Consider the following 176,806-nt stretch of genomic DNA (forward strand, 5'->3'; position numbering starts at 1 on the left):
GGCCAACGGTCAAGGCTGAGCCTCTATTCCTCTTCCGGACACGCATCCATGGACACGATCGAGTCAATCGCCCAAGCCGCTTTCACCCTGGAACACTTCCGTCGCCAGCCGCCCCGTGTGCTGGATAGCAATCTCTGGTTGGAGCGCCAGTCGCAGCGCGAGTCTTCGGCGCGCTCCTACCCGCGTCGTATTCCGCTGGCGCTGGTGGAGGCCCATGGCCTGTACGTGCGGGACAGCCAGGGCCAGTTCTTCATGGACTGCCTGGGCGGTGCCGGCACCTTGGCGTTGGGCCATAACCACCCGGTGGCCGTTGCCGCCATGCGTCAGACCCTGGACTCGGGGCTGCCGTTGCACACCCTGGACCTGACGACGCCGGTCAAGGAGGCATTCGTCGATGAGTTGTTCGACTGCCTGCCACCCACGTTCGCCAGCCAGGCCCGGGTGCAGTTCTGCGGCCCGACCGGCGCCGATGCCATCGAAGCCGCACTCAAGCTGGCCAAGATCGCCACCGGGCGCAAGGGCGTGTTCACCTTCTCCGGCGGCTACCATGGCATGACCCATGGGGCACTGAGCCTGATGGGCAACCTGGGGCCGAAGAACCTGCCGGGCTCGTTGATGGCCGATGTGCAGGTACTGCCATACCCCTACGACTACCGCTGCCCGTTCGGGCTTGGCGGTGAGGCGGGCATCGATGCCGGCCTGAGCCACATCGAGCAGCTGCTCAGCGATCCCGAGTCCGGCGTGCTGCCACCGGCGGCACTGGTAGTGGAGGTGATCCAAGGTGAGGGTGGCGTGATTCCTGCTCCGGCCCGCTGGCTGCAAGGGCTGCGTCGCCTGACCCGCGAGCACGGCGTGGTGCTGGTGATCGACGAAGTACAGACGGGCTTCGCTCGCACGGGTGATCTGTTCGCCTTCGAGCACGCTGGCATCGAGCCGGATGTACTGGTGCTGTCCAAGGCGCTGGGCGGCGGCTTGCCGCTGTCGGTGATCGTCTACCGGGAGGCGCTCGACCAGTGGAAGCCCGGCGCCCATGCCGGCACTTTCCGTGGCAACCAGATGGCGATGGCGGCCGGCACTGCGACCCTGCGTTACCTGCGCCAACAAGGCTTGGCTGCCCACGCGCGCGCCATGGGCGAGCGGCTGATGGCCCATTTTCGCGAGTTGCAAGGACAGTACCCATGCATTGGCCAGGTACGTGGCCGAGGGTTGATGGTCGGGGTGGAGATCGTCGCGCCGTCGACCCTTGGAAAAAAAGCGCCGGCAGCCGACGGCGCCTTGGCGAAGGCGATTCAACAGCAATGCTTGCGCGAAGGGGTGATCCTTGAACTGGGCGGGCGCCATGGTGCGGTGGTGCGGTTCCTGCCACCGTTGATCATCGAGGCGGCGGAAGTCGATGTGCTGGTAGAGAAGTTCCAGCGCGCGTTGTCCGGTGCCGTTCAACGGGAGAGCCAGTCGGCGTAGACCTCCGCTGTAGCAGGTAAGAACGCCCAGCGTGTACCGCACGCTGGGCTTTTTTGTGCCCGCGATACAACGCCTTCGTACAGCGACACCACGCTCAGTCGTGATTTTCCCAACGATGACGCTCATCACATTCGATAAGCCGTGATTATTCACGCTGAGTAGACGATTGAAATTGGGTTTCGATGCAGGCAGAATCCGTACGTAATTACATAGTACGTAATACAGTACGCAATAATAGGAGCGATCATGGCCCGTGGCGGTATCAACAAGGCATTGGTGCAGCAGGCACGACAAACCCTGATCGCCAGGGGCGAACACCCGAGCATCGATGCCGTACGTATCGAGCTGGGCAATACGGGCTCCAAGACGACCATTCATCGCTACCTCAAGGAATTGGAAAGCCAGCCACCCATGGCGCCACAGGGCCTGACCATGCTGAACGAACCCTTGGCCCGACTGGTCGAGCAGCTGTCAGCGCAGCTGCAGGATGACGCCCAGTTACGCATCGATGCTGCCGAAGCGGCTTTCGCCGAACAGCGCGAACAGCTCGAGGCGCAATTGCAGTTGGTGCAGCAAGCGTTGGCGGCAGCTCATCAACAGCAGCAGGTCCAGGCCGCCGCCTTGGCCGCCGAATCGGAGCGGCTTGCTGCCACCCAGCACAGCTTGCAGGCTGAGCAGTTGCGCAATGCCAGCCTCAACCAGGCGCTCGGGGAATTGCAGGTGCGTCTGAACGACAAGGACGAGCAGATCCGTTCACTGGAGGACAAACACCGGCATGCCCGCGACGCGCTGGAGCACTACCGCAGCGCCAGCCGTGAACAGCGCGAGCAGGAGCAACGTCGCCACGAAGCGCAGGTGCAACAATTGCAGGTGGAGTTGCGCCAGTTGCAGCAAGGCATGGTCGTGCGCCAGGACGAAGCCACCCGCCTGCACCGCGACAATGAACGCTTGCAGGCCGAGCAGCGCCAGGGCGCGGCGCAGTGCAAGGTGCTGGAGGAGCAACTCGAGCAACGTGACGCCCAGGTACAAGGATTGCGGTCGATCCTGGCCCAGGCGCAAGGGGCTAGCGAGGAAATGCGCCGGCAACTCCAGGCCCAGACCCAGGCGCTGGAAAGCAAGCGGGAAGCGTGCCTCGAGCAAGCCCGCCAGCTCGAACGCCTGCAAGCGCGCCTGGCCGCGCGACACGAACTGGAGCAGCAGGAAGGCCGCGCCACAGGTGACTGACGCGATGCGCGGCAGGGAAGGGCTTGCAAGTAAATTGTTATAACGTAACATTTACCAGCTCACCCTTTCCCAGGAATGTTCCCGTGATTCGCAGAAATCCCTCTGGCCACCTCCCCGAAATCGCCGAGTCGGCCTACATCGACAAGACCGCCATCATCTGCGGCAAGGTCGTCATCAAGGACAATGTGTTCGTCGGCCCCTATGCAGTCATCCGGGCCGACGAAGTGGACGCCAGCGGTGACATGCAAGCCATCGTCATCGGTGCCAATTCCAATATCCAGGATGGCGTGGTGATCCATTCCAAGTCTGGCGCTGCCGTGACCATCGGCGAATACACCTCCATCGCCCATCGCTCGATCGTGCACGGTCCCTGCGTGGTAGGCGACCGGGTGTTCATCGGCTTCAACAGCGTACTGTTCAATTGCCGCGTGGGTGACGGCAGCGTGGTGCGGCACAACTCGGTGGTCGACGGGCGCGACCTGCCCGAACGCTTCTATGTGCCGCCAACCGAGCACATCGGCCCGCACACCGACCTGGACCGTTACCCACCCGTGAGCGTGTCGGCGTCCGAGTTTTCCGAGGATGTGGCGCGTACCAACATCGACCTGGTCCAGGGCTACAAAGCCTTGCAGAACGAGTTCTGAGCATGGCCGAGCTTTTGGTGCGCAATGCCCGGTTGGTCAATGAGGGGCGGCAGTTCGACGCCGACCTGTTGGTGCGCAATGGGCGGATCGACAAGATCGCCAGCAGCATCGAAGGGGTGCGGGCCCGTCTCGAAATCGATGCGGCAGGGCAGTGGCTGGTGCCGGGCATGATCGACGACCAGGTGCATTTTCGAGACCCCGGCGCGCCTCACAAAGGCACCATGGCCAGCGAATCGCGGGCTGCGGTGGCGGGCGGCATCACCAGTTTCATGGACATGCCCAACACCGACCCCGCCACCTTGACCCTCGAGGCGCTCGCCGACAAGCAACGCCGCGCGGCAGCGGTGTCGCGAGCCAACTACGGCTTTCACTTCGGTGTCAGCAACGACAATCTGGACACCGTCGCCGACCTCGACCCCTCGCAGGTCGCAGGCGTGAAAGTGTTCATGGGGGCTTCGACCGGCAACATGCTGGTGGACGACCCCAAGGTGCTGGAGCGCCTGTTCAACTGCTGCCCAACGCTGCTGTTGGCCCATTGCGAACACACCCCGAGCATCCTGGCCAACGAGGCTCGCTGGCGTGATCGCCATGGCGAGTTCATCCCTGCCAATGCGCACCCACGCATTCGTGACGCCGAGGCCTGTTATCGTTCCTCGTCGCTGGCCGTGGACCTGGCCCGGCGCTTCGGCACGCGTCTGCACGTGCTGCACCTGACCACCGCCCGCGAACTTGCGCTGTTCGCGCCAGGGCCGGTGGCGGCGAAACGCATCACCGCCGAAGCCTGCCTGCACCACCTGCTGTTCGACGACAGTGACTACGTGCGCCTGGGGCACCTGATCAAATGCAACCCCGCGATCAAGTCGCGCAGCGACCGCGACGCCCTGCGCCAGGCCCTGGCCGACGATGTGATCGATGTGATCGGCACCGACCACGCGCCGCACACCCTGGAGGAAAAACGCCGCGTGTATGCCCGCGCACCGTCCGGCTTGCCCTTGGTGCAGCATGCCTTGCCAGCCGCGCTTGAGCTGGTCAGCGAAGGCGTGCTGAGCCTGGCCCAGGTGGTGCGCAAGACCAGCCATGGGGTCGCCGAGCTGTTCGGCATCCGCGAGCGCGGCTTTCTGCGCGAGGGCTATTGGGCTGATTTCGCCCTGGTCGAGCGCCTGTTGCAGCCGCGTCCGGTGGCCTCTGAACCGGTGCTCGCCCATTGCGGATGGACGCCATTCCAGCACCGCAGCTTCCACCACGCAGTGCGCAGTACCGTGGTGTCGGGCCAACTGGCCTGGCATCAAGGCCAGGTGCAGGACCGCTGCCAGGGCCTGCCGTTGTTGTTCGACCGTTGAAACCTCCTTATGTACGAGTGGTGCCCATGACTGAAGAAGACCTGCTCCGCCAGCCTCCCGAGGCCTACATGAACGAACCCCAGCGTCAGTTCTTCCGCAACTTGTTGCTGGCCCAGCGTATTGCCTTGCAGACGCGCATCGACGAAGAGTTCCAGGCCCTGCGTCAACAGGAGGTGCACAGCGATGCCGCCGACCAGGGCAGCGCCGAGGAAGAGCGGCATTGGCAGCTGCGCAGCCTGGAGCGCGAGAAACGCCTGCTGGACAAGATCGACCAGGCGCTGGAGCGCCTGGCGCGGGGAAATTACGGCTGGTGCGAGGAAACCGGCGAGCCGATCGGCCTGCGCCGGTTGTTGCTACGCCCAACGACCACCCTGAGCATCGAGGCCAAGGAGCGTCAGGAACTGCGCGAGCGTCATCTGCGCGCCGAGTGACGGCTCAGTCGTGGGCCAGCGGGTGCGCTTGCAACTGCCAGCGCACGGCGCTGACACCTTTCTCCAGGCTGACCCGGCTGACCATGCGCTCCAGCTGGCTGGGTGCCTGCGGCGTGCCCACCAGCTCGGCGCGCACTTCCAGCCGGCTCGGGTCGGGCAGGTCCTCGCTGTGCAGCGATTGCAGGCGCAGGCTGGGGTCACCCAGGGTATGCAACAGCAGGCTACGCACCTGGATCTCGTCCTCGGCGCGGCAAACGATGGACACCTCGAAGCGTTGCTCAACCTCACTGGCCGGCAGTACGTCCTGGCGGTCCAAGCGCTGGGAGAGCTCGCGCAGCAGGATATTCGCGCACAGCACCATCGACGTGCCCAGCGCGGCCTCCAGCAGCAGACCCAGGCTGCACAGCACGCCGATGGCGGCGGTGCACCAGAGGGTCGCTGCGGTGTTGAGCCCGCGCACATTGAAACCATCGCGCATGATCACGCCGCCTCCGAGAAAGCCGATGCCGGAGACCACGTAGGCAGCGATGCGCGAAGCATCGCTGGGTGCCATGCCCGGCACGGCCTCGGTGATCAGCATGAACAGGCAGGCACCGGTGCTGACCAGCGCATTGGTACGCAGGCCGGTCAGGCGCTGGCGCAGTTGGCGTTCGGCACCGATCAGGGCGCCGAGCAGCAGGGCTACGCCGACACGCAGCAGAAAAATGTTCCAATCCATAGCAAACCTCTATCCGCGGGCGGTGCCCGCATAGATCACGAAAATAAAGAGAATGCGCAGGACCACGGGCCCGACCGCGCCGGGGCGCTGGGGCAGGGGAAGAAGGGGAAGGACCACCGTCTACCGGGTTCGGCGAGACCGTGGCAGAAACGCTGCCGGACTAGCTCGCCGTGTGGGCCTGTCGCAATCGACTGGGGCTACTGTCCAATTCAGGGTTCCTGTGGGGGATGCGAAATTGCGTCGCGGACCTTACGCCCAGGCTCCATGAGGGTCAAGGGCGGTTTGATGACAATTGCTTCATCGCCCCGGTCTTCGGCGCGATTTCATCCTGTTCCTACGCAATGCTACCCTTGCGGCCTTCGTAGACTGATGCCGGACCCTCACATGCTGTTCAACCTCGCCATCCTGCTAGGCACCTTAGTGGCCATGGAAGGTGTCGGCACCCTGGCCCACAAGTACGTCATGCACGGCTGGGGCTGGTGGCTGCACCGCTCGCACCACGAGCCGCAGCTGGGCATGCTCGAGACCAACGACTTCTATCTGCTGGCCCTGGCCCTGATCGCGGCGGCGCTGGTGGCCCTGGGCAAGGCCGGGTATGCGCCACTGCAATGGGTCGGTGCGGGTGTGGCTGGGTATGGCGTGTTGTACGTACTGGCCCATGACGGCTTCTTCCACCGTCACTGGCCTGAAAAGCCGCGCCCGGTACAGCGCTACCTCAAGCGCTTGTACCGGGCGCATCGGCTGCACCATGCGGTGAAAGGGCGGGACGGCAGCGTGTCGTTCGGCTTTTTCTATGCGCCGCCCTTGAAGGTGCTCAAGCGCCAGTTGCGCGAGCGGCGCCAACGCTGATCAGCCCGCGGTTTCCCGCGCGCCGGCCGACGCCTCGCGGCCACGGCTGACACACCAGCCGAACACCGCGGCGGTAAAGAACATGATCAAGCTGTAGATTGCCGCAGGCACCGCCATGGTGGGGTTGTTCAGAAGGCCCGGGCTCAGCGCCAGGGCGATGGCCAGGGTGCCGTTGTGGATACCGATCTCCATGCCGATGGCTATGGCCTGGCGCTTGGGAATCTTCAGCAGGCGCGGCACCCAATAGCCCACGCCGAGGCTCAGCAGGTTGAACAGCAGGGCGGCCAGACCCACCAGCGGGGCGTACTCGACTACCGTCTGCCAGTCCTTGGCCAACGCCAGCACGATGGTGAACGCCAGGAACAATGCGGCCACCAGCTTCATGGGCTTTTCCATGCGCGAGGCGAAGCCGGGGGCATAGCGGCGAATCAGCATGCCCAGGGCCACCGGCAGCAACACGATGGCGAATACCTGCATCACCTTGGCAAATTGCAGCGGGATGGCTTGGTCCGACTCCATGAACCACATCAGCGACAGGTTCACCAGCAGCGGCATGGTGAGGATGGCGATCAGCGAGTTCACCGCAGTCAGGGTGATGTTCAGCGCCACGTCACCATGGGCCAGGTGGCTGAACAGGTTAGCGGTGGTGCCGCCAGGTGAGGCGGCCAGCAGCATCAAGCCCACGGCCAGTGCTGCCTCCAGGCCGAAGCCGTTGGCGATCAGGAAGCATGCGAACGGCAGCAGGAGGATCTGGCAGGCCAGGCCGATCAGTACCGGCTTCGGGTATTTCACTACCCGCGCGAAGTCGGCCAGGGTCAGCGACAGGCCAAGGCCCAGCATGATGATGCCCAAAGCAATGGGCAGGATGGCGGTGAGCAGGGGTGAGGCGGTCATCGGCAACGTCTCGGGCGAGGGATTCGAAGCAGTGTAGGCGCACGTGTCAAGGTCGCTAATCGCAAAGTGCCAGGTCTTGGTAACCTTTTGTTACTGGCTTTTCCGGAATGTCGGCTCGCCAGCGTCGACACGCCGCGTTGCGGCGGGCTGTCGAGCGCAGTAGCATTCGCGCTTTTGCCAAGGATTTCGCCCGTCATGACGTTCCAGCAAGGCCTGCTTGCCACCCCGGTACCTGCCCACGCCCGCCACCTGTTCTTCGCCTTGCACTCGCCCGAGGCGCTGCCCGCAGTGCTGGACGCGCTGTTGCCGCAGGTCGACGGCCAGCAGCTGGTGCTCGCCGTCGGCACACCGCTGGCAAAGGCGCTGGGCCGTGAAGTGCCAGGCCTGCGCGCGTTTGCGCAGCTGGACGGGGTCGTCGAGAACCCCAGCACCCAGCACGCGCTGTGGCTGTGGTTGCGGGGCGGGGAACGCGGGGAGTTGTTCCTGCGAGCCCAGGCCCTGGAAGCGCAGCTGGCGCCGGCGTTGCGCCTGGTCGACAGCGTCGAGGGCTTCCTGCACCGCGGCGGCCACGACCTGACCGGCTACGAGGACGGCACCGAGAACCCGGTCGAGCAGGCCGCGATCGACGCTGCCATTACTGGCGGCGACGTACCGGGGCTGGCAGGCTCGAGTTTCGCAGCGTTCCAGCTGTGGAAACACGACCTGGGTTACTTCAAGGCTCTGCCCCAGGCCGAGCAGGACGCCATCATGGGTCGTCGCCTGAGCGACAACGAAGAGCTCGACGATGCGCCCGAGTCGGCACACGTCAAGCGCACCGCGCAGGAGAGCTTCGCACCCGAGGCTTTCATGGTGCGCCGTTCGCTGGCCTGGGCCGATGAGCGTGGCGCGGGCCTGGCCTTCGTGGCCCTGGGGCATTCGCTGGATGCCTTCGAGGTGCAGCTGCGGCGCATGAGCGGCCTGGAAGACGGCATTGCCGATGCCTTGTACCGCTTCAGCCGCCCGCTGAGCGGCGGCTACTACTGGTGCCCGCCCATGGGTGAGCATGGCCTGGATCTGCGCCTGTTGCTGGGCTGAGCCTAAATATCTAGATACAGAATCGCCAAGCGCTGTAGGACATTGCGACTAGCCTTGAAAGTTTCCGATTGATGACGGTGGTGCAGTTTCCTAGGAAGCGGCACCGACACCCACGGGAGCTTTCTTATGATGTACGCACGTCGCGATGTCCTGCTCGCCAGCGCCGCCCTGGGCCTGCTGGCCGCCAGCCCGATGCTGCGGGCCCAGAGCACTGCGGGAATGCTCACCCGCACGGTGCCCTCCACCGGCGAAGCGTTGCCGGTGATCGGTGCAGGTACTTCCGGCAGCTTCGAGGTGTCGGCGGGGTCCGCCCACTACCAGCAGCTCAAGGAAGTGCTCAAGGCCTTCTTCCAGGGCGGTGGCAAGATCATCGACACCTCGCCCAACTATGGCGGCGCCGATGCCATTCTCGGGCAGTTGCTGGAGGAGGGCGGCTGGCACCGCCAGTGCTTCCTCGCCACCAAGATCGCTGCCGACAGCCCCGAGGCGGCGCGTCAGCAGTGGGCCGAGACTCTGCGCAGCCTGCGCACCGACAAGGTCGATCTGTTGCAGATCCACAACCTGCGCGACTGGAAGACCCAGCTGCCCTACGCCCGCGAGCTCAAGCAGCAGGGCAAGACCCGCTACATCGGCATCACCCATTACCTGGCCAGCGGCCACGAGGCGGTCGCCGAGATCGTGCGCAGCGAGCCGTTGGACTTCGTGCAGATCAACTATTCGGTCAATGCCCCGCAAGCCGCCCGCGAGCTCTTGCCGCTGTGCCGCGACAAGGGCGTGGCGGTGCTGATCAACCGTGCCTTCGACGATGGCCGCTTGTTTGCCAAGGTCAAGGACCAGGCCTTGCCTGGCTGGGCTGCAGAAGCCGGCATCAGCAGTTGGGCGCAACTGTTCCTCAAGTTCGCCATCAGCCACCCGGCCGTCACCGCAGTGATTCCCGCCACCGGCCGCCCGGACCGTCAGCTCGACCAGCTCAAGGCAGGCGTTGGCCCGTTGTTGAGCGAGGCGCAGCAGCAGGCGCTGGTCAAGCAGTTTGCGTGAGGCCATGAACGGCTGGCGCCGCCGCCTGGACCAAAGCTTCAACATCCAGCCCGGTGAGAGCCCCGCGGTGGTCGCCGGGCTGCTGCTGTTCTATTTGTTGTTCACCGGTTATTTCATGCTGCGCCCGGTGCGCGAGACCATGGGCGTGGCCGGCGGCGTGGACAACCTGCAATGGCTGTTCACCGGCACCTTTGTCGCCACCCTGGTGTGCCTGCCGTTGTTTGGCTGGCTGGCCTCTCGGGTTCCGCGGCGGCGCATCCTGCCGTGGGCCTATGGGTTCTTCATCAGCAACCTTTTGTTGTTCGCTGTGCTCTTTGCCCGCGACCCAGATGAACTCTGGAATGCGCGGGCTTTTTATATCTGGTTGTCGGTGTTCAACCTTCTGGCCATTTCCCTGGCCTGGAGCGTGTTCGCCGACTTGTTCTCCAGCGAGCAGGGCAAGCGCCTGTTCGGCCTGCTCGCGGCGGGTGCCAGCCTGGGTGGCTTGAGCGGGCCGATCCTCGGCACCTTGCTGGTGGAGCCCCTGGGCCATGCCGGGCTGCTGGTGCTGGCCGGGCTGTTCCTGCTGGGCAGCGTAGCGGCGGCGTTGTACCTGCAGGCCTGGCGTCAACGCAACCCGCTGCCGACGACGACCGAACACCCGGCCTCACGCCCATTGGGTGGCAACCCGTTCGCCGGCGCCATGGCGGTGGTGCGCTCGCCTTACTTGCTGGGCATCGCGCTGTTCGTGGTGCTGCTGGCCAGCGTCAGCACCTTCCTGTACTTCGAGCAGGCCCGTATTGTCAGCGAGACCTTCACCGACCGTACCCGCCAGACCCAGGTGTTCGGCATCATCGACACCGTGGTGCAGGCGTTGGCGATCCTTACCCAGGTGTTCCTGACCGGTCGCCTGGCCCGGCACCTGGGGGTTGGCGTGCTGCTGGTGGGGGTGCCACTGGTGATGGCTGCCGGGTTCCTGTGGCTGGCGTTGGCACCCGTTTTCGCGGTGTTCGTCGTGGTGATGGTGGTACGCCGCGCGGGTGAGTACGCCCTGGTGCGCCCGGGCCGGGAGATGCTGTTCACGGTGTTGCCGGCCGAGCACAAATACAAAGCCAAGAACTTTATCGACACCGTGGTCTACCGAGGTGGCGACGCGCTGAGCGGCTGGGTCAAGCGAGGCCTGGACTTGATGGGCGAGCATCCGCAGTTGGCAATGCTGATCGGCGCTTTGATCGCCCTTGGCTGGGGTATCACTGGCGGCTGGCTGGGGCGGCAACAGCGGCGCCTGGAAGAACAATGATGCGTGGGCCTGCAGGGGAGACGCTTCCTTACAATATTTAACAAGATCAAATGAGACTAAATTGACTCACCCGCGTGCCATGAGTACCATCCGACCGGTTTTCCCAAGGCTCGGTGAGCGAAAAAATGAGCAATCTGCGTGCAACAGGCATGGCCAGCCTCCTGGCCGTAGCCGTGGCCCTGGCGGGCTGTGGCGACGAGGGTGGCCAGCAGGCCGCCGCGCCTTCCCCCCTTCCGGTACAAACCGTCACAGTCGCCAACGAAGTCCTGAACCTGGCCTCAACCCTGCCTGGCCGCGTCGAGCCCATGCGCGTGGCCGAGGTGCGTGCACGGGTGGCCGGTATCGTGCTGAACAAGCGTTTCGAGGAAGGCGCCGACGTCAAGGCCGGCGATGTGCTGTTCCAGATCGACCCGGCGCCGTTCAAGGCCGCTTTGTCACGTGCCGAGGGCGACCTGGCGCGGGCCGAGGCGGTGCGCCAGGAGGCCCAGGCACGGGTACGTCGCTACGCACCGCTGGTGCAGATCGAGGCCGTCAGTCAGCAGGACTTCGACACTGCCAGCGCCGACCTGCGCAGCGCCGAAGCAGCCATCCGCTCGGCCCAGGCCGATGTCGAGACCGCCCGCCTGAACCTTGGCTACGCCACGGTCAAGGCGCCCATTTCCGGGCGTATTGGTCGTGCCCTGATCACCGAGGGCGCATTGGTAGGGCAGGGCGACGCCACGCTGATGGCGCGCATCCAGCAGCTCAACCCCATCTACATCGACTTCACCCAGTCCGCCGCCGACGCCCTGCGCTTGCGCCAGGCGCTCAAGGATGGCGCCCTGGCCCGCGACGACCAGGTGCTGACGGCGCGGGTAGAGGGTACCGACTACGAGCGCCAGGGCCAGCTGATGTTCACCGATGTGGCGGTCGACCCGGGCACCGGCCAAGTCACCCTGCGGGGGCGCTTCGACAATGCCGACGGCATTCTGCTGCCTGGCATGTATGTGCGTGTGCGCACCCCGCAAGGCACCGACAACCGCGCCATCCTGGTACCGCAACGCGCGGTGCAGCGCAGTGCCGACGGCCAGGCGCGGGTAATGCTGGTGGGGGCCGACGGCATGGCCGAGGCCCGCGAGGTGCGCACCGGGGCCATGCAGGGCGCGCGCTGGCAGATCCTCGAAGGGCTGCAGCCGGGTGACCAGGTCATCGTCGGTAGTCCGGCAGGGCTCGCACCAGGGTCGCCGGTAGCGCCGAGCGCGGCGCAACAGGCCGCGACGCGCTGATACAGGGAGAGTCCAATGTCCAAGTTCTTCATCGCCCGGCCCAATCTTGCCTGGGTCGTGGCCCTGTTCATCTCCCTGGCAGGCCTGCTGGCCATCCCGATGTTGCCGGTGGCCCAGTACCCCAGCGTGGCGCCGCCACAGATCACCATCACCGCCACCTACCCAGGGGCCTCGGCCAAGGTGCTGGTGGAGTCGGTGACCAGCGTCATCGAGGAGTCGCTCAACGGCGCCAAGAACCTGCTGTACTTCGAGTCGACCAACAACTCCAACGGCATCGCCGAGATCGTCGTTACCTTCGAACCGGGCACCGAGCCGGAGCTGGCCCAGGTCGACGTGCAGAACCGCCTCAAGAAGGCCGAGGCCCGGCTGCCGGGCGCGGTGACCACCCAGGGCATCGAAGTCGAGCAGACCAGCGCGGGCTTTTTGCTGATCTACGCCTTGAACTACAAGGACTCCAGCGCCAGCGGCGACACTACCCAGCTGGGCGATTACGCCGCACGCAACATCAACAACGAGCTGCGCCGCCTGCCCGGGGTGGGGAAGTTGCAGTTCTTCTCCTCGGAAGCAGCCATGCGTGTATGGATCGACCCGCAGAAGCTGGTGGGCTACGGCTTGTCGATCGATGACGTGGGCAACGCCATTCGCGGGCAGAACGTGCAGGTACCGGCGGGGGCCTTCGGCAGCGCGCCGGGCAACAGCCAGCAGGAGCTGACCGCGACCCTGGCGGTGCACGGCACCTTGGACGACCCGCAGGCCTTCGGCCGCGTGGTATTGCGCGCCAACCCGGATGGCTCGATGGTGCGCCTGGCCGATGTGGCGCGTCTTGAGGTGGGCAGCGAAAGCTACAACTTCTCTTCGCGCCTGGATGGCAAGCCGGCCGTGGCCGGGGCGATCCAGCTGGCGCCGGGGGCCAATGCCCTGAAGACCGCGGCGTTGGTCAAGGAGCGCCTGGACGAGCTGTCCGAATTCTTCCCCGAAGGGGTCGAGTATTCGATTCCCTACGACACCTCGCGCTTTGTCGACGTGGCCATCGGCAAGGTAATCGCCACCCTGGTCGAGGCGATGGTGCTGGTGTTCCTGGTGATGTTCCTGTTCCTGCAGAACATTCGCTACACCCTGATCCCCTCGATCGTGGTGCCGGTTTGCCTGCTTGGTACGCTGGTGATCATGAAGCTGCTGGGCTTTTCGGTGAACATGATGACCATGTTCGGCATGGTGCTGGCGATCGGCATCCTGGTCGACGACGCCATCGTGGTGGTGGAGAACGTCGAGCGGATCATGGCCGAGGAAGGCCTGCCGCCGACCCAGGCGACGATCAAGGCGATGGGGCAGGTGTCGGGGGCGATCATCGGTATCACCCTTGTGCTGTCGGCAGTGTTCCTGCCGCTGGCGTTCATGTCCGGATCGGTGGGGGTGATCTACCAGCAGTTCTCGCTGTCGCTGGCGGTGTCGATCCTGTTCTCCGGCTTCCTGGCCCTGACCTTCACCCCTGCATTGTGCGCCACGCTGCTCAAGCCGGTGCCTCAGGGGCATCATGAAAAGCGCGGGTTCTTCGGCGCTTTCAACCGCGGCTTCACCCGTCTGACCGACCGCTACTCGGCGCTCAACGGTGCCCTGGTAGCCCGCGCCGGGCGTTTCATGCTGGTGTACGCCGGGATCCTCGTGGTGCTGGGCTACTTCTACCTGCGTTTGCCCGAATCGTTCGTGCCGGTCGAAGACCAAGGGTATGCCATCGTCGACATCCAGTTGCCGCCGGGCGCCAGCCGCCTGCGTACCGACGCCACCGGCCAGGCCCTGGAACAGTTCATGATGACCCGCGAGGCGCTGGCTTCGGTGTTCGTGGTCAGCGGCTTCAGCTTTTCGGGTATGGGCGAGAACGCCGCGCTGGCCTTCCCGACGTTCAAGGACTGGTCCGAGCGCAGCGCCGAGCAATCGGTGGAAGCCGAAACCGCTGCGGTCAACGCACGTTTCGCCAGCCACGGCGATGGCAGCATCATGGCGGTCAACCCGCCGCCGATCGATGGCTTGGGCAACTCCGGTGGTTTCGCCTTGCGTCTGTTGGACCGTGGCAACCTTGGCCGCGAGGCGTTGCTGGCAGCCCGCGACAAATTGCTCCAGGAGGCCAACGGCAACCCGGCGATCCTCTACGCGATGATGGAGGGCCTGGCCGAGGCACCGCAGCTTCGGGTCGACGTGGACCGCGAGAAGGCTCGCGCCCTGGGCGTGACCTTCGAAACCATCAGCAACACCTTGTCCACGGCATTCGGCTCGCAGGTGATCAACGACTTCACCAACGCCGGCCGCCAGCAACGCGTCGTGGTGCAGGCCGAGCAGGGCGAGCGGATGACCCCGGAGAGCGTGCTGCGCCTGTATGCGCCCAACGCTTCAGGGCAGCAGGTGCCGTTCAGCGCCTTCGTTTCCACGCGCTGGGAAGAAGGGCCGGTGCAGATCGTGCGCTACAACGGCTACCCCTCGATCCGCATCGCCGGCGACGCCGCGCCAGGCCACAGTACTGGCCAGGCCATGGCCGAGATGGAGCGCCTGGCCGCCGACCTGCCGCCAGGCATCGGCTACGCCTGGACGGGGCTTTCGTACCAGGAAAAGGTCTCCAGCGGCCAGGCCAGCAGCCTGTTTGCACTGGCCATTCTGGTGGTGTTCCTGCTCTTGGTGGCGCTGTACGAGAGCTGGGCCATTCCGTTGACCGTGCTGCTGATCGTGCCGATCGGTGCCTTGGGCGCGGTGCTGGCGGTGATGGCCGCAGGCATGCCCAACGATGTGTATTTCAAGGTCGGCTTGATCACCATCATTGGCCTGGCGGCGAAGAACGCGATCCTGATCGTCGAGTTCGCCAAGGAACTCTGGGAGAAGGGCTACAGCTTGCGCGATGCCGCCCTGGAAGCTGCGCGCCTGCGCTTCAGGCCGATCGTGATGACCTCCATGGCGTTCATCCTCGGCGTGGTGCCCCTGGCCATCGCCAGCGGCGCAGGTGCCGCGAGCCAGCGAGCAATTGGTACCGGGGTGATTGGCGGCATGCTCAGCGCGACCTTGCTTGGGGTAGTGTTCGTGCCGATCTGCTTCGTCTGGGTGCTATCGGTGCTCAAGCGCCAGGCGAAGAAGAAGGCAGAGGCTGCGGAACTCGCAGAGGGCTGATATGCAGGAGCGGGCTTGCCCGCGAAGATACCACTGCGGTGTATGGCCAGGGCTGCGCCCTGGTTCGCGGGCAAGCCCGCTCCTACAGGTTAAGCCTGGACCCGCGCGCCGTGCAGGAACAACTGCTCCAGCGCCTGCGCCGAATAAGCACGGGCCGCTCGGCCGCGGCGTTCGGCGTCGGCCATGCCGAAGATCATGGTCAGGAACATTTCGGTGAACACCGCCGCGCTGATATCGATGCGCAGCACGCCCATCTGCTGGGCCCGCAGGAAGAACACATCCATGGCCTGGTTGTAGGCTTTCCAGCGGCGGTCGTCGCCGTCACCCAGCAAGGTGTCGGGACGGTACTGGAACATCAGGAACAGCAGCATCTCGTGGTGCTTGAGGTGCTCGGTGATCAACTGGCGTAGCGCCGACAGCGGTTCGGCGTTGCCAAGGTCGGCGTCTTCGATGACCTGGTTGAGTACCCGCTCGCCATGTTGTTCAAGCATGTCCACGAGGTTGTCGCGGGTGCCGCAGAAGCGGTGCAGGGTGGCCTTGCTGATACCGGCAGCCTCGGCCAGTTCCTTCAGGGTCGCGCGGGGGTGGAGGACGATGGCATGGGCGAGCGCCTTGAGCAGGCGTTCGTCTTGGGATGGGGGTTGCATCGAGGCTCCTCGCATAGGTCGCATGGCAACCATTGTGCAGGAAAATGGAGTGCTTTCAACTCAAGCGAGATGCTGGAGTCTTGTTTGAGACCTGTTTGCTTCGAATACGGGGACCATGACGGGTCCCCGTCATGCTCAATGCGGCGCGCGCACGATGGTCTTGAGCAGGTCTTCCGGGCTGATATGCCCGACTACCTGACCCACCGCGCTGCCGGGCGTGGGCAGGTCGATGATGTGGCTCTTCATCTTGCCGACCACATGCATTTCGCAGGGCTTGCAGTCGAACTTCAGGGTCAGCACCTCGTCGCCATGCACCAGCTGCATCGGCGCGACCTTGGTGCGCACGCCGGTCACGCCCTTGGCCTGCTTGGGGCACAGGTTGAAGGAGAAACGCAGGCAGTGCTTGGTGATCATCACCGGCACCTCGCCGTGCTCCTCATGGGCTTCGTACGCGGCGTCGATCAGCTTCACCCCATGACGGTGGTAGAAGTCGCGAGCCTTCTGGTTGTAGACGTTGGCCAGGAACGACAAATGCGCCTCGGGGTAGACCGGTGGCGGATTGGTCTCGGCCTTGCGCCGGCCGCGGGGGTGGGCCTTGACCCGCGCCTCGGTCAGTGCCTCGACCGCCTCGCGGCGCAGGGCCTTGAGCTGCGAATTGGGGATGAAGTAGGCCTGCGGGGCGTCCAGCACGATGGCATTGGCGTGGTACTGGGTGGTGCCCAGTTGGCCCAGCAGGTCGTGCAGTTGATCCAGCGCCTGCTGCGGCTTGTTGGCCGCACCGAACGGACCGTCCAGCGCCACCTGCACACTCACACCTTCCTCGCTGCCGGCTGTCAGCATCAGGCGCTGCTCGGTCAGCACGGCATGCCACTCGATGCCCACCCGGCGCTCGGCGGAAGTGCGCTGCAGGGCCTGCTGCCAGTTATGGTCGAGGTTGCGCGACAGCGGGTGGTTGGGACGCAGCTTGTACAGGCCCTCGGGCATTTCGTTGGGCTCGACCCGGTAGCGGTAGCGCTTCTGGCCGTCTTCCTCGGACTCGCTTTTCAGTTCGGCGATATTGGCGCGGAAACCCACCACCTCGCGCTTGACCAGCACGTTCAGGCCATCACCGTTGGTCAACGGCACCTCGGTGGCCACCAGCAGGTCACGCTTGCCGACCTTTTCCACCACGCCCACCGGCAGGCCGGTGAAGGTTGGCGAGTCGAAGGCGCCGATGTCGATCTTGCGCTCGCTGACGAAGTAGTCGGTGCTGCCGCGGTGGAAGGTCTTGTCCGGGTCGGGCACGAAGAAGTGTTCGGTGCGCCCGCTGGAGGCGCGGGCCAGGGCGGGGCGGTCCTCGAGGATGGCGTCAAGCTCCTTGCGGTAGTGGGCGGTGATGTTCTTCACGTAGCCCATGTCCTTGTAGCGGCCTTCGATCTTGAACGAGCGCACGCCGGCATCCACCAGGTCGCGCAGATTGGCGGTCTGGTTGTTGTCCTTCATCGACAGCAGGTGCTTCTCGAACGCCACCACGCGGCCCTGGTCGTCCTTGAGGGTGTACGGCAGGCGGCAGGCCTGGGAGCAGTCGCCGCGGTTGGCGCTGCGCCCGGTCTGGGCGTGGGAGATGTTGCACTGGCCGGAGAAGGCCACGCACAGCGCACCGTGAATGAAGAATTCGACGGCTGCTTCGGTTTCAGCGGCGATGGCGCGGATCTCTTGCAGGTTCAGCTCTCGGGCCAATACCAGCTGCGAGAAACCGGCCTGGTCGAGGAACTTGGCCCGCGCCAGGGTGCGGATGTCGGTTTGCGTGCTGGCATGCAGCTCGATCGGTGGGATGTCCAGTTCCATCACCCCCAGGTCCTGCACGATCAGCGCGTCGACACCGGCGTCGTACAACTGGTGGATCAGCTGGCGAGCGGGCTCCAGTTCGTTGTCGTGAAGAATGGTGTTGAGGGTGGTGAAGACCCGCGCATGGTAGCGGTGGGCGAATTCGACCAGCCCGGCGATGTCGCTGACATCGTTGCAGGCGTTGTGGCGGGCGCCGAAGCTCGGGCCACCGATGTAGATGGCATCGGCACCGTGCAGGATCGCCTCGCGGGCGATGGCAACGTCACGGGCAGGGCTGAGCAGTTCCAGGTGGTTCTTTGGAAGGGACATGTCGTTATGGTTTTGGCTGGTCACGGTCAAGGTGCGCATTGTAGCGGCGAAATGCTGCGGGAGCATCCTTGGGGTGACGAAGCCCCCGTGGGAACGGGTTTACCCGCGAAGATGGCGCCGCGATGTATGGCACCGGCTGCGCCGGCATGCGCGGCCGAGCCCGTTCCTACAGGGTGTGTGCAGACCTTGTCAGGTAGCTCAGCCCTTGGCGGCCATGGCCGTGACTTCCACGCGCATGCCCTCGAATGCCAAGGCCGACACGCCGACGGCAGCGCGTACGGGCCATGGCTTGGCGAAGAAACGCTTGTAGACCTCGTTGAAGGCGGCGCGGTCGGCCATGTCGGTGAGGTAGATGGTCAGGTGCAGCACGCGGTCCATGGAGCTGCCGGCACGCTCCAGGGACTCCTTCAGAAGCTGCAACGTGCGCTCGCTCTGGGTCTGGATATCGCCCAGCTCCAGCTCACCATCGGTGCGCAGCGGAATCTGCGTGGTTACCAGCAGGCCGTTGTATTCGGCCACATCCGAGGAAATGGAGTCGGCGTCCGGGTCGGGGGTGAAGCGGATGTCTGCGTGTGCCATGAAAAATGCTGCCTTGCTACGGAAGGAAAGGCGCAAGCCTACGCGAGCCATGGCCGAGGGTCGAGCCGCGCACCCGTCAGCCGCACATTGAAATGCCGGGGCTGCGCGGTCAGAATCGCCGCCGTTTGCCATGCAAGGGGTTTGAGTTGAACGAACACACACTGTCGATGCGCCTGGAACGGGTGGCAGCGCATATTCCTCCGGGCGCGCGCCTGGCCGACATCGGCTCGGACCACGGCTACCTGCCGGTAGCGCTGATGCTGCGTGGCGCGCTCGAGGCGGCGGTGGCTGGCGAGACGGCGCAAACCCCGTTCGAGTCGGCGCGGCGCAATGTGCTGCGCAATGGCCTGCAAGCGCGTATCACCGTGCGCCTGGCCAATGGTCTGGCGGCCATCGAGCCCACTGACCGGGTCAGCGCCATCAGCCTGTGTGGCATGGGCGGGGAAACCATTCGCGACATTCTCGCGCAAGGCAAGCAGCGCCTGGCCGGCAGCGAGCGCCTGGTGCTGCAACCCAATGGCGGCGAGCGTGAGCTGCGCCAATGGTTGATGGAAAACGGCTACTGCATCGTGCATGAGGAAGTGCTGCGCGAAAACCGCTTCGACTACGAGATCATCGTCGCCGAGCCGGGGCAGGCGGTGGCCTACAGCGCCGAGCAGCTGTACTTCGGGCCGTTGCTGATGGAGGAGAAAAGCCCGGCGTTCCTAGTCAAGTGGCGGCGCATGCTGCGTCAGAAGCAGCAAACCCTGGCGCACTTCGAGCGGGCTCGAGAAGTGCCGCAGGACAAGGCAGCGGCTTTCGCCACTCAAGTAGCCTGGATTCACCAGATACTGGCCTGAAGCCTTACAACGAGCAGTCACCCATTTGCCGGAAGGCAATTTCGTGGGTCTGGCCTTTATGGTCGACATACACCATGTGCGCGATACCCACTTCGCAGCGGTCGGCATTGCTGGCTGGCGTGAGCGAGATCACCTTGGCGATGTCCAGCGGCGTATCGTAGGTGTAGTTCGCCACGTTGGCAGGTTGCTCGGCGGCAAAGGCGCTAAAGCAGGCGAGGGCGCCGCAGAGGGCGATCAGGGGCAGGGAAGTGTTCATGGCAGTCTCCAAGTGAGGATGTATCTAATGATGTATTCATCAGCCATCCACAATAAATGGGGTAAACCGTGATAGATTCCTGCCTTTAGCGTACGAATATAAGGTGATCCTACATGGACATGCTGCATGCCATGCGTACCTTTACCCGCGTGGTTGAGTGCGGCAGCTTCGCCGCAGCGGCCAACGCCCTGGATATTTCTGCGGCGCAGGTATCGCGGATCATCGCCGAGCTGGAAAACCAGCTGCAGACCCGCCTGCTGCACCGCACGACACGACGCCTGCGCATGAGCGAGGCGGGAGAGCGCTTCCTTGAGCGTTCCCGGCAAATCCTGCTGATGACCGACGAAGCCATGGACGAAGCCCGTGGCGCTCATCTCACACCCCGTGGCCACCTGCGCTTCCACTGTCCTTATGGACTGGGCCTGTTGTTGATGCCGCTGGTAGCGCGCTACAACGCCAGTTGCCCGGAAGTGGTGATGGAACTGACCTTGTCGCAACGCAACCCCGACCCCTTGGCCGAGGGGCACGACGTAGTAATCACCGTTGGCCAGGCCTTGCCGGACTCGCAACTGATCGCCATTCCCCTGGGCAGTCTCTACAGCATTTTCTGCGCCTCGCCCGAATACCTGGAACGTCAGGGTGTGCCCACCTGCCCGCAAGACCTGCAACAGCACACCTGTCTGCGCTTGGCCGACCCGATGTTCGAGGAGCACTGGACATTCGGCGATGGGCCGGAGGCATTCAGCATGGTGCCCAAGGACACCTTCCTGACCAACGTCGCCGACGCCATGTTGCGTGCTACCGAGCTGGGAATGGGGGTTGGCCTGGTGCCGTTCTACTCGGCCAGCCAGGCGCTTGCCGAAGGGAGGTTGTGCCGCGTGCTGGGCGAGCACCGCCTGCGTGAGCGCGCGGTCTATGCGCTATACCCGTCGCGACACTACCTAGATGCCAAGGTACGTACTTGGCTGGACTTGATCCGCGAACAGCTGTCGCTGCTGTTCGCGGTGCACGAGCAGGTCGTGGACGACCGCCGCTACTGGCGCTGATCAGCGCGCATCCTGGTCTTCGGCCTTGCCGCCGCTGGCACCTGCACCGCTACCGGTGGCCTCGCCGGTGCTGTTCGAGCCACCCGTGGCGCCGTCGGCGGCATCGGAATTGGTGCCGGTGTCGCTGGCGTCATTGTCCTTGGTGCCGCCAGGGGTGTTGACGCTGCTGCCTTCGCCAGCGGTCTTGCCCTTGGTGGGGGCGTCGCTGGTGTGCCCGGCGTGCGGACGGTTATCGGTGCCGTTCATGTCGGTGGCTGCAAAGGCGGCGCCGCAGGTGAGGCTCAGGGCAAGGGCGAGGGGAAGTGGACGAATGCGCATCATGAGTAATCTCCGGGGGAGGTGATGGTCATTCGTTAGGCCACCAGCCATCGCCAAGGGTGCCCGATACCCGACGGACGGCTAGGTTCAGGCCGCCTCGGTGCGCACTGGCGGTCGCTCGCCGGTCAGCGCATCGACGATCGGCGGGTGCTCCTGCGCCGCCTGCATCAACGCCTCGGTCACCCGCAACTCGGCGCCGGTAGGGGAGAACGTCGCGCTCGCCACGAACGGTGCCGGGTGCTGCGCCGCCGGGCGCTTGCCACGTCGCCACAGGAAGCAGCTCACCATCGCCAGGTTGACCACGGCGAACGCCCAGAACAGCCCGGCCTCGCCATAGGAGGTCATCACCGGCGAGATCGCCAGCGGGCTCAGCGCCGACCCCAGGGAGTTGATCAGCAGCAAGCCTTGGATCATCGGCACCAGGGCGTCGGCCGGGGCGCGGTCGGCGGCGTGGCTGACCGCCACCGGGTACACCGCGAACACGCCACCGCCCAGCAGGAACAGCACCAGTGGCAACCAACCCGAGGCCGGTGGCAGCATCAGGATCACCAGCGACAGCAGGACGCACAGCGCCCCCAGGGTAATCAGCACGTCCTGGCGGTCCTTGCGGTCCGACCAGCGCCCCACCGGGTACTGCAGCAGCATCGCGCCAAGGATCACCCAGGCCATCATGCTGCCGACTTCCCCCACGTCCAGGCCGATACGTTGCAGGTACAGCGGCAGCAGCGCATACACGGCGGCAATCGCTACCCCGGAGCCGAAGCAACCGACCAGGCCGCTGGGGGTCACGCCCAGCAATTGCCGGGGCTTGAGCGGCTCGACCTGCTCGAGCAGCGGCGAAACCTGCGGCAGGATCACGATCGGCAGCACCGACAACGCCGCCAGCATGCCCGCCACCATGAACGGCGCGGTGTCGCCCATTCCCACCAGGCTGCCGAGCATCGCCTGGCCCAGCACCCCCGCGCCGTACAGGGCGATCATGTACAACGCCAGCAGGCGCCCGCGCACCTTGGCGTCACCGGCCAGCAGCAACCAGCTCTCGATGACCAGAAACACCCCGACCGTGGCCCAGCCGTTGACCAACCGCAGGACGAACCAGCCCCAGGTATCGACGAACAGCCCTTGCAGCAAAATGGTCGCGGCGATCAGCGAGGCGAAGCTGCTGTAGGCGCGAATATGGCCGATGCGCAGGATCAGCCGGTCGTTGAACAGCGCACCCAGGGTCAGGCCGATGAAGAAAGCGGCCGAGACGACGCCGATCATCGTCGCCGACTCGCCGGCAGCGCCCAGGCGCAGGGTGGTCAGGGAGTACAGCAGGCCGTTGCCCAGGGCAACGATGAACAACCCGAGCAATGGCGCCAGTGCCATGCCCAGCAAACGCGAAGACATACAGACCTCAAGAGCTGGAGTAGAACGCAGATGCCTTTCGCGGGTGCACGCCGAACCTGGCCACAAGGGGCCGGTGCTGCACGAAAATGCGGGGGATGGGGCGAAAGGGCGCGGCATTCTACGCGTTGGCCCGTGGTTACCAAAGCCCCCTTGTTGCGACAATCGGTCGCACAGGGTGTGGCTCGGCCATATCCGCACTCATATTCAGACTATTCCCACAAGAGATGGGCATTTCTCGCATAATGCTCGCCCAACTGCCCCAAGGAGCGCACATGCTGTCTTCACTGTTCGCCGTCCTGGCTCCGGTGTTCTTCGTGGCGGGTATCGGCTATGCCTGGGCGCGCAACGGCATGGACTACCCGACCGAATTCATCGCGCGTCTGGTGATGAGCGTCGGCACCCCGTCACTGGTGCTTTCCACCCTCAGCCGCACGAGCCTGGAGCCGACCGCGTTCGCCAGCATGGCGCTGGCCTGCGTGCTGTGCCTGCTCGGCATGGCGCTTTGCGGAGGGTTGGTGTGCTTGGCCTCGGGTCAACACTGGCGGGTATTGATGCCCGCGTTCATGTTTCCCAATACCGGCAACATGGGCCTGCCGATCAGCCTGTACGCCTTCGGCGAGCACGGTCTGGCCCTGGCGGTGGCGTTCTTCCTCACCCTGGCGATCTTCCAGTTCACCCTTGGCCTGGCCATGTCCGGCAGCAGCGCCTCGTTCAAGGCGCTGCTGCGCAACCCCATTGTCATCAGCCTGTGCGCCGCGTTACCGCTGATCTTCTTCGACCTCACGCTGCCGGCCTGGCTGGCCAACACCGTCAACCTGCTGGGCGGCATGACCATCCCGCTGATGCTGCTGACCCTGGGCGTGTCCCTGGCCAGCATCCGCCCCCAGCACGTGGGCGGCGGCATCCTGCTCGGCGGCTTGCGTATCGTTCTGGGTGGCGCGGTGGGCTGGGCCGTCGGCGCGCTGCTGGGGCTCGACCCACTGGCCCACGCGGTGCTGGTGACCCAGTCGTCGATGCCGGTGGCGGTGTTCAACTACCTGATGGCCGTGCGCGCCAAACAGGCGCCAGAACAAGTGGCCAACCTGGTGATGTGCTCCACGGTGTTGTCGCTGGCTTGGTTGCCGGTCGTACTGGCGCTGTGGCTGTAGCGGCTCGTCATTCTTTTGTAATGACGGCGTCATGCCGTCGTTTCCCCCGGCTTTCTACAGTGGCTCCAACCCCTCAGCCAAGCCGGGAGAACCCCATGAAACTCCGCTCGCTCGTCCTCGCCCTGTCCCTTGCCGCCGGTGCCACCGGCAGGTCGTCGGCCTGGGCCGCCAATGCTTCCAGCGCCCCCCAGGAGGTGAAGAACATCGTGCTGGTGCACGGCCTGTTCGCCGATGCCTCGAGTTGGGCCAAGGTGATTCCCTTGTTGCAAGCCAAGGGCTTGCACGTGACCGCCGTACAGAACCCCACCACGTCGCTGGACGACGATGTCGCTGCGGTGAACCGCGCGCTGGCCCACCAGGACGGCCCGGTGATCCTGGTCGGCCACTCCTATGGCGGCATGGTGATAAGCCAGGCCGGTACCGCGCCTGAGGTCAAAGGCCTGGTGTATATCGCCGCCCGCGCCCCCGAGGCGGGGGAGGACTACCCAGCATTGACCAAGCGCTTCCCCGCGGCACCGGCCTCGGCTGGCCTGCAATGGTCTGCCGACGGCTATGGCCAGCTGAGCGAATCGGCCTTCGTCAACGATTTCGCCGGTGACCTGCCCAAGGCCGAGGCACAGATGTACTACGCCGTGCAACAGCCGGTCGGCGAAGGCATCAAGACGGCCCGCACCAGCATTGCCGCCTGGAAGGACAAACCGACCTGGTACGCCGTCTCTACCCAGGACCGCACCATCGACACCCAGCTACAGCGCTTCATGGCCAAGCGCATGAATGCCCAGACCGTGGAGTTGCAAGCCAGCCATGTGTCGCTGCTGTCCCAGCCGGAGGCTGTGGCCAAACTGATCCTGCAAGCGGCCCATGTACCCGGCCAATAAAGGCCCGAGGCTATACTGCGGCGTGAATCACGAGAGGCGGGGGGCGCTGTGAAGATCCTCATCATCGAAGACGAAGCCAAGACCGCCGCCTACCTGGCCAATGGCCTGACCGAGGCGGGCTACAGCGTCGACTGCGCAGGTAACGGCGTGGACGGCCTGTACATGGCTCGCGAAACCGCCTACGACCTGGTCTTGCTGGATGTGATGCTGCCGGAAATGGACGGTTGGGCGGTGATGCAGCGCCTGCGCAGCCACAGCCGCACCCCGGTGTTGTTCCTCAGCGCCCGCGGGACACTGGAGGACCGTCTGCGCGGTCTGGGGCTAGGGGCGGACGAATACCTGGTCAAGCCGTTTTCGTTCGCCGAGCTGCTCGCACGCATCCGCATCATCCTGCGCCGCGAACAGCTTCAGCCCGACACGCAGTCGTTGTGCCTGGGTGACTTGCGGGTGGATGTCGACAAGCATCGCTGTGAGCGCGACGGTGTGCGCATTGCGTTGACCAACCAGGAATTCAGGCTGTTGGTGTGCTTCCTGCAACACCCCGAGCAAGTGTTGTCGCGCACCTTCCTGGCATCACGGGTGTGGGACATGAACTTCGACAGCGATACCAATGTGGTCGACGTGGCCGTGCGCAGGTTACGCCAGAAGATCGACGACCCGTTCCCGGTGCGCTTGATCCACACCGTGCATGGCGTGGGCTACCGCTGCGAGCTGGAGGCATGAGGCGCCTGTCGTTGACCGCGCGCCTGGCGCTGCTGCTGGCAACGTTTTCCTTCGTGGCCCTGGCCGTGCTCGGTAGCGCTTTGTACGTGGCCTTGGCGCGCCAGCTGGCCCTGCGCGACGACGGTGCGTTGCTTGCGCGGGTGGAGCAGATCCGCACTTTGCTGCGCGACCTGGATGCCCGCCAGCTGATCGCCGAAAAGCCGCAGTTGTTCGGCAACATGCTGGGCAACACCGAGTCACTGCTGGTCATTCGCTATGTCGGTGGGCCGGCGCTGCTGGAGGTGAACCCCGGCAAACGCAAGATTCCCAGGGTCGCGCCGTTGCCCGATGGGCAACCCCTGGCGTTGAAGGATGTACGGCGCAGCTTCATGGCCGACGGCACCTCGTTCATCTATACGGCGGTCATCAGCGAGGGTCGTGCGGGCCAGCCGCCTCTGGAGATCCTCTCGGGCCGGCTGCTCAGCGAACGCACGCGCATTCTCGCCGCGTACCGCGACAACATCGTGCTGTTCGCTTCGTTGATGGCGGTGCTGGCCGCTGCCCTGGCCTATGTGCTGGCCAGGCGCGGGATGTCGCCGCTACGGCGCCTGGCCCGGCAGACCGCCTCGATCGGGGTCGGGACCTTGTCTACCCGCCTGCACGCAGACCTGGCGCCAGCTGAACTAGGGGCGTTGATCGAGCAGTTCAACGCCATGCTCGAGCGCCTGGAACGCGGCTTCGAGCAGCTCAAGCAAGTGAGCGCCGACATGGCACACGACCTGCGAACGCCCATCAACAATTTGCTCGGGCAGACCGAAGTCGGCCTGGGGCAGCCGCGGGAGATGGCCTACTACCAACACCTGCTGGGCTCGAACTTCGAGGAACTGCAACGGCTGTCGCGGATGATCGACAACATGTTGTTTCTCGCCCGCGCCGAGCATGCGGACACTGCGATCCAGCGCACCGGGCTGGATGTGGCGCAGGAGCTGGCGCGGCTTTGCGAGTACTTTGAGGGCTTGGCTGGCGAGCGTGGCGTGCACCTGGTCTGGGCAGGCGAGGGGGCGCTATGGGCGGATGCCGCACTGTTGCGCCGAGCGCTGGCCAACGTGCTGGCCAATGCCGTGCGCTTTGCCCAGACGGGCAGCACGGTAACGGTGAGGGCACAGCGGCAGGCGGGAGGCGTGAATATCGAGGTCGTCAACCACGGCCCGCAGATCGCGCAAGACGACCTGCAGCGGGTGTTCGAGCGCTTCTACCGAGTGGACGCAGCGCGCCAGGGTTCGGAACGTTCCAGCGGGCTCGGCTTGTCGATCGTGCGTTCGATCATGCAACTGCACCAGGGCCGCTGCTGGGCAACCAGCGAGCAGGGTCAGACCTGCTTCGGGCTGTGGTTTCCCGGGCAGCCGGTATAAGTCCGCCTGGTCTCAATCGCGACGGCGCAACGCCCGCGCCAGGGCCACGGTCAGCAACACCGCCAGGGCCACGGCCAGGATGAAGGTAGCCGCGACACCCAACGGCGCCAGCAGATGGGCAAGCGCCAAGTAGAAGGCGATCACGCCGACTGCGCCGATGGCGTTGCCGCGGATCATCGCGGCCATGCTCGGGCGCCCACCTTGCAGGTGCGAAAACACCACCAGCGGCCAGGCGATCACCGGGATCGGCGCGAGCATGCCGCTGGCCGCCGGGCCCAGCCAGCTGGCGCAACCGGTGATGACCATCAGCAGGGTAGTAGCGGCGACCATGCGCAGCGGGATCTCCCAGATGCGATGGCGCAACCTGGCCGGTGTACCTGCACTTTGTTCGCGCGCCGTCACGCGCACCAACAGCGCCACGATGGACAGCGCAGCGGCGATCGACACCACCAGGTTGCCCCCGTGGGTGAAGGCATAGGCCACCGCTGCGTAGAACAGCAACGACAGCAGCACGCTCGCACCCACCCCGAGCTTGCGCGACACCAGCAAATAACAGGCGTAGGTGGCCTGCACCGCGGCCAGCCCGCCCAGTGCGCCCGGTACCGCACTCAGGGCGAACGCCGGGCCTTGTTCCAGGCAAAGAAACAGCATCACCAGCGCCGAGGTGATCGGCAGGCCTGAAAGCAAGCCCCCCAACAGCCCGCCCCAACGCCGCGATGCCAGGGACACGGCCCACATCAACAGCGGGGTGACGAGCAGTTTCAGGTACAAGAGCGTCATGGAGGGCGCAAGCTCCGGGCTTTGGAACGATGAACGGCCGAGCATTCTCGCGCAAAGGGCGACATTTTCAAGCGCGTGGCGAATCTGTTATCGCGCCGCACCGCTGTTTGGCCCGGCAACACGCGGCAAAACTACGGCAAATTCATTGGAGCCGTCGCCATGTCAGACCCTGCCAAGCCAACCCCGCTGGTATCCATCGCCGTGCTCAAGGCCCGCCTGGGCCGTGAGCAGGATCTCAAGAAAGCCTTGCTGGCTTTGATCGAGCCCACCCGCGCCGAACCCGGCAACCTCGATTACGTACTGTTCGAAGGGCGGGATGAGCCGGGGACGTTTTACATGCGCGAGGCGTTCGTCGACCAGGCGGCGCTCGACGCGCATTGCACCACTGCGCACTTTCGGGCTTTCGTTGCTATCAGTGGGGCATTGCTGGCTGAACCACTGCGTCTGATCTTCCTCGAGCCTGTGTCATAGTCGCAGGGAAATGCCTCTAAATGGCCATTACTCGAGGGGCTAAAAGCATCGTTTCAATCGAGATCCATTTATAAAAAGCTATTTATTTCATATAGATACAAATAGTTTTTAATAAATTTATTAATCTTTTACCTGTATAGACTTGTCTGTCGGGCATTTCCTACAAAACTCGTTACTTTTTGTTGCGTCGGCCTCGATCTTCATGCTTATCATCCGACCGCGCTGGGCCAAGAACCCGGCGCCAATGGATCGCCGTTGACCCACAGGTCAGCGGTGTCACAGCCGAAGGGACCACCCAGGCTCAATGCTCGTGGTCCGCTTGCGCCCCCCATAAGGATGGTGAGGTTTCAATTGGTCACGCAGTTTGAAATCGCTGAAGTCACGGGCCATGTACCCGTCGTCACCACGACTCCCCGCGCGCGCTCCCTTGCCGCGCCTTCCTCCTCGCCGCCTTCCTGAACCATACCGGCCCGGCTTGCGCCGGGCCTGACAGGCAGGGCAGCCGACGCCCTGCGTATACAAGAATAAGCAGACACGGACGGTAGCCCTGATGTTCGACCACACCCGCTCTTCGCGCGGCACGGCTTGCGCGCAGCCCGATGCTTTAGCTAAAAACTGGCACCATGCCACACCCTTTGACGCCACCCAGTGCGTGCATGAGCTGTTCGAGGCCCAGGTACGCCTGGCGCCGCATGCCATTGCGGCACGTTTTGGCCAGCAGCAACTGAGCTACGGCGACCTCAATACCCAGGCCAACCGCCTGGCCCATTACCTGCGCAGCCTGGGTGTCGGGCCTGACATACGGGTTGGCCTGTGCCTGACGCGTTCGCTGGACATGCTGGTCGGTGTGCTCGCCGTGCTCAAGGCCGGTGGTGCCTACGTGCCCCTGGACCCGAACTACCCCACGGCGCGCCTGGCGCACATGCTCGGCGACAGCGTCCCGGCAGTGTTGCTGGCCAACGCAGCGGCTTTGCCAGCATTGGACACGGCGCTCAGCGGCATGAGCGAAGCTCCCCCTGTGCTCGAGCTGGACGCGCCCGGCGCCTGGGCGATGCAACCCAGCCACGACCCGGACCGCCATGGGCTTACTTCCCGTCACCTGGCCTACGTGATCTATACCTCCGGCTCTACCGGCACCCCCAAGGGCGTAATGGTCGAACACCGTGGCCTGCTGGCGCTGAGTGCCGCCTGGGCGCAGTTGTACCCGCTGCAAGCGCCGCTCATCCACCTGCAAATGGCCGGTTTCTCGTTCGATGTGTTCAGCGCCGACCTGATCCGCGCGCTGGGCTTCGGCGGCACGCTGCTGCTGTGCCCACGCGACACGCTGATGGACCCGCCTGCGCTGTACCGCCTGATGCGCGACGCCCAGGTAGGCTTCGGCGATTTCGTGCCGGCCGTGCTCAACCCGCTGATGGCCTGGGTCCAGGCCAACGGCCACGACCTTTCGTTCCTGCGTACCGTGGTGTGCGGCTCCGACGTCTGGACCGCCCACAGCGCCCGCCAGTTGCGCAGCCTGTGCGGCGAGCAGGTGCAGATCGTGCAGGCCTACGGGGTGACCGAGGCGAGCATCGACAGCATTTGCTTCGAAGTGCCGAGCCAAGGCGTGGAAGATAGCGTGCTGCCGATCGGCCAACCCTTGGCCAATTGCCGCGCCTACCTGCTCAACGCCCAGGGCCAAGCGGTCGCGCCGGGCGAGGAGGGCGAGCTGTACCTGGGCGGCGTCGGCGTCGCGCGTGGCTACCTGAACCTGCCGCAACTGACCGCCGAACGCTTCCTCGACAGCCCCTTCGAAACCGGTGAGCGGCTGTACCGCACCGGCGACCGGGCGCGGCTGCGCACCGACGGACAATTGCAGTTCCTGGGTCGCAACGACCAGCAGGCCAAGCTGCGCGGCCTGCGCCTGGAGCTGGGTGAAATCGAGGCGCGCCTGGCCGAGGTCGCCGGTGTGCGCGAAAGCCTGGTGCAACTGCGCGAGGACACCCCAGGCGAAGCGCGCCTGGTGGCCTACTACGCGCAACAGCCAGGCGCTGAGCTGAAGGCTGCCGATCTGCGCGAACAACTGCGTACCCACCTGCCGGACTACATGCTGCCGAGCGCGTTCGTGCAGCTACCGGCCTTGCCGCTGACCGCCAATGGCAAGTTCGACCGTAACCAGCTGCCCGCGCCGCAAGCGCAAGATATCGAGCAACACGCTTTCGTGGCGCCGCAAGGGCCAACGGAAATCGCGCTGGCAGCGATCTGGGCCGAGGTACTGGGCGTAGCGCGCATCGGCCGCTTCGATCACTTCTTCGCCCTAGGCGGCCATTCGTTGTTGGTGATGCGCGTGCTGGCCCAGGTACGCCAGGCCGCGATGGGCGATGTAGCGCCGGCAGCCTTGTTCGAACATCCCACCCTCGAAGCCTTCGCCCAACGCTTGCAGGCCAGCCAGGGCCAAGTGCGCACGGCGATCGGCATCATCGAACGGACGGCCACGCACACGTTATCGTCGGCCCAGCAGCGGCTATGGTTCCTGGCACAACTGGAGGGCGGCAATGCGGCCTACCACATGCCGCTGAACCTGCGCCTGCGCGGTGCCCTGGACGTGACGGCCCTGGCCTCGAGCCTCGACCGCCTGGTAGCGCGCCACGAAGCCCTGCGCACCACGTTCGTCAGCATCGAGGGCGAGGGCCGGGCGCGCATCGCCGAGCCAGGTCAGGGCATGGCCTTGACCCAGGTGGACCTGCACGGCCAGCCCGACGCCCAGGCGCAACTGCAGGCGCTGGTCGAAGTGCAGGGCGCGCAACCGTTCGACCTGGCCCACGGCCCGCTGATTCGCGCCTGCCTGGTGCGCCTGGCGGCGGATGAGCACGTACTCCTGCTGACCCAGCACCACATCATCTCCGACGGTTGGTCGGTAGGTGTGCTCACCCGTGACCTTGAAGCGCTCTACAGCGCCGCCGTACAAGGCCGTGAGGCGCTGCTACCGAGCTTACCGGTTCAGTACGTCGACTATGCCGCCTGGCACCGGCAGTGGCTGGCCGGCGGCCTGCTCGACAGCCAACGCCGCTATTGGTCCCAGGCCCTGGAAGGCGCCCCGGTGCTGCTGACGTTGCCCACCGACCACAAGCGTCCGCCCGTACAGGATTTTCGTGGGGGGTTCGTGCCGCTGACGCTGGACCCTGCGCTCACCGCCCGGCTCAAGACGCTGTGTGCCGCCCAGGGCTGCACACTGTTCATGGCCTTGCTGGCCGCCTGGTCGCAGGTATTGATGCGCCTGTCCAACCAGGACGATGTGGTCATCGGCGTACCCTCGGCGAACCGCCCGGACCCGGCCCTGGACGGTTTGCTGGGTTTCTTCGTCAACACCCTGGCACTGCGCATGACCCGCCAGGGCACGCCGTCGCTGAAGCAATGGTTGCACCAGGCCCGCGAGGTGGCATTGCAGGCTCAGGCCCACCAGGACCTGCCGTTCGAGCAGGTGGTGGAACTGCTCAACCCTCCGCGTAGCCTGGCTCACAGCCCGCTGTTCCAGGTGCTGTTTGCATGGGAACAGGATCAGGGCGCGACCTTGGCCTTGCCGGGCTTGCATGCGAGCCCGCTGGCGGCCAGCCAGCACGTGGCCAAGTTCGACCTGCAACTCGCCCTGAGCGAGCGCGACGGGCAGATCGTCGGCGGCTTGGAATACGCGTCGGGGCTGTTCGAACCCGGCACCGTGGCGCGCATTGGCGAGTACCTGCGCCGCGCCTTGCAGGGCATGGTCGGCAACCCTTCGCAATCGTTTGCGATGTTCGAGTTGATGGACGTCGACGCACGTCGACAGGTGCTCCACGACTGGAACGCTACGGCTCGGGCTGTCGATGGGCTGCCCGACTGCATGGCGCGCCTGCAAGCCGTCGTTCAGCGCACGCCGGATGCCGTTGCCCTGATCGCCGAGGGGCGAACCCTCGGCTACGCCGAGCTGGATCGCCAGGCCAACCGCCTGGCCCATTACCTGATCGAGCTCGGTGTAGGCCCCGAGCAACGCGTGGGGCTGTGCCTGGAGCGTTCGGCGCATATGGTCGTCGGCCTGCTGGCGACCCTGAAGGCCGGCGCGGCCTATGTACCGTTCGACCCTGCCTACCCAGCCGAGCGCCTGGCCTTCATGCTCGAAGACGCGGCGCCTGCACTGCTGCTGACCCAGACCTCGCTGCGCCACGGCTTGCCCCAAGCTGCCGGCAACCTGACGCTGTGCTGCCTGGACAGCCACGCCGAGCGTTGGGCCGACTACCCGGAGTACGCCCCGCGAATCGCCGCGAGCCCGCAGAACCTCGGCTACGTGCTTTACACCTCCGGCTCCACCGGCCGCCCCAAGGGTGTCGCCCACAGCCGCCGCGCGCTGGACAACCTGATTGCCTGGCAGCTTGAGCAAACGCCTGAGCCACAACGGGTATTGCAGTTCGCCTCGCTGAACTTCGATGTGTCGTTCCAGGAAATCTGCAGCACCCTGTGCCAGGGCGGCAGCCTGCTGCTGCTCAGCGAAGCCGAACGCAGGGAGCTTGCCTGGTTGCGTCCGACCCTGGTGGCCCAGGGCGTGCAGCGCGTGTTCCTGCCGTTTGCCGTGTTGCAGCAGCTCACTGCCCTGTGCGAAGCCGATGCGCCGATGCCCCCAGGCGGTTGCCAGGTCATCACCGCAGGCGAGGCCTTGCAGGTCAACGACGCGCTGCGCAGCTTCGTCCGCGGCCTTGGCGGCGAACACCTGTACAACCAGTACGGCCCAACCGAGAGCCATGTGGTCAGCCAGTACCGCCTGGCGTGCAGCGAGGCGCAGCAGTGGCCGGAGTTCCCTCCGATCGGCAAGCCGATTGCCAACGCACGCCTGTATGTACTCGACGGTGACCTCAATCCGGTGCCGGTGGGCGTCACCGGCGAGTTGTACATCGCCGGCGCCTGCCTGGCCCGGGGCTACCTCAACCGCGCATCGCTGAGCGCCGAGCGTTTCCTGCCCGACCCGTTCAGTGCCGAGGCAGGCGCACGCATGTACCGCAGTGGCGACCTGGCGCGTTGGCAGCCCGACGGCAATGTGCACTACCTGGGACGCGCCGACCAGCAGGTGAAGCTGCGTGGTTTGCGCGTTGAACTGGGTGAGATCGACAGCCTGCTGCGCCAGCAACCGGGCGTGCAGGACGCCGCCGTGCTGCTGCGCGATGACGGGCTGGTGGCCTATGTGGTCGGGGATGCCAGCCCCGAAGCACTGCGCATGGCGCTGCAACGACAACTGCCCGAGCACATGCTGCCCAGCGCCTGGGTGAGCCTTGGGCAACTGCCGCTGACCCGTAACGGCAAGCTCGACCGCCAGGCGCTGCCTGCGCCACAGCGCGGCGCTGCAGCGCGCTACGAGGCGCCGCGCAATACAATCGAGAGGCTGCTGGCCGAAGTCTGGGCCGAGCTGCTCAAGTGCGAGCGAGTGGGTATCCACGACAACTTCTTCGACCTGGGCGGGCATTCGCTGCTGGCCACGCGCATGGTCTATGCAATCAACCAGCGCCTGGGCACCCAGTTGTCGTTGAGCGGCCTGTTCCAGTCGCCGGTACTGATAGACCTGGCTGCCCATCTACAGGCCACGGCAGGCGAGCCGCTTGAGGCCGAATCCGTCCTTGAGAGCGACCCGGCCGCACGTCATGCGCCGTTCCCCCTGACCGATATCCAGCAAGCCTACTGGTTCGGCCGCGAAGCCAGCGTCAGCCTGGGCGGGGTCAGTGCCCATGGCTACGAGGAACTGCGCGTGCCTGGCCTGGACGTGGCGCGCCTGGAAGCCGCGCTGAACCGCATGATCCAGCGTCACGACATGCTGCGGGTGGTGTTCCTCGATGACGGCACCCAACGGGTGCTGGCCCAGGTACCCCGCTACCAGATCGCTCGCAGCAACCTGCGCGGCCTGGCTGCCGAGGACGCCCAACGCACCCTGGTTGCCACTCGTGAACGCCAGTCGCACCAGGTGCTGGATGCCAGCCAGTGGCCGTTGTTCGACTTCAAGGTGTCATTGCTCGACGATGACATCAGCCACCTGCATATCAGCCTCGATGCCCTGGTGGTGGATGCCGCCAGCACGCAGATCCTCGCTCGCGAGCTGATGGCGTTCTACAAGGATCCAACGCTGGAACTGGCCGACCTTGGCGTGACCTTCCGCGACTACGTGCTCGCCGAGCGCCACCTGCGTGACGGTGCACGCTACGCGCGGGCCCTGGATTACTGGCGCGAGCGGGTGCAAAGCCTGGCGCCGGCACCGGACCTGCCCAGGGTGTGCCAACCGGAAAGCATCGCCGACCCGCATTTCACCCGGCGTGATCGCGACATGCCGGCCAGCCAGTGGAGCCAGCTCAAGGCCATGGCCCGGCAATTCGGCGTCACGCCTTCGGTCATGCTGCTGACCGCATTCAGCGAAGTGCTCGCGCTGTGGAGCCGCCTGCCACGCTTCACCCTGAGCCTGCCGCTGTTCAACCGCATGCCGCTGCACCCACAGGTCGATGGCATCATCGGCGACTTCACCTCCCTGGTGCTGCTGGAGGTGGCCATCGACGGTAACGCCAGCTTCGTCGACAAGGCCCGTGCCGTGCAGGCCCGCCTGTGGCAGGACATCGACCACTCGGTGGTCAGCGGCGTGCGTGTATTGCGCGAACTGTCCCAGGCCCGCGGCGTACAACAGAGCGCGATGCCGATCGTGTTCAACAGTACGCTCTCGGAAGCTGCTCCTGAACTGGCCGAGTTCAACCTTGCCGACGCCCTGGGCGCCACCCTCGAGCACAGCATCACCCAGACTCCGCACGTGTGGCTGGACCACACCCTGCTGGAGCTCGAAGGCCGCTTGCTGTTCAACTGGGACAGTATCGACGCGCTGTTCCCCGAGGGCATGATCGAGCGCATGTTCGCTGCCTACAACAGCGTGCTCGATAGCCTCCTGGCGCCCGATGCCTGGGCCGCCAACACCCCGCAGTTGCTGCCTCTGGCGCGCTTGCCAAAGGCGCCGCCCGCGCCCCGCGAGCTGCCGTTGATGCACGCCTTGTTCGAACGCCAGGCCCTGGCCACCCCCGGGGCCTGCGCAGTGCTCGGCAGCCGTGAACTGAGCTATGGCCAGTTACGCCAGGAGGCCCGCCACTTGGCCGCGCACCTGCAAGCCCAGGGCGTGCAGCCCAACCGGTTGGTGGCAGTGGTGATGGAGCGCGGTTGGGAGCAGGTGGTGGCGACCCTGGCCATCCTCTATGCCGGTGGCGCCTACCTGCCGATCGACCCCAGCCTGCCCGCCGCGCGGCTGCGGCATATCCTCGACCGGGCCGAGACCACCCTGGCGCTGACCCAGCCAGGCCTGCTGGAGCGCCTGGCTTGGCCAGCACAGGTCACCGCGCTGGCGGTCACCGAGCACTTCGCGCCTGGCCCCGAACCCTTGCGCGAGGTGCAATTGCAGCCCAGCGACCTGGCCTACGTGATCTACACCTCCGGTTCTACCGGCACGCCCAAGGGCGTGGTGATCGACCACCAGGGCGCGGTCAACACCTTGCTCGACATCAACCGGCGCTTCGCCGTCGGCCCCCGCGACCGGGTGCTGGCGATTTCTTCGCTGAGCTTCGACCTGTCGGTATACGACTTCTTCGGCACCCTGGCGGCGGGCGCGGCGGTGGTGATGCTCGAGCCGCAACAGAGCCTGGACCCGGCCCACTGGTCCGAGCTGATCGAGCGCCACCGCGTCAGCCTGTGGAACTCGGTGCCTGCGCTACTGGGCATGTGGGTGGAATACCTGGAGGGCGAGGGCAGGGCGCTGCCAGGCAGCCTGCGCCTGGCGATGCTGTCCGGCGACTGGATTCCCCTGAACCTGCCGACCCGCGCCTGGGCGCTGAACCCCAACCTGCAACTGATGAGCCTGGGCGGCGCCACCGAGGCTTCGATCTGGTCGATCGGCTACCCCATCACCCAAGTCGACCCGGCTTGGCGCAGCATTCCCTACGGCAAGGCCCTCGACCACCAGCGTTTCCATGTGCTCGACGAGGCCTTGCAGGTACGCCCGACCTGGGCCACCGGCCACCTCTACATTGGCGGCATCGGCTTGGCCAAGGGCTACTGGCGCGACGAGGCATTGAGCGCGCGCAGCTTCTTCGACCACCCGATGACCGGCGAACGCCTTTACCGTACCGGTGACGTTGGGCGTCTGCTGCCCGACGGCAACATCGAGTTCCTCGGCCGCGACGACAACCAGGTCAAGGTGCAGGGCTACCGCATCGAACTGGGCGAGATCGAAGCGGTGCTCAATCGTCACCCCGGTGTGCACAGTGCCGTGGCGCGCATCCTTGGCCAGGCCCAGGAGCACAAGCGCCTGGCGGCCTATGTACTCAAGGCGGACGAGCAGTTGCAGGGCGCGGACCTGGCGCGCTACCTGGCCGACAAGCTGCCGGCGTACATGCTGCCGTCGTCGTTCACCTTCCTCGACAGCTGGCCGCTGTCGGGCAATGGCAAGGTCGACAAGAGCCGCTTGCCCGAACCCGAACAGGCCGTGTCCAGTGGGCCGACGCTGGAGCTCGAAGGGCCCGAGGAGCAACGCTTGGTGGCGATCGTCCAGGAGGTACTGGGCCTGCCCGCCATTGCTGCAGACGCCAACCTGCTGAGCCTCGGCGCGACGTCCATCGACATCGTGCGCATCAGCAATGCGCTGGCCAGGGAGCTGCAACTGCGCCCCCACGTGGCGCAGTTGCTGGGCCAGCCGACCTTGCTCAACCTGCTGGACATGTACCGCCAGCGCCCCCAGGCCGTCGATCCTGCACCCGTCAGCGAGGAGGTTCTGGAAGACAGTGCGCAACGCGAGCGCTTCAAGGCCGAGCAACATGGCCGGCGCACCTTCGCAGGCGACGCCCCCCAGGTGGCCCTGGCGCTGCCCAGCACCCCGGCCTTCGCCCGGCGCTACCGCGACTACCGCTCGGTACGCCAGTACCTGGAACAGCCGATCGAGGCGCAGGCGTTCGCCGAGCTGCTGGCGGTACTTGCCCAGGGCCAGCTAGATGGCCAGGGCAAGTACCTGTTCCCCTCGGCAGGCGGTGCCTACCCGATGCAGACCTACCTCTACGTCAAGCCCGCCAGGGTGCAGGGTGTGCCAGGCGGAGCCTACTACCACGACCCCGTGCAGCACCGGCTGGTAGCCACCGCCAGCGAGGCACTCGACCCGGACAGCTACGACTATTTCGTCAACCGCCCGGTGTACGAGCACGCCGCCTTCGCACTGTTCTTCATCGCCGACCTGGCAGCGATCCGCCCGCTGTACGGCGAGCAGAGCCTGGGCTTCTGCCAGATCGAGGCGGGCGCCATGGCGCAACTGCTGACCATGGCCGCCGCCGACCTGGCGCTGGGCCTGTGCGGCGTCGGCGCGCTGGAAGCAGGGCAACTGGCACGGCTGTTCGCCCTCGGGAGCAGCCACCGGCTGGTGTATTCGATGGTCGGTGGCCTGCGCGCGGCCCATGAGCTGCCGCACGCACCCGTAGAGGCCTTTACCGGCATGGACGATGACATGGAGGAGATCGAAGTATGAACGCCCCTGAACTGCTGGCGTTGTTCGACCGCCATGGCGTGGCGCTCGAAGTGGATGGCGACAAGCTGCGCTGCAAGGCACCCAAGGGCTGGCTCGACGAAGCCAAGCTAGAGGCGCTGAAAACCCACAAGCAGGCGCTGATCGCCTTGCTCGGCCAACGTGCCGACAACGCGCCGATCCCGCAGCGTGGACCTGAGCAGGCAAGCTGCCCGCTGTCGTTCTCGCAGCAGCAGCTGTGGTTCCTCGACCAGCTCGACCCTGGCAACCCGTTCTACAACGTGCCCACGGCGGTGAACCTCAAGGGCCAACTGCACGTGCAGGTGCTGGAGCAGGCGCTGAATGCGCTGGTGCAGCGCCACGCCATGCTGCGCACCACCTTTGAAAGCCGCGATGGCGAACCGCGCCAGGTCGTGCACCCGGCCATGCCCCTGCGCCTGACACTGCTGGACCTGAGCACACTGCCCGAAGCCGAGCGCCAGGCTGGCCTGGCCAAGGCCGTGCACGCCGATGCCCGAGCGCCGTTCGACCTGGCCCGGGGTCCCTTGCTGCGCGCCTCGGTGGTGCGCCTGGCAGCCGACGAGCATGTGTGGTTGTACAGCGTGCACCACATCGTCGCCGACGGCTGGTCGATGGGGGTTATTCTGCACGAGGTGGCCAGCCTGTATGACGACTTGCTGCATGCCCGACCCTCGCGCCTGGCACCGCTGCCGGTGCAATACGCCGACTACGCCTGCTGGCAACGCCAGCGCCTGGGCGGTGGGGCCCTGGAGGGTCAGCTCGACTACTGGCGGCATGCCTTGGCCGATGCCCCCGTCTTGCTGAGCCTGCCCAGCGACCGCCCACGTCCGCCGGTACAGCGCTTCGTCGGTGCGACCTACAGTGCGACAGTAGACGGCGACACCCTGGCCGAACTCCAGGCCCTTGCCCGAAACACCCAAGGCACGTTGTTCAACGTGTTGCTCGCCGCCCTCGACGTCTTGCTGTGGCGCTACAGCGGCCAGCGCGACCTGTGCGTGGGTACGCCGTTCGCCAACCGAGGCCGCGAGGAACTCGAGCCGCTGATCGGGCACTTCGTCAATACCCTGGTGGTGCGCCAGCAACTGGACCCGGCGCAAACCTTCGCCGAGCTGCTGCGCGAGGTGCGCGCCCGCATGCTGGAAGTCCACGCCCACCACGACGTGCCGTTCGACCGGGTGGTGGAGGCCGTCAACCCGCCCAGGGACACCGGCCATTCGCCGCTGTTCCAAGTGATGATGGTGCTGCAGAACACCCCCGGGGCCGAGGTACGCATGCCGCACCTGGAGCTCTCGCCCTATGGCACCAGCAGCGCCACCGCCAAGTTCGACCTGGCGTTCGAATGGGTGGAGCGTGATGGCGGGCTGCACCTGCTGGTTGAGTACAGCACCGACCTGTTCGAGCACTCGACCATCGAGCGCATCAGCCGCCACTACCGCCACCTGCTGGCCCAGGTGGCGGCCGACGCCAAGCAACCGCTGCACGCGTTGTCGCTGCTCGATACCCGCGAACGCGAACAGGTGCTGTACGCCTGGAACCACGCCGCACCGTTGCCGACCCCGGCAGGCTGCGTACATCACCTGGTGCAGGCGCAGGTTGCGCGCAGCCCGCACGCCCGCGCCGTGGCGTTCGAAGGCCAGGCGCTGGGCTATGCCGAGCTCGATGCCCAGGCCAACCGCCTGGCCCGCTACCTGCGTAGCCTGGGCGTCGGCCCGCAGGTACTGGTAGCGGTGTGCGTGGAGCGCTCGCTGGCCTTGCCGGTGGCACTGCTGGCCGTGCTCAAGGCCGGCGGCGCCTACGTGCCGCTGGACCCGGATTACCCGGTCGGCCGTCTCGGCCACATGCTCGGCGACAGCGCCCCGGGGGTCGCGCTGACCCTGGGCAAGGCCCAGGCGACCCTGCACCAGGCCATCCAGGCATGTGGCTGGCAAGGCCCGGTGCTCGACCTGGAAGCCGACGCGGCGCGCTGGGCCGAGCTCAGCGCCGCCGAATTGCCCGCCAATGAAATTGGCGTAACCCCCGACCACCTGGCCTATGTCATCTACACCTCCGGCACCACCGGGCTGCCCAAGGGCGTGATGGTCGCGCACCGTGGCCTGGCCAACCTGCTGCTGTGGTGCCTGGAAGTCTGTGGCGAGGCGGGGGCGATGCTGCACAAGATCCCGTTCGGCTTCGACGCCTCGGCCTGGGAAACCTTCTGGCCGCTGGCCACCGGCGGTACGCTGGTCATCGCCAGGCCCGGCGGGCATTTCGAGCCAGGCTACCTGGCCCGAGTGGTGCGCGAGCAGCAAGTCACGGCAATGGTTTTCGTGCCAGCGATGCTGCAACTGTTCCTGGAGGTAGAAGAAGTCGGCCAGTGCCACAGCCTGGCCGACGTGTTCTGTGGCGGCGGCGAGCTGCCCCCGGCGCTGGCCCGGCTATTCCGGGCGCGCCTGCCGCACGCCAAGCTGCACAACGTCTACGGCCCCACCGAAACCACGGTGATCAATAGCGTGTGGACCTTGGCACCGGGCGATGAGGTCCCCGCGCTGCAATTGCCGATCGGCCGTCCCATCGCCAACAACCGTTTCCACGTGCTCGACGACTGGGATGCCCCGGTACCGCCAGGCGTCGCCGGCCATCTGCACATCGGTGGCGTGGGCGTGGCACGCGGCTACCTGGGGTTGCCCGAGCTGAGCGCCGAACGCTTCATCGACAGCCCATTCGTGGCCGGCGACCGCCTGTACCGCAGCGGCGACCTGGCGCGCTACCGCGCCGACGGGCAGTTGGAGTTTCTTGGGCGCAACGACTTTCAGGTCAAGCTGCGTGGCGTGCGCCTGGAGCTCGGCGAAATCGAAGCCCGGCTGCAAGCCTTCCCCGGCGTTCGTGCCAGCGTGGTACTGATGCTGGGCGACGATGCCCAGCACCAGCGCCTGGTGGCCTGCTGTGCCGCGGCCGCAACGGTCGACGAGCAAGCGGTGCGCGAGCACCTGGCTCAGACCCTGCCCAGCGCCGTGCTGCCCAGCGCGTATCTGTGGCTGGACGCGATGCCGCTGACTGCCAACGGCAAGGTCGACCGCGACGCACTGGCCAAGCGCGCCGACCAGGACCTGGCCCAGCGCCAGGTCAACCTGAGCAGCCCGCGCGACCATACCGAGCTGACCCTTTACCAGATCTGGAAAAGCCTGCTGCTGGCCCCACAGATCGGCATTCGCGACAACTTCTTCGCCGTCGGCGGCACCTCCATCGCGGCGATCAAGATGGCCTACCAGATCAGCCAGGCTTTCGAGGTCGAAGTGCCTGCGCGGGTGGTGCTGGGCCACCCGACCATCGAGGCCCTGGGCGGCTGGCTGCGCGCCGGGGCCAAGTCCCAGGCGGCCAATGGCAACTTGATCGAATTTCGCCCAGGCGATGGCCAGCGCAACGTGGTGTGCATCCACCCGGCCGGCGGCACCGCGTTCTGCTACCTGTCGCTGGCCAAAGTGCTGCCCGAGGCAGTAGGCGTACATGGCTTGCAGTCGCCGGGGCTCAACCCGGGGGAGGCGACGGAGCCTACTGTCGAAGCCATGGCCGAAGCCTATCTGCGCCAGATCGCGCCGCTGCTGGACAAGCCGTTGGTGCTGACCGGTCTATCGTTCGGCGGCCTGGTGGCCTACGAAATGGCCCGGCGCCTGGGCAACCGCCAGGTCAGCGTGGTGCTGCTCGACACCCAGGGCTCGGACGACCCGGCCTTCCGCGAGCAGATCGGCACCGTCGACATGGCTGAGTTCCGCGACAAGCTGGTGCGTTTCAACGGCATGTACCCCGGCATCGAAGACGCCCAGGTCGAGCGTTACTTCAACCTGTACAACCACAACCGCCTGGCCATGGCCGCCTACCCATGCCCGCCGCAGGCCAGGCGGGTGGTGCTGGTGCAGGCCAAGGAAGGTTTCCAGCGCCCAGCGTTGCGCGGCCTGCGCGCCTTCTGGCGCCGTCGTGCCGGGAGCTACCAGGCCACGCTGGTACACGGCGGGCATTGGGACATGCTCGAAAGCGCCGAAGTACACCGGGTTTCCCGAACCCTCATGCGTGAGCTGCAACGCTTCGACCGCCAGGAGGGCAAATGATGAGTTCACACACTGAAGCCAACACCGTGCTCGCCAGGTTTGCCGCCCAGGTACGGCGCGACCCCGATGCCCTGGCGGTGATCGACCAGCAGGTACGCTTGAGCTATGCGCAACTGGCCAGCGCCAGCGAACGCGTCGCCCGTGGGCTGCAAGCCCTTGGCGTACAGCCGGGCCAAGCCTTGGCGCTGTGCCTGCCACGCAGTTGGCAGTGGCTGGTGGGGCTGCTGGGTGCCGTGAAGGCCGGCGCCGTGGTGGTGCCACTGGACAGCACCAGCCCGGCCGAACGCCGCGCCCTCATGCTCGCCGACGCCGGGTGCGTGGGTGTCTTGACCGTGGACGATACACCCTTGGGCTTGCCTGGGCCCTGGCAGGCCCGGGTCGAGGCGTTGCTGGAAAACCCTGACACCCCCACCCAGCCTTTGCCCGAAGCCTTCGCCGACGTGATGTGTCTGTTCTATACCTCAGGCACTACCGGCGTGCCCAAGGGCGTGGAGGTCGGTGAGCGTGGCTTGCTGCGCCTGGCCCAACCCGGCAGCTATATCGACATCCAGCCGGGGCAGCGCTTCGCCTGTATCTCCAATACCGCCTTCGATGCGTGCAGCTTCGAACTGTGGGCGCCCTTGCTCAATGGCGGTTGCTGCGTGATCGTCGCCGACCACGACCTGTTCGAAGCCCGGCGCCTGGCTCAAGTACTGGAGGTGCAGAGGGTCGACAGCCTGTTCATCACGGTGTCGCTGTTCAATACCTTGAGTGCCGAGCACCCAGCGTGTTTCGCCAGCCTGCGCCAGGTACTGATCGGCGGCGAGCAGCTCAGCGCCCAGGCGATACGCGCCTGGTACCAGGCCAACCCGCATAGCCGCTGCCAGCTGTACAACGCCTATGGCCCTACCGAATGCACCACATTCGCCCTGAGCCACCCCATCGCCCGGGACTTTGTCGGCGACAGCATACCCATCGGCCTGCCCTTGCCAGATACCGGCATGCAAGTGCTCGACGCCCAGCAAAGGCCAGTGGCGGTGGGGGAGATCGGTGAGCTGTACCTCAGCGGCAGCGGCGTGGCCCGTGGCTACCGCAACCGGCCCGAGGAAACCGCACGAAGCTTCGTGCGCCTGGCAAACGCGCAGCTGCACTACCGCACGGGCGATTTGGCTCGGGTCAACGAGCAAGGGGTGCTGGAGTGCCTGGGACGTGTCGACCGGCAGGTAAAGGTGCGAGGTTTCCGGATTGAACCCGGCGAGATCGAACAGCGCCTGCTGGAGCATCCCCAGGTTGCCCAAGCCTATGTATGTGGCCGCCGGCAGGCTGCCGAAGACCATCAGCTATTGGCTTTCCTGGTGTTGCGCGAAGCTATCGAGTACCGCGCGTTCGATGCCTACCTGCGCGCCCACCTGGCTCCTTGGATGCGCCCGCACGCGCTGTTCTTGCTGCCGCGCCTGCCCCTGACCGCCAATGGCAAGGTCGACCAGCAGCAACTGCTGTCTGAGGCCAGTGCACCCTGGCGGCCAGCGGCAGACGCCGAGCAGGGCAGCCAGTCGCCCGCCCTGGTCTGGCTGCTGGAGCAAGCCCGGGCGCTGCTTGCCCAACCTGCGCTCGACGCCCAGGATGACTGGCTCGGCAGCGGCGGCGATTCGCTCAAGGCGCTGCGCCTGCGCTCGGCTATCCGTAGCCACTGGCAACAGGAAATGCCCATCTGCGCGCTGCTGGGCGAAACCTTCGCTGTCCTGGCCCAACGCCTGCAAAGCGGGCAGGGCGGGGCCGTGGGCTACCCGCCAGCGCCCGTACAGGTTGGTGCCCGTCGTGTACCGGCCAGCAGCGAGCAGCGGCGCCTGTGGCTGGAGCAATTGCGCGCACCGAGCGCTACGGCGTACAACGTGCCCTTGGTGTTGCACCTGGAGCCAGGCGCCAACCCCGAGGCCCTGGCCGAAGCGGTAACGCGCCTGGTCGAGCGCCATGTCGCGCTGCGCACCGCATTCGTGCCCGGTGCCGATGGCCCGGAGCAGTTGGTCAGCCAGCAGGCCGCCCTGTGCCGCATCCTGGCCCCCGGCAGCTTGGAGGAAGACACCTGGCGCGCCTTCGCCACCTTGGTGTTCGACACCCCCTTCGACCTCGCCAGCCCCTCGTTGCTGAGGGCCTGGGTGGTGCCATTCGCCGATGGCAGCTGCCGTTTGCTGCTGAACCTGCACCATATCGTCACCGACGGCTGGTCGCTGAACCTGCTGTTCGAGGACTTGGGCCGTCTTTACCAGGATGCCTTGCAAGGGCGTGACAGCCCGCCGATGGCCCCGGCGCTCGATACCCTGGCGTTCGCCCAGTGGCAACGACAGTGGAGTGTGACCCCGCACTATCGCGAGCAGCGCCGCGCACTTGCCGCCTTGCACGCGCAGCATGGCGAGCCCTCGCCCGCGCTGCTGGCGGTGCGCCCGGCCAGTACCCAGGCACGCCTGTATCGCCAGCCCCTGGGGGCTTCGCGCAGCGCGGCGCTGGAGCGTTTTTGCAGCGAGCAGCGTCTGACCCGCTTCGATGTATTGTTCAGCGTGTTCACCTGGAGCCTGCATGCGCTGGTCGGCTGCGAACGCCCGCGTATCGCCAGCCCGGTGGCCAACCGGCCCCTGGCCGAGTTCGAAGGCAGCCTGGGGATGTTCGCCAACACCGTGCTGATCCCCACCCAGGTGCAAGGCTCGTTGAGCTTGCGCGAGCAGTTGCAGCAACAGACCGACCGGGTGCGTCAGATCCTGGCCCTGCAAGACGTGGCCCTGGCCGATCTGGTCGAGGACTTGCGCCTGTCGTCTTCCCGGCAACTGTTCGACTACCTGTTCGTGCTGGAGAACACCGACTACGCCAGGCTCGCCGAGTCGCCCCTGCGGGCGACCCTTGAGGTGCACGAAACGCCCCAGGCCAAGTGCCCGCTGACGTTGCTGGTGATCGGCGGGGATGGGCCGCTGCACTGCTGGTGGGAATACCAGTGCAGCCATTTCGACGAACAACAGGTAGCAGCGCTGGACAACGTTATGCGCCAGGGCCTGGACCTGCTGCTGGCACACCCCGATAGCACCCTGGATGCCTTTGTCAGCCCCTACCGGCAGCGTCTTCCCGTCACCAGCGAAGGCGCTGCCCGTGCCGTGCCCTTCACCACGGTCGCCGACTGGTTCGAGCACCAGGCCCACGCCACGCCCGAGGCCACGGCACTGGTGGCGGGCCAGCAGCGCGTCAGCTATGCCGAACTGGATGCACTGGCGGACACCCTGGCCGCACTTCTGTCCAATCAGCTAGCGCTCACGGCGCCAGTTTGCCAGCCACTCCAGGTGGTGTTGCTGCTCGAAGCCTCGCTCGAACACGTGGTCGCCTTGCTGGCCTTGGCCAAGCTCAACGTCACCGCCGTCCCGCTGGACCCGAACTACCCGCCGGCGGTACAGCGCCAGGTCCTGGCCCAGGCCACGCCGCGTTGCGTGCTCTACGGCAGCGCCACCGAGGCCGCCCTCGACGCGCTGGGTAGCGATTGCCCCCGCCACCGCGTGGCACTGGACGCGACGCCGATGAGTTTCCAGCGCCCCCGGCATAGCGGCGAACGCCCGCTTTATACCCTGTTCACCTCCGGCTCCACCGGCACCCCGAAAGGCGTGCAAGTGGCCGACATCACCCTGTGCAACCTGCTGCACTGGCAGCGCAACGCGGGCGGCCTGCCGGCCCGTTCGGTGACCTTGCAGTTCTCCATGCTGTCGTTCGATGTGTCGTTCCAGGAGCTGTTCGGCACCTTGTGCGGCGGCGGTTGCTATCACCTGATCGACCCGCGCTGGCGCCAGGATGCCCAGGCGTTACTGGGCTACCTGGTGCGCGCGCGCATCGAGCGATTGTTCCTGCCGTACGTAGCGTTGCAACACTTGGCCCAGGTCGCCGTGGCCCAGGGCATCTATCCTGCCACCTTGCGCGAGGTGATAACGGCCGGCGAGCAGCTGCTGTGCACCGACGCGCTGCGCAATTGGTTCGAGGCGCTGCCGCAGGCACGGCTGTTCAACCACTACGGCCCCACCGAGACCCATGTGGTCAGCGCCTACCCATTGCCTGCGAAGGTACGCGACTGGCCCTTGCGTGCCCCGATCGGCCAGGCGGTGGACAACGCCCGGCTGCTGCTGGTGGATGCCCAGGACCGCCCGGTGCCCAGTGGCACCCGGGGCTATTTGCTGGTAGCCGGGGTGATGGTTGCGCGCTGTTACCTGGGCGATGCCCGGCTCAATGCCGAGCGCTTCGTCGAATTGCCCCAGGCCGATGGCACCCGCTGCCTCTATTACCGCACGGGCGACCTGGCCTGGGCCGATGCCCAGGGCAGCCTGCACTATGTGGGGCGCGACGACCAACAGGTCAAGCTGAGCGGCCAACGCCTGGAGCTTGGCCAGATAGAAGCGGCGTTGATGGCCCTGGACGAGGTGGCCAGCGCCGTGGTCACAGTGCAGGCCGAGCCGCCACAGCTAACCGCCTACCTGCAACTGAGCGGCACGCCACCTACCCTCGAGGTGCTCGAGCGTCAGGTCGCGCGGCTGCTTCCGGCACACGTGCGCATCGACCAATACCGGCGTATCGATGCCTGGCCGCGCACCCCCAGCGGCAAGATCGATCGCAAGGCCTTGGACGGCCAAGGCCAGGCATTGGAGCGGCGTCGCCTGGCCACGCCGGCCGAACAACTGAGCCCGCTGCAAGCGCAGCTGTGCGCGCTGTTCCGCGACGTGATCGGGCACGATATCGGCTTGCGCCAGACCTTCTTCGAAGCTGGCGCCACCAGCCTGGGCCTGATGCGCCTGCATGCCCGGTTCACCCAGGCCTTGCCCTATAGCCTGAGCATGGCCGAGCTGTTCGAGCATGTGACGGTGCAGCGCCTGGCCGCGCACCTGGAACGCGCCCGGCCACTGCCCGCCAGCCGCGAGCGCCCGGCAGCGGAGGGCGAGCAACCGCTGGCGATAATCGGCATGGCGGTGAACGTGGCCGGGGCGCGCAACCTGGGCGAGTTCTGGGCGATGGTGCAGGGCAACGCCCTCGGTATCGAGCACTTCGAGGCAGAGGCCGGCCTGGTTGGGGCGCGCAGCCAATTGCAGGGGCTGTACGACTTCGACCCCGAATACTTCGGTATCAGCCGCCAGGAGGCACGCCTGATGGACCCGCAACAGCGCCATCTGCTCATGGCCTGCGTGCAGGCCCTGCAACACGCGGCCATCGTCCCTTCGGTGGATGGCCCGCGTATCGGCCTGGTGGCCAGTTGCGGCGAAACCACCTACTTCCAGCAGATGCTGCGCGAGAGCGCCGAGGGCGATCTACCGGATGGCTTCCAGCTGGCGTTGCATCACGACAAGGACTTCCTCGCCACCAAAGCCGCCTATCATCTCGACCTCACCGGCCCAGCCCTGAGCGTTCAGGCAGCCTGCGGCAGCTCGCTGATCGGCGTACACCTGGCCTGCAACCTGCTGCGCCAAGGCGACAGCGACGTGATGTTGGCCGCAGGGGTACTGATCGACCCGACCCTGACCGACGGCTACCGCCACCGTTCGCAGCACATCTTCTCCCGCGATGGGCTGTGCCGACCGTTCAGCGAGGATGCCAGCGGCACCTTGGGTGCCAGCGGCTATGGCGTGGTGGTGCTCAAGCCGCTGGCTCGCGCCCGTGCCGATGGCGACCGCATCTATGGCTTGGTCGAAGGTTCGGCACTGAACAACGATGGCAACGCCAAGATGAGCTACACCGCGCCGTCCGTGGCCGGGCAGGGCGCAGTGATTGGCCAGGCCCTGCGCAAGGCGGGGGTGAAGGGGGCGGATATCGGCTACGTCGAGGCCCATGGCACCGGCACCTTGCTTGGCGACCCGATCGAGGTGGCAGCATTGACTCAGGCGTTCGGCGACGCACCGGCACAAGGCTGTGCGCTGGCGTCGGTGAAAAGCCAGGTCGGTCATCTGGGGGCGGCGGCGGGCGTGGTTGGGCTGATCCGCGCCACCCTGGCGGTATTCCATGGGGTGATCCCGCCGAACCTGGGGTTCTCCAAGGCCAACCCACAGATCGACCTGGCCCGCTCGCCGTTCTACATTCCCACCCAGGCCCAGCCCTGGCCCGAGGGACGTCGGCGGTTGGCGGGGGTCAGCAGTTTCGGCATCGGTGGCACCAACGCCCATGTGATCGTCGGGGCCGCGCAGGTCGGGCCGGCAGAGCACGACGATGTGCTGCCGCTATTGATGCTTTCGGCCCATAGCCGTGCAGCGTTAGAGCGTGATGTAGAGGCGGTCGGCGCCTGGTTGCAGGCCTTCCCCGAACAGGCTGACGCGTTGCTGCGCCATTTGCAGGCCGGGCGCAAGCAGGCGCGCTGGCGCTTCGCCGTGGCCTACCAGGCCGGCGCGGCGCTCCCGTTGTCGGCGATTCGCGAAGTGCCACCCTCGCAGGACCGCGTGAAGGCCGTGGAGCATTTACCCCAGGCCTTGCTCGAGGCCTGGTATGCGGGGGTGCACATCGAGTGGCCGGGGCCCTCGGCACCGCCGCCGTGGCAGCTGCCCGCGTCGTCCTTCGACCTGCAGGCCTATCGCTTTCAGGGCCGTGGCATGCCCGAGGTGGCGCCTGCGCGTCGGCCGCTGGAGCAGTGGTTCTACCAGCGGCAGTGGCAACGTGTGCGTCGTCTTGCCATGGCCCATACGCCTGGGCGTCGACACACCCTTGTGGTGTGCGGCGTCGATGCCGCTGACACGGCTTTGCTCCGCAGCCTTGGACGCAGTCACCAGCGTGTGGTGCATGTGCGTGCGGTTGGTAGCGGCCTGCATGAGCTCGCGCCGGACCGTTTCGAACTCGACCCACTGAATGCCGAGGCCTTGGCGCGTTTGTTCGAGGCCTTGGGTGGGCCGGGTGAGCTGGACTGGCTGCACACTCTGCCCTTATCGGTGCAGGGCGCAGTCGATGAGCAGAGCCTGGCCCGCGCCCAGTGGGCCTGCCTGGACACCTCCAGCGCGCTGTTGCAGGCCTGGGGTCAAGTAGCGCGCAGCGCGACCCTGCGTCTATGGCTGCTGTCCTGGCAGGCGTGCCCCGTCCAGGGGGCGGTCGCACGCCCTGAGCTGGCGGCCTTGGCCGGGGTAGCCGAAGTGGCGCCACAGGAATACCCGATACGCTGTCACTGGCTGGATTGCGCCAGCGCCTCTCTGTTCGACCAGGCCGCCGTGATCGCCAGCCTGCTGTGCGAGCCGCAGGCCTTGCCCCGGCGCTTGGCGCTGCGCGACGGTTACCTCTGGCAACCGCGCCTGGTGCCCAGCCCGCTGCCTGCCGAACCCACTCCGTGGTTGCCACAGGAAGGTAGCTTCCTGATCCTCGGGGGCAGCGGAGGGATTGGCCGCACCCTCTGCCAGCACTTGCTGCGTGCGCCAGGGCGACGCGCAGTGCTGGTGTCACGGTCGGGTAAATGGCCCGAGGGGCTGGAGCTGGACCATGAACGTGTCGAAGTGCTAAAGGCCGATATCGCCGACCTGGCGCGTTGGCCGCAGGTGCTTGAGGACCTGGCTGCGCGCCACGGCCGCTTCGATGGAGTGATCCATGCCGCAGGCGTGGGTGCTGGCAGCCTGATACGCCAGCGCGATGGCGCCCAGATGGCCGCCGCCATGGCTGCCAAGACACGCGGCATGCTTGCCGTCGAAGCACTGATCGAGCGCATGGCACCGGGCTGGGTGCTGTATTGCTCGTCCATGTCGGCGCTGTTCGGCGGTGCGGGGCACATGGACTACGCTGCTGCCAGCGCCGTGCTCGATGGCTTCTGCCATTACCGAGGCAGCGATGGTAACGGTTGTGTGCGCCTGGGCATCAACTGGGACATCTGGCGCGACCTCGGCATGGCCACACGGGCCAATAACAACGACGCTGCGCACCAACGTCACCTGGCGGTGGGGCTTTCGGCCGAGGAAGGCTGCGAAGTGTTCGACCGCGCCTTGGCGGCGCAATTGCCTCAGCTGCTGGTGTCTACCACCGGCCTTGAGCACGTCCGGCAGTTCTACCCGGTTCGCCATACGCCCCAGGCTGAAGTGGCCGCGCCCAGCGCGGGCGAGGACTTGCCCAGCCGCTTGCGTGAGAACCTGTGCCAATGGCTGGGGCTGGACACCCTTGAAGACGATGCTTCGCTGTACGACCTGGGCGCAGACTCCCTGACCTTGCTCGACCTGATCGACGAACTGCACAGCGCCACCGGGGCAACCGTGCAACTGTCGCAGTTCGGCCCCAACGTCAGCCTGCGCGAGGTCCTGGCGCTGGTGACCACAGCGAGCACGCCAAGCCAGGCAAATGCCGAAACGGACCCCTGGCGCGAGGCCTTGCGCATCGACCCTTGGCAGGCCGGCGACGGCCAGCACTGGTTGTATCTGGTCCACCCGGTAGGCGGGGATGTGCAGGCCTACCGCGAACTGGCCGCTGCCCTACACCCCAGCTTGGGGGTGCGGGTGATCGCCGACCCGGTACTGCGCGAACCGGCGTTGGCCAACATCGCCCTGCAAACCCGCGCATCCCTGTACCTGGAGGCGATACACGCCGAGCTGCCAGAAGGCGCGAGGTGGGGGCTGGCGGGCTGGTCGTTCGGAGCCTGGGTCGCCCAGGCGATGTGTGCCCTGGGTGCGCAGACGGGCATGGCGCTGCCACGGTTGTACCTGATCGATCCGCCCGCACCGAATGCCGGAGCCCACCTGGCGCGGATCGACGAGCGCCAGATCCAGCAGGTGTTCGAGCGCGAGTTCGCTTCGCGCCGTGGCGCGGCGCTGGGCGAGGCTGAAGGCGCGGGTTACCTGGAACGCCTGGTGGCGTGCTGTCGCAACAACCTGGCCAGTATGCTCGGGTATTCCCCAGAACCGCTGGCGGATGTGGCAGTACGCCTGTTCGTCGCGACCCAACCCAACCCGTATGGCATTGGCATCGGCTGGCAAGCCCAGGACCTGCACCAAGCCTGGCAAGCGTTGTTGCCAGGCCTGTATGGCTGGACGCCTCTGGACACCGACCACTACGGCATCGTCAGCGGTCGATGGGCGCGGCAGATCGCCGAAACGGTCAACGTCGACCTGGTGCAGGGGGACAAGGCCCACGATGGACAACTGCTGGCAGGGCTGGGTCAAGCCCCGGCACAACAATAAGGTAGGAAACCATGGACCAACTGGCACTGAAGGCCATCGAGCGAATCGCCGGCGCACAGCGTGCGCCTTACCACAGCATCACGGTCGACCGGCTGACACCGGTGATCGGGGCGGAAGTCGGTGGGGTAGACCTGTCGCAGCCCTTGCCCGCACAGCAACTTGAGGAGATCCGGCGGGCGTTTCTGGAGAATCACGTGCTGGTCTTTCGCGACCAGCACCTGAGCGTCGAGCAGCACAAGGCCTTCGGCCGCCTGTTCGGCGAGTTGCGCGCACTGCCGCTGGACGCCATCGAGGGTGACGACCCAGAACTGGTAGTGATCCGCGCCAACGCCCAGTCGCGCTTCGTCGCCGGGGAAACCTGGCACACCGACGGCACTGCGGACCCTGCGCCGTCCCTGGGTTCGATGCTGTATGTGAAGGAAACCCCGGCGATCGGCAGCGGTGGCGACACCTTGTTCGCCAACATGCACCTGGCGCTGGACATGCTCTCACCGGCGATGCAGGGGTTCCTCGGTACCTTGACGGCGGTCCACGACGGCGAGATTCCGTGGAGGGGCTACACACCGCCGCCCGGCCTGCCCAAGAGCGAACACCCGGTGGTGGTATGCCATCCGGAAACCGGCCGCCCGACGCTGTTCGTCAACGCCGGCTTCACCTCGCATATCGTGCAGCTGTCGAGGGGCGAGAGCCAGGCACTGCTGAGCCTGCTGTTCGACCTGGTGGCACGCGAGCCGATACTTAGCTGCCGGGTGCGCTGGGCGCCCAATACCCTGGTGTTCTGGGACAACCGCTGTACCCAGCACCATGCGGTATGGGACTACTTTCCGCATTCACGCTACGGCGAGCGGGTGACCATTCTCGGCACCCGGCCCAGTGCCGTACCCTGAAAAGCCTGCGCGGCTGGCAACGATAAGGGTCAGCGCGTGGGCTCCAGGGCCTGGGGGTGGCCGGCCAGGGTGCAGGCGCGGCCTGCGCGCAACGCGTGGTAGCCGAGCAGGCCGATGGGCACGCAGGCCAGGGCCAGTGTAGCGAACAGCGCTACGCCGCCGTAATGGCTGATGACCAGCGCACCCAGCCATGGCGCGATAGCCGCGCCAAGGCCGGCCAGCATGGAGATGCCGATGAAACTGCCGCGCATACCCGCCGGTGCAAGGCGGTCGATCAAGCTGGCGAACAGCGGCATGACGATGATCTCGGCCAAGGTGGCGAACACCACGGCGATCAACCAGCCGCCCCACCAGGCGTGGACATTGAGCGCGATCAGCGCGTGGGCGACCATCAGGCAGCCCAGTGCCAGCAAGTAGGCGCTGCGCTCGGCCAGGGCGATCAGCCAGCGCATCATGAACAGGTGCACGCCGACCACCACGCAGGCATTGGTAAAGCTGATCGAGGCGATCACCTGCTTGATCTGCGGCAATTGCAGTTGCAGCAGGTAGAAGGTCAGCGGCTCGTCGAGCTGGGCGTATACCAGCACCAGGAAGAAGTTGGCCAGCAGGATCACCAGAAACAGTCGGTTGCCCAGGACGGCCCGCAGCACCTGGCCCAGGGGCAACGATGCCGCGCTCGTCCGCGGGCACTGGCGCAAGCGCGCGCGGCAGGCCTCGAGCAGGGTCAGGATGAGCACGGCATAGGCAACTACCGCCACGGCGAACACCGCATCGCCTTGGCCCCCCGCCAGCCCCAGGCCAAGCAACGGGCCGATGGCAGCAGCGCAATTGACCACGTAGTAGCGGATATGGAAAAGAAAGGTGCGCTGGGCATCGTCTACCGCCAGGTCGCTGAGCAGTACCCGCAGCAGCGGCTCGAGGATGCTTTGGGCCACCGCCAGGCCAATGATCGCCAGGAAATAGCTCGATTGCCCCGGCAGCAGCCCCATCAGCGTGTAGCAGGCCGCGCACAAGACGCAGCCCAGCAGCATCAGGTTGCGCGAATTGAAGCGGTCACCCAGCCAACCACTGAGCGGCGCCAGGGCGATCGCCAACACCGCGCCCAGCGCCAGTTGCGCGCCGATGTCGGTAATCGGCGTGCCGAAGCGCTGGTGCATGGTGACGGCAATGAACGGCCAGATCATGAACGAAGCGACCCGCGTCAGGCCCATGCCCAGCAGCAGCCAGCGGGCGCAGAGGGGCAGGGCGAGCAGTGAAGACCAGGTGCCGCTGGCCGGGGTCATGGGGTCAGCCTGAGGCTGTAGACCAGGTCGTCGTACCAGACTCCACGTAACTGGTAGGCCTGCGACACCCGGCGCTCAAAGCTGAAGCCGCACTTTTCCAGTACCCGGCACGAGGCGATGTTGCCGTCGGTGACGGTCGACTCGAGGGACGTGAGGCCAATGACCGTGGCGTAGTCGATGATGGCGCGGCGCGACTCGGTGCCGAAGCCTTTGCCATGGAACGCCGGTAGCAGCAGGCAGCCGACTTCGGCGTGGCCAGGGTGGAGAATACGAAAACCGCTGACCCCAAGCTCCTCGCCACTGGCCCGCTCGACCACGACCAGGCAAAGCCAGTGTTCCGAGGTGGGCGTCCAGGCCGGTAGGCGATGTTCGAAGCCGCGACGGACCTCATGCTCCGGCAGGTCGTCGAAGGTGTAGCGCAGGGTTTCCGGTTCGCGATGCAGCCTGAGAAACAGCGGCCAGTCGCTTTCGACCAGGGTGCGCAGGTACAACCGATCGGTGTACAACTCCAACATCCAGTGCTCCTTGCGGGGTGGGGAGGGCAGGGTGTTCTTGTACGCCGAGTGGCCAGCAGGTTCAATGGCTGGCCTGCTGCCATCGCGGGGGCTCAAGCCTCCGTGCGCAGGGCCTTGAGGTACTTGTACACGGTCGCTCGGCCCATGGTCAGTACATTCGCCACGTAGTCCGCACCACTGCGCCCCTCGAAGGCGCCCTCCGCGTACAGGGCCTCGACCAGTTCGCGCTTGTGCTTGATGGTGAGGGTGCTGAGCGACAACTGGCGCTCGCCCAGCCAGCCGTGCAGGAAGGTGTTGATGCGCTCCTGCCAGTCGTCCTTGAACAACGCATCGGGCTGAGGCATCAGGCGGCTGACCTGGAACAGCGCGTCCAGGGCATCGCGGGCCTGCTCCAGCACCGAAAAGTTCATGTTCACGCACATCAGGTACTCGGCCTCGCCCTGGGCGTTGCGCAGCACGCTGGAGATCGAGCGCAGCTTCTGCCCATTCCAGTTGAGTTTCTCGTAGGGGCCGAGGTTGGAAAGGCCGGACATGTCCTGGGGCAGGTCGTCGAGCGCCGAGTCGTCGCCCAGCTTGCGCTTGGAGAAGTTGTTGGCGATGTGCACCACGGTCTGGCTGCTCATCTCGTGGATGATCACTTCCACATGAGGGAATAGCAGGGTGGCGAGGCTGTCGGCGATGGCCTTGTAGTTGTCGAGGGTGTTCATCGGGCGTCGGGCATCCTGGGGCGCACGCTGGGGCTGCCTAGTCTACTGCTTATCGGCGACAGGTACGAAAGCGGAAGGTACGCGGTGGTTGACTATCACCCTACTAGAAGGTAGGTTTCGCTCCATGGCCAATCATTCCACTACCTATTTCGAGATCCTCCAGTACGCCCGCACGCTGATCATCGCCGGTGGCTACAGTGCTTTCAGCTATGCAGACATCGCCGAATACGTGGGCGTGCGCAAGGCGAGTATCCACCATCACTTCCCCACCAAGGTGGACCTGGTACAAACCCTGGTCAGGCGCTATCGCGAGGAAGCCGAGGCGGGTATCGCCGCGCTCGAGCAGCATTTCCCCGAGCCTGACGAGCGGCTGCAAGCCTATATCGGCTACTGGCTGGGCTGTGTGGGCGACGCGACCAAGAGCTATTGCGTGTGCGCCTTGCTCGCCACGCAGATCCCGACATTGCCCGAGGAAGTGGCGCTGGAGGTGCGCGCGCATTTCCGCACCCTGTCTGCCTGGCTAACCTCGGTATTCGAACGCGGCGCGCAGCAGGGCAAACTTCATCTGGCCGGTGAAGCGGGCGCCGAGGCCGAGCGGTTCATGGCCACCGTGCATGGCGCGATGCTGTCCGCCCGGGCCTACGGCGACCCAGCCGTATTCGGCAGTATTACCCAGCCCTTGATCGACCGCCTGGTCGCTCGCCCATGAACCACTTGCGACAGCCATTGGGCCCTCTGCGCCGGGTCGACCCGCTCAACGAAGTACGCCCAGGTACCGGCCGTAGTGAAACGTCGCATTTTTTTTGGCTTGAAAACCTACCGACTAGTAGATAGCTGTTTACTCACAAGGAGTTGCCTTCCATGCCTCATCCCATTTCCCCCTTGGGGGCGTTGCACACAGTCATCAGCACCGTCACCTTCGTCGTCGGGCTCTACAGCCTGGGGCGACATCGCCAGATCCTGCCCGAAAGCCGTACCGGCAAGTTCTATCTGGCCGGCATGCTGGTATCGGTGCTGACCGCGTTCGGCTTGTCCAGCACCGGTGGCTTCAACGCTGGACATGCGCTGGGCATCGTGGCGCTGCTGGCCATTGGCGGGGCGCTGCTGATACCGCGTCTACGCCTGCTGGGACGCGCGCGGCCTTACCTGGCCCAGCTCGGCTTCTCGTTCAGCTTCTTCCTGCTGCTGGTGCCGGGTATCAACGAAACCCTGACCCGGTTGCCGACAGCCCACCCCTTGGCGGCCGGGCCGGAGTCGCCGCTGGTGCGCGGTGCATTGCTGGGGTGGCTGGCGATCTTCATGCTTGGCGCAGCGCTGCAGGGCTTGTGGTTGCGCGCACGGCATCGCAGGCAAGCCTTGGCCCGCTAGCCGACACGATGCCCCGCACCGGTGCGCGATGCCCCAATAAGGCACAGGCAAGATCGCGTAGTGGAGCGGGGCGAGGCTGACGGAGGGCGCAAACCCCCTCTGGTACTGGCGCCAGCGCTTTGCGGCCGGTTCTGGCATGCCTCTGGCATAGACCTGGGCGTGCGGGAGTAGCGCGAGCTATTGCACCAAAACTTGCAAATGGTTGGCTAGGGTTCCGACCTGCTTCGGCAGGTGCCTGGACCGAGAGCCAACGACCTCCAGTCGAGGTTACACGGCGGGATAAAAGCCCGGGAGACGACAGACCACCCACCGCAATGGGTGTCGCGCTGCTCCTTCGTCCGTCTACCGCCAACTGGAGTCATCCCATGCGAAAGCCCCTCCTGACCGCTTTCCTGACAGGCCTCGTCCTGCTGACCAGCTTCGCCGCCAAGGCCGCACCCAAGACCGACTTCAACGTGTGCTGGACCCTCTACGCCGGCTGGATGCCCTGGGAATACGCCGCCGCCCAAGGCATCGTCGACAAATGGGCCGACAAGTACGGCATCCGCATCAAGGTTACCCAGATCAACGACTACGTCGAATCGATCAACCAGTACACCGCCGGGCAGTTCGACGGCTGCACCATGACCAACATGGACGCCCTGACCATTCCCGCCGCCGGTGGCGTGGACAGCACCGCGCTGATCGTCGGCGACTTCTCCAACGGTAATGACGGCGTGGTGCTCAAGGGCACCGGCAAGCAACTTGCCGACCTCAAGGGCATGGACGTCAATCTGGTGGAGCTGTCCGTTTCTCACTACCTGCTGGCCCGCGCGCTGGACAGCGTCGGCCTCAAGGAGCGCGACCTGAAGGTGGTCAACACCTCCGATGCCGACATCGCCGCCGCCTTCGACACCCCCCAGGTGCAAGCGGTGACCACCTGGAACCCGATGCTCGAGCAGATCAACACCCGCCCGGACGTGACCCAGGTGTTCGACTCCAGCGACATCCCCGGCGAGATCCTCGACCTGATGGTGGTGAACACCCAGACCCTGCGCGACAACCCAGCCCTGGGCAAGGCCCTGACCGGCGCCTGGTACGAGGTGATGGCATTGATGGCCGGGCAAACCCCAGCCAGCGAGGCCGCCCTGGCCCACATGGCCAAGGCCTCGGGCACCGACCTCGAGGGCTACAAGTCGCAGCTGTCGACCACCTACCTGTTCACCACCCCACAGGCCACATTGGCCTTCGTCAATGGCAATGCACTGCCCAAGACCATGGAGAAAGTCGCCAAGTTTTCCTTCGACCACGGCCTGCTCGGCAACGCTGCCCAGGACAGCGGCGCGGTAGGCATGAGCTTCGCCAAGGGCGTGACCGTGGGCGACCAGGCCAACCTCAAGCTGCGTTTCGACCCGGAATACGTGCAACTGGCCGCCGATGGCAAGCTTTGATCGGGGAGCCAAGCCATGCGTCTTCTCAACCGTCACCCTGACCGGCCCACACGCCTGCTGCTGGTGATCCTGCCGTTCGCCTTGCTGCTGTGCGCCTACCTGTTCGGCTCGGCCCAGCGCCTGGCGGAAAACCCGCGGGACAAGCTGTTGCCCAGCGTCGTGCAGATGAGCGAGGCGGTGAAGCAAGTGGCCTTTACCGAGGACAAGCGCAGCGGCAGCTATCTGTTGTGGCAGGACAGTGCAGCCAGCCTCAAACGCCTGCTGGCGGGCCTTGCCATCAGCGCCGTTGCCGGCTTGTGCCTGGGCATTGCCCTGGGCGCGCTGCCCTTGGTGGGCGCCTCGCTGTCGCCGCTGATGGTGGTGCTGTCGATGGTGCCTCCGCTGGCAATACTGCCGGTGCTGTTCATCGTGTTCGGCTTGGGCGAGTTGTCGAAGGTGATGCTGATCGTGATCGGCATTACCCCGATCCTGGCCCGAGACCTGGAACAGCGCGCCCGCGAAATCCCCGCGGAACTGCGCATCAAGGCCCTGACCCTGGGCGCCTCGACCTGGACCTATATCCTGCGCGTGGTGTTGCCGCAACTGGCCCCCCGGCTGCTGATTTGCCTGCGCCTGGTGATGGGTTCGGCGTGGCTGTTCCTGATCGCTGCCGAAGCCATCGCCGCCGAGGACGGGCTGGGCTACCGGATCTTCCTGGTGCGCCGCTACCTGGCCATGGATGTGATTCTGCCCTACGTGGCCTGGATCACCCTGTTGGCCTGGCTCATGGATGCCACGCTCAAGCAACTGGCGAAGCGCCTGTTCCCTTGGTACGAGGGGGCGCGCCCATGAGCTATATCCAAGTCCGCAATGTATGGCAGCAGTACGACCAACACGTGGTGCTCGAAGGCCTGAACCTGGACATCGCCGAGGGGGAGTTCTGCACCATGGTCGGGGCTTCGGGCTGTGGCAAATCCACCTTCCTGCGCCTGCTGCTGGGCCAGGAACGCCCCAGCCGCGGACAGATCCTGCTGAACGGCCAGCCCCTGGCTGCCGAGCCCGACCCCAGCCGCGGCGTGGTGTTCCAGCGGTATTCGGTGTTCCCGCACCTGAGCGTGCTGGACAACGTCGCCATGGGCCTGGAATTGCCCAAGGCAGCGCTGCTCGGGCGCCTGCTCGGCCAGCACAAGCGTGCGGCGCGCGAGCACGCGGCAAGCCTGCTGACCCAGGTAGGCCTCGGCCACGCGCTGGACAAATACCCCGCGCAGCTCTCCGGCGGCATGCAGCAGCGCCTGGCGATCGCCCAGGCGCTGATCATGAAACCCAAGGTGCTGCTGCTAGACGAACCCTTCGGCGCGCTGGACCCCGGCATCCGCAAGGACATGCATGCCTTGCTGGTAGAGCTGTGGCAGCAGACCGGGCTGACCGTGTTCATGGTCACCCACGACCTTAGCGAAGGCTTCAGCCTGGGCACCCGCCTGCTGGTGTTCGACAAGACCCGTATCGACCCACACGCCCCGCAAGCCTATGGCTCGCGGGTGACCTACGACCTGCCACTGAATGCCCGACGCCAGGGCGCGCTGGCCGCTTCCTTGCAATTGCAGACAGGACACTGACCATGACCGACAATTCGATATTCGCCGAAGAGCTGCTGCCGGGCGGCGGACACCTTTCCTTCGTGCTCAAGCGCGGCCAGCAGGTGCGCTTCACCGACCTGGAAGGCGGCGCCAACCTCAGCCTGATGTTGTTCAACGCCGCCGAAAAAAGCGAGCGCCTGAACCTGCCCGACACCCTCAAGTGCCAGCACACCGCCAAGCTCACCCGCGGCCATTGCCTGTATTCGGACATGGGTCGGGTTCTGGCGGCCATTACCGAGGACACCTGCGGCTGGAGCGACAGCATCGGCGGCGTGCTCAACGCCGAGGAAGTGCAGGAAAAATACGGGCAGGGCCGCTACCAGGAACTGCGCAACGGCTTCTTCCGCAACGGCACCGACAACCTGCTGGTGGAAATGGGCAAGTGGGACCTGGGGCTGGCCGACCTGACCATGGCGTTGAACCTGTTCAGCCGGGTCGACGTCGGCGCCGAGGGTGCCTTGCGCTTCGCCCCTGGCAATTCCCACGCAGGCGACTTCATCGAACTCTACGCGCCCATGGACACGCTGTTCGTGGTCACCGCGCTGCAACACCCGATGGACCCCACGCCGCTGTACGCACCCAAACCGCTGCAGCTGACCTTCAGCCGCGCCGACGCCCGTGTCGCCGAGCACTGCCGCACCTCGCGGCCAGAGAACGTGCGCGGCTTCATCAACACCCAACGCCTGTTCGCCTGAGGAGCCACACCATGGAGCATTCCCTGCAACCCGAGCACGCCCTGTGGCGCACCACGATTCCTGCCGGCGAGCCCTGGCTGGGCGAAGTCAAGGCTGGACAGACCCTGCGCATCCTCGACCTGGAAGGCAACCAGGCCATCGATACGCTGTTCTACAGCACCGCCAACCCGCGCGAGCGCTACGACGTGCAACGCACCCTGCGCCGCCAGGGCAACGTCTACCTGGGCATAGGCAGCGTGTTGTATTCCAACCTGGGCCGTGCGCTGCTGACCATCACCGATGACAACTGCGGCCGCCACGACACCCTGGGCGGAGCCTGCGCACAAGAGAGCAATACCGTGCGCTACGCCCTGGAAACCCGACACATGCACAGCTGCCGCGACAACTACCTGCGTGCCTGCTGCCACGACGGCCGCCTGGGCAAGCGCGATATCAGCCCGAACATCAATTTCTTCATGAACGTGCCGGTCACCCCCGAGGGCGGCCTGACCTTCGAGGACGGCATTTCCGGCCCCGGCAAATACGTCGAGCTGCGCGCCGAGATGGACGTAATGGTGCTGATCTCCAACTGCCCGCAGTTGAACAACCCATGCAACGGCTACAACCCAACCCCCGCGCAGGTGCTGGTATGGAACTGATCAAAGCGTTGGCGCGCCTGCGCCGTGCACTGTTCGCAGCCTGCCTGTTCCGTGCTGGGCAGGCCCCTGACGGCCCTTTGAACAACCGTCGTCGCTGATTTTCTACCTTGGGGACGACCCCAGGGCCTTATTGAACTGCGGGACGGCCCGCAACCCAGCCGAGGCGCCTGGTCGCCTCTGGGGGATGTAGTCATGTTCGAAACCTTGCTGATCGCCAACCGCGGCGCGATCGCCTGTCGTATCCTGCGCACCCTGCGCGCACTCCAGGTCACGGGCGTTGCCGTGTATTCCGAAGCCGACATCGCCAGCCGCCATGTGCTCGAGGCCGACCAGGCCCTGAGCCTGGGAGAGGGCGCAGCTGCCAGCACCTACCTGGTGGTGGAGAAGATATTGCAGGCAGCCAAGGCCAGCGGTGCCCAGGCCATTCACCCAGGCTATGGCTTCTTGTCCGAGAACGCCGCGTTCGCCGAGGCCTGCGAGGCCGCCGGCATTGCCTTTGTCGGCCCTACGCCTGAGCAACTGCGGGTATTCGGCCTCAAGCACACCGCCCGCGCCCTGGCCCGCCAGCACGGCGTGCCGTTGCTCGAAGGCACCGACCTGCTCGACAGCCTCGCTGACGCCCTGGCCGCCGCCGAGCAGGTCGGCTACCCGGTGATGCTCAAGAGCACCGCCGGTGGCGGCGGCATCGGCATGCGCGTGTGCCACGATGCCCACGAGCTGGCTGATGCGTTCGACGCGGTGAAGCGCCTGGGGCAGAACAATTTCAGCGATGCCGGGGTATTCATCGAGAAGTACATCCCGCGCGCGCGGCACCTGGAAGTGCAGGTGTTCGGCGATGGCAAGGGCGGGGTATTGACCCTGGGGGTGCGCGATTGCTCGGTGCAACGGCGCAACCAGAAAGTGCTGGAGGAAACCCCGGCACCCAACCTGCCGGAGGGCATGGCCGAGGCGCTGTGCGAGGCAGCCCTGAAACTGGCGAAGGCCGTGGACTACCGCAGCGCGGGTACCGTGGAATTTGTCTTCGACAGTGATGCACAGCGCTTCTACTTCCTGGAGGTCAACACCCGCTTGCAGGTAGAGCACGGGGTGACCGAGCAGGTGTGGGGTGTCGACCTGGTGGCCTGGATGATCCAGCTGGCCGCAGGCGACCTGCCGCCGCTCGACACCCTGCGCGCACAACTCAAACCACGCGGCCATGCCGTGCAGGCGCGGCTCTATGCCGAAGACCCCGGCAAGGACTTCCAGCCAAGCCCTGGGCTGCTGACCTGCGTGGAATTTCCCAAGGCCGACGGCCAGGCCTTGCGCATCGACACCTGGGTAGAAGCCGGTTGCGAAGTGCCGCCGTACTTCGACCCGATGATCGCCAAGCTGATCGGCTGGGGCGAAGACCGCGACCAGGCCTGCCAGCGCCTTGACCAGGCCCTGGCCGACACCATGCTGTACGGCGTGCAGAGCAACCGCCAGTACCTGCGCCAGATCATCGAGGACGCCCCGTTCGCCAGCGGCCAGCCCTGGACCCGCTGCCTGGAAGGCCTGGCCTACCGCGCCGCGACCTTCGAGGTACTCAGCGGCGGCACCCAGACAAGCGTGCAGGACTACCCGGGCCGCCTGGGCTACTGGGCCGTCGGCGTGCCGCCGTCAGGCCCCATGGACAGCCGCGCGCTGCGCCTGGGCAACACCTTGCTGGGCAACCCGCAAGGTGCAGCCGGCCTGGAGATCACCATGAGCGGTCCGACCTTGCGTTTCAACACCGACGCGGTGGTGGCGGTGGTGGGCGCCGAGTTGCCGGTGAGCCTCGACGGCCAAGCGGTGGCGATGAACACCGCGCTGTTCGTCGCGGCGGGCTCGCGCCTGGCCCTGGGCACCATCGCCGGTGCCGGGGCGCGCAGCTACCTGTGCCTGCGTGGCGGCCTGCAGGTGCCGGACTACCTGGGCAGCAAGAGCACCTTCACCCTCGGCCAATTCGGCGGCCACGCCGGGCGGGCGTTGCGCACCGGCGACATCCTCGAGCTCGCGCCACTGCTTGACCGCAGCGCAGGCCAGGTGCTGGACGCACAGCCGCCGCTTGCCGCCACCCGCAGCATCCGGGTGATCTACGGGCCGCATGGTTCGCCGGAGTACTTCACCGAGGATTACATCGAGACCTTTTTCGCCACCGACTGGGAAGTGCATTTCAACTCCAGCCGCACCGGCGTGCGGCTGATCGGCCCCAAGCCTGAGTGGGCTCGCGCCGACGGTGGCGAGGCGGGCTTGCACCCGTCCAATATCCATGACAACCCCTATGCCATCGGCGCGGTGGATTTCACCGGCGACATGCCGGTGATCCTTGGCCCCGACGGGCCGAGCCTCGGCGGCTTCGTCTGCCCGGTCACAGTGATCGAAGCCGACCTGTGGCAGCTGGGCCAACTCAAGGCCGGCGACAAGGTGCGGTTCGTGCCCACCACACTGGGGCATGCCCGTCAGCTGGCCTTGCTGCCGCTGACCGAGCAGGCGCCATCTGCGGCAGAGAACGAAACGCGGCAGTCGCCGATCGTGTTGGATATCGGCCAGGACGACACCCGCCTGGTAGCGCGCCTGGCGGGCGATACCCACCTGCTGCTGGAGATCGGCGCCGCCGAACTGGACCTGGTGCTGCGATTCCGTGGCCATGCGCTGATGCAGGCGCTGGAGGCCAAGGCCCTGCGCGGGATGATCGACCTGACCCCCGGCATCCGCTCGCTGCAACTGCACTACCAGCCGGAAAACTTGCCGCTGGTAGCGCTGCTGGCAGTGGTCGAGGAGCTGTGGGCCGAGGTGTGCATGGCCCGAGACCTGCAAGTGCCGTCGCGCATCGTGCACTTGCCGCTTTCTTGGGACGACCCGGCCTGCCAACTGGCGATCGAGAAATACATGACCACCGTGCGCAAGGACGCCCCCTGGTGCCCGAGCAACCTGGAGTTCATCCGCCGCATCAACGACCTGCCGGGCCTGGACGATGTGCAACGCACGGTGTTCGACGCCAGTTACCTGGTGATGGGCCTGGGCGACGTGTACCTCGGCGCGCCAGTGGCCACCCCGCTGGATCCACGTCACCGCCTGGTCACCACCAAGTACAACCCGGCGCGCACCTGGACCGCCGAGAACTCCGTGGGCATCGGCGGCGCCTACCTGTGCGTTTACGGCATGGAGGGCCCAGGCGGCTACCAGTTCGTTGGCCGAACCTTGCAGATGTGGAACCGCTACCGAGAAGTGCCGGCGTTCGACGGCAAGCCGTGGCTGCTGCGTTTCTTCGACCAACTGCGGTTCTACCCGGTCAGTGCCGAAGAGCTGCTGCGCATTCGCCGCGACTTTCCGCTGGGTCGCTACCCGCTGCATATCGAGCAGAGCCAGTTGCGCCTGGCCGACTACCAGGCGTTCCTGGCCGAGCAGGCCGACGGCATCGCGGCGTTTCGCAGCCAGCAGCAGGCCGCTTTCGAGGCCGAGCGCCAGCGCTGGATCGCCAGCGGCCAGGCGCATTTCGAAAGCACCGAGGCGCTGGCGGCACAGGCCGATGAGGCGGCGTTGGCACCCGGCCAGGCCGGCGTGGAAAGCCCGGTGGCCGGCAACCTGTGGCAGGTGCTGGTGAACGTCGGTGAATCGGTGGAGAGCGGCGACACCCTGGTGGTGCTGGAGTCGATGAAGATGGAGATTCCCGTGCTTGCCAGCGCCGCTGGCCGCGTATGCGAGGTGCGGGTGGCGCCCGGCAGTGCGGTGCGTGCCGGGCAGGTCGTGGTGGTGCTGGAGGCGCAGGCCTAGGCGGCGTTTGCCGCCGTTTGCCGGGTCGCGCCAAGCAGGCGCAGCAGCGCGACCAGCGGCAGGGCCATGCCTACCGCCATGACACCGGACCAACCGAAGTGCTCGAACAGGCTGCTGGCAATCGCCGAGCCGAGCGCGCCGCCAATGAAGATGCTGGTCATGTACAGCGCGTTCAGGCGGCTGCGGCTGTTGGCATCGAGGCTATAGATGGCGCGCTGGCCCAACACCATGTTCATCTGCACGCAGAAATCCAGCGCTACGCCGGTCACTGCAAGGCCGATCACGCTGTACAGCGGGTGCACCAGTGCCGGCAGGAAGCTCAGCGCAGCGAACAGCATGGCCAGCACAGAAGCCTTGTGGGTGTGCCCGGCATCGGCCAGGCGCCCGGCGATGGGCGCTGCCACCGCACCGATGGCGCCGACCAGGGCGAAGATCGCCACTTCGCTCTGGCTCAGGCCATGGTTGCGTATCAACTCCAGCGGCGCCGCCGTCCAGAACAGGCTGAAGGTGGCGAACAGGCAACCCTGGTAGAAGGCACGTTGGCGCAACACCGGCTGGCGCAGCAAGGTGCCCAACGAACGCAACAGTTGGCCGTAGCTGGCCGAATGTTGCGGTTGGTGCTTGGGCACGGCGAGCAACACCACCAGGCTGATGGCGACCATCACCGCTGCGGCGACCATGAACATGGCGCGCCAACCGAGGTGGTCGGCCACCAGGCTCGCCACCGGCCGCGCCAGCAGGATGCCCAGCAGCAGGCCGCTCATGATATTGCCGACCACCCGCCCACGCATCTCGGCCGGGGTGAGGGCGGCAGCCAGGGGGATGAGGATCTGCACCGACACCGAACTGAAGCCGATCAGCAGCGAGACCACCAGGAACAGGTTCGGCTGCTCGGCCAGTGCCGTGCCCAGGAGGCTTGCAATGGCCACCAGGTTGGTGACGATCATCAACCGGCGATTTTCCAGCAGGTCACCGAGCGGCACCAGGAAGAACAGGCCCAGGGCGTAGCCGACCTGGGTCAGGGAGACGATCAGGCTGGCCAGGGCAGGTGACAGCCCCACGTCCGGGGCGATCAGCCCGATGATCGGCTGGGTGTAGTAGAGGTTGGCGACGATGGCGCCGCAGCAGAAGGCGAACAGCAGGACCATGCCTCGGGACATGCGCGCAGTGAAGGGTGTGGCTGTCATGGTGTGCTCGAGAAAGCGAGAAGAGCGCTAGCTTACTCGGGTAAGGCGGTGTCGGTAAAAGTGTCATCCCGACTGACGCTGTTTCCAGCAACGCCAAAAACCCTGTAGGAGCAGGCGTGTCCGCGAACCGGGCGAGGCGGTGCATGGCACCGGCTTTGCCAGTGTTCGCGGGCACGCCCGCTCGCGAGTGGCGCACGTCTTCAGGATGCGGCCACGGCGTTGTTTTTCTTTGCAGCCGTACGGATATGCGTGCCGTACAAGGTCAACCCGGTAAACGCCAGGCCGCCTACCAGGTTGCCCAACACCGTGGGAATCTCGTTCCAGACCATGTAATCCATGATCGAGAAACCGCCACCCATGATCATCGCCGAGGGGAACAGGAACATGTTCACCACCGAGTGCTCGAAGCCCATGAAGAAGAACAGCATGATCGGCATCCACATGGCGATGACCTTGCCACTGACCGAAGTCGAGATCATCGCGCCGACCACGCCCATCGACACCATCCAGTTGCACAGCACCCCGCGCAGGAAGATGGTCACCCAGCCCGCGGCGCCATATTGCTCATAGCCCAGGGTGCGCGCCTCGCCGATGTGGGCGATCTTTTCTCCGACTGCACCGGGGGAGGCGTTGAAGCCGTAGGTGAAGACGAACGCCATCATGAAGGCCACGGTCAGGGCGCCTGCGAAGTTGCCCACGAACACCAGGCCCCAGTTGCGCAGCATGCCGCGTACCGTCACGCCAGGGCGTTTGTCCAGCAGTGCCAGCGGGGTGAGCATGAAGACCCCGGTAAGCAGGTCGAAGCCCATCAGGTAGAGCATCGAGAAGCCGACCGGGAACAGCACCGCACCCAGCAGCGCGGAGCCGGTCTGTACGGCGATGGTCACGGCGAACACGGCGGCCAGTGCCAGGATCGCCCCGGCCATGTAGCCGCGGATCAGGGTGTCGCGGGTGGACATATGGACCTTCGATGCGCCGGCATCGACCATCTTGGTCACGAATTCGGTGGGGAGCAGGTAGGACATGGGTTTTCCCTCGACACTCAGCAGTTGACGGCACCCGCCAGCGGATGCCGCAGGTCAGGCTCGCTTACCAGGAGCGGTAGGGCAGGAATTTGCCATTGAGGGTGAGCTTCACGCGGTCGCCCTTGGGGTCCTCGATCTTCTCGACGTGCATGGAGAAGTCGATGGCGCTCATGATGCCATCGCCGAATTTCTCCTGGATCACGTCCTTGAGCGTCGGGCCGTAGACCCCGACCACTTCGTAGAGGCGGTAGATCAGCGGGTCCTGGGGAACCGTCTTGTCCCAGCCCTTGACCGGGAACTCGACCAGCGCCTGTACCACTTCCTCTTCCAGTTCCAGCACCTCGCACAGGTGGCTGGCGACTTCGCGTGGCGCGCTGTTCATGCCGTAGCAGACCGAGGCCAGCCAGACCGGCGCCTTGCCCACGGCCACGCTGAGGTCGTCCCAGGTAAGGCCCTTGCGGGCCTTGGCGGCCATGATCAGGTGGTGCATTTCGACTTTGTTCATGTTGTGCGTCTCTCGAAGTTGGTGTGTATACCCGAGTCGGTCATTGCGAGAGACGTGCCAACGCTTATTTACGTTTTATCCCCATGATTTTATTGATTTATTTGAAATCCGAGATGCATTGAGCATTGACGAAATTTCGTAAATAACGAAATATCGCAATCACTTTTACGAATTTTCGTAATGCAAGCTTCGGGGTTTCCCATGCCGCCAGACATCACCGCCGCTGCCCCCATCGCCACCTTGCTGGTGGACCCACACGAAGACCGTATCGTCCAGGCCAATGCCAGCGCACTGGCACTGCTGGGCTGCCCAGCGCAACACCCCGGGGAACTGAGGTTCAGCCACTTCCTGCGCGAAGCCATCGCGCCTTGGGTGAGCTTCAGTGACGAAGTGCTGACCCAGGGCGAAGCTTGGTCGGATGACTTGGTGCTGGTCGACCTGCAACACCGCCATCACGCCGTGGAGGTGATCGCCCGCGCGGTGGAGGGCCAGCGTATCCTGGTGATGGCCCAGCGTCGCGACCAGTTGGAGCAGCGTCGCAACCGCGCCGAGGCGCGACGCCAGCACCGTCTGGGGCACGTGGGCTGGGAACGCATCGGCCAGGTGTTCGAGCGTATCCAGCAGCAGAACCGCTTGATCCTGGGGGCGGTGGGCGAGGGGATCTACGGGCTCGATACCCGCGGCCAAACCACCTTCATCAACCCCGCTGCCGAACGCATCCTGGGCTGGAGCGCCGCTGACATGATCGGCCAGGACGCGCACAAGCTGTTCCATCACAGCCATCGTGATGGCCGCACCTTCGAAGTCAACCAGTGCCCCATCCATGCTTCGTTCACCGACGGCCAGGTGCACCGCGTCGACCATGAGGTGTTCTGGCACAAGAATGGCGAGCCCATTGCCGTGGAATACACCAGCACGCCGATTTTCGAGATGGGCAGGCTAGTGGGCGCCGTGGTGCTGTTTCGCGACATTCGCCAGCGCCAACACACCGAGGCGCGGCTGCGCGAGGCGTTGAGCGAAGTGGAGCAGTTGCAGCGGCGCCTGGAAATGGAAAACCAGTACCTGCAGGAAGAGATCAACGCCCAGGCCAACCACCACGAAATCGTCGGCCAGAGCCCGGCGGTCAAGCACTTGATCCAGCAGATCGAGCTGGTGGCGCCCACCGACGCCAACGTGCTGGTGAGCGGTGAGTCCGGCACCGGCAAGGAGCTGATCGCCCGCGCCATCCACGCCAGCAGCCGGCGTGCCGACCGTCCGCTGATTCGGGTGAACTGCGCCGCGGTGCCGCGCGAGCTGTTCGAGAGCGAGTTCTTCGGGCACCTCAAGGGCGCATTCACCGGTGCTGTCAGCAACCGCGTGGGCCGTTTCGAGCTGGCCGATGGCGGCACCTTGTTTCTCGACGAGGTCGGGGAAATTCCGCTGGAGTTGCAGAGCAAGCTGCTACGGGTGTTGCAGGACCAGCAGTTCGAGCCAGTCGGCGACAACCGTACCCGCGCCGTGGATGTGCGGGTGATCGCAGCGACCAACCGCGACCTGCGCGAAATGGTTGCTCAAGGCACCTTCCGCGAGGACCTGTACTTTCGCCTGAATGTGTTCCCCATTCGCTCGGTGCCGCTGCGCGAGCGCCTGGAAGACATACCGCTGCTGGCCAGCCATTTCCTCAAGCGCGCAAGCCAGGCGTTCAACAAGCCGGGGGTTCGTATGCCGCTGGCGCAAGTGCAACTGCTCGAGCAGTACGCCTGGCCGGGCAACATCCGCGAACTGCAGAACGTGATCGAACGCCAGACCATCGTGGCACGCGAGGGCCGGATCAGCTTCGAGGACGTGTTGGCATCGACGACCGAGCCACGCCAGGCGAGCGCGGGCCAGGCAACCGCCGACACCACGCCCACCGCCGACGAAGACTGGCAACGGCAGATGAAGCTCAACGCCATCAGCGTGCTCAAGCGTACTGCGGGCAAGGTGTCAGGCGAGGGGGGCGCAGCCCGATTACTGGGGCTCAAACCCACCACATTGGCCTCGCGCCTCAAGAAATGGGGTATCGACCCGCGCAACTACAAGGGCAGCTGACAGGCACTCAGACCTGCGCCCAGCTGAACCTGGCGAGCATTGCCTGTTGCAGGTCTGGCGGCGAGTCGCCAGCGCTGGCTTTCTGCGCTCTGAGCAGCGCCGTGGCGCTGGCGATTTCCGTACGCGATTCGATGCTTCTGGCCACACCGCCCACCGAGCGATCCCCATGGCCCAACAGCGAGCAGCCGTTGTTGATGAGCACGAAGAAGGCAATCACCCAGAACTTGCCGCAGGTCATGACAGCAGCCCCTGTGCATTGATCGCGGTGAGCGACAGGATGAACACGATATAGACAAGGATCGCAACGTAGGCGCCTTGTTTGAATGAATGAAGAAGGGCGGTGGCCATGGGGTGACTCCAGATGTTGCGGTTGCTTACTGGAGCCAAGCATGACGATGGACTGCGTTATTGAGAAACGATGCTTAGCGATTCAAGTTATCGATGGACTTGATTATTGAGGCAACTTATCGCGCTGATAGAAATCGTCAAATACATTAGGCGAAGTTCGCCGCAGCCTTTGATTCACCCGGATTAATAAAATGCGCTACCAGCAGGAGGGAGCGGGCGATCGGGCGCGTGGACACTGCGAATCAGTAACGCTGAAAGGCCTGTATTAGAGCGGATTCATCAAGTATCGAATCGAGTGATGTTTACCATTAACCACATGAAGTTCTGTATTCGCTCCGGCAGCGTAACATTGGCTCCGTACCCACTTTCCAGCTTCCTAAGGAGCACCGAAATCATGAAACGCCAACTTCTGCTGAGCCTGACCCTTTCGATCCTGGCCGCCAACGTTCATGCAAACGTCGTGGATAATCAACCTCGCTCTACCGACTTCAATCCCGCCGTATCTTCCGATCAACGCGTTATTGTCGAAGGTGGCTCCGATCGCCTGATCGAACGTAACGACCGTGTAGCCGAAGGTGGCTCCGATCGCCTGATCGAACGTAACGACCGCGTTGCCGAAGGTGGCTCCGACCGTCTGCTGGAACGCAACAGCCGTGTCGCCGAAGGCGGTGCCGAGCGTCTGCTTGAACGTAATAACCGCGTTGCCGAAGGTGGCTCCGACCGTCTGCTGGAACGCAACAACCGTGTTGCCGACAGCGGTGCCGATGTCCTGCGTCAACGTGACAACCGCCTCGCCGAAGGTGGCTCCGATCGCCTGATCGAACGCAACAGCCGTGTCGCCTAACGAGCCTCCGAGGTGCTGCTGCCTGCATGACACAGCAGCGCCTCGGAGCACTCGCGCAGTTGAAAGAGACCTCGGTTTCAGGAAACGCTGGTCGGCGACGCCGAAGTCAGCGGCTGTTGCTCCCCTGATGCCTTGCCAGGGCTTACGGGCGGTACGTCGGCCTTGGTGAAAGTCCCATCGTTTTCCCCACGGAAAAAGTTTCTGCCGTAGATCAACAGGCACAGCACCACGCCCACGGCAAATGCCCAGCTTGCGCCCTTGATCGCCAATACCGCGCCGATCACCCCGGCGATCCCCAGGTCACGCTGACTGCGGGCCTCCAGAATCCCCAGCCGCACACTGACATACCCCTGAATCAGCAAGGTCAACGCCAGTGCCACGCCCAGGATAGGCTGGACCAAAGTCACCACCGGCAGCAGCAACAGCCCGGTATTGGTACCCCAGCGGAACGAGCCCATGCCCCCGATGATCGACTGCATGGCGCGAGGTCCGCCTTTGAACCGCTCGATCACCACCACCAGCATCGCCGCCCATTTCGGGCCGCACATGGCCACGTCCGGGCCGAATATACTCATCAGCGCATTACGTCCACCGAAAATCAGGTGGGCGCGATCAGGGTCGTAGTCGATAGGCTGGTCGTTGCGAATATGCTCGGCCTCGTCGAGCAACGCCTTGGCACTCAGCACATCGCCAAAGACGATGATGTATACCGCCAGCACGGTGGGAATCGAGGAAATGAACATCTCGAACGGTGGCATGCCCAGGCCGAATACCGTGTAGTCATTCCAGAGCCCCGCGAAGTCTGGCGTGCTGATACCCCATTGAATGCTTGGCCAGGGCGCTTCGCCGAACAATGGCGCGATCACCACTGCCAGCAACACGATCGGCAGGATCCCCAGCTTGGCGAAATTCCAGCAGAGCCGGTTCTTCTGTTTAAGGACTTGGAAGTGCTGGGAAAAGATCAGGTAGAACGCAAGGCCCACTGCGATGGAGATCGTCCAGGGAAAGGCGTCGAACTTGCCATTGACCTGGAACACGGCGATCACCGCACTGAAACCGGCACCTACTATGATCCCGGACTTCATCGCCGCCGGCACATAGAGGAACACCTTGCGCGCCATGCCCGTCGCGCCCAGGGCAATCGAAAGCACGCCCAGCATCAACTGGAAGGCGATCAATGCATGCACGCGTTCGGGGCCTTCCGGGAATGTCGCGCAGTAAGCCATCAGCAGCGGCACCGCTGGGGTGATCCAACCAGGCACGGTCGGGTCGCCGAGCAGGTGGTGTGCCAGGTAAAGCAGGCCGTTGAGCATGACGACCGCCAGGGCCACTTCAAACGGCATGCCCAGCAACTCGGTCATCAACGGAATGGCGGCCAGGTCGACGGCGCACATCAGCAACCCTTGGAAGTAATCCGGCCACTCGATCTTGTAGTGGACAAACGGCAGCCTGACTTTGAACGGGCCGAGCGGTATGTGCCGGGTTTCTTCCGGCGTCACGGGAGGCATGGACATATCTGCACCTGTCTGGTTTTGTTCTTGGAAGGGCATGTAGGGAAGAGCCAGGGGCTCAATAGGCGCGGCGGTAGATCTGCTCGATATCCGCGACGCTCAGCGGGCGTGGGTTGTTGCGCATCAGTCGCTCGATCTTGCTGGCCTCTTCGGCCATTGCCGGGATGGCGTCTTGCGCAATATCGAAGGCGTGCAGCCCCTGGGGAATATCCACGGCACGGCACAGGTCGGCCATGGCCTGGACCGTGGCATCGGCAGACTGAGCGTCGCTCAGGTGGGACAGCCGCAAGCCCATCGCTTCGCCGATATCGCGCATGCGCTCGGCACAGGCGATCTTGTTCCAGTGCATGACATGCGGCAGCAGCAACGCATTGCTGACGCCGTGGGCAATATTGAAGCGCCCACCCAGCGGGTAAGCCAGGGCATGGACCGCGCCCACTCCGGCATTGCCAAAGGCCATGCCACCCATCAGGCTGCCGGTGGCCATTTGTTCTCGGGCTTGCAGGTCGTCAGGGTTGGCGAACGCCTTGGGCAACGCGCGGCTGATGAGTTTGATCGCACCCAGGGCAATGGCGTCGGTAATGGCCGAGCGGTTGACCGACAAGTACGCCTCGATGGCATGTACCAATGCATCGATACCACTGGCCGCGGTGACCGAGCGAGGGCAGGTCAGGGTCATCGACGGGCTTACCAGGGCTACGTCGGGCAACAGGAAGTCGCTGACGATGCCCTTTTTAACCTGTGCTTGCTTGTCTGAAAAAATGGCGACATTGGTCACTTCCGAGCCAGTGCCGGCCGTACTGGGAATGGCGATGAGCGCCGGGCCCTTTTTCTTGACCTGGTCGACACCGAACAATTCGCCAAGCGACCCGTCGTGCCCGGCGAATGCGGCCACGCCCTTGGCGATATCGATGGCGCTACCGCCACCCAGCCCGATAAGCCCATCATGCTGGCCTGCTCGAAACACCTGGGTGCACGATGCGACAATGGCTATTTCCGGCTCGGGTTGGACTTGATCGAACACGCCGTATTTGCGCTGGCCCAGGTGCGCCAGCGCTTTGTCCAGCGTGCCGGACTTGACCAGCATGGCGTCGGTGACGATGAGTGGGTGGTCGATGTTCAGACGCGTCAGTTCAGCGGACAGCTGCTCGATGGCAGCTTCTCCGGTGATCAGTTTGTTGGCGATCTTGAAAGCATGAAGGGTCATCGGCTAGTCCTGTGTAGTTGTTGTTTGCGCTAGAGCGACGCAACAGGACATAGCGAAGGGTGTGCCATCTCCGGCAAACACCTGCACTAAAGCGGGCGAGAACGAATGGCAGGTTCAGCGCGCATCGGTTCTTGATTAGTTTTCTGATCGCTCAGCCTTGCGCGATCAAGATTTCAATCGGAGCGTTCCCACCTTTTCATTTTCTGCACGATGGTCGCCTGGCTGACCCCCAGGGCTTTTGCTGCCAGGCGGGTGGTCTTGTGCTGGCGCAAGGCGGCGCGGATGGCTGAGCGTTCGGCCTGCTCGACGATTTTGCGCAGGGGCTGTGGGTGAAGGCCTGCAGGTTGTTGGTCGAGGCTGAAGATTTCCTCGGGCAGGTCCAACGCGTTGATGACATCGCCCTGGCAGGTCACCACCATGCGCTCCACCACATTGATCAGCTCCCGAATGTTGCCCGGCCATGGGTAGTCGCACAGCAGGTCCAACGCATCCAGGCTCCACTGCACCTCGCGCTGGTAGCGGCGGTTGAATGAGCCCAGGTAGAAATGCAGGAGGCCCGGGATTTCGTTACGCCGGGCGCGCAAGGCGGGAATCTTGATCGGCACGGTATTGAGGCGGTAGTAAAGGTCTTCGCGGAACAGGCCTTCGGCAACCCGGCGCTTGAGGTCGTGGTGGGTGGCGCTGATGATCCTTACGTCCACCACCTTCAAGTCGAGGCCACCTACCGGGATGAACTGGTTCTCCTCGATCACCTTCAGCAGCTTGACCTGCACGGACAGCGGCAGGTCGCCAATTTCATCAAGGAACAGCGTGCCTTTGTGCGCCAGTTCCAAGAGGCCGCGCTTGCCCTTTGGACCGGCACCGGTGAAGGCGCCCGGCGCATAGCCGAAAAGCTCGGCCTCGATCAGGTTTTCCGGCAAGGCACCACAGTTCAGTGCCAGGAAGGGTTCCTTGCTGCGCTCGCTCGCATTGTGGATGTACTTGGCGACCAATGTCTTGCCGACCCCGGTTTCGCCCTGCAGCAGCACCTTTACGTCACTGCGCGCCACTTGCCGGGCTTGTGCGAAGACCTGCCCTGCAAGTTCCTCGTCAGCGTCGGCCAACGCACTGAGCAGGTCGTCACGCACGCCGGCATGCAGCCGGGCGGTGCTGTGGCGAAGCAGCTTGAGCTGGTGAAGCTCATCGCGTTCGTGCTTGATGCGCAGCAGTTCAGTCATGTCGCGCACTGTGCTGACGACGTAGCGAATCGCCTTGTCGCCATCGAAGATCGGCGTGGCGCTGACCAGCAGTTGCTTGCCATGGCTCAGGCTCTGCATCACCGAAACCGGCAAGCCCTCTTGCAACACGCGCAGCGTCGCCGACCGGGAGATCACGCCCTGCTGAACCAGGGCCTGCATGGAACGGCCGATCAGGTCGGCGCTGTTCAAGCCGGTCAAGCGTTCATAGGCTTGGTTGACACGCAGCGTCGTGCCGTGGCCATCGGTGATGTAGATGCCATCGTGCAGGGCGTTCAACAGCGCTTCGAAACCTATGTCGTCGATGTTCATGAACTGTCCCAGGAAGACTCGAAAGGTGCTGCCCGCCATTTAAACCAAAATGGGGCTGCAAGGCAGCCCCAGTGATACTGCTGGTGAGCTCAGAATTCCTGGACGGTCGGACGCAGCACCACCTCGTTTATATCCACCTGAGCAGGCTGCTCGATTGCATAGGCGATGGCGCGGGCTACCGATTCGGCAGGAATCGCCTGCTTGTAGAACTCCTGGACGTTGTTCGACGAAGCCTCGTCGTTGCTGCCGAACTTGAGCTCGGAGTCCACCGCGCCCGGCGAGATCAAGGTGGCGCGAATGTTGCCGCCAACCTCCATGCGCAAGCCTTCGGTAATCGCGCGGACGGCGTACTTGGTGCCGCTGTACACCGTGCCGCCAGGGGCGAATACCTTGACCCCGGCAACCGAGGCCACGTTGATGATGTGTCCGCTGTTCTGCTGCTGCATGGCCGGCAGTGCAGCGGCGATGCCGTAGAGCACACCCTTGATATTGATATCGATCATCCGATCCCATTCATCGGTGCGGCCCTGGGCCATGGGCGCGATGGCCATCAGGCCGGAGTTGTTGATCATCACATCGACGCGGCCGAAACGGCTGATGGTTGCGGCGATCAGCGCTTGCACTTGTTCCTTGACGGTGACATCGGTAACCACCGGCAGCGCCTCGCCACCACTGGCGTGGATTTCTTCGGCCAGCTGTTGCAGGCGCTCTTCGCGGCGCGCGGCCACCACGACCTTGGCGCCACGGGCGGCGAGGTAACGCGCGGTACTTTCGCCCAGGCCGCTGCTGGCGCCGGTGATAACCACAACTTTGTCGCGGATGTTGTTGCTCATGTCGATCTCCATACTGTCGGGGTGGGGCAGAAGCGCTCTGCGTTGAGGTGAGTATGGGAAAAAGCTTCCTCGGAAAAAATGGAATAGTTAGGATTTAGGAATTCCAAAAAAAGGAACAATCAGATGTCCAACCGCACCGAGCTGCTGCGTATCTTTTGTTGCGCCGCCGAATCCGAGAGCTTTCGCGAGGCGGCCCGTTGCCTGGGCATTTCGCCGCAGGCGGTTACCCGGGCGATCAAGGAGCTGGAAGGCGTGTTCGGCGAACCGCTATTCCACCGCAACACACGCCAGGTGCAGATCAGCGTGTACGGGCAACGCCTGGCGGAGCAGGCGCGCCCCGCACTCAGTGGTATCGACCAACTGTTCGACCTGCGTACACAAGCGCGCGACCAAGCCTTGCGGGGGAGGGTGCGCATCACCGTGACCCAGTCGATCGGCCATCGCTTCCTGGTGCCCTTGCTGGCCCCGCTGGTGCGCGAACACCCTGAAATCGAGCTGGACCTGCGCCTGAGCGATCTGCGGGTGGATGCGGTGGACGAGGGCATCGACATCGGTATTCGTATCGGCCTGGTACGTGATCGCAGCTACATTGCCCGGGTGATCGCGCCAATCGGCCTACAGGTAGTGGCCACGCCCGAGTTGCTGGCGCGTTGCGGGCTGCCCGATAGCCCGCTGGCACTCCAGAGCATGCCGATTTCAGCGATGGTCGATCGTAATAACGGCCGTATATGGCCTTGGTATTTCGCCGATGGGCTGCAATTCGTTCCCAGCCAGCCTGCTTTCACCAGCGACGACCAGGAAGTGGAATGCGAGGCGGCGCTGGCTGGCCTGTGTATTTCCCAGTTGCCCGACCATCTTGTGGCGGCGCATGTGGCCTGCGGCCGACTGGTAGCGCTGCTGCCCGAGCACGCGCCGCCACCGGTGGAGTTGTTTATCTATCGCCCGCAGCGTGGGCCGGTACCTGCGCGGGTGCGCAGAGTTTACGACCTGTTGGTTCAGCACCTGGCCGAAGGCTTGGGCAACCCCTGAGATCGCCGGGGCGGCTTGGCGGCCCCAACCCTGGCGATACGGTTACAGGGGGGCGTTTCCTGTCCCAGCCAAGCGGTGTCAGGCCAGCAACCAGGAGGTCCAGCAGTGCCCTGACCCGAGGCAGGTTCTGCCGACTCTTGAGCCAGACGATGTTGATCGGCAGCCCATCCAGCACCCGCTCCGGCAGCACCTGCACCAATGCCCCGCTTTCCAGGTGCTCGTTCGCCAACCAGGTGGGCAACTGGGCGATACCGATGCCCGCCAGGGCCGAAAGCAACATGCCGTGACCGTCGCCCACCGCGATCCTGCCGCGCATGACCCTGCGTTCCATGTTTCCCGGCTGGTCGCCGGTGAAGAACCACGGCGAAACGCTGCCGTCGCTGTAGCCGTAGAGGATGCACCGATGACGCTCCAGATCTAATTCGCACTGGGGCGTGCCCTGTTGCTCCAGGTAACGAGGCGAGGCGCAGAACACCAGCTGTTGGTGCCCGACGAACCTATGCCCCAACAGCCCCGACCAGGCATCGGGGCCGCCTATGCGCACGATGATATCCACGCCTTGCTCGACCGGGTCGATGAAGTGGTCCGAAAAAGACACATGCGGCATCAGCAAGGGGTGGCGCTGGAGGAACTCGAGCATCAGTGGCAGCACGTGGGCCTGGCCGAAGGCGGCGGGGAGCTCCACCCGCACCCGGCCGCGAGGCTCGGTGTCCTGCGCGTGCAGCGACTGCTCCGCCTCCTCCAGGCTGCTCAGCACCTCGGCGCAGGTGCGGTAGTACTCGGCCCCTGCGTCGGTCAATGAAAGCCTGCGTGTGGTTCGGTTGAACAAGCGAACCTGCAAGCGGGCTTCCAGACGCGCAATGCTTTTACTGACCGCCGAATTGGTCAGGTTCAGCCGCTCGGCGGCGCCAGAGAAACTGCCGACGTTGGCGACACTGACGAAGACATCGATGCCCTTCAGTCGATCGGAGGCGTGCATGGTGCCGGGTCTCATTGATGAATTTCAGTCACATCATTTCGTAGAAAGTGCCACCTATCAACGCTTTATTCTCCAATAAGCTGGGCGCCATTCTTTGAAACCGAACCTGGAGTTCCTGATGGCCGATCTTTTTGCCCCATACGACCTGAGCGGTTTGTCCCTCGCCAACCGCATCGTGATGGCGCCGATGACCCGCTCGCGCGCGCCCCAAGACATCGCGACAGAGCAAATCGCGCTGCACTACACCCAGCGCGCTACTGCCGGGCTCATCGTTTCCGAGGGCACGCCGATTTCCCGCGAAGGGCAGGGCTATCTCTTCAACCCGGGCATATTCACGCCCGAGCAGATCGCAGGCTGGAAGCGGGTGACCGATTCGGTGCGCAGCGTGGGCGGGCGTATGTTCGCCCAGCTCTGGCACGTGGGCCGCGTGTCCCACACGTCCATTCAGATCGACGGCAAGGCGCCTGTCAGTGCCACCAGCAAGACCGCGCACAATGCCAACGCCTTCGGCTACACCGAGACTGGCGAGCCAGGGTTCGTGCAAGCCAGCGCCCCGCGCCAATTGAGTACCGACGAAGTCGGGCGGGTGGTGCAGGACTTCGCCCAAGCCGCAAGCAATGCCATAGAAGCAGGTTTCGACGGCGTCGAGATCCACGGTGCCAATGGGTATCTGCTGGAGCAGTTTCTCAACCCGCTGGTCAACGATCGCAGCGACCTGTACGCGGCCGACAGCCTGGAAAATCGCCTGCGCTTCGTCTTCGAAGTGGTCGATGCGGTGGTTGCCCGCATTGGCAGGCAACGTGTCGGCATCCGCATCTCGCCTTACGGCCAGCTGTTCGACATGCCGCTGTACCCGCAGATCGACGAGACCTATGCCGCGTTGTGCCAGGGCCTTGGGGAGCGGGGTATCGCCTATGTCCACGTGATGGACCAAACCCACTTCTTCATGGCCAGCGAAAGCGCGTCCAAGCAAGAAGAGGCGCTGCGCGCCTTGCTACAACGGTGCAAGGCCAACCTGGGGGCCACCGCGCTGATCCTGGCGGGCGACCTGACCCTGGAGCGCGCCCAAGCGTTGGTTGATGCCGGCCTCATCGATCTGGCCGCATTCGGCCAGCCGTTCATTGGCAACCCAGACCTGGTCGCCCGCTTGAAGAACGGCTGGCCGCTGACGGTCCCGGATCGCGACACCTACTATGGCGGCGGTGCTGCCGGTTACATCGACTACCCACCATACTCTGCGGCGTAAAGCCTTCCCGGCGAGCCTTTGCAGGTGTCTACTGGAGACGCAGCGATCTGCTATAAAAACGTTCCCAGAACGACATCTGTGCTCGCCCGAGGTGCTCCGTGATCAACCTGGCAACCGCTCAGCTACTGACCCGCTACAAGCGCTGGGCCGAACAGTTGTTTTTTGACAGCCTGGCCACCCTGGCGCCCGAGGAACTGGAGCGACAACGTCCAGGGCCGATGAAAACCCTGCTTGCCACGCTCAACCACATGTATGTGGTGGACCGCATCTGGCAGGCTCACCTGGAGGGCCGCGAGCACGGTTTTGCGTCGCGCCAGGCCATGCCTTACCCGCAGCTCGACGCCTTGCGGGCGGCCCAGCAAACGGTGAGCGAGTGGTTCGTGCAGTGGAGCGCTGCGCAGACAGAGGCTTCACTGGCGCGCTCGATCGATTTCACCTACGTCTGCGGCAAACGCGCCAGCATGAACGCTGGCGCGATGCTGCTGCACGTGGTCAACCACGGCACCTATCACCGTGGCTGGCTGGTACAGATGTATTTCGAAATCCCCGCCGTACCGCCGATGACCGACCTGTCGGTCTACCTCACCGACGCCGATACGGCGTCCGACGTCAACTGCTAGCGGCCATGTGTTCGACGATCTTGCTGCGCAACCAGCGCTCGGCAGGGTCGTTGTCGGTCACTTCACCCCAGACCATCGACAGCTCCGAGGTGGCAATAGGGAAGGGCGCATCTTCAGCGCGTAGCGGGCTGCCGTCGATCAGCGCGGCGGCGGCGTAGTCCGGGACGCAGGCGAGCAGTTCGCTGCCCGGCAGAATCGAGCGCAAGCCACTGAACTGTGGCACCGCCAACTTCACCCGCCGGCTGCGGCCCACGCGGGCCAGGTCATTGTCGATGTTGCCGCACAGGTCGCCCGAGAACGACACCAGCGCATGGGGACGCTCACTGAAATCATCCAGGGTCAAGGGGTCGGGGCGTTTGTCGCCACGCAACACCTTGACGGTCATGTCCCGCAGCTTGCGGCGCTTGGCATTGGCGGGAAGGTCGGTGGTATAGCTGACGCCTACGGAAATTTCCCCAGAGGCCAGCATCCCCGGCAGCAGCAGGAAGTTCACCCGCCGTACCACGATGATCACCTCTGGCGCTTCTTCGCGGATGTGCTTGAGCAGCGCGGGGAACAGACCGAACTCGGCGTCGTCCGACAGGCCGATGCGAAAGGTGTCGCGGTTCGTTGCCGGGTCGAAGTCCCGGGCGCGGCTGACGGCGCTGGAAATGGTGTCCATCGCCGGTTGCAGCTCGCGCAGGATCGCCATGGCCCGCAAGGTCGGCTCGAAGCCCCGGCCGTTGCGCACCAGCAGCGGGTCGTCGAACAGGTCGCGCAAGCGGCCCAGGGCAGAGCTGACGGCAGGCTGGCCGAGAAACAGCTTTTCCGCGGCGCGGGTGAGGTTGCGCTCGAACATTAAGGTTTCGAAGATCACCAGCAGGTTCAGGTCGATACGGCGCAGTTCGTTGCGGTTCATGCGGGGTCCTTCGAGGCGTTGGGTAGCGAGAAGTATGGGGCAGATAGCCGCTGAAGTATCGGGTACGCAAGAGCGGCAAGAATCCAGCAGGCCATTGCAACCCACATTATCCCGAGAGCATGAAAATCACTATTCGAAGTCCGCCATCCGCTGGCAACGGACGGACGCCTCACGGGCTTCTTCGCCCGATCTGCCGCGGCTCGGAACTCAAGCGTAGCCTGTGGTGTGGGTGCATGCCCGCTTCAGACGTAATCGCTGAGCCGAGGCTGTCGCGCTATCCTTGATCCAGGCCCTACAAGGAACACTGTCCATGCGCCGGCTGATACCGCTTATTCTGGTGATCGTCCTCCCGGGCTGCCAAGCCCCAATGCCTGCTGCCGATCCCCAGATGGCCTGGGTCGACCTCTCGCTGCCTTTCCCCAACGACCGGGTCCTGCTGGCCGAACGCCTGGACAAGAAGCGCCTGGACGAAGGCCGCTTCTTCCAGGTCGCGCCCGGCAGGCATGAGCTGGTCGTGCGGTTCGATTATGAAGTTAATGCAGGCGCAGGGCTGGGCATGATGGGCACCACCGTACGCCAATGCTACCTGACCCTGGACTACGCCCATTTCCAGGCAGGCCAGCGCTATATGCTCGAGGCCCGTTCGATGGCGCTGTCACCGGAGGCGAGGCTGTACAATGCCGAGCGGCAGGTCGTCGCAGCGCTCAGTGATTTCTACTGCCTGATGTGACGCTGCCTGCCATGTCTGTCGATGAAGGAATTCAACCGTTGTGTGAAGCATGAACCGTTCCTTGTTCATTTCCCTGGACGGCCCCAAGGGCACCGGCAAGACCACGCTGCTGGAGTCCGTCACCAAGGCGCTCAGGGCACAGAACAGGAAAGTGATCCGCATCTGTGAAAAAAAGAGCGACCCCTACCGAGCCGAAACCATGGCGCTGGTGAATCAGTTCGCCCGGCACCCCTGCGCGGAATTGGAGGTGACGATTTGCGAACGCTTCGCAGACAGCCGCGCCTGGATTTCCCGGCATGTGCTGCCCCGACAGCCAGCGGGCAGCATCATCCTCATCGATCGCTGGTACCCCTCCGATGCCGCGTTTCGCCGGCTGGTGCCATTTGCGCAGATCTTGCGCTTGAACCTGGAGCGTGACGTGCGCGTGCCCGACCTGCATGTCGCCGTGCTGACCGCGCCGGAAATTTCCTGGGGCAGGGCAGCGGCGCGCTCGCGCGGCTTGAACAGCACAGTGATGCAGGGGCTGGACGAGCATGTGGCGTGTACCGAGGCGTTCGAACGGACGGTCGAGGAGCAAGGGTGGGTGGTGTGCCGCAATGAAGGCACGCTGGAGCAGGCAACCCTGCAGGTGGTGTCGAGCATCCAGCATGTACATTGATGCCGCTGCGTCACCAGGCGATGGAGCTGCCATCCCAGGCCCAGAACGTACCGGTCTGTGACGGGCCATGCTGGCTGAGCAGATCGAGGATGCGGCTGGCTGCATAGTCTGGCGTGAACAGCTTTTCGGCGGGCACGTTGCCCTGGAACGGGCGCGAGAGCTGGGTATCGGTGGTGCCGGGGTGCAGGGCCAGTATTGTCGAGGCGGGGTTGAGCCGCTTGAGCTCGATACTCGCCGTGCGCAGCAGCTGGTTGAGCGCAGCCTTGCTGGCACGATAGCTGTACCAGCCGCCCAGCCGGTTGTCGCCAATCGACCCGACCCGAGCCGACAAGGCAGCGTAAGTCACCGGCTGCTGGCGCAGCATCGGCAACAGGTGCTTGAGCAGCAGGATGGGGGCGAAGCAGTTGCTGGCAAAACTGGCCTGTAACCCCGCCAGATCCAGTTGCCCCAATGACTTCTCGGCCCGCGCCGGCGCCTCTTGCAGTACCCCGAGGGTACTGATGATCAGGTTCAACTGCTCGCAGCAGGCTTGGGCCTGGGTTGCCAGCTCGCCCAGGGCCTGCTCGTCCCGGGCGTCGCAGTCGATGCGAACCAGCCTGCGGCCATGCCTCTGGGCCAGGGCCTCCAGGCCGGGGCTATTGCTTGCCTGCCGCGAAACCGCGAGCAATTGCGCGACGTCATTGCGCCCCAGCAATTGCGAACACAGCGCCAGGCCGATTCCCTGGCTTGCGCCGCAGATCAACACGTTGGCGGGCGTCTGCAGGTTGGCGATCAGGCTCATTGCGTGTTCTCCCTGGCACCGGCTGCTTCAGAGCAGGATGTAGTCGCTAAGCGGAAGGATATCCCGATGGCTACCTTCGATCAGGCGTACGTAACGGCCGTTCACCCAGTCGACCGGTAGACAATCGTCCACGTCAAGCACCGCGTCGGTGTGAGGCTTGAGCCAGCGGCTCGGCATGCGTTGCCGGGCTAGTCGCTTGGCGTGGGGCGGGTCCTGGGCCACCACCATCATGTAGTGGTGCGCCTCACCGAACATCCCACGCTCGTAACCGCCAAGATTGATGAAAAACAGCCTGGGGTCCCCTGGCCCAGGTGCCAGGTCGCTGAACTCGACGCGGTAGCCTTCTATGCCATCGACCTCCAGCCACGAATCGATATGCAGGCCTTTGCGGCTACCGAACCAGGCCTCGCGCAGCTGCGGGTACGTCTGCTCCAGTGAGTCCGCCTGGGCGAACAGCACATCGTGCACTTCGATACTGGCGCGTGGATGACGACCCCCGAGCATGACTACGTACAACATCGAAACCTTCCTTCACAGGGGCGCGAGGCGCCGGGCTTTTGGGTCATGAACACCCTCATTCTTTGATTTTACTTATACACCAATCTAGCCTTGTATAACTTTTACCCGCTGCGTAGGAAGACAGAGCATGTATAAAGCACTATTGCTGGCCGCCTGCGTGGTGCTGGCCAGCTGCGGGAATGTCAAGGTCGAGCGCTACGCTGGCGAACAGCCACGCCTGGACCTGGCCGCGTTCTTCTCCGGGCCGGTGCAGGCATGGGGGATCTTCCAGAAGCGCTCCGGAGAGGTGGTCAAGCGCTTCCATGTGCGCATTGACAGCCACCGGGAAGGGGAGCGGCTTGTTCTTGACGAGCATTTTCTCTACAGCGACGGCACCCGACAGCGCCGCACCTGGACCCTGGTGCCCGACGGCCAGGGCCGTTGGCGCGGTACTGCGGGCGATGTGATCGGTGAGGCTCAGGGTGAACAAGCGGGAAACACGCTGCGCTGGCGATACACACTGGACCTGCCGGTAGAGGGGCGAAACTGGCAGGTCGAGATGGACGACTGGATGTACCTGATGGATGCCGACACCCTGATAAGCCGCACGCAGATGAGCAAGCTGGGGGTGGATATCGGCCAGGTGACCGTTTTCTTCCGCCGCGAGCCGAAGCAGGCGCCGTGAACCTGGGGTAGGGCAGCGGTGTGTTTGCGTGCGACCACAGAATTATCTGGAGGATAAAGAAGCAATGGATGACGATAGCGTGTGAATTCAAAACTGGAATTCGGCTGTAGCTGTCAGAGAGAGGGAATCAATGAATCACGAAGTACCTGGTGTTCCAAACAGGGCTGACAATCCCAACCGTGAACATTCGTTTCCCACGACTGCCGCCGAGCGCCTGGAACTGGCACTCGATGCGGGCGCCATCATCGGTACCTGGGTATGGGACATTCGAGAAAACCGTGTCACCGCCGATGAGCGATTCTCACGTTCCTTCGGGCTGCCGGCGGACAGGTGCATGGCCGGCATCCCGATCGAGGAAGCGTTTTCTTCCATTCACCCTGAGGACCGTGAGCGAGTCTCGGCTGACATCCAGGAGGCCATGGGTCGCGGGGGTGCCTACCGCTGCGAGTATCGGGTGCGACAGGACGATGGCAGCTACCGATGGGTCGAGGCCAATGGCCGTGCCGAACTTGACGGGGCAGGGCTGGCGGTACGTTTCCCTGGCGTGCTCATGGACATTGAATCGCGCCGCTCGGCGGAGGTGGAGCGCGACAGGGTTTCGGCCCTGCTTCGTACGTTTACCGCTGCGGTGCCTGGGGTCGTCTATGCCAAGGACCGCGAGGGCCGACTGCTGGTCGCCAACCACGGCGCCACTGAGTTAATCGGTAAGCCGCCGGAGGCCTACCTGGGCAGGACCGATCTGGAGTTTCTCGAGGACAAAGACCAGGCACGCCAGGTAATGGAAACGGATCAACGCATCATGCGCGCTGCAAAGCCCGAGCAGATCGAGGAGCGGGTCGATATGCCGGACGGCTCGGCGACCTACTGGCTGTCGATGAAAGCACCATTGCTCAACGATGCAGGTGAGGTCATCGGTCTGATCGGTTCCTCCATCGATGTTACCGCGAGGAAAAAGGCTGAATCAGAACTCCTCGAGCTCAACCGGACACTGGAAGCGCGCATCCACGAAGCCGTGGCTGAACGCGAAGCGGCGCAGGCTGCGCTGCGTCAATCGCAGAAAATGGAGGCGGTTGGGCAACTGACAGGTGGGATCGCCCACGACTTCAATAACCTGCTGGCAGGCATCACGGGAAGTCTGGACCTGATCAAGCTTCGCTTGAAGCAGGGGCGAGTCGCGGACATCGAGCGCTACCTTTCGGTGGCACACGGCGCGGCTCAACGAGCGGCGTCGTTGACCCATCGATTACTGGCGTTCTCCCGTCGTCAGACATTGATGCCTGTACCTACCAACCTGAACACCCTGATCAGCGACATGGAAGAGCTTATTCGCCGGACCGTGGGCCCGTTGATAGGGCTCAGGGTCGAACTCGATGCCAGCTTTTGCATCTGCCTGGTCGACCCCGCCCAGGTGGAAAACGCCTTGCTCAACTTGTGTATCAACGCGCGCGACGCCTTGGCACGTGGCGGCACTATTTCCATCAGGACGTACAACCAGGAACTGGGCAAAGGGGCTGCGCTGGATCCCGAGCTGGCGCCAGGCAGGTACTTCACGATTTGTGTTGCCGATGATGGTGTCGGCATGAGTGCCGAGGTGCTGAGCAAGGCTTTCGAGCCGTTCTTTACCACCAAGCCCGTGGGGGCGGGTACCGGCCTTGGCCTGTCCATGATCTACGGGTTTGCCAAGCAATCGGGGGGCCAGGCCAGGATCGAGTCGGAGGAGGGGTGCGGAACCCGGGTCTATCTGCAACTGCCTTGCCACGCCGCGCAAATCGCAGAGGCGGTCAGCCCAGCACCGCTGCCTGAGTCCCCCTTGATAGCCTCAGGCGAGACCGTGCTCGTCGTCGATGATGAACCGTCAGTGCGTATGTTCGTCAGCGAGATACTGGGAAGCTGCGGGTACGTTGTCATCGAGGCGGCAGACAGTCAGGCGGGCCTCCAACTGCTTCGATCCGATACCCGTATCGACCTGCTTGTGACGGACATCGGCCTGCCAGGTGGAATCGACGGCAAGCAGATGGCCGACACTGGACGCAGCAACAGGCCAGGGCTGCCGGTCTTATTCATGACCGGGTATGCGCAACCTAATGTGTTGGACAATGCCCAGCTGGAGCCGTTTTCAGCGGTGCTGACCAAACCCTTCGCGCTTGAAGCGTTGACGCTGAGCGTGAAAGGGTTGCTGAGGAAGAATGAGGCATAGATTGCAGATAAGATGGCTCCTGAACCGACCACGCCGAGGGCTTCCCCGATGCCACCTTTGCCATGCTGATCATTTCCAATAACGTGCACCTGCCAGATGCCGACATCGAACTGACCTACATCCGCGCGCAAGGCGCCGGTGGGCAGAATGTCAACAAGGTGTCCAGCGCTGTACACCTGCGCTTCGACATTCGTGCCTCTTCGCTGCCCGAGTTCTACAAGGAGCGGCTCCTGGCGCTGCGTGACAGCCGCATCACCGGCGACGGCGTGCTGATCATCAAGGCCCAACAGTACCGAACCCAGGAGCAGAACCGCGCTGACGCACTGACGCGCCTTGCCGAGCTGATCATCACTGCCGGCAAGACCGAGAAGAAACGCCGGCCCACCAAGCCGACCCTCGGCTCCAAGACCCGCCGCCTCGAAGGAAAAGCAAGGCGCAGTACTGTCAAGGCGGGACGGGGCAGGGTGGATTTCTAGGGGTTGGTAGCCGGCGTGAGTGGAGCGTTGGGCGGTTGGTGACTTTCAAGTACGCGAAGCGAGCATTCAGGCATCTCCCTAGTTTCGGCCGAACCAGCGTTCAGCAGCCGGAGTCACTTCGTCCGGTACAGCTGCTCCGTCGCAAGCCCAGGCGACAATGCCATCCGGTCGGATCATCAATGCCGTTAAGCCAAGCGTGTTTTGAACGCCTCTCGCTACGTAGTCCAACTGATCACGCCACCCACTTGCAATGGCTTGAAAAGGTGCACGCGGGTCAAAATCCAGAAAAAGACCTTTCCCAGTTCGGAACAGATCATTCACCTTCGTACCGTCTGCGAACTGAAAGTTTGGCGTACTACGACCAACCAGGTCGTGGTCGCCCCCAAGTTCGTAACGAACCGAGGCGCCCCAGGTGCGTTTTGCAAAGTACGTTGCTGCCTCAGGGGTCTCCATCAAGTCACGAATAATCGACGCAAGCGCGCGCGAGCTTGGGCTCGGTCGCATAAGTGTCACTTGAGCGCGTGACCAATCAAGCACCTGAGCGCCCTGTGGATGTCGCTCGGCAAAGTAGCTGTTCAGCAGATCTTCTGGAGCGTTGCCGCGAACGGTAGCCGCGAGTTTCCAGCCCAGGTTCATGGCATCACCCAGCCCAAGGTTAAGGCCCTGACCTCCGAGTGGAGAATGAATGTGTGCCGCGTCACCAGCAAGGAGCACCCGCCCGCTACGATAAGTCGTTGCTTGGTATGCTCGGTCCGTCCATGTAGTAGCTAGGTGCAGTGCAGTGACCGTGACATCCACTCCAGAAATATGCCTGAGTATCGCTTGAACCTGCGCCCGCGTAATGGGCGAACTCCGATGGAAAGCGCCTCCATCAAAATCGACCATTGCAAGGGTCCCGGGCGGTTGGAAATTGTATATACCCGTTGGCGTGTATTGTCGGCCGGCGACGAGCTTACAAGGATCTGCCAGCTCAATAACCACCGAGTAGCCGGTAAACTCGGGTTCGGTGCCCGCAAACTCGAAGTTGCCCGTTTTACGCACTGTACTGCGTCCGCCATCGCAGCCAATCAGCCAGCGACCACGAAACACTTTGCTACCTGCGTAAACCGTCACTTCCTCGGTGGATTGACTGAAACCGTCGACTCCACAGCCGTACCGGATGTCGCTCCCCATCGCAAGCGCTCTAGCGCTGAGTACGGACTCGATATGCGCCATCGTGGTCACTTGCGTGCAGGCCGACTCGGGTAGCTGATAGGGCCATTTTGATTCGTCGATGGCATCGTTGCTGAATTGGATCCCGGCAAAGTGTCCACCTTGGCGGTGTTTTTGTTGCATCCAAGGTGCCGGGGACATTGTTTGATTCTTTGCCCCGTTATCCTGTTGCGATTTAGCGATTTCATGCAGCAATCCGCGACGAGCGAATGCTTCGACGGAGGGAATGGTGAGGCTGCGAACTCCGAAGGGAGGAACCTTCAACGGTGAGCGCGAGGCAGGAGACTGCTCCAACACCAACACGGAGACATTGGCGAGGCGCAATTCGCACGCCAGGAACAGACCAACCGGGCCGGCGCCGGCGATCACAACGTCATACAGGGAAGAATTTTGCATGAAGTGCTCCATATGGCCGTTCGACCGGAGCGGAATGCCATCAAGGTACCCACGCGGACGAACACTTGAACGCATTGATAGCGTTTGTTATTCGTCGAGGGGACGCATGCACGAGGCAAGGACAGAGCTTCCGTTACAAGAAGGACTTGGGCTTACCAAACCAAGTCTGCCTTTTCCGACGTCAGCAATATAAATGAGTACGAGGGTATTCGCTACGGGCCGGTTAGCAACCGCTTCGCTGACGGGTCACGCTTGTTTTTTCTAATGCACAGGGCTCCGCATAAACATTTCCTGCTGCCGTCAGCTCTGCAACAAAGGACAGATAACCTCCGCTGCGACTGGAGGCTATTTGGGCCATTGGTATAAGGCTGCAAATTGCAGAGAGAACGCAGGATCTGCGCATAACACAGCAGCGATCAGAAACGCTAAGACTACTCGGTAGTGTGTTCGATCAGTTGAACCCGTTATCCCGCGTTAGGACTGAAGTCCGGGAATCTGCCATGAGCGCGATGAACTCCCGCACCCATTTAAATCCGGCGTGCCCATCCGAGCGCTCATGCCAGAACATGCCAATCGGAAAACCTTCTACCGGCAAAGGAGGGTCTACACATAGCAACTGCTCGCCGCGACCTTCTACGAGTCGACGTGGAACCAGCGCCACGCAATCCGACTGCGCTACCAATTCGGGCACTGGAAGAAATGACGACGCTGACAGAACTACGTTACGCCGCAGTCCTTGCGCTACCAAGGTGTTGTCAACCGAGGTAGAAAAGCCGCCGCCTCGTAACGACACCACGACATGTTCCAGCTGCGCGAACTCATCCACGGTCAGACCTTTGCGTAGGCTCGGATGCCCATGGCGTCCGATTAGCACGTAACTTTCCTCGTAGAGGTGATGTGAGCGGAGCCCGGGTGGAACGCCGTTCATGTTGATCACGGCCAGGTCCACCTCACCGCGGCTCATTTGCAGCTCCAGCTGTGGCACGTCCAGGATGCGCAATGCGATACGAACACCCGGCGCTTCGCGCCGCATGGCGACAACGACATGCTTGATCAATACCGCCTGCACGTAGTCCGTGCAGGCGATCGATACCGTCAAGCTCGCCGTCGCAGGTTCGAAATTCAGGTGAGTAGTGACGGTGGCCCTTACCTGGTCGAGCGCTTGGCGAAGCGGAACAAGCAGCTCTAGCGCTTTGACGGTGGGCGTCATTCCACGCTGCGCGGGAATCAGAAGAGGGTCGTTGAAAACATCGCGCAGGCGGTTCAATTGCGCACTCACCGCTGGCTGGCTCAAATGCAACCGCGCTGCCGCCCTAGTCACGTTCTGCTCGATGAGCAGGGTCTCCAATGTCACAAGCAGATTGAGATCAAGGCGTTTGGTATCCATCCGGCTGATGCTAGCAGAAAAATTTGGCGATTTCACAGATCGCCCAGGCCCCGCGACACTTCATCGACATCACAGCGGAGCCGTCACTCATGTCGAAAAAAGTACTTATTATCTATGCCCATCCCGAGCCCTCGTCACTGACACGGCAACTGGTGGATGTATCCATTGAATGCCTTACTGCGCAAGGTCACGAGGTCCTGCAGTCAGATCTATACGCCATGGGCTGGAAAGCAACGTTCGACGAACATGACTTTCCTCAGCGGGCAAATCTTGAGCGGCTCTCGTTCGGCGCCGAATCGGCCCATGCCTATCGTCATCGCCTCCAAAGCCCTGACGTCGCGGCAGAACAAAACAAGGTTCTGGCAGCAGATGCTGTCATTTTCCAATTTCCCCTCTGGTGGTACGGCATGCCTGCCATCATGAAGGGATGGATAGACCGCGTTTGGGCAGCCGGACTGGCTCACGGCTACAAGGATGCAGGCAACGCCTACCGCTACGGGGATGGGGCCTTCAAGGGTAAGCGGGCCATGTTGTCAGTAGCCGTCGGCGGCCCCGCAGAAGACTACTCGCCACGCGGGATCAACGGCCCACTCGAGCAGTTGCTGTTTTCGATCACGCACGGCTCGCTCTACTTCCCTGGGTTCGATGTGTTGCCTACGTTCGCCGTATACGGCACGGGCAACTTGACCGCCGCAGGTGCTATCGCAGCCAGAGAGGCTTGGCGCAGACGTCTTGAGGATCTGTTCACAGACGCGCCGATACCTTTCCGGCCCCAGAACGGAGGGGAGTACTCTTCCGTCAACGAGCTTAAACCGCATGTCGCCGTCGGCCAGACCGGCATAATGGCGCATGTCCGTGATGGTGAAACCGTCCAGCGGCAGCAGTTGGAAACGGAGGGAAGGTTATGAAAACCCTCGTGATTCTCACTCGCCGTGCTGATGGAGCGGCAGAGGACTTCAAGCGACTGGCGAAACCGGAGGTACTGCACGTGTGGCAAGGCTTCGCCGACGGGATTGTTCGCGCTGTCCATGGACTGGCTGATGGTCCCGGCGCAGCATTCGAGCTAGAGTCCGCCACCTTTGATGAGGCGCGTGAATACATCGAGGCGCTGCCCTACGTTAAAGAGAACCTACTCCACGTGCAGTACTGCGCGCTCAAACCCTTCTCGGACTACGAGAGGCTCGTGACCTCCTGATCAAAGAAGATCAGTGTTAATCGCTCAAGCGCTCAGGCGTGCTCTTGCAGATGAGATCGCGTGAGCGTGGATATCGAGGAATGCTAGCGCGGCCATGACATTCTCATGAATGTTCAGTTGAGCCGCGATGGCTTACTTAGGCTGGAGAAGAGTAGGGCGGAGCGTGTTCTTGATCGGCTGGTTCAGTCAAGGCGCCTCTCAAGTCGGCCCCAGCTGCCGTGTGTCGGTTGGCCGATTCGGCGAGGTAGCGACTCGCATGACGGCGTGGCATCGCCGAAGTCTCAGACCAACCCCAAACTCGTCGCAGTTCGTCCGTAACGCGGTCTAGGTCGTACCGCGGATACCGATTCCCAGCAACAATTCAATCATTAGCCAATTGCGCAACTGCAAGTGCTCCGGAAACGGATTCTCCGCAGCACCCGGGTGAATCAGTGCGCGGATGATCTGAAGGTGGATATCTGTCACTGATCGGCGACTCGCCATGAACACGCAGTGACCTGGTCCGTTGAGAGAGTGGACGCAAGAAGCGGGTTCGTCGAATCAGTGGCTTAGGCAGGCACTGAACATATCTGGCCTGTTATCTCATTTAACATAATATACATTATGCGCACCTTCACACATCCAGAGCCTACCCACGTTGCAGCCCAACCGATCCCAGCGCACCAGTCGCTCTCCACTGAAAGCTCCAGCCGTTTCCCACCGGGTAAAAACCGTCAATTCTGCCAGTAGCTCTCACACCGAATACTCTGCACCATGACCCCACAGATCAGAACGCTCGTTGAAGGACTGCGCTGCCATGTACGAGTCATATGATTCATTAGCCGGGCAAGTCGCTGTCATCACTGGCGCAGGTCGAGGCATTGGCGAGGTCATCGCCGGCACGCTAGCTCTGGCAGGAATGACGGTCGTCATGCTGGGACGATCTGGGCACCTTTTGAGCGCTGCCGCTGAACGGATCTGCTGCCAAGGCGCAAAGGCGTACGCAATGACCTTGGATGTCACCGATGTCACTGCAGTGCAGCAATGTTTCGCCCAGATCAATGACGTACACGGCGCCATCGACCTGCTGGTGAATAACGCTGGCAACATGGGTCCATTGGGCAATACATGGGACGTCGACGTCATGCAATGGTGGAAAACCATTGAAACCCACCTGCTGGGCAGCTTTCTCTGTACGCACGCCGTCATGCCGCTGATGCCGCCACACAAGCCAGGCCGCATCATAAACATCGTCAGTCATGCAGGCGTCTATCGTTGGCCCACGGCCAGCGCCTATTCCGTGGCCAAGGCAGCGCTGATCAAATTCACCGAGAACGTTGCAGTGGAAGCCAAATCAACGCGAATCAAGCTGTTCGCTTATCATCCTGGGATTGTCATCGGCACCGGATTGGTCAGCAATTTGCGGGCGGTGCCTGCCGCATCAGAATCCGCCCACGCCCATTTGCTTGCCTGGGTCGAAGAGCAACGCCTCGCTGGAAATTCGGTGACCGCGTCAGACAGCGCCAATGGAGTACTTCGACTGGCAACTGGGGATTATGACGCCCTTAATGGACGCTATATCAGTGTGCACGATGACCTCGAGCTGTTATTGCGACAGGCGCCTGAGATCAAGTTCACCGATGCCTTGACACTGAGGCTGAAACCCCTCGACTTCAACGACCCTTTCGACCTGTAGCGGTAGAAGGCATCGTTACCGTCTGACCGCCCGTCTCCTCTGCCTTTATATAGATGCAAGGCATAACTACACTAAATATTCATTTAGTTGAGCTATATTAATTCCGATTATTCGGCATCGGCGCATACGCCAACTAGCTTGTTGATCCCCAAGCGTTGCCAAGCCTGGCGCGAGCTGAATCGCTCGACTCACGCACAAGCAGTGGCTACCTGAGTCAGGTCATTACCGAAAAGACTACGTTGGTAAACGTACACTCTCCCACCGGTATTGCCTTTGTAGGCCTCGATGACATTGCTCGCCGCCACGGGGCTGGCCAACACCACTCGGTAGCCGCGGTTGGATTGCGACAGGTCGGGCTGCTGGTGGCCTTCCCGCAACTTCTCCACGACACAGGTGGAATAGGCCTCGGGCGACTTGGACGTCGTGAGCTCCAGCGTTGGCTGGTTTGGTGTGGATGTGCAGCCCGCCACTACGGCAAGAGCGACGGCCAGGCAAGAAAGAGTCGGTATACGCATCGGACTGATACCCAACAAGGTGGAGAAAAGAGATAGCGCATTGTCCAACCCCGTTGGCCGCTAGAAAACCGACAAATATCGATGGTAGCTATCACGTCTATCGATAAGCCAACAGCTCAGCTCTCCCCTTACCCACGATCAATGGCTGATCATCCACGGCCGCCCCGCCGCTTTCCCTTTCAATGCATGGGGATTGGTCTTGCTCGGCTCGACCTTGCGGCTCGGACCGCAGCAACCACAGCCGCTGGGATGGCGTCGGCTTTCCTTGTATTGGTCGAGCGTCTGCGGCGCGTGAGCGCTACGCTCGTTGATGGCGATGGATTTTCGCGTGTCGCTTGCCATCGTTGCCAATCCCGGCGCGGACAGGATGACTCGCATGCTGCCAGCCCCACAGCTAGGGCATGGGCACGGGGACGCGCTCTCGGCCATGGGGCGCAGCGCCTCGAAGTCGCCACAATAGGCACATTCATATTCGTACAAAGGCATGCTCGTTTCCTCACACAGCGTGACTTCCAAAATATGCAGGAGCGGGTTTACCCGCTCCTGCACAGATTGCGTTGCTCTTCAAAACCAAGCCGGTTTACTTATCGTGCGCGATCGGCAGGTCGACGCTGCCATCGATGAACTTCGTCGGGCCACTGGCGCTCGGGTTGATGTCGAACTGGAAGATCTCCGTCGGCAACCACAAGGTTGCGCAGGCGTTTGGAATGTCGACCACTCCGCTGATATGCCCCTGGACCGGCGCCGAGCCAAGCAAGGCGTAGCCCTGCGCTGGCGAGTAGCCGAACTTGGTCATGTAGTTGATCGCGTTCAGGCACGCCTGGCGGTAGGCCACGTTGACGTCCAGGTAGTGCTGCTGCCCGGCCTCGTCCACCGAGATACCTTCGAAGATCAGGTAGTTGTTGTAGTTGGGCACGATGGGGCTGGGCTTGAACACCGGGTTCTTGATGCCGTACTTGGCCATGCCGCCCTTGATCAGTTCGACGCGCATATGCACCCAACCGGCCATCTCGATGGCGCCGCAGAAGGTGATTTCACCATCGCCCTGGCTGAAGTGCAGGTCCCCTACCGACAGGCCCGCACCATCGACGTACACCGGGAAGAACACCTTCGAACCGCGGGACAGGTCCTTGATGTCGCAGTTGCCACCATGCTCGCGCGGCGGCACGGTACGGGCGCCAGTGGCGGCGGCCATGTCACGCTGCGCCCCCTTGAGCTTGCCCATGTGCGCGGTCTTGGCGAACGGCGGGTTGGCCAGCGGCGGTACACGGCCTGGCTCGGTGTCGATCAGTTCCTGCTCGCGGCGGTTCCAGTCGGCGAGCATCTTGTGGTCGGGCAGGCAGCCGATCAGGCCGGGGTGGATCAGGCCCGCGAACTCCACACCAGGGATGTGCCGGGAGCTGGTCATCATGCCCTTGAAGTCCCAGATGGCCTTTTGCGCCGAGGGGAAGTGATCGGTGAGGAAGCCGCCGCCGTTCTGCCTCGAGAATAACCCGTTGAAGCCCCACTGCGAGTCGGCGCGAGCGCCGATGTCGAGCAGGTCGACCACCAGCAGGTCGCCAGGCTCGGCGCCATGAACGCCTACCGGGCCGGACAGGTAGTGCACCGTGGACAGGTCGACATCGCGCACATCGCTGGCATCGTCGTCGTTCTTGATGGCGCCGGCGGTCCAGTCGTAGGTTTCCAGGATGAAGTCATCGCCCGGCTTGACCCAGCAGGCCATGGGAATGTCCGGGTGCCAGCGGTTGTGCACCTGCTCGTTTTCGGTGGCGGGCTGGTTCAGGTCAACTTTGATCAAGACGTCAGTCATGGGTGTGCTCCTTGGTTGGCTGGGTCGGTCTGTTGCATGGGTCGCGAGCAAGCGCTCCCCGCCAGGCAGCCGCACGGCGCCTGTGGTTGATGCGCAATCAATGGGTGTTGTGCTAGACGGACAGGTAGCGGCTGATGGTCGCCTCGTCGACATTGGCCCGTGTTTCCTCGATCACGAAGCGGCCCTTCTCGATCACCAGGAAACGGTCGGCGATCTCCAGGGTGAACGACAGCACCTGCTCCGACACCACGATGGTCAGGTTGCGCAGGCTGCGGATCTCCTTGAGGGTGCGGGCGATGTCCTTGATGATCGACGGCTGGATGCCTTCGGTAGGCTCGTCCAGCAGCAACACCTTGGGGTTGGTGGCCAACGCCCGGGCGATTGCCAGTTGCTGTTGCTGGCCGCCGGACAGGTTGCCGCCGCGGCGCCCGCGCATGTCGAACAGCACCGGGAACAAGGCATACAGGTCTTCAGGCACCCTGCCCTTGGCCGACGCCGGCAGGCCGGTCTGGATGTTCTCCAGCACCGTCATCGCCGGGAAGATCATTCGCCCCTGGGGCACGTAGGCCATGCCATGGGCCACCCGCGCGTGGGTTTCCATCGCCGACACCTCTACCCCGTCGACCGCCACCGCGCCGCGCCACTGCGGCAGAATGCCCATCAGGCTCTTGAACAGGGTGGTCTTGCCCATGCCGTTGCGGCCCATGACCGCGACGATTTCCTGTTTTTCCACGGCCAGGTCGAGGTCATGCAGGATCTGGCTCTGGCCATAACCACAGGCCAGCTGATTGATGGTGAACATGCCGCGCTCCTCAGTGGCCCAGGTAGACTTCGATGACTTTCGGGTTGTTCTGCACGGCTTCCATGCTGCCTTCGGCCAGCACCTTGCCCTGGTGCAGCACGGTGACCTTGTGGGCGATGCTCTTGACGAACTCCATGTCGTGCTCGATCACCAGCACCGAGCGCCCCTGGCTGATGCGCTTGAGCAGCTCGGCGGTCTGCGCCCGCTCACTGACGCTCATGCCCGCCACCGGCTCGTCGAGCATCAGCAATTCGGGGTCTTGCATCAGCAGCATGCCGATCTCCAGCCACTGTTTCTGCCCGTGAGACAACAGGCCTGCCTGCTGTTGCAACAGGTCGGACAAGAAGATCTGCGCCGCCACCTCATCGACCCGCGCGGTCACCTCCTGGCTGCGTTTGAAGAACAGCGCACCGAACACCGTGCGGCCCTTGGGAAAAGACATCTCCAGGTTCTCGAACACGCTCAGGTTGTCGTAGATCGACGGAGTCTGGAACTTGCGCCCGACCCCGGCACGCACGATGTCGTACTCCTTCATGCGGGTCAGCTCGCGGTTGTTGAACTGGATGCTGCCGCCGGTGGCGCGGGTCTTGCCGCAGATCAGGTCGAGTACAGTGGTCTTGCCGGCCCCGTTGGGGCCGATGACCACGCGTACCTCGTTGCGGTCGATGTACAGGTTCAGGTCGTCCACGGCCTTGAAGCCGTCGAAGGACACGGTCAGTCCCTCGATGGCCAGTACCGGCTTGGGCATCTGGAAGCCGCTGGTGATGGTCATGGCTGGGTCTCCAGCGAAGTGTTGGTCGTTGTATCGACGCGAGACGGCATCGGCTTGCCGGGCGCCGCCACGACGGCTGGCAGCGGCCGGCGCTTGAACACTGCCAGCCATTTGCGGCCGTGGCTCTCCCACAAGCCGGCCAGGCCATTGGGGAAGTACATGACCACGACGATGAACAGCCCGCCCATCAAGTACAGCCACAGCTCCGGGAACGACTCGGAAAAGTAGGTCTTGCCATAGTTGACCAGCAGCGCACCGTACACCGCGCCCAGCAGCGACATGCGCCCACCGACCGCCGCGAATATCACCATCTCGATCGACGGCACGATGCCGACGAACGACGGCGACATGAAACCCACCTGCAAGGCGAACATCGCCCCGCCGATGGCCGAGAAACCGGCAGCCACGCAATAGACGAACACCTTGAAGCTGGCCACGTCATAGCCGGAAAAACGCACCCGCTCTTCCTTGTCGCGCATGGCCATCAGCAGGCGGCCGAGCTTGGAAGCCAGGATGAACTTGCCGATCACGATGCAGCCCAGCAGCAGCGCGGCATTGATGAAATACAACGCAAGCTTGGCGCCGTCGCCACGGATGTCCCAGCCCAAAAGGGTCTTGAGGTCGGTGATGCCATTTACGCCGCCGGTCAAGCCCTGCTGGCCGATGATCAGCACGGTCAGGATCAGCGCAATGGCTTGGGTGACGATGGAGAAGTACACATCCCCTACCCTGCGCTTGAACAGCGCCGCACCAATCACCAGCGCGAGTACCACCGGCACGGCCACCACGGCGAACAGGGTGAAACCAAAGCTGTGGAACGGCACCCACAAGGTCGGCAGCTCCGTCAGCTGGTTCCAGTCCATGAAGTCCGGAATGCCCGGGGTAGATTGGATCTTGGTGCTCTCGGGGTCGCTGGCCTCCAGCTTCAGGAACATCGCCATGCAGTAGCCGCCCAGGCCGAAGAACACCCCCTGCCCCAGGCTGAGGATGCCGCCGTAGCCCCAGCACAGCACCAGCCCCACGGCGACGAAGGCATAGGTCAGGTACTTGCCGACCATGTTCAGGCGAAAGGCGTCCAGCACCAGCGGGAACACCACCAGGATCAGCGCCGCCAGGATCAACAGGCCGTAAGTGCCCTGGCGCCCGCCCATGAGTTTGTGCAAAGCGTTCATCTGTGCGCCCCTATTTGCGAACTTTGCTGGAGAACAACCCTTGCGGGCGCATCAACAGGATCAGGATCACCGTCGACAGGGTCAGCACCTTGGCCATCGAGCCGCTCATGAAGAACTCCGACACCGACTGGGTCTGGGCAATGGCGAAGGCCGAGGCGATGGTGCCGAGCAGGCTCTGCGCGCCACCGAACACCACCGTCAGGAAGGTGTCGACGATGTACAGCGAGCCAGCGGTGGGCCCGGTGGAGCCGATCGTGGTGAACGCAGCCCCGGCCACCCCGGCCACGCCGCAGCCGAGGGCGAAGGTCATGCGGTCGACCTGGCGTGTATTGATGCCCACGGCGCGGCTCATTACTCGGTTCTGCACTGTGGCACGCACCTGCAGGCCCCAGCGGGTGCGGTACAGCATCAGGAAGATGGCGCCGGTCACCAGTAGGGTCAGGCCCATGACGAACAGGCCGTTGCGCGGAATCTCGATAGCGTCGGTCAGGCTCACCGCGCCCATCAGCCAGTCCGGCGGGTTGGCACTGACTTCACGGGCGCCGAAAATCGAGCGAAACGCCTGCTGCATCACCAGCGACAGGCCCCAGGTCGCCAGCAGCGTGTCCAGCGGCCGGTGGTACAAGCGGCTGATCATCACTCGCTCGACGACCCAGCCGATCGCGCCCGCCACCAGGAACGACAGCGCGATGGCGAAGAAGAAGTAGTACGGCTGCATCGATGGCAGGAAGTCCCTGACCAGGGTGGACAGCACGTAGGTGGTGTAGGCGCCGATGGTGAGGAATTCGCCATGGGCCATGTTGATCACGCCCATCTGGCCGAAAATGATCGCCAGCCCAAGGGCCATGAGCAGGAGCACGCAGAATACGGACAGGCCGTTGAACCCCTGCATGGCGGCGATGGCACCGAAATCAGATAGCCATTGCATGGTGGTCCCTCCTCGGGAATGTGGTGGATGCTGAGTGCGCGTACCCGGACCAGGCCGGCGAACCTCCAGCCAAAGGCTGGAAGCTCGCCGCCGCAATTACTGGTAGCCCTTGGGGAAGGGGTTCGGCTCGATCAGGTCGGACTCGTAGATCACCTTGAACTGGCCGTTGGCCTGCACTTCGCCAATGCGCGTCTTGCTCCACAGGTGATGGTTGTCGTGGACCTTCACATAGCCTTCCGGTGCGCTGTTCAGCTCGATGCCTGGCGAGGCCGCCACCACCTTGTCGATGTCGAAGCTGCCAGCCTTTTCGACCGCCGCCTTCCACAGCCACGGGCCGAGGTAAGCCGCCTGGGTGACGTCGCCCATCACCGCGTCCTTGCCGTACTTGGCCTTGAATGCATCGACGAAGGCCTTGTTGTTGGGGTTGTCCAGGCTCTGGAAGTACTTCATCGAGGCGTAGAAGCCTTCCATGTTCTCGCCACCGATGCCGAGCAGCTCGTCCTCGGTCACCGACAGGGTCAGCAGGTTCTGCTTGGCGGCGGTCACCCCGGCGGATTTCATCTGCTTGTAGAACGCCACGTTGGAGCCGCCGACCACCGCAGCGAAGACCACATCGGGCTTCTTCAGCTTGACCTTGTTGATCAGCGAGCCGAACTGGGTATTGCCCAGCGGGTAGTAGTCCTCGCCGACCACGGTGCCCTTGAGCACATTCTCGATGTGCTTGCGGGCGATTTTCATCGAGGTGCGCGGCCAGATGTAGTCCGAGCCGATCAGGTAGAAGGTCTTGGCGCCCTTCTCCTTGGCGATCCAGTCCAGGCCCGCGAGAATCTGCTGGGTAGCCTCCTGGCCGGTGTAGATCACGTTCTTCGACTGCTCCAGGCCTTCATAGAAGGTCGGGTAGTAGAGCAACCCGTTTTCCTTCTCGAACACTGGCAGCACCGCCTTGCGCGACGCCGAGGTCCAGCAGCCGAACACCGCCGCCACCTTGTCGCCGGCCAGCAGCTTCTTGGCCTTTTCCGCGAAGGTCGGCCAGTCGGAGGCGCCATCTTCCTGGATGACCTTGATCTGCCGTCCCAGCACACCGCCCGAGGCGTTGATCTGCTCGATGGCCAGGCGCTCGGCCTGGATCGAACCGGTTTCGGAAATGGCCATGGTGCCGGTGGCCGAGTGAAGCTGGCCGACCGTCACCTCGGTGGCGGTCACCGCAAGCCCGGTGGTGTTGGCCTCGTCGGCCACCGCCAGTTGCCCGAACACGCTGGCCGCGACCAGTGAAAGCGCCGCCGCGCCCAGGCTCAGGCGTCGAGGGAGAAAGCGTTTTGCAGCAGTCTGAGGTGAATCCATGGTTCCGGCTCCTGTATGGGTCGTCGTTCTCGCCAGTGCTCTGTGGGCGCCTTGTCGCGAGTGACAGCCAGCATGAGGTGCGTGCCGGAACCGGGGTATACGCAGCATGACGTAAGCGCATACGTCATTTGACGTAGCGCGAAAAAGCCGCGGCCCGGTCATGCTGACGCCCGCGAGAAACACAGCTGCCCAGCAAGCCGGAATGCAGGCGGGCCAAGCGACAGGCATGGATGTTGCTGCATCGACCTTCCACAGCTCTGTCAGGAGTCGGCCCCGTGCGACCTTCAGGCTCTCAACGCATCGTCAAGATCCGCCGCGACTACAACAGCCTGGTCGCCGACGAGACCATGGAAGACTACGCCCTGCGGTTCACGCCCAAGGCATTTCGCAAATGGTCCGAGCTGCGCATCGCCAATACCGCGCTGGGCGCCGTGTCGTTCCTGGCCCTGGAGGCGATCGGCGGCGCCCTGGTGATGAGCTATGGCTTCAGCAACACCCTGTGGGCCATCCTCGCGGCGGCGCTGGTGATCTTCCTCACCGGCCTGCCGATCAGCTACTACGCTGCGCGCTATGGTGTCGACATGGACCTGCTGACCCGCGGCGCAGGGTTCGGCTACATCGGCTCGACCATCACCTCCCTGATCTATGCCAGCTTCACGTTTCTGTTCTTCGCCCTTGAAGCGGCGATCATGGCCCTGGCCCTGGAGCTCTACTTCGGCATTCCGCTGGCACTGGCCTATGTCATCTGTTCGGTGGTGGTGATTCCCTTGGTGGCCTACGGCATCACCCTGATCAACCGCCTGCAGATGTGGTCGCAACCCTTGTGGCTGGTACTGTTGCTGGTGCCCTATGTGTTCGTGATCAGCAAGAACCCGGATGTGCTCGGCGACCTGACCGGTTTCGCCGGCCGCGAGGGCGAAGGCGGCACCGTCAACCTGCTGCTGTTTGGTGCAGCCTTCAGTGTGGCCCTGTCATTGGTGACCCAGATCGGTGAGCAGGTCGACTACCTGCGCTTTCTCCCCGAGAAAACCGCGGCCAATCGCAGACGCTGGTGGGCCGCGCTGCTGATGGCCGGCCCCGGCTGGATCATTCCCGGCGCCCTGAAGATCATGGCCGGGGCCTTCCTGGCCTTCCTCGCCTTGCAGCACGAAGTGCCCATCGACCGGGCCATCGAGCCCACCCAGATGTACCTGGTGGCCTTCCACTATGTGTTCGCCTCGCCAGAATGGGCGCTGGCGGCGATGACCCTGTTCGTGATCATTTCCCAGATAAAGATCAACCTGACCAACGCCTATGCAGGCTCGCTGGCCTGGTCGAACTTCTTCGCCAGGGTCACCCACAGCCATCCAGGGCGGGTGATCTGGCTGGTGTTCAACGTCATCATCGCGCTGGTACTGATGGAGCTGGGCGTGCTCGAGGCCATCGAGCAGGTGCTGGGGCTGTACGCCAACATCGCCATCGCATGGATTGGCGCGCTGGTGGCTGACCTTGTAATCAACAAGCCGCTGGGCCTTTCGCCCAGGCACATCGAGTTCAAGCGTGCGCACCTGTACGACATCAACCCGGTGGGCGTCGGCGCCATGTCCATCGCCTCGCTGGCGGCGTTCGCCGCGCATTTCGGCCTGTTCGGCGCAACGGCCCAGGCGGCGCCGCCGTTGATCTCGCTGCTGATCGCACTGGTGGTGACGCCGCTGCTCGCCTGGCTGACCCGGGGCCGCTACTACATTGCCCGCACCAGCCCAGAAGCCCTGCTCTATCCCCATGGCGACCAGGCCAACCTGCAATGCGGCCTGTGCAACAACGCCTTCGAGGCTGCGGACATGGCCTGGTGCCCAGCGTACGGGCTCGCCGATCTGCTCGCTGTGCTGTTCGCTGGACGCGCGCTGCGCCGACCGCTGCAAGCAAAGGGCGCGCCTGTCGATGCAGTTCGAGGACCTGCTCGGCCGCCTGTTGCCCCGCCGCTACCTGCACACGCGCCTGGCGCAGTACCTGGGCTTGCTGGCGATCCTGGTGCTAGGTTTGTCCGGCGCCCTGGCGCTGGTCTACAGCCAGGTCGCCCACGCCTTGGTCGACCAGTCGCCCGAGGCCTATCGCACGCTGCTTCTGGCCTTTCTCAAGGCCTTCCTGACCTTTTGCGTATTTGCCGGGGTGCTGGCCTGGTGGGTGGTGCTGACTCGGGAAAGCCGCCGGGTGGCGCTGGAGGAGTCGGAGCGCCAGACCCAGTTGCTGATCCAGGAAATCCAGGCCCACGACAAAACCGACCAGGCCTTGCAGGAAGCGAAGGAGGCTTCGGAAGCGGCCAATGCCGCCAAGAGCCGCTATGTGACCGGGCTCTCCCATGAGCTGCGCACACCGCTGAACAGCATTCTTGGCTTCACCCAGATCCTCCAGCGCGACCCGGCGACCCCCGTCCAGCACCAGGACTCGCTGGCGACCATCCTGCGCAGCAGCTCGCACCTGCTGTCGCTGATCGACGGGCTGCTGGACGTGGCCAAGATCGAGGCGGGCAAGCTGCGCCTGGAGCCGTCGGAAATCCTCTTGCAGCAGTTCTTGAGCGACCTGGAGCAGATGTTCGCCGGCACCGCCCGGGAAAAAGGCCTGGGCTTTCGCCTGGACCTGGTCGGGCGCATGCCGACAGTGGTACGCGGCGACGAGAAGCGGGTGCGCCAGATCCTCATCAACTTGCTGGGCAACGCGGTCAACTTCACCGACAGCGGCGAGGTCTGCCTGCGGGTCAGCTACCGGCGCGAAACGGCGATTTTCGAGGTGATCGACAGCGGCATCGGCATCGCTGCGGAGCAGATCGAGCGCATCTTCCAACCCTTCGAGCGCGGAGGCCTGGAGCGCCAGGACAAAGGCATGGGCCTGGGCCTGACGATTACCCGCATGCTCACCTCATTGATGGGCGGGGCGTTGTCGGTCACCAGCCAGCCCGGCGAAGGCACGCGCTTCCAGGTGCGCCTGTTTCTCTCGGAGGTGCGGGTGCCCAAGGCGGTCATCGCGGTCGATCACGACGTGGTCGGCTATGCAGGCGAGCGCCAGCGCATTCTGGTGGTGGACGATCATATCGAGCACCGCAAGGTCATCGTCGGCCTGCTCGGCCCTCTGGGCTTCGACCTGATAGAGGCAGCCAATGGCCAGGAAGCCATCCGGCAAGTGTCCCTGCACCACCCGGACCTGATCCTGATGGACCTGTCGATGCCGGACATGGACGGCTGGCAGACCCTGCGCCTGATCCGCCGCAACGCGTTGTCCCAGGCGCCGGTCATCGTCCTGTCGGCCAACGCCAACGCCTTCACTGACGACAAGGACAGTGAACTGCCATCCATGGAGCACGACTACTTGGCCAAGCCCGTGCACCTGCAGCAACTGCTCGATCTGCTCGCCCGCCACCTGCACCTGCACTGGCAACGCCGGCCGTCGCCCAGCCATGCCAGCGAATCGCCGTGGATGCTGCCACCGCGCAAGGACCTCGAGGAACTCTACGAGTTGTGTGGGCTGGGCTACATGCGCGGGATCCAGCAAAAGCTCGACATGCTCGAACGCAACGGTAGCGACAGCGCCGCGTTCATCGCCAGGCTGCGCGCCCTGGCCAAGGGTTTCCGCCTGGATGAACTCAGCCTGCAACTGAAGGAGGCCCTCAATGAGCACCCTGACCTCACCCGCTGATCACGGCGTGGTCCTGATCGTCGACGATACCCCGGACAACCTCGCGCTGCTCTCCGATGCCCTGGACGCGGCCGGCTACATGGTCCTGGTGGCGCTCGACGGCAGCAGCGCCCTGACCCGCCTGCAGCGCAGGCGCCCCGACCTGATCCTGCTGGACGCCATGATGCCCGGGCTCGACGGCTTCGAAACCTGCCGGCGCATCAAGCAGCAGCCCGACACGGCCGATATCCCGGTGCTGTTCATGACCGCGCTGACCGACAGCGAGCATGTGGTGCAGGGTTTCGAGGCCGGTGCCATCGACTATGTCACCAAGCCGATCCAGTGCGCCGAGGTGCTTGCCCGGGTGGCCTCGCACCTGCGTACCGCGCGCATCCTGCAGGCCGCGCGCCAGGCCTCGCAACCCATCGGCCTGGACCATGCCCCGGCCTACGGCACGCTGTCGCGGCGTTTCCAGCTTACCGAGCGCGAGGTGGAGGTGCTGCGCTGGGTGTCTTGCGGCAAGACCAACAAGGACATCGCCGACATCCTGCAACTGAGCCCCCGCACGGTGAACAAACACCTGGAGCATGTGTTCGTCAAGCTGGGGGTCGAGACCCGTACCGCAGCGATGTCCGTGGCGCTGGCGGCGATGGCGGAACGGGCCTGACCCAGCTGCTGCCCGCGACCTGACGCGGTTGACTCCCTCCCCCAATAATGCTCAGATGCGCCCCTTGTTCCAGGTGTCCCCCGCCGCCGCGCGAGGGATTAAACGGGAAGCCGGTGACTCGCCCTGCGCGATCAGTCCGGCGCTGCCCCCGCAACGGTAAGCGAGCGATGCATTCGAGACGCCACTGTGCCAGCCGGCATGGGAAGGCGAATGCCTCACGCCCCTCGCAAGCCCGGAGACCGGCCTGGTCCAGCAGTTGGCAACTCCCGCGGTGGGCGGGCGCAGGCCGGTATCCGCGGCATGTTTGTGCCGGCGAGCCTTCCAGCGCGTCCTCCGTTCGGGTCGAACTCACCCAGCAACGGTCGCATCGCCATGTCCTCCCCCACTTTGCGCATCGAAGGCCTGCACTGGGCACCCGGCCCGGGCCAGACGACGCTGCTCGAAGGCATCGACCTCGAAGTCGGCGCAGGTGAATTCGTCGGCCTGATCGGCCCCAACGGCAGCGGCAAGACCAGCCTGCTGCGCTGCGCCTACCGCTTCAACCGACCCCATCGAGGCCAGGTGACGCTGGCCGGCGAAGATATCTGGCAGCATCCCCCACGCTGGGTTGCCCGACGCATTGCGGTGATGCTGCAAGAGTTTCCCGAGGACTTCGGCCTGAGCGTGCGCGATATCGTCGCCATGGGGCGTACGCCGCACCTGGGGTGGCTGGAGGGCGACCGCGAGCCTGCCCTGGTCGAGACCACCCTGGCGCGCCTTCAGCTGGAGGCCATGGCCGACCAGGCGTTCATCCGCCTGTCCGGCGGTGAGAAGCAACGCGTGCTGCTGGCCCGCGCGTTGGTCCAGCAACCACAATTGCTGATTCTCGACGAGCCGACCAACCACCTCGACCCACGCTTTCAGCTCGCCCTGCTGCAACAACTGCGCGGCACCGGCTTGAGCCTGCTGGCCAGCTTCCACGACCTGAACCTGGCCGCTGCCTTCTGCGACCGCCTGTACGTCATCGACGCCGGGCGCATCGTCGCCTGCGGTACACCGCACCAGGTGCTGACCGAACATTGCCTGGCCGAGGTTTTCGGCGTGCAGGCGCTGGTCGACCGTCACCCGTTGGCCGCCCATCCACGCATCACCTGGATCACCTGCGCATGAAAGCCCTGCTCCCCTGCCTGGCCCTGCTGGCCACCCTGCCCCTCGCCGCCCACGCCAGCCACTACCCGTTGACCGTGCGCAGTTGCGAGCGCGACGTCACGTTCACCGAGGCGCCCACCCGCGCGGTCAGCCACGACATCAACCTTACCGGCATGCTTCTGGCCCTGGGCCTGCGCGAGCACATGGTCGGCTATAGCGGCATCAGCGGCTGGAAGACCCTCGACCCGGCGCTGCGCAAAGCGTTGGAAGGCCTGCCGGAAATCGCCCCACGCTATGCCTCGGTTGAGAACCTGCTGGAGGTGAACGCCGACCTGCTGTTCGCTGGCTGGAACTACGGCATGCGCATCGGCGGGCCGGTCACCCCGCAGACCCTGGCGCGGTTCGATATCCCGGTGTACGAGCTGAGCGAGTCTTGTTCGTGGATCATGCCGCAACGCTCGGCAAGTCTCGAAGACCTCTACCGCGACCTGGACAACCTCGGGCGTATCTTCGACGTACCCGAGCGCGCCCAGGCGCTGGTCGGCCAATTGCGCCGACGAGTCGCACAGGTAAGCGCGGCACTGGCCAAGGCCACCGAACATCCACGGGTATTCCTCTATGACAGCGGCGAAGACCGCCCCACCACTTCCGGGCGCCTGGGCATGCCGCAGGCGCTGATCGCCACCGCCGGTGGCGACAACGTGATGGCCGACGTGGCTGCCAGCTGGACCCAGGTCAGCTGGGAAAGCGTGGTGGAGCGCGACCCAGAGGTGATCGTGATCGTCGACTACGGCCCCACCAGCTGGCAGCAGAAACGCGACTTCCTGCTGCAGCACCCGGCCCTGGGTGGTGTCGAGGCCATTCGCAAACAGCGCTTCGTGGTGCTGTCGTATCTGCAAGTGACGCCGTCGGTGGAAAACGCCAGCGCCATCGAAACCCTGGCGTCGGCCCTGCATCCGCAATTGATCGAACAGGCGCCACGTTGATGCCCATCCGCAACCCCGTGGCCTACCGTGGGCTGATCGTCGTGCTGTCCGCCGCGCTGCTGCTGTCGTGCCTGTTGTCGCTAGGCTTCGGCGCTGCCCAGGTGCCCCTGGGCGAAGTGGCGAGCATCGTGCTGCAACAGCTCGGTGTGGGCAACGGCGGCGATGCCAGCCGTGGCCAGGCACAGATCGTCTGGCAGATCCGCGCGCCACGGGTGCTGCTGGGGGCCTTGGTGGGTGCCGGCTTGGCCCTGGTCGGTGGGGCGTTGCAGGCGGTGACCCGCAACCCGCTGGCTGACCCGCACCTGCTGGGTGTCAGCGCGGGCGCGGTGTTCGGCGCGGTCATGGTGGTGCTGTTCCTGGGCCAGTTCGCCGGGGTCTTCAGCTTGCCGGTGGCGGCCTTCGTGGGTGCTTTGGGCAGCATGCTGCTGGTGCTGGGCGTGGCCAGCCGTGGCGGGCGCCTGGAAAGCGACCGTCTGCTACTGGCCGGGGTGGCGGTGTCGTTCGTGGTGATGGCGGCGGCCAACCTGCTGCTGTACACCGGCGACCCTCACGCTACCAGTTCGGTGATGTTCTGGATGCTCGGAGGGCTGGGCCTGGCGCAATGGTCGTTGCTGTGGCTGCCGGCGCTCTGCGTATTGGCGGGGTTCGTCTTGCTGATGAGCCTGGCGCGTGCCTTGAATGCACTGATGAGCGGCGAGCAGACCGCCGTCAGCCTGGGGTTCGATACCCGTCGGGTGCGTGCCCACGTATTCGTGGGCTCGGCCCTGCTGACCGGGGTGCTGGTGTCGTTGTCCGGCGCCATCGGTTTCGTCGGCCTGATGCTGCCGCATGTGGCCAGGCGCCTGGCAGGCGCCGAGCACCGCCGCCTGCTGCCGGTGTGTGCGCTGCTGGGCGCGCTGTTCATGGTATGGGTGGATATGGGCGCGCGTACCCTGATCGCCCCCCAGGACTTGCCGATCGGCATCGCCACCGCTGCCATCGGTGGCTTGTTCTTCATCGTGTTGCTGCGCAGGAAGGCTTAGCAGCAGCGGGTGTTGCACTGGCGCTTGCCGTAGCGTGCCTCCTGGCGCTCGCGGAAGAACTCCTTCTGGCTCATCACCGGTTCACCGGGATGGTTGGCTTTGCGCAAGGCCACGTACTGCTCGTAGTCCGGCATGCCCACCAGCAGGCGGCTGAAGCGGCCGAGCCATTGGATACCGCGTTGGAGTTTGTTGCTGGACATGGACAGTGCTCCGTGTGCAGGTGCTTGAAGGTAAGCATCATGAGACTTCGCGGATGTATCGGCAATGTGTCGAACCGCGAAGGTTTTGTATTGTTTTGTAGCAAGTAGCCCTGTTTCGCGAGGACCAGCGGTCATCGCCGTTAATCCTGGGAAAATCCTGTCTCTCCATCATCGGCCTCGTTCGGCGTATTGCACGCCTGCGATTAAACGATGATGGAGAACTGCCCATGAAAGCCCTTACCTTCGCCCTGACTTTGCTTGCCGCCACCACCGCTACCTCGGCATTGGCCGAAGGCGGTTCCGACCGCCTCAAACAGCGCAGCGACCAATGGGCCATGCAGCGCCAGCAACAGCAGCAAGAGGCCTTGGCCAAGCGCGACGCGCAACCCGCACCACAAACCCAGGGTAGCACCGAGCGCCCAGCCTCTTGAGCCCACCCCACGGGGCGTAGGCATGCGCTTTCAAAGCGGGGCGGATCTGTGTAAAACAGGCCATTCACTCCCCGCGACGACAAGGATTTGCGCATGCTCTACCGCCCCCTCGGCCAATCCGGCCTGCAAGTTTCCGCCCTGACCCTGGGCAGTATGATGTTCGGCGAACAGACCAGCACCGAAGCGTCGCTGCGCATCATCGAGCGTGCCTGGGACCAGGGCATCAACTTCATCGACACCGCCGATGTCTACAATGCCGGACGCTCCGAGGAGATCGTCGGTGAAGCGGTGGCACGCAACCGCCAGGACTGGATCGTCGCCACCAAGGCCGGCTATGGCCCGGCCGATGGCCTGCCGAACCGCAGCGGGCTTTCGCGCAAGCACCTGTTCAATGCCCTGGAAGCCTCGCTGAGCCGCCTGGGCACCGACTACCTGGACATCTACTACCTGCACCGCGAAGACCACAAGGTGCCGCTGGAAGAAACCGTGCGGGCAATCGGCGACATGCTGCAACAAGGCAAGGTGCGCTATTGGGGCGTGTCCAACTTCCGTGGCTGGCGCATCAGCGAAATCTGCAACCTGGCCGAGCGCCTGGGTGTGGCCAAGCCAGTGGTCAGCCAGCCGCTGTACAACATCGTCAACCGCCAGGCCGAGCCCGAGCAACTGGCGGCGGCGGCCTTCCATGGCCTGGGCGTGGTGCCGTTCAGCCCACTGGCCCGTGGCGTGCTGAGCGGCAAGTACGCCCCCGGCGCGACGCCCGATCAAGGCAGCCGCGCCGGGCGCCAGGACAAGCGCATCATGGAGGTGGAATGGCGCCAGGAGTCGCTGGCCATCGCCCAGAAGATCCACGCCTACACCGAAGCCAAGGGCGTGGGCATCGTCGAGTTCGCCATTGCCTGGGTACTCAACAACCAGCTGGTCAGCTCGGCCATTGTCGGGCCGCGGACCGAGGAGCAGTGGGAAACCTACGCCGGGGCGCTGGAGGTAGAGATCACCGCCGAGGACGAAGCCTTCATCGATTCGCTGGTAACGCCGGGGCATGCGTCCACGCCTGGGTTCAACGATGTGGCGCACTTCGTCAGCGGCCGCCTGCCACGCAATTGAATCGCACCGCCCGCTTCAGGCCGGCAAGTCCCGCTGGCTGCGGGCGAATTCGATGAAGGCCTTGAGCGCCGCCGGCACCTGGCGGCGACTCGGGTAGTACAGATGGAAGCCTGGGTAATAGTGGGACCAGTCTCCCAGCACCTGCACCAACTCCCCGCTTTGCAGATGCTCGCGCACCATGTCTTCGAATACATAGGCCAAGCCCACGCCATCGAGCGCTGGCCGGGTCATCATGCGCACGTCATCCAGCACCATCGGCCCCTGCACATCCACTTCCAGGCGCATGCCGCCGCGTTCGAACTCCCAGCGATACAGCGCACCACTGGGGAAGCGATGGCCGATGCACGGCAGGCCGCGTAGGTCCTGGGGTTGCTGCGGCAGCGGATGACGCTGGAAAAACGCCGGCGAACCCACGACCACCGAGCGCAGGTAAGGCCCGATGGGCAGCGACACCATGTCGGCCTGCAAGCGCTCGCCCAGGCGCACGCCCGCGTCGAAACCACCACTCACCATATCCACCAGCGCGTCATCGCCGCTGATCTCCAGGCGTACGTCCGGGTACTGCGCCAGGAACGGGTTGGCCAATGGCAACAGCACCAGCTCCACCCCTATTCGCCCCGCCGTGATACGCAAGTTGCCGGACGGCTTGTCGCGAAAGCTGTTGAGGTCTTCGAGCGCATCGGCGATATCGCGAAACGCCGGCTGCAGGCGTTGGTACAGGCGTTCGCCCGCCTCGGTCAGCGCCACGCTGCGCGTGGTGCGGTTGAACAGGCGTACGTCCAGGCGAGTTTCCAGCGCGCGCAACCCATGGCTCAAGGCCGAAGGCGTAAGCCCCAGTTCCACTGCTGCACGGCTGAAGTTCAGGTGCCTGGCAATGCACAGGAATAGCGAAAGATCGGCGGTGCTGGGCGCCTTCATTTGTGAACAACCTTCACAGGACCATCCAAAATTCGTGGGATTATCACAGAAATAGTCCGGCTTTACAGTTGCGTCAACTCATCGAGAAGGCCCTGCACAACGCAGGGTCCATGACAGGAGGAGTTGACATGCGTACTTGGCTCATTACTGGCGCTTCCCGTGGTTTCGGTACCCTGATTGCACAACAGGCCCTGGCGGCCGGCGACGCGGTCATCGCCACCGCACGCAAGCCTGAAGACGTCGTGGCCCGCCTGGGCGAGCACCCTAACCTCTTGACCGTGCGCCTGGACGTCACCCGTGAGGAAGAGGCCCACCAGGCCGTTGCAGAGGGCATCAGGCGCTTCGGGCGCATCGATGTTCTGATCAACAACGCAGGCTACGGTGTGCTCGGTGCAGTCGAGGAAACCAGCGCAAGCGAAACCGAGCGACTGTTCGCCACCAACGTCTTCGGCCTGCTCAACGTGACCCGCGCCGTACTGCCGCACATGCGCCGTCAGCGTAGCGGCCACGTCATCAACATCTCATCGCTGGGTGGCTACCAAGGCTACATGGGTTGGGGCGTGTACGGCTCTACCAAGTTCGCCGTCGAAGGCATCAGCGAGGCCATGCACCAGGAGCTGGCGCCGCTGGGCATCCATGTCACCGTGGTAGAGCCTGGCTTCTTCCGTACCGACTTCCTTGATGAGCAATCGCTGATCAAGACTGCCCTGGAACTGTCGGACTACGACGAAACCGTCGGCCAGATGCGCACGTTCGCCGCCTCCGCCAACCACGCGCAGCCGGGCGACCCGGACAAGTTCGCCAAGGCCATGCTGGAGCTGGTCAACGCGGCGAATCCGCCTCAGCGCCTGCCGCTGGGCAGCGATGCGGTAGCGCGCATCGCCTCCAAGCATGCGTTCGTCGAGGGTGAGCTGGTGCAGTGGCGGGAGCTGGCGATGTCCACCGACTTCGCCCAGTAGAAAACACCATGCTTGGCAAAGGATCCCGCTGCACCTGTGCAGCGGGATCGTTTCGTTACATCAGCGACAGCCCTTTGATCGCCAGCAGGTGCAACGGATAGAACCCATAGCCCCAGCGCCCCACCCGCGGTACTCGCCACCCGTCGCAGCCCAGCAACCCCTTGCCCAGCGGCAACGCCAAGGCGGCGGTGGCGAGCACCAGCCAGGTGAAAGGCTGCCACAGGTGGCCATACAACCAGCTGTTGGTCAGGTTGCCGGCCATGGCCAGAACAGCCCCCAGCAGCCACCCCTTCGTACCCTGTTGCAGCGCCAGAACGCACGCGGCGGGCAGCAGCACGCCTGGCAGGCCGTACATCAGTCGCTCGCCGAACAGCACCGCCAGCGCCAATGCAGCACCACCGGCCAGCCGCGCCAAGGCCTGGGGATGGTGTACGGCCCAGGCCAGCAGCAGCCCCAAGGTCAGCGTAGGCATCACGCTGAGGGTCTGCGAGCCGCTGTCCAGCCAGCGATAAGGCCCTTCCGACAGCAACGAGAACAGCAGCATCAGGCCCAGGTAGCGTGCGTTCGAGCGTCTGTACAAGGTGCCGGGCATGCTGCGCGCGACGTTGCAGGCGATCGCCAGGCAGAACAGCGGAAAGGCCAGCCGCCCCAGCACGAACAGGTTATCGGCGCCAGGCCAGAGAAACCGCAAGTGGTCGGCGACCATCGTTACCATCGCCGTCCACTTGACCAGGTCCAGCCCGGCCGAACGCCTGCTCAGGGTCGCGCCTCGCCCAGGTAGCGGTTGGTCCATGTCGCCAGCGGCAGGGGTGGTTGCTGCTCGAGAATGCGGCTCCAGATCAGTTGCAGATCATCCAGGTTGAACATCGAGCCGACACCCGCGCCGATCCAGGCCGTGGGGGTGTCGACGATCCACTGCCCCTGCCCGTCGCGGTGGGCCATATTGAAGCGGAAGGTGTAGTTGCCGGGGATACCCATGCGCAGGTCGGACACTACCAGGGTGCCGTCGATCGCGTCGTAGCGCAGCCAGTCGTCGGTAAACCAGCGTAGCCGCGCATGCAGCGGGTCATCGCCTAGAGCCTGGGCGAGTTCCAGGTTCAGGGACAGACGCTGCATCTCCGGCGCCTGGTGGTCGAACAAGCTGCTGACGCCTTCGTAGTAATGGCCATCCGGGGTCTTGGCCAGTACGCGCCAGACCAGGCTGTTGAACGCCATGGGTATCGCCCGCACTGCACTCGTGGCTACCCCTTGCTGCTCCAGGGCGTGGGCGAAACGCTGCTCGGCGGCCATGCGCCCGGCCAGGCCGAACCCCAGGTAGGCCGTGCTGAACAGCAAGGCCGCGGCCATCCAAGGCACGGCGCGCCCGGCCATACCACGCAACGCGGCGAAGAGCACCGTGGCCAGCAGCGGCACGGTGTAGATCGGGTCGATGATGAACACCGCCGCCCAGCTTTCCGGGGTGAACTGCAAGGGCCAGAACAATTGCGTGCCGTACACCGTGAACGAATCGAGTATCGGGTGGGTCACCAGCACCAGCCAGAACGCCAGGAACAAGCGTGGCCAGCGGTAGCCTTTTTCGGGCCAATACCGCTTGCCGAGCCAGGCCACCAGCCAGGCCAGCAGCAACGCAACGCCGGTAAGTACGAAAATCGAGTGGGAAAAGCCCCGATGGTAGGTCATCTGCGAGACCGGGTCGGCATAGCGAATGACGACGTCCAGGTCGGGCACGGTGCCGAGGGCGGCGCCGTAGAGCAAGGCGCGTCGGCCCTGGATACGGCCCAGCACGGTGCCCTGCAGGGCCGCGCCCAGCACGGCTTGGGTGATTGAGTCCACGGAAACGCTTCCTGTGCAGGTAGTTGCCGGAAACTACCCGCAACCTGGGCGGTTGTGCAAACCCCAAACCGATACCAGCGGTATCAGAACAGCTGCCAGGTGTAGACCAGGATCAGGCGGTTCTCATCGATGTCGCTGCGGTAGTTCGAGCGCGCCATGGCGTTGCGCACCCGTATGCCCAGACCCTTGAGCACACCGCTTTGCACCGCGTATCCCAGGTCGATGTCGCGCTCGCGGTCACGCCCCTCGAACCCCCGCCCGGTGTCGACATTGTCGCCGGTGATGTAGCGCACCGTCGCCGTCAGGCCTGGAATGCCCATGGCTGCGAAGTTGTAGTCGTAGCGCACCTGGTACGAGCGTTCGTCGGTATAGGCGAACTCGTAGGTCGGCACCTCGTTGCCCAATGGTGTGATATTGGCGAACACCCGTGGGAATGGGCTGTCGCCATACATGCCCTGGTAGCCGACATGGAATGCATGGCCGCCATGGCGGGCGGTGAACAGCGAGAAGAACGCCTGGTTGTCGATGCGCCCAAGCAAGGCATCGCCGTCCTCGCGGGCGGTGTAGTAGCCCAGGTTGGCGCTGAGTACCCAGTCGCCCAGCGGCTTGCTGTGCTTCAGCCCCAGGAAGCCTTGCTCGTAGATGTCTTCCAGTTGCCCGTACCACAGGCTGGCGGAGGTCTGGTTGGCGTTGAAGGCATAGTCGGCACCTGCATAGTTGAAGGCATCGCTTTCAGCCTGGCGCATCGGCACATGGCCAAGCATGGCGTTCATCTTGCCGTAGCCGCCTTCGTTGCGCAGGTGCGTGCTACTCAGATGACCGGCCTGCAGGGTCAAGCCTTGCAGCTCGGTGGAGCTGACGCTTACGCCTTGGTAGGTCGGTGGCAGCAGGCGGATATCACTGAAGGCCAGTACCGGCAGGTTTGGTTGCAGCTCGCCGATGCGCAGTTCGGTCTTCGACAGACGCGCCTTGAAGGTCGGTGCCAGGCGGCTGTATTCGCTGGCCGCGCGGCCATCGCCGTGCACCGGCAACAGGCCTGTGTTGACGCGGTCGGGGCTGCTGTCCAGGCGAATGCCCAACAGGCCCAGGGCATCGACGCCAAAACCCACGGTGCCAGGGGTGTAGCCCGACTTGAAGTCGAGGATGAAACCCTGGGCCCACTCCTCGGCCTTGGACTGCTGGTTGGCACCGACGATATCGGAGAAGTCGCGGCTGAAGTAGTAGTTGCGAGCGCTGAGGCTGGCCTTGGCGTCCTCGAAGAATCCGCCTTCGGCGGCAAGCACGGGTTGGCTGAGCACTGCGAGGCCCAGGGCGAGGCATGGCGTTTGGTTCATTCCGATAGCTCTCTTGATCTTGTTGTTATGGTTGAAGCGTTTGCAACTGGCGCTGCGCGAAGGCGCAGCACTGCGTGGGCGGCGAGCCCGAACAGCAAGCCCCAGAACGCCGCCGAGAGGCCGAGGAAGGAAACCCCCGAGGCGGTCACCAGGAAGGTGAAAAGCCCGGCATCGCGCTCTGCAGGTTCGGCCAGGCTGCGCGCCAGGGCTTCGCTGATCGCGCCGTACAGCGCAAGGCCCGCCAGTGCGGCCACCAAGGCCGCCGGAAAGGCGGCGAACAGCGACATCAGGGTGGCGCCAGCCACACCCAGCAACAGGTACAACCCACTGCCGGCGACCGCTGCCACGTAGCGACGGCGCGGGTCTTCATGGGCTTCGCGCCCGGTGCAAAGGCTGGCGGTAACGGCTGCCAGGTTCAGCCCGTGGCAACCGAACGGTGCCAACAGCGCTCCGCCAATGGCGCTGGCGCGAATCAAAGGGCTGGCGGGCGTGCTGTAGCCAGCGTTACGCAGCACGGCCATGCCCGGCATGAACTGCCCGGTCAGCGCTACCAGCACCAGCGGTAGCGCGAGGTTGAACAGCGCGGTCAGGCTGAACTGCGGGGTCACCCATTGCGGGGACGCCAATTCCAGCACCAGCGCTTCGGTGCGCAGTTGACCCGTGGCCACCGTGACCAACGCGCCGATCGCCAGCACCGCCGCCACGGCGTAGCGTGGCCGCAGCCGGCGCACCAACAGGTAGCCGGCGAACATCGACAGCACCAGCAACGGTTGCGTCGGCAAGGCGCGGAACACCTCGGTGCCGAAGCTGAACAGGATGCCCGCCTGCAGGCCGGCTGCGATCGAGCCCGGCAGCCGGGCGATGATGCGATCGAAGGCGCCGCTGGTACCGATTGCCAGCAGCACCAGGTTGGCCATCAAATAGGCGCCGACGGCCTGTGCCAGGCCCACCTGGGGCAAGGCACTGACCAGCAGCGCCGACCCCGGAATCGACCAGGCGATCACCACCGGCACCCGGTAGCGCAGGCTCAGCAGCGCGCCCAGCACAGCGCTGCCCATGGATATCGCCCATACCCATGACGACAGCTCGCCGTGTGACAGCCCGGCGGCTTCGGCGGCGTGAAAGATGATGACCAAGGGGCCGGCGTAGGAGATAAGCGTGGCCAGCAGGCCAGCCAGGATCGCGGACAGCGAGCTGTCCTTCAGGAGGTTCTTCATGGGGCCTCGTTGAGTCAGTGCCGGCCTCTTCGCGGGTGAACCCGCTCCCACAGGTACTGCACCGCTCCCAAGACCGCAGGTGAACCTGTGGGAGCGGGTTTACCCGCGAAGAAAGCGCCACGGTTTAGGCGGCAGCCGCCACGGTCTGGCGCCGCCCGCTAACCAGATGCACCGCCATGGCCAGTGCCGCGATCGCCCCAGGAACGGCAAAGGCGATGAAGTTCAGTTGCAGCGGCAAGTTGATGCCCATCAGCGCACCACCCAGCAGCGGCCCTACGATCGCGCCATTGCGGCCGATCCCCGACGCCCAGCCCAGGCCTGTTGAGCGTACCGACAGGCCATACAGCTGCGCCGCACCGGCATACAGCAGGATCTGCGTACCAATGGTGGTCGCCCCGGCAATGAAGATCAGCAGGTACAGCACCGGCATCGGGCTGTTGACCCCCAGCAGGCTGATCGACAGCGCTGCCGCTATGAAGAACGCCACCTTGACCTTGACCAGGTTGTAACGGTCGCCCAGCCAGCCACCCAGAATCGCCCCGGCCATGCCACCGAAGTTCAGCGCCAGCAGGAACGACAAGCTCGAGCCCAGGCTGTAGCCGGCATTGGCCATCAGCTTCGGCAACCAGGAGCTCAGCGCATAGACCATCAGCAGGCAGCAGAAGAACGCCAGCCACAGCGCCAGGGTGCGCACCGCCAGGCCATTGCGGAACAGTTCCAATACAGACGCCCCGCTGCCCTTGCGCTCGACCGCCTGCAACGTATCGTCCGCCTGCACATCGCATTGCGGGTCCAGGCGCTTGAGCAGCTTGCGTGCTTCCTCCAGACGGCCCTGACGCACCAGGAACCCGATGGATTCAGGCAGGTAGTAGAGAATCACCGGCAACAGCAGCAACGGAATGGCTGCGGCGAAGAACATCGACTCCCAGCCAAAGCGCGGCAGCATGAAGATGCCGACACCCGCCGAGAGCATGCCGCCCAGCGAATAGCCGCTGAACATGATCGCCACCAGCGTACTGCGCAGGCGCTTGGGCGCGTACTCGCTCATCAGCGCCACGGCATTGGGCATCAGCCCGCCACAGCCGAGCCCGGCGATGAAGCGGTAGATACCGAACTCGCTGGGGCTGCTGGCGAAGCCGTTGAGGATGGTAGCCACGGAGAACAGCGCAAAGCACATGGCGATGCCCTTCTTGCGCCCGATCCGGTCGGCCAGGCTGCCGAACACCAGGGCGCCGAACATCATGCCGAACAGCGCGTAGCTGCCCAGCGCACCGGCTTGCAGGGGCGTCAGGCCCCATTCCTTCATGATTACCGGCAGCACTACGCCGTAGATGAACAGGTCGTAGCCGTCGAAGATCAGCAGCAGGCCGCACCAGGCCATGACCATCCAGTGGAAGGGGGTAAAGCGCGCGTTATCGATGATCGGGTGTATATCGAGTGTTCGCATGGCATCTGTCTCTTGTTCTTGTTGTGTGAAGAAAACCTTGCCGCCAGCGGTGTCAGCCCAGGTCGCCACCGCCCACCGGCAAGGTCACGCCGGTGATGTAGGAGGCCTCGTCGCTGGCCAGGAAGAGAATGGCGCCGACCTGTTCGTCGATGCTGCCGTAGCGGTGCATCAAGCTGCTGGACAGGGTCTGGTCGACGATCTGCTGGTACCAGACCTTTTCCTGCTCGCTTTGCTCGGCTTCGTTGCGCGGAATGCGCCGCGGGGGCGCGTCGGTGCCGCCGGGAGCCGTGGCGTTGACCCGCACACCACGGTCGGCGGTCTCGAACGCCAGGCACGCGGTGAGCGCATTGACGCCGCCCTTGGCCGCGCCGTATGGCACGCGGTTGACGCCACGGGTGGCGATGGACGACACGTTGACGATCGCCCCGGCGCCCTGTTCGAGCATGTACGGCAACGCGCTATGGCAGCACCACAGGGTGGGGAACAGCGAACGGCGCACTTCGGCTTCGACCTGCGCCACGCTGTAGTGCTCGAACGGCTTGGCCCAGATGGTGCCGCCGACGTTGTTGACCAGCACGTCGAGGCGGCCGAAGGTTTTGACCGCCGTGGCCATCACCTGGGCGCAGTCTTCGTGCCGTTCGAGGTCGGCGGTAAGGGTCAGCATGCCCTCCTCGGCCAGTTCGTGGACCAGCTCGGAGCGGTCCACCGCCACCACTTGCGCGCCCTCTGCCTTGAGCCGCTGGCACACGCCGCGGCCGATGCCCTGAGCGGCACCGGTGACCAGGGCGACCTTGTTCTGGAACCTTGTAGCCATTGCGAATCTCCCTCTTGAGACGTGGTGTGCTCATCGCGGGCAACCCTCGCCTTGAACCTGGAATACGAAAACCTCAGGCCGCCGCTGCAAACTTCTCGAAATAGAAGTTCACCGGGGTAATGCCCTGCTCGCGCAGATGCTGGCTCACCGCCTCGACCATCGGTGGCGGCCCGCACAGGTACACGTCCACATCGCCGTCGTTGAGGTGGCCCGGCTCGATGTGTTGGGTGACGTAGCCCTTCTGCGGGTATTGGCTCTCAGGGCTGGCCACGCAGGCGCTGTAGCTGAAGTTGGGAATACGTGCAGCCAGCGCCTGCAGGCGGTCGAGCTCGACCAGGTCGAAGTCGTGGGTGACCCCGTAGATCAAGTGCAGCGGGTGTTCGCTGCCGGTCTCGGCGATCTTCTCCAGCATCGCGGTGAACGGCGCCAAGCCCGTGCCGCCAGCCAACAGCAACAAGGGGCGGTGGATCGGCCGCAAATAGAAACTGCCCAGCGGCCCTGCCAGGCTCATGCGGTCGCCGGCCTTGGCCAGGCCGGTCAGGAAGCTACTCATCAGCCCGCCCGGCACATTACGAATCAGAAAGCTGACTTCGCCGTCCTTTTGCAGCGAACTGAAGGAGTAGGCCCGGCTCTGCTCGCTGCCCGGCACCTTGAGGTTGACGTACTGCCCCGGCAGGAACGCCAGGCGGCTCAATGCCTCGCTCTTGATCGACAAGGCAATGGTGCTCTGCGACAGCTGGCGCACATCGCTGATGGCCGCCTCGAAGCTGGCCTGTTCGGTCTTGCACACTTGCGACGAGGCTGGAATGCGCACCACGCAGTCGCTTTCGGCGCGCATCTGGCAGGTCAGCACGTAGCCCTCGGCGATTTCGTCCTCGCTCAAGGCGTCGTCGATGAAATCCTCGCCCAGGTCGTACTGCCCGGACTCTGCCTTGCACTTGCAGGTGCCGCAGGCGCCGTCACGGCAGTCCAATGGGATGTTGATGCCTTGGCGGTAGGCGGCATCGGCCACGGTTTCATGGCCTTCGGCGTGGATGAAGCGGGTAACCCCGTCTTCGAAGTTCAAAGCGATCTGGAAGCTCATAAGGCACCTGCTTCAGATGTGGTAGATGTCGATGACCTGACGCACGTAGTCGTTTTTCAGTACCACCTTCTTGGCCTTGATCAGCGGCTGCTCGCCGCGCAGGTCGAGGGTGTAGAAACTGGTGCCGAAGTAACTGTCGGTGGTCTTGTAGCGAAAGCTCAGGGTGTGCCAGTTGAAACGCACCTGGCAGCTGCCCTCGCCCTGCTCGACGATCTCGATGTTGCTGATGTTGTGCGAGGTGCGGGTGTCCGGCACGGTGGCGCTGGAGCGTTCGGTCTTGATCCGGAACACTCGGTCTTCCAGGCCGCCACGGTTGCCGTACCAGATCAGCGAGATTTCGCTTTGCGGGTCCTGCGTGAGGGTGTCGTCGTCATCCCACGCCGGCATCCAGAAGCTCGCGTCGCTGGCATAAAGCTCCAGCCACTGGTCCCACTGGGCGTCGTCCAGGTAGCGCGCCTCGCGATAGAGGAAGTCGCGCACGGTGTCATGCAGGCTCATTGCACGGCCTCCACGGCAATCAGGCGCGGGTCGTCTTTCAGGGCCTTGAGCATGGTGTCCTGCCAGTACTTGTGTTGCAGCACGAACAGGCCCTCGTCTTCGGTACGCACGCCAGACAGCAGCGGCTTGAGCTCGATCTCCTTGGCCGCTTCATCGGCCCCTTCTACCCAGTGCTTGGCGCCACGAGACATGTCGTTCCAGCCGGTGCCTGCGCCATAGCCGGTCTGGCAGGAGCGGAATTCCTCCAGATCGTCCGGGGTGGCCATGCCGCTGACGTTGAAGAAGTCTTCGTACTGGCGGATGCGCCTGGCACGGGCATCGGCACTCTCGCCACGGGGGGCGATGCAGTAGATGGTGATTTCGGTCTTGTTCACCGAAATGGGCCTGGCCACGCGGATCTGCGAGCTGAACTGGTCCATCAGGTACACGTTCGGGTACAGGCACAGGTTGCGCGAGTTCTCGATCATCCAGTCGGCGCGGGCCTGGCCGAAGTCGGCGGCCAACTGCTCGCGGCGCTCGTAGGCCGGACGATCCTCGGGGTTGGCCCAGCGGGTCCAGAGCAGCAAGTGGCCGTGGTCGAAGGAATAGAACCCACCGCCCTGCTTGGCCCAGGCGCCGGCGCTCATGGTCTTGATTTCTTCGCCGCTCTCGCGCTGCTTGCGCTGGTTCTGGGTGGCGGCATAGTTCCAGTGCACGGAGCTTACGTGGTAGCCGTCGGCGCCGTTCTCGGCGGTAAGCTTCCAGTTGCCTTCGTAGATGTAGGAGCTCGCGCCGCGCAGCACTTCCAGCCCATCAGGGGACTGGTCGACGATCATGTCGATGATTTTGGCCGACTCGCCCAGGTGCTCGACCAACGGCTTCACGTCGGCGTTCAGGCTACCGAACAGAAAGCCCCGGTACGACTCGAAACGCGCAACGCGGGTCAGGTCGTGGGAGCCGTCGCAGTTGAAGCTGTCGGGGTATCCGGCGTTGCTTGGGTCCTTGACCTTTAGCAGCTTGCCGCTGTTGTTGAAGGTCCAGCCGTGGAACGGGCAGGTATAGCTTGCGCGGTTACCACGCTTGTGCCGACACAGCATGGCGCCGCGGTGGCTGCAGGCGTTGAGGAAGGCATTGAGCTCCCCGTCCTTGTTGCGCGCGATGAAGATCGGCTGGCGCCCCATGGTCAGGGTGAGGAAGTCGTTTTTCTCAGGGACCTGGCTTTCGTGGGCCAGGTAGATCCAGTTGCCTTCGAAGATGTGCTTCATTTCCATCTCGAACAGGCGCGGGTCGGTGAACATCTCCCGCTTGCAGCGGTAGACGCCGGCTTCCCGGTCATCCTCGAGCATGGCATTGAGGTAGTCGAATCCCAGGGACATGGCCAGGGCCTCCATTGTTATTGTTCAGGCCGGGTCAGGTTATGTGTGTGGGGCTAGTGGCAATATCCGGATCGTGCAGACCGCTATCCGTTTTCTGCGGTTGATCTTCTCCAGGGCGCGCGTGATGATCCGTCCTCTACCTACAAAGGCACTTCCGATGCTGGTCCCGTCTTGCGCCCTGGTACTGGCCGCCGGCCAAAGCCGCCGCTTCGGCAGCGACAAACGCCAACACCGCCTGGCCGATGGCCAGACCCTGCTGCTGGCCAGCCTGGCCCTGCCCTGCGCGATCTTCGATGAGGTCTGGCTGGCCCTGCGCGCCGACGAAGCCGTGCCTGCGAACCTGCCGGGCAACGTACACGTGCTGCAATCGGCCGACAGCCTGCTGGGCCTGAGCCACAGCATCGCCGCCAGCGTCGAACACATCGCCCAGGCCAGTTCGGCGCAGGCACTTGCGGTGTTTCTCGCCGACATGCCGTTCATCCAACCTGCGACAGTGCACACCTTGCTCGCCCAGGCCGCTGCCGAACGCATCTGCCGACCGGCCTGGCAAGGGCGGCCAGGGCACCCGGTGGTGTTTGGCCGTGCGTTCTGGCCGGCGCTGTGTGAGCTGCAGGGCGACAACGGCGCACGCTCGGTAGTGGCGTCGCATCCTCAAGCGCTGCTGACAGTGGAAACGCACGACCCCGGTGTGCTGAAAGACATCGATCGCCCCGACGATCTGCCAACGGGCTAGACTGAACAAAGCATTCCGACGACCGTCAACGGCACGCAAGGGGGGCTTGCCACACGTGGAGGTGTGAGATGAGCCAGTTCAAGCGATTGTTCGTCATGCTCGGCCCCCAGATGCGCCACACGCCCGCCTTGCAGCGGGCGGCCGCGCTGGCCGAGTCCAGTGGGTCACTGCTGGATATCCATGTCTTCGTCGACGATGTCGACACCTTCGGCTTGATGGGCGATACCCAGGAGCGCGAGCGGCTGCTTTCGGACAATCGCCAGTGGCTGGCCGACGAAGCCGAACAGCTACGCAATGCCGGGCTGGATGTGTCCACCGACCTGCTGCTCACCCGCGACCCCCTGGCCACGGCCTTGCAGCAATTGGAACGGCTGGGTTGCGACCTGTTGGTCAAGGACGTGCAGCATGAACCCGTGCTCAAGCGCCTGCTGGTCACGCCACTGGACTGGCTGCTGCTCAAGCAGAGCCCCATCGCCGTGCACCTGGTCAGCGATATCCGCCTGCCGCTGCCACGGCAGATCGCCGCCGCCGTCGACCTTGATACCCACGGCCCTGGCGAACATCTGGACCAACAGGTGATCCACAGCGCCCGTGCCCTGGCCTTGCAATGCAACGCCGAACTGCACCTGGTGCACGTATGCGACGCCAGCCGCACCCATATCGCCGACTTCGGCGCGGGCACCGTGACCATGCCGGGCTTCGAGGGTAGCGTGCGTACGGCGCAGCGCACGGCGTTCAACCGCCTGGGCGACCACCATGAAGTGGCCCTGGAGCGCCGACATTTTCTTGAGGGACCTGCGATACGAGCGATCGCACAGTTCATCAGCCATGGGCGGGTGGACGTGATCGTCATGGGCAGCCACCGCCACGACGCGATGCAGACCTACCTGGGCGGTACCACGGCCCACGTGCTTGAGCACCCGCTGTGCAATGTGCTGGCGATCAAGGCAGTGCGCTGACAGAGGGAATTGGGTGGGAGTCGATACCGGTCTTTTCGCGGGCAAGCCCCGCTCCTACAGATTCAGCGCTGTACTTGGAGCCAGCGCTGGGCAGGTAGGAGCGGGCTTGCCCGCGAAGAGGTCTTTACCGGTTCGATCAGAACGACGCGCTATAGAACAGCGAGTACGACTCGATCCCGTCGTTGGGCTGCTTGATCCCGGCGTTGGAGTAGTGCATCGCACGGAAGCCGACCTTCTGCTGGCCCGGCAGCTTCACACCAAAGCCGATGCGGTCTTCGAAGTTGAAGGAGGAGCCCAGGCGCTGGTCGCCTACGTCGGTCTTGGAGAAGGCGGCAATACCAATACCGGCCTCGATGAAGGGTACGTAGCCGGAAGTGCCGAACTCGTAAACGAATACCGGGCTGAACGACAGCGAGTGTGCGGCACTGGCCTCGCCGCCTTCCCAGTAGGTGTAGGCCGCGTCCCAGTAGCCGGTCAGATGACCGGTGCTGCTTTCCAGCCACTTCTTGTCCCAGTCGAAGGACAGGCCGATACGGTAGGCCATGTCGCCCTGACCGGTTGCCCCTACAGCGCCAGACACTTGTGCCGCCTGCGCCAGGTTGGCGCCAGCCAGCGCCAATACCGCTACCGCCAACGATGCAGCGAAACGGGTTTTCATCTGATGACTTCTCCTGATGGTCTTCACGGGCAGGTCACCCTTCTTGGGCAGCACCTGCTACGAGTGGGGTTTTGCCCCTTGTTATAAATTCATGCCCGACCTATGAGGCCAAGTCATAAGTGGTAATACTTTTCCGATTATTGACAAGTAATCAGAAAGTTGAAAGCCATTTGCCGCCTTTGAATGAGAGAAAATACGATTTTTCACATCTCTCTTCGTTCGGCGGTGTGCCCTCTTGGCGATGGACCACTGGGCGTAACCAAAGGTTTCAGCTTTTTTTGGCTTCGTTGTGCTCCTCCAGCAGGCGCACGAACATGCCCAGGCTTCGCGATACCGTGCCACGGCGCCATACCAGCCAGGTCTTCAGGTAGCGGAAATCCTCCGACAGCGGCCATACGCTGACCGTGCTGGCGCCGGGCATGCTGTCGAGCATGCTGCGGGGCATCAGCGCAAGGCCGGCGCCGGCACTGACGCAGGCGAGCATGCCGTGGTACGACTCCATTTCATGGATCTTGCCCGGCACGGCGTGGTCCTGCACGAACCACCTCTCGAAATGGTGCCGGTACGAGCAGTTGGCGCGAAACGCATAGATGCTTTCGCCATTGACGTCGCGGGCACGGCTGACCGGGTCGTGGTTGAGCGGCGCGATCACCACCATTTCTTCCTCGAACACCGGCATGCCCTCCAAGGTCGGGTGCAGCACCGGGCCGTCGACGAAAGCCGCCACCAGGCGCCCCGCCAGCACCCCCTCGAGCATGGTGCCGGAAGGGCCGGTGGAAAGGTCCAGGTCGACCTTCGGGTAGCGTTGGTTGTAGGCCGCCAGCAGCCCGGGAATACGCACCGCCGCTGTGCTTTCCAGCGAACCCAGGGCAAAGGTGCCTTGTGGGTCTTCACCGGCCACCGTCAACCGAGCCTCCTGCACCAGTTCGAGAATACGCCGGGTGTATTCGAGGAAGTTCCAGCCTGCCGGCGACAGGCGCAGGCGACTTTTCTCGCGGATGAACAACGCCACCCCCAGGTCTTCCTCGAGCTGCTTGATGCGGGTGGTCAGGTTCGACGGCACCCGGTGGATCTGCTGGGCGGCAGCGCTGATGCTGCCGTGCTCGGCGACAGCCTTGAACATCTCCAGTTGCACCAGGTCCACAGGCTTTCTCCATACGTGAATGTTTCGCTCATTATTATTCAGTTTTCAGAAAAACTGCACGCCACTAGTCTGGGCTTCACGCGAAGACAACAATGAGGCACCCGCCATGAGCACAATCAGCAGCCAGACCCACGCCATTTCCGTCGACCCCTATACCGGCGAGCAGATCGGCAACTACCCCTACGACACCGACGCCGCCCTGGACGCGGCGCTGCAGCGCGCCAAGGCCGGCTTTGCCCAGTGGCGCCAAGTGTCGCTGGGTCAGCGCAGCGAATACCTGCTCGCCCTGGCGGCGGCCCTTGAGGCCAACCACGAGGCCTGCGCGGTGATGATCGCCCGGGAAATCGGCAAGCCGATCGCCCAGGCCCGTGGTGAAGTGAGCAAGTGCATCGGCCTGTGCCAGTGGTACGCCGAGCACGGCCCGGCAATGCTCGCCCCCGAGCCGACCCAGGTCGAGAAGGCCCGTATCGAATACCGCCCGCTCGGCCCGATTCTGGCGGTGATGCCGTGGAACTTCCCGCTGTGGCAGGTGCTGCGCGGCGCAGTGCCGGCCATATTGGCGGGCAACACCTTCGTACTCAAGCACGCACCGAACGTAATGGGCTCGGCTTACCTGCTGGCCGAACTGTGCAAACAGGCCAAGCTGCCTGAAGGCGTGTTCGAGGTGGTCAACGTCACCCCCGAGGGTGTCACTCGTGCCATCAACGACCCACGCATCGCCGCCGTCACTCTCACCGGCAGCGTGCGCGCCGGCATGGCCATCGGCGCCCAGGCGGGTGCGGCATTGAAGAAGTGCGTGCTCGAGCTGGGTGGTTCGGACCCCTTCATCGTGCTGGCAGACGCCGACCTGGACGCTGCGGTCAAGGCCGCAGTGGTTGGCCGCTACCAGAACACCGGCCAGGTGTGTGCGGCGGCCAAGCGGCTGATCGTCGAGCAGAGCATTGCCGAGGCGTTCACCCAGAAGTTCGTCGAGGCGACTCGGGCACTTAAAGTCGGCAACCCGCTGGAGGACGACACCTACATCGGCCCGATGGCGCGTTTCGACCTGCGCGACGAGTTGCACGGCCAGGTGCAGGCGACCCTGGCCGAAGGCGCCACCCTGCTGCTGGGCGGGCACAAGGTCGAGGGCGCGGCGAACATCTATGCGCCCACCGTATTCGCCGACGTCACCCCGCAAATGACGGCCTTCAAGCAGGAGCTGTTCGGGCCTGTGGCGGCGATCATCAGCGCCCGGGATGCCGAGCATGCGGTGGAGCTGGCCAACGACAGCGAGTTTGGCCTGGCCGCAACCCTCTACACCGCCGACTACGCCCTGGCCGAACGCATGACTGCCGCGCTGGAGACCGGTGGCGTGTTCATCAACGGCTACTGCGCCTCCGACCCCCGGGTGGCGTTTGGCGGGGTGAAGAAAAGTGGTTTCGGGCGTGAGCTGTCGCACTTTGGCCTGCGCGAATTCACCAACGTGCAGACGGTGTGGCTGGACCGTAACTGATCAAGCGTATGGCACCGGTTTTACCGGTGCTTGCGGGCAAGCCTGCGCCTACAGGAATCGTGCAGGATGTGTAGGGGCGGGCTTGTCTGCGAACACTGGCATGGCCTGCCCTGCACCGTAGCATCAACGGCTACGCCGCAAGGTTTCGCTCGGCAGCTCACGGAACAACTGCCGGTAGCTTTCAGAAAACCGCCCCAGATGCCAGAACGACCAGCGCATCGCCACCTCGGCGACAGTCGCCTCGCTCCCGCCACGCAACAAATCACGCCGAGCCCCGTTGAGCCGACGCAAACGCAGCCAATGCGCCGGCGGCATACCCGTGAAGGCTTTGAACGCCTGTTGCAACTGGCGCAACGAAACACCCGCCACCTGCGCCAGCTCCACCAGGTTCAACGTTTCTTCCGGGCAATCGGCTGCCCACTCGCTGACCCGCTGCATGATCGCCCGCTCCTCTCCCCGCCGCCCCAAGGCCTGGCCCTGCAAGCGCTGGCAGGCGTTGTCGAGGATGAACAGGCAATCGTCGAGCAATTGCTCGGCCAGGGCCTGGCCCTGTAAAGGGCAATCAGCCTCGGTCAAGCGCGTCAGGGTGGCGCTCAGCCAACTGCCAAACAAGGCATTCTGGCCACTGCCCAGCGGCACCATGAACAACCCCCGCAGACGGTCCAGGTCCAGGCCATGGCGTGCCAGGAACGGCTGGTCGAACACTACCGCCACTTCCTGGTAGTTTTCCGGGGTGATCCAGATATTGCGGCTCTGCTCGTTGAGCAGGTACAGGCTGTTGTCGATACGGTCGAAGCAGAACGCCAACGACCCGCTCGGCGCGCGGAAGAACTGCTCCACGCGGGTATTCAGGCGCTCTTCGTAGACCTCGACGCCATCGAGCCCCAGGCAACGCAGCTGGCCGCTGAAATGCCCCGGCGACATCTGCCGGTATTGCTGCTGCCAACCGGGGGTGGCGCGGACCTGTTCGGTCACATCGGTGGTGTGGAAAGCCTGGACCTGCAAGGCATTGTGCGTATTCACGCGGCGTCCTATATGCACTCTTCTGGTGCATTCGTTGACGAAGAAAACGGATAGATAGCCCCTGGGGGCAGCGCCCAAGATAGTCCTCAGTGCGCTTCAGGGGAAGCTCCCCCTGAACCGAGCGCCGAAAACACCCAACCAAGAGGTCTGTATGAACGCCCCCTTCGATCAGCTGTCCGCCTGGCTGAAAGAACACCGGATCACCGAAGTCGAATGCGTGGTCAGCGACCTGACCGGCATCGCCCGCGGCAAGATCGCCCCGACCGCCAAATTCCTCAACGAGCGCGGCATGCGCCTGCCCGAAAGCGTGCTGTTGCAGACGGTCACCGGCGACTTCGTCGACGACGACATCTACTACGGCCTGCTGGACCCGGCCGACATCGACATGGTCTGCCGCCCCGACCCGACGGCGGTGTACCAGGTGCCCTGGGCGCTCGAACCGACCGCCATCGTCATCCACGACACCTTCGACAAACACGGCAACCCCATCGCCCTGTCGCCACGCAACGTGCTCAAGAAAGTACTGGCGCTGTATGCCGCGCAAGGCTGGCAGCCGATCGTCGCGCCGGAAATGGAGTTCTACCTGACCCAACGCTGCGAAGACCCGGACCTGCCGCTGCAAGTACCACTGGGGCGCTCGGGCCGTGCCGAAAGTGGCCGCCAGTCGTTCTCCATCGACGCGGCCAACGAATTCGACCCGCTGTTCGAGGACGTCTACGACTGGTGCGAGATCCAGGGCCTGGACCTGGATACGCTGATCCACGAAGACGGCCCGGCGCAGATGGAGATCAACTTCCGCCATGGCGACGCACTGGACCTGGCCGACCAGATCACCGTATTCAAGCGCACGATGCGCGAGGCTGCGCTCAAGCACAACGTCACCGCCACCTTCATGGCCAAGCCGATCACCGACGAGCCTGGCAGCGCCATGCACCTGCACCAGAGCGTGGTCGACATCGCCACCGGGCGGCCGATCTTCGCCAACGAAGACGGCAGCATGAGCGAGCTGTTCCTGCACCACATCGGCGGCCTGCAGAAGTACATTCCCCAAGTGCTGCCGATGTTCGCGCCAAACGTCAACTCGTTCCGCCGCTTCCTGCCCGACACCTCGGCGCCGGTGAATGTGGAATGGGGTGAAGAGAACCGCACCGCCGGCCTGCGCGTACCCACCTCCAGCCCTGAGGCGATGCGTGTGGAGAACCGCCTGCCGGGGGCCGACGCCAACCCTTACCTGGCCATCGCCGCCAGCCTGCTGTGTGGCTACCTGGGCATGATCGAGAAACTCCAGCCCAGCGCCCCGGTACAAGGCCGCGCCTACGAAAGACGCAACCTGCGTCTGCCTATCACCATCGAGGACGCCTTGCAGCACATGGAGGATTGCGCCGTGCTTGAACAGTACCTGGGCCGCCAGTTCGTGCAGGGCTACGTCGCGGTCAAGCGCGCCGAGCACGAGAACTTCAAGCGGGTCATCAGTTCCTGGGAGCGCGAGTTCCTGTTGTTGAGCGTCTAAGCCCTTGGGGGCGCTGTGCGCCCCTTTCGCGACACACCACAGAACCAACCACCAGAACAATTCCAACGAGGTGTCGACATGCGTCATTTGCAACCCCTGATTCCCGCGGCCTTCGCCCTGCTGTTCGGCGCCGCCGCGCAGGCCCAGCCGACGGTCAGCGTGTACAACTGGACCGACTACATCGGCGAGACCACCCTGGCCGACTTCCAGGCCCGCACCGGCACCAAGGTGGTGTATGACGTGTTCGACTCCAACGAAACCCTCGAAGGCAAGCTGCTGGCCGGGCGCACCGGCTACGACGTGGTGGTGCCGTCCAATCATTTCCTTGCCCGCCAGGCCAAGGCCGGCGCGTTCCTGCCGCTGGACCGCAGCAAGCTGCCGAACTGGAAGCACCTGGACCGGAAACTGCTCAAGCAGCTCGAGCAGAACGACCCCGGCAACCAGTACGCCGTGCCCTACCTGTGGGGCACCAACGGCATCGGCTACAACGTCGAGAAGGTCAAGGCGGCGCTGGGTATCGACAAGGTCGACTCGTGGGCGGTGATGTTCGAGCCGGAGAACCTCAAGAAGCTGCAAAAGTGCGGCGTGGCCTTCATGGACTCGCCCGACGAGCTGTTCCCGGCCATGCTCAACTACCTGGGCCTGAACCCACGCAGCGAAAACCCGGCCGACTATGAAAAGGCCGAGGCACGCCTGCTGGAGCTGCGCCCCTACATCACCTACTTCCACTCCTCCAAGTACGTCTCGGACCTGGCCAACGGCGAGGTCTGCGTGGCCTTCGGCTACTCCGGCGATGTGTTCCAGGCCGCCAACCGCGCGGTGGAGGCGAACAACGGCGTGAAGGTGGCCTACAGCATTCCCAGGGAAGGCAGCAACCTGTGGTTCGACCTGCTGGCCATTCCGGCAGACGCCAAGAACCCCGAGCAGGCCCTGGCCTTCATCAACTACCTGCTCGACCCGCAAGTGATCGCCAAGGTCAGCGCCACGGTCGGCTACGCCAACGCCAACCCGGATGCCCAGGCCTACATGGACAAGTCGTTGGTGGAAAACCCTGAGGTCTACCCGCCCCAGGAGGTGCTGGACAAGCTGTATGTCTCCACCACCCAGAGCCCGAAGATCATGCGCCTGATGACCCGCTCCTGGAGCAAGATCAAGTCCAACCGCTAAGCCGAGCCCGAGCCATGCCAGCCACGACCCAACACACTGCCTCCTACTACGCCGCCACTGCACGCAGCACGGCGCCCTACCCCACGCTCGAGGGCGAGTTTCGCGCCGATGTGTGCGTGGTCGGCGGCGGCCTGACCGGCGTCAACACCGCGCTGGAGCTGGCCGAGCGCGGCCTTTCGGTGATCCTGCTGGAAGCCCGGCGCATCGGCTGGGGTGCCAGCGGGCGCAACGGCGGCCAGCTGATCCGCGGCATCGGCCATGACGTCTCGGGCTTTGCCCGCTACGTCGGCCAGGAGGGCGTGCGCTACCTCAGGCAGGCCGGGCTCGACTCGGTCGCGCTGGTGGCCCGGCGCATCGAGCAGTACGGCATCGATTGCGATCTGCGCTGGGGCTTCTGCGAGCTGGCCAATACCCCCGCCCAGTTCGAGGCCTTCAAGGCGGAGCAGCAAGACCTGGCAAGCCTGGGCTACCGCCATGAAACGAGCTTGGTGCCACCTGCACAGCTGCATGAAGTGGTGGCCAGCGACTTGTACGCAGGCGGCCTGGTGGACATGGGCTCGGGCCACCTGCACCCGCTCGACCTGGTACAAGGCGAAGCCCGCGCCGCCGCTGACCTCGGTGTCCGTATCTTCGAGCAGACCCCGGTACTTCGCATCGAGCATGGCACCACCGTCACCCTGCACTGCGCGCGTGGCAAGGTACGTGCGCAAAGCCTGGTGCTCGGCTGCAACGCCCACCTGGATGCACTCGAGCCACGCCTGAGCGGCAAGGTGCTACCCGCCGGCAGCTACGTGGTGGCCACCGAGCCGCTGCCTGAAGACCTGGCGCGCTCGCTGATCCCGCAGAACATGGCGCTGTGCGACCAGAAGGTCGGGCTCGACTATTACCGCCTCACCGCCGACCGCCGCCTGCTGTTCGGCGGCGCCTGCCATTACTCCGGGCGTGATCCAAAGGACATCGGCGCCTACATGCGGCCCAAGGTGCTCAAGGTGTTCCCGCAGTTGGGCGATGTGCGCATCGACTTCCAGTGGGGCGGCATGATCGGCATCACCGCCAACCGCTTCCCCCAGGTCGGCCGCCTGGCCCAACACCCGAACGTGTTCTACGCCCAAGGCTATTCAGGCCACGGCCTGAACGTCACCCACTGGACCGCCAAGCTGCTGGCCGAAGCCATTGCAGTCGGCCACAGCCAGGGCCTGGACGTGTTCAGCGCCGTGCCGCACCTGACCTTCCCCGGCGGCAAGGCCCTGCGCTCGCCGCTGCTGGCGTTGGGGATGTTGTGGTATCGGTTGCGGGAGGTGCTGGGCTGACTTCGTCCAAGTCAGAGAATCGCCTGTAGCCCTTTGTTGGCGATGACGTTGAGCAGCTTCAAGGCAGGCCCGCCAGGGCGTGTTTCGCCCTGCTCCTACTTACGCACGGTAGAGGCGCTAGTGTGCAAATGCAGGGCGAACACCGGCTGGCTGAACCTGAGTGCCTCGGGTAGCAGGAAGCGGTGTAGGCATGAACTAGTTGCCATATCAGTTCATGCCCATTACTGGCCTTCCAGCCGCCGCCTGCTAGCGTTGTTCTGGCCTCTCCCCCAAATGGACGCTACACATCATGAAACCACTGCCTCGCGCCACCCTGCTGTGTGCTGCCCTGCTTGCCCTGGCTGCCTGTTCCAGCAACCGCGTCGATCCGAGCCAGTATTCCGGGTTTCTCAAGGACTACAGCCGGCTCGAGCCGGCCGAAAGCATTTCCGGGGCGCCGGTGATGCGCTGGGTCGACCCCGGTATCGATGCCAACCGCTACCGCCAGGTGTTCATCGAGCCCAGCCAGTTCTACCCCAAGCCGCAGCCCACTGCGGTGATCTCCGCGCAGACCCTGCAAGCCATCACGCGTTACTTCGATGAGGCCCTGCGCCGCGAAATCGGTAGCGTACTGACCCTGGTGCAGGCGCCTGGGCCAGGCACCATCGTGGTCCGCCCGGCGATCACTGCCGTTTCCACCCATACCGAAGGGCTCAAGCCTTACGAAGTGATCCCTATCGCCCTGGTCGCGGCGGCCGTGAACACCGCCGCGGGCGGGCGCGACCAGGCGACGGACATTGCCGTGGAGGCCGCCTTCCTCGATGGCGGCGACCAGAAAGTGCTGGCCCAGGTGGTGCGCAAGGGCAGCGGCAAGGACCTGGAGAACGACACCCAGCAATTGACCCTGGACGATGTGAAACCGGTGCTCGATGGCTGGGCCAGCGACATGCGCCGTAGCTTCGTGGCGTTGCGCGACAAGAAGCACTGATGCACGTCCTGTGAGAGCGGCCGTCTGTGGGAGCGGCCTTCCCACAAGAGCAAGCGCGGCTTGAAGCTGTTATAAGATGCTGCCATGAACACGAATCATGAAGCATCCCCTCTGCCCGCCGACCTGCGGGTGTTCCTCACGGTCATCCGCAAGGCCAGCTTCGCCGCTGCCGCCGTCGAGCTCGACCAATCGCCGGCCTATGTCAGCAAACGCATCCGCATCCTCGAGGAAACCCTGGGCACCCGCCTGCTGCATCGCTCGGCGCGCAGTGTTGCGTTGACCGACGCAGGCCGGCGTGCCCAGCAGTGGGCCGAACGCATCCTCGAAACCCTCGAAGATTTCGTGGGCGACCTCAACCAGGTACGCAAGGCGCCCCGTGGCCTACTGCACGTGTGCAGCAGCTTGGGTTTCGGTCGCAACCACGTGGCGCCGGCCATCGCCGAACTGGCGACCGCCTACCCGGACCTGGAAGTTCGCCTGGATGTGTTCGACCGGGTAGTGGACATCGTCGCCGAGGGCTTCGACCTGGAGATCCGCGTGGGCGACGACCTGCCGGGGCAGCACATCAGCCGCCAGCTGGCGGCCAACCGGCGAATCCTCTGCGCCACCCCTGAATACCTCGCCCGCCGCGGCACCCCGCAAAGCCTCGACGACCTCGCCAGCCACGACTGCCTGGTGCTCAAGGAGCGCAACAGCCCATTCGGGTTGTGGCGTTTGCAGGCTGAAGGCGAGGAACACACCGTTAGGGTCAATGGCACCCTGTCGTCCAACAGTGGCGAGATCGTCCTGCAATGGGCGCTGGCCCACCGCGGGTTGTTGCTGCGCTCGTTGTGGGATGTGCGCCCGCTGCTGGAACAGGGGCGCCTGGTACAGGTGCTGCCGGCCTACAGCCAGAGCGCCAATGTGTGGGCGGTGTACCCGACACGCCTGGCCGACTCGGCCAAGCTGCGGGTGTGCGTGGAGTTTCTTGAGGCGCGGTTGAAGTCCTAGCGCAGTATTTCTGCACAACTGCACTAACTTTTTGCTAGGAAACCCAGCACTCTCCGTCGGCGTTTTCTTCACCCGCGCGCTGTCTATCACCCTGCGCGCTAACAAGCTGGGATCGTTGCGTATCGAAGGTGCGTGCACCTTGCTGCTATTGACTTGCAGTGCCTTGCTGTATGGCACCCATTGGTGGGTGCTGGCGATCCTTTATCTGCTCAGGGCCTTGATCCTCACCGTACTGGATAGTTTTGCCCACTATCAGACGCCTTTGAACGATCCGCTGTTTGCGCGAAATGTAAAAGTACCGATATTTTTCGAGCGAGTGTGCCTGCTGAACTTTAATTATCATGGCGCTCACCATATTTTTCCTACAGTGCCGTGGGATAAAATCCCACAACAAATGCAGAGCTTCTATCCCAATTTCTGCCTGATTACCCATGGTAGTCTGCTACGTTCGCTTAAAGCCAAATACACACCACCTCGGGCATTTGCTTCGTGGCCCAGTGGCTGGTTGGCAGGAGGAAGAGCGGGAGACAAAAGCGCTCCAGGCCCTGCCGAATCGCAGTAACTACTTATATTCAAGCAAGCACTGTTCGTCAGGCGAACGCTGCCTTACCCAAACATCTAAGCCGAACAATTAATTGACGTTCAGCCCCAGCAATATCGAGGACTCCCCATGCGACAGCAGTACGACCCTGCCTGGGTTGAAAGTACGGCCCAGGCCGAATGGACTCGCAATAACGTTTTCAAGGCTGTCGAAGACCAAAACAGGCCGAAGTTCTACGCCTGTTCCATGCTGCCCTACCCCTCCGGCAAGTTGCACATGGGGCATGTACGCAACTACACGATCAACGACATGTTGGCCCGTCACCTGCGCATGAAGGGCTATAACGTGCTGATGCCGATGGGCTGGGATGCATTTGGCGTGCCGGCCGAAAATGCAGCGATGCAGTCAGGCGTGCCTCCCGCGCAATGGACCCGGACGAACATTGCCGACATGAAGGCGCAGATGCAGCCGCTGGGGCTGGCTTTCGACTGGTCGCGGGAAATCGCCACCTGCGACCCCGAATACTACAAGTGGAGCCAATGGTTCTTCTTGAAGCTGCTGGAAAAAGGCCTGGCCTACAAGAAGACCCAGATCGTCAATTGGGACCCGGTCGACCAGACCGTTCTGGCCAACGAGCAAGTGGTGGACGGCCGGGGCTGGCGTTCCGGAGCGCTGGTCGAGAAACGCGAGATACCCGGCTACTACCTGCGTATCACCCAATACGGCGACGAGCTGCTGTCGGCCATCGATACCTTGGACGGTTGGCCGGACAGGGTGCGCAACATGCAGCGTAACTGGATCGGTAAGACCCACGGGGTGCGCCTGGCTTTTGCCCACTCGATCGAGGACGCAGACGGCGAATCGATCGACGCAGGCAAGCTGTGGGTGTTCACTACGCGTGTCGATACGTTGATGGGCGTGACCTTCTGTGCGGTGTCTACCGATCACCCGTTGGCCAGGCGCGCCACGCAACTCGACCCGAACCTGGAGCCGCAGGTGCAGGCATGTCGTCAAGCGGCGCAGGCCAGCCCCGCCGCTGGCGCGCAGGCCAAGCTCGGCGTTGCGAGCGGCTTGCACGTCGAACACCCACTGACCGGCGAACCGGTCGCTGTATGGATCACCAACTATGTACTGGCAGAGTATGGCGAGGGCGCCTTGATGGGGGTGCCGGCGCATGACGAGCGCGACTTCGCCTTTGCCCGCCAATACGGCTTGCCCATTCGCCCTGTCATCGCATTCGACGGGACGCCCTACGACCGCAGCGCTTGGTCGGATCGCTACGCCAGCCAGGAAGGTCGCTTGATCAACTCGGGCCGCTACGATGGTCTCACGACGGAAAAGGCCTCGCAGGCTATTGCCGATGACCTCGCCAAGCGCGGGTGCGGCGAACCGGCCACCACTTGGCGGCTACGCGACTGGGGTATCTCTCGGCAACGCTACTGGGGCACGCCGATTCCGATCATCCATTGCCAGCACTGTGGCGACGTACCGGTACCCTACGCAGACCTGCCGGTGGTGTTGCCGACCGATTGCATTCCCGATGGAACCGGCAACCCACTGCTGCAACATGAAGCCTTCCGCAACGTCCCTTGCCCGCGTTGCACAGCCCCCGCGCTGCGGGAAACCGACACCATGGACACCTTCGTCGATTCGAGCTGGTACTTCATGCGCTACTGCGACCCCGGCTGCCACGCCTCGATGGTCGGGCCTGGCAACCGCTACTGGATGCCTATTGACCAGTACATCGGCGGCATCGAGCATGCAGTGCTGCATTTGCTCTACGCGCGGTTCTGGACCAAGGCGATGCGCGACGAAGGGTTAGTGGACTTCAGCGAACCGTTCAAGAACCTCTTCACCCAAGGCATGTTGCTGCGCGAAAGCTACTACCGCCAGGCCGAAGACGGCAGCCGAAGGTGGTTCTACCCCAGCGAGGTCTCGGTTCAATACGATGAAAAGGGCCGCCCAGTCAGCGCGACGGCGGTCGAGGATGGCATGCCCGTCGCCTTGGGTGGCATCGAGAAGATGTCCAAGTCGAAGAACAATGTGGTCGAGCCCAAGGACATCATCAAGCGCTTCGGTGCCGACACCGCGCGCCTGTTCACCCTCTTCGCCGGCCCCCCCGACCAGAGCACGATCTGGAGCGACAGCGGGGTCGAAGGGGCCTATCGCTTCCTGCGCCGCCTGTGGAATGTCGCCGTCGATGAGCTGGCACACTGGGGTGCAGGTGACGACAAGGCCGCTGACGCCACCGAAGCCAGCCGTGTGCGCTTCATGACGCACAACCTGCTCCAGCAGATCAACAACGATTACGAGCGCCTGCAATACAACACCGTCGTCTCCGGTGCGATGAAAATGCTCAAGGTGCTCGAAGGTGCCCGCGGCGCGGGTCGGCAGGTATCCCAGGAAACCTTGTCCATCCTCCTGCAAGTGCTGCACCCGGTAACACCGCATATCTCCCAGGTGCTCTGGGAGGCGTTGGGGTTCCCCGGCGTGATCTACGACAGTGCCTGGCCAACCCCGGACAGCGATGCCTTGCGCCAAGAAGAAGTGCGGTTGATGGTGCAGGTCAATGGCAAGCTGCGTGGGGAGATTCGGGTGCAAGCCGGTGCCGACCCTGACACGATCCGTGACCAGGCGCTGTCCGATGCGACGTTAAGCCGATATCTGGAAGGCGCAGGAAAGATGATCATCGTGCCTAAGCGACTGGTCAACTTCATCGTCTAACCTTCCAGATGGGTTTAGAAGCAGCACCAAGCCAGCGTTCTAACGGAATGCTGGCTTTTTTCGTTCAGCCTATGCCAGCCAAGGGTTCGAACCCAAATGCCGAGCTTCGAACTCGCGGATCTGCTCACTACGTTGCAAGGTGCTGCCGATGGCGTCCAGGCCCAGCAGCAAGGCCTCCTTGCGCAGGGCATCGAGGGTAAAGTCGATGCCTTCGCCGTCCGCCAGGGTGATACGTTGGGTCGGCAGGTCGATGCCGATGGCCGCGCCCTGCGCTTCGCTTACCTGCTCGCCCAGGCGCTTGAACTGCGCCGGCTCCAACTGGATGGTCAGTACACCATTGCGTTGGCAGTTGTCGTAGAAGATCCCGGCAAAGGTGGTGCCGATCAGCGCCCGGATGCCCAGTTGCTTGAGCCCCCACACCGCATGCTCGCGGCTCGAACCACAGCCGAAGTTGGGGCCGACCACCAGGAAACTCGCGTCGTTCCAGGGCGCCTGGTTGAGGATGAACGCCGGGTTCGGCCTGCCGCCCTCGAGAAAGCGCAGGTCGAAGAACACCCCGCGCTCCAGCCCGTTGCGGTCGATACCCTTGAGAAACTGCTTGGGCATGATCACATCGGTGTCGATGTTGGCCGCGAGCAAGGGCGCGGCAACGCCCTGGACATGATTGAACGGTTGCATCTCAAGCCTCCATCGTCAGTTGGCGGACATCGATCAGGTGCCCGGTCACCGCTGCCGCAGCGACCATCGCCGGGCTCATCAAGTGAGTACGGGCGCCTGCGCCCTGGCGCCCTTCGAAGTTGCGGTTGGTGCTGGAGGCGCAGCGATCGCCCGGGCCCAGCACGTCGTCGTTCATCGCCAGGCACATCGAGCAGCCCGACTGCCGCCACTCGAAGCCAGCCTCGCGGAACACCTGGGCCAGGCCCTCGGCCTCGGCCTGGTCGCGTACCTGGGTCGAGCCTGGCACGATCATCGCCCGCACGCCCTCGGCGACCTTGCGCCCCTTGGCGACCCGCGCGGCGTCGCGCAGGTCCTCTATGCGCGCGTTGGTGCAGGAGCCGATGAAGGCGTGGCTGATGCGGATGCCCGCCAGCGCCGTGCCCGGCGTCAGCCCCATGTAACGCAGGGCACGTTGCAGGTCCTGGCGCAGGATCAGGTCCGGCTCGGCCAGCGGATCGGGCACGCACTGGTCGATGGGCGCCGCCTGGTCGGGGCTGGTGCCCCAGGTCACCATCGGCTGCAAGCTGTCCACTTGCAGGTGTACCTCGCGGTCGAATACCGCGTCGGCGTCGCTGTACAGCTCGCGCCAGCGCGCAACCGCCGCGGTCCACAGGTCGCCCCTGGGGGCGCGGGGCTTGACCTGAAGATAGGCGAACACCTTGTCGTCCGGGGCCATGAAGGCGCCGCGGGCACCGGCTTCGACCGCCATGTTGCACAACGTCATGCGGCCCTCGACGCTCAAGGTGTCGATTACCGGGCCCGCGAACTCGATGGCGTAGCCCGTGGCACCGGCGGCACCGATCTGGCGGATCAAGGCCATGATGATGTCCTTGGCCACCACGCCCGGCCCGACCTCGCCATCGACCGTCACGCGCAGGGTCTTCAGGCGTTTGTACACCAAGGTCTGGGTGGCCAGCAGGTGCTCGATCTCCGAGGTGCCGATGCCGAAGCCAAAAGCCCCGAGCGCGCCGTAGGTGGTGGTGTGGCTGTCACCGGCGGCCACCACCATGCCCGGCAGAATGAAGCCTTGCTCGGGTGCCACGACGTGCTCGATGCCCTGGCGCTTGTCGAGCACATCGAACAGTTCCAGGCCAAAGTCGCGGCAGTTTTCCTCGAAGTAGCTGACCTGGCGCGCGCCGCCGGGGTCCGGCATGTGCGCATCGCGCTCGGGCGCGGTGGGGTTGACGTGGTCGACCACGCACAGGGTCGCGCTTGGCCGCCATACCTTGCGCCCGGCCTCGCGCAGGCCGCTGAAGGCCTGGGGGCTGGTGTATTCGTTGGCGACCTGGCGGTCGATGTACAGCAGTACGTGGCCCTGGTCGTCCAGTTCGCAGACGGTATGGGCGTCGATGTGTTTCTGGTACAGCGTTTTCGGGCTGTTCATGGCAGGTCCATCACGGTTGGGGTCGGGGTATCACGCGGGCAGCCGAAGGCCTGGCCAGGCAGCGCCGTGCCTGGCTGGGTAGTCATTGCGTGGGGCTTACGCCTGGGTCAGGAACGGCAGCGCGTGCTCGAGCAGCGCCTCGGGCGCTTCTTCGGGGATGTAGTGGCCGCACGGCAGTTGCCCACCGCGCGCATCGCGGGCAATGGCTTGCCACTCGGCCAGCGGGCTGAAGCATTTCTCGATCACCCCGTCGCGGCCCCACATCACCAACAACGGCGCTTCGATCCTGTTGCCAGCATCGAGGTCCGCCTGGTCGTGTTCCAGGTCGATGCTGGCCGCAGCGCGGTAGTCCTCGCACACGCCCCGGGCAGCACCGGGCAGGGACAGGCAGCGGCGGTACTCGGCGAACGCCTCGTCGGTAAACGGTGCCAGGCCCGCGCTACGCCCGCCCATCACACTGCGCAGGTAGCCTTCGGGGTCGGCTTCGATCAAGGTTTCCGGCAGCGGTGCCGGGCGAATCAGGAAGAACCAGTGCCAGTAGGCACGGGCGAATGCTTCGTTGGTCTGGCGGTACATCGCCAGGGTTGGAGCGATGTCCAGCAAGATCAGGCGGGTAAGGCTAGCCGGATGGTCCAGGGCCAGGCGATGGGCCACCCGGGCGCCACGGTCGTGGGCCAGCACGGAGAAGGTGGCGAAGCCCAGGGCGTGCATCAGGCCGACCATGTCGCCGGCCATGCTGCGCTTGGAATACTGGCTATGCTCGGTATCGGCCAAGGGCTTGGCCGAGTCGCCATAGCCACGCAGGTCGGCCGCTATCACGGTGAAATGCTCGGCCAGGGTTTCTGCCACCTTGTGCCAGATCACGTGGGTCTGCGGGTGGCCGTGCAGCAGCAACAGCGCGGGGCCTTGGCCGCCTATGCGGTAGGCGATCTCGACCCCGGCGACGTCATGGCAGGCTTTGTGGAAACCATGGAACATGCTCAGTCACTCCCTTGTTGTTATGGCGTTCACGTGCCGAGGATAGCCCCGGGACGGAAGGGTTCAATGGGGTGACTGGAGAAGCATGGAACACGATTTGTGAAGCATGCGCGGGCCCTTCGTTGCCAGGCCCGCTCCTACAGGTTGCGCACCGCTCTGAAGGGTCGTGCGGCACTTGGCGCGGGCTTGCCCGCGAACAGCGCAATCCTGCTCAAGGATTCAGCACTCGACGAACGCCACGGCCAACCCGCCACGCGAGGTTTCCTTGTAGTTGGCGTGCATGTCCGCGCCGGTATCGCGCATGGTGCGGATCACCCGATCAAGGGAAATGAAGTGCTCGCCATCGCCGCGCAGGGCCATCTGCACCGCATTGATAGCCTTCACCGCCGCAATGGCGTTGCGCTCGATGCACGGCACCTGCACCAGCCCACCGACCGGGTCGCATGTCAGCCCCAGGTTGTGCTCCAGGGCAATCTCTGCGGCGTTTTCCAACTGCGCGGGGGTTGCGCCAAGCACTTCTGCAAGGCCCGCAGCCGCCATCGAGCAGGCCGAACCTACTTCACCCTGGCAACCCACCTCGGCGCCGGAAATCGATGCATTTTTCTTGCATAGGATGCCCACCGCCGCAGCTCCCAGAAGGAACTTCACCACGTCGTCGTCGCAGGCGTCGGGGTTGAACTTCATGTAGTAGTGCAACACCGCCGGGATGATACCCGCCGCGCCATTGGTGGGCGCGGTGACCATGCGTCCACCGGCGGCGTTCTCCTCGTTGACCGCCAGGGCAAACAGGTTGACCCATTCCATGGCGCTCAAGGTCGATCCGATCACGTTGGGCTTGCCCAGCTCCTGCAGGCTACGGTGCAGCTTGGCAGCGCGGCGCTTGACCTTGAGCCCACCAGGCAGGATGCCTTCGTTGGCCAGGCCGTTGGCGACGCACTCGCGCATTGCCGCCCAGATATTCAGCAAGCCCTCGCGAATGTCCGCCTCGCTGCGCCAGGCGCGTTCGTTAGCCATCATCAGCTGGCTGACGGTCAAGCCATGGGCCTTGCACAGCGCCAACAGCTCGGCGCCGGAAGAAAACTCGTAAGGCAACTCGACGTGAGAGCCGCTGGAGACCGGCGCATCGAGCTCGGCCTGCTCGATGATGAAGCCGCCGCCAATGGAGTAGTAGGTCTGCACCAGCAGGCGGCCCTGCCCACCCATCGCCTCCAGGCTCATGGCGTTGGGGTGGTAGTCCAGGTTCTCGTCCAGCAGGCGCATGTCGCGGCCGTACTGGAACCCCACCGGATGGCTGCCATCGAGCATCAGGCACTGCTCCTGCATCAGCTGGTCGATACGCGGCTCGATGCTGTGCGGGTCGATGCGGTCCGGCCACTGGCCCATCAGGCCCAGCAAGCAGGCGCGGTCGGTGGCGTGGCCGATGCCAGTGGCCGACAGCGAGCCATACAGGCGAACCTCCACGCGCTGCACCTGGGTCAGCAGGCCACGTTCGCGCAATACCTGGGCGAAGGTCGCGGCGGCACGCATCGGGCCGACGGTGTGGGAACTGGACGGGCCGATGCCAATCTTGAAGAGGTCGAAAACACTGATAGCCATGCTAATGCCTGGCCGCTGTAGCGAAACTCACCACTAGGCGGCTCTCTGGAGAAATTGATGGAAGCTTTGATTCTGAGCGATACTGACGCGCTCACCTCGCGATGACCAACGAAACTTCCTACACAAGGCTTTAGCAGGACTAAACGATGAAAGGCCAACTCAACGGCCAGGTGTTCGTCTGGCTGCATGTGTTCTCCTGTGCGGCGCGGCACCTGTCGTTCACCCGCTGCGCCGAAGAACTGCACATCACCCCCGGCGCGGTCAGCCAGCAGATGCGCCAGCTCGAGGAACGCCTGGGCTTCAAGCTGTTCCTGCGTCGCGCCCGGGGCGTTGAGTTGTCTGCCGAGGGCCAGCGCCTGGCGCAGACCGTGTCCGAAGCCTATGGCAGCATCGAAGCCGAGCTGCTACGCCTGGATGCCGGCGAGATCCGCGGCATCCTGCGCCTGCGCTCGATTCCCTCGTTTCTCGCCAAATGGCTGACGCCGCGCCTGCCACGCTTCCAGCAGCGCTATCCGGACATCGAGTTGCGCCTGGTCGCCGAGGACAGCAAGCAGGCCCTGCACGAGGGCGACTTCGACCTGGCCATCGACCTCAACGATGGCAGCTACCCCGGCATGCTCTCCACGCCCTTGCTCGACGAGCAGATCTTCCCGGTGTGCTCCCCGGCGCTGCTACGCGGTCGTCCGCCGCTACATGGTCCGGCCGACCTTGCACACTACCCGCTGCTGCACGACATCACCGCCTGGCGCGGCAGCTCCGAATATGCCGAGTGGGAATTCTATCTCGAGGGTATCGGCGCGGGCGGGCTGGATGTGCGCCGCGGGCACACCTTCAACCGCAACCACCTGACCATCGAAGCGGCAATTGCCGGGGTGGGCGTGGCGATCGCGCGGCGTACGTTGCTCAACGACGAGCTCGAGCGCGGCTCGCTGATCGTGCCGTTCGGGGTGGCGATACCCAACCATAAACGCTATGTGCTGCTGTACCCGCCCGGCGGCTTGACCCAGCCCGGTGCACGGGCCGTGCATGACTGGCTGGTGGAAGAGGCCCAGGCGTTCAGAGCGCTGCACCCCCTGGTGCTGTAGATCGGCAGCCTACTGCGACGCTGTGGTCACCGCTGCGCCCTTTGCCTTGTCCGGCGTCACCACCTGGTTCAGGTCGATGTGGCGGAAATCGGGCTGGGCACCCAGCCGCGCATTGAAACGTACATTGAAGGTGAACGGGTCTTCGGTCGGCACATCCAGCGCTCGGCCGTAGGTGGCCGCCACGGCCTGTGCGTCGTAGCCCATCAGGCGCAGCAACGTGGGGAAGATATTGTAGTGGCTGGAGGCATTGCGGTTCTGCACCAGGTGCCGCTGCCAGTCCAGGGCCTTGACGCCCTTGCCCTGGATCACCACCAGCGGCACCAGCCCCTCCTCGGGTACCGGGTCGCTGTCGCAATGGGTGTTCAGGCCAGGATTGCCGCGTTCGTGCAGGTCTTGCCCGTGGTCGGAGGTGTAGATCAGCACGGCCTGGCTCATGTCGCCCTCGGCGAACAGCCGGCGGAAGAACTCGCCGACGTTCCATTGCACGGTATTGCGATATGCGTTGCGGTACAGCACCCAGTCTTGCGGCTGGCCGTCGAAGCCGTCGCGGGTGCCGGTGTCGGCGATGTCGGTATAACGCCCACGAGGCAAGGCCGGCTGATACGTCAGGAAGTCGTCCGGATACTTGTCATGCACGGGAAAATGCGCACCGACCTTGTTGATCACGATCAGCTGCGGCGTGTCGTTCTTGAGCAACGCCACCAGGCGTTCCAGCGCTGCCATGTCGCGCTCCATCACCGGCGTTTCCTCGAACTGCACGAACAAGTCGATGTCGCGCGCCTCGGTCTCGGTCATGAGGTTCTGCAAGTTGCCGCCGGTACGCTGGCTGTCGATATACACCGTGCCCATGCCCGCGGCCTTGGCGTACTGCCAGATCGACGGCAAGGTGGCATTCATGCGCAGGTAGTCGCTGCGAGTGCCGCCATAGCGCAACGTCACGTTGGTGTCGGCGCTGCAATTGGCGATGGCGGCGGCATAGCCGTAGTTGACGATGTCCACGCCCGGATGCCCTTGCGCAAGGTGGCTGGTGACGCCAGCCGGGGTATTGATGTCCAGATAGTTGCCCGAGATGCTTTCGTCGATCACCAGCACGATGTCACGGGCCATTGGCACTCCAGTACGCGACAGGGTCACCGGCTGGCGCGGGCCGACGCGGTCATGCAGGGCTTCGTAGCCGAACAGGCTCAGGTACGCCAGCGGCGTGTACATCACCGGCAGGCCCCGGGCGCCCTCGCCCGCGCGCACGAACAGCACGCCGATCAGCAGCAGCAAGGCCAGCACCGGCGCAGCCAAGGGCAACCCGCGAGGCAGGCGCGGCCAAGACACTGGGCGCAGGCCCAGCCCGAGCAGCAGCAACGAGGCCTTGGCCGCAGCCTGGGTGATCGCCACGTGGTACTGCTGCAAGGCCTCCTGGATGAAACCGCCGGAATAGACCATGGACAGGAAGGCGCTATAGGTCAGGTAGGTGTCGGTGATGCGGGTATAGGCATCGAAGAACAGCGCGCTGGTCGCCAGCACCAGCGCCAATGGCCAGCGTACCCAGGCCGGGCGTATCCATGCGGCCAGCAGCAGGCCCAGCAGCAGCACCCCTGCCACCCCCAGGTACAGCAGCAGTGCTAAGCCAGGACCCAACGTGTCCATGCGTTCCTGGTAATAGGCATGAAAGCTCGCCAGGTAGATGAACAGCAGCGCCAGCTTGATCCCTCCGCGCATGATCGGCCCGCTCCATTCATGGATTCCTCCTCAAACCGTAGCAGCGTTGAAACAAATCACAAGCCGTGAAAGTCAATTTTCCGGCGATATCAGAACGCCTTAATTTGGCGTTTCAGACATACCCAATTTAATCCTCTCTATTAGAACAAGCCCCGTTTTTCGGGGCCTTCGACCGTTCATCAGTTCGCCAAGCGGCCAACTGCCACTAGCTTTATGCGCTAACTCTCGGATTGGAAAAGGGTTGATGGCCAATGGCCCTTTTGAATAGGCGCTGTAAATGCGACGAAACATGCCATTGATTTGACGCAAACCCAGGTAGCTGAGCTATACCGAAAACACATCACTGTTTCACCTCCCTTACTCATCCATACGAGGCGAGCCGACATGGACGTGAGCGTATTTGGCACTGGTTACGTTGGGCTTGTACAAGCGGCCGCCCTGGCGGATGTCGGTCACCGAGTCCTGTGCATAGACGTGGACGTCCACAAGATCAACCAGCTGCGCCAGGGCGTTGCGCCCATCAGCGAGCCAGGCCTGCCGGACCTTCTGGAAGACAACATCAAGGAAGGCCGGCTGTTGTTCAGTACCCAGGCCAGCGACGCGGTGGTCCATGCCGAACTGATCTTCATCGCCGTCGGCACTCCACCCGACGAGGATGGCTCGGCCGACCTCAGCCACGTGCTCGAGGTTACCCGGCAGATTGCCGGACTGATGGACGCAGACCGTACCCTGATCATCAAGTCCACGGTGCCGGTGGGTACCGCCGACCAGGTCATGGCCCTGGCCTGCGACGAGTTGCAGCGTCTGGGCAAGGACCAGTTGCAGGTACGGGTGGTGTCCAATCCGGAGTTTCTCAAGGAAGGCAGCGCCCTGGCCGACTGCATGCGCCCGGACCGGATCATCGTCGGCACCCGCGACGAAGTCGCCCACGACCAGCTCGCCGAGCTGTACGCGCCGTTCTGCCGCAACCACGAAAAACTCATGTTCATGGACAACCGCAGCGCCGAGCTGACCAAGTACGCGGCCAACGCCATGCTGGCCACGCGCATCAGCTTCATGAACGAGCTGGCAAACCTGAGCGAGCACCTGGGTGCCGACATCGAGGCAGTGCGCCGCGGCATCGGCTCCGACCCGCGCATCGGCTACCACTTCATCTACCCCGGCTGCGGCTTCGGCGGCTCGTGCTTCCCCAAGGACATCAAGGCCCTGCTGCACACCGCCGCGCACAGCGGCATGCCGCTGCGCCTGCTGCAAAGCGTCAACGAAGTGAACGACCAGCAACGGCGCATTCTCTTCGCCAAGCTCAAGCAACGCCTGGGTTGCGACCTTAAAGGCAAGTCGATCGCCCTGTGGGGCCTGGCATTCAAGCCCAACACCGACGACATGCGCGAAGCGCCCAGCCGCTATCTGATGGAGGCGCTGTGGGCCGAAGGCGCCACGGTACGCGCCTATGACCCCGAAGCCATGGACGAATGCCGGCGTCTGTATGGCTACCGTGACGACCTGCAACTGTGCGCCACCCGCGACGACACCCTGCAGGATGCCGACGCCCTGGTGATCTGCACCGAGTGGAAGAACTTCCGCGTGGTGGATTTCTCGCTGCTGGCCAGCAAGCTGCGCGAGCGGGTGATCATCGATGGCCGCAACCTCTACAACCCCGAGCAGGTCGCATCCCATGGCTTGATCTACAGCGGCATCGGCCTGCGCCAAGTCACCCCGCGCGTCGACGCCAGCCAGGTGGGCGCGCCATGAAAGTGCTGGTTACCGGCGCCGCCGGTTTCATCGGTGCCCACACCTGCCGCCGCCTGCTGCGCGACGGCCACCAAGTGGTGGGCCTGGACAACTTCAACGACTACTACGACCCCGCGCTCAAGCACGACCGGGTGCAATGGGTGCGCCAGTTGCCGGGCGAGTTGCAGCTGCACAAGCTCGAGCTTGCCGACCGCGACGCCATGGCCCGGCTGTTCGCCGACGAACGCCCCGAGGTGGTGATCCACCTGGCCGCCCAAGCCGGGGTGCGTTATTCGCTGCAAAACCCGCAGGCGTACCTGGACAGCAATCTGGCCGGCTTTCTCAATATCCTCGAAGGCTGCCGCCGCCACCCGGTACAGCACCTGCTGTATGCCTCGTCCAGCTCGGTATATGGCGCCAACCAGCGCACGCCCTACCGGGTCCAGGATGGTGTCGACCACCCGCTGTCGCTGTACGCCGCTACAAAAAAAGCCAACGAGGCCATGGCCCACAGCTACAGCCACCTGTTCGGCATCCCGTGCAGCGGCTTGCGCTTCTTCACCGTATACGGCCCCTGGGGGCGCCCGGACATGTCGCCGATGCAGTTCGCCAGGGCGATCAGCGAAGGCCGGCCGATCCAGCTGTTCAACCATGGTCGTCACCAACGCGACTTCACCTACATCGACGACATCGTCGAAAGCCTGGTGCGGCTGATGCCCAACCCGCCGTTGGCCAACCCCGGCTGGAACCCGCTCCTCCCGGACCCGGCCAGCAGCCAGGCGCCCTGGCGCCTGTACAACATTGGCGGGCAACGCCCGGTAGAGCTGCTCGACTACCTGGCGCTGCTGGAAAAGCACCTGCAGCGCAACGCGGTGATCGAGTTGCTGCCACTGCAGCCGGGCGACGTCCTGGCCACCTGCGCCGATGCCAGCGCCCTGGCCCAGGTGACCGACTTCACCCCACAGGTTTCCCTTGATGAAGGGCTCAGGCGCTTCGTCGCCTGGTTTCAACAGTACTACTCGCACAGCGCCAAAGAAGGCCAACCCGCAGGCGAGCAGTCGGAGCAACGGAGGGTGGTATGACAGGACAAGCCAAGAGCGCACAGCTACAAGCGCTGTACCAGGACAAACGCATGGACCCGGCGCACCGCCAGCGCATCGACGCGGCGATCCACATGCAAGGCCGCGGTTGGGTCACCGGCCGCGTCGGCGGGCGGCCCTGGACGCTGTCGCGGACCAACCGCGTGCTGTCGTGCATCGCCGCGCTTGGCTTGCTGGTCGTGCTATCGCCAGTGTTCCTGGTGCTGGCGGTGCTGATCAAACGCAGCAGCGCAGGCCCGGTGTTCTTCGTGCAGAAACGCACCGGCTACCGGGGCCGGCTGTTCGGCATGTTCAAGTTCCGCACCATGGTCGCCAACGCCGAGGCGCTGAAGGACTCGGTGCGCCACCTGAACAAGCACGGCAGCGACTCGATCGACTTCAAGATCGACAAGGACCCGCGCATCACCTCGGTGGGCAGCTGGCTGCGGCGCAGCAGCCTGGACGAGTTGCCCAACCTGATCAACGTGGTCACCGGCGACATGCGCCTGGTCGGCCCGCGCCCCACCTCGTTCAACGCCTACCGCTACAAGGACAACCACCTCGCGCGGTTGTCGATCCACCCCGGCATGACTGGCCTGTGGCAGATCTCCGGGCGCAGCGACATCGATTTCGACCAACGCGTAGAGCTGGACCTTAGCTACATCAACGAACAGAGCCTCCTGCTGGATCTGAAGATCCTGTTGAAGACCCCGTTCAAGGTTTTCACTGGCCACGGAGCAAGTTGAGATGGACGGTTCCACTTCGAGAAGCCTGAGTATCGCCGCCCCAAGCGAGACCAACCTGACCGCCACTGTCCTCGACCTCCAGCAGCGCACGCTGCTGCTGACCGCGGCCAACACCGGCACCGGCACCAGCACCAGTACCCTGGCCTTCGCCAGCCAGCTGGCCATGATGAGCGCGGGCAACGTGCTGCTGATCGACGCCAGCAACGCCAGCCTCAGCCAGCAGCTGGGCCTGGGCAAGCTGCGCGGCTACAGCGACCTGTTGTTCGACGAGGACACCCCGCCGCTGGCCCAGGACTGCGTGGTGCACCTGAGCGACCAACCGTTCGACGTGCTCCCGGCCGGCACCTGGCGGCGCGGCCGCGAACGCCTGGACCCGGAACGCCTGCGCATCCTGCTGAACCAGTTCGCTGCCCAGTACCGCTTCGTGGTGATCGACGGCGAGGCGATCTACGCCAGCGCCGACAGCCTGGTGATCGGCACCCTTGTCGATGGCGTGATCCTGGTGGTGTGCGCCGAGCAGACCCGCAAGGAAGTGGCCCAGGCCGCCGCCCAGCGCCTGACCCAGGCCGGTGCGCGGTTGATCGGCAGCGTGTTCAACAAGCGCAAGTACTACATGCCCAAGTGGCTGTACGACAACCTCTGAGAGGACGCACAGGATGAATGCCATGAGAGCTCCAACGATAGCCCTGTGCGTGCTGGCCCTGGCCGGCTGCGCCAGCCAGCAAAGCCGCGAGATGCCGGTGTCGATCCTCACCGCACCGGCCGCCGAAAGCCAGGCCACCGAAGTCGCCCGTCGCGAGCAGGTGCTGCGCCCTCAGGACGTGCTGGAGGTGATCTTCCACGTCAGCAACCGCTCCGCCGGGGTGTACCGCATCCAGTCCGGCGACACCCTGGACCTGAACTTCATGGCCGCCAGCGGCCTGAACGGCCAGCAACTGGTGCAGCCCGATGGCAGCATCACCCTGCCCAGCACCAACGCCTCGGTGCGTGTCGAGGGCATGACCCCCAGCGAAGCCGAAAGCGCGATTCGCCAGGCCTACCAAGACAAGCGGGTGTTCAAGCCCAACCGCGACCAGGTCACCGTGCGCGTCCTGAGCCCGATGACCGACGAGGTCAACCTGAAGAACGCCCTGACCCACCCCGGCACCGGCATGAGCCGCGACATCACCGTGGGCAACGACGGGCGCGCCACCTTCCCGGAAATCGGCTCGGTACCGCTGCAAGGCATGACCGTCAACCAGCTGCGCGACTACCTCAACGAGCGCTACGCCAGCCTGCCGGGGCGCATGAGCGTGGATGTGCTGCTCAAGTCCACCGCCGCCAACGAGATCTACGTGCTCGGCGAAGTGGGCCAGCCCGGCGCGTTCCAGATCCGCCGACCGGTCTCGGTACTGGAGGCGCTGACCCTGGCGCGTGGTCCGACCCTCAAGGCCAAGCTCGGCTCGGTGGTGATCATGCGCCGTCAAGGCAACGTGGTGCATGCGGTCAACTACGACGTCGACCAGGCCCTCTCCGGCGGCACCCAGAAGCTCGCCTACCTGCAGCCCGAAGACATGCTCTACGTACCCAAGACCACACTGGCCAGCGCCGCCGAGCTGTCTCGGCAACTGGCCGACGTAGTGCTGTTCCAGGGCTTTGGCTTCAGCTTCAGCTACCGCGTCGACAACAAAGACGATGACAACTGACCGGGGACAGGACCATGACCACGCAACCGAAAGAAAACTATGTGCATGAGTTCTTCCGCATCTTCTTCGCCAACCGCCAGTTGGTGAAACGGGTGTTCCTGGTGTTCGCCGTGATCGCCCTGGCGTTGCCGCTGGTGCTGCGCGAAAGCTTCGACATCACCGCCGAAGTCATCGTGCAGTCCAAGAAGCTGTCGCAGAGCGACACCAACTCCGCCCTGGCCCAGGAAGCCGACCAATTCATCCCGCCGTCGCTGGCCGACATGGAGACCGAGAGCAACATCCTGCGCTCGCCTACCTTGATCCGCCAGACCATCGCGCAACTGCGCGAGGAAGGCCAGTACCAGAGCGAGCCGGGGCTGCTGCAACGCGCGGTCCTGACCCCGCTGCGCCAGGACCTGATCGACCCGCTGCGCAAGCTGCTGAGCAGCAAGGTCAGCGATGCCCGCGACACCGAGCTGGACACCCTCACCGACCAGGCGATCAAGGACCTTACCGTCGAAACCCTGCCGGGCTCGAACGTCATCTCGGTGAACTACAGCGCACAGGATCCGAAGCAGGGCACCCTGTTCGTCGCGCGGCTGCTGGACAACTTCCTGAAGAACCGCCAGGACCTGCAATCGAACGAGCTGCCCGAGGCGTTCTACGAGCAGAAGAAACTGCACTACCAGGCCCGCCTCGGCGACCTGGAGACCCAGCGCCTGGGCCTGCTGACGGCCATCGGTTCCTCCGACCCCAAGGAAGAGATCACCTTCCGCCTGAACGCGATCAACACCGAAGAACAGGCGCTGAACCTGCAACGTGACCGCCAGTTGCAGAACCAGCAGTGGCTCGACTACCTGCGCAGCAGCCTGAGTGCAGCGAGCAAGGCGAAGATGGCCGACTACGCCTTCCCCTACACCTTCACCACCACGGTGGACAACGTCGCCTTCGAAGACCGCGAGATCAAGCAATTGGGCGAACAGCTGACCACCCAACTGGCCCGCTACAACGGCGATGCCACGGTGTTCCAGCCTGGCGCCGAGCAAATGGTCATGGCCCGCCAGCAGATCGCCCAATTGCGCGGGCAGTTCCTGAAGATCGTCGAGAACCGCATTCGCGAGCGCCAGCAGGACCTGGCCGTGACCCAGCAGGTGATCGACCAGAAGACCCAACGCATCGCCGAATACAAGCAGCGGATCAACCAACTGCGCGAAACCCAGAGCAAGACCCGCCAGCTGGACACCGAGATCGACGCCCTGCACAAGGCCTTCTCCACCTATGCCCAGCGCTACGAGGAAAGCCGTGGCCAGGGCCTGCTTGACGGCAGCCAGTCGAACGCACGGATCCTCAGCGCGCCCTACGAGCCCGCCACGGCGTCCTTCCCGAAACCGGGCCTGATCATCCCGTTCGGCTTGATCACCGGGTTGCTGCTGGCAATCGCCGTGGTGTACGTGCGCGAGTTCTTCGACCATCGCTTCAAGCATCCGGCCCAGATCAGCCAGGAACTGGACCTGCCAGTGCTGCTGGTGATCAACGACCAGGCCCCCGCGCTGGCCAACCCGCACAAGAGCTGGTCGCTGCCGCGCCTGGTGCACTGGGTGCGTAATTGAACGCCGCCGTGCCCAGCGCCGAACGCCCGATCCTGCACCTGCTCAGCAGTGGCGGATTCTACGGCGCCGAGCGCATGCTCCTGGACCACTGCCAGGCGACCCCTGGCAGGCACCGGGTGCTGTTCCTCGACGCCCCGGCGGAGTTGGTGACGCGCTTCCAGGAGGCGGGGGTCGACTGCCAGGCCTGCGGTGGCCTGGGCACCCTGTTGCGGATACTGGCGGCGCAGCGCGGCGAGCGGCCGCTGGTCAACACCCATAACTTCAAGGGCCTGCTGTTCGGCTGGCTCGGCGCGACCCTGTGGCGCCTACCCATGGTCACCACCCAGCACGGTTTCACGCCCCGTAGCCGCAAGCAGCGCTTCTATACCTGGCTGAGTTTGCAGCTATGCCGCACGCCGACCGTCGACCGGGTTGTGTGCGTGGCCGAAAGCATTGCACGCATCCACCGCGAGGCTGGGGTTCAGGCGTCCAAGCTGGAGGTGATTCCCAATGGTCTTCCCGCCAGCACAGAGCACACCGCAGCCCCACGGCCCGCGCACGGCGACGGCGCCTGGCTCGCTGCCTATGTAGGCCGGCTATCCAGTGAAAAAGGCCCGGATCTGTTCCTCGACACCTTGATTCCGCTGTGCCAGCGCCACCCTCAGGTACACGCGGTGATGCTCGGCGAAGGCCCCGAACGTGACACCTTGCAAGCGCGCATCGATGCCGCAGGCCTGGGCGAACGCATCACCCTGCCGGGCTTCCAGCGCGAGATGCACAGCTGGATGAGCCGCCTCGACGCCCTGGTCATTAGCTCACGCACCGAGGGCACGCCGATGATCCTGCTCGAGGCGATGCAGGAAGGCGTACCCGTGGCAGCGTTTGGCGTCGGCGGCATTCCCGACGTCATCGAGCACGGGCGCAACGGCCTGTTGGCCCGGCCCCTGGCCACCGCCGAGCTGGGCGAGCACTTGCAAGCATTGCTGCAAGACCCGCAGCAGGCCGCCGAGCTGGTTGCCCGTGCCCGCCAGACTCAACGCGAACGCTACCACCTGCCGACCCTGGCGCAGCACTGGGCGCGGGTGTACCTGGGCACAGCCAAGGAGGTTGTCGCATGATCATGCCACTGTCGCTGGTGAGCCTTGTAGCGCTGGTATGCCTTGGCCTGCTGGCCAGCCCCTACCCGTACCTGGCGCCCGGCGCCGTGCTCGGCCTGGCCGGCGCCCTGGTGCTGTACCGCAAGCCCGCCTGGGGCTTGCTGGCGATTGCTGCGCTGGTGCCGATGGAAGGCCTGCTCAAGGACAACCTGGTGTCCGGCGCCAAGCTGATTGGCCTGGGCCTGGTGTTGATCCTGTCGCTGCAACTGGCCGTGCGTCAACTGCCCGGCGAGCGCCTGCGCAGCAACCAGTGGCGCCTGCTGTTGCCGTTCATGGCGCTCTATCTGCTGAGCCTGTGGACCAGCGACAACCTGGGCTTGTCGATGTTGAACCTGCGCGAATTGCTGGTGGGGCTGGTGGTGTTCGTCATCACCCTGCTGGTGGGCCGCGAGCTGAACCTGGTGCTGCTGGCGCGCCTGGTAACGGTGAGCGTGTGCGTCACCTGCCTGTTCGCGATCTTCTCCACCAAGTACCAGGAGCAAGGGCGCGCCTCCGGCATGCTCGACCCCAACGCCTTCGCCCTGCTGATCACCATCGCCCTGCCCCTGGGCCTGTGGCTGGCGATCAAGACCCGGCAATGGCCGCTCAAGCTGTTCTGGGCCGCCTGCTGCCTGTTGCTGCTGGCCGGCATGACCAAGACCGAGTCGCGCTCGGGCCTGGTGGTGCTGATGATCAGCGCCGGGATCGTGCTGTACAACTACCGCGAGCAACTGGCGCATATTCGCCCCCGGCACCTGGGTTTCGCCATGCTGGGCCTGGCCATCGTGCTGCCGCTGGGTGCAGCGCTGATGCCGGCAGGCTATGTGGACCGCATCCAGTCGCTGGTGCTGCTCAAGTCCGGGGTCAACGCGCACAAGGATGAATCCCTGGGCAGGCGCTCGTCCTACCTGGTGGTGGGCAAGGAGATGGTCAGCGAGCATCCGCTGCTCGGCGCCGGCCCCGGCACTTTCCCGCTGCACTATGCCGACACCGGGTTCTCGAAGGCCTTCGCTCCGGCCAACAGCAAGACCACCGACCTCTACCGCCGTGCCCATAACACCTACCTGGAGCTGTTCAGCGAAACCGGTGTGCCGGCTGGCGTGTTGTTCGTCGGCATGATCGCCCTGGCCCTGCGCAACTTCTGGCGTGCCCGTGCGGCTTGGCAGGCAGCCGGCGATCCGGACCGCGCTGACCTGATGACCCACCTGACCATGAGCATGCTGGCCATCGGGCTGTTCCTGATGTTCCTCAGCGCCCCCAGCCACAAATACCTGTGGCTGATGCTGGCGTTGTCCAGCGTATTGCTGCGCCAGGCCAGCGAGACGCCGCGCGCGCAGGAGCAGCCATGAGCCGGGTCAGCATCGTCATCCCGATGTTCAACGAGGCCCGGCATATCGGCCGCACCCTCGATGCCGCGCGCCGCGCAGCCAGCACGTCGGGCCTGGCCTGCGAACTGGTGGTGGTGGACAACGGCTCCAGCGACAACGGCCCGCAGATCGCCCGCCAGCACGGCGCACAGGTGCTGAGCCTGCCCGGCGCGGCCATCGGCGCGTTGCGCAACCAGGGCGCACGCGCCTGCCAGGGCGATTGGCTGGCCTTTCTCGATGCCGATATCGAAGTGCCGGAAAACTGGCTGGACCTGCTGGTCGGCCTGCAACGGCGTGGCGAAGGCGATGTGTTCGCCCTGGACTGCGCCACCCCGCGCCAGGCCCCGTGGTTCGCCCACGCCTGGCAACGTCGCACCCTGCGCGCCGGGCAGACCGTACAGGACTGCACCTGGCTGCCCACCCCCAACCTGCTCATGCGCCGCAGCTGGTTCGAGCTGGTCGGCGGTTTCGACGAGCGCCTGCGCACCGGCGAAGACAAGGACTTCACCCTGCGCCTGCACGCCGCCGGTGCGCGCCTGCGGGTACTGCGCCAGCCGGTGGTGCTGCACTGGGGCTTCGAGATGAGCTGGCGCGAATGGCTGGGCAAGGAAATGTGGCGCCAGGGCAGTCACCTGCAATTGCTGCGCAGCCAAGGCGTGAGCCTGCGCCTGCTGCGCTTTCCGATGCTGTCGGTGGGCGCCTGGGTGCTGGATCTGCTGGCGCTGTCGTCGTTGCTCGACGGCTTCCCCCATGTCGCCCTGGCGCTGCTGCTGCTCAGCGCCTTCCCCGCCCTGGCCCTGAGCTTGCGCCAGAGCCTGAAGCACCACGACACGCTGCTGACCCTGCAACTGTGGGGCCTGCACTGGCTGCGCCTGCACCTGGCCGGCGCCGCTTTTGTCCTTAGCCTGTTCAACCGCACCGCAAGGAGGCCTGCCCGTGGCTGAGATCACTTTCTGGTTATGCCTGTTGCTGCCCCTGTACGCCTGGGTCGGCTATCCGCTGTTGCTGACCCTCGCCGCGCCCTTCTTCAGCGTCCGCAAGCCCGGGCCGCTGCCGGCGCAACGGGTCAGCGTGGTGATCGCCGCGCACAACGAAGAGCGGCATATCGAACAGAAGCTGGCCAGCGTGCTGGGCCAGGACTACCTGGCCGCCGAACTGCAAGTGGTGGTGGCCAGCGACGGCTCCAGCGACCGCACCGTGGCCTTGGCCCGTGCCCTGGGCGATGCCCGGGTGCAGGTGCTGGACCTGCCGCGCGTGGGCAAGGCCACGGCCTTGAATGTCGCCGTTCAGGCCTGCCAGGGCGACATCCTGGTGTTCACCGACGCCGACAACCAATGGTCCACCGACACCCTGGGCCTGCTGCTGGCGCCTTTCGCCGACGGCGACGTGGGTGGCACGGCCGGACACATGATCATTCCCGAACCGGGCAAAGGCCTGAGCCTGGGTGACAGCCTGTATCGCCACTACGAGGCCTGGCTGCGCAAGGTGGAGAACCGCACCGGTTGCATGGTCTCGGCCGACGGCGCCCTGCTTGCATTGCGCCGCCCGCTTTACCAGCCAATCCCCAAGCAGGTGAATGACGACTTTTTCATCAGTACCTGCGCCCCGGCGGCAGGGATGCGCATCGTCTACGTCCCCAAGGCCGTGGTGCTCGACCAGGGCGTGGACGAGGCCGACAAGCAGTTCCGTCGTCGCCAGCGGGTCACTGTCGGCGGGCTTTTGAGCCTGGCAGCGCGTCGCCAGTTGCTCAACCCGATGCGTCACGGCCTGTATGCCATCGCCCTGCTCAGCCACAAGCTGATTCGCCGCCTGGCCCCGGTGCTGCTGGTGCCTTTGCTGCTGGCCAACCTGTGGCTGGCTGCAGAGCCCGGCTTCTACCGCCTGACACTCGCCGCCCAGTTGCTCGGCTACGCCGTTGCCATCGCCGGGCTGCTGGACGCCAGCCACCGCCTGCCCAAGCCGTTTCGCCTGGCGGCGTTCCTGCTGGTGACCCTGGCTGGCATGAGCGTGGGCCTGTGGCAGTTCCTGCGCGGGCACAGCTACAGCCAATGGAACCCTGACCAGAACCGGTGAGCCAAGCCCATGCCGATCAAGACCCGTATCAAGCAGGCCAGCGGTTGGCTGTATTTCAAATCACCCAAGGGCCGCCGCGAACTGCGCGGCGCCGGTGTGATCCTCATGCTGCACCGGGTGCTGGCCGATGACCCCAGCGCGGCCCTGGCGCACCGCAATGAATTGTGCGTGGGCCCGCGCGCCTTCGAGGCTTTGCTGCGTTGGCTGCCCCGGCACTTCGACTGCGTCAGCCTCATGGAGCTGCTCAAGGCCCATGAGACCCCGCGCGACAATGCACGGCCGAAAGTCGCCCTGACCTTCGACGACGGCTGGCGCGACAATGCGCTGAACGCCTTCCCGCTGCTGCAGAAGTACCAGGTACCGGCGAGCATCTTCCTGTCCACCGACTACATCGGCAGCCGCCAGCGCTTCTGGTGGGAGAGTGTCGGTGAGACCCTGTGGGGCAGCCATGGCGAAGCGCCCCGGCACAGCCTGATCGAATGCCTGCGCAAGCTCGGCCGGCCGTTGCCCGCCGCCTACTTCATGAACGACCGCCCCCAGGCCCGCAGCCTGGCCCTGGCGCACTACCTGCAAAGCCTCAAGAGCCTCAGCCCGCAGGCCTTGCACGTGCTCACCGATGCCTGCCCGGACGAGTCGCTGCCACAAGCCATGAACTGGCAGCAGGTACGCGAAATGGAAGCCTCGGGCCTGGTGCGTTTCGGCCCCCATGGCGCCAGTCATGCGCTGCTGCCGTTCCTCGACGACCGCCGCCTGGACGAAGAACTGCAACGCAGCCATGCCGCCTTGCAGCATGGCTGCCAGCAACCGCTGCCGGTGTACTGCTACCCCAATGGCGACCACGACGAGCGGGTACGAGCACGCTTGGCCGCACACCGCTACCCCTACGCGCTGAGCACCCGCCCCGGTATCTGCCATGGCCATGACGACCCGCTGGCCCTGCCGCGCATCGGCGTCAGCCAGCGCAACGCCAGCCGTCCTTCATTGCTGGCCTGGCGCATCAGCCGCGGAGGCCGCGCATGAGCCGTAGCCAGTACCTGCGCCACCTGGCGCTGAGCATGGGCACGAAGCTTGCGATGATCGCCCTGCGGCTGCTGCGCAACGTGCTGCTGGCGCGCATCCTGGGCCCCAGCGAACGCGGCCTGTTCGCCCTGCTCAGTACCCTGCCCGACCTGATCAGCGCCGCCACCAGTGGTGGCTTGAACAGCGCCGTTGGCTACCAGGCGGCCAAGCAGCGCGACATGGGTCTGCTGCTGACCCAGGTGCTGGTGTACGGCTGCCTGTTGGCAGGCCTGCTGACCCTGGTGTGCGTGTTCCTGGTCCGCGAGTTCGGCGCCGACCTCGATGTCACCTTGCAACTGGGCCTGCTGGCCTGGCTGCTCCTGCTGGCAGTGCCGATGACCGTGCTCAAGAGCGGTCTGCTGACCCTGCACAACGCCAGCGGTGGCGTGGGCGCCTTCAATGCGCTGCGCCTGACCGAGTCGCTGGCGCCATTGCTGCTGTTCCTCGGGCTGTTCTGGATGTGGCAGGACGAGGCCCTGGAAGCGGCGCTGATCAGCTGGCTGTGCGGCATCGCCGTGGTGCTGGTGCTGGGCCTGTGGTGGCTGCGACGTCAGCACCCGCTGGCCCTGCGCTGGAGTCGCAGCGGGCAGCGCGAACTGTTGACCTATGGCGCGCGCAGCCACCCGGACCTGCTGTTCCAGCAGCTGATTCTGCGCTCGGACTACCTGTTCATCGGCGCCATGCTCGGCAGCACCGCCCTTGGCCACTACGCCATGGCCAGCGCCGCCGCCGAACTGCTGCTGATCGTCCCGGAAGCGGTGACCACGCCGCTGATGAAACGCCTGCTGCAACAGGACGCCGGCATGGACAAGCTCACACCCCTGGCCCTGCGCCTGACCGCCACGGTGATGCTCGGCGCCTGCCTGGGCATGGCGCTGATCGGCGAATGGCTGATCGTCACCCTGTTCGGCGCCGCCTACCAGCACGCCTACCCGGCGTTGCTGGCGCTGCTGCCGGGCCTGCTGGGGCTGTGCTACGCGAGCATCCTGCGCCTGGACCTACTGGGCAAGAACCGCCCCGGCACGGTGTCGCTGATGATGGGCGCAGGGGCTGCGCTGAACCTGGTGCTCAACGTGCTGCTGATCCCCCAATGGGGCATCGTCGGCGCGGCAGCAGCGTCGTCCATCGCCTATCTTGCGGTGACCGTGGCCATGCTGGTGCTGTACTGCCGCCTCGGCGGCACGCCACTGGGCCAGACCTTGATCGTACTGCCCAGCGACTTCACGCCGCTGTGGCGCATGCTGCAACGGAGGCCGGCATGAAGCGTTGGTTCGCCTGCTGGCTGCTGGCTGCGCCCTTGGCCGATGCCGCGCCCCTGGAATGGGGCGATATCCGCGACGGCAGCCTGTACCTGCGCCCCAAAGCCGCAGACGAGCTGCGCATCCACTGGCAGCCGGCCTGGCAAGCCGAGGCCAACGCCGAGCACCTGTTCCTGCTCGATGGCCAGGGGCGCCTGCAAGGCGAGCGGCCAATCGAGGCCAAGGAGGTACGCGGAGAACAGCGCTGGCCGCTGAGAGCCGACGGCGGGCCCTATCGCCTGGAGATACCGGGCTACAGCTTCCGCGGTTATCGGGTGCGCCATGCCGAAAGCACCGCGGCGCTGTTCGCCCCGGCCAAGGTGCATTTCAGCGCCGAGGTCGGCCCGGGCGTACAGCTGTACTTCCGCGTCAAGGCGGGCGAACAGGCGGTGCTGGCGGGCAAGTACCATGGCGGGGTCAGTGGCCTGAGCGCCAAGCGCTTGGGCGATGGCCGCGAAGTTCAGTTGAAGCTCACCCCCTACCCGGCCTATTGGCGCTTCGACCAGCAGCCGCTACCCGTCAGCAATCGTGACGAAACCTGGCAACTGACGCTGCAAGGCCGAGGCAAGGCAGCGTTCTGGCTCGATGGCAGCGCCAACCTGTTCGCCCAACGCGCCGACCAGCTGGGCGATCTGGCCAACGCCCCCGGCCAGGTGCTGCTGGCGATCGACAGCCAAGTACTCGGCCATACCCCGCAGTTGGGCGTAGCCCTGCCCTACGTGCTGCCGCCGCCGTCGAGCTTCGCTGCCCTCGACGCCCTGCGTCCCCAGGCCGCCGGCTACTACAGCTTCATGGACGTGCTGGCGCGCCAGCCTGACTACGAAGACCCCTGGCGCCAGCTGTACCAGCAACGCTTCGGCATCACCCAGGACATCACCCTGCTGGCCGCCACCGGTCGGCGCGCGGACCTTGCCGCCGACCGCACCAGTGTCGATGGCCTGAACGCCTGGCTGGCAGCCACCACGCGCCTGGACAGCAAGGGCCTGCACTACTTGGCCTTCGCCGACGAACCCAACCTCAATTACCGTGACTACGCTGCCTTCGAGGATTTCTTCCGCACCATGGCCACCCAGGTGCGCGCCTACCCCGGCGCCCGCGAAGCCGGGGTACGTATCGCCATGCCGGCGTCTTCGCGTCTGCTGGGCGGGCCATTCACCGCGCGCGGCAAGGACCTGCGGGGCATCGACTGGGCCCGCCGCCTGCTCAAGGACCACGAACGCGACATCGATGCCCTGGCCTGGCACGAATGGATGGTCCGCGACCTGCTGGCCACCCGCAGCTACCGCGACAGTGTGCGCCAGGCTGCCGCGCTGGTCGGCCTGGATGCCCAGGGCAGGCCGCGCAAGGCCTTGCTGCTGGACCAGACCAACCTGTCCAGCGGCTCGAGCCTGAGCACCTACGACCAGGACACCCACTACGCTAGCCTCTGGTGGACCTCGGTGGTGATCAACGCCTCCGCCGACGGCCTGCTGGACATGCTCAACTGGTTCCATGTGGCGGATGAGCCCGAGTGGCCCAAGGGCATGCTGCGGGTGCTGGGCGATAACCATTTCGAGCTCAAGCCCGTGGGCCTGGCCCAGCAGTTCATCCAGCGCCATTGGCTCAAGCAGGTGCTGGACATGGACAACAGCGCTTTCGAGGTCGACGCGCTGGCAATGGCCGACGGTCAGCAGCGCAGCCTGCTGGGGGTCAACAAGGCCGAGCGCGTGCAGCAGGTCGAGCTGCGCCTCCAGGCACGCTACAGCACCGCCCAACCCCGTGACCGCCCTGGTTGTCCGCAGGGTCGGCTGGAGTTTTTTGGCCCGGACAGCCGCCCCCGCATTGCCCGCTACACCTGCCACGAGGGCCAGATCAGTTTTCAACTGCCAGGGCAAACCCTGTTCGCCCTGACCTGGAACGCGTCATGAGACGCCCCTCACCTGCGAAAAACAGGAGGCACCATGCGTGCATTGAGCAAACTCCAGGAGCGCCTCAAGCGCAAAGGACTGCGCGACACCGTCAAAACGGCCTTTCGCCACTATGTGTTCTACCATTGGGAACTGGTGTGGATGGAACGCGACCTGCAAACCCCGGTGCCGCCGCACCGGCTCAAACCCTATCCGCCGCTGCGGGTGGAAACCATCACCGTGCACAACGTCGTCGCCTTCGCCACGCATTTCGGCGATCGGCTGGAAACCCTGCGCGAACTGGCCACCGAGGGCCACACCGGGCTGATGTTCCTGGACGACGACAACGCTGCCGTGGCGTTCATCTGGGGCAGCAGCCGGCACTACCACGACCGGCACTACTATGGCTGCTGGTTCCCGGTGGGGCCTGGCGAGTTCTTCGAGTTCGGCGGCGAGCTGATCCGCAAGTACTGGGGCACGGAGCTGTCGGTGGACCTGCAACTGGCGTTATGGAAAGCCATGGCGGCGCAAGGCTGCGACAAAGTGGTGGACGTCTGCGAGCAGCACAACATCCCCGCGCTCAAGCTACACCTGCGCATGGGCTACCAGGAGCAAGGACGGATCATGAACGTGTATTGCCTGTTCGGCCGCTGGAAGTTCTACCGCGAAAGCCGCTACACCCAGTCGCGCCTTGAGCCACTGCGCAAGCCTGTGGCCGACGGCTCCACGGCCACGGCGTCCTGAGCCCATGGCCCTGCAACTGAGTTGGTGCGCCTCGCTGCGCACCCCAGGCTTCCCCGCCGCCGCCTACGAGGCGCTGCGCCAGCGCGTGGCCAGCAGCACCCCCTTCAACCACCTGGGTTGGCTGCGGGCGGCGGAGGCTGCCTTGCAGCCGGGCCAGCAACTGCAGGTGCTGTTGGGGCACCTTGATGGGCGCTTGTGCCTGTGCCTGCCCCTGGTGCGCGAGCGCCAGCCGTTCGGCCCACTGAACGTGCCGGTGGTACGACACCTGGGTCATCCGCTGAGCGACCGTATCGCCTTGCTGCTGGACCTGCCCGCGCAGCATGCTGGCCAGGTGCTGCAGACGATTCGCCTGCATCTGCCCCACGCCCTGCTGCAACTGAACGAGGTCCACGACGCCGATGACGCCTGGCTGCGGCAATGGTGCTCGGCCAGCTCCACCTACCAGCGTCACCTGAGCTGCCGTGCGCCGGTACACCGCATCAGCGAACTGGATCGCCAGGAAATCAGCGGCGATGCGCGCTACAAACTGCGCCGTGCCCGCAAACGAATCAACGCGTGCGGCGCCGTGGTACGCCGGGTGATCGCCACTGCGCAGAACATCGATGCGCTGCTCGACGCCGTCAGCGCCGTGGAGGCACAGAGCTGGAAAGGCGACGACGAGGTCGGCATCTTCAGCGGCCCGCAACGGCGCCAATGGATGTACCAGGCGTTCACCGAACTGGCGGCCGAGGGCATGGTGTGCCTGGTACTGCTGGAGCTCGACGGACTGTGCATCAGCTACCGCCTGGGCCTGCTCGAACGTGGCCGGGTGTACGACTACAACCTGGCCTTCGTGCCCGAGCACCGCGAGCTGGGTAGTGGCCGGGTGCTACTGGAGGAATTCATCCATTGGGGCCTGGACGAGGGCTGGCACTGGGTGGACGCCTCACGGGTGAGCCTGAACAATTCCAGCCACCAATTGCATGAACGCCAGACCGGCCAAGTCGAGCACTGGCGCCTGAGCTGCTACAGCTGGCGCCCCGACGGCATTGCCCTGGGCCTGGCCCAGCGCTGCTGGGACTGGCTCAAGCCGCGCCTGCACAAGGCCCGCGGCGAAAAGCTCGCGACTGCCCAACCCACCATCCCCCAGGAGCGCCCGGATGCCATCCCAGGTCATAGTCAACGCTGACGATTTCGGCTTGAGCGTACACACCAATGCCGTGATCCTGCATGCCTTCCAGGCCGGGCTGATCAGCTCGGCCACCGCCATGGCCAACATGCCGGCCTTTGCCGCCGCCTGCGTGCTGGCCCAGCAACCGGCGCTGCGTGGACGGGTGGGCCTGCATTTCAACCTGACCTACGGGCGCCCGCTGAGCGAGGCGATCAGGTCACAGCCACGCTTCTGCACCGAACATGGCGAGTTCGAACTGAAGCTCAAACGCCACGCCCTGCGCTTGTCGCGCCGTGAACGCGAGGCCGTGGAGCAGGAGCTGCATGCGCAATGGAAGCATTGCCTTGACCAAGGCCTGATGCCCAGCCACCTCGACTCGCACCAGCATGTGCACAATATCTGGCCCATTGGCGAGGTGGTCGCGCGCTTCGCCCGCGAACAAGGCGTGCCGGTGCGCCTGGCACGTAACCTGGGGCACAACATCGGGCCGCTGAAGGGGCTGTTCAAGCGCCTGCTGAACCGACGTCTGCGCAGGCTTGCCGGCGCCACGGCCGATTATGTGTGCACCCCCGCCGACCTGAAGGCCGGGCTGGCACCACGCCTAGGGCTGCTGGAAGTGGTCGCGCACCCCAGCGCGCTGGGCGGCCACGATTTTGGCGACGCGTACCTGGAAGGCGGCGAGTCGCTCAAGGTCTTGATCGACACGCAGTTGGAGCACGTGCCGCGTGTGAGCTATGGCGCCTGCCTGGAAGGCCCCGCGCAACTGGCGTAGCAGTTATCTAGCACCCCACGACCAGGTATCAGGTGCCTGCTGTGCAGCCCTCATGCACAGGAGCATTGCCATGTCGTTGGCCATTGAAAACCCCCACCACACCCTGCTCGAAAACCGCTTGCCACGCTGGGCCGCATCACTTGGCCGCCCGCAGTGGCAAGCACTGCGCAGTAGCCTCCCCGAGGCAGCTACAGACCAGGGTTCACCCCGGCAGGCACAGCTGGAGCAGGCACGCAGGGCCCTCGCCCGCGCCCTCGACGGCCTGCGCCAACCTGCCGAGTTCGCCGAGCCCCTGCTGGTCGAGCGGCTGGGCGGGTTATTCACCTCGCCCCTGTTGCTGCGGGCCGCGGAACTGGTACGCATCCACCCGCTCTTCAGCCATGGCGTCTACGTGTACAGCCATGAGCGTCATACCTTGCTGGAAGCCGCCCTGCAGAACTTCGCCGAAAGCCTGACCTTCAGCAGCCAAAGCAGCATTGCCCTGAGCCAGCACATCGAAGTGACGCCAAGCACAGTGGTGGGCCAGACCACCCTGGGCGACAGCGAAACCCTGGTGGACATCACGCTGGACTCGCAAACCTATGCCATCGAGCCTCTGCCTCTGTCACCGCAAGCGTTCGCCCAGGCAGTGCGCGAACTCGACCTTGGCCAACGCTACCAGGATCACCTCGACGAAATCTTCGCACGGCCGCAGGTGGTCGCCTGCACCAGGGCTTTGCACAAGGCCGGCCTGGGCCAGGCCCTGGAGCGCGTGGAGCAGCAGGGCTGGCTGGACGAGCAGACGCTCATGCAGATGCAGCGCCTGCTCGAGCACGATTCGCCCCTGCACAGCCAGCAGTTGGCGCTGTTCGGCCTGACCTTGCATGAGGTGCTGGTGTTCGACCAGCAAGAGCGCGGCCTGCTGCTCTACCTGCCGAGCGAAACGCCGCAATTGCGCCTGTTCGCCGACCTGGCCGCGCTGAACGCGCAGCTGTGCATCGAGCTGCTCGAACCGCCTTTTCGCCGCCAGGTGCTGGGCTACCTGCAGCACTGTCACCAGGCCACCTTCCTCGATCGCCTGCAACAGAACCTCGACGGTTCGGGCAGCGCTGCCCTCGACGCGCAATGGCCGCTGCGCGTGGGTGCAGACCTGCATCTATCGCTCACCGACATCCCCGGCGAGCTGTTCACCTTTCTGTTCAACGACCATCTGGCGCGCCTCAAGGCCGATGCCCGCCAGGTCGCCGTTCCCACTGCCGAGGCCGACGAGCGAGCGCGCCAGCGACGCCGCGATACCTGGCAGAGCCTGGGCCTGAACGCCCTGATGGTAGCGGGCTTCTTCATTCCTGCCGTCGGTACACTGATGACTGCGGTCATGGCCTACCAACTGCTCGACGAGGCGTTCGAAGGCTACGAAGCCTGGAGCGCAGGCGATCGTCACCTGGCGCTGCGCCATCTGGAAGGGGTCGGCCTGAACCTCGCGCTGGCCGGAGGGCTGCACCTGGCGGGCAGCGTGCCGAAGCTGTTCAACAGCGAACTGATGGAGAGCCTCGACCCCGTGACCTTGGCCGATGGCAGCCAGCGCCTGTGGCGTGCGGACCTGACCCGCTATCGCAGCACCCTGGCCTTGTCGCCAGCGCGTGAAGCCAATGCCCTGGGCCAATACCTGCATGAAGGCCGGCACTACATCCGCCTGGATGGGCATCTGTACGTCCAAGGGTTCGACGAGGCCCAAGATTGCTGGCGCATTCTCCACCCGGATCGCTCCCAGGCCTACCGACCTCGGCTCGAACACAACGGCAATGGCGCCTGGCGCGTCGAGCACGAAAGGCCCCGGCAATGGTCGCTGGCCAAGCGGGTCAGACGCCTCGATTCACGCTGGGACGGGCTGGACGATACCCAGCTTGAGCAGGCCGCGCACATCAGCGGTATGTCGCAGCAAGACCTGGCCCGGTTGCACCTGGCCAATGCACCGACGCCACCGCTGCTGGCCGACACGCTGCTGCGCATGCAGGCCGAAAGCCGGACCCAGGCGGACCTGGCCCTTGAGCCACTGCGCGACCACGACGCACTGTTCCAGCAGTTCTATGAAGGCGACCCAGCGGACGGGGTGGAGCATGGACGCCTGCTCGAAGCCTTTCCGACGCTCACGAGGCCATTGGTCCAGCGTCTGCTGGCTGATCTGGACAGCGAGGAGCTGGACGCCTGGCGGGCCGCCGATCGCTTGCCAGCACGCCTGGAGGCAGCGGCGAAGCGCACCAGCGCTGCATTGCCCCTGGCCCGCGCATTGGAAGGCCTTTACTTGCCTGGGCTCAGCAGCGTTCAGAGCGAACGCCTGATCCTGCGCGCACTGCCGGACGTGCCGGGGTGGTCGCCAGACTGGCGCGTGGAACTGCGGGCGGCCAGTCCGCAAGGCGCCACCCTGGCCGCCGCAGGCAAGCCCACGGCCACCGAAGTACAGGTGGTCATCAAGTCACCACTAGGCTACGAAGCACACTTGGGAGAACGCCCCGCCCCCGCGGTCCAGGACAACGACCTGTGCCGCGCCATATTCGACGCCCTGCCCGCGGCCCAACGGCGCGCCTTGGGCATCGAAGAGGCGGGCCCTGCAGCGCTGCGCGAGCGGATACACCAGCAGGTCCAAGCGGCACCGCAACGCTTCGAACGCCACCTGCGCGAACAAGGGGCGCACGGCTGGGGGCGTGGCGCCGGCCTGCGAGGCGGCGCGCCCAACGAACGGCCCATACGCCCCGAGCCAATGGACCGGGAAACCTTGTACCGCCGCTACCTGGCCATCTTTCCCAGTGCCACCGACGAGGAAATACGTCAGCGGGTGGCATCCTGGACCCAGGCACTACGCGACCCGGCCACCGAGCTGGAACGCCTGGCCCGTCCGCTGCAACACCTGCGTCAGCGCTTGAGCCGTTGGGCTGGCAATAGCACTCGCCGGCGCCGCGCCGCCGACCGGCTGGTCAGTTGCTGGCAGCGCAATACCCGGCAGCGCCTGGACGAGGACGTTGTCGACCATGTGCTGGACCTGTCCGGCCTGGGCCTGTCCGACGCAGACCTGGCCAGCCTGACGCTACCGGACGAATTCCATCATGTGGTGATGCTCGACCTCAGCGCCAGCCCAACGCTTAGCGCGCTACCTCCAGACCTGCTGGCGCGCTTCCCGCGTCTGCAACGCCTTTACCTGCGAGGCTGTCGCTTCGACCACGTACCGCAAGTGGCCGTGCCCGCTGCACTGGAACGCCTGGACCTTGAGGACAACCGTATTACCTGGGACCTGCAGGCCCAGGCTGCGCTCGATCGCCTGCTGGGCCTTGAAAGCCTCGATCTGTCGGGCAATCCACTGATCGCCAGCCCCGACCTGAGCGCGCTCGATCACCTGCTGTCGCTGCGCCTCAATGGCTGTGCCCTGAGCACTTGGCCGCAGGGCGTCGAGCGCATGGAGTCGCCGTTGGTCCTGGACCTTGCCAACAACCAGTTCAGCGCGCTACCCGAGCCGCTGATGCTTTCCCGGGATGCCGCGTTGAACCTGAGGCTGGAAAGCAGCGCCCTGGGCCAACAGGCGCTGGAGCAAATCGAAGCCTACTACCAGGCCGAGGGTGTCGACCTGTTGGTGGACGATGCCGACTATGACGAGCTGCTGAGCGGCTCCACGCTGGACGAATGGCTGATCTGGAACCGCCTGCCACTGCAGTACCGTCGCGACTTGCGTGCGATCCTCGAAAGCGATGCCTTCGACCGCGACCCCGAGGGGGCACGAACAGAGCTGTGGCGAAGACTGATCCTGATCGATGGCGATGCTCAGTTGCTGGCCCAAGCGCTGGCCAACCCAGCGGCGCAATTGCTGAGCTTGCCGTTCTAGACCTGCCACGGTTGTGATATTTCAGATGCCGATGCAACAACACGCGCTCAACTTCTGCACGCCGGTGCTTACCCACACGTTGAGGTGAATGTTTGCTGGAACGGATATTCACCCTGACGGAACAGGCCAAATAAGAACCCAATAAAAAGCGCCGCATCATGGATGCGGCGTTCTTTATTTGCCATGGGCATGTCGCTCAACCGTTCTGACGGGAATCATCCAGGACTTTGTAGTTGAGCGTGCGGGTGGCGCCGTGGCTATCGAGGTAAACCATTTTCATGTTGACCACTTCACCCACGTTCGAAGCGTTCTGGACGGGCGCGATGCTGATGACCTCAGCAATATCCAAGCGGTCGGTATTGTGTTTGCCATTGGCATTTTCACCGGCGAAGGCAAAGACACTGGTCAACGAAAGTACCGCAGCGATTGCAGTTTTCATGAAGTACTCCTGGAAGAGGTTTAAGTCGTTTGCAAGTTCGATTCGTTTTGCTGGACTCATCTTCCCAGGCTGCCCCGGCAATGAAAAATATTCAGGGTCAATACTTCATATTGCGCTCATTGATGGTTATTCGAGGTACCCCGTGCCCAAGCTGGCAACCCCCCGCTGCTCGGCCAGGCGCCAGCGCATGCGATTGTCGGCGAGCCAGTTGCCCAGTTCCAGCGCCGGCATCGGGCGCCCCAGCAGGTAGCCCTGGCCCTGGTCGCAACCGGCATTGCGCAGGAAATCGCATTGCTCCTGGGTCTCGATGCCCTCGGCGGTAATCCTGAAGCCCAGGGCATGCCCCAGGTCGATGATTGCCCGGGCCACGGCCACGGCGTCATCGTCCATCGGCAGGTCCTTGATGAACGCGCGGTCGATCTTCAGGTGATCGATCGGCAACGAGCGCAGGTAGGCCAGCGAGGAATAGCCTGTGCCGAAGTCATCCACCGCCGTGGTTACGCCCAACCCCTGCAATTGCGCCAACACCGCGAAAGCCTGCTGCTGGCTCTCCATCAACAGGCTCTCGGTGATCTCCACTTCCAGTAGGCTGGGTGGCAGGTCGTGGCGCGCCAGGGCCGTGGCCAGGCTCGCTACGTAGTCGCTGCGCTCGATCTGCAAGGCCGCGACGTTGATCGCCATCGGCCCAGGCAGGCAGTCGGCAGCGCGCCAGGCGGACAACTGCGCACAGGCCAGCTCCAGTACCCGCTCGCCCAACGGGATGATCAGCCCGGTACGTTCGGCCAAGGGGATGAACTCCCCTGGCGACACCAGCCCGTGCTCCGGGTCGCGCCAGCGCAGCAGCGCCTCGACCCCTTCCAGTTCGCCGCTGAACAGGTCGATCTTGGGTTGGTACCACAGCTCGAACTCGTTGAGTTGTAGGGCCCGGCGCAGGTTGCGTTCCAGTTCCAGGCGTTGCTGCAAACGCTCGGTCATGTCCGGGTGATAGGGGCGCCAGGTGTTGCGCCCGGCTTCCTTGGCCGCGTACATGGCGGTATCGGCGTGGCGCAACAGGCTGTCGGTGTCTTCGCCGTGCTGCGGGCACCAGGCAAGGCCAATGCTGCCGGTCACCAACGTGGCATTGCCGTTGAGATCGAACGGCCGCTGCAAGCAACGCAGCAGGGCCCGCACCTGGTGGCTGACCTGGCCCTGGCTACCTTGCAACATGAACACGAACTCATCGCCGCCAAGCCTGCACACCCGGTCCTGGGTATCGAGTTCCTGCAAGAAACGCGCGGTGGCCCGTTGCAGCAGCAGGTCGCCCATGGCGTGGCCGAGGCTGTCGTTGACCTGCTTGAAGCCGTCGATATCCAACATCAGCACCGCCAGGCCACCGCCATGGTAAATGGCGCTGCCCAGCTGACGCTGGAACAGTACCCGGTTGGGCAAGGCAGTGATGGCATCGTAGTGGGCCAGGCGTTCGAGCTGCGCCTGTGACTGGCGCAGCTCGCGGTTGCGCTGTTGCAGCAGGCGCTGGTTGCCCTTCAGGCGGCTGACGAACAGGCTGAACAACAGCGTGCTGCCCAGGCCCAGCATGAACAGGGGCGATGCGAACAATGTGCCGCTCGACCAGCCGCCGCGCGGCACCGCGACCAGTTGCCATTGCCCGCCTGGTACATCGACGCCCAGACTGACCTGAAGCGCCTCGAACAACCGCGGATCTCCCCAGATCAATGCACCTTGCGCACCTTTCCCATCGGCACCGCGCACCGCCAGGTCGATATCCTGCGCCGCCTTCAGCCCGGCCTCGTCGAGCAGGCGGTCGATGTCGGCGACGATCGAAATGTTGCCCCAGTAGAAATGCACCCCGCGCTTGCCGTTGACGAACACAGGCCTGCGGTAGATCAACGCGCGCCCACCCTGGTACAGCTCCACCGGCCCTGCCAGCATGGGCTGGCGGCGCTCCCGGGCAGCTTGCAGCATCGGGTACTGCAGCGGCAGGCGCCGGTAGTCGAGGCCAACCACGCTCTGGTTGCCCTTGAGCGGGTAGACGGCGCTGATCACATCATTCGGCGCCATCGACACATGACGCATGTACGGCGCCGACTCCAAGGCTTCACGGGCCATGCTCTGGAAGTGCCGGGTGCTGATGTAGCCGTCGGTCGCGAGCAACTGGGCGATGCCTTCTGTTTCGCCGAACGCCGCGCGCAGCTGCGCCTCCAAGGCACCGCGCACACCCGAAAGACGTGCCGCGACATTGGCTTCTTCCTCGGCGTGGCGGCGCTGCACATCGAGGTGGCCGAGAGCGAACGACAAACCGATGCCGATCAGCGCGAAGCCGATGGGCAGCAGGCGGCCGATGGAATGACGCAGGGGCATGGAGGACGAGTCGTCGGACAAGGGACTGTTCAGGCTCATAGAGGACGGTCGAGGGCTATTCATCCTGTATCGGCGCGCCAGCCACAATGTTGAGCCAGACTGGTGTTTTTCCGACGGTGGGCGCATGCTCGAAGCTGAAGCGTTTCACCTTGAATTAGCACGAACAGTCGCCCAGGCACTTTTCGTACTAATCCCAACCCAGGAATGATGAGGTGCAGTTGCCCATGGACCCGCTATTCGACTCGCTGTTTCCCACCCCACACGACATTCCCGAGGCCTGGCGCCTGGGTGAACCCCTGGAGCAACGCGACTACCTGGTCGGTGGCCAGCTCAGGCGCTGGGACGGCCCGCTGGCCACGGTGCGCAGCCCGGTGTGGTTGCGCCACGAAGATGGCGAGCGCCAGGTGGTGCTGGGCAGCGCCCCGCTACTGGACGCCGACACCGCCCTCACCGCCCTGGACGCTGCCGTACAGGCCTACGACAAGGGCCGTGGCGCCTGGCCGACGATGCGCGTGGCCGAGCGTATCCAGCACGTCGAAACATTCCTGGCGCGCATGCGTGAGCAGCGCGAGGCGGTGGTCAAGCTGCTGATGTGGGAGATCGGCAAGAACCTCAAGGACGCCGAAAAGGAATTCGACCGCACCTGCGACTACATCGTGGACACCATCGAGGCGCTCAAGGACCTCGACCGCCGCTCCAGCCGCTTCGAGCTCGAACAGGGTACCCTCGGGCAGATCCGCCGGGCACCGCTTGGCGTGGCGCTGTGCATGGGGCCCTACAACTACCCGCTCAACGAAACCTTCACCACCTTGATCCCGGCACTGATCATGGGCAACACCGTGGTGTTCAAGCCGGCAAAGTTCGGCGTGCTGCTGATTCGCCCGCTGCTCGAAGCATTCCGCGACAGCTTCCCGCCGGGGGTCATCAACGTCATCTACGGCCGCGGTCGCGAGACGGTGAGCGCCTTGATGGCCAGCGGCAAGGTCGATGTGTTCGCCTTCATCGGCACGCACAAGGCGGCCAGCGACCTGAAGAAGCTGCACCCGCGCCCGCACCGCCTGCGCGCCGCCCTTGGCCTGGATGCCAAGAACCCGGGCATCGTGTTGCCGCAGGTCGACCTGGACAACGCCGTCGAGGAAGCCCTTACCGGCGCGCTGTCGTTCAATGGCCAGCGCTGCACGGCCCTGAAGATCCTGTTCGTACATGAAGAAGTGGTCGAGGCGTTTCTCGAGAAATTCCAGCGCAAGCTCGCCGCCCTCAAGCCCGGCATGCCTTGGACACCGGGCGTGGCCCTGACGCCCCTGCCGGAGCCGGGCAAGCTGGAATACCTCGATGGCCTGGTGGCCGACGCCACTGCCAAAGGGGCACGGGTGCTCAATGAAAGTGGCGGGCGCAGCTGCGGTTCGTTCTTCTACCCCGCCCTGCTCTACCCGGTCAGCCCCGATATGCGGGTCTACCACGAGGAGCAGTTTGGCCCGGTAGTGCCAGTGGTGCCCTACCGCGACCTGCAAACGGTGATCGACTACGTGCTCGACTCCGACTACGGCCAGCAGTTGAGCCTGTTCGGCAACGACCCGGCGACCATCGGCGCGCTGGTCGACACCTTCGCCAACCAGGTCGGGCGCATCAACCTCAACACCCAGTGCCAGCGCGGGCCGGACACCTATCCGTTCAACGGTCGCAAGAACAGCGCCGAAGGAACTTTGTCGGTGCACGACGCGCTGCGGGTGTTCTCCATCCGCACCCTGGTGGCGAGCAAGTTCCAGGAGGCGAACAAAACCCTTATCAGCGAGATCATTCGCAATCGCCAGTCCAGTTTCCTGACCACCGACTACATCTTCTGATGCCTTGCAATAGGGGCTGGCGTGCTTATAGGCAAACGAGGACTGCGACAAGGTTTACGCCCAGGCCCTGGCTGCCAGGGCCACCCAGTTGCACCCGATGCAGGACCAGTTCTATGGCGACCGCAGCGGCACGCTCAAAGACCCGTTCGGCAACCTGTGGTTCATCGCCACCCACAAGGAAGACCTCAGCGTCGAGGAAATCCGTGCCCGCGCAGCCAAGATGTTCGGCGGTGCGTGATCGACAAGTTGAAAGCCATCTCGCTTTGCTTGAAGCTTAAGGCTTGTAGCTTGGAGCTGCTTCTCAATGCGAATCCTCGAAAAATCCGGCGCGCAGGTGCGCAGCCTCACGCCGGCCGAAGAAGAACTGCTGGCGGCGTTCGTCAGCGGCACCCTCGCAGGTCCTCGCCTGCTGCAGGCCAACCAGTGGCTGATGAAGGTGCGCAGCGCCAACCAGTGGCTGGCCTGCGATTGCCGCAAGGATGCCCTGCCGGTGCTCAATATCAGCCTCAACGGCAATACCGGCACGCTGTTTCTGCGCAACAACCCCGACACCGCTGAGCACGCGCCGGGCTGCCCGTTCACCAAGGACGAGCGCGAGGCCATCGAGCGCAGCGAGGAAGCCGTGCAGCCTGCGGCCTGGTTGGCACCCGACGCGCCGCTGCGTCTGCTCGGTGATTTCCGCAAGGCCAGCGAAGGCGCCAACGCGGGCAGCGGTGAGCCAGGCGAGCGACGTGAACAGCAGCGCCTGCTGTCGCTGCTGCTGACCTGGATAGAAGCCAGCGGCCTGAATGTCTATGCTACCCACCTCAAGAAAGACCTCACCGCGCAGTTCGCCGAGCTGCGTGGCGTCGCAGCCCGCTACCCGCTGCTGGAGCGGGTGCCGGCCAGCAACTACCTGGAAACGCGCCTGGACATGAAGCACATGATGATGCTCAAGGCCCGCCTGCGCGAAGCCACGGTGTTCGGCAGCCATCGCCGCCATGGCCTGTTGCTCGACTGCATCGAGCAGATCAAGGGACGCAAGCTGTTCAATGCCCGTAGCGAGGATGGCTTCGACTTCCAGGGCCATCACCTGCTGTGGGGCGGCAGCAAGACCAGCGGCCCGCTACTGGCCCTGGCGCTGTACTCGCCGGCCACCGCCGGCAGCCACTTCTACGAGCTGATCCACGTGGCGAGCGTGCCGGTGCTGTCGCGGGCGCACCTGTTCCCGGTCTATCGCGACGAGGAGCGCGAGCCGCTCAAGGCGCTGGTGTCGCTGATCGACTGGATGGCGGGCAAAGGCGTCAAGGTACTGATGCGCCGACCGGTGATCGGCGGCCAGGTCATGGATGAACTGGTGCTCACCTCGGACCAGGACCGGGTGCTGTCGGTGTCGCTGCTCGAACAGCCGGTGGGGCCGGAGCCCGAGACCGAGCACTTCAAACGCTATGCCGACTTCAAGAGCCTGGAGACCTTCCGCAAGTATGTGGCCGGGTTCTTCATGCGCGAGCGTTAAAGCGCCTCCAATTTCTGTGGGAGCGGCCTGACGCCAGATACTCGATAGCGCTGACTTCTTCGCGGGTTTTCCCGCTAAGAAGCCAACGCGCTTCCCCGGAATCAGCCCAGGAACAACCGATATGCCGGGTTGTCCGTCTCGTCCCAATAGCGGTACCCCATGGCCTCCAGCGCCTGGGGCAGCCCGTCCAGTTCGTCGTCCGGCACCTGCAATGCGGCGAACACCCGGGCCTCGGCTGCGCCATGGTTGCGGTAATGGAACAGGCTGATGTTCCAACGCTTGCCCAGGCGCTCCAGAAAGCCCAGCAGTGCACCGGGCCGTTCCGGGAACTCGAAGCGCAGCACTCTCTCCTGCGCTCCCGGTGCCGCATGCCCGCCCACGGTATGGCGCACGTGCAGCTTGGCCAGCTCGTTGTCGGTCAGGTCCAGCACGTCATAGCCTTGCCCGCACAGGCTCTCCAGCAACGCCTGGCGCGGGTCGTGCAGCGGGTGGGTCTGCACGCCCACGAACAGCCTGGCTTCGCGCCCCGGCTGACAGCGGTAGTTGAATTCGGTGACCTGGCGCTTGCCCAAGGCCTGGCAGAAGGCGCGAAAACTCCCGGGGCGCTCGGGGATGGTCACGGCGATCACCGCTTCACGCTGCTCGCCCAACTCGGCGCGCTCGGCCACATGGCGCAGGCGGTCGAAATTGATGTTGGCGCCAGAATCGATGGCCACCAGGGTCTGCCCGCGTAAGCCTTCGCGCGCCACGTACTTCTTGATGCCCGCCACTGCCAGAGCACCGGAGGGTTCGGTGATCGAGCGGGTATCGTCGTAGATGTCCTTGATCGCCGCGCACAGCTCGTCGCTGCTGACCGTCAGCACTTCGTCGACGAAGTGCCGACACAGCTCGAAGCAATGGGCGCCGACCTGCGCGACTGCAACGCCGTCGGCGAAGGTGCCGACCTGCGGCAGGATCACCCGCTCGCCTGCGGCCAGGGCCGCTTGCAGGCAGTTGGAGTCTTCCGGCTCCACGCCGATCACCTTCACCTGCGGGCGCAGGTACTTGACGTAGGCGGCGATGCCTGCCACCAAGCCGCCACCCCCCACCGGTACGAAGATCGCGTCCAGCGCGCCCGGCTGCTGGCGCAGGATCTCCATGGCCACCGTGCCTTGGCCGGCGATCACGTCGGGGTCGTCGAACGGCGGCACGAAGGTCGCCCCATCGCGCTCGGCCAGTTGCAGGGCATGGGCCAGGGCATGGGGGAAACTCTCGCCATGCAGCAGCACATGCCCGCCACGGGAACGTACCCCGGCGACCTTCAACTCAGGGGTAGTGGTCGGCATGACGATGGTAGCGTGCAGCCCCAGGTGCGAGGCCGCCAAGGCGACGCCTTGGGCATGATTGCCGGCCGATGCGGTGATGACGCCACGCGCACGCTGCGCAGGGCTCAGGCGCGACAGCCGGGTGTAGGCGCCGCGGATCTTGAACGAGAAGGTCGGTTGCAGGTCTTCACGCTTGAGCAGCACCTGGTTGCCGAGGCTTGCCGACAGCGCCGGGGCCGCCTGCAGGGGCGTTTCGATGGCCAGGTCGTACACGGGGGCGGCGAGAATACGGCGCACCTGCTCCGACAGCAACTGCTGGGGAGTGACGGCTGTGCGCGGGCTGACGTTGAGGCTGGACATCGATGACTCCTGGGTGATTGCAGATGCCCGGGAGTCAGAGTGAAAGAACCCGCCTCCAGGGCGGGTTCGGTGCACGTACGCGCTAGCCCGCCAATCCGATAATGGCGGTAATAATGATGCTGGCGGCGTAGAGGTGCGGCTGTGTGTTCATAGGCGTCGAACTTATCTTGCGCGGTTGTGGGAAGTCAACACTTGCCGCGCAGGCATATATCGTTAGCCTGCTTTCTTTTGTCCCGCGCAGCGTCCATCATTGTTTCACCGCCCGCCCGCGAACGAGCCCATGACCGCGCCATCCCACAACCCCGTCGATACCCGCGCAGTGACCCTGCAAATCCTGTCGATCGTCTTCTACACCTTCATCGCCTTTCTCTGCATTGGTTTGCCGATCGCCGTGCTGCCAGGCCACGTGCACGATCAATTGGGCTTCGGCGCGGTCATCGCCGGTGTCACCATCGGCCTGCAATACCTGGCCACCTTGCTCAGCCGCCCGTTCGCCGGACGTATCGCCGACAGCCTGGGCGGCAAGCGGGCAATCGCCTATGGGTTGTATGGCATTGCCGCGTGCGGTGTGCTGACGCTGCTATCCGGCTGGACCCTCGACCTGCCCTGGCTGAGCCTCGGCTTGCTGCTGGCCGGTCGCCTTCTGCTGGGCATCGCCCAGGGCCTGATCGGGGTCGCCACCTTGAGTTGGGGGATCAGCCAGGTAGGCCCCGAGCACACCGCCCGGGTGATTTCCTGGAACGGCATCGCTTCCTATGGCGCCATTGCCATTGGTGCACCCGCCGGGGTGGTGTTGGTGGGCAACCTGGGCTTCGCCATGCTGGGGCCGGCACTGCTGATGTTGGCGCTGCTCGCGCTGCTGGTGCTGCGCAGCCGCCCGGATGTGTTGGTGGAGGCGCGCGGCGAACGCCTGCCGTTCTGGTCGGCCTTTGGTCGAGTAGCGCCCTGCGGCCTGGGGCTGACCCTCGCGTCGATCGGCTATGGCACCCTGACCACCTTCGTCACCTTGTACTACCTGGAGCGCGGCTGGGCGGGCGCGGCCTGGTGCCTGAGCGCGTTCGGCGTGTGCTTCATCGTCTCGCGGCTGCTGTTCGTCAATTCGGTGAACCGCTTTGGCGGCTACAACGTCGCCATTGCCTGCATGATCACCGAGGTGCTGGGCCTCGGCCTGCTGTGGCTGGCGCCGTCGCCGGCCTGGGCGTTGGCCGGCGCAGGGCTGACCGGCTTGGGCCTTTCGCTGGTGTACCCGGCCCTGGGTGTCGAGGCGATCAAGCAGGTCCCGAGCAACAGCCGTGGCGCTGGCCTGGGCGCCTATGCGGTGTTCTTCGACCTGGCGCTGGCTTTCGCAGGCCCGGTGATGGGGGCAGTAGCCGCACGCCTGGGCTATGCCTCGATCTTTTGTATCGCGGCGCTGCTCGCGCTGTCAGGGGTCGGCCTGGTCCTGTTCCTCGCCCGCCATGTGCGCCGCGACTGAACCTTCGGCTGGCTGCGGTGCGCCCAGCGCCTGGCTGAAGAAATCTGCCGTCTCGCTCTGCAAGCCGTGGTGGATATCGCGGCGATCGACACCGTCAGGGTCCTTGCACAAGACTGCCATGCGCTGGCGCTGCTCGGCGTCGCAAGGGGCCATGAACACAAAGTGCCCGGCGCCGGAGAGCAGTCGGTAGTCGGGCGTCAATGGCAGCTTGCGCGCCAGGGCCTGGGCGTTGTGCTCCAGGGCCAGCAACTGGTCCTGGTCGCCGCTGTAGATCAACGCCGGCACCTGCACCCCGGCCAGGGCGTGGCGACCGAACATCAGGCTCAAGGGTGCCATTAGCATCACGGCACCGACCCGAGGGTCGGGCTGGGCCGTCAACTCACTGCGGTCGGCGATCAGCACGCCGTGGGTCTTGCAGGCATCGGCGTCTTGCGGCCGCTCCAGGCAGTAACTGCGCAGGCGCTCCAGGTCGGGCCTCGCGCCGGACAGGATCAGCGCAGTCTCGCCGCCTGCCGAATAGCCGATCACCCCAACCTTGTCGTGGTTCAGGTAGGGCCCAAGCAAGACATCGTCGCGCGCGGCACTGATCGCGGCGCTGATCTGCAACGGGCGGCCGTAGAGGTTGCTGAGGGTGCCCAGGCGGCTGTGGTCCCGCGTATTGTCCCCAGGGTGGGTCACCGCCACCACCACGAAACCCTGGCGCGCCAGGGACGCGGCCAGGTCGTGAAGGGCCAGCGGGCTGCCGGTGTTGCCATGGGATAGCAGCAGCAAAGGGTATTGCCCCATGGCCACCGGCGCTTCCTCGGCCACCTTCAGCGTGTAGCCATCGATACGTGTCGACCGCGAGGGGCTGGCAGTGGGGTAGAACGCCAGGGCCTGCATCGGCCGGGCGTCCACCGGGTCGGCCAGGGTCAACCGATGCAGGCCCGCCCCCCAAGGTTGCGCCTCGGCACGGGCCAGCAGGCCGCCGAGCAGCAGCAAGGTCAGCAGAGCTCGGGTTTTCATGGATACAGGCCTCCCCCGGTGGACCGGCTGCTTCAGCATAGAGCCTGCGCCGGGGGTGGCAGATGAAACCTGAATGAAAAAACCGGCTGGCGCACGAGGCGACAGCCGGTTTTTTTTGCAACCGCTACGATCAGGCGGCGAACAGCTCGCTGGCGATCTGCGCCTGGGCAGCGTCAATGGCCTTGCTGCGGTGCTCAGGGCCATAGGCCAGGCCGTGGGCGCGGACGGTTTGCACATCGGTGATACCGATGAAGGTGAGGAACACCTTGAGGAATTCTTCATGACCAACGCCAGTCGGCTGGCCGAGGTGCAGGCCACCCGAGGTGGACACCAGGATCACCTTCTTGTCGCCGCACAGGCCCTCGGAGCCAGCCGAGGTGTAGCGGAAGGTCTTGCCGGCGACCGCAACGCGGTCGATCCAGGCCTTGAGCTGGGTCGGCACGGTGAAGTTGTACATCGGTGCGCCGATCACCACGGCATCGGCGGCGAGGAATTCGGCCAGGGTCTCGGCGCTGAGCTTGGCTTCGTGGGCCAGAGCGGCGTCGCGAGCCTCTTCAGGGGTGCCGGCAGCCAGCAAGGTGGCGGACGAAAAATGGCTGATGGCATCGGCGGCCAGGTCGCGATAGACCACCTCGATGCTAGGGTCGGCGGCCTTCCAGGCCTCGACCACTTCGCGGCTCAGTTGGCGGGAGGCGGAATTGTCGCCCAGGATGCTCGAATCGATATGCAACAGTTTCATGGGATTCTCCGGTGAATAAAGACCGCAGCGTTGGGCGATCACACTGGCTGGGAATCCTACAGAGCCGACGAACGGCTGATTAGTCGGTAAAAATGCACTAGATTGTCCTACTGATGGAACAATGTGAGTACGCCAATGCAAGATCTCAACGATCTCTTCTACTTCGCCCGGGTGGTCGAAGCCGGTGGTTTCGCTGCCGCCGGGCGTCAATTGGGCATTCCCAAGTCACGCCTGTCGCGACGTATTGCCGAGTTGGAAGAGCGCCTCGGCACCCGCCTGCTGCAACGCACCACCCGCCAACTGAAGCTGACCGCCGTGGGCGAGCGCTACTTGCACCACTGCCAGGCCATGCTGGCAGAGGCCGAAATGGCCGACGAGGCAGTGGCAAGCATGACCAGCGAACCTCGTGGGCGCCTGCGGGTGTCATCCCCGGTGGCCTTGGCCCATGCTTTCCTGCCGAACGCGATCTGCCGCTTCCTGAACCAGTACCCACAGGTGCAGTTGGAGATGGTGCTGCAAAACCGTCGTGTCGACCTGATCGCCGAGGGCATCGACGTCGCACTGAGGGTGCGCGACCTGGGCGATGAAGACCCGGCGCTGGCCACCCGCCGCCTGCGCCAGGCGCAGATGCACCTGGTGGCGGCACCGGGTTTTGCCGACCACATCCAACACCCTTCGCAACTGGCAGGCCTGCCGGTGCTGGGAGCAACGGACGCAGACCGCCTGGTGCGTTTTCGCCTGCTCGGGCCGTACGATCAGGTTCAGGAAGTGGCGCTGGAGCCACGCCTGGCCATCGACGACTTCGTCGTGCGCAAGACCGCCGCCCTCGCCGGCCTGGGTTTCACCGCGCTGCCCAGCATGAACTGCGAAGAGGAACTGGCCCGTGGCGAGCTGGTGCGGCTGTTACCGGAGTGGTCGCTGCCAGGGGGGTACTTGCAAGCGGTATACCCGCATCGGCGTGGCGTGTTGCCGGCCGTGAGGGTGTGGATCGATCATCTGGCCGAAGTGTTCGACAGCTGCGGAGAACGGCATGTCTAGGAAAAGCATGGACGCCGAGCAGGTGGCTGCATTCTGTCTGGCGCTGCCCGGTGCACGGGAAGACTATAAATGGGGCGGTATCCGTGTGTTCTCGGTGGCCGGCAACAAGATGTTCGCGGTGCTCGACCTGGCTGGTGCGGGGCTGTCTTTCAAGGTGGCCGACGACCTGTTCCTCGGCTACTGCGACCGCCCTGGCGTGCGTCCCGCGCCGTACCTGGCCAGGGCGCACTGGGTCAGTATGTTGCCGCCCTATCCCATGGGCCGCGAGGAACTGAGCAATTTGTTGCAGCGCTCGCATCAGTTGGTGGTGCGGCGCTTGCCCAAGCGGTTGCAGCCTGAACTGCTGATCGACCTCTGAACCCCCTCCCGGGGACACGGCTTGGTGCCCGCCGAGCCGCCCTCCTTCGTGCCCGCCGTTTCTCTACACAAAGAAATTTCCCACGCGAATTTCGGAAGCCATCAGGTTCCGGCCCTGGGTACTCCCTCGCTAACGTACGCGCCACATACCGACAAGGACAGCTCTGCCCGCTTGCAAGAGCGGTCTATCCATGATCCAGGCGGCAAACAG

General features: G+C 64.5%; 141 protein-coding genes, 3 pseudogenes and 2 riboswitches (1 of these 146 running past the window's edge). Of the genes and pseudogenes, 86 read left to right on the forward strand and 58 right to left on the reverse strand.

Going from position 1 to position 176,806, the window contains the following annotated elements; all coding sequences use genetic code 11:
- From RAC97_RS03845 to dksA, 6 genes are all read left to right on the forward strand, one after another.
- Positions 1-19, forward strand: the 3' portion of a protein-coding gene (locus RAC97_RS03845) for an MbtH family protein (protein ID WP_375097954.1). The gene continues 197 nt to the left of window position 1, outside the view; the window shows 19 of its 216 coding nt (coding positions 198-216); the start codon falls outside the window, past its left edge; its stop codon occupies positions 17-19.
- 29 nt (positions 20-48) lie between these two features.
- Positions 49-1,461 (forward strand): diaminobutyrate--2-oxoglutarate transaminase, encoded by a 1,413-nt coding sequence (locus tag RAC97_RS03850; RefSeq protein ID WP_375097955.1) that lies wholly within the window; start codon positions 49-51, stop codon positions 1,459-1,461.
- Positions 1,462-1,707: 246 nt separating this feature from the next.
- Positions 1,708-2,685 carry a DNA-binding protein gene (locus RAC97_RS03855; protein ID WP_375097956.1) on the forward strand — a complete coding sequence of 326 codons (978 nt, stop codon included), beginning with the start codon at positions 1,708-1,710 and terminating at the stop codon, positions 2,683-2,685.
- Between the two features lie 83 nt (positions 2,686-2,768).
- Entirely contained in the window at positions 2,769-3,329 is a 561-nt protein-coding gene (locus RAC97_RS03860; protein WP_375097957.1) for a carbonate dehydratase, read from the forward strand.
- A 2-nt stretch (positions 3,330-3,331) separates the two neighbouring features.
- Positions 3,332-4,669: a dihydroorotase gene (locus RAC97_RS03865; protein WP_375097958.1), complete on the forward strand. Its 1,338-nt coding sequence runs from the start codon at positions 3,332-3,334 to the stop codon at positions 4,667-4,669.
- Between the two features lie 26 nt (positions 4,670-4,695).
- Positions 4,696-5,100 (forward strand): RNA polymerase-binding protein DksA, encoded by a 405-nt coding sequence (dksA, locus tag RAC97_RS03870; RefSeq protein ID WP_375097959.1) that lies wholly within the window; start codon positions 4,696-4,698, stop codon positions 5,098-5,100.
- Positions 5,101-5,104: 4 nt separating this feature from the next.
- Here dksA and RAC97_RS03875 read toward each other — a convergent pair whose 3' ends face one another.
- Entirely contained in the window at positions 5,105-5,818 is a 714-nt protein-coding gene (locus RAC97_RS03875) for an MgtC/SapB family protein (protein WP_375097960.1), read from the reverse strand.
- Positions 5,819-6,202: 384 nt separating this feature from the next.
- Between RAC97_RS03875 and RAC97_RS03880 the strand changes: the two genes are divergently transcribed.
- Positions 6,203-6,667 carry a sterol desaturase family protein gene (locus tag RAC97_RS03880; protein WP_375097961.1) on the forward strand — a complete coding sequence of 155 codons (465 nt, stop codon included), beginning with the start codon at positions 6,203-6,205 and terminating at the stop codon, positions 6,665-6,667.
- Here RAC97_RS03880 and RAC97_RS03885 read toward each other — a convergent pair whose 3' ends face one another.
- The gene (locus RAC97_RS03885) at positions 6,668-7,561 is read right to left on the reverse strand and encodes a bile acid:sodium symporter family protein (RefSeq protein ID WP_375097962.1); all 894 of its coding nucleotides are present in this window, start codon (positions 7,559-7,561) and stop codon (positions 6,668-6,670) included.
- A gap of 195 nt (positions 7,562-7,756) precedes the next feature.
- Here RAC97_RS03885 and RAC97_RS03890 point away from each other — a divergent pair, with 195 nt between their 5' ends.
- From RAC97_RS03890 to RAC97_RS03910, 5 genes are all read left to right on the forward strand, one after another.
- On the forward strand, positions 7,757-8,635 hold the full coding sequence (locus tag RAC97_RS03890; RefSeq protein WP_375097963.1) for a Dyp-type peroxidase: 879 nt from the start codon (positions 7,757-7,759) through the stop codon (positions 8,633-8,635).
- A gap of 129 nt (positions 8,636-8,764) precedes the next feature.
- Complete coding sequence (locus tag RAC97_RS03895) at positions 8,765-9,673, forward strand: aldo/keto reductase (protein WP_375098093.1); 909 nt, start codon at positions 8,765-8,767, stop codon at positions 9,671-9,673.
- A 4-nt stretch (positions 9,674-9,677) separates the two neighbouring features.
- Positions 9,678-10,952 carry an NTP/NDP exchange transporter gene (locus tag RAC97_RS03900; protein ID WP_375097964.1) on the forward strand — a complete coding sequence of 425 codons (1,275 nt, stop codon included), beginning with the start codon at positions 9,678-9,680 and terminating at the stop codon, positions 10,950-10,952.
- A 125-nt stretch (positions 10,953-11,077) separates the two neighbouring features.
- Positions 11,078-12,217 carry a MexC family multidrug efflux RND transporter periplasmic adaptor subunit gene (locus RAC97_RS03905; RefSeq protein ID WP_375097965.1) on the forward strand — a complete coding sequence of 380 codons (1,140 nt, stop codon included), beginning with the start codon at positions 11,078-11,080 and terminating at the stop codon, positions 12,215-12,217.
- A gap of 15 nt (positions 12,218-12,232) precedes the next feature.
- Positions 12,233-15,367, forward strand: a complete 3,135-nt coding sequence (locus RAC97_RS03910; protein WP_375097966.1) for a multidrug efflux RND transporter permease subunit — start codon at positions 12,233-12,235, stop codon at positions 15,365-15,367.
- 89 nt (positions 15,368-15,456) lie between these two features.
- Here RAC97_RS03910 and RAC97_RS03915 read toward each other — a convergent pair whose 3' ends face one another.
- The 3 genes from RAC97_RS03915 to RAC97_RS03925 form a co-directional block, all read right to left on the reverse strand.
- The gene (locus RAC97_RS03915) at positions 15,457-16,014 is read right to left on the reverse strand and encodes a TetR/AcrR family transcriptional regulator (protein ID WP_375097967.1); all 558 of its coding nucleotides are present in this window, start codon (positions 16,012-16,014) and stop codon (positions 15,457-15,459) included.
- Between the two features lie 135 nt (positions 16,015-16,149).
- A complete protein-coding gene (locus tag RAC97_RS03920) occupies positions 16,150-18,150 on the reverse strand; it encodes a U32 family peptidase (protein WP_375097968.1) in 2,001 nt (666 codons plus the stop codon).
- Between the two features lie 198 nt (positions 18,151-18,348).
- Entirely contained in the window at positions 18,349-18,729 is a 381-nt protein-coding gene (locus RAC97_RS03925) for a RidA family protein (protein ID WP_375097969.1), read from the reverse strand.
- Between the two features lie 146 nt (positions 18,730-18,875).
- Here RAC97_RS03925 and RAC97_RS03930 point away from each other — a divergent pair, with 146 nt between their 5' ends.
- Positions 18,876-19,568 carry a tRNA (adenine(22)-N(1))-methyltransferase TrmK gene (locus RAC97_RS03930; protein WP_375097970.1) on the forward strand — a complete coding sequence of 231 codons (693 nt, stop codon included), beginning with the start codon at positions 18,876-18,878 and terminating at the stop codon, positions 19,566-19,568.
- Positions 19,569-19,572: 4 nt separating this feature from the next.
- On the opposite strand, the gene RAC97_RS03935 is transcribed toward RAC97_RS03930, so the two are convergent.
- A complete protein-coding gene (locus tag RAC97_RS03935; protein WP_375097971.1) occupies positions 19,573-19,824 on the reverse strand; it encodes a DUF2790 domain-containing protein in 252 nt (83 codons plus the stop codon).
- A 113-nt stretch (positions 19,825-19,937) separates the two neighbouring features.
- Here RAC97_RS03935 and RAC97_RS03940 point away from each other — a divergent pair, with 113 nt between their 5' ends.
- Positions 19,938-20,870: a LysR family transcriptional regulator gene (locus RAC97_RS03940; RefSeq protein ID WP_375097972.1), complete on the forward strand. Its 933-nt coding sequence runs from the start codon at positions 19,938-19,940 to the stop codon at positions 20,868-20,870.
- On the opposite strand, the gene RAC97_RS03945 is transcribed toward RAC97_RS03940, so the two are convergent.
- Positions 20,871-21,191, reverse strand: a complete 321-nt coding sequence (locus tag RAC97_RS03945) for a hypothetical protein (RefSeq protein ID WP_375097973.1) — start codon at positions 21,189-21,191, stop codon at positions 20,871-20,873.
- Between the two features lie 84 nt (positions 21,192-21,275).
- Positions 21,276-22,577, reverse strand: a complete 1,302-nt coding sequence (locus tag RAC97_RS03950) for an MFS transporter (protein WP_377747876.1) — start codon at positions 22,575-22,577, stop codon at positions 21,276-21,278.
- A gap of 272 nt (positions 22,578-22,849) precedes the next feature.
- Here RAC97_RS03950 and RAC97_RS03955 point away from each other — a divergent pair, with 272 nt between their 5' ends.
- The 4 genes from RAC97_RS03955 (at position 22,850) to RAC97_RS03970 (ending at position 26,717) form a co-directional block, all read left to right on the forward strand.
- Entirely contained in the window at positions 22,850-23,725 is an 876-nt protein-coding gene (locus RAC97_RS03955; RefSeq protein ID WP_375097975.1) for an AEC family transporter, read from the forward strand.
- 194 nt (positions 23,726-23,919) lie between these two features.
- Complete coding sequence (locus tag RAC97_RS03960) at positions 23,920-24,603, forward strand: alpha/beta fold hydrolase (protein WP_375098094.1); 684 nt, start codon at positions 23,920-23,922, stop codon at positions 24,601-24,603.
- A gap of 48 nt (positions 24,604-24,651) precedes the next feature.
- The gene (locus RAC97_RS03965) at positions 24,652-25,326 is read left to right on the forward strand and encodes a heavy metal response regulator transcription factor (RefSeq protein WP_375097976.1); all 675 of its coding nucleotides are present in this window, start codon (positions 24,652-24,654) and stop codon (positions 25,324-25,326) included.
- The gene (locus tag RAC97_RS03970; protein ID WP_375097977.1) at positions 25,323-26,717 is read left to right on the forward strand and encodes a heavy metal sensor histidine kinase; all 1,395 of its coding nucleotides are present in this window, start codon (positions 25,323-25,325) and stop codon (positions 26,715-26,717) included. Before RAC97_RS03965 ends, RAC97_RS03970 begins: the two co-directional genes overlap by 4 nt.
- A gap of 12 nt (positions 26,718-26,729) precedes the next feature.
- Here RAC97_RS03970 and RAC97_RS03975 read toward each other — a convergent pair whose 3' ends face one another.
- A complete protein-coding gene (locus RAC97_RS03975; RefSeq protein ID WP_375097978.1) occupies positions 26,730-27,497 on the reverse strand; it encodes a hypothetical protein in 768 nt (255 codons plus the stop codon).
- A 159-nt stretch (positions 27,498-27,656) separates the two neighbouring features.
- Between RAC97_RS03975 and RAC97_RS03980 the strand changes: the two genes are divergently transcribed.
- From RAC97_RS03980 to RAC97_RS04000, 5 genes are all read left to right on the forward strand, one after another.
- Positions 27,657-27,968 carry a putative quinol monooxygenase gene (locus tag RAC97_RS03980; RefSeq protein WP_375097979.1) on the forward strand — a complete coding sequence of 104 codons (312 nt, stop codon included), beginning with the start codon at positions 27,657-27,659 and terminating at the stop codon, positions 27,966-27,968.
- A gap of 550 nt (positions 27,969-28,518) precedes the next feature.
- Positions 28,519-37,491: an amino acid adenylation domain-containing protein gene (locus RAC97_RS03985; protein WP_375097980.1), complete on the forward strand. Its 8,973-nt coding sequence runs from the start codon at positions 28,519-28,521 to the stop codon at positions 37,489-37,491.
- Positions 37,488-41,591: an amino acid adenylation domain-containing protein gene (locus RAC97_RS03990; protein ID WP_375097981.1), complete on the forward strand. Its 4,104-nt coding sequence runs from the start codon at positions 37,488-37,490 to the stop codon at positions 41,589-41,591. The genes RAC97_RS03985 and RAC97_RS03990 overlap by 4 nt, the downstream gene beginning before the upstream one ends.
- Positions 41,591-50,710: an amino acid adenylation domain-containing protein gene (locus tag RAC97_RS03995; protein WP_375097982.1), complete on the forward strand. Its 9,120-nt coding sequence runs from the start codon at positions 41,591-41,593 to the stop codon at positions 50,708-50,710. Before RAC97_RS03990 ends, RAC97_RS03995 begins: the two co-directional genes overlap by 1 nt.
- An 11-nt stretch (positions 50,711-50,721) precedes the next feature.
- Entirely contained in the window at positions 50,722-51,597 is an 876-nt protein-coding gene (locus tag RAC97_RS04000) for a TauD/TfdA dioxygenase family protein (RefSeq protein WP_375097983.1), read from the forward strand.
- A 29-nt stretch (positions 51,598-51,626) separates the two neighbouring features.
- On the opposite strand, the gene RAC97_RS04005 is transcribed toward RAC97_RS04000, so the two are convergent.
- The 3 genes from RAC97_RS04005 to RAC97_RS04015 form a co-directional block, all read right to left on the reverse strand.
- Positions 51,627-52,880, reverse strand: a complete 1,254-nt coding sequence (locus tag RAC97_RS04005) for an MFS transporter (protein ID WP_375097984.1) — start codon at positions 52,878-52,880, stop codon at positions 51,627-51,629.
- Positions 52,877-53,395 carry a GNAT family N-acetyltransferase gene (locus tag RAC97_RS04010; protein ID WP_375097985.1) on the reverse strand — a complete coding sequence of 173 codons (519 nt, stop codon included), beginning with the start codon at positions 53,393-53,395 and terminating at the stop codon, positions 52,877-52,879. The genes RAC97_RS04005 and RAC97_RS04010 overlap by 4 nt, the downstream gene beginning before the upstream one ends.
- Positions 53,396-53,487: 92 nt before the next feature.
- Positions 53,488-54,102 (reverse strand): transcriptional regulator, encoded by a 615-nt coding sequence (locus RAC97_RS04015; RefSeq protein WP_375097986.1) that lies wholly within the window; start codon positions 54,100-54,102, stop codon positions 53,488-53,490.
- A gap of 124 nt (positions 54,103-54,226) precedes the next feature.
- On the opposite strand from RAC97_RS04015, the gene RAC97_RS04020 reads away from it, so the two are divergent.
- From RAC97_RS04020 to uca, 8 genes are all read left to right on the forward strand, one after another.
- Positions 54,227-54,811, forward strand: coding sequence for a TetR/AcrR family transcriptional regulator (locus RAC97_RS04020; RefSeq protein WP_375097987.1), 585 nt, complete (start codon positions 54,227-54,229; stop codon positions 54,809-54,811).
- Positions 54,812-54,963: 152 nt separating this feature from the next.
- Positions 54,964-55,470, forward strand: a complete 507-nt coding sequence (locus RAC97_RS04025; RefSeq protein WP_375097988.1) for a hypothetical protein — start codon at positions 54,964-54,966, stop codon at positions 55,468-55,470.
- A 195-nt stretch (positions 55,471-55,665) separates the two neighbouring features.
- A riboswitch (guanidine-I (ykkC/yxkD leader) is annotated at positions 55,666-55,766 on the forward strand.
- A 69-nt stretch (positions 55,767-55,835) separates the two neighbouring features.
- Positions 55,836-56,900, forward strand: coding sequence for a putative urea ABC transporter substrate-binding protein (locus RAC97_RS04030; protein WP_375097989.1), 1,065 nt, complete (start codon positions 55,836-55,838; stop codon positions 56,898-56,900).
- Positions 56,901-56,915: 15 nt separating this feature from the next.
- Entirely contained in the window at positions 56,916-57,731 is an 816-nt protein-coding gene (locus RAC97_RS04035; RefSeq protein ID WP_375097990.1) for an ABC transporter permease, read from the forward strand.
- The gene (locus tag RAC97_RS04040) at positions 57,728-58,495 is read left to right on the forward strand and encodes an ABC transporter ATP-binding protein (RefSeq protein WP_375097991.1); all 768 of its coding nucleotides are present in this window, start codon (positions 57,728-57,730) and stop codon (positions 58,493-58,495) included. The genes RAC97_RS04035 and RAC97_RS04040 overlap by 4 nt, the downstream gene beginning before the upstream one ends.
- A gap of 2 nt (positions 58,496-58,497) precedes the next feature.
- Positions 58,498-59,211 carry an urea amidolyase associated protein UAAP1 gene (locus tag RAC97_RS04045; RefSeq protein ID WP_375097992.1) on the forward strand — a complete coding sequence of 238 codons (714 nt, stop codon included), beginning with the start codon at positions 58,498-58,500 and terminating at the stop codon, positions 59,209-59,211.
- Positions 59,212-59,222: 11 nt separating this feature from the next.
- Positions 59,223-59,849, forward strand: coding sequence for an urea amidolyase associated protein UAAP2 (locus tag RAC97_RS04050; RefSeq protein ID WP_375097993.1), 627 nt, complete (start codon positions 59,223-59,225; stop codon positions 59,847-59,849).
- A 192-nt stretch (positions 59,850-60,041) separates the two neighbouring features.
- Positions 60,042-63,623, forward strand: a complete 3,582-nt coding sequence (gene uca, locus RAC97_RS04055; RefSeq protein ID WP_375097994.1) for an urea carboxylase — start codon at positions 60,042-60,044, stop codon at positions 63,621-63,623.
- On the opposite strand, the gene RAC97_RS04060 is transcribed toward uca, so the two are convergent.
- The 3 genes from RAC97_RS04060 to cynS form a co-directional block, all read right to left on the reverse strand.
- Complete coding sequence (locus RAC97_RS04060; RefSeq protein WP_375098095.1) at positions 63,620-64,771, reverse strand: MFS transporter; 1,152 nt, start codon at positions 64,769-64,771, stop codon at positions 63,620-63,622. The genes uca and RAC97_RS04060 overlap by 4 nt on opposite strands.
- 239 nt (positions 64,772-65,010) lie before the next feature.
- Positions 65,011-65,835: a formate/nitrite transporter family protein gene (locus RAC97_RS04065; protein WP_375097995.1), complete on the reverse strand. Its 825-nt coding sequence runs from the start codon at positions 65,833-65,835 to the stop codon at positions 65,011-65,013.
- A gap of 64 nt (positions 65,836-65,899) precedes the next feature.
- Positions 65,900-66,340: a cyanase gene (gene cynS / locus RAC97_RS04070; RefSeq protein WP_375097996.1), complete on the reverse strand. Its 441-nt coding sequence runs from the start codon at positions 66,338-66,340 to the stop codon at positions 65,900-65,902.
- A 201-nt stretch (positions 66,341-66,541) separates the two neighbouring features.
- Here cynS and RAC97_RS04075 point away from each other — a divergent pair, with 201 nt between their 5' ends.
- Complete coding sequence (locus RAC97_RS04075) at positions 66,542-68,410, forward strand: sigma 54-interacting transcriptional regulator (protein WP_375097997.1); 1,869 nt, start codon at positions 66,542-66,544, stop codon at positions 68,408-68,410.
- A 7-nt stretch (positions 68,411-68,417) separates the two neighbouring features.
- Here RAC97_RS04075 and RAC97_RS04080 read toward each other — a convergent pair whose 3' ends face one another.
- On the reverse strand, positions 68,418-68,648 hold the full coding sequence (locus tag RAC97_RS04080; RefSeq protein WP_375097998.1) for a hypothetical protein: 231 nt from the start codon (positions 68,646-68,648) through the stop codon (positions 68,418-68,420).
- A gap of 504 nt (positions 68,649-69,152) precedes the next feature.
- Here RAC97_RS04080 and RAC97_RS04085 point away from each other — a divergent pair.
- Positions 69,153-69,602, forward strand: a complete 450-nt coding sequence (locus RAC97_RS04085) for a phage infection protein (RefSeq protein WP_375097999.1) — start codon at positions 69,153-69,155, stop codon at positions 69,600-69,602.
- Positions 69,603-69,679: 77 nt separating this feature from the next.
- On the opposite strand, the gene RAC97_RS04090 is transcribed toward RAC97_RS04085, so the two are convergent.
- The 4 genes from RAC97_RS04090 to RAC97_RS04105 form a co-directional block, all read right to left on the reverse strand.
- Positions 69,680-71,116, reverse strand: a complete 1,437-nt coding sequence (locus RAC97_RS04090; RefSeq protein WP_375098000.1) for a hypothetical protein — start codon at positions 71,114-71,116, stop codon at positions 69,680-69,682.
- A 55-nt stretch (positions 71,117-71,171) separates the two neighbouring features.
- On the reverse strand, positions 71,172-72,320 hold the full coding sequence (locus RAC97_RS04095; RefSeq protein ID WP_375098001.1) for an iron-containing alcohol dehydrogenase: 1,149 nt from the start codon (positions 72,318-72,320) through the stop codon (positions 71,172-71,174).
- A gap of 173 nt (positions 72,321-72,493) precedes the next feature.
- Positions 72,494-73,867 carry a sigma-54 interaction domain-containing protein gene (locus RAC97_RS04100; RefSeq protein WP_375098002.1) on the reverse strand — a complete coding sequence of 458 codons (1,374 nt, stop codon included), beginning with the start codon at positions 73,865-73,867 and terminating at the stop codon, positions 72,494-72,496.
- Between the two features lie 89 nt (positions 73,868-73,956).
- Positions 73,957-74,700, reverse strand: coding sequence for an SDR family oxidoreductase (locus RAC97_RS04105; RefSeq protein WP_375098003.1), 744 nt, complete (start codon positions 74,698-74,700; stop codon positions 73,957-73,959).
- Between the two features lie 123 nt (positions 74,701-74,823).
- On the opposite strand from RAC97_RS04105, the gene RAC97_RS04110 reads away from it, so the two are divergent.
- Positions 74,824-75,729 (forward strand): LysR family transcriptional regulator, encoded by a 906-nt coding sequence (locus RAC97_RS04110; RefSeq protein ID WP_375098004.1) that lies wholly within the window; start codon positions 74,824-74,826, stop codon positions 75,727-75,729.
- Here the strand turns inward: RAC97_RS04110 and RAC97_RS04115 are convergent.
- The gene (locus RAC97_RS04115) at positions 75,632-76,708 is read right to left on the reverse strand and encodes a LysR family transcriptional regulator (RefSeq protein WP_375098005.1); all 1,077 of its coding nucleotides are present in this window, start codon (positions 76,706-76,708) and stop codon (positions 75,632-75,634) included. The two genes, RAC97_RS04110 and RAC97_RS04115, sit on opposite strands and share 98 nt — an antisense overlap.
- 118 nt (positions 76,709-76,826) lie before the next feature.
- Here RAC97_RS04115 and RAC97_RS04120 point away from each other — a divergent pair, with 118 nt between their 5' ends.
- Positions 76,827-77,954 carry an alkene reductase gene (locus RAC97_RS04120; protein ID WP_375098006.1) on the forward strand — a complete coding sequence of 376 codons (1,128 nt, stop codon included), beginning with the start codon at positions 76,827-76,829 and terminating at the stop codon, positions 77,952-77,954.
- A gap of 98 nt (positions 77,955-78,052) precedes the next feature.
- Positions 78,053-78,574 (forward strand): DinB family protein, encoded by a 522-nt coding sequence (locus tag RAC97_RS04125; RefSeq protein WP_375098007.1) that lies wholly within the window; start codon positions 78,053-78,055, stop codon positions 78,572-78,574.
- Here RAC97_RS04125 and RAC97_RS04130 read toward each other — a convergent pair.
- Entirely contained in the window at positions 78,564-79,472 is a 909-nt protein-coding gene (locus tag RAC97_RS04130) for a LysR family transcriptional regulator (RefSeq protein ID WP_375098008.1), read from the reverse strand. The two genes, RAC97_RS04125 and RAC97_RS04130, sit on opposite strands and share 11 nt — an antisense overlap.
- A gap of 310 nt (positions 79,473-79,782) precedes the next feature.
- Here RAC97_RS04130 and RAC97_RS04135 point away from each other — a divergent pair, with 310 nt between their 5' ends.
- Both RAC97_RS04135 and RAC97_RS04140 read left to right on the forward strand, forming a co-directional pair.
- Positions 79,783-80,202 (forward strand): hypothetical protein, encoded by a 420-nt coding sequence (locus tag RAC97_RS04135; protein ID WP_375098009.1) that lies wholly within the window; start codon positions 79,783-79,785, stop codon positions 80,200-80,202.
- Between the two features lie 49 nt (positions 80,203-80,251).
- On the forward strand, positions 80,252-80,860 hold the full coding sequence (locus RAC97_RS04140) for a dTMP kinase (RefSeq protein WP_375098010.1): 609 nt from the start codon (positions 80,252-80,254) through the stop codon (positions 80,858-80,860).
- 10 nt (positions 80,861-80,870) lie between these two features.
- Here the strand turns inward: RAC97_RS04140 and RAC97_RS04145 are convergent, their stop codons facing one another.
- Both RAC97_RS04145 and RAC97_RS04150 read right to left on the reverse strand, forming a co-directional pair.
- A complete protein-coding gene (locus RAC97_RS04145) occupies positions 80,871-81,641 on the reverse strand; it encodes an SDR family NAD(P)-dependent oxidoreductase (protein WP_375098011.1) in 771 nt (256 codons plus the stop codon).
- A 27-nt stretch (positions 81,642-81,668) separates the two neighbouring features.
- Entirely contained in the window at positions 81,669-82,160 is a 492-nt protein-coding gene (locus RAC97_RS04150) for a DUF1543 domain-containing protein (RefSeq protein WP_375098012.1), read from the reverse strand.
- A 127-nt stretch (positions 82,161-82,287) separates the two neighbouring features.
- Between RAC97_RS04150 and RAC97_RS04155 the strand changes: the two genes are divergently transcribed.
- The 3 genes from RAC97_RS04155 to arfB all read left to right on the forward strand — a co-directional run bounded on the left by RAC97_RS04155 (position 82,288) and on the right by arfB (position 85,497).
- A complete protein-coding gene (locus tag RAC97_RS04155) occupies positions 82,288-82,824 on the forward strand; it encodes a DUF3833 domain-containing protein (RefSeq protein ID WP_375098013.1) in 537 nt (178 codons plus the stop codon).
- A gap of 130 nt (positions 82,825-82,954) precedes the next feature.
- Positions 82,955-85,021: a PAS domain-containing protein gene (locus tag RAC97_RS04160; RefSeq protein ID WP_375098014.1), complete on the forward strand. Its 2,067-nt coding sequence runs from the start codon at positions 82,955-82,957 to the stop codon at positions 85,019-85,021.
- 62 nt (positions 85,022-85,083) lie between these two features.
- Positions 85,084-85,497, forward strand: a complete 414-nt coding sequence (gene arfB, locus RAC97_RS04165) for an alternative ribosome rescue aminoacyl-tRNA hydrolase ArfB (RefSeq protein ID WP_375098015.1) — start codon at positions 85,084-85,086, stop codon at positions 85,495-85,497.
- A gap of 78 nt (positions 85,498-85,575) precedes the next feature.
- On the opposite strand, the gene RAC97_RS04170 is transcribed toward arfB, so the two are convergent.
- Entirely contained in the window at positions 85,576-87,105 is a 1,530-nt protein-coding gene (locus RAC97_RS04170; RefSeq protein WP_375098016.1) for an FAD-dependent monooxygenase, read from the reverse strand.
- A 451-nt stretch (positions 87,106-87,556) separates the two neighbouring features.
- The gene (locus RAC97_RS04175; protein ID WP_375098017.1) at positions 87,557-88,492 is read right to left on the reverse strand and encodes a LysR family transcriptional regulator; all 936 of its coding nucleotides are present in this window, start codon (positions 88,490-88,492) and stop codon (positions 87,557-87,559) included.
- Between the two features lie 89 nt (positions 88,493-88,581).
- On the opposite strand from RAC97_RS04175, the gene RAC97_RS04180 reads away from it, so the two are divergent.
- The 3 genes from RAC97_RS04180 to RAC97_RS04190 all read left to right on the forward strand — a co-directional run bounded on the left by RAC97_RS04180 (position 88,582) and on the right by RAC97_RS04190 (position 91,362).
- Positions 88,582-89,400: an NAD(P)H-dependent oxidoreductase gene (locus tag RAC97_RS04180; protein ID WP_375098018.1), complete on the forward strand. Its 819-nt coding sequence runs from the start codon at positions 88,582-88,584 to the stop codon at positions 89,398-89,400.
- On the forward strand, positions 89,397-89,687 hold the full coding sequence (locus tag RAC97_RS04185) for a hypothetical protein (RefSeq protein ID WP_375098019.1): 291 nt from the start codon (positions 89,397-89,399) through the stop codon (positions 89,685-89,687). The genes RAC97_RS04180 and RAC97_RS04185 overlap by 4 nt, the downstream gene beginning before the upstream one ends.
- Positions 89,688-90,483: 796 nt before the next feature.
- Positions 90,484-91,362 carry an SDR family NAD(P)-dependent oxidoreductase gene (locus tag RAC97_RS04190; RefSeq protein WP_375098020.1) on the forward strand — a complete coding sequence of 293 codons (879 nt, stop codon included), beginning with the start codon at positions 90,484-90,486 and terminating at the stop codon, positions 91,360-91,362.
- A gap of 653 nt (positions 91,363-92,015) precedes the next feature.
- Here RAC97_RS04190 and RAC97_RS04195 read toward each other — a convergent pair.
- From RAC97_RS04195 to urtA, 7 genes are all read right to left on the reverse strand, one after another.
- A complete protein-coding gene (locus RAC97_RS04195; RefSeq protein ID WP_375098021.1) occupies positions 92,016-92,363 on the reverse strand; it encodes a zinc ribbon domain-containing protein in 348 nt (115 codons plus the stop codon).
- A 94-nt stretch (positions 92,364-92,457) separates the two neighbouring features.
- Positions 92,458-93,687, reverse strand: coding sequence for a formamidase (fmdA, locus tag RAC97_RS04200; protein WP_375098022.1), 1,230 nt, complete (start codon positions 93,685-93,687; stop codon positions 92,458-92,460).
- Positions 93,688-93,799: 112 nt separating this feature from the next.
- Positions 93,800-94,489 carry an urea ABC transporter ATP-binding subunit UrtE gene (gene urtE / locus RAC97_RS04205; RefSeq protein WP_375098023.1) on the reverse strand — a complete coding sequence of 230 codons (690 nt, stop codon included), beginning with the start codon at positions 94,487-94,489 and terminating at the stop codon, positions 93,800-93,802.
- Between the two features lie 10 nt (positions 94,490-94,499).
- Entirely contained in the window at positions 94,500-95,261 is a 762-nt protein-coding gene (gene urtD, locus RAC97_RS04210) for an urea ABC transporter ATP-binding protein UrtD (RefSeq protein ID WP_375098024.1), read from the reverse strand.
- A complete protein-coding gene (gene urtC, locus RAC97_RS04215) occupies positions 95,258-96,433 on the reverse strand; it encodes an urea ABC transporter permease subunit UrtC (protein WP_375098025.1) in 1,176 nt (391 codons plus the stop codon). The genes urtD and urtC overlap by 4 nt, the downstream gene beginning before the upstream one ends.
- Positions 96,434-96,443: 10 nt before the next feature.
- Entirely contained in the window at positions 96,444-97,361 is a 918-nt protein-coding gene (urtB, locus tag RAC97_RS04220) for an urea ABC transporter permease subunit UrtB (protein WP_375098026.1), read from the reverse strand.
- A gap of 96 nt (positions 97,362-97,457) precedes the next feature.
- Positions 97,458-98,702 (reverse strand): urea ABC transporter substrate-binding protein, encoded by a 1,245-nt coding sequence (urtA, locus tag RAC97_RS04225; RefSeq protein WP_375098027.1) that lies wholly within the window; start codon positions 98,700-98,702, stop codon positions 97,458-97,460.
- A 275-nt stretch (positions 98,703-98,977) separates the two neighbouring features.
- Here urtA and RAC97_RS04230 point away from each other — a divergent pair.
- From RAC97_RS04230 to RAC97_RS04250, 5 genes and pseudogenes are all read left to right on the forward strand, one after another.
- Positions 98,978-102,371: pseudogene (locus tag RAC97_RS04230) on the forward strand (ATP-binding protein).
- Entirely contained in the window at positions 102,346-103,017 is a 672-nt protein-coding gene (locus tag RAC97_RS04235; protein ID WP_375098028.1) for a response regulator, read from the forward strand. The pseudogene RAC97_RS04230 and the gene RAC97_RS04235 overlap by 26 nt, the downstream one beginning before the upstream one ends.
- A gap of 54 nt (positions 103,018-103,071) precedes the next feature.
- Positions 103,072-103,280: riboswitch (cobalamin riboswitch) on the forward strand.
- 109 nt (positions 103,281-103,389) lie between these two features.
- Positions 103,390-104,166 (forward strand): ABC transporter ATP-binding protein, encoded by a 777-nt coding sequence (locus RAC97_RS04240; RefSeq protein ID WP_375098029.1) that lies wholly within the window; start codon positions 103,390-103,392, stop codon positions 104,164-104,166.
- Positions 104,163-105,131, forward strand: coding sequence for an ABC transporter substrate-binding protein (locus RAC97_RS04245; RefSeq protein WP_375098030.1), 969 nt, complete (start codon positions 104,163-104,165; stop codon positions 105,129-105,131). Before RAC97_RS04240 ends, RAC97_RS04245 begins: the two co-directional genes overlap by 4 nt.
- A complete protein-coding gene (locus RAC97_RS04250; protein ID WP_375098031.1) occupies positions 105,131-106,153 on the forward strand; it encodes a FecCD family ABC transporter permease in 1,023 nt (340 codons plus the stop codon). The genes RAC97_RS04245 and RAC97_RS04250 overlap by 1 nt, the downstream gene beginning before the upstream one ends.
- Here RAC97_RS04250 and RAC97_RS04255 read toward each other — a convergent pair.
- Positions 106,150-106,353, reverse strand: a complete 204-nt coding sequence (locus tag RAC97_RS04255; protein WP_375098032.1) for a YbdD/YjiX family protein — start codon at positions 106,351-106,353, stop codon at positions 106,150-106,152. The two genes, RAC97_RS04250 and RAC97_RS04255, sit on opposite strands and share 4 nt — an antisense overlap.
- A gap of 227 nt (positions 106,354-106,580) precedes the next feature.
- Between RAC97_RS04255 and RAC97_RS04260 the strand changes: the two genes are divergently transcribed.
- Together RAC97_RS04260 and RAC97_RS04265 are read left to right on the forward strand one after the other, a co-directional pair.
- Positions 106,581-106,784 carry a co-regulatory protein PtrA N-terminal domain-containing protein gene (locus RAC97_RS04260; protein ID WP_375098033.1) on the forward strand — a complete coding sequence of 68 codons (204 nt, stop codon included), beginning with the start codon at positions 106,581-106,583 and terminating at the stop codon, positions 106,782-106,784.
- 93 nt (positions 106,785-106,877) lie between these two features.
- The gene (locus RAC97_RS04265; RefSeq protein ID WP_375098034.1) at positions 106,878-107,888 is read left to right on the forward strand and encodes an aldo/keto reductase; all 1,011 of its coding nucleotides are present in this window, start codon (positions 106,878-106,880) and stop codon (positions 107,886-107,888) included.
- A 15-nt stretch (positions 107,889-107,903) separates the two neighbouring features.
- Here the strand turns inward: RAC97_RS04265 and RAC97_RS04270 are convergent, their stop codons facing one another.
- A complete protein-coding gene (locus RAC97_RS04270; RefSeq protein WP_375098035.1) occupies positions 107,904-108,806 on the reverse strand; it encodes a LysR family transcriptional regulator in 903 nt (300 codons plus the stop codon).
- Positions 108,807-108,934: 128 nt separating this feature from the next.
- Here RAC97_RS04270 and RAC97_RS04275 point away from each other — a divergent pair, with 128 nt between their 5' ends.
- Entirely contained in the window at positions 108,935-109,765 is an 831-nt protein-coding gene (locus RAC97_RS04275) for an oxidoreductase (protein ID WP_375098036.1), read from the forward strand.
- Positions 109,766-109,820: 55 nt separating this feature from the next.
- Here RAC97_RS04275 and RAC97_RS04280 read toward each other — a convergent pair whose 3' ends face one another.
- From RAC97_RS04280 to benA, 9 genes are all read right to left on the reverse strand, one after another.
- Positions 109,821-110,558 carry a TraX family protein gene (locus RAC97_RS04280; protein ID WP_375098037.1) on the reverse strand — a complete coding sequence of 246 codons (738 nt, stop codon included), beginning with the start codon at positions 110,556-110,558 and terminating at the stop codon, positions 109,821-109,823.
- Positions 110,522-111,598: a metal-dependent hydrolase gene (locus RAC97_RS04285; RefSeq protein WP_375098038.1), complete on the reverse strand. Its 1,077-nt coding sequence runs from the start codon at positions 111,596-111,598 to the stop codon at positions 110,522-110,524. The genes RAC97_RS04280 and RAC97_RS04285 overlap by 37 nt, the downstream gene beginning before the upstream one ends.
- Positions 111,599-111,681: 83 nt before the next feature.
- Positions 111,682-112,932 carry an OprD family porin gene (locus tag RAC97_RS04290; RefSeq protein WP_375098039.1) on the reverse strand — a complete coding sequence of 417 codons (1,251 nt, stop codon included), beginning with the start codon at positions 112,930-112,932 and terminating at the stop codon, positions 111,682-111,684.
- The gene (locus RAC97_RS04295; protein ID WP_375098040.1) at positions 112,929-114,149 is read right to left on the reverse strand and encodes a benzoate/H(+) symporter BenE family transporter; all 1,221 of its coding nucleotides are present in this window, start codon (positions 114,147-114,149) and stop codon (positions 112,929-112,931) included. The genes RAC97_RS04290 and RAC97_RS04295 overlap by 4 nt, the downstream gene beginning before the upstream one ends.
- A 124-nt stretch (positions 114,150-114,273) precedes the next feature.
- Positions 114,274-115,596, reverse strand: a complete 1,323-nt coding sequence (locus RAC97_RS04300; protein ID WP_375098041.1) for an MFS transporter — start codon at positions 115,594-115,596, stop codon at positions 114,274-114,276.
- Positions 115,597-115,648: 52 nt separating this feature from the next.
- Positions 115,649-116,410, reverse strand: coding sequence for a 1,6-dihydroxycyclohexa-2,4-diene-1-carboxylate dehydrogenase (locus RAC97_RS04305; RefSeq protein ID WP_375098042.1), 762 nt, complete (start codon positions 116,408-116,410; stop codon positions 115,649-115,651).
- Between the two features lie 73 nt (positions 116,411-116,483).
- Positions 116,484-117,494, reverse strand: coding sequence for a benzoate 1,2-dioxygenase electron transfer component BenC (benC, locus tag RAC97_RS04310; protein ID WP_375098043.1), 1,011 nt, complete (start codon positions 117,492-117,494; stop codon positions 116,484-116,486).
- Between the two features lie 12 nt (positions 117,495-117,506).
- The gene (benB, locus tag RAC97_RS04315; protein ID WP_375098044.1) at positions 117,507-117,992 is read right to left on the reverse strand and encodes a benzoate 1,2-dioxygenase small subunit; all 486 of its coding nucleotides are present in this window, start codon (positions 117,990-117,992) and stop codon (positions 117,507-117,509) included.
- Positions 117,989-119,347 (reverse strand): benzoate 1,2-dioxygenase large subunit, encoded by a 1,359-nt coding sequence (benA, locus tag RAC97_RS04320; RefSeq protein WP_375098045.1) that lies wholly within the window; start codon positions 119,345-119,347, stop codon positions 117,989-117,991. The genes benB and benA overlap by 4 nt, the downstream gene beginning before the upstream one ends.
- Positions 119,348-119,504: 157 nt before the next feature.
- Between benA and RAC97_RS04325 the strand changes: the two genes are divergently transcribed.
- Positions 119,505-120,080: an NTP transferase domain-containing protein gene (locus RAC97_RS04325; RefSeq protein ID WP_375098046.1), complete on the forward strand. Its 576-nt coding sequence runs from the start codon at positions 119,505-119,507 to the stop codon at positions 120,078-120,080.
- 68 nt (positions 120,081-120,148) lie between these two features.
- Positions 120,149-121,039 carry a universal stress protein gene (locus tag RAC97_RS04330; protein WP_375098047.1) on the forward strand — a complete coding sequence of 297 codons (891 nt, stop codon included), beginning with the start codon at positions 120,149-120,151 and terminating at the stop codon, positions 121,037-121,039.
- A gap of 136 nt (positions 121,040-121,175) precedes the next feature.
- Here the strand turns inward: RAC97_RS04330 and RAC97_RS04335 are convergent, their stop codons facing one another.
- Positions 121,176-121,697: an acyloxyacyl hydrolase gene (locus RAC97_RS04335; RefSeq protein WP_375098048.1), complete on the reverse strand. Its 522-nt coding sequence runs from the start codon at positions 121,695-121,697 to the stop codon at positions 121,176-121,178.
- A gap of 268 nt (positions 121,698-121,965) precedes the next feature.
- On the reverse strand, positions 121,966-122,841 hold the full coding sequence (locus tag RAC97_RS04340) for a LysR family transcriptional regulator (protein ID WP_375098049.1): 876 nt from the start codon (positions 122,839-122,841) through the stop codon (positions 121,966-121,968).
- A 106-nt stretch (positions 122,842-122,947) separates the two neighbouring features.
- Between RAC97_RS04340 and RAC97_RS04345 the strand changes: the two genes are divergently transcribed.
- Positions 122,948-124,333 carry an aldehyde dehydrogenase family protein gene (locus tag RAC97_RS04345; protein ID WP_375098050.1) on the forward strand — a complete coding sequence of 462 codons (1,386 nt, stop codon included), beginning with the start codon at positions 122,948-122,950 and terminating at the stop codon, positions 124,331-124,333.
- A 123-nt stretch (positions 124,334-124,456) separates the two neighbouring features.
- On the opposite strand, the gene RAC97_RS04350 is transcribed toward RAC97_RS04345, so the two are convergent.
- Complete coding sequence (locus RAC97_RS04350; RefSeq protein WP_375098051.1) at positions 124,457-125,356, reverse strand: helix-turn-helix domain-containing protein; 900 nt, start codon at positions 125,354-125,356, stop codon at positions 124,457-124,459.
- A 151-nt stretch (positions 125,357-125,507) separates the two neighbouring features.
- On the opposite strand from RAC97_RS04350, the gene RAC97_RS04355 reads away from it, so the two are divergent.
- The 3 genes from RAC97_RS04355 to RAC97_RS04365 all read left to right on the forward strand — a co-directional run bounded on the left by RAC97_RS04355 (position 125,508) and on the right by RAC97_RS04365 (position 129,343).
- Positions 125,508-126,866 (forward strand): glutamine synthetase family protein, encoded by a 1,359-nt coding sequence (locus RAC97_RS04355; RefSeq protein ID WP_375098052.1) that lies wholly within the window; start codon positions 125,508-125,510, stop codon positions 126,864-126,866.
- Between the two features lie 78 nt (positions 126,867-126,944).
- The gene (locus RAC97_RS04360; RefSeq protein WP_375098053.1) at positions 126,945-128,033 is read left to right on the forward strand and encodes a polyamine ABC transporter substrate-binding protein; all 1,089 of its coding nucleotides are present in this window, start codon (positions 126,945-126,947) and stop codon (positions 128,031-128,033) included.
- A gap of 14 nt (positions 128,034-128,047) precedes the next feature.
- Positions 128,048-129,343 carry an NAD(P)/FAD-dependent oxidoreductase gene (locus RAC97_RS04365; RefSeq protein WP_375098054.1) on the forward strand — a complete coding sequence of 432 codons (1,296 nt, stop codon included), beginning with the start codon at positions 128,048-128,050 and terminating at the stop codon, positions 129,341-129,343.
- 11 nt (positions 129,344-129,354) lie between these two features.
- Here the strand turns inward: RAC97_RS04365 and RAC97_RS04370 are convergent.
- Positions 129,355-129,516: pseudogene (locus RAC97_RS04370) on the reverse strand (helix-turn-helix domain-containing protein); the annotation flags it as partial.
- 116 nt (positions 129,517-129,632) lie between these two features.
- Between RAC97_RS04370 and RAC97_RS04375 the strand changes: the two are divergent.
- The 4 genes from RAC97_RS04375 to leuS all read left to right on the forward strand — a co-directional run bounded on the left by RAC97_RS04375 (position 129,633) and on the right by leuS (position 134,565).
- The gene (locus tag RAC97_RS04375; RefSeq protein WP_375098055.1) at positions 129,633-130,310 is read left to right on the forward strand and encodes a DUF3313 domain-containing protein; all 678 of its coding nucleotides are present in this window, start codon (positions 129,633-129,635) and stop codon (positions 130,308-130,310) included.
- An 84-nt stretch (positions 130,311-130,394) separates the two neighbouring features.
- Complete coding sequence (locus RAC97_RS04380) at positions 130,395-131,300, forward strand: LysR substrate-binding domain-containing protein (protein ID WP_375098056.1); 906 nt, start codon at positions 130,395-130,397, stop codon at positions 131,298-131,300.
- 31 nt (positions 131,301-131,331) lie between these two features.
- Positions 131,332-131,862 (forward strand): fatty acid desaturase, encoded by a 531-nt coding sequence (locus RAC97_RS04385; protein WP_375098057.1) that lies wholly within the window; start codon positions 131,332-131,334, stop codon positions 131,860-131,862.
- A 108-nt stretch (positions 131,863-131,970) separates the two neighbouring features.
- A complete protein-coding gene (gene leuS, locus RAC97_RS04390) occupies positions 131,971-134,565 on the forward strand; it encodes a leucine--tRNA ligase (protein WP_375098058.1) in 2,595 nt (864 codons plus the stop codon).
- Positions 134,566-134,634: 69 nt separating this feature from the next.
- Here leuS and leuD read toward each other — a convergent pair whose 3' ends face one another.
- The 4 genes from leuD to RAC97_RS04410 form a co-directional block, all read right to left on the reverse strand.
- A complete protein-coding gene (gene leuD / locus RAC97_RS04395) occupies positions 134,635-135,243 on the reverse strand; it encodes a 3-isopropylmalate dehydratase small subunit (RefSeq protein WP_375098059.1) in 609 nt (202 codons plus the stop codon).
- Position 135,244: 1 nt separating this feature from the next.
- Positions 135,245-136,666: a 3-isopropylmalate dehydratase large subunit gene (leuC, locus tag RAC97_RS04400; protein ID WP_375098060.1), complete on the reverse strand. Its 1,422-nt coding sequence runs from the start codon at positions 136,664-136,666 to the stop codon at positions 135,245-135,247.
- 96 nt (positions 136,667-136,762) lie between these two features.
- A complete protein-coding gene (locus tag RAC97_RS04405; protein WP_375098061.1) occupies positions 136,763-137,644 on the reverse strand; it encodes an alpha/beta fold hydrolase in 882 nt (293 codons plus the stop codon).
- A 219-nt stretch (positions 137,645-137,863) separates the two neighbouring features.
- Positions 137,864-139,240, reverse strand: coding sequence for an L-serine ammonia-lyase (locus RAC97_RS04410; RefSeq protein WP_375098062.1), 1,377 nt, complete (start codon positions 139,238-139,240; stop codon positions 137,864-137,866).
- Positions 139,241-139,386: 146 nt separating this feature from the next.
- On the opposite strand from RAC97_RS04410, the gene RAC97_RS04415 reads away from it, so the two are divergent.
- The gene (locus RAC97_RS04415; RefSeq protein WP_375098063.1) at positions 139,387-140,325 is read left to right on the forward strand and encodes a LysR substrate-binding domain-containing protein; all 939 of its coding nucleotides are present in this window, start codon (positions 139,387-139,389) and stop codon (positions 140,323-140,325) included.
- Between the two features lie 9 nt (positions 140,326-140,334).
- Here the strand turns inward: RAC97_RS04415 and RAC97_RS04420 are convergent, their stop codons facing one another.
- Positions 140,335-142,038 carry a sulfatase-like hydrolase/transferase gene (locus tag RAC97_RS04420; protein ID WP_375098064.1) on the reverse strand — a complete coding sequence of 568 codons (1,704 nt, stop codon included), beginning with the start codon at positions 142,036-142,038 and terminating at the stop codon, positions 140,335-140,337.
- Between the two features lie 384 nt (positions 142,039-142,422).
- On the opposite strand from RAC97_RS04420, the gene RAC97_RS04425 reads away from it, so the two are divergent.
- The 17 genes from RAC97_RS04425 to RAC97_RS04505 all read left to right on the forward strand — a co-directional run bounded on the left by RAC97_RS04425 (position 142,423) and on the right by RAC97_RS04505 (position 164,182).
- Positions 142,423-143,790, forward strand: a complete 1,368-nt coding sequence (locus RAC97_RS04425) for a UDP-glucose dehydrogenase family protein (protein ID WP_375098065.1) — start codon at positions 142,423-142,425, stop codon at positions 143,788-143,790.
- Entirely contained in the window at positions 143,787-144,851 is a 1,065-nt protein-coding gene (locus RAC97_RS04430) for an NAD-dependent epimerase (protein ID WP_375098066.1), read from the forward strand. The genes RAC97_RS04425 and RAC97_RS04430 overlap by 4 nt, the downstream gene beginning before the upstream one ends.
- Positions 144,848-145,594, forward strand: coding sequence for a sugar transferase (locus RAC97_RS04435; protein WP_375098067.1), 747 nt, complete (start codon positions 144,848-144,850; stop codon positions 145,592-145,594). The genes RAC97_RS04430 and RAC97_RS04435 overlap by 4 nt, the downstream gene beginning before the upstream one ends.
- A 1-nt stretch (position 145,595) precedes the next feature.
- Entirely contained in the window at positions 145,596-146,237 is a 642-nt protein-coding gene (locus tag RAC97_RS04440) for a CpsD/CapB family tyrosine-protein kinase (protein ID WP_375098068.1), read from the forward strand.
- A gap of 22 nt (positions 146,238-146,259) precedes the next feature.
- Positions 146,260-147,279, forward strand: coding sequence for a polysaccharide biosynthesis/export family protein (locus RAC97_RS04445; protein WP_375098069.1), 1,020 nt, complete (start codon positions 146,260-146,262; stop codon positions 147,277-147,279).
- Between the two features lie 14 nt (positions 147,280-147,293).
- Positions 147,294-148,868: a GumC family protein gene (locus RAC97_RS04450; protein ID WP_375098070.1), complete on the forward strand. Its 1,575-nt coding sequence runs from the start codon at positions 147,294-147,296 to the stop codon at positions 148,866-148,868.
- On the forward strand, positions 148,865-149,965 hold the full coding sequence (locus RAC97_RS04455; protein ID WP_375098071.1) for a glycosyltransferase family 4 protein: 1,101 nt from the start codon (positions 148,865-148,867) through the stop codon (positions 149,963-149,965). Before RAC97_RS04450 ends, RAC97_RS04455 begins: the two co-directional genes overlap by 4 nt.
- Positions 149,962-151,332: an O-antigen ligase family protein gene (locus RAC97_RS04460; protein WP_375098072.1), complete on the forward strand. Its 1,371-nt coding sequence runs from the start codon at positions 149,962-149,964 to the stop codon at positions 151,330-151,332. Before RAC97_RS04455 ends, RAC97_RS04460 begins: the two co-directional genes overlap by 4 nt.
- A complete protein-coding gene (locus RAC97_RS04465) occupies positions 151,329-152,294 on the forward strand; it encodes a glycosyltransferase family 2 protein (RefSeq protein WP_375098073.1) in 966 nt (321 codons plus the stop codon). Before RAC97_RS04460 ends, RAC97_RS04465 begins: the two co-directional genes overlap by 4 nt.
- On the forward strand, positions 152,287-153,423 hold the full coding sequence (locus tag RAC97_RS04470; RefSeq protein WP_375098074.1) for a glycosyltransferase: 1,137 nt from the start codon (positions 152,287-152,289) through the stop codon (positions 153,421-153,423). Before RAC97_RS04465 ends, RAC97_RS04470 begins: the two co-directional genes overlap by 8 nt.
- 9 nt (positions 153,424-153,432) lie before the next feature.
- The gene (locus tag RAC97_RS04475; protein WP_375098075.1) at positions 153,433-154,443 is read left to right on the forward strand and encodes a polysaccharide deacetylase family protein; all 1,011 of its coding nucleotides are present in this window, start codon (positions 153,433-153,435) and stop codon (positions 154,441-154,443) included.
- Complete coding sequence (locus tag RAC97_RS04480; protein ID WP_375098076.1) at positions 154,440-155,744, forward strand: oligosaccharide flippase family protein; 1,305 nt, start codon at positions 154,440-154,442, stop codon at positions 155,742-155,744. Before RAC97_RS04475 ends, RAC97_RS04480 begins: the two co-directional genes overlap by 4 nt.
- Positions 155,741-157,687, forward strand: coding sequence for a hypothetical protein (locus tag RAC97_RS04485; RefSeq protein ID WP_375098077.1), 1,947 nt, complete (start codon positions 155,741-155,743; stop codon positions 157,685-157,687). The genes RAC97_RS04480 and RAC97_RS04485 overlap by 4 nt, the downstream gene beginning before the upstream one ends.
- 33 nt (positions 157,688-157,720) lie before the next feature.
- A complete protein-coding gene (locus tag RAC97_RS04490; RefSeq protein ID WP_375098078.1) occupies positions 157,721-158,410 on the forward strand; it encodes a GNAT family N-acetyltransferase in 690 nt (229 codons plus the stop codon).
- A 4-nt stretch (positions 158,411-158,414) separates the two neighbouring features.
- Positions 158,415-159,578 (forward strand): GNAT family N-acetyltransferase, encoded by a 1,164-nt coding sequence (locus RAC97_RS04495; RefSeq protein WP_375098079.1) that lies wholly within the window; start codon positions 158,415-158,417, stop codon positions 159,576-159,578.
- Positions 159,550-160,332: a ChbG/HpnK family deacetylase gene (locus RAC97_RS04500; protein WP_375098080.1), complete on the forward strand. Its 783-nt coding sequence runs from the start codon at positions 159,550-159,552 to the stop codon at positions 160,330-160,332. Before RAC97_RS04495 ends, RAC97_RS04500 begins: the two co-directional genes overlap by 29 nt.
- A 70-nt stretch (positions 160,333-160,402) precedes the next feature.
- The gene (locus RAC97_RS04505) at positions 160,403-164,182 is read left to right on the forward strand and encodes a dermonecrotic toxin domain-containing protein (protein WP_375098081.1); all 3,780 of its coding nucleotides are present in this window, start codon (positions 160,403-160,405) and stop codon (positions 164,180-164,182) included.
- A gap of 196 nt (positions 164,183-164,378) precedes the next feature.
- Here the strand turns inward: RAC97_RS04505 and RAC97_RS04510 are convergent, their stop codons facing one another.
- Positions 164,379-164,621: a DUF2790 domain-containing protein gene (locus RAC97_RS04510; RefSeq protein WP_375098082.1), complete on the reverse strand. Its 243-nt coding sequence runs from the start codon at positions 164,619-164,621 to the stop codon at positions 164,379-164,381.
- 126 nt (positions 164,622-164,747) lie between these two features.
- Positions 164,748-167,018 (reverse strand): putative bifunctional diguanylate cyclase/phosphodiesterase, encoded by a 2,271-nt coding sequence (locus RAC97_RS04515; RefSeq protein ID WP_375098083.1) that lies wholly within the window; start codon positions 167,016-167,018, stop codon positions 164,748-164,750.
- A 185-nt stretch (positions 167,019-167,203) separates the two neighbouring features.
- Between RAC97_RS04515 and RAC97_RS04520 the strand changes: the two genes are divergently transcribed.
- From RAC97_RS04520 to RAC97_RS04530, 3 genes and pseudogenes are all read left to right on the forward strand, one after another.
- Complete coding sequence (locus tag RAC97_RS04520) at positions 167,204-168,823, forward strand: NADP-dependent glyceraldehyde-3-phosphate dehydrogenase (RefSeq protein ID WP_375098084.1); 1,620 nt, start codon at positions 167,204-167,206, stop codon at positions 168,821-168,823.
- Between the two features lie 37 nt (positions 168,824-168,860).
- Positions 168,861-169,061: pseudogene (locus RAC97_RS04525) on the forward strand (VOC family protein); the annotation flags it as partial.
- A gap of 66 nt (positions 169,062-169,127) precedes the next feature.
- Positions 169,128-170,318, forward strand: coding sequence for a hypothetical protein (locus RAC97_RS04530; protein ID WP_375098085.1), 1,191 nt, complete (start codon positions 169,128-169,130; stop codon positions 170,316-170,318).
- 101 nt (positions 170,319-170,419) lie between these two features.
- Here RAC97_RS04530 and ilvA read toward each other — a convergent pair whose 3' ends face one another.
- Positions 170,420-171,982 carry a threonine ammonia-lyase, biosynthetic gene (ilvA, locus tag RAC97_RS04535; RefSeq protein WP_375098086.1) on the reverse strand — a complete coding sequence of 521 codons (1,563 nt, stop codon included), beginning with the start codon at positions 171,980-171,982 and terminating at the stop codon, positions 170,420-170,422.
- A gap of 280 nt (positions 171,983-172,262) precedes the next feature.
- Here ilvA and RAC97_RS04540 point away from each other — a divergent pair, with 280 nt between their 5' ends.
- On the forward strand, positions 172,263-173,456 hold the full coding sequence (locus tag RAC97_RS04540; protein ID WP_375098087.1) for an MFS transporter: 1,194 nt from the start codon (positions 172,263-172,265) through the stop codon (positions 173,454-173,456).
- Here the strand turns inward: RAC97_RS04540 and RAC97_RS04545 are convergent.
- Positions 173,406-174,461, reverse strand: a complete 1,056-nt coding sequence (locus RAC97_RS04545; RefSeq protein WP_375098089.1) for an alpha/beta hydrolase family protein — start codon at positions 174,459-174,461, stop codon at positions 173,406-173,408. The genes RAC97_RS04540 and RAC97_RS04545 overlap by 51 nt on opposite strands.
- A 130-nt stretch (positions 174,462-174,591) precedes the next feature.
- Positions 174,592-175,200: an FMN-dependent NADH-azoreductase gene (locus tag RAC97_RS04550; protein ID WP_375098090.1), complete on the reverse strand. Its 609-nt coding sequence runs from the start codon at positions 175,198-175,200 to the stop codon at positions 174,592-174,594.
- Between the two features lie 135 nt (positions 175,201-175,335).
- On the opposite strand from RAC97_RS04550, the gene RAC97_RS04555 reads away from it, so the two are divergent.
- The gene (locus RAC97_RS04555; protein ID WP_375098091.1) at positions 175,336-176,238 is read left to right on the forward strand and encodes a LysR substrate-binding domain-containing protein; all 903 of its coding nucleotides are present in this window, start codon (positions 175,336-175,338) and stop codon (positions 176,236-176,238) included.
- Positions 176,239-176,245: 7 nt separating this feature from the next.
- Complete coding sequence (locus RAC97_RS04560; protein WP_375098096.1) at positions 176,246-176,596, forward strand: MmcQ/YjbR family DNA-binding protein; 351 nt, start codon at positions 176,246-176,248, stop codon at positions 176,594-176,596.
- Positions 176,597-176,806 lie beyond the last annotated feature (210 nt).

It is taken from the genome of Pseudomonas sp. LS_2, from assembly GCF_042709235.1.
In the GTDB taxonomy this organism is placed as follows: domain Bacteria; phylum Pseudomonadota; class Gammaproteobacteria; order Pseudomonadales; family Pseudomonadaceae; genus Aquipseudomonas.

Bases quoted from the DNA above. Each gene is read 5' to 3' on its own strand.
- RAC97_RS04280 (WP_375098037.1), bottom strand. From the start codon at position 110,558: ATGGACCAACCGCTACCTGGGCGAGGCGCGACCCTGAGCAGGCGTTCG.
- RAC97_RS04375 (WP_375098055.1), top strand. From the start codon at position 129,633: ATGAAACCACTGCCTCGCGCCACCCTGCTGTGTGCTGCCCTGCTTGCC.
- ilvA (WP_375098086.1), bottom strand. From the start codon at position 171,982: ATGTCCAGCCTCAACGTCAGCCCGCGCACAGCCGTCACTCCCCAGCAG.
- RAC97_RS04095 (WP_375098001.1), bottom strand. From the start codon at position 72,320: ATGACCCTTCATGCTTTCAAGATCGCCAACAAACTGATCACCGGAGAA.
- RAC97_RS04065 (WP_375097995.1), bottom strand. From the start codon at position 65,835: ATGTCCTACCTGCTCCCCACCGAATTCGTGACCAAGATGGTCGATGCC.
- RAC97_RS04300 (WP_375098041.1), bottom strand. From the start codon at position 115,596: ATGCGAACACTCGATATACACCCGATCATCGATAACGCGCGCTTTACC.
- RAC97_RS04155 (WP_375098013.1), top strand. From the start codon at position 82,288: ATGTATAAAGCACTATTGCTGGCCGCCTGCGTGGTGCTGGCCAGCTGC.
- RAC97_RS03950 (WP_377747876.1), bottom strand. From the start codon at position 22,577: ATGTCTTCGCGTTTGCTGGGCATGGCACTGGCGCCATTGCTCGGGTTG.
- RAC97_RS04030 (WP_375097989.1), top strand. From the start codon at position 55,836: ATGCGAAAGCCCCTCCTGACCGCTTTCCTGACAGGCCTCGTCCTGCTG.
- RAC97_RS04330 (WP_375098047.1), top strand. From the start codon at position 120,149: ATGAGCCAGTTCAAGCGATTGTTCGTCATGCTCGGCCCCCAGATGCGC.
- RAC97_RS04445 (WP_375098069.1), top strand. From the start codon at position 146,260: ATGAGAGCTCCAACGATAGCCCTGTGCGTGCTGGCCCTGGCCGGCTGC.
- RAC97_RS03975 (WP_375097978.1), bottom strand. From the start codon at position 27,497: ATGACGCTCTTGTACCTGAAACTGCTCGTCACCCCGCTGTTGATGTGG.
- RAC97_RS04115 (WP_375098005.1), bottom strand. From the start codon at position 76,708: ATGCACGCCTCCGATCGACTGAAGGGCATCGATGTCTTCGTCAGTGTC.
- RAC97_RS03915 (WP_375097967.1), bottom strand. From the start codon at position 16,014: ATGCAACCCCCATCCCAAGACGAACGCCTGCTCAAGGCGCTCGCCCAT.
- RAC97_RS04405 (WP_375098061.1), bottom strand. From the start codon at position 137,644: ATGTTCCATGGTTTCCACAAAGCCTGCCATGACGTCGCCGGGGTCGAG.
- RAC97_RS04440 (WP_375098068.1), top strand. From the start codon at position 145,596: ATGGACGGTTCCACTTCGAGAAGCCTGAGTATCGCCGCCCCAAGCGAG.
- uca (WP_375097994.1), top strand. From the start codon at position 60,042: ATGTTCGAAACCTTGCTGATCGCCAACCGCGGCGCGATCGCCTGTCGT.
- RAC97_RS04415 (WP_375098063.1), top strand. From the start codon at position 139,387: ATGAAAGGCCAACTCAACGGCCAGGTGTTCGTCTGGCTGCATGTGTTC.
- RAC97_RS04345 (WP_375098050.1), top strand. From the start codon at position 122,948: ATGAGCACAATCAGCAGCCAGACCCACGCCATTTCCGTCGACCCCTAT.
- RAC97_RS04380 (WP_375098056.1), top strand. From the start codon at position 130,395: ATGAACACGAATCATGAAGCATCCCCTCTGCCCGCCGACCTGCGGGTG.
- RAC97_RS03985 (WP_375097980.1), top strand. From the start codon at position 28,519: ATGTTCGACCACACCCGCTCTTCGCGCGGCACGGCTTGCGCGCAGCCC.
- RAC97_RS04495 (WP_375098079.1), top strand. From the start codon at position 158,415: ATGGCCCTGCAACTGAGTTGGTGCGCCTCGCTGCGCACCCCAGGCTTC.
- RAC97_RS03945 (WP_375097973.1), bottom strand. From the start codon at position 21,191: ATGATGCGCATTCGTCCACTTCCCCTCGCCCTTGCCCTGAGCCTCACC.
- RAC97_RS04265 (WP_375098034.1), top strand. From the start codon at position 106,878: ATGCTCTACCGCCCCCTCGGCCAATCCGGCCTGCAAGTTTCCGCCCTG.
- leuD (WP_375098059.1), bottom strand. From the start codon at position 135,243: ATGCAACCGTTCAATCATGTCCAGGGCGTTGCCGCGCCCTTGCTCGCG.
- RAC97_RS04325 (WP_375098046.1), top strand. From the start codon at position 119,505: ATGCTGGTCCCGTCTTGCGCCCTGGTACTGGCCGCCGGCCAAAGCCGC.
- leuC (WP_375098060.1), bottom strand. From the start codon at position 136,666: ATGAACAGCCCGAAAACGCTGTACCAGAAACACATCGACGCCCATACC.
- RAC97_RS03895 (WP_375098093.1), top strand. From the start codon at position 8,765: ATGTACGCACGTCGCGATGTCCTGCTCGCCAGCGCCGCCCTGGGCCTG.
- RAC97_RS04170 (WP_375098016.1), bottom strand. From the start codon at position 87,105: ATGCAAAATTCTTCCCTGTATGACGTTGTGATCGCCGGCGCCGGCCCG.
- RAC97_RS04145 (WP_375098011.1), bottom strand. From the start codon at position 81,641: ATGAGCCTGATCGCCAACCTGCAGACGCCCGCCAACGTGTTGATCTGC.
- urtB (WP_375098026.1), bottom strand. From the start codon at position 97,361: ATGCAATGGCTATCTGATTTCGGTGCCATCGCCGCCATGCAGGGGTTC.
- RAC97_RS04090 (WP_375098000.1), bottom strand. From the start codon at position 71,116: ATGTCCATGCCTCCCGTGACGCCGGAAGAAACCCGGCACATACCGCTC.
- RAC97_RS03890 (WP_375097963.1), top strand. From the start codon at position 7,757: ATGACGTTCCAGCAAGGCCTGCTTGCCACCCCGGTACCTGCCCACGCC.
- benC (WP_375098043.1), bottom strand. From the start codon at position 117,494: ATGAGCTTCCAGATCGCTTTGAACTTCGAAGACGGGGTTACCCGCTTC.
- RAC97_RS04000 (WP_375097983.1), top strand. From the start codon at position 50,722: ATGGACCAACTGGCACTGAAGGCCATCGAGCGAATCGCCGGCGCACAG.
- RAC97_RS04460 (WP_375098072.1), top strand. From the start codon at position 149,962: ATGATCATGCCACTGTCGCTGGTGAGCCTTGTAGCGCTGGTATGCCTT.
- RAC97_RS04015 (WP_375097986.1), bottom strand. From the start codon at position 54,102: ATGAACACCCTCGACAACTACAAGGCCATCGCCGACAGCCTCGCCACC.
- RAC97_RS04160 (WP_375098014.1), top strand. From the start codon at position 82,955: ATGAATCACGAAGTACCTGGTGTTCCAAACAGGGCTGACAATCCCAAC.
- RAC97_RS04510 (WP_375098082.1), bottom strand. From the start codon at position 164,621: ATGAAAACTGCAATCGCTGCGGTACTTTCGTTGACCAGTGTCTTTGCC.
- RAC97_RS04035 (WP_375097990.1), top strand. From the start codon at position 56,916: ATGCGTCTTCTCAACCGTCACCCTGACCGGCCCACACGCCTGCTGCTG.
- RAC97_RS04520 (WP_375098084.1), top strand. From the start codon at position 167,204: ATGGACCCGCTATTCGACTCGCTGTTTCCCACCCCACACGACATTCCC.
- RAC97_RS03865 (WP_375097958.1), top strand. From the start codon at position 3,332: ATGGCCGAGCTTTTGGTGCGCAATGCCCGGTTGGTCAATGAGGGGCGG.
- RAC97_RS03900 (WP_375097964.1), top strand. From the start codon at position 9,678: ATGAACGGCTGGCGCCGCCGCCTGGACCAAAGCTTCAACATCCAGCCC.
- RAC97_RS03970 (WP_375097977.1), top strand. From the start codon at position 25,323: ATGAGGCGCCTGTCGTTGACCGCGCGCCTGGCGCTGCTGCTGGCAACG.
- RAC97_RS03935 (WP_375097971.1), bottom strand. From the start codon at position 19,824: ATGAACACTTCCCTGCCCCTGATCGCCCTCTGCGGCGCCCTCGCCTGC.
- RAC97_RS04540 (WP_375098087.1), top strand. From the start codon at position 172,263: ATGACCGCGCCATCCCACAACCCCGTCGATACCCGCGCAGTGACCCTG.
- RAC97_RS04360 (WP_375098053.1), top strand. From the start codon at position 126,945: ATGCGTCATTTGCAACCCCTGATTCCCGCGGCCTTCGCCCTGCTGTTC.
- RAC97_RS04185 (WP_375098019.1), top strand. From the start codon at position 89,397: ATGAAAACCCTCGTGATTCTCACTCGCCGTGCTGATGGAGCGGCAGAG.
- RAC97_RS03995 (WP_375097982.1), top strand. From the start codon at position 41,591: ATGAGTTCACACACTGAAGCCAACACCGTGCTCGCCAGGTTTGCCGCC.
- RAC97_RS04080 (WP_375097998.1), bottom strand. From the start codon at position 68,648: ATGACCTGCGGCAAGTTCTGGGTGATTGCCTTCTTCGTGCTCATCAAC.
- RAC97_RS04290 (WP_375098039.1), bottom strand. From the start codon at position 112,932: ATGAACCAAACGCCATGCCTCGCCCTGGGCCTCGCAGTGCTCAGCCAA.
- RAC97_RS04450 (WP_375098070.1), top strand. From the start codon at position 147,294: ATGACCACGCAACCGAAAGAAAACTATGTGCATGAGTTCTTCCGCATC.
- RAC97_RS04425 (WP_375098065.1), top strand. From the start codon at position 142,423: ATGGACGTGAGCGTATTTGGCACTGGTTACGTTGGGCTTGTACAAGCG.
- RAC97_RS03850 (WP_375097955.1), top strand. From the start codon at position 49: ATGGACACGATCGAGTCAATCGCCCAAGCCGCTTTCACCCTGGAACAC.
- RAC97_RS04195 (WP_375098021.1), bottom strand. From the start codon at position 92,363: ATGCCTTTGTACGAATATGAATGTGCCTATTGTGGCGACTTCGAGGCG.
- RAC97_RS04500 (WP_375098080.1), top strand. From the start codon at position 159,550: ATGCCATCCCAGGTCATAGTCAACGCTGACGATTTCGGCTTGAGCGTA.
- RAC97_RS04075 (WP_375097997.1), top strand. From the start codon at position 66,542: ATGCCGCCAGACATCACCGCCGCTGCCCCCATCGCCACCTTGCTGGTG.
- RAC97_RS04475 (WP_375098075.1), top strand. From the start codon at position 153,433: ATGCCGATCAAGACCCGTATCAAGCAGGCCAGCGGTTGGCTGTATTTC.
- RAC97_RS04545 (WP_375098089.1), bottom strand. From the start codon at position 174,461: ATGAAAACCCGAGCTCTGCTGACCTTGCTGCTGCTCGGCGGCCTGCTG.
- RAC97_RS04560 (WP_375098096.1), top strand. From the start codon at position 176,246: ATGGACGCCGAGCAGGTGGCTGCATTCTGTCTGGCGCTGCCCGGTGCA.
- RAC97_RS03955 (WP_375097975.1), top strand. From the start codon at position 22,850: ATGCTGTCTTCACTGTTCGCCGTCCTGGCTCCGGTGTTCTTCGTGGCG.
- RAC97_RS04240 (WP_375098029.1), top strand. From the start codon at position 103,390: ATGTCCTCCCCCACTTTGCGCATCGAAGGCCTGCACTGGGCACCCGGC.
- RAC97_RS03990 (WP_375097981.1), top strand. From the start codon at position 37,488: ATGAACGCCCCTGAACTGCTGGCGTTGTTCGACCGCCATGGCGTGGCG.
- RAC97_RS04020 (WP_375097987.1), top strand. From the start codon at position 54,227: ATGGCCAATCATTCCACTACCTATTTCGAGATCCTCCAGTACGCCCGC.
- RAC97_RS03940 (WP_375097972.1), top strand. From the start codon at position 19,938: ATGGACATGCTGCATGCCATGCGTACCTTTACCCGCGTGGTTGAGTGC.
- cynS (WP_375097996.1), bottom strand. From the start codon at position 66,340: ATGAACAAAGTCGAAATGCACCACCTGATCATGGCCGCCAAGGCCCGC.
- RAC97_RS03875 (WP_375097960.1), bottom strand. From the start codon at position 5,818: ATGGATTGGAACATTTTTCTGCTGCGTGTCGGCGTAGCCCTGCTGCTC.
- RAC97_RS04410 (WP_375098062.1), bottom strand. From the start codon at position 139,240: ATGGCTATCAGTGTTTTCGACCTCTTCAAGATTGGCATCGGCCCGTCC.
- RAC97_RS04025 (WP_375097988.1), top strand. From the start codon at position 54,964: ATGCCTCATCCCATTTCCCCCTTGGGGGCGTTGCACACAGTCATCAGC.
- urtA (WP_375098027.1), bottom strand. From the start codon at position 98,702: ATGGATTCACCTCAGACTGCTGCAAAACGCTTTCTCCCTCGACGCCTG.
- RAC97_RS04050 (WP_375097993.1), top strand. From the start codon at position 59,223: ATGGAGCATTCCCTGCAACCCGAGCACGCCCTGTGGCGCACCACGATT.
- RAC97_RS04420 (WP_375098064.1), bottom strand. From the start codon at position 142,038: ATGCGCGGAGGGATCAAGCTGGCGCTGCTGTTCATCTACCTGGCGAGC.
- RAC97_RS04295 (WP_375098040.1), bottom strand. From the start codon at position 114,149: ATGAAGAACCTCCTGAAGGACAGCTCGCTGTCCGCGATCCTGGCTGGC.
- RAC97_RS04365 (WP_375098054.1), top strand. From the start codon at position 128,048: ATGCCAGCCACGACCCAACACACTGCCTCCTACTACGCCGCCACTGCA.
- RAC97_RS04130 (WP_375098008.1), bottom strand. From the start codon at position 79,472: ATGAACCGCAACGAACTGCGCCGTATCGACCTGAACCTGCTGGTGATC.
- RAC97_RS04060 (WP_375098095.1), bottom strand. From the start codon at position 64,771: ATGGTCCTGCTGTTCGCCTTCTGCTGCGGCGCCATCGTCGCCAACCTC.
- RAC97_RS03925 (WP_375097969.1), bottom strand. From the start codon at position 18,729: ATGGCACACGCAGACATCCGCTTCACCCCCGACCCGGACGCCGACTCC.
- benB (WP_375098044.1), bottom strand. From the start codon at position 117,992: ATGAGCCTGCATGACACCGTGCGCGACTTCCTCTATCGCGAGGCGCGC.
- RAC97_RS04045 (WP_375097992.1), top strand. From the start codon at position 58,498: ATGACCGACAATTCGATATTCGCCGAAGAGCTGCTGCCGGGCGGCGGA.
- RAC97_RS04175 (WP_375098017.1), bottom strand. From the start codon at position 88,492: ATGGATACCAAACGCCTTGATCTCAATCTGCTTGTGACATTGGAGACC.
- RAC97_RS04120 (WP_375098006.1), top strand. From the start codon at position 76,827: ATGGCCGATCTTTTTGCCCCATACGACCTGAGCGGTTTGTCCCTCGCC.
- RAC97_RS04245 (WP_375098030.1), top strand. From the start codon at position 104,163: ATGAAAGCCCTGCTCCCCTGCCTGGCCCTGCTGGCCACCCTGCCCCTC.
- leuS (WP_375098058.1), top strand. From the start codon at position 131,971: ATGCGACAGCAGTACGACCCTGCCTGGGTTGAAAGTACGGCCCAGGCC.
- RAC97_RS03885 (WP_375097962.1), bottom strand. From the start codon at position 7,561: ATGACCGCCTCACCCCTGCTCACCGCCATCCTGCCCATTGCTTTGGGC.
- RAC97_RS04150 (WP_375098012.1), bottom strand. From the start codon at position 82,160: ATGTTGTACGTAGTCATGCTCGGGGGTCGTCATCCACGCGCCAGTATC.
- RAC97_RS04100 (WP_375098002.1), bottom strand. From the start codon at position 73,867: ATGAACATCGACGACATAGGTTTCGAAGCGCTGTTGAACGCCCTGCAC.
- dksA (WP_375097959.1), top strand. From the start codon at position 4,696: ATGACTGAAGAAGACCTGCTCCGCCAGCCTCCCGAGGCCTACATGAAC.
- RAC97_RS04275 (WP_375098036.1), top strand. From the start codon at position 108,935: ATGCGTACTTGGCTCATTACTGGCGCTTCCCGTGGTTTCGGTACCCTG.
- RAC97_RS04430 (WP_375098066.1), top strand. From the start codon at position 143,787: ATGAAAGTGCTGGTTACCGGCGCCGCCGGTTTCATCGGTGCCCACACC.
- RAC97_RS03855 (WP_375097956.1), top strand. From the start codon at position 1,708: ATGGCCCGTGGCGGTATCAACAAGGCATTGGTGCAGCAGGCACGACAA.
- RAC97_RS04250 (WP_375098031.1), top strand. From the start codon at position 105,131: ATGCCCATCCGCAACCCCGTGGCCTACCGTGGGCTGATCGTCGTGCTG.
- RAC97_RS04435 (WP_375098067.1), top strand. From the start codon at position 144,848: ATGACAGGACAAGCCAAGAGCGCACAGCTACAAGCGCTGTACCAGGAC.
- RAC97_RS03905 (WP_375097965.1), top strand. From the start codon at position 11,078: ATGAGCAATCTGCGTGCAACAGGCATGGCCAGCCTCCTGGCCGTAGCC.
- RAC97_RS04490 (WP_375098078.1), top strand. From the start codon at position 157,721: ATGCGTGCATTGAGCAAACTCCAGGAGCGCCTCAAGCGCAAAGGACTG.
- RAC97_RS04530 (WP_375098085.1), top strand. From the start codon at position 169,128: ATGCGAATCCTCGAAAAATCCGGCGCGCAGGTGCGCAGCCTCACGCCG.
- RAC97_RS04515 (WP_375098083.1), bottom strand. From the start codon at position 167,018: ATGAGCCTGAACAGTCCCTTGTCCGACGACTCGTCCTCCATGCCCCTG.
- RAC97_RS04305 (WP_375098042.1), bottom strand. From the start codon at position 116,410: ATGGCTACAAGGTTCCAGAACAAGGTCGCCCTGGTCACCGGTGCCGCT.
- urtD (WP_375098024.1), bottom strand. From the start codon at position 95,261: ATGACCATCACCAGCGGCTTCCAGATGCCCAAGCCGGTACTGGCCATC.
- RAC97_RS04040 (WP_375097991.1), top strand. From the start codon at position 57,728: ATGAGCTATATCCAAGTCCGCAATGTATGGCAGCAGTACGACCAACAC.
- RAC97_RS03880 (WP_375097961.1), top strand. From the start codon at position 6,203: ATGCTGTTCAACCTCGCCATCCTGCTAGGCACCTTAGTGGCCATGGAA.
- arfB (WP_375098015.1), top strand. From the start codon at position 85,084: ATGCTGATCATTTCCAATAACGTGCACCTGCCAGATGCCGACATCGAA.
- RAC97_RS03980 (WP_375097979.1), top strand. From the start codon at position 27,657: ATGTCAGACCCTGCCAAGCCAACCCCGCTGGTATCCATCGCCGTGCTC.
- benA (WP_375098045.1), bottom strand. From the start codon at position 119,347: ATGTCCCTGGGATTCGACTACCTCAATGCCATGCTCGAGGATGACCGG.
- fmdA (WP_375098022.1), bottom strand. From the start codon at position 93,687: ATGACTGACGTCTTGATCAAAGTTGACCTGAACCAGCCCGCCACCGAA.
- RAC97_RS04010 (WP_375097985.1), bottom strand. From the start codon at position 53,395: ATGTTGGAGTTGTACACCGATCGGTTGTACCTGCGCACCCTGGTCGAA.
- RAC97_RS04255 (WP_375098032.1), bottom strand. From the start codon at position 106,353: ATGTCCAGCAACAAACTCCAACGCGGTATCCAATGGCTCGGCCGCTTC.
- RAC97_RS04085 (WP_375097999.1), top strand. From the start codon at position 69,153: ATGAAACGCCAACTTCTGCTGAGCCTGACCCTTTCGATCCTGGCCGCC.
- RAC97_RS04235 (WP_375098028.1), top strand. From the start codon at position 102,346: ATGAGCACCCTGACCTCACCCGCTGATCACGGCGTGGTCCTGATCGTC.
- RAC97_RS04335 (WP_375098048.1), bottom strand. From the start codon at position 121,697: ATGAAAACCCGTTTCGCTGCATCGTTGGCGGTAGCGGTATTGGCGCTG.
- RAC97_RS04485 (WP_375098077.1), top strand. From the start codon at position 155,741: ATGAAGCGTTGGTTCGCCTGCTGGCTGCTGGCTGCGCCCTTGGCCGAT.
- RAC97_RS03920 (WP_375097968.1), bottom strand. From the start codon at position 18,150: ATGTCCCTTCCAAAGAACCACCTGGAACTGCTCAGCCCTGCCCGTGAC.
- RAC97_RS04190 (WP_375098020.1), top strand. From the start codon at position 90,484: ATGTACGAGTCATATGATTCATTAGCCGGGCAAGTCGCTGTCATCACT.
- RAC97_RS04135 (WP_375098009.1), top strand. From the start codon at position 79,783: ATGCGCCGGCTGATACCGCTTATTCTGGTGATCGTCCTCCCGGGCTGC.
- urtE (WP_375098023.1), bottom strand. From the start codon at position 94,489: ATGTTCACCATCAATCAGCTGGCCTGTGGTTATGGCCAGAGCCAGATC.
- RAC97_RS04480 (WP_375098076.1), top strand. From the start codon at position 154,440: ATGAGCCGTAGCCAGTACCTGCGCCACCTGGCGCTGAGCATGGGCACG.
- RAC97_RS04465 (WP_375098073.1), top strand. From the start codon at position 151,329: ATGAGCCGGGTCAGCATCGTCATCCCGATGTTCAACGAGGCCCGGCAT.
- urtC (WP_375098025.1), bottom strand. From the start codon at position 96,433: ATGAACGCTTTGCACAAACTCATGGGCGGGCGCCAGGGCACTTACGGC.
- RAC97_RS04140 (WP_375098010.1), top strand. From the start codon at position 80,252: ATGAACCGTTCCTTGTTCATTTCCCTGGACGGCCCCAAGGGCACCGGC.
- RAC97_RS04505 (WP_375098081.1), top strand. From the start codon at position 160,403: ATGTCGTTGGCCATTGAAAACCCCCACCACACCCTGCTCGAAAACCGC.
- RAC97_RS04105 (WP_375098003.1), bottom strand. From the start codon at position 74,700: ATGAGCAACAACATCCGCGACAAAGTTGTGGTTATCACCGGCGCCAGC.
- RAC97_RS04260 (WP_375098033.1), top strand. From the start codon at position 106,581: ATGAAAGCCCTTACCTTCGCCCTGACTTTGCTTGCCGCCACCACCGCT.
- RAC97_RS04555 (WP_375098091.1), top strand. From the start codon at position 175,336: ATGCAAGATCTCAACGATCTCTTCTACTTCGCCCGGGTGGTCGAAGCC.
- RAC97_RS04355 (WP_375098052.1), top strand. From the start codon at position 125,508: ATGAACGCCCCCTTCGATCAGCTGTCCGCCTGGCTGAAAGAACACCGG.
- RAC97_RS03910 (WP_375097966.1), top strand. From the start codon at position 12,233: ATGTCCAAGTTCTTCATCGCCCGGCCCAATCTTGCCTGGGTCGTGGCC.
- RAC97_RS04110 (WP_375098004.1), top strand. From the start codon at position 74,824: ATGTCCAACCGCACCGAGCTGCTGCGTATCTTTTGTTGCGCCGCCGAA.
- RAC97_RS04005 (WP_375097984.1), bottom strand. From the start codon at position 52,880: ATGACCCCGGCCAGCGGCACCTGGTCTTCACTGCTCGCCCTGCCCCTC.
- RAC97_RS04270 (WP_375098035.1), bottom strand. From the start codon at position 108,806: ATGAAGGCGCCCAGCACCGCCGATCTTTCGCTATTCCTGTGCATTGCC.
- RAC97_RS04180 (WP_375098018.1), top strand. From the start codon at position 88,582: ATGTCGAAAAAAGTACTTATTATCTATGCCCATCCCGAGCCCTCGTCA.
- RAC97_RS04550 (WP_375098090.1), bottom strand. From the start codon at position 175,200: ATGAAACTGTTGCATATCGATTCGAGCATCCTGGGCGACAATTCCGCC.